Annotated in this window: 199 protein-coding genes, 36 tRNA genes and 4 pseudogenes (2 of these 239 cut by a window edge); 115 read left to right on the forward strand and 124 right to left on the reverse strand. The window is 41.5% G+C overall.

The window, feature by feature from the left end:
- The 3 genes and pseudogenes from ACGHEH_RS02900 to speA all read right to left on the reverse strand — a co-directional run.
- On the reverse strand, positions 1–758 hold the 5' end (the start) of the coding sequence (locus tag ACGHEH_RS02900) for a CHASE domain-containing protein (RefSeq protein WP_390441692.1). Its footprint begins 1,975 nt before the window's first position; only the first 758 of its 2,733 coding nucleotides appear in the window; it begins with the start codon at positions 756–758; its stop codon lies beyond the left edge, outside the window.
- 215 nt (positions 759–973) lie between these two features.
- A pseudogene (locus ACGHEH_RS02905) lies at positions 974–1,275 on the reverse strand (arginase family protein).
- Between the two features lie 66 nt (positions 1,276–1,341).
- Positions 1,342–2,400: pseudogene (speA, locus tag ACGHEH_RS02910) on the reverse strand (biosynthetic arginine decarboxylase); the annotation flags it as partial.
- Positions 2,401–2,615: 215 nt separating this feature from the next.
- Between speA and ACGHEH_RS02915 the strand changes: the two are divergent.
- The 3 genes from ACGHEH_RS02915 to ACGHEH_RS02925 all read left to right on the forward strand — a co-directional run bounded on the left by ACGHEH_RS02915 (position 2,616) and on the right by ACGHEH_RS02925 (position 3,751).
- On the forward strand, positions 2,616–3,233 hold the full coding sequence (locus ACGHEH_RS02915) for an RMD1 family protein (RefSeq protein WP_390441694.1): 618 nt from the start codon (positions 2,616–2,618) through the stop codon (positions 3,231–3,233).
- Between the two features lie 8 nt (positions 3,234–3,241).
- Positions 3,242–3,409, forward strand: coding sequence for a hypothetical protein (locus tag ACGHEH_RS02920; protein WP_390441696.1), 168 nt, complete (start codon positions 3,242–3,244; stop codon positions 3,407–3,409).
- 177 nt (positions 3,410–3,586) lie between these two features.
- Positions 3,587–3,751: a hypothetical protein gene (locus tag ACGHEH_RS02925; RefSeq protein WP_390441698.1), complete on the forward strand. Its 165-nt coding sequence runs from the start codon at positions 3,587–3,589 to the stop codon at positions 3,749–3,751.
- A gap of 74 nt (positions 3,752–3,825) precedes the next feature.
- Here ACGHEH_RS02925 and serB read toward each other — a convergent pair whose 3' ends face one another.
- Positions 3,826–4,836 carry a phosphoserine phosphatase SerB gene (gene serB, locus ACGHEH_RS02930; protein ID WP_390441700.1) on the reverse strand — a complete coding sequence of 337 codons (1,011 nt, stop codon included), beginning with the start codon at positions 4,834–4,836 and terminating at the stop codon, positions 3,826–3,828.
- A gap of 74 nt (positions 4,837–4,910) precedes the next feature.
- Here serB and ACGHEH_RS02935 point away from each other — a divergent pair, with 74 nt between their 5' ends.
- A complete protein-coding gene (locus ACGHEH_RS02935) occupies positions 4,911–5,531 on the forward strand; it encodes an AhpA/YtjB family protein (RefSeq protein ID WP_390441702.1) in 621 nt (206 codons plus the stop codon).
- Here the strand turns inward: ACGHEH_RS02935 and ACGHEH_RS02940 are convergent.
- Positions 5,498–6,262, reverse strand: a complete 765-nt coding sequence (locus ACGHEH_RS02940) for a TatD family hydrolase (protein ID WP_390441704.1) — start codon at positions 6,260–6,262, stop codon at positions 5,498–5,500. The genes ACGHEH_RS02935 and ACGHEH_RS02940 overlap by 34 nt on opposite strands.
- Before the next feature lie 98 nt (positions 6,263–6,360).
- Between ACGHEH_RS02940 and ACGHEH_RS02945 the strand changes: the two genes are divergently transcribed.
- On the forward strand, positions 6,361–6,546 hold the full coding sequence (locus tag ACGHEH_RS02945) for a hypothetical protein (protein WP_390441706.1): 186 nt from the start codon (positions 6,361–6,363) through the stop codon (positions 6,544–6,546).
- Positions 6,547–6,614: 68 nt separating this feature from the next.
- Here ACGHEH_RS02945 and pdxH read toward each other — a convergent pair whose 3' ends face one another.
- The 4 genes from pdxH to ACGHEH_RS02965 all read right to left on the reverse strand — a co-directional run bounded on the left by pdxH (position 6,615) and on the right by ACGHEH_RS02965 (position 12,321).
- Positions 6,615–7,256: a pyridoxamine 5'-phosphate oxidase gene (pdxH, locus tag ACGHEH_RS02950; RefSeq protein WP_390441708.1), complete on the reverse strand. Its 642-nt coding sequence runs from the start codon at positions 7,254–7,256 to the stop codon at positions 6,615–6,617.
- Between the two features lie 125 nt (positions 7,257–7,381).
- On the reverse strand, positions 7,382–9,124 hold the full coding sequence (gene argS / locus ACGHEH_RS02955) for an arginine--tRNA ligase (protein WP_390441710.1): 1,743 nt from the start codon (positions 9,122–9,124) through the stop codon (positions 7,382–7,384).
- 69 nt (positions 9,125–9,193) lie between these two features.
- Positions 9,194–10,783, reverse strand: a complete 1,590-nt coding sequence (prfC, locus tag ACGHEH_RS02960) for a peptide chain release factor 3 (protein WP_058030675.1) — start codon at positions 10,781–10,783, stop codon at positions 9,194–9,196.
- A 158-nt stretch (positions 10,784–10,941) separates the two neighbouring features.
- The gene (locus ACGHEH_RS02965; protein WP_390441712.1) at positions 10,942–12,321 is read right to left on the reverse strand and encodes an MATE family efflux transporter; all 1,380 of its coding nucleotides are present in this window, start codon (positions 12,319–12,321) and stop codon (positions 10,942–10,944) included.
- 270 nt (positions 12,322–12,591) lie between these two features.
- On the opposite strand from ACGHEH_RS02965, the gene ACGHEH_RS02970 reads away from it, so the two are divergent.
- Both ACGHEH_RS02970 and ACGHEH_RS02975 read left to right on the forward strand, forming a co-directional pair.
- Positions 12,592–13,278, forward strand: a complete 687-nt coding sequence (locus ACGHEH_RS02970) for a 4'-phosphopantetheinyl transferase (RefSeq protein WP_390441714.1) — start codon at positions 12,592–12,594, stop codon at positions 13,276–13,278.
- A 131-nt stretch (positions 13,279–13,409) separates the two neighbouring features.
- The gene (locus ACGHEH_RS02975; RefSeq protein ID WP_390441716.1) at positions 13,410–16,079 is read left to right on the forward strand and encodes an ATP-binding protein; all 2,670 of its coding nucleotides are present in this window, start codon (positions 13,410–13,412) and stop codon (positions 16,077–16,079) included.
- 14 nt (positions 16,080–16,093) lie between these two features.
- Here ACGHEH_RS02975 and rimI read toward each other — a convergent pair whose 3' ends face one another.
- The 5 genes from rimI to guaB all read right to left on the reverse strand — a co-directional run bounded on the left by rimI (position 16,094) and on the right by guaB (position 20,310).
- Positions 16,094–16,546: a ribosomal protein S18-alanine N-acetyltransferase gene (gene rimI / locus ACGHEH_RS02980; protein ID WP_390441718.1), complete on the reverse strand. Its 453-nt coding sequence runs from the start codon at positions 16,544–16,546 to the stop codon at positions 16,094–16,096.
- Positions 16,536–16,862: a hypothetical protein gene (locus tag ACGHEH_RS02985; RefSeq protein ID WP_349285659.1), complete on the reverse strand. Its 327-nt coding sequence runs from the start codon at positions 16,860–16,862 to the stop codon at positions 16,536–16,538. The genes rimI and ACGHEH_RS02985 overlap by 11 nt, the downstream gene beginning before the upstream one ends.
- Before the next feature lie 65 nt (positions 16,863–16,927).
- Positions 16,928–17,004: transfer RNA gene (locus ACGHEH_RS02990), tRNA-Trp, on the reverse strand.
- Between the two features lie 148 nt (positions 17,005–17,152).
- Complete coding sequence (gene guaA, locus ACGHEH_RS02995) at positions 17,153–18,727, reverse strand: glutamine-hydrolyzing GMP synthase (protein ID WP_390441720.1); 1,575 nt, start codon at positions 18,725–18,727, stop codon at positions 17,153–17,155.
- Between the two features lie 113 nt (positions 18,728–18,840).
- Positions 18,841–20,310: an IMP dehydrogenase gene (gene guaB, locus ACGHEH_RS03000; RefSeq protein ID WP_390441722.1), complete on the reverse strand. Its 1,470-nt coding sequence runs from the start codon at positions 20,308–20,310 to the stop codon at positions 18,841–18,843.
- Positions 20,311–20,442: 132 nt separating this feature from the next.
- Between guaB and xseA the strand changes: the two genes are divergently transcribed.
- Positions 20,443–21,813 carry an exodeoxyribonuclease VII large subunit gene (xseA, locus tag ACGHEH_RS03005; protein WP_390442408.1) on the forward strand — a complete coding sequence of 457 codons (1,371 nt, stop codon included), beginning with the start codon at positions 20,443–20,445 and terminating at the stop codon, positions 21,811–21,813.
- 27 nt (positions 21,814–21,840) lie between these two features.
- Here xseA and cysE read toward each other — a convergent pair whose 3' ends face one another.
- The 5 genes from cysE to ACGHEH_RS03030 form a co-directional block, all read right to left on the reverse strand.
- A complete protein-coding gene (gene cysE / locus ACGHEH_RS03010; protein ID WP_390441724.1) occupies positions 21,841–22,662 on the reverse strand; it encodes a serine O-acetyltransferase in 822 nt (273 codons plus the stop codon).
- A 217-nt stretch (positions 22,663–22,879) separates the two neighbouring features.
- A complete protein-coding gene (locus tag ACGHEH_RS03015; protein ID WP_390441726.1) occupies positions 22,880–24,070 on the reverse strand; it encodes an amino acid aminotransferase in 1,191 nt (396 codons plus the stop codon).
- 120 nt (positions 24,071–24,190) lie between these two features.
- Entirely contained in the window at positions 24,191–24,859 is a 669-nt protein-coding gene (locus tag ACGHEH_RS03020) for a GAF domain-containing protein (RefSeq protein WP_390441728.1), read from the reverse strand.
- A gap of 238 nt (positions 24,860–25,097) precedes the next feature.
- Positions 25,098–26,762 carry a SpoIIE family protein phosphatase gene (locus ACGHEH_RS03025; protein WP_390441730.1) on the reverse strand — a complete coding sequence of 555 codons (1,665 nt, stop codon included), beginning with the start codon at positions 26,760–26,762 and terminating at the stop codon, positions 25,098–25,100.
- A gap of 18 nt (positions 26,763–26,780) precedes the next feature.
- Positions 26,781–27,086 (reverse strand): STAS domain-containing protein, encoded by a 306-nt coding sequence (locus ACGHEH_RS03030; protein ID WP_058030687.1) that lies wholly within the window; start codon positions 27,084–27,086, stop codon positions 26,781–26,783.
- Positions 27,087–27,287: 201 nt separating this feature from the next.
- On the opposite strand from ACGHEH_RS03030, the gene yciH reads away from it, so the two are divergent.
- A complete protein-coding gene (yciH, locus tag ACGHEH_RS03035) occupies positions 27,288–27,617 on the forward strand; it encodes a stress response translation initiation inhibitor YciH (protein WP_138482621.1) in 330 nt (109 codons plus the stop codon).
- Positions 27,618–27,632: 15 nt separating this feature from the next.
- Here yciH and ACGHEH_RS03040 read toward each other — a convergent pair whose 3' ends face one another.
- Positions 27,633–30,593, reverse strand: coding sequence for an EAL domain-containing protein (locus tag ACGHEH_RS03040; protein WP_390441732.1), 2,961 nt, complete (start codon positions 30,591–30,593; stop codon positions 27,633–27,635).
- 346 nt (positions 30,594–30,939) lie between these two features.
- On the opposite strand from ACGHEH_RS03040, the gene ACGHEH_RS03045 reads away from it, so the two are divergent.
- Positions 30,940–32,091: a chorismate mutase gene (locus ACGHEH_RS03045; RefSeq protein WP_390441734.1), complete on the forward strand. Its 1,152-nt coding sequence runs from the start codon at positions 30,940–30,942 to the stop codon at positions 32,089–32,091.
- Between the two features lie 110 nt (positions 32,092–32,201).
- On the opposite strand, the gene tyrA is transcribed toward ACGHEH_RS03045, so the two are convergent.
- From tyrA to ACGHEH_RS03075, 6 genes are all read right to left on the reverse strand, one after another.
- Positions 32,202–33,338, reverse strand: a complete 1,137-nt coding sequence (gene tyrA / locus ACGHEH_RS03050; RefSeq protein WP_390441736.1) for a bifunctional chorismate mutase/prephenate dehydrogenase — start codon at positions 33,336–33,338, stop codon at positions 32,202–32,204.
- Between the two features lie 360 nt (positions 33,339–33,698).
- Complete coding sequence (gene rplS / locus ACGHEH_RS03055; RefSeq protein ID WP_058030692.1) at positions 33,699–34,058, reverse strand: 50S ribosomal protein L19; 360 nt, start codon at positions 34,056–34,058, stop codon at positions 33,699–33,701.
- 33 nt (positions 34,059–34,091) lie between these two features.
- The gene (gene trmD, locus ACGHEH_RS03060; RefSeq protein WP_349285651.1) at positions 34,092–34,859 is read right to left on the reverse strand and encodes a tRNA (guanosine(37)-N1)-methyltransferase TrmD; all 768 of its coding nucleotides are present in this window, start codon (positions 34,857–34,859) and stop codon (positions 34,092–34,094) included.
- Positions 34,860–35,393: a ribosome maturation factor RimM gene (gene rimM / locus ACGHEH_RS03065; protein ID WP_058030694.1), complete on the reverse strand. Its 534-nt coding sequence runs from the start codon at positions 35,391–35,393 to the stop codon at positions 34,860–34,862.
- A 17-nt stretch (positions 35,394–35,410) separates the two neighbouring features.
- Positions 35,411–35,659: a 30S ribosomal protein S16 gene (rpsP, locus tag ACGHEH_RS03070; RefSeq protein WP_130255275.1), complete on the reverse strand. Its 249-nt coding sequence runs from the start codon at positions 35,657–35,659 to the stop codon at positions 35,411–35,413.
- Between the two features lie 232 nt (positions 35,660–35,891).
- Positions 35,892–38,009: a TonB-dependent hemoglobin/transferrin/lactoferrin family receptor gene (locus ACGHEH_RS03075; RefSeq protein WP_390441739.1), complete on the reverse strand. Its 2,118-nt coding sequence runs from the start codon at positions 38,007–38,009 to the stop codon at positions 35,892–35,894.
- A 225-nt stretch (positions 38,010–38,234) separates the two neighbouring features.
- On the opposite strand from ACGHEH_RS03075, the gene ACGHEH_RS03080 reads away from it, so the two are divergent.
- The 4 genes from ACGHEH_RS03080 to ACGHEH_RS03095 are packed head-to-tail and all read left to right on the forward strand — an operon-like array spanning position 38,235 to position 41,619.
- Positions 38,235–39,053 (forward strand): hemin ABC transporter substrate-binding protein, encoded by an 819-nt coding sequence (locus tag ACGHEH_RS03080; RefSeq protein WP_138629882.1) that lies wholly within the window; start codon positions 38,235–38,237, stop codon positions 39,051–39,053.
- A complete protein-coding gene (locus ACGHEH_RS03085) occupies positions 39,050–40,099 on the forward strand; it encodes a FecCD family ABC transporter permease (RefSeq protein WP_390441741.1) in 1,050 nt (349 codons plus the stop codon). The genes ACGHEH_RS03080 and ACGHEH_RS03085 overlap by 4 nt, the downstream gene beginning before the upstream one ends.
- Positions 40,092–40,889 carry a heme ABC transporter ATP-binding protein gene (locus ACGHEH_RS03090; RefSeq protein ID WP_390441743.1) on the forward strand — a complete coding sequence of 266 codons (798 nt, stop codon included), beginning with the start codon at positions 40,092–40,094 and terminating at the stop codon, positions 40,887–40,889. Before ACGHEH_RS03085 ends, ACGHEH_RS03090 begins: the two co-directional genes overlap by 8 nt.
- On the forward strand, positions 40,882–41,619 hold the full coding sequence (locus ACGHEH_RS03095; RefSeq protein WP_390441745.1) for a HugZ family protein: 738 nt from the start codon (positions 40,882–40,884) through the stop codon (positions 41,617–41,619). Before ACGHEH_RS03090 ends, ACGHEH_RS03095 begins: the two co-directional genes overlap by 8 nt.
- 80 nt (positions 41,620–41,699) lie before the next feature.
- Here the strand turns inward: ACGHEH_RS03095 and ffh are convergent, their stop codons facing one another.
- Positions 41,700–43,076: a signal recognition particle protein gene (gene ffh, locus ACGHEH_RS03100; RefSeq protein WP_058030699.1), complete on the reverse strand. Its 1,377-nt coding sequence runs from the start codon at positions 43,074–43,076 to the stop codon at positions 41,700–41,702.
- A gap of 167 nt (positions 43,077–43,243) precedes the next feature.
- On the opposite strand from ffh, the gene ACGHEH_RS03105 reads away from it, so the two are divergent.
- Together ACGHEH_RS03105 and ACGHEH_RS03110 are read left to right on the forward strand one after the other, a co-directional pair.
- Positions 43,244–44,050 carry an inner membrane protein YpjD gene (locus tag ACGHEH_RS03105; RefSeq protein WP_390441747.1) on the forward strand — a complete coding sequence of 269 codons (807 nt, stop codon included), beginning with the start codon at positions 43,244–43,246 and terminating at the stop codon, positions 44,048–44,050.
- Between the two features lie 61 nt (positions 44,051–44,111).
- Positions 44,112–45,389 carry an HlyC/CorC family transporter gene (locus ACGHEH_RS03110; RefSeq protein ID WP_390441749.1) on the forward strand — a complete coding sequence of 426 codons (1,278 nt, stop codon included), beginning with the start codon at positions 44,112–44,114 and terminating at the stop codon, positions 45,387–45,389.
- A gap of 408 nt (positions 45,390–45,797) precedes the next feature.
- Here the strand turns inward: ACGHEH_RS03110 and ACGHEH_RS03115 are convergent, their stop codons facing one another.
- From ACGHEH_RS03115 to ACGHEH_RS03130, 4 genes are all read right to left on the reverse strand, one after another.
- Positions 45,798–46,751 (reverse strand): hypothetical protein, encoded by a 954-nt coding sequence (locus ACGHEH_RS03115; protein WP_390441751.1) that lies wholly within the window; start codon positions 46,749–46,751, stop codon positions 45,798–45,800.
- 374 nt (positions 46,752–47,125) lie between these two features.
- On the reverse strand, positions 47,126–47,743 hold the full coding sequence (locus ACGHEH_RS03120) for a transglycosylase SLT domain-containing protein (protein WP_390441753.1): 618 nt from the start codon (positions 47,741–47,743) through the stop codon (positions 47,126–47,128).
- 115 nt (positions 47,744–47,858) lie between these two features.
- A complete protein-coding gene (gene gshA, locus ACGHEH_RS03125) occupies positions 47,859–49,436 on the reverse strand; it encodes a glutamate--cysteine ligase (RefSeq protein WP_390441755.1) in 1,578 nt (525 codons plus the stop codon).
- A gap of 71 nt (positions 49,437–49,507) precedes the next feature.
- Positions 49,508–50,446, reverse strand: a complete 939-nt coding sequence (locus tag ACGHEH_RS03130) for an NADP-dependent oxidoreductase (RefSeq protein ID WP_390441757.1) — start codon at positions 50,444–50,446, stop codon at positions 49,508–49,510.
- 79 nt (positions 50,447–50,525) lie between these two features.
- Here ACGHEH_RS03130 and ACGHEH_RS03135 point away from each other — a divergent pair.
- Positions 50,526–52,074 (forward strand): annotated as a pseudogene (locus tag ACGHEH_RS03135) (methyl-accepting chemotaxis protein).
- Between the two features lie 139 nt (positions 52,075–52,213).
- On the opposite strand, the gene ACGHEH_RS03140 reads toward ACGHEH_RS03135, so the two are convergent.
- From ACGHEH_RS03140 to pspA, 10 genes are all read right to left on the reverse strand, one after another.
- On the reverse strand, positions 52,214–53,071 hold the full coding sequence (locus tag ACGHEH_RS03140) for a tetratricopeptide repeat protein (protein ID WP_390441759.1): 858 nt from the start codon (positions 53,069–53,071) through the stop codon (positions 52,214–52,216).
- 55 nt (positions 53,072–53,126) lie between these two features.
- Positions 53,127–55,073: a DNA topoisomerase III gene (locus ACGHEH_RS03145; protein ID WP_390441761.1), complete on the reverse strand. Its 1,947-nt coding sequence runs from the start codon at positions 55,071–55,073 to the stop codon at positions 53,127–53,129.
- A gap of 130 nt (positions 55,074–55,203) precedes the next feature.
- On the reverse strand, positions 55,204–55,548 hold the full coding sequence (locus ACGHEH_RS03150; RefSeq protein ID WP_130255287.1) for a 4a-hydroxytetrahydrobiopterin dehydratase: 345 nt from the start codon (positions 55,546–55,548) through the stop codon (positions 55,204–55,206).
- 10 nt (positions 55,549–55,558) lie between these two features.
- Positions 55,559–56,356 carry a phenylalanine 4-monooxygenase gene (phhA, locus tag ACGHEH_RS03155; protein WP_130255288.1) on the reverse strand — a complete coding sequence of 266 codons (798 nt, stop codon included), beginning with the start codon at positions 56,354–56,356 and terminating at the stop codon, positions 55,559–55,561.
- Between the two features lie 220 nt (positions 56,357–56,576).
- Complete coding sequence (gene megL, locus ACGHEH_RS03160) at positions 56,577–57,755, reverse strand: methionine gamma-lyase (protein ID WP_130255289.1); 1,179 nt, start codon at positions 57,753–57,755, stop codon at positions 56,577–56,579.
- A gap of 138 nt (positions 57,756–57,893) precedes the next feature.
- Positions 57,894–58,919, reverse strand: coding sequence for a TIGR01620 family protein (locus ACGHEH_RS03165; RefSeq protein WP_390441764.1), 1,026 nt, complete (start codon positions 58,917–58,919; stop codon positions 57,894–57,896).
- On the reverse strand, positions 58,916–60,319 hold the full coding sequence (locus ACGHEH_RS03170; RefSeq protein WP_390441765.1) for a YcjX family protein: 1,404 nt from the start codon (positions 60,317–60,319) through the stop codon (positions 58,916–58,918). The genes ACGHEH_RS03165 and ACGHEH_RS03170 overlap by 4 nt, the downstream gene beginning before the upstream one ends.
- Positions 60,320–60,497: 178 nt before the next feature.
- The gene (gene pspC, locus ACGHEH_RS03175) at positions 60,498–60,902 is read right to left on the reverse strand and encodes an envelope stress response membrane protein PspC (RefSeq protein ID WP_390441767.1); all 405 of its coding nucleotides are present in this window, start codon (positions 60,900–60,902) and stop codon (positions 60,498–60,500) included.
- Entirely contained in the window at positions 60,899–61,132 is a 234-nt protein-coding gene (gene pspB / locus ACGHEH_RS03180) for an envelope stress response membrane protein PspB (protein ID WP_390441769.1), read from the reverse strand. The genes pspC and pspB overlap by 4 nt, the downstream gene beginning before the upstream one ends.
- A gap of 61 nt (positions 61,133–61,193) precedes the next feature.
- Complete coding sequence (gene pspA, locus ACGHEH_RS03185) at positions 61,194–61,856, reverse strand: phage shock protein PspA (protein WP_349285637.1); 663 nt, start codon at positions 61,854–61,856, stop codon at positions 61,194–61,196.
- 184 nt (positions 61,857–62,040) lie between these two features.
- Here pspA and pspF point away from each other — a divergent pair, with 184 nt between their 5' ends.
- From pspF to ACGHEH_RS03215, 6 genes are read left to right on the forward strand one after another with little or no spacing between them, the layout of a single operon-like run.
- Entirely contained in the window at positions 62,041–63,129 is a 1,089-nt protein-coding gene (gene pspF / locus ACGHEH_RS03190; RefSeq protein ID WP_390441771.1) for a phage shock protein operon transcriptional activator, read from the forward strand.
- A gap of 3 nt (positions 63,130–63,132) precedes the next feature.
- A complete protein-coding gene (locus tag ACGHEH_RS03195; RefSeq protein WP_390441773.1) occupies positions 63,133–64,740 on the forward strand; it encodes an ABC transporter substrate-binding protein in 1,608 nt (535 codons plus the stop codon).
- Complete coding sequence (locus ACGHEH_RS03200) at positions 64,740–65,771, forward strand: ABC transporter permease (RefSeq protein WP_390441775.1); 1,032 nt, start codon at positions 64,740–64,742, stop codon at positions 65,769–65,771. The genes ACGHEH_RS03195 and ACGHEH_RS03200 overlap by 1 nt, the downstream gene beginning before the upstream one ends.
- On the forward strand, positions 65,758–66,651 hold the full coding sequence (locus ACGHEH_RS03205; protein WP_130255298.1) for an ABC transporter permease subunit: 894 nt from the start codon (positions 65,758–65,760) through the stop codon (positions 66,649–66,651). Before ACGHEH_RS03200 ends, ACGHEH_RS03205 begins: the two co-directional genes overlap by 14 nt.
- Entirely contained in the window at positions 66,651–67,658 is a 1,008-nt protein-coding gene (locus tag ACGHEH_RS03210) for an oligopeptide/dipeptide ABC transporter ATP-binding protein (RefSeq protein ID WP_390441777.1), read from the forward strand. The genes ACGHEH_RS03205 and ACGHEH_RS03210 overlap by 1 nt, the downstream gene beginning before the upstream one ends.
- Positions 67,643–68,404, forward strand: a complete 762-nt coding sequence (locus tag ACGHEH_RS03215; RefSeq protein ID WP_390441779.1) for an ATP-binding cassette domain-containing protein — start codon at positions 67,643–67,645, stop codon at positions 68,402–68,404. Before ACGHEH_RS03210 ends, ACGHEH_RS03215 begins: the two co-directional genes overlap by 16 nt.
- 42 nt (positions 68,405–68,446) lie before the next feature.
- On the opposite strand, the gene ACGHEH_RS03220 is transcribed toward ACGHEH_RS03215, so the two are convergent.
- The 12 genes from ACGHEH_RS03220 to ACGHEH_RS03275 all read right to left on the reverse strand — a co-directional run bounded on the left by ACGHEH_RS03220 (position 68,447) and on the right by ACGHEH_RS03275 (position 78,475).
- Positions 68,447–68,995 (reverse strand): YkvA family protein, encoded by a 549-nt coding sequence (locus ACGHEH_RS03220; RefSeq protein WP_349285631.1) that lies wholly within the window; start codon positions 68,993–68,995, stop codon positions 68,447–68,449.
- Positions 68,996–69,165: 170 nt separating this feature from the next.
- Complete coding sequence (gene ppiD / locus ACGHEH_RS03225; RefSeq protein WP_390441781.1) at positions 69,166–71,076, reverse strand: peptidylprolyl isomerase; 1,911 nt, start codon at positions 71,074–71,076, stop codon at positions 69,166–69,168.
- 159 nt (positions 71,077–71,235) lie between these two features.
- Positions 71,236–71,508 (reverse strand): nucleoid-associated protein HU-beta, encoded by a 273-nt coding sequence (gene hupB, locus ACGHEH_RS03230; RefSeq protein WP_010371157.1) that lies wholly within the window; start codon positions 71,506–71,508, stop codon positions 71,236–71,238.
- A 199-nt stretch (positions 71,509–71,707) separates the two neighbouring features.
- Positions 71,708–74,077: an endopeptidase La gene (lon, locus tag ACGHEH_RS03235; protein WP_390441784.1), complete on the reverse strand. Its 2,370-nt coding sequence runs from the start codon at positions 74,075–74,077 to the stop codon at positions 71,708–71,710.
- A gap of 119 nt (positions 74,078–74,196) precedes the next feature.
- On the reverse strand, positions 74,197–75,480 hold the full coding sequence (clpX, locus tag ACGHEH_RS03240; protein WP_349285628.1) for an ATP-dependent protease ATP-binding subunit ClpX: 1,284 nt from the start codon (positions 75,478–75,480) through the stop codon (positions 74,197–74,199).
- A gap of 180 nt (positions 75,481–75,660) precedes the next feature.
- Positions 75,661–76,278, reverse strand: a complete 618-nt coding sequence (clpP, locus tag ACGHEH_RS03245; RefSeq protein WP_058030725.1) for an ATP-dependent Clp endopeptidase proteolytic subunit ClpP — start codon at positions 76,276–76,278, stop codon at positions 75,661–75,663.
- Positions 76,279–76,420: 142 nt separating this feature from the next.
- Positions 76,421–77,725 carry a trigger factor gene (gene tig, locus ACGHEH_RS03250; RefSeq protein WP_390441787.1) on the reverse strand — a complete coding sequence of 435 codons (1,305 nt, stop codon included), beginning with the start codon at positions 77,723–77,725 and terminating at the stop codon, positions 76,421–76,423.
- 255 nt (positions 77,726–77,980) lie between these two features.
- A tRNA-Pro gene (locus ACGHEH_RS03255) sits at positions 77,981–78,057 on the reverse strand.
- A 22-nt stretch (positions 78,058–78,079) separates the two neighbouring features.
- A tRNA-Pro gene (locus ACGHEH_RS03260) sits at positions 78,080–78,156 on the reverse strand.
- Between the two features lie 17 nt (positions 78,157–78,173).
- A tRNA-His gene (locus ACGHEH_RS03265) sits at positions 78,174–78,249 on the reverse strand.
- A gap of 25 nt (positions 78,250–78,274) precedes the next feature.
- Positions 78,275–78,351, reverse strand: a tRNA-Arg gene (locus tag ACGHEH_RS03270).
- Positions 78,352–78,398: 47 nt separating this feature from the next.
- Positions 78,399–78,475, reverse strand: a tRNA-Pro gene (locus ACGHEH_RS03275).
- 351 nt (positions 78,476–78,826) lie between these two features.
- On the opposite strand from ACGHEH_RS03275, the gene folD reads away from it, so the two are divergent.
- Entirely contained in the window at positions 78,827–79,681 is an 855-nt protein-coding gene (folD, locus tag ACGHEH_RS03280; protein ID WP_349285626.1) for a bifunctional methylenetetrahydrofolate dehydrogenase/methenyltetrahydrofolate cyclohydrolase FolD, read from the forward strand.
- 99 nt (positions 79,682–79,780) lie between these two features.
- Here the strand turns inward: folD and aroC are convergent, their stop codons facing one another.
- Positions 79,781–80,884, reverse strand: a complete 1,104-nt coding sequence (gene aroC, locus ACGHEH_RS03285; RefSeq protein ID WP_390441789.1) for a chorismate synthase — start codon at positions 80,882–80,884, stop codon at positions 79,781–79,783.
- 50 nt (positions 80,885–80,934) lie between these two features.
- Complete coding sequence (gene prmB, locus ACGHEH_RS03290) at positions 80,935–81,870, reverse strand: 50S ribosomal protein L3 N(5)-glutamine methyltransferase (RefSeq protein ID WP_390441791.1); 936 nt, start codon at positions 81,868–81,870, stop codon at positions 80,935–80,937.
- Between the two features lie 89 nt (positions 81,871–81,959).
- Between prmB and smrB the strand changes: the two genes are divergently transcribed.
- The 3 genes from smrB (at position 81,960) to ACGHEH_RS03305 (ending at position 83,824) form a co-directional block, all read left to right on the forward strand.
- Positions 81,960–82,514, forward strand: coding sequence for an endonuclease SmrB (gene smrB / locus ACGHEH_RS03295; RefSeq protein ID WP_058030729.1), 555 nt, complete (start codon positions 81,960–81,962; stop codon positions 82,512–82,514).
- 94 nt (positions 82,515–82,608) lie between these two features.
- On the forward strand, positions 82,609–83,409 hold the full coding sequence (locus tag ACGHEH_RS03300; protein ID WP_349285624.1) for a response regulator: 801 nt from the start codon (positions 82,609–82,611) through the stop codon (positions 83,407–83,409).
- A gap of 175 nt (positions 83,410–83,584) precedes the next feature.
- The gene (locus ACGHEH_RS03305; protein WP_390441793.1) at positions 83,585–83,824 is read left to right on the forward strand and encodes a hypothetical protein; all 240 of its coding nucleotides are present in this window, start codon (positions 83,585–83,587) and stop codon (positions 83,822–83,824) included.
- A 212-nt stretch (positions 83,825–84,036) separates the two neighbouring features.
- Here ACGHEH_RS03305 and ACGHEH_RS03310 read toward each other — a convergent pair whose 3' ends face one another.
- Positions 84,037–84,642, reverse strand: a complete 606-nt coding sequence (locus ACGHEH_RS03310) for a peroxiredoxin C (RefSeq protein ID WP_130255311.1) — start codon at positions 84,640–84,642, stop codon at positions 84,037–84,039.
- Positions 84,643–84,879: 237 nt separating this feature from the next.
- Positions 84,880–85,593, reverse strand: coding sequence for a fatty acid metabolism transcriptional regulator FadR (gene fadR, locus ACGHEH_RS03315; protein ID WP_390441794.1), 714 nt, complete (start codon positions 85,591–85,593; stop codon positions 84,880–84,882).
- A gap of 288 nt (positions 85,594–85,881) precedes the next feature.
- On the opposite strand from fadR, the gene dsbB reads away from it, so the two are divergent.
- Both dsbB and ACGHEH_RS03325 read left to right on the forward strand, forming a co-directional pair.
- The gene (dsbB, locus tag ACGHEH_RS03320) at positions 85,882–86,400 is read left to right on the forward strand and encodes a disulfide bond formation protein DsbB (RefSeq protein ID WP_390441796.1); all 519 of its coding nucleotides are present in this window, start codon (positions 85,882–85,884) and stop codon (positions 86,398–86,400) included.
- 7 nt (positions 86,401–86,407) lie between these two features.
- On the forward strand, positions 86,408–86,713 hold the full coding sequence (locus tag ACGHEH_RS03325; RefSeq protein ID WP_390441798.1) for a DUF6170 family protein: 306 nt from the start codon (positions 86,408–86,410) through the stop codon (positions 86,711–86,713).
- 49 nt (positions 86,714–86,762) lie between these two features.
- On the opposite strand, the gene ACGHEH_RS03330 is transcribed toward ACGHEH_RS03325, so the two are convergent.
- The gene (locus tag ACGHEH_RS03330; protein WP_390441800.1) at positions 86,763–87,059 is read right to left on the reverse strand and encodes a ComEA family DNA-binding protein; all 297 of its coding nucleotides are present in this window, start codon (positions 87,057–87,059) and stop codon (positions 86,763–86,765) included.
- Positions 87,060–87,276: 217 nt separating this feature from the next.
- Here ACGHEH_RS03330 and ACGHEH_RS03335 point away from each other — a divergent pair, with 217 nt between their 5' ends.
- Entirely contained in the window at positions 87,277–87,594 is a 318-nt protein-coding gene (locus ACGHEH_RS03335; RefSeq protein WP_138484059.1) for a YebG family protein, read from the forward strand.
- Between the two features lie 89 nt (positions 87,595–87,683).
- Here the strand turns inward: ACGHEH_RS03335 and ACGHEH_RS03340 are convergent, their stop codons facing one another.
- Entirely contained in the window at positions 87,684–90,563 is a 2,880-nt protein-coding gene (locus ACGHEH_RS03340) for a M16 family metallopeptidase (RefSeq protein WP_390441802.1), read from the reverse strand.
- A 419-nt stretch (positions 90,564–90,982) separates the two neighbouring features.
- On the opposite strand from ACGHEH_RS03340, the gene ACGHEH_RS03345 reads away from it, so the two are divergent.
- The 3 genes from ACGHEH_RS03345 (at position 90,983) to ACGHEH_RS03355 (ending at position 94,237) form a co-directional block, all read left to right on the forward strand.
- A complete protein-coding gene (locus ACGHEH_RS03345) occupies positions 90,983–91,939 on the forward strand; it encodes a methylenetetrahydrofolate reductase (protein ID WP_390441804.1) in 957 nt (318 codons plus the stop codon).
- Positions 91,940–92,306: 367 nt separating this feature from the next.
- Positions 92,307–92,621 carry a hypothetical protein gene (locus tag ACGHEH_RS03350; protein ID WP_390441806.1) on the forward strand — a complete coding sequence of 105 codons (315 nt, stop codon included), beginning with the start codon at positions 92,307–92,309 and terminating at the stop codon, positions 92,619–92,621.
- The gene (locus tag ACGHEH_RS03355; protein ID WP_390441807.1) at positions 92,618–94,237 is read left to right on the forward strand and encodes a PepSY-associated TM helix domain-containing protein; all 1,620 of its coding nucleotides are present in this window, start codon (positions 92,618–92,620) and stop codon (positions 94,235–94,237) included. The genes ACGHEH_RS03350 and ACGHEH_RS03355 overlap by 4 nt, the downstream gene beginning before the upstream one ends.
- Positions 94,238–94,589: 352 nt before the next feature.
- Here ACGHEH_RS03355 and ACGHEH_RS03360 read toward each other — a convergent pair whose 3' ends face one another.
- The gene (locus ACGHEH_RS03360; RefSeq protein WP_390441809.1) at positions 94,590–95,429 is read right to left on the reverse strand and encodes an HDOD domain-containing protein; all 840 of its coding nucleotides are present in this window, start codon (positions 95,427–95,429) and stop codon (positions 94,590–94,592) included.
- 559 nt (positions 95,430–95,988) lie between these two features.
- Here ACGHEH_RS03360 and ACGHEH_RS03365 point away from each other — a divergent pair.
- Positions 95,989–98,412 carry a prolyl oligopeptidase family serine peptidase gene (locus ACGHEH_RS03365; RefSeq protein WP_390441811.1) on the forward strand — a complete coding sequence of 808 codons (2,424 nt, stop codon included), beginning with the start codon at positions 95,989–95,991 and terminating at the stop codon, positions 98,410–98,412.
- A 35-nt stretch (positions 98,413–98,447) separates the two neighbouring features.
- Here the strand turns inward: ACGHEH_RS03365 and ACGHEH_RS03370 are convergent, their stop codons facing one another.
- On the reverse strand, positions 98,448–98,873 hold the full coding sequence (locus ACGHEH_RS03370) for a hypothetical protein (protein WP_390441813.1): 426 nt from the start codon (positions 98,871–98,873) through the stop codon (positions 98,448–98,450).
- Between the two features lie 29 nt (positions 98,874–98,902).
- Positions 98,903–99,292: an HIT domain-containing protein gene (locus tag ACGHEH_RS03375; RefSeq protein WP_390441815.1), complete on the reverse strand. Its 390-nt coding sequence runs from the start codon at positions 99,290–99,292 to the stop codon at positions 98,903–98,905.
- Between the two features lie 129 nt (positions 99,293–99,421).
- On the opposite strand from ACGHEH_RS03375, the gene ACGHEH_RS03380 reads away from it, so the two are divergent.
- Positions 99,422–101,623, forward strand: coding sequence for a DPP IV N-terminal domain-containing protein (locus ACGHEH_RS03380; RefSeq protein ID WP_390442411.1), 2,202 nt, complete (start codon positions 99,422–99,424; stop codon positions 101,621–101,623).
- A gap of 23 nt (positions 101,624–101,646) precedes the next feature.
- Here the strand turns inward: ACGHEH_RS03380 and ACGHEH_RS03385 are convergent, their stop codons facing one another.
- Positions 101,647–102,024: a GtrA family protein gene (locus ACGHEH_RS03385; RefSeq protein WP_390441817.1), complete on the reverse strand. Its 378-nt coding sequence runs from the start codon at positions 102,022–102,024 to the stop codon at positions 101,647–101,649.
- 135 nt (positions 102,025–102,159) lie between these two features.
- Between ACGHEH_RS03385 and ACGHEH_RS03390 the strand changes: the two genes are divergently transcribed.
- Genes ACGHEH_RS03390 through ACGHEH_RS03410 form a run of 5 tightly spaced genes read left to right on the forward strand, consistent with a single transcriptional unit; the run spans position 102,160 to position 106,992 of the window.
- Positions 102,160–103,194 (forward strand): glycosyltransferase family 2 protein, encoded by a 1,035-nt coding sequence (locus ACGHEH_RS03390; protein ID WP_390441819.1) that lies wholly within the window; start codon positions 102,160–102,162, stop codon positions 103,192–103,194.
- A complete protein-coding gene (locus ACGHEH_RS03395; protein ID WP_390441821.1) occupies positions 103,184–104,632 on the forward strand; it encodes an ArnT family glycosyltransferase in 1,449 nt (482 codons plus the stop codon). Before ACGHEH_RS03390 ends, ACGHEH_RS03395 begins: the two co-directional genes overlap by 11 nt.
- Complete coding sequence (locus ACGHEH_RS03400) at positions 104,629–105,309, forward strand: response regulator transcription factor (RefSeq protein ID WP_390442414.1); 681 nt, start codon at positions 104,629–104,631, stop codon at positions 105,307–105,309. The genes ACGHEH_RS03395 and ACGHEH_RS03400 overlap by 4 nt, the downstream gene beginning before the upstream one ends.
- Positions 105,296–106,516: a sensor histidine kinase gene (locus tag ACGHEH_RS03405; RefSeq protein WP_390441823.1), complete on the forward strand. Its 1,221-nt coding sequence runs from the start codon at positions 105,296–105,298 to the stop codon at positions 106,514–106,516. Before ACGHEH_RS03400 ends, ACGHEH_RS03405 begins: the two co-directional genes overlap by 14 nt.
- Positions 106,517–106,530: 14 nt before the next feature.
- Positions 106,531–106,992: a HugZ family protein gene (locus ACGHEH_RS03410; protein WP_390441825.1), complete on the forward strand. Its 462-nt coding sequence runs from the start codon at positions 106,531–106,533 to the stop codon at positions 106,990–106,992.
- A gap of 6 nt (positions 106,993–106,998) precedes the next feature.
- Here the strand turns inward: ACGHEH_RS03410 and ACGHEH_RS03415 are convergent, their stop codons facing one another.
- A complete protein-coding gene (locus tag ACGHEH_RS03415) occupies positions 106,999–107,646 on the reverse strand; it encodes a glutathione S-transferase family protein (protein ID WP_390441827.1) in 648 nt (215 codons plus the stop codon).
- Positions 107,647–107,784: 138 nt separating this feature from the next.
- Here ACGHEH_RS03415 and ACGHEH_RS03420 point away from each other — a divergent pair, with 138 nt between their 5' ends.
- Both ACGHEH_RS03420 and ACGHEH_RS03425 read left to right on the forward strand, forming a co-directional pair.
- The gene (locus ACGHEH_RS03420; protein ID WP_390441829.1) at positions 107,785–108,639 is read left to right on the forward strand and encodes a LysR family transcriptional regulator; all 855 of its coding nucleotides are present in this window, start codon (positions 107,785–107,787) and stop codon (positions 108,637–108,639) included.
- Positions 108,640–108,998: 359 nt separating this feature from the next.
- Positions 108,999–109,595 carry a porin family protein gene (locus ACGHEH_RS03425; protein ID WP_390441831.1) on the forward strand — a complete coding sequence of 199 codons (597 nt, stop codon included), beginning with the start codon at positions 108,999–109,001 and terminating at the stop codon, positions 109,593–109,595.
- A gap of 73 nt (positions 109,596–109,668) precedes the next feature.
- Here ACGHEH_RS03425 and ACGHEH_RS03430 read toward each other — a convergent pair whose 3' ends face one another.
- Genes ACGHEH_RS03430 through ACGHEH_RS03440 form a run of 3 tightly spaced genes read right to left on the reverse strand, consistent with a single transcriptional unit; the run spans position 109,669 to position 113,469 of the window.
- Positions 109,669–110,040 (reverse strand): DUF2237 family protein, encoded by a 372-nt coding sequence (locus ACGHEH_RS03430; RefSeq protein WP_390441833.1) that lies wholly within the window; start codon positions 110,038–110,040, stop codon positions 109,669–109,671.
- Between the two features lie 47 nt (positions 110,041–110,087).
- Positions 110,088–112,094, reverse strand: a complete 2,007-nt coding sequence (gene uvrB / locus ACGHEH_RS03435) for an excinuclease ABC subunit UvrB (protein WP_390441835.1) — start codon at positions 112,092–112,094, stop codon at positions 110,088–110,090.
- Positions 112,087–113,469, reverse strand: coding sequence for an MATE family efflux transporter (locus ACGHEH_RS03440; protein WP_390441837.1), 1,383 nt, complete (start codon positions 113,467–113,469; stop codon positions 112,087–112,089). Before ACGHEH_RS03440 ends, uvrB begins: the two co-directional genes overlap by 8 nt.
- Positions 113,470–114,502: 1,033 nt before the next feature.
- On the opposite strand from ACGHEH_RS03440, the gene ACGHEH_RS03445 reads away from it, so the two are divergent.
- The 15 genes and pseudogenes from ACGHEH_RS03445 to ACGHEH_RS03515 form a co-directional block, all read left to right on the forward strand.
- Positions 114,503–114,579, forward strand: a tRNA-Asn gene (locus tag ACGHEH_RS03445).
- Between the two features lie 20 nt (positions 114,580–114,599).
- Positions 114,600–114,676 (forward strand) — tRNA-Asn (locus tag ACGHEH_RS03450).
- A gap of 16 nt (positions 114,677–114,692) precedes the next feature.
- Positions 114,693–114,769, forward strand: a tRNA-Asn gene (locus ACGHEH_RS03455).
- A 23-nt stretch (positions 114,770–114,792) separates the two neighbouring features.
- A tRNA-Asn gene (locus ACGHEH_RS03460) sits at positions 114,793–114,869 on the forward strand.
- A gap of 268 nt (positions 114,870–115,137) precedes the next feature.
- Positions 115,138–117,081 (forward strand): EAL domain-containing protein, encoded by a 1,944-nt coding sequence (locus ACGHEH_RS03465; RefSeq protein WP_390441839.1) that lies wholly within the window; start codon positions 115,138–115,140, stop codon positions 117,079–117,081.
- A gap of 182 nt (positions 117,082–117,263) precedes the next feature.
- Positions 117,264–117,845: an electron transport complex subunit RsxA gene (gene rsxA / locus ACGHEH_RS03470; protein ID WP_390441841.1), complete on the forward strand. Its 582-nt coding sequence runs from the start codon at positions 117,264–117,266 to the stop codon at positions 117,843–117,845.
- Positions 117,846–117,847: 2 nt separating this feature from the next.
- Entirely contained in the window at positions 117,848–118,402 is a 555-nt protein-coding gene (rsxB, locus tag ACGHEH_RS03475; protein ID WP_390441843.1) for an electron transport complex subunit RsxB, read from the forward strand.
- An 8-nt stretch (positions 118,403–118,410) separates the two neighbouring features.
- Positions 118,411–121,164 (forward strand): electron transport complex subunit RsxC, encoded by a 2,754-nt coding sequence (rsxC, locus tag ACGHEH_RS03480; RefSeq protein ID WP_390441845.1) that lies wholly within the window; start codon positions 118,411–118,413, stop codon positions 121,162–121,164.
- Positions 121,161–122,219 carry an electron transport complex subunit RsxD gene (rsxD, locus tag ACGHEH_RS03485; RefSeq protein WP_390441847.1) on the forward strand — a complete coding sequence of 353 codons (1,059 nt, stop codon included), beginning with the start codon at positions 121,161–121,163 and terminating at the stop codon, positions 122,217–122,219. Before rsxC ends, rsxD begins: the two co-directional genes overlap by 4 nt.
- Positions 122,216–122,854 (forward strand): electron transport complex subunit RsxG, encoded by a 639-nt coding sequence (rsxG, locus tag ACGHEH_RS03490; RefSeq protein WP_390441849.1) that lies wholly within the window; start codon positions 122,216–122,218, stop codon positions 122,852–122,854. The genes rsxD and rsxG overlap by 4 nt, the downstream gene beginning before the upstream one ends.
- Positions 122,851–123,549 (forward strand): electron transport complex subunit E, encoded by a 699-nt coding sequence (locus ACGHEH_RS03495; RefSeq protein WP_058030776.1) that lies wholly within the window; start codon positions 122,851–122,853, stop codon positions 123,547–123,549. The genes rsxG and ACGHEH_RS03495 overlap by 4 nt, the downstream gene beginning before the upstream one ends.
- Before the next feature lie 14 nt (positions 123,550–123,563).
- Positions 123,564–124,196 carry an endonuclease III gene (gene nth / locus ACGHEH_RS03500; RefSeq protein ID WP_390441851.1) on the forward strand — a complete coding sequence of 211 codons (633 nt, stop codon included), beginning with the start codon at positions 123,564–123,566 and terminating at the stop codon, positions 124,194–124,196.
- Between the two features lie 345 nt (positions 124,197–124,541).
- Positions 124,542–124,844, forward strand: a complete 303-nt coding sequence (locus tag ACGHEH_RS03505) for a hypothetical protein (protein WP_390441853.1) — start codon at positions 124,542–124,544, stop codon at positions 124,842–124,844.
- A 53-nt stretch (positions 124,845–124,897) separates the two neighbouring features.
- Positions 124,898–128,917, forward strand: a complete 4,020-nt coding sequence (locus ACGHEH_RS03510; RefSeq protein WP_390441855.1) for a hypothetical protein — start codon at positions 124,898–124,900, stop codon at positions 128,915–128,917.
- 283 nt (positions 128,918–129,200) lie between these two features.
- Positions 129,201–129,299, forward strand: a pseudogene (locus ACGHEH_RS03515) (endonuclease III); the annotation flags it as partial.
- A 62-nt stretch (positions 129,300–129,361) separates the two neighbouring features.
- Here ACGHEH_RS03515 and ACGHEH_RS03520 read toward each other — a convergent pair.
- Complete coding sequence (locus tag ACGHEH_RS03520; RefSeq protein WP_390441857.1) at positions 129,362–131,467, reverse strand: winged helix-turn-helix domain-containing protein; 2,106 nt, start codon at positions 131,465–131,467, stop codon at positions 129,362–129,364.
- Positions 131,468–131,676: 209 nt separating this feature from the next.
- Between ACGHEH_RS03520 and ACGHEH_RS03525 the strand changes: the two genes are divergently transcribed.
- Entirely contained in the window at positions 131,677–132,891 is a 1,215-nt protein-coding gene (locus tag ACGHEH_RS03525) for an alpha/beta hydrolase-fold protein (protein ID WP_390441859.1), read from the forward strand.
- Between the two features lie 21 nt (positions 132,892–132,912).
- On the opposite strand, the gene ACGHEH_RS03530 is transcribed toward ACGHEH_RS03525, so the two are convergent.
- Complete coding sequence (locus tag ACGHEH_RS03530) at positions 132,913–134,004, reverse strand: helix-turn-helix domain-containing protein (protein ID WP_390441861.1); 1,092 nt, start codon at positions 134,002–134,004, stop codon at positions 132,913–132,915.
- Between the two features lie 325 nt (positions 134,005–134,329).
- On the opposite strand from ACGHEH_RS03530, the gene ACGHEH_RS03535 reads away from it, so the two are divergent.
- Positions 134,330–134,749, forward strand: a complete 420-nt coding sequence (locus ACGHEH_RS03535) for a DUF6326 family protein (protein WP_390441863.1) — start codon at positions 134,330–134,332, stop codon at positions 134,747–134,749.
- A 12-nt stretch (positions 134,750–134,761) separates the two neighbouring features.
- Positions 134,762–135,499 (forward strand): DUF4386 domain-containing protein, encoded by a 738-nt coding sequence (locus tag ACGHEH_RS03540; protein ID WP_390441865.1) that lies wholly within the window; start codon positions 134,762–134,764, stop codon positions 135,497–135,499.
- A 53-nt stretch (positions 135,500–135,552) separates the two neighbouring features.
- Here the strand turns inward: ACGHEH_RS03540 and ACGHEH_RS03545 are convergent, their stop codons facing one another.
- From ACGHEH_RS03545 to ACGHEH_RS03585, 9 genes are all read right to left on the reverse strand, one after another.
- A complete protein-coding gene (locus tag ACGHEH_RS03545) occupies positions 135,553–137,112 on the reverse strand; it encodes a PAS domain-containing methyl-accepting chemotaxis protein (protein ID WP_390441867.1) in 1,560 nt (519 codons plus the stop codon).
- Between the two features lie 209 nt (positions 137,113–137,321).
- A tRNA-Glu gene (locus tag ACGHEH_RS03550) sits at positions 137,322–137,397 on the reverse strand.
- Between the two features lie 82 nt (positions 137,398–137,479).
- Positions 137,480–137,555 (reverse strand) — tRNA-Glu (locus ACGHEH_RS03555).
- An 86-nt stretch (positions 137,556–137,641) separates the two neighbouring features.
- Positions 137,642–137,717, reverse strand: a tRNA-Glu gene (locus tag ACGHEH_RS03560).
- An 82-nt stretch (positions 137,718–137,799) separates the two neighbouring features.
- Positions 137,800–137,875 (reverse strand) — tRNA-Glu (locus ACGHEH_RS03565).
- 86 nt (positions 137,876–137,961) lie between these two features.
- Positions 137,962–138,037: transfer RNA gene (locus ACGHEH_RS03570), tRNA-Glu, on the reverse strand.
- Positions 138,038–138,122: 85 nt separating this feature from the next.
- Positions 138,123–138,198: transfer RNA gene (locus ACGHEH_RS03575), tRNA-Glu, on the reverse strand.
- Between the two features lie 100 nt (positions 138,199–138,298).
- Positions 138,299–138,374: transfer RNA gene (locus ACGHEH_RS03580), tRNA-Glu, on the reverse strand.
- A gap of 40 nt (positions 138,375–138,414) precedes the next feature.
- Positions 138,415–138,490: transfer RNA gene (locus ACGHEH_RS03585), tRNA-Ala, on the reverse strand.
- 602 nt (positions 138,491–139,092) lie between these two features.
- Between ACGHEH_RS03585 and ACGHEH_RS03590 the strand changes: the two genes are divergently transcribed.
- The 8 genes from ACGHEH_RS03590 to ACGHEH_RS03625 all read left to right on the forward strand — a co-directional run bounded on the left by ACGHEH_RS03590 (position 139,093) and on the right by ACGHEH_RS03625 (position 141,493).
- Positions 139,093–139,168 (forward strand) — tRNA-Val (locus ACGHEH_RS03590).
- A 22-nt stretch (positions 139,169–139,190) separates the two neighbouring features.
- Positions 139,191–139,266: transfer RNA gene (locus ACGHEH_RS03595), tRNA-Val, on the forward strand.
- A gap of 17 nt (positions 139,267–139,283) precedes the next feature.
- A tRNA-Val gene (locus ACGHEH_RS03600) sits at positions 139,284–139,359 on the forward strand.
- 22 nt (positions 139,360–139,381) lie between these two features.
- Positions 139,382–139,457, forward strand: a tRNA-Val gene (locus tag ACGHEH_RS03605).
- Positions 139,458–139,473: 16 nt separating this feature from the next.
- Positions 139,474–139,549, forward strand: a tRNA-Val gene (locus tag ACGHEH_RS03610).
- 29 nt (positions 139,550–139,578) lie between these two features.
- Positions 139,579–139,654 (forward strand) — tRNA-Val (locus ACGHEH_RS03615).
- 20 nt (positions 139,655–139,674) lie between these two features.
- A tRNA-Val gene (locus ACGHEH_RS03620) sits at positions 139,675–139,750 on the forward strand.
- A 111-nt stretch (positions 139,751–139,861) separates the two neighbouring features.
- Positions 139,862–141,493: a response regulator gene (locus ACGHEH_RS03625; RefSeq protein WP_390441869.1), complete on the forward strand. Its 1,632-nt coding sequence runs from the start codon at positions 139,862–139,864 to the stop codon at positions 141,491–141,493.
- A gap of 5 nt (positions 141,494–141,498) precedes the next feature.
- Here the strand turns inward: ACGHEH_RS03625 and msrB are convergent, their stop codons facing one another.
- From msrB to ACGHEH_RS03655, 6 genes are all read right to left on the reverse strand, one after another.
- The gene (gene msrB / locus ACGHEH_RS03630) at positions 141,499–141,939 is read right to left on the reverse strand and encodes a peptide-methionine (R)-S-oxide reductase MsrB (RefSeq protein ID WP_058030784.1); all 441 of its coding nucleotides are present in this window, start codon (positions 141,937–141,939) and stop codon (positions 141,499–141,501) included.
- 3 nt (positions 141,940–141,942) lie between these two features.
- Positions 141,943–142,428: a DUF2919 domain-containing protein gene (locus tag ACGHEH_RS03635; RefSeq protein WP_390441872.1), complete on the reverse strand. Its 486-nt coding sequence runs from the start codon at positions 142,426–142,428 to the stop codon at positions 141,943–141,945.
- An 87-nt stretch (positions 142,429–142,515) separates the two neighbouring features.
- Positions 142,516–144,534, reverse strand: coding sequence for an NAD-dependent DNA ligase LigA (ligA, locus tag ACGHEH_RS03640; protein ID WP_390441874.1), 2,019 nt, complete (start codon positions 144,532–144,534; stop codon positions 142,516–142,518).
- Positions 144,535–144,604: 70 nt separating this feature from the next.
- The gene (gene zipA, locus ACGHEH_RS03645) at positions 144,605–145,291 is read right to left on the reverse strand and encodes a cell division protein ZipA (protein WP_390441875.1); all 687 of its coding nucleotides are present in this window, start codon (positions 145,289–145,291) and stop codon (positions 144,605–144,607) included.
- Positions 145,292–145,308: 17 nt separating this feature from the next.
- Positions 145,309–148,701, reverse strand: coding sequence for a chromosome segregation SMC family protein (locus tag ACGHEH_RS03650; RefSeq protein WP_390441877.1), 3,393 nt, complete (start codon positions 148,699–148,701; stop codon positions 145,309–145,311).
- 204 nt (positions 148,702–148,905) lie between these two features.
- Positions 148,906–149,652 (reverse strand): TrmH family RNA methyltransferase, encoded by a 747-nt coding sequence (locus ACGHEH_RS03655; RefSeq protein ID WP_390441879.1) that lies wholly within the window; start codon positions 149,650–149,652, stop codon positions 148,906–148,908.
- Positions 149,653–149,867: 215 nt separating this feature from the next.
- On the opposite strand from ACGHEH_RS03655, the gene ACGHEH_RS03660 reads away from it, so the two are divergent.
- Together ACGHEH_RS03660 and cysZ are read left to right on the forward strand one after the other, a co-directional pair.
- Positions 149,868–150,164, forward strand: a complete 297-nt coding sequence (locus ACGHEH_RS03660; protein WP_390441881.1) for a hypothetical protein — start codon at positions 149,868–149,870, stop codon at positions 150,162–150,164.
- A 115-nt stretch (positions 150,165–150,279) separates the two neighbouring features.
- A complete protein-coding gene (cysZ, locus tag ACGHEH_RS03665; protein ID WP_390441883.1) occupies positions 150,280–151,011 on the forward strand; it encodes a sulfate transporter CysZ in 732 nt (243 codons plus the stop codon).
- Positions 151,012–151,096: 85 nt separating this feature from the next.
- On the opposite strand, the gene ACGHEH_RS03670 is transcribed toward cysZ, so the two are convergent.
- Positions 151,097–152,419 (reverse strand): hypothetical protein, encoded by a 1,323-nt coding sequence (locus tag ACGHEH_RS03670; RefSeq protein ID WP_390441885.1) that lies wholly within the window; start codon positions 152,417–152,419, stop codon positions 151,097–151,099.
- A gap of 211 nt (positions 152,420–152,630) precedes the next feature.
- Between ACGHEH_RS03670 and ACGHEH_RS03675 the strand changes: the two genes are divergently transcribed.
- A complete protein-coding gene (locus ACGHEH_RS03675; RefSeq protein WP_390441887.1) occupies positions 152,631–154,631 on the forward strand; it encodes a spermidine synthase in 2,001 nt (666 codons plus the stop codon).
- A gap of 11 nt (positions 154,632–154,642) precedes the next feature.
- Positions 154,643–155,368: an NAD-dependent deacetylase gene (locus ACGHEH_RS03680; RefSeq protein WP_390441889.1), complete on the forward strand. Its 726-nt coding sequence runs from the start codon at positions 154,643–154,645 to the stop codon at positions 155,366–155,368.
- Positions 155,369–155,469: 101 nt separating this feature from the next.
- Here ACGHEH_RS03680 and rlmM read toward each other — a convergent pair whose 3' ends face one another.
- The 11 genes from rlmM to hemA all read right to left on the reverse strand — a co-directional run bounded on the left by rlmM (position 155,470) and on the right by hemA (position 165,620).
- Positions 155,470–156,555 carry a 23S rRNA (cytidine(2498)-2'-O)-methyltransferase RlmM gene (gene rlmM / locus ACGHEH_RS03685; RefSeq protein ID WP_390441891.1) on the reverse strand — a complete coding sequence of 362 codons (1,086 nt, stop codon included), beginning with the start codon at positions 156,553–156,555 and terminating at the stop codon, positions 155,470–155,472.
- A gap of 22 nt (positions 156,556–156,577) precedes the next feature.
- The gene (locus tag ACGHEH_RS03690; protein ID WP_390441893.1) at positions 156,578–156,946 is read right to left on the reverse strand and encodes a DUF423 domain-containing protein; all 369 of its coding nucleotides are present in this window, start codon (positions 156,944–156,946) and stop codon (positions 156,578–156,580) included.
- Positions 156,939–157,565 carry an alpha/beta family hydrolase gene (locus tag ACGHEH_RS03695; RefSeq protein WP_390441895.1) on the reverse strand — a complete coding sequence of 209 codons (627 nt, stop codon included), beginning with the start codon at positions 157,563–157,565 and terminating at the stop codon, positions 156,939–156,941. The genes ACGHEH_RS03690 and ACGHEH_RS03695 overlap by 8 nt, the downstream gene beginning before the upstream one ends.
- Positions 157,562–158,458, reverse strand: a complete 897-nt coding sequence (locus tag ACGHEH_RS03700) for a transcriptional regulator GcvA (protein ID WP_138480362.1) — start codon at positions 158,456–158,458, stop codon at positions 157,562–157,564. The genes ACGHEH_RS03695 and ACGHEH_RS03700 overlap by 4 nt, the downstream gene beginning before the upstream one ends.
- Before the next feature lie 51 nt (positions 158,459–158,509).
- A complete protein-coding gene (gene kdsA / locus ACGHEH_RS03705) occupies positions 158,510–159,364 on the reverse strand; it encodes a 3-deoxy-8-phosphooctulonate synthase (protein ID WP_390441897.1) in 855 nt (284 codons plus the stop codon).
- A 119-nt stretch (positions 159,365–159,483) separates the two neighbouring features.
- Positions 159,484–160,284, reverse strand: coding sequence for a tetratricopeptide repeat protein (locus tag ACGHEH_RS03710; RefSeq protein WP_390441899.1), 801 nt, complete (start codon positions 160,282–160,284; stop codon positions 159,484–159,486).
- Between the two features lie 172 nt (positions 160,285–160,456).
- The gene (locus tag ACGHEH_RS03715) at positions 160,457–160,831 is read right to left on the reverse strand and encodes a SirB2 family protein (RefSeq protein ID WP_390441901.1); all 375 of its coding nucleotides are present in this window, start codon (positions 160,829–160,831) and stop codon (positions 160,457–160,459) included.
- Entirely contained in the window at positions 160,832–162,385 is a 1,554-nt protein-coding gene (locus tag ACGHEH_RS03720; protein WP_390441903.1) for a DUF3369 domain-containing protein, read from the reverse strand.
- 31 nt (positions 162,386–162,416) lie between these two features.
- A complete protein-coding gene (gene prmC / locus ACGHEH_RS03725) occupies positions 162,417–163,268 on the reverse strand; it encodes a peptide chain release factor N(5)-glutamine methyltransferase (protein ID WP_390441905.1) in 852 nt (283 codons plus the stop codon).
- Positions 163,269–163,270: 2 nt separating this feature from the next.
- Positions 163,271–164,356, reverse strand: coding sequence for a peptide chain release factor 1 (prfA, locus tag ACGHEH_RS03730; protein WP_390441907.1), 1,086 nt, complete (start codon positions 164,354–164,356; stop codon positions 163,271–163,273).
- A 4-nt stretch (positions 164,357–164,360) separates the two neighbouring features.
- Positions 164,361–165,620, reverse strand: coding sequence for a glutamyl-tRNA reductase (hemA, locus tag ACGHEH_RS03735; protein WP_390441909.1), 1,260 nt, complete (start codon positions 165,618–165,620; stop codon positions 164,361–164,363).
- An 85-nt stretch (positions 165,621–165,705) separates the two neighbouring features.
- Between hemA and lolB the strand changes: the two genes are divergently transcribed.
- The 17 genes from lolB (at position 165,706) to ACGHEH_RS03820 (ending at position 172,160) form a co-directional block, all read left to right on the forward strand.
- Positions 165,706–166,299, forward strand: coding sequence for a lipoprotein insertase outer membrane protein LolB (gene lolB / locus ACGHEH_RS03740; protein WP_390441911.1), 594 nt, complete (start codon positions 165,706–165,708; stop codon positions 166,297–166,299).
- Complete coding sequence (gene ispE, locus ACGHEH_RS03745; RefSeq protein ID WP_390441913.1) at positions 166,292–167,140, forward strand: 4-(cytidine 5'-diphospho)-2-C-methyl-D-erythritol kinase; 849 nt, start codon at positions 166,292–166,294, stop codon at positions 167,138–167,140. The genes lolB and ispE overlap by 8 nt, the downstream gene beginning before the upstream one ends.
- 83 nt (positions 167,141–167,223) lie before the next feature.
- Positions 167,224–168,171 (forward strand): ribose-phosphate pyrophosphokinase, encoded by a 948-nt coding sequence (locus ACGHEH_RS03750; protein WP_058030808.1) that lies wholly within the window; start codon positions 167,224–167,226, stop codon positions 168,169–168,171.
- Between the two features lie 149 nt (positions 168,172–168,320).
- Entirely contained in the window at positions 168,321–168,932 is a 612-nt protein-coding gene (locus ACGHEH_RS03755) for a 50S ribosomal protein L25/general stress protein Ctc (protein WP_390441915.1), read from the forward strand.
- Between the two features lie 19 nt (positions 168,933–168,951).
- Complete coding sequence (gene pth, locus ACGHEH_RS03760) at positions 168,952–169,536, forward strand: aminoacyl-tRNA hydrolase (protein WP_058030810.1); 585 nt, start codon at positions 168,952–168,954, stop codon at positions 169,534–169,536.
- A 43-nt stretch (positions 169,537–169,579) separates the two neighbouring features.
- A complete protein-coding gene (gene ychF / locus ACGHEH_RS03765; RefSeq protein ID WP_390441917.1) occupies positions 169,580–170,671 on the forward strand; it encodes a redox-regulated ATPase YchF in 1,092 nt (363 codons plus the stop codon).
- A 224-nt stretch (positions 170,672–170,895) separates the two neighbouring features.
- A tRNA-Met gene (locus ACGHEH_RS03770) sits at positions 170,896–170,972 on the forward strand.
- A 47-nt stretch (positions 170,973–171,019) separates the two neighbouring features.
- Positions 171,020–171,104, forward strand: a tRNA-Leu gene (locus ACGHEH_RS03775).
- A gap of 39 nt (positions 171,105–171,143) precedes the next feature.
- Positions 171,144–171,218, forward strand: a tRNA-Gln gene (locus tag ACGHEH_RS03780).
- Positions 171,219–171,223: 5 nt separating this feature from the next.
- Positions 171,224–171,308 (forward strand) — tRNA-Leu (locus tag ACGHEH_RS03785).
- A 142-nt stretch (positions 171,309–171,450) separates the two neighbouring features.
- A tRNA-Gln gene (locus tag ACGHEH_RS03790) sits at positions 171,451–171,525 on the forward strand.
- Positions 171,526–171,528: 3 nt separating this feature from the next.
- Positions 171,529–171,605: transfer RNA gene (locus ACGHEH_RS03795), tRNA-Met, on the forward strand.
- Between the two features lie 19 nt (positions 171,606–171,624).
- Positions 171,625–171,709: transfer RNA gene (locus tag ACGHEH_RS03800), tRNA-Leu, on the forward strand.
- 43 nt (positions 171,710–171,752) lie between these two features.
- Positions 171,753–171,827 (forward strand) — tRNA-Gln (locus tag ACGHEH_RS03805).
- Between the two features lie 21 nt (positions 171,828–171,848).
- Positions 171,849–171,933: transfer RNA gene (locus ACGHEH_RS03810), tRNA-Leu, on the forward strand.
- A gap of 46 nt (positions 171,934–171,979) precedes the next feature.
- A tRNA-Gln gene (locus tag ACGHEH_RS03815) sits at positions 171,980–172,054 on the forward strand.
- 21 nt (positions 172,055–172,075) lie between these two features.
- Positions 172,076–172,160: transfer RNA gene (locus ACGHEH_RS03820), tRNA-Leu, on the forward strand.
- A gap of 148 nt (positions 172,161–172,308) precedes the next feature.
- On the opposite strand, the gene ACGHEH_RS03825 is transcribed toward ACGHEH_RS03820, so the two are convergent.
- Entirely contained in the window at positions 172,309–173,472 is a 1,164-nt protein-coding gene (locus ACGHEH_RS03825) for an FAD-dependent oxidoreductase (RefSeq protein ID WP_390441919.1), read from the reverse strand.
- 234 nt (positions 173,473–173,706) lie between these two features.
- Here ACGHEH_RS03825 and miaB point away from each other — a divergent pair, with 234 nt between their 5' ends.
- From miaB to lnt, 5 genes are read left to right on the forward strand one after another with little or no spacing between them, the layout of a single operon-like run.
- Positions 173,707–175,140, forward strand: a complete 1,434-nt coding sequence (miaB, locus tag ACGHEH_RS03830; protein ID WP_138480342.1) for a tRNA (N6-isopentenyl adenosine(37)-C2)-methylthiotransferase MiaB — start codon at positions 173,707–173,709, stop codon at positions 175,138–175,140.
- Between the two features lie 55 nt (positions 175,141–175,195).
- Complete coding sequence (locus ACGHEH_RS03835) at positions 175,196–176,239, forward strand: PhoH family protein (protein WP_390441922.1); 1,044 nt, start codon at positions 175,196–175,198, stop codon at positions 176,237–176,239.
- A gap of 5 nt (positions 176,240–176,244) precedes the next feature.
- Positions 176,245–176,706: an rRNA maturation RNase YbeY gene (gene ybeY, locus ACGHEH_RS03840; protein ID WP_390441924.1), complete on the forward strand. Its 462-nt coding sequence runs from the start codon at positions 176,245–176,247 to the stop codon at positions 176,704–176,706.
- Between the two features lie 43 nt (positions 176,707–176,749).
- A complete protein-coding gene (corC, locus tag ACGHEH_RS03845; protein WP_390441926.1) occupies positions 176,750–177,628 on the forward strand; it encodes a CNNM family magnesium/cobalt transport protein CorC in 879 nt (292 codons plus the stop codon).
- Positions 177,621–179,183 carry an apolipoprotein N-acyltransferase gene (gene lnt / locus ACGHEH_RS03850; protein ID WP_390441928.1) on the forward strand — a complete coding sequence of 521 codons (1,563 nt, stop codon included), beginning with the start codon at positions 177,621–177,623 and terminating at the stop codon, positions 179,181–179,183. The genes corC and lnt overlap by 8 nt, the downstream gene beginning before the upstream one ends.
- Positions 179,184–179,294: 111 nt before the next feature.
- Here lnt and ACGHEH_RS03855 read toward each other — a convergent pair whose 3' ends face one another.
- From ACGHEH_RS03855 to ACGHEH_RS03875, 5 genes are all read right to left on the reverse strand, one after another.
- A complete protein-coding gene (locus ACGHEH_RS03855) occupies positions 179,295–180,476 on the reverse strand; it encodes a heparan-alpha-glucosaminide N-acetyltransferase domain-containing protein (RefSeq protein ID WP_390441930.1) in 1,182 nt (393 codons plus the stop codon).
- Between the two features lie 323 nt (positions 180,477–180,799).
- Entirely contained in the window at positions 180,800–181,105 is a 306-nt protein-coding gene (locus tag ACGHEH_RS03860; RefSeq protein ID WP_390441931.1) for a hypothetical protein, read from the reverse strand.
- 253 nt (positions 181,106–181,358) lie between these two features.
- The gene (locus tag ACGHEH_RS03865) at positions 181,359–181,841 is read right to left on the reverse strand and encodes an FKBP-type peptidyl-prolyl cis-trans isomerase (RefSeq protein WP_390441933.1); all 483 of its coding nucleotides are present in this window, start codon (positions 181,839–181,841) and stop codon (positions 181,359–181,361) included.
- A gap of 5 nt (positions 181,842–181,846) precedes the next feature.
- The gene (locus ACGHEH_RS03870) at positions 181,847–184,258 is read right to left on the reverse strand and encodes a Lon protease family protein (RefSeq protein ID WP_390441935.1); all 2,412 of its coding nucleotides are present in this window, start codon (positions 184,256–184,258) and stop codon (positions 181,847–181,849) included.
- Between the two features lie 38 nt (positions 184,259–184,296).
- Entirely contained in the window at positions 184,297–184,755 is a 459-nt protein-coding gene (locus tag ACGHEH_RS03875; protein WP_390441937.1) for a hypothetical protein, read from the reverse strand.
- 174 nt (positions 184,756–184,929) lie between these two features.
- Between ACGHEH_RS03875 and leuS the strand changes: the two genes are divergently transcribed.
- The 15 genes from leuS (at position 184,930) to ACGHEH_RS03950 (ending at position 199,833) form a co-directional block, all read left to right on the forward strand.
- Positions 184,930–187,518, forward strand: a complete 2,589-nt coding sequence (leuS, locus tag ACGHEH_RS03880; protein WP_390441938.1) for a leucine--tRNA ligase — start codon at positions 184,930–184,932, stop codon at positions 187,516–187,518.
- 1 nt (position 187,519) lies between these two features.
- Positions 187,520–188,014, forward strand: coding sequence for an LPS assembly lipoprotein LptE (lptE, locus tag ACGHEH_RS03885; RefSeq protein ID WP_390442416.1), 495 nt, complete (start codon positions 187,520–187,522; stop codon positions 188,012–188,014).
- Entirely contained in the window at positions 188,014–189,051 is a 1,038-nt protein-coding gene (holA, locus tag ACGHEH_RS03890; protein ID WP_390441940.1) for a DNA polymerase III subunit delta, read from the forward strand. Before lptE ends, holA begins: the two co-directional genes overlap by 1 nt.
- A gap of 5 nt (positions 189,052–189,056) precedes the next feature.
- On the forward strand, positions 189,057–189,686 hold the full coding sequence (gene nadD, locus ACGHEH_RS03895) for a nicotinate-nucleotide adenylyltransferase (RefSeq protein WP_390441942.1): 630 nt from the start codon (positions 189,057–189,059) through the stop codon (positions 189,684–189,686).
- 56 nt (positions 189,687–189,742) lie between these two features.
- A complete protein-coding gene (rsfS, locus tag ACGHEH_RS03900; protein ID WP_058031648.1) occupies positions 189,743–190,060 on the forward strand; it encodes a ribosome silencing factor in 318 nt (105 codons plus the stop codon).
- A gap of 2 nt (positions 190,061–190,062) precedes the next feature.
- The gene (gene rlmH, locus ACGHEH_RS03905; RefSeq protein ID WP_390441945.1) at positions 190,063–190,533 is read left to right on the forward strand and encodes a 23S rRNA (pseudouridine(1915)-N(3))-methyltransferase RlmH; all 471 of its coding nucleotides are present in this window, start codon (positions 190,063–190,065) and stop codon (positions 190,531–190,533) included.
- A gap of 10 nt (positions 190,534–190,543) precedes the next feature.
- The gene (mrdA, locus tag ACGHEH_RS03910; protein WP_390441947.1) at positions 190,544–192,415 is read left to right on the forward strand and encodes a penicillin-binding protein 2; all 1,872 of its coding nucleotides are present in this window, start codon (positions 190,544–190,546) and stop codon (positions 192,413–192,415) included.
- Complete coding sequence (rodA, locus tag ACGHEH_RS03915) at positions 192,415–193,521, forward strand: rod shape-determining protein RodA (protein WP_390441948.1); 1,107 nt, start codon at positions 192,415–192,417, stop codon at positions 193,519–193,521. The genes mrdA and rodA overlap by 1 nt, the downstream gene beginning before the upstream one ends.
- Positions 193,518–194,279 (forward strand): septal ring lytic transglycosylase RlpA family protein, encoded by a 762-nt coding sequence (locus ACGHEH_RS03920; RefSeq protein WP_390441950.1) that lies wholly within the window; start codon positions 193,518–193,520, stop codon positions 194,277–194,279. The genes rodA and ACGHEH_RS03920 overlap by 4 nt, the downstream gene beginning before the upstream one ends.
- A 46-nt stretch (positions 194,280–194,325) precedes the next feature.
- The gene (locus tag ACGHEH_RS03925) at positions 194,326–195,486 is read left to right on the forward strand and encodes a serine hydrolase (RefSeq protein WP_390441952.1); all 1,161 of its coding nucleotides are present in this window, start codon (positions 194,326–194,328) and stop codon (positions 195,484–195,486) included.
- A 134-nt stretch (positions 195,487–195,620) separates the two neighbouring features.
- A complete protein-coding gene (gene ybeD, locus ACGHEH_RS03930) occupies positions 195,621–195,899 on the forward strand; it encodes a DUF493 family protein YbeD (protein ID WP_058030832.1) in 279 nt (92 codons plus the stop codon).
- Between the two features lie 9 nt (positions 195,900–195,908).
- Positions 195,909–196,562 carry a lipoyl(octanoyl) transferase LipB gene (gene lipB, locus ACGHEH_RS03935; protein ID WP_390441954.1) on the forward strand — a complete coding sequence of 218 codons (654 nt, stop codon included), beginning with the start codon at positions 195,909–195,911 and terminating at the stop codon, positions 196,560–196,562.
- Positions 196,559–197,524, forward strand: coding sequence for a lipoyl synthase (lipA, locus tag ACGHEH_RS03940; protein ID WP_058030834.1), 966 nt, complete (start codon positions 196,559–196,561; stop codon positions 197,522–197,524). The genes lipB and lipA overlap by 4 nt, the downstream gene beginning before the upstream one ends.
- 183 nt (positions 197,525–197,707) lie before the next feature.
- Complete coding sequence (locus tag ACGHEH_RS03945) at positions 197,708–198,913, forward strand: aromatic amino acid transport family protein (protein ID WP_390441956.1); 1,206 nt, start codon at positions 197,708–197,710, stop codon at positions 198,911–198,913.
- A gap of 56 nt (positions 198,914–198,969) precedes the next feature.
- Complete coding sequence (locus ACGHEH_RS03950) at positions 198,970–199,833, forward strand: hypothetical protein (RefSeq protein ID WP_390441958.1); 864 nt, start codon at positions 198,970–198,972, stop codon at positions 199,831–199,833.
- 70 nt (positions 199,834–199,903) lie between these two features.
- On the opposite strand, the gene ACGHEH_RS03955 is transcribed toward ACGHEH_RS03950, so the two are convergent.
- From ACGHEH_RS03955 to pomA, 3 genes are all read right to left on the reverse strand, one after another.
- Positions 199,904–200,410: a hypothetical protein gene (locus ACGHEH_RS03955; protein WP_390441960.1), complete on the reverse strand. Its 507-nt coding sequence runs from the start codon at positions 200,408–200,410 to the stop codon at positions 199,904–199,906.
- A gap of 211 nt (positions 200,411–200,621) precedes the next feature.
- Positions 200,622–201,551 carry a flagellar motor protein MotB gene (locus ACGHEH_RS03960; RefSeq protein ID WP_390441962.1) on the reverse strand — a complete coding sequence of 310 codons (930 nt, stop codon included), beginning with the start codon at positions 201,549–201,551 and terminating at the stop codon, positions 200,622–200,624.
- A 1-nt stretch (position 201,552) separates the two neighbouring features.
- Positions 201,553–202,320, reverse strand: coding sequence for a flagellar motor protein PomA (gene pomA / locus ACGHEH_RS03965; RefSeq protein ID WP_349285539.1), 768 nt, complete (start codon positions 202,318–202,320; stop codon positions 201,553–201,555).
- Between the two features lie 326 nt (positions 202,321–202,646).
- Between pomA and ACGHEH_RS03970 the strand changes: the two genes are divergently transcribed.
- The 3 genes from ACGHEH_RS03970 to dxs all read left to right on the forward strand — a co-directional run bounded on the left by ACGHEH_RS03970 (position 202,647) and on the right by dxs (position 205,751).
- Positions 202,647–202,889, forward strand: coding sequence for an exodeoxyribonuclease VII small subunit (locus ACGHEH_RS03970; protein WP_390441965.1), 243 nt, complete (start codon positions 202,647–202,649; stop codon positions 202,887–202,889).
- Positions 202,890–202,898: 9 nt separating this feature from the next.
- Positions 202,899–203,786, forward strand: a complete 888-nt coding sequence (gene ispA / locus ACGHEH_RS03975) for a (2E,6E)-farnesyl diphosphate synthase (RefSeq protein ID WP_390441967.1) — start codon at positions 202,899–202,901, stop codon at positions 203,784–203,786.
- A 105-nt stretch (positions 203,787–203,891) separates the two neighbouring features.
- Positions 203,892–205,751 (forward strand): 1-deoxy-D-xylulose-5-phosphate synthase, encoded by a 1,860-nt coding sequence (gene dxs, locus ACGHEH_RS03980; protein WP_390441969.1) that lies wholly within the window; start codon positions 203,892–203,894, stop codon positions 205,749–205,751.
- An 80-nt stretch (positions 205,752–205,831) separates the two neighbouring features.
- Here dxs and ACGHEH_RS03985 read toward each other — a convergent pair whose 3' ends face one another.
- From ACGHEH_RS03985 to ACGHEH_RS04050, 14 genes are all read right to left on the reverse strand, one after another.
- A complete protein-coding gene (locus ACGHEH_RS03985) occupies positions 205,832–208,924 on the reverse strand; it encodes a diguanylate cyclase domain-containing protein (RefSeq protein WP_390442418.1) in 3,093 nt (1,030 codons plus the stop codon).
- A 24-nt stretch (positions 208,925–208,948) separates the two neighbouring features.
- Positions 208,949–209,434, reverse strand: a complete 486-nt coding sequence (locus ACGHEH_RS03990; protein WP_058030843.1) for a phosphatidylglycerophosphatase A — start codon at positions 209,432–209,434, stop codon at positions 208,949–208,951.
- A gap of 8 nt (positions 209,435–209,442) precedes the next feature.
- Positions 209,443–210,405: a thiamine-phosphate kinase gene (gene thiL / locus ACGHEH_RS03995; RefSeq protein ID WP_390441970.1), complete on the reverse strand. Its 963-nt coding sequence runs from the start codon at positions 210,403–210,405 to the stop codon at positions 209,443–209,445.
- 44 nt (positions 210,406–210,449) lie between these two features.
- Positions 210,450–210,860 carry a transcription antitermination factor NusB gene (gene nusB / locus ACGHEH_RS04000; RefSeq protein WP_058030845.1) on the reverse strand — a complete coding sequence of 137 codons (411 nt, stop codon included), beginning with the start codon at positions 210,858–210,860 and terminating at the stop codon, positions 210,450–210,452.
- Positions 210,861–210,871: 11 nt separating this feature from the next.
- The gene (gene ribE / locus ACGHEH_RS04005) at positions 210,872–211,336 is read right to left on the reverse strand and encodes a 6,7-dimethyl-8-ribityllumazine synthase (protein WP_138480280.1); all 465 of its coding nucleotides are present in this window, start codon (positions 211,334–211,336) and stop codon (positions 210,872–210,874) included.
- Positions 211,337–211,489: 153 nt separating this feature from the next.
- On the reverse strand, positions 211,490–212,602 hold the full coding sequence (gene ribBA / locus ACGHEH_RS04010) for a bifunctional 3,4-dihydroxy-2-butanone-4-phosphate synthase/GTP cyclohydrolase II (protein ID WP_058030847.1): 1,113 nt from the start codon (positions 212,600–212,602) through the stop codon (positions 211,490–211,492).
- A 23-nt stretch (positions 212,603–212,625) separates the two neighbouring features.
- Positions 212,626–213,282: a riboflavin synthase gene (locus ACGHEH_RS04015; RefSeq protein WP_390441973.1), complete on the reverse strand. Its 657-nt coding sequence runs from the start codon at positions 213,280–213,282 to the stop codon at positions 212,626–212,628.
- A 5-nt stretch (positions 213,283–213,287) separates the two neighbouring features.
- Entirely contained in the window at positions 213,288–214,406 is a 1,119-nt protein-coding gene (ribD, locus tag ACGHEH_RS04020; protein WP_390441975.1) for a bifunctional diaminohydroxyphosphoribosylaminopyrimidine deaminase/5-amino-6-(5-phosphoribosylamino)uracil reductase RibD, read from the reverse strand.
- Complete coding sequence (gene nrdR, locus ACGHEH_RS04025) at positions 214,406–214,855, reverse strand: transcriptional regulator NrdR (RefSeq protein ID WP_390441977.1); 450 nt, start codon at positions 214,853–214,855, stop codon at positions 214,406–214,408. The genes ribD and nrdR overlap by 1 nt, the downstream gene beginning before the upstream one ends.
- 83 nt (positions 214,856–214,938) lie before the next feature.
- Positions 214,939–216,195, reverse strand: coding sequence for a serine hydroxymethyltransferase (gene glyA / locus ACGHEH_RS04030; RefSeq protein WP_390441979.1), 1,257 nt, complete (start codon positions 216,193–216,195; stop codon positions 214,939–214,941).
- Positions 216,196–216,448: 253 nt separating this feature from the next.
- The gene (thrC, locus tag ACGHEH_RS04035; RefSeq protein WP_390441981.1) at positions 216,449–217,732 is read right to left on the reverse strand and encodes a threonine synthase; all 1,284 of its coding nucleotides are present in this window, start codon (positions 217,730–217,732) and stop codon (positions 216,449–216,451) included.
- Positions 217,733–217,735: 3 nt separating this feature from the next.
- Positions 217,736–218,674: a homoserine kinase gene (thrB, locus tag ACGHEH_RS04040; RefSeq protein WP_390441983.1), complete on the reverse strand. Its 939-nt coding sequence runs from the start codon at positions 218,672–218,674 to the stop codon at positions 217,736–217,738.
- A 9-nt stretch (positions 218,675–218,683) separates the two neighbouring features.
- On the reverse strand, positions 218,684–221,098 hold the full coding sequence (gene thrA, locus ACGHEH_RS04045; RefSeq protein ID WP_390441985.1) for a bifunctional aspartate kinase/homoserine dehydrogenase I: 2,415 nt from the start codon (positions 221,096–221,098) through the stop codon (positions 218,684–218,686).
- A 310-nt stretch (positions 221,099–221,408) separates the two neighbouring features.
- Positions 221,409–221,774 (reverse strand): response regulator, encoded by a 366-nt coding sequence (locus ACGHEH_RS04050; protein WP_390441987.1) that lies wholly within the window; start codon positions 221,772–221,774, stop codon positions 221,409–221,411.
- A gap of 224 nt (positions 221,775–221,998) precedes the next feature.
- Between ACGHEH_RS04050 and ACGHEH_RS04055 the strand changes: the two genes are divergently transcribed.
- Together ACGHEH_RS04055 and rdgC are read left to right on the forward strand one after the other, a co-directional pair.
- Positions 221,999–223,762 carry a sensor histidine kinase gene (locus ACGHEH_RS04055; RefSeq protein WP_390441988.1) on the forward strand — a complete coding sequence of 588 codons (1,764 nt, stop codon included), beginning with the start codon at positions 221,999–222,001 and terminating at the stop codon, positions 223,760–223,762.
- Positions 223,763–223,876: 114 nt separating this feature from the next.
- Positions 223,877–224,788, forward strand: coding sequence for a recombination-associated protein RdgC (gene rdgC, locus ACGHEH_RS04060; protein ID WP_390441990.1), 912 nt, complete (start codon positions 223,877–223,879; stop codon positions 224,786–224,788).
- Positions 224,789–224,860: 72 nt separating this feature from the next.
- Here rdgC and ACGHEH_RS04065 read toward each other — a convergent pair whose 3' ends face one another.
- On the reverse strand, positions 224,861–226,015 hold the full coding sequence (locus ACGHEH_RS04065) for an iron-containing alcohol dehydrogenase (RefSeq protein WP_390441992.1): 1,155 nt from the start codon (positions 226,013–226,015) through the stop codon (positions 224,861–224,863).
- Positions 226,016–226,181: 166 nt separating this feature from the next.
- On the opposite strand from ACGHEH_RS04065, the gene ACGHEH_RS04070 reads away from it, so the two are divergent.
- A complete protein-coding gene (locus ACGHEH_RS04070) occupies positions 226,182–227,054 on the forward strand; it encodes an AraC family transcriptional regulator N-terminal domain-containing protein (RefSeq protein WP_390441994.1) in 873 nt (290 codons plus the stop codon).
- Here ACGHEH_RS04070 and ACGHEH_RS04075 read toward each other — a convergent pair.
- From ACGHEH_RS04075 to tkt, 4 genes are all read right to left on the reverse strand, one after another.
- Complete coding sequence (locus ACGHEH_RS04075) at positions 227,051–227,500, reverse strand: GNAT family N-acetyltransferase (RefSeq protein ID WP_390441996.1); 450 nt, start codon at positions 227,498–227,500, stop codon at positions 227,051–227,053. The two genes, ACGHEH_RS04070 and ACGHEH_RS04075, sit on opposite strands and share 4 nt — an antisense overlap.
- A gap of 148 nt (positions 227,501–227,648) precedes the next feature.
- The gene (locus tag ACGHEH_RS04080) at positions 227,649–228,143 is read right to left on the reverse strand and encodes a hypothetical protein (protein ID WP_390441998.1); all 495 of its coding nucleotides are present in this window, start codon (positions 228,141–228,143) and stop codon (positions 227,649–227,651) included.
- 9 nt (positions 228,144–228,152) lie between these two features.
- The gene (locus tag ACGHEH_RS04085; protein ID WP_390442000.1) at positions 228,153–229,844 is read right to left on the reverse strand and encodes an LruC domain-containing protein; all 1,692 of its coding nucleotides are present in this window, start codon (positions 229,842–229,844) and stop codon (positions 228,153–228,155) included.
- A 254-nt stretch (positions 229,845–230,098) separates the two neighbouring features.
- Positions 230,099–230,686, reverse strand: partial view of a transketolase gene (gene tkt, locus ACGHEH_RS04090; protein ID WP_390442002.1) — the 3' portion only. 1,407 nt of this gene lie beyond the right edge of the window; the window shows 588 of its 1,995 coding nt (coding positions 1,408–1,995); its start codon lies beyond the right edge, outside the window — the gene reads right to left on this strand; it ends in the stop codon at positions 230,099–230,101.

The raw sequence follows: 230,686 nt of genomic DNA on the forward strand, positions 1-230,686 counted from the left end.
AATTGCGACAGCGCCCCTGATAACTCTCGATAAATTTTATTTTCAATTGTTTGTGACTGTTTCTCAATTTTTTGCTCGAATGCAGTCTTGGTGGAATCAAAGAATAACCAGGTGATTGAGACAACAAACACAAAAAGACAGAGCAATGACCAGATAAGTGTCTTATCACCGCTATGATTTGAAGACGTATGACTAAAAAGCCTGATAAAACCTAAAACAAAGGGTGTTGCCAATAACACACCTAATGCGTCACCCAGCCACCAAAAAACGAAACTAAATAATAGTAAAGTTGGCGCTTGTAGAGGACTAAACAATACAGCAGAGAGTGTACCTATGGTCGCCGAAAGTAAACTGACGCATAAGCCAACAAGCAATACAAACTTTAAGATGCTAAGCTGATGTTTAACTCTAAGTGGATCGCTCCAACGAATTAACAACACACTTCCCAAATATGCCTGTAACGCAGCGCCACACGCAATAATGATATTTTGCGAGATCTGTGCGTTCAGGGTTTCATCTGTGATGTATTCAGGCGTTGCCGCAAAGTTATAGAAAAAAGTACCTATCAACACCACCGGAATAAACTTGTGGCGAAATAGGTAACATCCAGCTAAAGCGATACCAGCTGGCAGCCAAATCGGGATCACTTGCACATAGAAGGCAATTTTAGATAATCCAAAACCAACACAAACAAAAGTGAGTGATAACACAAAAAGTAAGAATGGATTGTGGGTTGCTGCCGATTTTTTTTCACCCATGAAAAATTGCTTCCTACAAATAAGTTCTATACCACCTGAGATTTGCTCAAGAATATAACTACGGTGCACCGCATTCATTTTTTATAAAAGTGTAGGTCTAATTAGCGTCTTAGGCGAGGAATAATAAATAAAGGTATGAAATTAAATTAAATTAAATTGTATCTTTAAAAAAGCCCGATGATTTCGGGCTTCTGTTTTTGCATATATATTAATAATTACAACTTATGTTTGTGCGTCCATAGATGCAATAACTCAAGTGCTATACTTGCCCCTGCTAATGCAGTTACTTCTAAGTTGTCGTAAGCTGGCGCGACTTCAACCACATCCATGCCTACTAGATTAAGACATTATAAGTGGTTAAGCCACCGCATACTTTCGCACCCATAACAGACACAAAAACAGGATCGAGCGCATCAATATCAAAAGTTAAATAGACAGGTAAATCACCCACTGTGTTTGTGATGATTTTAGCAATGGCATCGGCGCTTAACTCGTTCCCTTGCTGACCATAAATCACAGTGAAACCATGATCTGCTTCGCTGTAATTGGTTCATATCCCAACTTGCACTGAGCGATGTTTATCGAGCAAAACTGCATGGTGCGCCGTTAACGCACGGCCCGAATCCGAAATAATCATCAGCATAGGTTGCTCATAATGCTTACACACATCGCCGATTGTGTACACGATGTTATTGGCGTATTCAGCAAGCGAGTAATTCATCGAATTACTTGATTGACTGCGTGTACCGTCATAGTTAATCGCTAAGCCACCACCTACATCCATGCACGTTAAGTTTGCGTCTAAACGACGCAGCTCACAGTAAAAACGTGCCGGTTCACTCACACCTTTACGCACATCACGAATGTTCGCCATTTGTGAACCTAAGTGGAAATGTACGAGCTGTAATGTGCTTTGCATGTCTTTGGCTTTTAACTGCGACAATACGCTCAGCACTTGCGAAGCCGACAAACCAAATTTTGATTTTTCGCCACCACTTGCCTGCCATTTACCCTTACCTTGCGATGCTAAGCGCACACGAATACCTAAGCGAGGTGTTACGCCAAGCTTGTAGGCTTCTTCAAGCACCATCTCTAGCTCAAAACGCTTTTCGAGTACGATATTCACTTTGTGACCTAGCTTTTCACCGATCAAAGAAAGACGAATGTACTCACGGTCTTTGTTACCATTACACACAATCACAGAGCTGACTTTTTGCGCCATCGCTAGCACCGCTAAAAGTTCAGCTTTACTACCTGCTTCTAGACCAAGCTGCTTCTCACTTTGCTCAGCTTGACTAGCTAAAATCTCTTCAACCACTTCGCGTTGTTGGTTTACTTTTATTGGACAAACAAATAGGTACTTTTCTTCATAACCGTAAGAGGCAATGGCACGGTTAAATGCATTACATAAGCTATGCACACGGTGGTGTAATATTTGTGGAAATCTAACCAAAGCTGGTAAAGATAACCCGCGGTGCTGAATTTGCTCGGCAATGTTAGATAAACTCACCGCGTGGTTAGGGTTTGCCGTATCTGGCGACACACTTAACTCACCTTGGTCGTTTATATCAATGTACCCTTGGCTCCAGTGTGGTACGTTGTAACTTGCGCGAACTTGTTCAATCGCTGAGTTGTCTGTCATTTCTACCCTTAAAAAAATCAATATATAGGACTGGCTTAATTGCGCGCATTTAACGGTATGCCCCCTCAAGTCCAACTGTTATTTTTTGTCGTCACGACAATAAAATAAATCACTAAAAACCTAAGTTTCCTATTTCTATTGCATAAGTCTCAGTCTATAAATGCGCGAGAAAATAAGCGCCATTTTGGCCAAGTCTTTGACGATGGAGTCAAGCAATGTCTGAGCAAACTCAGTTAAAAAATCGTTTGGTAATTACCTTACTAGGGCACTGTATTGATAAAGAAAAAGCCCGCATTAAACTAGTCGATCACTATGATGCTAAACAAATAAAAGACGCCTATGGGCTAACACTGTGCAAAAAAAAAGCATGGCTTTTTGATTATGCGGTTTTGGTATGTTGGAACTTTAACCAAGATGAATTAAGTCAACTCATTACACAAATTGAAGACTTAGTGATTGAGCCTGTTCATAGGCCGAGTATTGAACATTACATTTATAAGCAAACCGATACTGACTCTTTCTACATAAAAGATGACTGCCTTTATTTAGACAGTACCGACAGCATGACTAAATTGGCGCTCAACAATGCCTTTGCGCAATCGGCTAAATTAGAGTTTTTTGAAGAGCAAGCACAAACTGTGATCAACGATAACGATTACTTGTCTGAGACTCTAGCTGATACAGGTATTGTGCCACTCAGTCGCAAGCAACTTGCTAAGCTGAGAGGCACATTATTTAAAACCAGCGCAGATATTTATTTGCATTTTAACTTGCTCGATACACCAGAGTTTTTTGGGACAACCCCAACCTTGAAGGGCTTTATCAGCAATTAAGTAAGTACTTGGACTTTTTACTGCGCATTCAAATTTTACAGAAAAAGCTCGATCCCATTCATACGCTTTTGGATATGCTCAGTACTGAACAAAACCACAAACACTCTGCTTTTTTAGAATGGGTGATCATCGTCTTAATTGCCATTGATATTTTGGTCTACTTTTTTGAGCCTTAAGAGTTCACATAACCTAAATATTCAAAGGAGTTAAATAGTGCAGGCATTTCAATAGCACTTAATCGTTTGAACAAACTGTTTTTATAATTTTTTACTCTGAGTAAAAACTTGTTCCTAACTTTTTTACCCCCTAACATGAAAAAGCCTATTTCGGCTTTATTTAGAAGGAAACTGATCATGAAATTGAATAAAAAGAAGTTAAAGAATTTATCGAATGCAAAAACCATTGATAACGTTGCGACTCCTAACATTGCAGGTGGGTTTGGCTTTTCAACGCCACAAGGAATTTGTCCTATGAGTTATTTTCCTACCTGCGAAAACGTAAATGCATGCCAAAGATAACCGCTTCACAGGCACAAAAAAAGGAAGTCGTTGCGACTTCCTTTTTTTCGAACAATTAACCACTGACAAACTGATTACTTTGGTAATGCAATAAAATACAACAACTGCAACAACGAGCCATGGCAAATGGCTGCATCAGCGTTTTCAACCACTTTTGGTTTACCATGAATGGCCACCCCTGTTCCCGCTTCTGCCATCATCACTAAGTCATTGGCACCATCACCAATAGCAATGGTTTGTTGTTTCACTAAACCAAGCTGCGTGCGCGTCTTTGCTAAAATATCAGCCTTTTTCTGAGCATCGACCACACCGCCTAGTACTTTCCCCGTTAAACGCGCCTCTTTTATTTCCAGCTCATTGGCATAAAAAGCATCTAACGACAGTGGTGCTTGCAGTGCTTCTGCAAACCAAGTGAAGCCACCCGATGCGAGTACTAACTGCCAGTTATGGACTTTTAAAGTTTGACATAGCTCTTGAATGCCCTCTATAAGCGGTAGGTTATCTTTTAACTGTTGGATCAAAGACAGTTCAATGCCTTCAAGTTTCGCCACACGCTTATACAAACTTTCGCTAAACCCCAATTGCCCCGCCATTGCCATAGCAGTCACGCTAGCAACCTCGTCATAAACGTCGGCTAGACGTGCTATTTCATCAATACACTCAATTTCTATCGCCGTAGAGTCCATATCCATGATGAGTAAACCTGGCTGGCTCAGACTGGCAGGTTTTGATAAATAGGCACCTTCGAAACCATGCTCAGCGGCAAAACTACGAAGCTGTTTTTTATATGCTTTCGAGTCATCAAACTGTACTTTAACGTCAAATGCTAACGCAGGGGCTAATTGCGCTGCTGGCTGATATAGGCTTACCGCATTGATATTAGTCTCACCAATAAACTCAATGGCATCTTGCAAAAATTGTGTGTCCGCTTGAGCACCAAAAAACACAATAAAATCTTCACCTAATTGCGATGATTCAGAGGCTTGCTCGACTAAGAGATCATTTTCAATCTGATACCATTTTGCTAAGGTGCATAAATCGGTGAGTGGAAGTTGCGGTGTAAGGTTAAAGCGAATACCAGCCATTGTGAGCTCCAAATTTAGTAACAATGCATTTGTAACATCATTCCAAAAGGCTGTCAGCACTCAATATGGATACTATGAAAAATACACAAGCACTTGATTTGATAACGTCTTCGAAAAACCGACGCTTGATCCGTTTAATCATTGCTGCGGCTTGCTTTGTCACACTGACTTGGATTGCCTTTAACACCAGTTTTCGCTCTCACCAACTATTACATAATCAAGCGCATCAAGCAGCCCGAAGTTTGGCACAGCAAACAGCATGGAACGCCAGCTTTGCAATGCAAAGCCAAGCGCTCGATAAGTTAGAAAAACTAACCAAGAATTTGGCCAAAGATCCCTACGTGTTAGGTGCTGCGATTTATGATCATCAAGGGCAACTCTTAACTAAAAGTGAAGGATTTCAAGCCGAGCCCCTCAATCAAGGCATAGCTAAACAATTACCGGGGATCAGCAAATTAAAAGATGCCATCGTGCTACCCATTCTTGATGCGGACGACAGGCCACTTGGCTTTGTAAATATGGTGTATTTAACCCAAGATGCCATGAGTGAAAGCCACCATCACTTTCACGAACTCGGTCGTATGGTGTTGCTGATGTTGATCATTACTTGTGTATTCACTTGGCAATTAGGACGCGCGTTAAAACGTTGGGAAGTAAAGCGTCAAATCTTGAAAAGCGAACAAGACGACGCATAAACTTGCTCAGCAATCTTAGACTCTGACTCGCAGCGAATTGCGACTAGGCAATCAAATACCGCTTTAAGACGTTCTGGTAGGTTTATCTGCCCTTGATAACCCGCAAGCGGCATAGAAGGCGCGTCAGTCTCAAGCACTAAGCTATCGAGTGGCACTTGTGCCAAGGTTTGCTTGGTTTTGTTGGCACGTTCATACGTTATCGTGCCCCCCACGCCAAGTTTAAAACCCTGTTTGATATACGCTTGCGCTTGTTGTAGTGAACCACTAAAAGCATGGATCACCCCACCCCATTTTGGCTGGATTTGCTTAAATGCTTGCATGATCAAGTGATGGCTTTGCCTATGATGCACAATGAGCGGCAGCGACAACTCATTCGCAAGTTGAATGTGCTTTGCAAAAAGCACTTGTTGCTTTTCAATATCTGCAATGCTCGCATCAATACCACACTCACCAATGGCCACCAGCTGCTCTCTATGTTCAATCGCCAAACTTTTCAGCTGTTCAAAATCGCTGTATTGATGCTCAGCCATAAAATACGGATGAAGACCGAAAGCAATATAAACACTAGGGTTGTGCAGTTTAAAACTCAGTAAAGTTTGGCTTTGCTTGAGAGTGATACCAGGTACAACAAAACCATGAATACCAAGCTGATTTGCTCGGTAAACATGGTTTTGAAAGTCGCCTTTAAACTCATTGAAGTCGAGGTGACAGTGGGTGTCTATGAATTTCATTTTTACTCTATCGCAAGTTATATATTGATATGTTTTCAAATTTAAATTAGTTTAATATTTCACCAACACGGGTGAAATATTTGTTTTAAGGATAAAAAATGAAACTTCAACTAAACAAAAAGAAAATTAAAACCCTCTCACTTAATAATAAGCAAATCTCAGAAAATGCAACTCCGCAGGTAGCCGGTGGTAACGGCTGGAGTGTTTATTATACCTGCGACGGTGGTAATTATTGCAATGCTTACTCTGCGGGAAAACCATGTAGATATACAGATGTGTGCTAGCACTTAGCATACTTATAGCTCTCTAATTAGTATCTGAGAGCTATTTCTATAAGTACTTTTGGCTTAGTTTAAGGGTTTAACCGTTCAATAACCCAACTGCCATCGGCTTGCTTCACATACATAAATCTGTCATGCAAGCGGTGCTCGCCACCTTGCCAAAATTCAATTTTAGTTGCCTCTACACAATAGCCGCCCCAAAAGTCTGGCAGTGGAATATCGCCTTTAGCAAACTTTGACTTCATGCTGTTGAAGGTTTGCATTAGCGCCTGGCGAGATGAAACCGGACGAGACTGTTGTGACGCCCAAGCCGCAAGTTGGCTCTCTTTTGGGCGAGATAGGAAATACTTTGCCACAGCGCTAGTAGGCAGTGGTTTTGCCTCACCATACACAATCACTTGACGTTCTATGGCATGCCATGGAAAGTGCAAAGAAATCTTATTATTCGTCTTTAATTCTTGCGACTTGCGTGAGCCCGTATTAGTGAAAAATACGAAGCCATTTTCGTCCAAATGCTTAAGCAACACGATGCGCTGTGAAGGTTGACCGGTCTCATCAACCGTTGCTACAACCATGGCTGTCGGATCATTACTAAACTTGGCTTCAACCGCTTGTTTTAACCAAGCCTCAAATTGCACAATAGGATCATCTGCTAGCATGTCACGCTGCAAACCACCTTGGGTATACTCGCGGCGAATGTCTTCTAATTTCATATTCGTTCCTTACTAGTTAACCTGAGCTTAGGTTAATAACAATCTGCTCTTAATTGGATATAAAAAAGGCCGCAACAACATACTGTTGCGCGACCTATTAAAGTTCATTCAGTTAATGAAACAGATTACATCTGCTCCATCACTTCGATGCCCAGTAGTTTTAGACCGGTACGTAGCGATTTAGCCACTAAGTTACATAGTAGTAAACGGCTTTCACGTACATCTGCTGCCACATCATCTTTTAAGATTGGGCATGCTTCGTAGAATGTCATATATAGGCTCGCAAGCTCATATAAGTAACCACATAATACGTGCGGAGTGGCTTCGCTGATCATCAGGTCGAGTACTTCTTCAAGCTGAAGTAGTTTTAACGCCAATGCTTTTTCTTGCGGCTCAACAATGTTGATGCTGCCAGCAAGATTTGCACTGTCTACACCCGCTTTACGGAAAATGCCACTTACACGCGTGTAGGCATACTGTAAGTAAGGTGCAGTTGCACCTTCAAAGCTCAACATTGTGTCCCAGTTGAAAATATAGTCACTGGTACGGTGTTTAGATAAATCAGCGTATTTAACTGCGCCAATACCCACTTTACGCGCAATTTCACTGCGCTCTTCTTCACTTAATTCAGCTGTACGGTCAGCAATTTTATCAGCTGCGCGGCTTACTGCTTCTTCAAGTAGGTCAGCTAGTTTAACTGTACCACCCGTACGAGTTTTGAATGGTTTACCATCATCACCCATCATAGTACCGAATAGACTTGGCTCGTAGCTGGTTTTGTCTTTTAACAGACCCGCTTTACGTGCTGTGATCTCAACTTGGTTGAAGTGTAAGCCCTGACGTGCATCTACAAAAATTAAGATACGGTCTACGTCTAACTCGTTTGAACGGTAGTCACAGGCAGCAAGGTCAGTCGTTGAATATAAGAAACCGCCACCTGACTTTTGAACGATGAACACTGATGGCTCGCCGTCTTTGTTGGCAAGCTCATCAAGGAATACTACTTGTGCACCTTGATCTTCAACTGCGATGCCTTTTTCTTTCAGCAGCTCAATCACGCCTTGAAGACGGTCGTTATAAGCGCTTTCTGCTTTAATATCGTCACGGCCAAGGGTAACGTTTAATCTTGCATATACTTCTTCAGAGTGTTTCACCGAAGTGTCGATAAACATCTGCCAAAGTTTCTTACAGTGCGCGTCGCCACCTTGTAGTTTAACTACATAGTCACGCGCTTTGTCAGCAAAGCCTTCTTCATCATCGAAACGTTTCTTCGCGTCACGGTAGAAGCTTTCAAGGTCAGCAAGTGCTACTTTTTCAAGATCTACGCCCTGCTCAAGTAAGTCTTCAAGGTGTGCGATAAGCATACCGAACTGTGTACCCCAATCACCCATGTGGTTTTGACGAATAACCGTATCACCACGGAACTCAAGGGCACGTACAACCGCATCACCAATGATGGTAGAACGTAAATGACCTACGTGCATTTCTTTTGCAAGGTTTGGTGAAGAGTAATCAACCACAACTTTATGCGGGTTTGCGTGTTCAGCAACACCAAGTTTTGCATCTTGGTTTGCCGCTTCTAGGCTTGCAGCTAAAAACTCAGGCTTTAGATGAATGTTGATGAAACCTGGGCCTGCAATTTCCGTTTTTGCAGCAAGATCTGCAACGTCTAAATTGTCGATGATCTTTTGTGCAAGTTCACGCGGGTTAGTTTTTAATGCTTTTGCAGCGCCCATTGCACCATTGATTTGGTAATCACCAAATTGCGGACGAGTTGATTGTGTAACCGCTGGGTTTGTGCCTTCAGGAATACCCGCAGCATGCATCGCCGCGTTAGCTTTTTCAATTAATAGAGTTTTGATATTCATTTTTTATCCTGTAACCCTTGCCAGCCTTCAATGCCAGCAAGGTTAAATTCGATTCAATTTGAGCGTTTATTAGTGTTCACGTGTATGGTGGAACTGAACATCAGGATAGCGTTCCATTGATAAGTTTAAGTTTACACGGCTTGGTGCAATGTAAGTTAAGTTATCGCCACCATCAAGGGCTAAGTTTGCTTCACACTTACGTTTAAACTCAGCCATTTTCTTATCGTCGTCGCAGGTTACCCAACGCGCAGTTTGTACCGACACACTCTCGTAGATTGCATCTACGTTATATTCCGCTTTCAAACGGGCAACAACCACATCAAACTGCAGCACACCAACCGCACCTACGATTAGGCTGTTATTTTGTAATGGTCTAAATACCTGTACCGCACCTTCTTCTGAAAGCTGAACTAGGCCTTTTAATAACTGCTTTTGCTTAAGAGGATCTTTCAAGCGAATGCTACGGAATAACTCTGGAGCGAAGTTTGGAATACCACTGAACTTAAGCTTCTCACCTTGAGTAAAAGTATCACCGATTTGGATTGTACCGTGGTTATGCAAACCAATGATGTCACCTGCAAACGCTTCTTGCGCACGTTCACGGTCACCGGCCATGAAAGTAACCGCGTCAGAAATACTGACTTTTTTGCCAATACGTACGTGGTCCATTTTCATACCTTGGGTATATTTACCCGATACAATACGCATGAATGCGATACGGTCACGGTGTTTCGGGTCCATGTTCGCTTGAATTTTAAATACGAAGCCTGAGAACTTTTCTTCTTCTGCTTTGACTTCACGCTCTTCTGTTTGACGTGGCATTGGTGTTGGCGCCCACTCAGTCAAACCGTCAAGCATGTGGTCAACACCGAAGTTACCTAATGCAGTACCAAAGTAAACTGGCGTTAGCTCACCTGATAAAAATAGGTCGTGATCAAATTCGTTTGATGCGCCAATTACTAACTCTAATTCTTCACGAAGCTGTTCTGCTAATTCATCACCGATCTCTGCATCTAAGTCTGGGTTATCTAAGCCCTTAATGATGCGCTTTTCTTGGATGGTATGACCTTGACCGGTTGCGTATAGAATCGTTTCATCACGATGAATGTGATACACACCTTTAAACTCTTTACCACAGCCGATTGGCCAAGTGATCGGCGCGCACATAATGTTAAGTTCAGTTTCAACTTCATCCATCACTTCCATAGGGTCGCGGATGTCACGGTCAAGCTTATTCATGAAAGTCACGATTGGCGTGTCACGTAAGCGTGTAACTTCCATCAGTTTACGTGTACGGTCTTCTACACCTTTTGCTGCATCGATCACCATCAGACATGAGTCAACGGCTGTCAGTGTACGATAAGTATCTTCAGAGAAGTCTTCGTGTCCCGGAGTATCTAGTAGATTCACCAATGCATCGTTATACGGGAATTGCATCACAGAGGTTGTTACCGAGATACCACGCTCTTTTTCCATTTCCATCCAGTCAGACTTAGCGTGCTGATTTGAACCACGGCCTTTTACCGTACCGGCTTTTTGTAAGGCCTTTCCGAATAAAAGTACTTTTTCTGTGATGGTGGTTTTACCCGCATCCGGGTGCGAGATAATCGCGAAAGTCCGTCTTTTCGAGACTTCCTGAGGAATTGAAGCGTTTGACATCGATTAAAATCTTCTCTTAAGTTGAGCACAGCACAAGTAAAATGAAATTACTTGTCCTGCTCAGGCTATGAATATCAGTTAATCGACTATTTTCGCTTATCTTGCCAAGATACTCAATCGTACAGCGGTTTTTATAACAACTTTTTCTTCTCAAACAGTTAAGTTTTTTCTGTTTGCAAATCTAATTGCATCATGTCGTTTTGTTCATCACTTGAACGGCTGTAAAAAACAGTGATCTGATAAAATACAAAACCACCCATAATGAAATGCGATACTGCTAAGCCAATAAACAACCCCATATTGCCCAATAGATTAAGCCCCAACACAGCCGAAATTGGGATAAGCAATAGACGGTGGAAAGCCAAAAACACCATGGCTTGTTTACTCTTGCCCATGGCATTCAAACAAGAGACATACACCATAGACATACCTAAACCGACATAACTAATGGGTAAGAATTGAATGAAGTATTTTAACAAGGTAATTTGCTGACAATCGGGGCAGATCCCAGCAAACAGCTGTGACTGAAATAAATAAAGTAAAGCGGCTATCACACATTGCATAGCAATAATGAGATAAAACGCACTTTTTAAGATACTCACAGCACGTTTTTTATTGTTCGACCAATAATTGACGCCCACTATTGCAGGCAATGAAGCGGTCAGCACCATAGGGATCAATAAAGTCAATGCTTCTATCTTAAAGGTTAAAGCAAATACTGCGATAAAAGCGGTATCAGACTGGCTGGCGATATAAGTTAATAGCGCAAGAGAGCATGCAGGTATTAACTGCTGACAAATAATGAGTATCGTATCTAAATTTCCATTTACTGCTTTGTCCGATGCAAATAAACTCGATTTATGCCTCATAAACACAAGGCTTAAACCTATCGCTGCAAATAAAACATCAACAAAAGCATGCAACTGGGCTAGAGAACTCAGCAAATGAAGCTCGCTTTGCTGAGCTAACACTAACAACCCAATTGACTTACACATCATCCAAAGCAATAAATACAGTGCCGAGTACCAACAATCGTTTAACGCTCTGAGCGCGCTGCTAACTTGCCAAATAATCACTAAAGCAAAGAGTGTGCTGATCCGCACTGTTAAAAACGACATGATCTCTGAAGTAAACTCGACAGACTGCACGTCCGATAAAGTACTCAACCACTCAGCTAAACCGAATAAGGCCAGTATTTCATCTAATGTGAGTAATAAGAAAATAGATACAGCGACACTGGCAAATACACCAAAGCGAATATGAGCAAACAATCCTTTATTTTTCTGCTCAACCAATTGCACCATGGCCATATTCGTTCGAACCGACAAGGCAACAGCAAATGCCATCAAAGTTACAAGCAAAGGCTGAGCATACCCATAGAGTTGTAGAAGTTGCTCATTGGTATTGGCTATCACCGACGATTCGGCTAGATCGTAAGCCAATAGAATACAAATCGCTGGCAATAAAATAGCGGTGGTTTTTCTTAATAGCTGCCAAGGCGATGCACTTAGATAACACAAAGTTTGACTCTGCTGCATAATATCAATCCATTTCGTATGTCTTAAACTAAGACCCTAAACCCAAGTTTTTATTACAAAATAACTTCTCTGGTTTGTAACAAAGTATGTGTTTAGTGACCTAGCCAAAGCATTTCTTACTTTATCTTCATCCTAAAAGCTGGATTAAAATAAAGCAGGTAAACTTTTGTAAAACTTATTATCCGCTTAAATAATCGACCTTTAACCTTCTTAGAAAAACTTGCGATTTTAAAACAAATAACTGACACTCAGCCCCAAAAGGAGTGAGCAATGCAAGTAACCAAATCAACTGTTTTTAAAAATCATCTCACGCTTGAGCTTGTGGTGCTAGAGTTCGATGCTGGGAGCTTTGTGCCTCAAAGTTTTGATTTATTCAAACAGCCACTTCCTGAACGTATAAAAAAAGCAGTTCACAAACGTCAAGCTGAATATTTAGCAGGTCGACTATGTGCAACTCAAGCACTAATAGCACTAAATTTTGAAAACCCAATAGTCCATACCGCAGATGATAGAGTGCCAATTTGGCCGGCAGGTACATTTGGTTCAATTACCCACACCAAAGGCATTGCTGCTGCGATAGCTGGCTTGCAAGATCGCGCCACAGGCGTAGGTATTGATGTCGAAAAATTGATGAAGGATAGTCAAGAGACAAAACTGCAGACGCACATATTAAGAGATGACGAAAGCACGCAATTTCATGAGCTTAGTAAGCAAGTAACACATCCCCTCAGCGTTATTTTTTCAGCCAAAGAAAGTATTTATAAAGCCCTTTACCCTTTTGTGAAAAAATATTTTGGCTTCGATAAAGCAAAATTAATTGCATGTAGCGAAACTATTTTAACTTTTAAAATAATGTATAACTTAAGCAAACAAGTACAAACCGGTTTGGAAGTTAATGTTCACTATCAACTTACAGATGGTCTTGTGTTTACCCAATGTTTATTTGAAACAGAATAACTGATTTATTAAACAAGTATGAACATAGCGCATATGACTTGTTAAAAAAGCCGCATTGTCTTAGGATTAGATACTTGGGCTTTGTTCCATTATGCTAACAAGAAGAACATTTAGGACGTTATTTAAATCGCATGAAAACCAGCAAGTTAAGTATAAAATTATTATGGTACATCACTCCATTAGTGATTTTACCTTTGCTGTTTTTAGGTGGTTTCACCTTAACTAACGTTACGAGCTCAACACAAAAACAAGCAAAATTAACAGTAAGTCGATTTGTTGAACAGCAACATCAGAAAATGTTCAACTATATTGAAATTTATCAGTCAACCACCAAGCTACTCTCAACTTCTCCTGTATTAAGCGATTTTCTAGCAATAGATTTTGAAACACCTTTTGAAAAAACCGCTCGGCTTGGCGCTTTAATGGATGTATTTGCCAGTTACAGTGATGCTTACCCTGACATATTAAGCATTAACCTAGTTTCACCAGAGGGTGAATCAAAAGCTTACTATGCGAATAATTTGAATCAGGCACCACAAAGTTATCCGTTTTTTGAGCAAGTAAAAAGTAGCAGTATGCGGCAGCAGAAATTCATGGTGCCGACTGAAAACAACACCACACATATTTATCTAGTACAGCAAATTTTCAGTGTTGATTACCAGCTCAAAAGACCAAAACAACAAGGTTACATCATAGTTCAAGTTGACCCGTCAGTAATTCACTCAAGTATCTTAGAGTCACCATACAATAATACTTTAAATTTATTGATCACTCAGCAGGGTGAAATCTTATTCAGTTCAGATCCAAATCTGTATGCGCAATCGTTGAACGTCAAAGAAACTCAAAAAATACAAGAAACCGCTGAGCGAAGTACGCTTAAGTCAATCAAATTGTCGAGTGTAGATAACATCGAACGTATGGTTTATGCGGTGCAATTAAGCGGCGGTTATTATTATTTGTCGAGCATTCCAAAAGCGCTGCTGTATCAATCTGGTAAAGCTATTAGTTTGATCACTGCATTAATTGTTATCTTGTCTGTAATAACCCTCCCTATTTTGATTTTTATCGTGGTTAGGAACCTACTTTTAAATCCGATTGAATTACTTGGTGCTGCCAGTCATAAGGTCGGTGATGGTAATTTATCAGTTTCTTTACCTGAACAAAGCAATGATGAAGTTGGGCTTTTATTCAGAGACTTCAACCACATGGTAAAACAGATCAGAGATTCTCAATCTGAACTTAAAACCTACAAATTACACCTAGAAGAAATGGTTGATGTGCGCACCAAAGAGCTAGAAGAAACAAATCAACAACTCGAAGTCGCGATTAAAGAGGCTGAACAGGCCAGTGACTTAAAAAGTCGCTTCTTAGCTAATATGAGCCATGAAATTCGCACGCCGCTTACCGCCATTATGGGCTTTACCGAGCAATTGATTGTTAATCCGCAAGCGACCGCGAATCGAAATCACTTAAGTACTGTATTGCGTAACTCCAAACATTTGTTAGAGCTGATAAATAACATCCTAGATTTATCGAAAATAGAAGCTGAAAAGCTTGATGTAGAGAATCGCCCATTCAAGCTTCAGCCTTTACTTGAAGATGTTGAGTCGATCATCGCGCCACTGGCACAAGAAAAGCAGCTATCTTTTTCTATGGACTACCAATTCCCACTGCCGCGCTCCATTTACAGCGATATTACCCGTTTAAAACAAATCCTCTTAAACATTACCACCAACGCCGTGAAGTTTACCGAGTATGGAGGTATTCGCTTAAGTGTACGATTTATTCATCAAAGTCAAAGTGTTGAGTTTGTTATTGAAGATACCGGTATCGGTATGTCTGATAGTGAAATCAAACGCGTCTTTAAACCCTTTGAGCAGGCTGATAGCACAACCACACGTCGCTTCGGTGGAACCGGTTTAGGTCTTTGTATTTCTAAGAATTTGGCCCAGCTACTCGGTGGTGATGTAGAAGTATTGAGTGAACAGGGTGTAGGCAGTAAGTTTACCATTCGTGTTTTAGCAAACTTTCCGAATGGCGATTACCAACTTATCAATAAATTAGAGGAGTCAGCGCATATCCCTGATGCCTCACAAGAGCTTGCTGCGACTCAGTTTGATGCCAGTATTCTGCTGGCAGAAGACAACCCTGATAACCAAGAATTGATCTGCCTACTGCTTGATGCATGGGGAATCAAGCCGGATATAGCCAATAACGGTGCTGAAGCAGTTGAGAAAGCGCTAGTTAATGATTACCAACTGATTTTGATGGATATGCAAATGCCTGTCATGGGCGGCCTTGAAGCCACTGAAATGCTCAGGCACGCAGCCTACGATGGCCCTATCATCGCTCTCACTGCAAATGTTATGAAGCATGATGTTGAGTCTTACCTTGCTGCTGGCTGTGATGCAACCTTGGCAAAGCCAATCGATAAGAAACAACTTGGCCAAGTACTGCTAGAGCACCTACAGATCCAGGCCGCGAGTCAATCTAAGTGGGATTCCCTCTTAGCCAGTGAAAAGTTTGTACAAATCAACAAAAATTATATGGAAAAGCTGCCTGACTATCTTAAACAAGTGCAAAACTATTATGATAATCAGGAGTGGGAGTCGCTCAGAGCACTTGCTCATAGCTTAAAAGGCAGTGCCGGATGCTTTGGCTTTATGAACATTCACAGCGCTGCTGAAGAGCTTGAAAATAGCTTAATGACCAATCAGCAGGCTCAGTGGCAATATACGCAATTGAATCTCTGTGAAGCCATCAAGTACACCTTGGCACAACAGCAAAAAACTGAGTTTTAAGTGGCGTTATCACTTTAAAAAAAGCTTCTCGCCATTAATACTGCATGCTCTTTACCTTCTTTCGCTGGGTAATAGTTTTTCCGTAAACCCACTTCTGAAAAGTCGAACTTTTGATAAACCGCAATCGCGCTTAAGTTTGATTCTCTTACTTCTAAAAAACAGTTCTCAGCTTGGCGTGTTTGTGCCTGCTCCAGCAAATGAACCATAAGCTGTTTCGCATAACCCTGCCCTTGATATTGAGGGGCAACACAAATATCCATTAGAGTATGATCAGGCCCAACCTGCTCAGCAATATAAAAACCAACCAGTTCATCACTTAATAATAAGCCTGCATTATAGTAACGGCCTCCTAAACAGGATTGCATGGTTTTAGCGCTCCAAGGAAAGCCATGGCATGCCGCTTCGATACCCATAATGGTTTCAAGCGGCATATCATTAAGTAAGCCCGCAACTATTTTACTTGTCATGTAATAACTTCCATAACGCACGTTTGTGCTCAACCGTAAGGTTTACCGAAGGCAGAGTAAGCACGTTGTTCTGTAGCTTGACGCTATTGCCCTTTATTATTTCAGCAAAGCCTGCGGGCTGTAGCAATAGTAAATCAGCATGTAATTGATAAGGTAGAGTTAGTAACTCATATTGCTCAGTTTGCTGCTCAGAAGCCATTAAAGGCACCTCTCTGTGATCAGCCGAAGTCATTTCAGACTCAGATGTCTCTGGAGCAAAATGTGAATTTAGTTTAAGTGGTGTAATACCTAAAACATCAGCATGCAATGCGCGCATAGTTAAATCTTGAAGAACTTTTTTGAGAATATAAAGGTTTGTAGCAGAGAAAGCAAAGTAAGAAGTGGCAGGGGCGGCAGGACTCGAACCCGCAACCATCGGTTTTGGAGACCGCTGTTCTACCAATTGGAACTACGCCCCTGCAATGACGACGCATTATAGAGAGGTTTTTTTAAAGGTAAAGTAAAAATTTCAAAAAAATGTTTAACTGCGGCTTAAATAAACAAAAAGGCGAATATTTTACCTATTCGCCTTTTTAATCATCAAATTAGCAATGAACTACTTGCGCATTATTCCCATTCGATGGTTGCAGGTGGCTTACCAGAAATATCGTAAACCACGCGTGAGATACCATCGATCTCGTTAATGATGCGGTTTGATACCAGACCTAAGAAATCATAAGGTAAGTGTGACCAACGCGCCGTCATAAAGTCGATTGTCTCTACACAACGAAGTGACACAACCCAGTCGTATTTACGAGCATCACCCATTACGCCAACCGATTTAACCGGTAGGAATACCGTGAATGCTTGCGATACTTTGTGGTAGATGTCGGCTTTATGTAGTTCTTCAATGAAGATAGCGTCTGCACGACGAAGTAAATCACAGTATTCTTTCTTAATTTCACCTAGTACACGTACACCTAGACCAGGACCTGGAAATGGATGGCGGTAAAGCATGTCGTAAGGTAAACCTAACTCAAGACCAATCTTACGTACTTCATCTTTAAATAATTCGCGAAGCGGCTCAACTAGACCCATTTCCATATCATCAGGTAGACCACCTACGTTATGGTGAGATTTAATCACATGCGCCTTACCTGTTTTAGAAGCCGCTGACTCGATCACGTCTGGGTAAATTGTACCTTGTGCTAACCATTTCGCATTTTTCAGCTTTTTAGACTCAGCATCGAACACGTCAATGAATGTATGACCGATTGCTTTACGCTTATCTTCTGGATCTGAAAGACCTGCTAGGTCATTTAAGAACTGCTCTTCAGCATCCACTTTGATGATGTTCAGACCGAACTTATCACCAAACATGTCCATTACTTGCTGACCTTCGTTTAAACGAAGTAAACCGTTATCAACGAATACACAGGTTAGCTTCTTACCGATTGCACGGTGGATAAGCATGGCTACTACTGATGAATCAACACCACCAGAAAGACCTAGAATAACCTCGTCATCGCCCACTTTTTCTTTGATACGAGCAACTGCATCCTCAATGATTTGGCTAGGTGTCCATAACTTTTCACAACCACAGATATCAATTACAAAACGCTCTAAAAGACGCTGACCTTGCTGTGTGTGTGTTACTTCTGGGTGGAACTGAACGCCGTAGAAGCGCTTTTCTTCCCAAGACATAGCTGCATGTGGACATGTTTCAGTCTTTGCAGATGTAATGAAAGTTTCAGGGATTTCAATAACTTTGTCGCCGTGGCTCATCCACACGTCTAGGAAGTCCGAACCATTCTCAATGTGATCTTGAATGTCTTCGAATAGTTTACAGTTACCTAGTTTTTCAACACGTGCATAACCGAACTCTTTCTTGTCTGAGCTTTCAACTAGGCCGCCTAACTGCATTGCCATAGTTTGCATACCGTAACATACGCCTAATACTGGCACACCAGCATTAAATACATACTCAGGTGCTCGTGGGCTGTTTTCTTCTGTCGTTGACTCTGGACCACCAGATAAAATAATACCTTGTGGGTTAAATTCACGGATCTGCTCTTCCGTTACGTCCCAAGCCCAAAGCTCACAGTAAACACCGATTTCACGAACACGGCGCGCGATAAGCTGCGTGTACTGAGAACCGAAATCTAAGATCAAAATGCGGGAATCGTGGATGTCTTTGCTCATTGATAATCTCGTTGGTTAGAAAACGATAAGTTTAGTAAAGCACAAAAACGAACTTTACCTAAAATTAAGAAGGGCTAGCCTGAGCTAGCCCAATTTTTAATATGCGTTGCGCATTAACCCATACGGTAGTTAGGCGCTTCTTTGGTGATCTGTACGTCGTGAACGTGTGACTCACCCATACCTGCAGACGTTACTTTAACAAACTGAGGTTTTGTATTTAACTCAGCAATCGTTGCACAGCCAGTTAAGCCCATTGCACTACGGATACCACCCACTTGCTGGTGAATAATCGTTGCGATAGGACCTTTATATGCAACTCGACCTTCGATACCTTCTGGTACCAATTTGTCAGCTTCATTTGATTTTTGGAAGTAACGGTCTGACGAACCTTCTTTTTGGTTCATCGCACCCAAGCTACCCATTCCACGGTAAGACTTGTAGTAACGACCTTGGTAAAGCTCAACTTCACCTGGAGACTCTTCGGTACCAGCAAGCATAGAACCAACCATTACACATGATGCACCAGCCACAAGTGCTTTTACGATATCACCAGAGAAACGGATACCACCATCAGCAATCACAGGGATGTCACGGCCTTTTAAGCCTTCAACAGCATCAGAAATAGCGGTAATTTGCGGTACACCACAACCAGTTACGATACGAGTAGTACAAATTGAACCTGGGCCAATACCAACCTTAACTGCATCAGCACCTGCATCAGCTAACGCAATCGCGCCTTCAGCTGTTGCAACGTTACCGGCAACGATTTGTAAATCTGGGTATGCTTCACGTGTTGCTTTTACACGCTCAATTACACCTTGTGAATGACCGTGTGAAGTATCGATAAGTAGAACGTCAACACCTGCTTCAACAAGGGCTGCGATACGCTCATCAGTACCTGCACCCACGCCAACAGCAGCACCTACACGAAGACGACCTTGCTCGTCTTTACATGCATTTGGCTTTTCTTGTGCTTTTTGATAATCCTTAACTGTGATCATGCCTTTCAATGCAAATGCATCATCAACCACTAGGATTTTTTCAATGCGGTGCTCGTGCATCAGACCTAAGATTTCTTCACGTGCAGCGCCTTCTTTTACCGTTACAAGATCGGCTTTTTTCGTCATTACTGAAGAAACAGGCTTATCTAATTGCGTTTCAAAACGCATATCACGGCTAGTTACGATACCTTCTAGTTGGTTATTCTCACCAACCACAGGAAAACCTGAGAAACCTTTCTCATGTGCAAGCTCCAGCGCACCTTCAATTGTCAGGTCAGCTGTCACAGTGACAGGGAAAGATACGATCCCCGCTTCGTAAGCTTTAACCTTACGAACATTTCTCGCTTGCTCTTCAATGGTCATGTTCTTATGAACAAAACCAATGCCGCCTTCTTGTGCTAGTGCAATAGCAAGACGCGCTTCAGTTACAGTGTCCATTGAAGCAGAAACAAGAGGTAAGTTTAAATCAATACCACGCGTTAAACGCGTTTTTAAATCAGCGGTATGAGGTAATACAGTTGAGTGTGCAGGGATGAGTAGCACATCATCGAAAGTTAGGGCTTCTTTTGCAATTCTTAGCATGTTTGCGGTATCTCTCACGTGGAATTGAGTAATAGGAATTGCGTGCGAATTTTATCAGCGTTGCTGTAGTGAGTAAATCTTTTTTTCAAAAAATATGCTAAAGTTTCGCGGTAATTTTTTCAGAGGCCAATGATGACATTCTCAGTTTCTTCAGCTCCACAACACCAAGTTTATTCAGTTTCAAAGCTAAATAAAGAAATTCGCGGCATTTTAGAACAAGGTTTTGCTTCGTTAAGGCTAACCGGAGAAATTTCTAACTTTGTTGCCCCGGCATCTGGCCACTGGTATTTCTCTTTAAAAGATGACAAAGCGCAAATTAAGGCAGCCATGTGGCGAGGTAATAACCGCTACAGCAAATACAGACCCAATAATGGTGCTCAAGTGGTTGTCACAGCACGCGTCTCAGTGTATGAACCCCGCGGTGAATATCAACTGATTGTTGAGCATATGGAACCTGCAGGTGAAGGCCAACTGAAACAACAATTCGAAGCACTCAAGTTACAACTTGCTGCTGAGGGACTATTTAGCAGTGCACATAAACAACCTCTGCCAACACAAATAAGAAAAGTAGGTGTTGTTACCTCTGCCACTGGCGCGGCAATTAAAGACATTTTGACGGTAATGAAGCGCCGCGCACCACAACTTGAAGTCATTGTATACCCAACCCAAGTTCAAGGCAGCGATGCACACCTGCAAATTGCAGAGAAAATTCGTTTGGCAAATATCCGAAATGAAGTCGACGTGCTGATTGTGGGACGTGGTGGCGGCTCGTTAGAAGACTTATGGTGTTTTAACGAAGAACACTTAGCTCGCGAGATATTTGCCAGTCGTTTACCTATTATCAGTGCAGTGGGTCATGAAATAGATACCACCATTGCAGATTATGTTGCTGATTTAAGAGCCCCTACCCCATCAGCAGCCGCTGAACTAGTCAGCCCAGATCAACATGCGATTAAAAAACACATTATTGAAAAGTACGCACGCTTAAGTCATTTAATGCTGAGTAAAATCAAAGAAGCGAAGCAAACTAACAATGCGCTATTACAGCGACTCAAGCTACAACACCCAAATAGTCAACTACAGCAACAAGCACAGCGTTTAGACGAGCTTTCGATGCGATTGCATCGCGGTGTACATGCTCAGCTCAATCAAAAAAATAACCAACTGAGTTTGCTGCAACAAAGGTTCCAACATCAACACCCTGAACGTCGACTTTCTCAATCAAAAGATACGCTACAGCAGTTAGAGCAAAGATTATTGAATGCACAGAATAAAAACCAGCAGGTGGCACAGCAACAATTAGCCATGCTAGCAGCAAGACTTGAAAGCATCAGCCCATTAGGCGTGTTAGCGAGAGGCTATTCAATTACAAAGAAAGGCGAGCATGTTGTGAAATCGATTGAACAAATAAAAGCGGGAGAAACGCTTGTCACTCAAGTCCATGATGGTGAAATTCACACCACAGTTACCCACACTCTAGAAACAACAAAGGCTGCACAGTAGCAGCCTTTGTCATTGTGTATAAACGCTTTATAGCATCGCGCTAGTATGAGATTCATTCTCCATAGAGATTTCATCTTCTAAGAAGTTTTGGTTCATAGATTCTGCAGGACAAGGGCAATTAGGCTTACCGACCACTTTTGCTGGAATGCCCACGACCGTTGTATGTGGTGCAACCGGGTTTAACACCACTGAACCTGCACCTATGCGTGCGCCTTCTCCAACCTCGATATTACCCAGTACTTTTGCACCTGCCCCAATCAATACACCCGCTCTGATTTTCGGGTGTCGATCGCCTTGTTCATTACCTGTACCACCGAGTGTCACAGATTGTAAAATTGATACATTGTCCTCAATTACAGCTGTTTCGCCAATTACGATACCAGTTGCGTGGTCAAACATAATGCCATGACCGACTTTACAAGCAGGATGGATGTCAACGCCAAAAACTTCAGAGGTACGGCTTTGGATGAAACGTGCGAGCTCTTTGCGGTTCTGACGCCAGAGGCAATGTGCAAGTCTGTGTGCTTGGATTGCATGAAAACCCTTCAAGTTCAAAATAACAGTTAAATAACTATCGGCAGCTGGGTCACGATCTTTAACTGCTTTTATATCATGGGCAACATGGGTCAACATTCTGTCGCAGTCAACGAAGGCTTGGTCAAACAATTCACGAATTGTAAAAGCCGATACCACCGCATCCGCAAGCTTGTTTGCCACAATAAAGCTTAACGCAGAGCCTAAACACTCGTGATTTAACACACTCGAGTAAACATGACTTGCCAAAAGAGGCTCTCTACTTACTAACTCTGTTGCTTCTTGGCGAAGCTGCTGCCAAATTTCATGACGCATAAAAATACCTTACAGACTGACATTGGGCGGATTGTAACGGTTACATAAACCGTACGACCAGAAAATGCTGGGAACATCTTCTACTTACTTATAACAAACTGCACTAAAACAGGCAATTTGCGAAAGGTTTGCATTCACTTCAAGACAAGAGAAAGCACAATCCAGAAACAAAAATGCCACTTATCACTAAGTGGCATTCATTAAGCTTGAAGCTTAATTATTTTAGTACTTCAGCAACTGCTTTTGAGAAGTACTCAATGTTAGCTTGGCTCACGCCTGCAACATTTACACGGCTAGAACCCACAATATAGATTGCGTATTCTTTTTGTAGACGCTCGATTTGCTCTTTATTAATACCTAAGAAAGAGAACATGCCGTTTTGCTTATCAATGAAAGAGAAGTCTTGTGCTACACCTTGAGCAGCTAAGCTATCTTTGATTAATGTACGCAGACCATTGATACGGTTACGCATTTCATCAAGCTCATCATGCCACTCTTGTGTTAGTTCTGTACTACCTAAAATCGTATTTACGATATCTGCACCATGTGCTGGCGGCATTGAGTAAATACTACGAACAACACTTAATAATACCGAGTTAGAAATATCAGCATTTGCACTGTCTTTAGCAATGATTGAACATGCACCGATACGCTCACGGTAAAGGCCAAAATTCTTAGAACATGAAGAACAAATGATCAGCTCATCAACGGCATCTGCTAGTAAACGTAAGCCTTTTGCATCTTCGTCAAGGCTTGCACCAAAACCTTGGTAAGCAATGTCGATTAATGGTGTGAAACCTATTTCTTTTGCAAGTTCAGCAACAATTTTCCACTGCTCTTCGTTTAAGTCCATACCACTTGGGTTGTGACAACAAGCATGTAAAAGAACCACGTCACCTTTAGGTACTTGTTTCAGCGTGTCGATCATTTCATCGAACAACAAGCCTTTATTTTCGTAGTCGTAATACGGGTATTCTTTAACTGTTAGGCCCGCCGCTTCAAATAAGCTGATGTGGTTAGCCCAAGTTGGTGTTGTTACCCATACTGTCGCATCTGTGTTACAACGTTTGATGAATTCAGCAGCAACACGTAGTGCACCTGTACCACCTGGCGCTTGTGCAGTGCGAACACGGTTTGCAAGTAATGTACTGTGCTCACCTAATAGCAGGGTTTCCATTTTCTGACAAAAATCTAAATTACCAGCAAGACCAATGTAAGACTTAGTGGTTTCGTTTTCTAAACGAAAAGCTTCAGCTTTCTTTACAGCTCTTAGTACAGGGGTATTACCTTGCTCATCTTTGTAAACACCAACACCAAGATCGATTTTATTAGGGTTAGTATCTTGTTTGTAAGCAGCCATAAGACCCAAAATTGGATCAGTTGGTAACGGTTTTAATTCTGAGAACATAGGTCATCTCTTAATTTAGTTATTTGTCAGTGTGCCCAGCAAATGCGCAGAGTATTTACAAGGCATAACCAGGGGTTAAAACTGCGTTAATAGTAACATAAAATTTTAAGAACTCGAGTGCTACGAACGCGGTAAATACTGAGGAATTCTAATACAGGCGGCAACTAAAACTGCCAACACCTGTTCATCAAAAATGCCAGTTGAGAACGCCTCGGCATCGATGATACCAGTACAGCCTGAAATGTTATCAAACATAGGTAAACATGCTTCAGATTGTACTTTAGGATCACAGGTATAATACTCACCACCTTGCGCTACGTATTCAGCGACATCATTCACAACTCGCCCTTTAGAAGATAAAGCAACTTGTACGTTATTACTTATCTTTGCAAAATCCTCTGTAAGCGGAAACAAAGGACGGCTTGGCGCGCCATGATAAGCCAGTTTAAGTAACTGCTCTCCTTCAGGGGTTAAGGTATTTGCATAAATACCAAACCAATCCACCTGTGTTTTATCAACAACGAATTGCACAATCGCATTGAGCTTTTCCAATAACACTTTATTTTCTTGGTTATTATTGATGTAACTTTCTAACTCAAAAGGTGCATCTTGTAATTGACCAAATAAACTGCAGCTTCCGCCTTCCCCTAATTCAGGGATCAAATAAGACCAAACCGCATTCGAAGTGCCTTGTTCAGAATTTAGAAATGCATCTAATTCTGCTAGCGCTTGCTCAACAAGTGAAGGCGATGTCGTTACGCCCGAAAGTGAAAGATAAGAAGTAATCATTTTAGCCATCCAAACATCCAGATACCCGAAACTTAACACACAAAATCAGCTTTGCAAAGGTACAAAGCCAATTCATTGAGAACATTAAAGACCAGTGAAAGTTAGAAATAATTCCGGATAAAAATTTTTTAGCAGATAGGTATAGCGCTAGGGCTTATTTGACTTTGAGATATGACTTTTTCGAAGCAAAAGTTTTATACACTTAATTAAGACGTTCAGTCAGCGCCTAAATACTCAATCAAGAAATATAAGGATTGTTATTTAATGAGTATATAAGCTCAACACAATTGCCAGTTTCATTATAAGATACCGAATGGGCTATTTCATTTAGTAAGCCAACCCCTCTACCATGCTCTTGACACAAAGAAGCCGTGCTATCTTCTTTTACATGAAAACCAGTACCAGAGTCTGTAATGGTAAATCTAATGTGTTGATGCTGAGGTTCGTAATTTGCACTTATTTCGATCCGAGCTGCTTGCAACTTTGCCAATGCTTCTTCACGCATTTGATAGAAAATAAAAAATCCATCTTCTTGATTTTTAATTTCTGAATCTAACCCCAATACCCCATGATCTAATGCGTTGTTATAGGCTTCAGAAAGCAGTAGAAAAATATTTGAACGGTGATTATCAACCCCTTCAACCGTACTTAACATGTTTACCAGCTCTAAAATGGGGTCATTTCGTTTCATTTGTTCTGCGTTTAGCACAACGTGAAAGTCAAATGGCAACTGAGAGTAACTCACTTCTGAATTGATAACCAACGGATTCGCAACACAGTTTATAATTGCGATACTCAAGTCATCTTGTTGTTCACTGTGACCAGAAAACTGATGTACTTGAGAAATAATATCTTCGGTGCCGATATTTGTTCTGCTTGCAAGCGTCGCTTTTAAACGCTCTTCACCAAACATTTCACCTTGTTTACTTTCTGTCTCGACAATGCCATCTGTAGCCATAACAAGCCGGTGAGCGTCATTAACCTCAAAATGAACAATATTCCTTTCGAACTCATCAGCTTCTAGAATACCCAATGCCATATGCTGTGACTCAAGGGTTTTAATTACCGCCCCGCTTTTATCTATTAAATAGATATCCGGTATACCACCTAACCAGGCTGAAACACTTCGCCCTGATTCACTTAACTCTATGATCGCTGCAGCACAGAACATATGACCAGGCAATAACTCTGCCAATGCATTATTTAATTCATAAGCGATGTCGCTCACCGCCATGCCTTTTGCCACCATTGCATAGAAAATACGAGAGGCTGGTAACGCCCCAACTGCAGCAGCTAAACCATGACCAGTAAAATCCCCAAGCAGACAATAGAAACCACCGAGCGGACTCTGTGCCATTAAAAACATGTCGCCATTGAACATAGACGCTGGCGATAGATGGAAGTCACAAATGTTTGGAAAGTTTTTCTGCTGCGAAAGCGCATTACTAAAAATGTGCTCCACAATTTCATGCTCACGCTCAGTTTGGTTATAGTGGTATTCGAGCTCTTTCTTCTGCCTATTAGCTTCTTGGCTTAAACGACGTGTTCTTGCATGCGCTTTAATTTTGGCTGAAAGAATGATTTTATCGAAGGGTTTGTGGATAAAATCATCACCACCCACCTCAAGACATTTTTCAAAACTTTGGTGATCTTCAAGCGCAGTAATAAAGATAATCGGTAAGTAAACATCCCCAGCTTGGTGCTTGATAAGAGGTGCCGTTTCAAAACCATCCATTACAGGCATCATGACATCAAGCAAAACGATATCAATAGAGTGCTCGTTCAGCTTTTCAAGCGCTTGCTGCCCATTGTTTGCAAGCTCGACCAGATAATTTTGTTGCTCGAGCATGGTTTTAAGCAAAGTGCAGTTTAAGGGTTGGTCATCAACGACTAAAATACGCAAGGTAGGATCTTATCTAAATCAGTCGATATCAAACTTTTTATCAAAACGCGAGATTTGCAATATTTTCTTTAGCTGAGGACGACAGTTACTAATTGTAATGCTCGACACAGATTCACCCAACGTTTTCTTCATATTTAAAAGCATACCAAGGGCAGAACTATCCATATAATCAGTTTCTCGCAAATCGATAATCACCTTATCCGTTTGCCCATCTACCTCAGCATACGCTTGACGGAAAGACTGAACCAAATTGAAATCAAACTTTCCCTTTATCTGTATCGTCAACGTTTTGCCATCGGCAGAAGCGCTCTTGCTCAAACTCATTATAACCTCCTAATATGGTTCGAATTTGTTATTCATCCGTTGTTCTTAAATATAACTTGTTTAGAAATAATCGCCAAAAAATATCAAACTTATTATCAAAATTTATTTAAATGCATAAAAATCATACCATTATCAAGATGTGTTCAATGCACTCTACGAAACTGCTATTATTCAGGAATGGAAACAAAAGAGCACTGAAAAATGTCTGAAAATAATCTTGTTTATTCAACTGAGTTTGGCCGTATTAAACCTGAGAGCGAAAACAATGAGCCTGAAGTCCGTCTATTTAAAGATGGGGCAGTCCGCATTGAAAGGCAAACCAAAGGCCGTAAAGGGAAAGGCGTCATGCTGGTTGTTGGTATTGATCCGTCTGAGCATGATTTAAAGAAACTCGCCAAAACACTTAAAAGTAAAATGGGTCAAGGCGGTGCAGTAAAAGAAGGCGTCATTGAAATACAAGGAGATGACCGAGACAAGCTTAAACAAATACTAGAAGCGATGAAGTTCAAGGTCAAAATTGCGGGGGGCTAATAACCCCCCCTTTTGTTATTGTACTTTAAAGACTTCAACAGCCTCTTCTGGGATAGGTGGGCTATAGTAGTAACCTTGTACTACATAACAGTTATTATTTGCTAAGAAATCTACTTGCTCTTTCGTTTCAACCCCTTCAGCAACAACCTCAAGATTAAGCTTTTGGGCCATCGCGATAATAGCTGCAGTAATTTCCATATCATTTGGGTCTTCAGGAATATCTTTCACAAATGAGCGATCTACTTTAAGAATATCAACTGGGAAGCGTTTTAAATAACTCAAAGACGAATAACCCGTACCAAAGTCATCAATAGATAAAGAAACCCCTAAGGCCTTAATTTGGTGTAATTGAGAAATTGCTGCTTCTACATCTCCCATAAGCATACTCTCAGTCAGCTCAAGATGAAGTAATTTAGGTGGCATATTTGTACGTGCTAATACATCAGACAACACGCGTTTCATATTACTATCTTTAAACTGTCTCGCAGACAGGTTAATTGACATGTTTCCAACTTTGCCTTGCTGCTGTAACTTCACCGAGAAGCGACATGCGGCCTCGAGTACCCACTCTCCCAGCTTAACAATTAAACCCGTAGCTTCAGCTATTGGAATAAATTTAGTCGGTGGAATAGGCCCTCTTTCAGGGTGCTCCCAACGAATTAACGCTTCATAACCAACCACTTCATTAGTACGGTAATCAACCTGTGGTTGGTAATGCAAAGTGAATTGATTATCACGAATAGCCGAGCGCAGTTCATTTTCTATATACAAGCGCTCGTTTGCTGCTTCATCTAACTCTTGAGAGTAGAAATGGAACGTGTTTCGCCCTTTTGCTTTGGCCTCATACATGGCTAAATCAGCGTGTTTAAGTAATTGCTCTTCTTCTTTACTGTCAAAAGGCGCAAGCGTAATACCAATACTGGCACTCACAATCACTTCATTATTGCCAAGTTTAATTGGCACGTTCAGTGTGCGCTGGATCATCTGAGCAACATCCATCGCATTATCTCGTTTCTCAATGCCACTTAACAGTACGGCAAATTCATCACCACCTAATCGTGCTATCGTATCTTCAGCTCTTAGACGGGTTTTAAGTCGATCGGCTACTTCTACTAGTAAGCGATCGCCAGCGTCATGACCCAACGTATCGTTAATTCGTTTAAATTCATCTAAGTCAAAGTAGAACAGTGCAAATGCGTAATGACCACGTTCAGCTAATGCCATCGACTTTTTCAACTGCATTCTAAAGAAGGTACGGTTGGCAAGGCCTGTTAGCGTATCAAAGTAAGCCAACTCTTCCATCTTGCGCTGGCTCTCTTTAACAAACGAGATATCCTGAGCTGACGCCACATAACTCGAAATATGCCCGCTTTCATCACGAATAGGAGAAATACTTAAGCTCACCCAAATAGGTTCATTTGTCACCCCTTGCAGGATGGTATCACCACGCCAATAATTTCGACTTCGCAAATCAAGGTCTATGTCTTCAATTAGTATCGACATCTCTTTGGAAATAATGCTCAATAAAGGCTGTCGGGCATAATGTGCTTCATTGTAGCCAGTCATTTCTTGCATTTTTGGGTTTACGTATTCGATTTGAAAATGCTCATTGGTTATCACTACCGCAGTACCCGAGAACTCAACTGCTTTAGACAATCTATCTGCCGCTTTTTGCGCTATTTCTTTTTCCGTAATTTTATTGTTTAAACCCGTTACTAAGGTTTTAATTTCTTTGCCCATATCATTGAAAGTGGCATTTAGGAGGCCAATTTCATCATTATTATTAGGCATTGCCGGCATATCCCATTGACCACGACCAAAATCTTTTACTGCACTGACCGTATTATTTATCCGCTGTAGCACCAGTTTATAAAGCACTTGATGCAATAAGAGAGCAACGAACATCGCATATAAAACAAATAAACCAAAGAATTTAACTTTTAGCTCTTCTAATGCAGCAAGCGCTGAATCACGCTTTTTGTAAATGCCAACATACCAACCTAACTCTGTAAGTTGGGTGACATTAATAAGGTGAGTTTCACCTTTTAAGTCAAAAACTGACTGCCTGTCTGGCAGCTTTAGCTTCAATGTATCATCTACAACCTTTGCAAGTGCTGGCGTTAATTCATTGCGACTGATAGCAGAGCCCGTATTAAAGATTTTTTGTAGATTTGGCGCAGCAAGAATATTGCCCTGACCATCAAAAATTAAGTATCCCTGATTCGTAGTTGGCACTGGCAGGTGCTTAAGTAGGTCCACCATACTAATATCTGTCCCTACGAAACCTTGATATTCCTCTTCAAAGTAAAGAGGTACAAGAATACTGATGACCCATTTACTCCATACATCGTCGTAGTGCACTTTTGACCAAACAGCTTCGCGTGTCGGGTTTAGCTCTTGTTTAAGTTGGGCAATGGTTTGACCATCGAACAAGCCTTTTTTAGGGGCTGCGTTCAATAGCGTATTGGGCGGAGATATCCTGACAAACTGATTGTTCGTCACCATGTAAAAGTTAAAAAAGTCTTGTAATAAAGGTGGCGCAATAATATCCCATAGCGCTTCTGAACGAGCAAAAAACTGCTTATGCACTTCATCTAAAGATTCACCTGCAAAATAGGCGGCCGTTAAACCATTCGATGCCGTGCTTCGATAAGCGCCGTCTTTATATTGTATTGGAGATGGTGAATGATTTTGAATGGTCTGATCATCATAAAAAAGATGTTTAGTTACAACAGCACCAGTTTGTTCAGACAGACTCTTTTTTAATTCAAGATAGTTAGAGAATTGATTTATGACTTGGGTACTAAAGCGCTTTAGATCTGCATACTCTTCAAATACAAGCTGCTTTTCTTCTGACTTTAACATGAAAGCAGCAGCAAAAATTCCCGCAACCAAACACACCGCCGAAATTAAAATCGATAGTTTGACGCTTAAAGAATTAAAACCAAACCTTGAAGGGGGTCGACGATTGACCACTGCTAAACCCTTATTAAAATTGTTATTTTTATATCGATATCGTTTCCCCAATATATCAGAATGTTTTCCTTTTCGCCAAGTTAGGGGCCTACAATCTCGCAACAAATGAGAAAAAAATACCGGTAAAGACTAAGGTAGTGCTTGTATGCACTTATCCCCTGTGTTAATAATGTACTCAATCTATTAAGTAATTCTTAATTAAACAATGACAAATTTCATTACTCGCAAAACTTATTTCTTTTTTAGCTTCTTTTTTAGATGAAGAGGCTTACCTGTTTGCGCGTGATTACGAATAGATAAGCCTCCCAACTGGGAGGTTTTTTTTTGCCGCTGGGAATGAGGACCTATGACAGAAAATACTTTAAATGCTTTACGCAAAGATATAAATGAAATCGATTCAGACTTAATGGTGTTACTGGCAAAGCGCCGTCGCATCAGCCATAGCGTTTTGGAATATAAAATTGCGAACAATAAACCTGTTCGCGACGAAGAGCGAGAACAAGCTTTGCTAGAAAAGCTGATTAACTATGGTAAGTCACTCGGTCTTGATGCATTTTATGTAAACAGTGTTTTTCAAACTATTTTGGAAGATTCGGTTTTAAATCAACAGGCATTATTACAAAAGAGCCTAAACCCTGATTCATTGAGTGACACACATCGTGTTGCTTATTTAGGTGGACAAGGCTCTTATAGCCAGCTTGCTTGTCATAAATACTTCAGCCGCCGCCCAGGTAAGTTAGTTGAAATGGGCTGTCAAAGTTTTGAACAAATCACTCAGCATGTTGAAAAAGGTCAAGCAGATTATGGTCTTTTACCAATTGAGAATACCAGCTCAGGCAGTATCAACGAAGTATTCGACTTATTACAACATGCCCAAGTGACCATAGTCGGTGAAGTTACTCACTCTGTTGAACACTGCTTATTAGCAGCGCCAGGCACTGAGTTAAGTGACATTCAAAAAGTATTTGCTCACCCTCAGCCATTTGCACAATGTAGCCGCTTTATTCAAGGGTTAGATAATGTATTGCATGAAACATGTGATTCGACATCAAGTGCCTTAAAGCAAGCATCAGAAACACCAAATGGCGCTGCCATTGGTTCTGCGCAGGCAGGTAAAAATGTCGGCCTTGAAGTCATCAAAGCTGGACTTGCGAATCAAACTGAAAACCACAGCCGTTTTATTGTTGTGGCGCGCAAAGCATTACAAGTGTCAACTCAGATCCCAACTAAAACAAGTCTAATTATGGCAACCAAGCAGCAGGTTGGTTCTTTGGCCGATGCACTAATGGTCTTCAAAGCCCATAACATCAATATGGTGAAGTTAGAATCACGACCTGTGCCTGGCAACCCTTGGGAAGAAGTATTCTATGTTGATTTACTTGCTAATACGGCAGAAAAGCATGTGCAAAACGCCCTAGAAGAGCTTAAAAATCACACTCAATTTGTGCGTATTTTAGGATGCTATCAAAGTGAGTCTATGCAAGCCGTTGAAGTTTAAAACTCTATCTAGATAACTGTAAAATCCAAAAAGGCGCTGAATGAAGCGCCTTTTTAATACCTTCGTTTTATCCTGTTTTTTAATTAATAGAGAGATAGAGAGAAGTAGAATTATAAATCTAACACTTTGGCATCATTCGCTTTATTCAGCAAACCACGACTTTGCTTTAAGAACTGCTCTGCACAGCCCGAAAAATATTGCTTTGCCTCTGAGAACGAATCAATCAATGCCGCTTTGTCACCCGCTTTCAGTTTATCCAATGTCAATTCAAAGGTTTCTTGGTAACTCGCTAATAACCCTTCTACATCATTAAATTGCGCTAACATAATGTCTGAATATAACTCTGGGGACTGAGCAAATAGCCTGCCGACCATCATTAATTCAAGCTGGTATATGGGTGAAGAGCAGCTTCGTAGTTCCTCTAATGTATGACACTGTTTCGCCAAAAATTGGCCATAGACGAACGTGGTTAAGTGACGCATCACCTGAATGATCTGCATGGCTTGGTCATGCTTTTTCGCATCCATTTCGACTAGCTGGCAACCCCATACTTTTAACTGTTCTAGTAGACCAGAACATGCCTCAGACATTCGCCCTTCACAGACCACAACAGTTTGCTTTACCCAATGAGAAATATCAGGGCCAAACATTGGGTGAAGACCAACAACTGGACCTGTATGCCTATCCATAAGCACTTTCAAAGGCGCTTGCTTAACGGAGGTAATATCAACTAAGACACAGTCATCAGGTAAAGCTGGCAATGACGAAACCACTTCTTCTAAGGCGTTAATTGGCACACTCACAAGCACTAATTTAGCGCCAGTTAATATTGTTTCGGCATCGGCTTGTTGTGCTCGGTCCAAAATACGAATCTCATACCCTGAGCGAGTAAGCTGCTTAGCGAATAACTGACCCATCGCCCCTTCACCACCGACAATCACGACAGGAGATAATTCAGGCGCTTTACAGGCTAACTTGCTTTGCTGATTTTCGTATGCTTCACGCATCATGCGCCTAAGCATATCTTCAACTAGATCTGGGTTTACGCTGTGCTCTTCAGCTTGCTGTCTTCTTGCTTCGATCAAAATGCTTTCTCTATCAGGGGCGTGTAAAGGTGCGCCTATCTCTTGTTTGATAGCACCGATTTGAGATGTTAATGCGTTGCGTTTAGCAAGAAGTTGTACGAGCTGACTGTCGCATTCATCAATGCCGGCTCGAAGTTGTGCTAATGTTTGCTCACCCGTCATAACTGTAAACTTTTATAAACACCAGTAAATAAATAATTACAACTAGTCTAACAGGATGGTATGACAGATAAAAGTGAAGGGATGAATTAATTTTATACCAATCCTCTTAATTAAGTGATCTATTTTGAGGCGAGGAAAACTCGTCGATAGCAAGGCGAAAATTTTGCAGTTTAGTTGTTCTAAATAAGAAATTTTTAACGAAGCTAGCGTCAGTTTTAGTCCCTAGAAATGATTGAGTATTATTGAGGCTTGGTATAAGACTATGACATCACAAAGTGCGATATAGTTTTTTTGGGCATATAAACCAAAACAGGCCACTCAAAGAGTGGCCTGTTTTTAAAGCGTAGTAAAACGCGCGTATTAGTTAAGTTTTTCTTTAATACGTGCTGATTTACCTGAACGCTCACGTAGGTAGTAAAGCTTAGCGCGACGAACTGCACCGCGACGCTTAACTGTGATGCTATCTACTAGTGGGCTGTGCGTTTGGAATACACGCTCAACACCTTCACCGCTCGAGATTTTACGAACTGTGAAAGCTGAGTGTAGACCACGGTTACGCTTAGCGATAACAACACCTTCAAAGGCCTGTAGACGCTCTTTGTTACCTTCTTTAACGCGTACCTGTACAACAACTGTATCACCAGCGCCGAACGCAGGTACGTCTTGCTTAAGCTGTTCAGCTTCAAGCTCTTTAATAATATTTTGGTTTACTTTTGCCATTTTATTTCTCACATTCCTAGGTGTAACTGTCTTCTAGCCACAAGCTTGTTCATGTTCTCGCTGAAATTCAGCAAGTAACATGGCTTGCTCCTCAGTCAGAGCTAGGTTACGCAACAAGTCAGGACGTCTAAGCCAAGTTCTGCCTAATGACTGCTTTAGCCGCCATTTGGCTATCTCTTTATGGTTTCCGCTGAGTAATACAGCAGGCACCTGCTTACCATCCAATGTTTCTGGCCGTGTATAATGAGGACAATCTAACAAGCCATCCGAAAAGGAGTCTTGCTCAGCTGATTGGTTGTGACCTAAAACACCTGGCACCAAACGCGCAACTGCGTCGATTAGTGTCATGGCCGGTAGTTCACCACCACTGAGAATAAAATCGCCGATGGACCATTCTTCGTCTACATAAGACTCGATGATCCGCTCATCAATACCTTCATAACGACCCGCAACTAATATCAGTTTTTCTGATGCAGCTAATTCAGCTGCACCTTGCTGATCTAGTTTTCGCCCTTGAGGGGACATATAAATTACTTTAGCGCTTTCTCCTGCTGCCGCTTTGGCATCAAGAATAGCTTGTTTTAATGGGTTAACCATCATCAACATGCCCGGACCGCCACCATAAGGTCTGTCATCTACGGTTCTATGCTTATCAGTTGCATAGTCTCGTGGATTCCAACTGTTAAACTCGATTAAACCGTTTTTAACAGCGCGTCCCGTTACGCCTTGCTGGGTAATCGCATCAAACATTTCGGGAAACAGTGAAATAACACCGACCCATAATGGTTTTTGCTGGCTCATTTAAAAGCCTGGATCCCAGTCTACAGTAATTACTTTTTCTTCATGATTAACACCCTTGATAACTGAATCAGTTAAGAACGGAATTAATCGTTCTGATTGGCCAAACGCATCTTTTTTATTTGCTTTCACAACTAAAACGTCGTTTGAACCAGTCTCCATCAAGTCATCGACTGTGCCTAAGTTATAACCTTTATCAGTTACAACAGACATGCCGATAAGATCTCGCCAATAGAACTCACCTTCAGGGAGTTCAGGAAGCTGCGCTGAATCAACTGAGATTTCCACATTGGTCAAAGCCATTGCTTCGTCTCGGTCGTTTACTTGCGCAAACTTGGCGATAAAGCCCTTGTTGTGGCGACGCCAGTCACTCACTTCAAGAGATTGCCATTTACCTTGTTGCCCTATCAACCATGGGCTGAATTCGAAGATCCCTTGGGGATCATCAGTAAATGAATGCACCTTAAGCCAGCCCTTAATACCATAAGGGGCACCAAGCTTACCTACTACAATAATCGAGGTGTTTTCTTGACTCATGGTTACACTTACGCCTATTAAGCCGCTTTACGAGCGTCTTTAACTAACTTAGCTACGCGATCTGAAAGAGATGCGCCTTGACCTACCCAGTGATCAACACGAGATAAATCTAAACGTAATTTCTCTTCTTGACCCGCAGCGATTGGGTTAAAGAAACCTACTTTCTCGATGAAACGACCGTCACGTGAGAAACGGCTATCCGCAACCACGATTTGATAGAATGGACGCTTTTTAGCGCCGCCACGTTGCAAACGAATAGTTACCATACCGTCCTCAATTAGTTGACTGTTTTCATTAATAAGATTTGCTTCCCAATTTGGGAAGCTGGGGAATTGTACGAGTTTTTTCCAACAATGCAAGTTTGTTTTGGATTTTATTCTCTTAGGCACCTTCCCTGTAATTGCTTGGTAGTTGAAAAGCTTAATAAATTTGTCATACGAACAAAAACGGATGTAAGAACTCACATCCGTTTTTTAAATCTAGTGACGAAGAGTAGCCTTAAAATGTCATTTTTGCATTGAGAGCAAAGTTTCTTCCTGGCTGCGTAAATTGTGTTAAATCAGCGTCTGCAGCTTGACCTGCAACACTTTCATAAGGGGTGTATGCTTTATCAAATAAATTGAATATGCCGGCATTCAACTTCACTCCACCAAAGTCATAATCAGCAAATAAATCAACAGTCCCCCACCCTGATGTTTGAACCATGTCGTTATTTGGTACCTTTGTCATACGCTTGGCAAACTTAAACGCTCCTGTGACTGACCAATCGCCTTGTTCATAGCGGGCTTTCACAAAGCCATTTAGCGGACTAATTGAATTTAAGTACTCATTGGTTTCTTTATCTTTACCATTTATAAAAGTAAGGCCTGTATCAAATGAGACATTATCGTTAACCCACACTGTATAAGTTGTCTCAAGCCCTTTTATTTCGACCTCACTGATATTTTGATACTGGTAATACGTTTTTGGTGGCATGTTTGGAATGGTACTTGGCTCCACACGCACAACTTTATTGCCTATGAAGTCCTCGAATTTTGTATTGAACAAGGTAATAGTAAAACCATGTGACTCAAAATCACCTTTAACGCCAAACTCAACACTGTCACTGGTTTCAGGGTTTAGTTCTGAATTTGGTAAAATCTGGTAAAACGGTTCAACACCATGGCTTTGATATGCAAGGTCATGTGGTGGAATTTTAAAGCCTCGAGCGTATTGTGCAACAAGGTTAAGATTGTCAGAAAAAGAATAAACTAAACCAAGTTTTGGTGATAACGCCGTTTCAGTAATATCAGAAAACTCAGCCCCCTCATACAAGGCATCTTTTTTCGGCGTCATGTCATATCTATCTACACGAATACCAGCATTAAGGTCTAAAGAATCAGGTATAAGCGTTATATTGTCCTGAACAAATATCCCGAGCATACTTGTATCTGCACCAGGAAAGGTTTTCTGCCCTTCTTTATCAAGTAGTTTGTTCCCTTGCGCATCAAGTCGTGTTTTATATCGTGGCCTAGCTGTATCATAACTATCGTAATCGAAACCATAAACGAATTGGTGGTTTAACCCTGCTACTTCTAAGTTTTTATCCAGTACAACTCGAGCTCCCAAAATAGACTGCTCGAATCGATAGTCATTGTAATCAGTGTAAGGACCAGTTCTACTGCGACTACCGTCATTTGCGCGTAGTTGGTCGCTCTTCTGCTCAAAGTTGGTGTAATAGACTTGTGCCTTTAAATTATCGTAAAAAGCAGTCGCACTCGCGCTATCAAATGCTAAAGACACAGATAGGCTTTCATTCTGATCCGTTGTCTCATTAATTGTGGCTGCTATAACTTGCTTTGTTTCTTGGTCAAAAAAGTCAACCGTTGCCAATAAACGCTCTTTGTCTGAAATATCAAATTCTGATTTGATCAATACAGCATTCGAGGTGTAATCAAAGCCTGGCAGATTTTCTTGGTAGTTTTGCGCTTCTCTACCATCTCTTCTCGTTAATTGAATTGATGTCGCATTCATCTCACCTACTTTCTGAGCATACGTAGCTGAAAAACTCTTTTCAGAATTAACGCCATAATAACCCAACCCTAATTGCGCATATGCGGTGTCATTCGCCAAATAATCTGATGGGTCTTTGGTTGAGATAACAACAATACCGCCAAGCGCATCAGAACCATACAAAGAGGACGCGGCACCTTTGGCAACTTCAATTTGTTGAACATTATCGATATCAAAGTATCCACGACCAATAAGTAAGCCAGCTCCACCTATATAAGCATCGTTTACACGACGGCCATCTTTGATATATACCACACGGTTTCCGCCGATACCTCGAATATTGAGCGCTTGAGCTTCACCTGTAGAGCCCGATGTTGTAATCCCTGTTTGATACTTAAATGCGGTATTTAAGTCCACTGCCAACTCACGTTCAATTTCTTGTTCAGTAACGACATTCACTGAGCCCGCAACATCAACCAGTTTTTGCTCAATTCGAGAGCCTGACACAACAATAACTTCACTTTGCTTTTCAAACTGAGCTTCTTCAGCCGCAGTAATAAACGAACATGATGCAGTTAATACAGCTGCAGTAATACTGATCGAAATGGGTGTCTTCTTAAACATTTTTTTACCTCAAACAGGAAGAACGAATCAATTTCGAGAGCACTATAATCACATTTTAAATTAATCACAAATGATAATTGTTTTTATTATTATGTAGATTTTAAGAACTCTGATAGGTATTATCAGTAAACGAGGATGAAATAACGTAGAGGGATTTAGCAATTTGCTCATAGAACCAAAGCTATGACTATGAGTGCTATTAAAATTTATAAACAAGAGAAAACAATGAAACACATTATTTCTATTGGTTTACTGCTTTTAACCATTAGCTTTAATAGCTCAGCACAAAGAATTGTAACTGCAGGTGGCACCATCACAGATATTGTCTATGCACTTGGCGCTGGAGAGAAAGTAGTCGCTGTAGATACATCAAGTACTTGGCCACCTAAAGCAGTTGCTTTACCTAAAGTAGGTTATTATCGAGATCTGGCTGCCGAAGGCGTTTTATCAAAACAACCAACAATTATACTTGCCTTAGAAGGTACAGGTCGCCCCGAAGTACTTACGCAATTAAAGAGTACAGGTGTTGCACTCAAGCTTTATAACAAACCTAAGCATGTAGATGGGCTTTTTCAATTAATCAATCAAGTCGCCACTGATTTAAACCAACAAGAAAGCGCGCAAAAGCTTATCGCACAACTAAAAAAAGCATTGCCAGCCAAAGCCCCCCTTTCTGAATCTAAAGCATTATTTATTCTTTCAGCTGGTGAGCGAGGGTTAATGGTCGCAGGCAAAGAAACGGTGCCTGATTTACTTTTTAGTTATACAGGCGTGCGTAACCTCGCTCAACATAAGGGCTTTAAACCTTTTAACCGCGAATCTTTAGTAGTGAGTAACCCTGATTTCTTGGTGGCACCTAGCCATGTTGTAAATGGCGCTGGCGGCGCTGAAAAGTTTTGCCAACAGGCTGCACTTGCGTTAATTCCAGCTGCAAAAGCATGTCGGCTACTTATTATGGACTCCTTAATGGCACTGGGTATGACAACACGCTTACCAGAAGCTATCGCGACATTAAATGAATTTCACCTTAAAAATGTACTATGACCACTCTTGCGCTTCCTACACTTCACTCTAACCAGCACTTAAAATGGTATTGGCTCAGTGCCATCTCACTCTTTTTCTTGGCTTGGCTTTCATTAAGCACGGGACCAGTGGGTTGGGATTGGAAAATGCCAATTGCATGGTTAATGCCCGATAGTTTTGTAACCGACATCGACACATTGCAACTTAGCGTAGTATCGCAAATTCGCTTACCAAGACTTGTTCTGGCCATTCTGATCGGCTCGGTTTTAGCTTGCAGTGGGGCCGCTACACAAGCCTTATGTAGAAACCCACTCGCAGATCCGAGTTTAATGGGGGTGACTGGCGGTGCGGCTGTCGCAGCGATTGCCGTCATTGCACTCGCGCCAAAAGTAAGCTTCATTAATGAAGCCATGATTGCGCCAGCTGCATTTGTCGGAGCGTTAACGATTACCAGTATTATTTACCGCCTAGCCAACCACCAAGGGCAAGTACAAATAACAACCCTACTACTCGCCGGCGTTGCCATCAATGCGATAGCCATGGCGATAATTGGACTCTTTAGCTTCTTTGCCGATGACAGTGCACTGCGTTTGATGACGTATTGGCAAATGGGTTCTCTGGGTGGTGCGAGCTGGTCAGCCATTACCTATGGTGCACCACTTATAATAGTGAGCACACTCTGTTTACTTATGAAAAAAAGACAAATTAATGCCCTTATGCTGGGCGAACGTGACGCAAGACATTTGGGCGTCAATGTAAAACGTCTGAAAACAGAAGTCGTCTTTTTCGTAGCACTCGGCGTTGGCGGTGCTGTTGCTATGGGTGGCATGATTGGTTTTGTTGGGCTGGTAGTGCCGCATATCGCAAGACTACTAGTTGGTCCAGATCTAAGAAAAATGCTGCCACTGAGTATGCTGCTGGGTTGTTTGTTAATGTTGCTGGCTGATTGGATAGCACGCTTAATTGTTGCCCCGTCTGAATTACCAATAGGCATTGTGACCGCATTATTTGGCGCACCTTTTTTCATCTACCAATTAATTAAACAAAAACGAGGTATGCATGCTTGAATGTCATAACCTTAATATTACACGCGGCAATAAGCATATTATTAAGAACTTGTCGTTTAACGCAAAGCAAGGCGAATTTATTGTATTACTGGGTGAAAATGGCGCCGGAAAATCAACACTATTGAGTGCAATTTGTGATGATTTATCTTTTTCTGGTCAGGTGACTTTATACAATCAGCTGTTATCTGACTTTGACCCAAATACATTGGCAAAACAAAGAGCGATGCTATTGCAAAATAATCGCGTCAATTTTGCGTTTAGTGCAGCCGAGTTGATTGCCATGGGCCGCTACCCGTATCAAGAAAGTACCAAAGAGCAGGCCGACACCGTAATTCAAATCATTGAGATGCTCTCTTTGGCTCATTTAGCAAATAGAGATGTCACTGTGTTATCGGGTGGAGAATTTCAACGAGTGCAATTTGCACGATGCTTGGCGCAACTCAATGCTCATAAAACGGATACCAAAGGCAAACTCATGTTGCTTGACGAACCGACCTCTGCATTAGATTTACACCATCAACATTGTACGTTAGGTAAAGCGAAAGCATTTGCAAAGCAAGGCAATACCGTCATTGCTGTATTGCATGACTTGAACCTCGCGTCATTATATGCGGATAGGGTTTTATTACTGCACGATGGATATATCCATCAAGATGGTAGTCCGCAACATGTCCTTAAAACAGACATACTACAACCTATATATAGAGCTGGCATGCAAATTAACCAGCATCCCAGCTTTTCAATTCCTATGATTTTTTCAGAACCTCTTACAGGAGCCCAAAATGCGTGAACAGGCAGCTTTTGAAGCACGCACTTTAGTCAGACAGTCACATGTTTGTGTGATCTCAACAATTTCAAAAAACCTGCAAGGTTATCCTTTTGGGTCTGTGTCGCCATTTATGACAGACAATCAAGGTCGGCTTATTTTTTATATTGCAGGGATTGCGCAACACTCACGAAACTTGAGTGAAGACAGTAGAATGTGTGCCACTGTATTTGATGCTGCAGAGCAAGGTGATCAGAATGCTCATGCCCGCGTTACAGTGGTTGGTGATGCGGCCCCAGTACCAAAAGAAGAATCTGAATTGCTACTGGCGAGATACGAACGACAATATCCAGAAGCCATATCGTACCGACAAGCCCATGATTTTCAGCTTTGGAGAATGGAAGTAAAGCGTGTTCGCTACATCGGGGGCTTTGGCCACATCTTCTGGATTGAACAAAATGAGTGGCAACTAAAAGCGCCGCAATTTTCGCTTGAAGATGAAGCTCGCATGGTAGAGCACATGAACGAAGATCACCGCGATGCCAATCAACTCATTCTTAAGCTTATTCATAATATTGAAGCCGATGATGTAGTGATGACAACGCTCGTATCGGATGGCTGTTATCTAAGAGCAGATGAGAAAAACTATTTCATTCAATTTGAAACGCCATGTCATGATGGTATGTCAGTGCGTAAAGAGCTAGTGAGATTAACAAAAGCAGCAAGATCGCAAGCAGAGGCTGTAAGCGCTTAGTTAGCGTCCTGTAAGCTTAAAACAAAAAAAGGAAGCGCCTCTCGGTTGCTTCCCTTTGTAATACAATTATAAAGTTTTAATTAAAACTTAGGGCCACCACCCATCATGCCTGGTGGCATCATGTTTTTCATGTTGCGCATCATTTTCATCATGCCGCCTTTGCCCTTCATCTTCTTCATCATCTTTTGCATCTGGGTAAATTGCTTAAGCAGTTTATTGACGTCTTGTACCTGAGTACCAGAACCGGCTGCAATACGCTTTTTACGAGACCCTTTGATTAAGTCAGGACGAGCACGCTCTTTCGGTGTCATTGAGTTGATGATTGCTTCCATTTGATTGAAAGTTTTGTCACCCACCTGATCTTTCACTGCATCTGGTAGGTTAGACATACCAGGTAGCTTATCAAGCATCCCCATCATGCCACCCATGTTTTTCATTTGACGCAGTTGTTCTGCAAAATCTTCTAGCGTGAAGCCGTCACCTTTAAAGACCTTTTCAGCAACTTTTGCTGCTTTGTCTTTATCGACTTTCATTTCAACTTCTTCGATTAATGAAAGTACGTCACCCATGCCTAAAATACGCGAAGCAACACGATCTGGGTGGAAAGGTTCTAGTGCATCAGTGCGCTCACCAACACCGATAAATTTAATAGGCTTACCCGTGATATGACGAATTGATAATGCAGCACCACCACGCGCATCACCATCGGTCTTAGTCAGAATAACACCAGTTAGTGGTAACGCTTCGTCAAACGCTTTTGCAGTATTCGCAGCATCTTGACCCGTCATAGAGTCAACAACGAATAAGGTTTCAACTGGGTTAATTGCTGCATGAAGATCTTTGATCTCGTCCATCATGTCGCTATCTACGTGCAAACGACCTGCAGTATCGACAATTACAACATCAATAAATTTCTTCTTCGCATGGCTTATCGCATTGGTGGCGATATCAACTGGCTTCTGTGAAATATCACTTGGGAAGAATTCAACATCAACTTCGTTAGCAAGCGTTTCAAGCTGTTTAATCGCCGCTGGACGATAAACGTCAGCACTCACCACAAGTACTGATTTCTTTTTACGCTCTTTTAAGAACTTAGACAGTTTACCAACACTGGTGGTTTTACCCGCACCTTGTAAACCCGCCATCATTAATACCGCTGGCGGCTGCGCAGCTAGGTTAAGTTCCTCATTGGCTTCACCCATGGCTTTTTCAAGTTCTTCACGTACTATTTTGATGAAGACTTGACCCGGGCTTAAGCTCTTCGTTACTTCAACACCAACCGCACGTTCCTTTACTTGTTTAACAAACTCACGAACAACCGGTAATGCAACATCAGCCTCAAGCAGTGCCATACGCACTTCACGGAGGGTTTCTTTAATATTGTCTTCGGTAAGTCGGCCGCGGCCACTGATGTTTTTTAACGTTTTACCTAAGCGTTCTTGGAGATTTTCAAACATGTATTAGGTTCCAATAAATCGTAATTGTGCGCATTATACTGATATGCAGGCGAGTAATACAGTATTCAAGTAAAGACAAAGTTTCTTTTTATAACCTCTTTGCAAGAACGGTGGCATAAAATACAATAGCCTTTAACAAGGATACTAACATCTGGACTACATTTAACATGTTGATCATTAGCCTGTCTTTACTTGCCAGCCTTTTATATGTTCTAGCAACAGGGCATGTACTGTCACGCCTATTTCATAAAGAAGGGCCGAGCCAAAAGCTAACGGTTCTACTCAGTACAGGCGCTATATTGGCGCATATGTTAGTGTTAGTAAATTCAGTTTTTACCCATAATGGGCAAGACTTAAGCACTGTTAATGTCGCTATGTTAACTTGCTGGGTAATTGTCGTGAGCGTCACGACTGTTTCATTGAAGTTCCCTGCTACTCTGTTACTCCCTGTAGTTTATGGCTTTGCTGCTATTTTATTAATAGCCAGCTTATTTATCCCCCATCATATTATTATGCAAAGTATTAATGTGGATTTAGGGCTCGTTGTACATATTTCACTGTCACTGCTCGCTTATTGTATTTTAATTATCGCCACACTTTATGCAGTGCAATTCTTCTATATAGATAAACGTCTTAAAGAGAAAGACCTAGCCATTATGAACAGCCACCTACCACCTCTTATGTTGGTTGAAAGACAACTTTACCAACTGCTTACTGTAGGCACAGGTATCTTTACATTGGCACTCATGTCTGGATTTATCTTTCTAGAGGGTATGTTTGCTAAAGAAGTCATCCATAAAACCGTTCTGTCTATTATCGCTTGGTTAGTTTTTGCAATTGTAACGATGGGTCATCATCGCTTTGGTTGGCGTGGAAAGCCTGTGGTTTTTGCTATTATAGGCGCCTCAGGACTGGTGACTTTGGCCTACTTTGGTAGCAGATTCATACAAGAAGTGATTCTAGTAAAGTTTTAACTTGACTCAGTACTTTCAGTAACGCTTAATACCTATTCAATATTAGAAAAGGGATCCTCTTTTGGACGACATATCAACCGGTACGCTCTTTGCGATTTTGGGCTTACTTATTTTGCTTTCAGCTTATTTCTCAAGCTCAGAGACAGGCATGATGTCGATAAACAAATATCGACTAAGACACTTAGAAAAAGAAAATCATAAAGGTGCTAAACGTGTAAGTAGCTTGCTACAACGTCCTGATAGATTAATTGGCCTTATCTTAATAGGTAATAACCTTGTCAACATCGCTGCATCTTCTGTGGCAACCATAATTGGTATTCGTTTATTTGGTGACGTGGTTGGTCTAGCCGTTGCGACATTTGGCCTTACTTTTATTATCCTTATCTTTGCTGAAGTAACACCTAAAACACTTGCAGCACTTCACCCTGAGAAAATCGCTTTCCCAAGCTCTCTGATCTTAAAAGGACTGCTAAAAGTACTATTCCCACTCGTTATTGCAATTAACTGGATCACCAATGGCATTCTTAAGCTGTTTGGTATTTCAAACCAAGACATTGAAGAACATAGCTTAAGTAAAGAAGAGCTAAAAACAGTGGTAAATGAGTCCAGTGCATTACTCCCTAGTAATCACCAAAACATGTTGACGTCTATTCTCGATTTAGATCATGTTACGGTTGAAGATATCATGATCCCACGAAACGAAATTAATGCCATTGACATTAATGACGATTGGAAAGACATCGCCAAACATTTAACCAATGCACAACACACTCGCGTATTACTGTACCGAGACCAGATTGACGATGCAGTCGGCTTTATTCACTCACGTGATGCACTTCGACTGCTAACCAAAGAGCAGTTCGATAAACCGTCCCTTTTACGTGCAGTGCGTGAAATTTACTATATTCCTGAAGGCACCTCATTAAATACTCAGCTTTTAAAATTCCAACAAAGCAAAGAACGTATTGGTTTGGTTGTGGATGAATACGGTGACATTCAAGGCTTAGTCACACTTGAAGACATTCTTGAAGATGTTGTGGGTGATTTCACAACAACACAAACTCGTGCAGCGAGTGAAGAAGTTGACGTACAGTCTGACGGCTCTGTGTTGGTTGATGGCACGGCTAACATTCGTGAAGTTAACAAAGAAATGAACTGGGAATTACCAACAGAAGGCCCTAAAACTTTAAGTGGCTTAATTGTTGAATATTTAGAAGATATTCCGCAAACCTCGTTGGGTATGCGTATCGCAGGATACCCAATAGAGATCATTGAAATAAAAGAAAATATGATAAAGCAGGTTAAGGTGTTTCCTCAAAAAAGAGATACCAGCAAGTAACAACAGCCATAATCGAAAAGCCGAGTTTCTGTAAATTCGGCTTTTACTTTTATTGAATTTGAGTTCAATCCCAAAGAAGGTTTTTTTGTGATACCAGAAAATCTATTTATCTATAAGAATGTACTCTTATCCTGTTAACTTTAGTATTCTCAAACTTGTGTTTACAAGCACAGAGTGAACGTCTCTGAATAGCGCTCTCAACAGTTGCCACCTTAGTCCTGAGCAGTTTATAAGACAGTGATTATTATGTTCATTCTCTAATTTCATCATCATGAAGGCTGTCGATAAACCATCATTAACCATACCGAACGATAAAATGACAGGAATCATTTTATAAATAAATACATAAGCTTATTATCTTCCCCTGTAAAATAAAGCTTGAATTAAAGCGTTTTTTTATTCTATTTTTTATTGTTCATTAGGGTAAAGCGTGCCATTTTTATGAATTTCTGCCAGCCAATCATCAAACATACTATTCGCCTCTATTACCTCTTCCTCTGAGAGTTGAGAGTACTGTCGTTGCTCAAACCAAGCATAACGGTTATACAGTTCATTATTATTTGTGATCTCCATTATTAAACGATCAAGTGTGTACGATTTTACTAAGCTTAAGTTGTTATCGCCAATTTGCTGTGAACGATATAAATCCGATAATTTAATTAACGCCTTTTCACTACCATGCTTTGATGCTTGTTCTAAATAGCTGACTTTTTGTTGATTGAATTTATCTCGTAACTGGATAAATTCATCCCTCGGCAGATCCTCCAACCCCTGTGAATGCATGTAAAACTTAGCGGTTAGACCTGTAAACATTTGTTGTGCAGCGACAGAGCCCTGCTTTGCTGCATCTTCAAGATAAAAGTAAAACTGCCGACGTTGGTCTTGATTAATCGCCTCACAGTAATCGAACTGCGCGAGTGTATTATCAATCGCTTCACTGGCGTCAGAGTAACTTGCCTGAGTTTCTAGCTTCGCTTGCAATGCAAAATCGTCAATCGGTGCAAAAAAACAATACCTTAAATTTTTAGCAAGAATGTATTTTGCATCAATATCACCTTGATCAGCCATATTTTTTAAACGGCTAAAATGCGCTTTTAATTGTCCTGTCTGTTTCCAACGAACAGGTATAACGGTTTCTAACTGACCACTGCTTACATGTAAATCATTTATCGCATGGTTTGAAACATCTTGCTGCGGCAACTTATCAGCTATGATTGACTTAGTGGCCTTAGCGTTGATTGATTCAGGTTCTGAAGTGACTTTCAACGCAGAGCTAGATACTGACGGTTGGATCAAAAGGCGACTGTAGTAACCCACAGTAAGAAATATGAATATTAAAATAAGAGATAACCAAGAGCGCATGATGATCTAAGCCATTTTTGATAACTAGAATGTATTTCTTTCATGTACAGGTACAACCAAACCATACAAACCACTCCTTGAAAAAACCATCATCCGTGAGTTACCGAACACAAAAACCAAACATCTCAGGCATATAGCCCATCTAAAATAGTAAACCAATCGATGATAATGACTGTACTAAAATAACAGTATTGAGCTAATGACTTAGTAGAATTCGAAAATACATAAACAAAAAAAACCCGTTCCGCTTTCAATTCGAGAAAACAATACACAGGCTAATACCCAAACAATACTCGTTACTTATCTTGTAAAAATGGGTCAGCTTTGATTAAAAGTACTTTACTAAAAGTGCTAGTTAACACACTCTAAATTTATCATGAAAACAAACGCTCAAACCAAGACTTATCTAATTCAGCTTCACATCTTTTTAATTGCGCACCATAGCGACCAGCACGATGCTTCACTTTATTTGCTACGGCCATCAACCACTTTTTCTTTCTATAAGTACCACGCTTATACCCACCCCACCCTTCGTGATAATTTAGGTATTGGGCATAGGCATCCCATTTAGAAATACCATTCACTTTATGTGTTTTGTAAACAAACCAAGCCATGAAATCAATGGCATCCTCGAAGTCATCTCTGTCAGCGCCTGAATTACCTGTTTCTCGAATATAATCTTGCCATGTGGGCGTTTTAGCTTGTGAATAACCATATGCAGAGCTTGCTCGGCCAGTTGGAATAAATCCTAAAAAGTATTCCATTGGTGGCGCTGCATCATGTCGAAACGAGCTCTCTTGATACATCATTGCCATGAGAACATGCTTAGGTGAGCCCCATTTATCTTGGGCATCACGCGCATCGTAATACCAATCTTCTTTTTCTTCGAAGATCTTACAAATATTGTCTGGTTGTTTCGGAGGCGCAGTAGCACAACCGCTCAAAACAGCAGCAAAAGATAAGGTGAGAAAACTTTTTTTTATTTTTTTCATTTTTTAGTGAACTTATCTAGATCGCACAAGTCTTAGTTTATGAATGCAGTGGTTTAGCATTGTTTCATCCCTGATTTAATATTTGCGCAGCTAATTAAGCTGCGCTTTTTTTTGCCTAAGCATTGGCAAAATAATCATCTAAAAAGGCCACAAAAGTTAAATTATCCTCAGACACTTTTTGCTGCTGTGCTTCGTGAGAAGCGACTGCATCTGCATCGAGACTGGTGTTTGAGTAGGTTACAAATGTCTGAGACTGATGCGCTAACTTATACTCATTCGCCAACTCGATTGCATAGCTACCGCCATCTTGTTGGTTTTGTTTAAGCTGATATAAGAACTGACCTGATAGTGTCTTATTCGGATCAGAAATGCATTTACGCCATAATTTGATTGCACTCAGGTACACGTTTGAGCCATTTGCTTTGTCCATATACTGAGCCACATGCACTAACTCTGCAAAAATCTCGTCTGCCCATGTTTTCAAAGAAACAGGTGAACCATCACGTTGTAGCTCAAGGTCCGGCTTACGACCGAAGTTCACCACGGCTTGTAAATTAGCTTCAGTTAATCTTTGATCTTCACAGCTTAATGCTGGCGCGTCTTTTAGCAGACAATAAGTTAAAAACACATCCAAGAAGTGAATTTGCTCTAGGCTGATCCCCGTCTGAGAAAAAGGATTAACATCTAAAGCGCGGATCTCGACATATTCAATACCAGCCCTTGCTAAAGCTTGAGTCGGAGTCTCACCGCTCTGTGCATTACGCTTTGGTCTGATAGGCGAGTAAAACTCATTTTCGATTTGCAGAATGTTTTTATTCAACTGCTGCGGCGTTTCAGCTTTATAATCAGCTAAATCACCATACAAATCAGAGTGACAACCAATTGCTTCGCGTAAGCCTGCAATGTATTCATCTAGATTATTATAGGTCACTTTTAAAGACGATTGAGCACTGTTGGTATACCCTAAGTCGCCTAGTCGTAATGCCGTACCGTGCTCTAAGTAAAGCGTGCCTTTACCCAAAGTTTCAAACGGAAGATCACTTTTATTACCCTGCAAGAATGATTTACACAGCGCTGGAGAAGCGCCAAACAAATAGCTGATTAACCAAAGCTCACGCTTAAAGTTTCGAATAAGGCCTAAATATTTCTCAGAAATAAAGGCTTGTTTCTCAGCAGTGCTTTGTTCAATCTTTTGTAGGCTATCCCACAAAGTATCTGGGAATGAAATATTAAAATGAACACCGGCGATAGCCTGCATCATACTGCCATAACGGTTTTTTAGACCTTCGCGATACAGAGTTTTCATTTTACCAATGTTTGATTCGCCAAAATACGCTAGGGCAATATCATCTTGGTTTTCAATGAAGCAAGGCATACTCATAGGCCACAATAGCTCGTCGCCCATTTTACTCAGGGTGTATTTCTGTAAGTCTTGCAGTTGCGCTAGCGTCTCTTTTGGATCTTCACTGACAGGGGTAATGAACTCGAGTAATGATTCTGAAAAGTCAGTGGTGATATGCGAGTTCGTTAACGGATGCCCAGCGTTTTGTGGATGAAGCGTTTTAGCGATAGAGCCATTTGGGTTGATCCTTAATGCTTCTCGCTCAATACCACGCTTGATGCCCTTAATGGCTTGCTGGTGTTCTTCTGCAGAGAGTGCTTCTAAGCGAGTCTTTAATTCTGGTGTATTCAAAAAATTATCCTCAAGCCAATAGGCAATGTTCAATCAATGGGGGCACATCCCCAATACTCAAGCAATATTTATTAACTAAGACTAATAATTATCTTGCCTGCATGCTGCCCCGCTTCCATGTATTCATGCGCTTGCTGGATATCTTGCAATGCAAAAGTCGAATCGACATGGATAAATAAATCGCCACCACGATACGCAGTCATCAATTCATTTAGATCAGCTTTATTCTTTTCTACCACAATACCAGAAACCGTAATGTCACTTTGTTTTGCAGCCGCAACGATCTGCTGGGCACTGATGGTTGGTACAGTCACCACTTCACTTCCTGAGTTTAAATTCGCGACCATTCTCTCACCGATTTCACCACCGACTAAATCGAGTATTTGTGCTTGACGCTTTTGTGAAAAGAATGTCTCATAATCAACAACCTTTACAGCTAACTTTTGTAACAGTTCATGTGAAGGACGATTACTTACTGCAATCACGTCTTTACCCTGTAATTGGGCTAGTTGGATTGCTAAATGACCTACTCCGCCTGTTGGGGCATTTATGTAAAGAGTTGACTGTGAGCTTGAAAACTTTCTCAGGGCCTGTATTGCGGTTAAACCTGCTAAACATAGACCTGCGACTTCTGGTTTTTGTTGCACATCAAATGCAATTAATTCGTCTGCTTCAGCAGTGACATAATCAGCGTAACAGCCGGGCTGTTTGGCAAATCCCACCATGCCTGCGACATATTGCCCCACTTGTAGGTCAGAGACTTGAGCGCCACACTGCTCTACAACACCGTATACGTCATAGCCTAAAGGTAGAAAATCATCAGCTTTTTTTGCTTGAGCAACAAAGCCTAAACCTGCACGCGTTTTCAAATCGATAGCGTTCATTGCATTGCTATGTACTTTAATAAGCACTTGAGTGTCATTTAGCTCAGGTAGAACACATGTTTTTGCCTGAATTTTATCCGCAGCGCCGAACTCATCTACTCCATATTTTATTGCTTGCACAGGCATACTATGTTCCTACTATTACACAAAGCATTATAGCCTTATAATCTAACACAGTTTTATGCTGAACCCTATGGAGAAAATCATGCGTCGTGGCCAGTCAATCATCAATGAAGAAGTAACCTTTGATGACTCGCAACAACTTGTCTCGACTACCGATTGACGCGGTGTCACTACATATGCAAATGTAGCATTTTGTGCCGTTTCCGGTTTTAGTGCCGAAGAGCTTGTAGGGAAAAACCACAACATTGTTCGCCATCCTGATATGCCGAAAGCGGCGTTTAAAGAGCTTTGGGATAAATTTAGAACAAGGTCACTCTTGGCGTGGGGTATTAAAAAACCGCTGTAAAGACGGCCGCTGCTACTGGGTAGATGCATTTGTCACACCTATTTTTGAGCATGGCCAGCTGGTTGGTTATCAATCGGTGAGAGTTAAGCCTTCAGAGCAGCTTAAGAAAAGAGCACAATCTCTTTATGATGCAATAAATCAAGGTAAAAAGGTTTGGCACTGGCGTGAGCAAATTGCGCTGAGGCAAACCCTTTCGACAATCATCGCTTTACTACTGACGCTTGTTTGTTTCGTATTTTCAGGTTGGCAACTCGGTATTGCGTCTATTGTCACCATGCTGGCCATTTTGTTCATTAACTATGATGAACTGCTTGTGGTGCCTGCCAAGCTCAAATTACAGCAACAGCAATTCGATTCGGTCTCTCGCTATGTCTACTGCGAAGCGACGCCCTTTTCTAACGCTGAATTTAATTTGGGTATGCTACAAGCCAAGCTTCGAACTGTTTTAGGCCGTATGCAAGATTCAGCATTTACTTTCAAAAATATCGCAACCGGACTTGATGAAAAGTCTTCTAACACTGAAAAGGGAATTGAAGCGCAAAGTGAGCGCTTACGATCAATGGCTGCAGCAATGTCACAAATGAGCCAAACCATTGGTGAAATTTCAAACAGCATCGCCGATACCGCCAACAAAGTCGATAGTACGCAACACCATTGTTTAGAAATTAAAAATACCATGCTCGAAAACGTTGATATGGTCAGCTCGCTTGCCACGCAAGTAGATGAAGCTGCGCAAACAGCAAATTCCCTGGCTCAGGAAACCGATAAGATTGGCCAAGTCATGACTGAAATCAAAGGTATTGCAGAGCAAACTAACTTATTGGCACTAAATGCAGCGATTGAGGCTGCTCGAGCGGGCGAACATGGCCGAGGGTTTGCAGTGGTTGCCGATGAAGTTCGAGCTCTGTCGTCTCGTACACAAAGTGCCACCAGCCATATTTACGCATCAATCAAAGAAATACAAGATACTTTGTATAAATGGTCAGAAGTGATGCAGAACACCAAAGACAGAGCTTCTAACTGCGCCGATGCAAGCCAAACCAGCCAACAAGCCTTAGAAGTGATTTTTGATCAAATAAGCGAGATTGCCAATGCTGCACAAAGTATTTCAAGGGCTGCAGAAGAACAGCAAATGGTGAGTGTGGAGATTAACGACAATATCACCACAATCACCCATCACGGCAGTGAGAATTTAACCCTGAGTTATAAAGTCGCGGAAGATGCGGCTAAGTTGGTAGAAAGTGCAAACAAAATATCTGGTTTGTTACTGACGTTTAAAGTTTAAAAATTAAGATAAGAAAACGCGATATAAAATCGCTGCAACCGTTATCTCTATTCGGTAGAACCTAGTTTATATCGGGCTCTTAAAACAAAAAATAGCAGCTATATCAGCTGCCATTTTTGTGCTTACAACATACTTACAATTAATATAGTAAGCTGTATAACTTTCTACGATATGCACCTGCCAGCGCATCACCATCTGGTAGACTCGCAATCAAATCTAGGTAATCTTTTTTCGCAGTACCAAAATTTAAGTCTTTTCTTAGCACAGATAATAATAGCTCAAGCGCTTGCTCTTTTTTACCAGCTTCAGCCAGTAGCGTAGCGAGTTGTGCTTTTAAATCTTTGTTTTCAGGGTCCGCATCTAATTGCTTGGTCAGAGCAATGATCTCTGGAGATTCCTGTGCACTTTGTGCCGCATTCAACTTAGCTTGCAGGTTTTGATAATATGGGTCGCGTTCAGATTCGACAACACTATCAAGTAACGCCTGACCATCTTCAAACTTTTGAATTTGAATGCAGATATCAGCCAGTACCAGTTTCACACGGGTATTTTCTGGGTCAATCGCATAGGCTTGCTTGGCATAGTTAAACGCCGCATTTTGATCGTCATTTGCTAGCGCTTGTTTTGCTTGCTCAAGTAATAAAACTTCAGGGCTTGGTAAGTGTTCAGCCAATGCCTCTTTAATTTCAGCATCGCTTTTAGGACCTGGTAATACGCCAACTGGCGCGCCATTTTTTAATAACACTATCGTTGGTAACGCTTGAAGGCCTACTTGCTGTGCTAATTGAGATGCCAACGCTTGTTGTGTATCACAATCTACTGTTGCAATGAGTAAGTGCTCTTTGTAACTTTGTGCTAGCGCAGATAAAATATTCGCTTGTTCAATACACTCAGGCTGCTGCACACTGAAGAACGTCATTAGAACCAGTTTATCGGCACTTTGCTCAGCCAGAACCTGCTGGATATTTTCAGGTGTTAATTGAATTTGGTTGTCCATAATTCACTTCTTAAATCTATGTATTATTCACTATATTGCGACTCTTATCGCTTTTTCAAGCCTTGCTTTTCGCCCGAGGAGATTTAGCACCGCTCTTACCTTTACCCGCACTGCGCTTACCCTTTTTAAAACGCTTAAAACTGGCTTTACCCTTACCTGTTAATCCTTGAAAAGTCGCAGTTTGTGTGTCTTGTAATAAGCGATTTAAATGCACTTCAACTGAGCCCATAAACTGATTATACGATTGAGACTTTTGATAGATCTGCTCAAGAGATTGCTCCCAAACAGCGGTCATATCAGGGCGCCCGACACTTTCTGGCAACGCTTTTATCACGCTTTGCCCAATTTCGGTAGAGTGAATGGCTTTGCCTTTACGTTGTAAATATTGTCTTTTAAAGAGTAGCTCAATGATCCCTGCACGCGTCGCTTCTGTGCCGATGCCATCGGTCTCTTTCAATATTTTTTTAATTTCAGGATCGGTCACATATCGGGCTATTCCCGTCATGGCAGTGAGTAATGTTGCATCGGTGAAGTGCTTTGGCGGCGACGTATGCTTTTCGATAACCTGTACATCAACACACTGCACTTGCTCACCTTTTTTCAGTATTGGCAATTGAGTAAGCTCAGCCCCTCCTTTTTCTTGCTTGTTGAATAAGACTTCCCAACCCTTATCAATCAGACATTTAAATTTAGAGGTAAATAACCCACCTTGAATAAGTGTATGAATCTCTCGCTCTGCGTAGATACTTGGCTCAAAAAATTGTGCCAAGTATTGCCTTGCAATCAAGTAGTAAACGTTTTGCTCATTTTGGTTCAGCGCGCCGCTCGACTTTTTTGAGGTCGGAATAATCGCATGGTGCGCTCCGACTTTGCTATCGTTCCAAGCTGATGATTTTATCTCTAAATTCGCTTTGTCTGTAAAAGCACTTAGTTTATCGCTAATGGCATCAATAGCGCCCACTACTGAGCTGCGCTCTTTGTAATGATCTTTTGGTAAGTAACGGCAATCTGATCTGGGATAAGTGATCAGCTTATGTCTTTCATACAAACTCTGACAGGTATCAAGTACCAACTGGGCGTTCATGCCAAATACTTTTGCTGCTTCTATTTGTAGTGTCGATAAACTATGCGGCAAGGGGCGCGATTTTTTACTTTGGGTGCTTTTATCTTTGCTCACTTCACCCGGTTGGTTTTTAACTCTGCTCGCCACATTTTCGGCTAAGCCTTTGACCAGCACGCGACCTTCTTCATCCATATAAGGCTGACAGGCTTCGCTTGGTTGCCATTTACCTATGTAGCTCGCACCTGCTTGGGTGTTTAACTGCGCTTCGACTTCATAAAACGGCTTTGAAACAAAATTAGCAATTTCCCAATCACGGTATACAACCAAGCCCAATACCGGCGTCTGCACTCGACCAATAGATAACACGCCTTGATAACCCGCTTGCTGCCCTTTGATGGTACTCATGCGTGTCATATTAATACCATAAAGCCAATCGGCACGAGCGCGAGACAGCGCTGAAACCGACAGCGATAAAAAGTCGAGGTTAGGTTTGAGGTTATTGATGGCCTGCTTGACTGCTGAGGGGTTTAAATCGCTTATCAAACAACGAAGAGTTTGCTCTTTTTGCGTTTTAGTGGCACCACAAAAGTTAATCATTTCGTCTATTAAAAGCTGCCCTTCTCTATCTGGATCGCCCGCGTTGACAATGGTTTTAGCCGATTTAATTAACTTTTTAACGGTATTAAATTGCTTTTTGGTTTTACTTTTTGCTACTAGCTGCCATTGCTCAGGTACGATTGGTAAATCGGCAATCGACCATTTTTTAAATTTAGGGTCGTATGCTTCAGGCTCTGCTTGTTCTAATAAATGGCCAATACACCAAGTAACAATATCGCCGTTCGCCGCTTCAATAAAGCCATCGTTATTTTTATGAGGTTTAGGTAACGCATTGGCAATGGCTCTGCCTAATGACGGTTTTTCAGCGATATAGAGTTTCATTGTTAGATTTATATACTGTATAAATTAACAGTTATGATAGAGCAATGACGTGCTAAGTGCCAGAGTTTAAGTTTCAGCCATAAAAAAAGCGCCCATAAAAGGCGCTTTGGTTAAATGATATGTTGAAGTCTTATAGAGCGTTGAAAACGTCGTCTGTTTTCGCTGCACACACAAAATCGTTCTTATGCAGACCTTTGATAGAGTGGCTCCACCAAGTGATTGTCACTTTGCCCCACTCTGTTAGAAGACCTGGGTGGTGACCTTCCTCTTCAGCCATGTCGCCCACTTTGTTAGTGAACTCTAATGCCTGCTTGAAGTTTTTGAACTTGAATACACGCTCAAGTTGCATGATGCCATCACGCACTTCAGGAACCCAATCAGGGATCTGCTTAATTAATACCGCTAACTCTTCATCTGACACTTTAGGCGCATCCGCACGACACGCTTCACATTTTTGTGCACTTAAATCAGACATTACAAAATCCTTAACTTGCTAATTTTTCTTTAGGGGGAAACTTTGGCTCAAATAAGCCTAATTCTTTTGCTTCTTGTACTAACGCCATGATATCCATTTGTGAGATATCAAATAAATCATTAATTGAGTTAATTGTGTAGTACAGAGGCTGCATAATATCAATGCGATATGGCGTACGTAATACGTCTAGCACTTCTAATTTGTTGATTTCTGGCGTGCCTGAGTATACATATTGTGTTTCACCTGGGCTTGAAAGCACACCACCGCCATAAACACGTAAACCGTCTTCGGTTTGCATTAAACCAAACTCAACCGTGAACCAATACAGGCGTGCTAGATATACACGATCTTTTTTCTCAGCGGCATAGCCTAGCTGACCATATTTATGCGTAAACTCTGCAAATGCAGGGTTCGTCAGCATGGCACAGTGACCAAAAATCTCATGGAAAATATCTGGCTCTTGCAGATAATCAAACTCTTCACGAGAGCGAATAAAGGTTGCTACCGGGAACTTTTTGTTCGCCAATAATCTGAAGAATTCATCAAAATCAATCAGTGCAGGTACAGGCTCAACTTGCCAACCTGTTTCACGACCTAATGCTTCGTTTAACTCATGAAGCTGAGGAATACGGTCGTGCGGTAAATTTATTTTCTCAAGGCCTTCCATGTACTCGTTACATGCTTTGCCTTCAATGCACTTTAATTGACGTGCAACCAACTCAGACCATATTTTATTTTCTTCTTCGGTCCAAGCGATGATGCCATTTGCATCAGGTTGCTTTGATACATATTTACTTGCTTTAGCCATAATAACCTTCGCTGTTAGTTCGCTCTTGCCCCAGCTTGAGCGCTTCAACTTGTTGACTTGATACTAGGGAAAAGTAAGCAAAAGATTAATAGATGAGATGTTTCAAGCAATCCTTAAAACTCGATTTTTTGGAGTCATTTGTTTACAACAGTGTAAACAAATCAAAACACAGCTATTTAAAAAGGGACTTAAAAGCCCCTTTAGTAAACTTTAGGTTACGTTAAATTTGCTTAAATGCCAGTTCCAAGTCAGCAATGATGTCGTTAACATCTTCTAAACCAACAGAAATTCGGATCAAACCATCAGAAATGCCTGCAGCTTCTCGCTCTTCTTTGGTATACGGCGAGTGTGTCATCGATGCAGGATGCTGAATGAGTGTTTCTGGATCGCCTAAGCTCACCGCTAACGTACAAAGTTCAGTCGCGTTAATAAAACGCTCACCTTGCTCTAGGGTGCCATCGATCTCAAAGGCAATAACGCCACCAGCCCCTTTCATTTGCTCACCCAAGAATTTATAACCTGGGTGAGAAGGTAAACCAGGATAATACACTTCACTGACTTTAGGGTGTGCATCTAAGAACTCAGCGACTTTTTGTGCACTTTGACAGTGCCTTTCAACACGCACAGCCAGTGTTTTTAAACCACGATTGATCAGCCACGCATCATGTGGACTGATGGTCGCACCAATGTCTTTTAATACCGTAAGCTTTATCAGTTCAATGTGTTCTTGCGAACCACATACTGCACCTGCGACGACATCACCATGGCCATTAAGGTATTTAGTTGCACTGTGGATCACGATATCTATGCCAAAATGTTTTGGCTTTTGCAGTAGCGGTGTCATAAAGGTGTTATCCACCACGCTGATCAAATCATGCTTTTTAGCAAACTGACCCAGCATCGCTAAATCAATCACCGTCATATTTGGGTTGATCGGTGTTTCAGCAAACACCATTTTAGTATTTGGTTTAACAGCTGCATAAAGCTCTGCTTCGTTGGTCATATCTACAAATGACACTTCAATGCCCCACTTAGGCAGCATGTGAGAAAACAGCGCAAAACTACAACCATATAATGCGCTAGATGCAATTAAATGATCGCCTTGCTCTAAAAAGCTCAATACAGAAGCAGATACCGCCCCCATGCCTGTTGCAGTTGCTGCAGCATCTTCCATCTCTTCAAGCTGGGCGAGTTTTTGTTCAAGCTCACGGGTAGTTGGGTTGCCAAGGCGCGTATAAATGTAACCCGCTTCTTCACCTGCAAAGCGCGCCGCACCTTGAGCCGCATCTTTAAATTGAAAGGTAGATGTTTGGTATAGTGGCGCGGTTAACGCGCCATGTGGGTCGTCAAAATGAACTGGGCTATGGATGCAATTAGTGTTGTCGTGATACTTCGTCATTTTATTGCCTATGAATTTATTATTAGTCTGTTGATGAACTAATAAATAATCCAGCAAGTAAAATTCCACAAGCAAGCCAGATGTTAAGACGGCTAGACGAGCAAAACCCTCTAAAAATCGTACAGTTAAGTTGTCAGTTTAATCATTTTTAGACGTTTTGGTACGCTCTAATAAAGCAGATAAAATACCTTGTGCTGATTGCCCTAACAAGGATTGCTTTTGCTCTAACTTAGGTAGCGGTCGACATAACTCCATGGTTTTGTAGCCTAAGCGCGCTGTAAACACGCCTGCACTGAGGCCTTGTGCAGCTCGCGCTGACAACTTACCCAGCAACTCAGCACCCAAGCTGGTCGCCGCTAAGTCAGATACCAATTCGGACGCACCAGCAAACAACATCTGTTTAACCAATTGCTTGTACAACATAATGCGACTGCGATACGCCAGTTTGATACCGTAGTGTTGGCTTATCTTTTCAATCAAGCTAATACCACGCCACAGTACCGAAAGCATATCAAGTAATGCCATCGGACTGAGAGACACCAAAAGCGCTGACGTTTTTGCATGTTGGTTAATGATTGCTTTTGCCTGCTCATCTTTACTGACCAGTAAGGTTGTTTGATATAACTGTAAAACTTCTTTGTCAGTATGGTGCGGTTTTAGGCAGGCTTTAAATTCTTTTACTTCTGCATCGGTATGTTGCTTTAGTAAGGGTTGTATCCAGGTTTCTGCTTCACCAATTTGTGTGCTACTCATTAACCGAAGCGCATCATTTTGGCGCAGGTTTTGCTGTTTTAGCGCTTTTAATGAAACCGCTTCCTTGAATAAGAATTTGCTCAGCACTAATAAAGCAGTCGTCAGCACAAAGCCATAAAGCCCTGCTAGCAATATAGACTCTTGCATTGCCTCAATAATGGTATAACCCGTTTCAACAGCGATTAATAACAATAAGCTAATGACGAAAATGCCTTTGAAATTGAAGCGACTGGTTTTAGGTTTAAATACGGGTTCTAACTCTTGTTCAAACTCACTGCTTTCATCAATAACGTCTAGCTCTTCGACTATTTCAAAGCGCTTGCCTGTTTCTAACTCTTTTTGGGTTTCGCCGACATCACCGACATTAATTCGTCTACCCGGTTTTAATTGAGCTGATTGATTGTCTGTCATTGCAATTTATCTCCAATTAAAAACTGTAGAGCATGATCTAAACGGGTATGAGTTAACTCGCCTTTGGCGCTTGGTAATGGCGCAAATGAAATAAACTCGAAGCCATGAGCTGGCCACTGAATTTGAGTAATAAAGTGGTTTGGCGGTTCTGGCGGCAAATAAGTAAGCCATTCATCTTCATTGAGTGGCTTGCCATAGATGCAGTCTAAGGCTTTGTCGCCTTCTTTTATACGCTTCGCCAAAGTGCTTTGCACTGCTGACATCGCCATTGTTTCAATCTGCACGCCATTAAAACGCATATCATTGGCTTGCTCGCCTACCAAGTCATGCAATAACTGCGCTATGGCCACTTGCTGAGTGCCATTCACATGGTCGCACTTATTGGCAGTAAAAAGCACTTTATCAATTTTTGGTGAGAACAAACGCTTAATTAGATTAGAGCGGCCGTAATTAAAGGATTGCAACACCGCTTGCAGTGTATGTTTTTGCTCAAGCAAAGACTGCGGGCCATCATTTAAAGCACTCATAACATCAACGAGTACCAACTGACGGTCAAATTCACAAAAGTAGTTTTTATAGAAAGGTGTGATAACTTGCTTTTTATACGCCTCAAAGCGGCTGGCTAAATGACTATATTGACTATTTTCGTTGTCGTTACTCTCACGGCACGGAAAGAACAATAAGATGGGGGCGTCTTCTAAATCGCCAGGGATCAATTGTCTGCCTGGTTGCAGATAAGCGAGCTGCGTCTGTGCTTTTAACTGCTTTAACGTTTGAGTATAACAATTAGATAGTTGCTTAAGCACTTGCTCATCAATATTTTCTTTACTATTGAATTGTTCGAGCTCAGTTAGAAATGGCCGCGTATATTCGCTGTACTCTGGCTTTTCAAACAAGCTGAGCATTGATTCACTCCAACTTGCATAATCTTGCTCAAGCATAGGCAAATCAATTAACCACTCTCCCGGATAATCAATCAATTCTAAATAAAGGGTACTTTGCGGTGAGACATGTTGCTTTAAGCCATGCTTGGTTTCGTATCGAATAGCAATCGTTAAGGTATTGATGCGTTTTGTAGATTCAGGCCAGCAGGGCTCAGAATTCAATAAACAATTAATGGCACTAGGGTAATCAAAAGTAGGAATGTCTAACGCGGACTGCGGCACTTGTTTGGCTGCAATCAGGCGATCATCCTTCACGACATCAAAAAAAGGTAAATTCTGTTTGTTGGTTTGTGTGGTTAAATGTTTTACGAGCGCTGTTATAAATGCCGTCTTACCACTACCACTTAAACCGGTAACGGCCAGCTTTACATGCTGATCTAAGCTACGATGGAGGGTCTTTTGGGCTTTTTGTTTGAGTTTATCAAGGTTCGCGTGGCTGAATAAATTCGGACTCATTATAACAGTGTCACTCCCTGTTAGGAAAGCGTGCGGCCTACACTAAAATTTAGCCGCACTCGCTTGAAGATGATGGATATACCAACTTTATTGATTAAATGTCCATTCTAACGAACTAGATAGTTCCTTAACTTTTTATCTGCTGCTATGAGCGAACAAAGCTTCAATGCAATTGGTATTACAGCTTATTGATTTCACGTGACACAGTAAACTCACTTGATGTCACATAAGTTTCCATATTTTGAATACGACCGTCTAAACGGGTTAAGCGATCTTTTAAGTCGAATAACGCCTGACGAGGTGGCTCACCTTTTTGCCATACTTTAAATTTCACTGAAATTGGATCAATCTCATCAAATTTGCCCGTATTTTGAGACATGCTCGGCTCTTTTTTATCGAGAATAAACCAACAGGCTATATACACGACAACGAATAAAGGCCCCCCAGATAACAATACAGCTGTGATAAACAGGATGCGAACCAGCCACAATTCCATGTTGAAGTAATCACTTAAACCTGCACATACGCCTGCTATTTTTCCACGTTTGGGGTCGCGATATAACTCTCTTTTCAATTTATTCATATCTTACGTCTCCACTGTGGTGACTCCTGATCTAACAATGCTTCAAGAGTCTCAACGCGTTCAGCCATTTTTTCAGCTTTATTAGCCAATTCTATCAATTGGCGGTGTTCGTGCTCACTCAGTCCTTGGCTAACTTGTTTCTTACTGCGATAGTGAAGAATCAGCCAAAGTGGGGCAACAATCACCATAAAAATCATAATTGGGGCAACTAGAATCTCTAAATCCATCATCAATACTCCTATAACTCAACCTGTTGTGTCAGTGCCCGCCTTAGCAGGCACTTAGTACCTATTATTCTTTGTTTGCTAGCTTTTTCTTTAAAGCCGCTAGTTCGTCATCAACTTGCTCATTTTTTTGTAAATCAGCAATTTCATCCGATAGTGACTTTTTACCTAAATCATAAGCCTCTACTTGTGATTCTAGTCCATCGATCTTGCTTTCGTAGCGCTCGAAACGATTAAGTGCATCTTCGACTTTTGAGCTGTCTAATGCCTTTTTCACTTCTAAACGAGACTCAGCTGAACGCTGACGCAACACAATGGCTTTTTGTCTCGCTTTAGCATCAGCTAACTTATCTTGAAGTGTTGCAACTTCTTGCTGTAATTTCTCAATATGAGACTCTACATGCTCAAGTTCTTTTTCAACACTTGCTGCCGCATCTGATGATTTTTGTCTTTCAAGTAGTGCTGCACGAGCTAGGTCTTCACGATCTTTAACCAGTGCCAGCTCAGCTTTCTCTTGCCATTGTTGCGCTTCTTGATTCAGTTGCTCAACACGACGTGCTAATTCTTTCTTCTCAGCCAGTGTTTTAGCTGAAGTAGAGCGAACCTCTACTAATGTGTCTTCCATTTCTTGAATGATGAGGCGAACCATTTTTTCTGGATCTTCTGCTTTATCAAGGATGGCATTGATATTTGAATTAACAATGTCTGCAAAACGTGAGAAAATTCCCATAATCTTTACCTCTTCGGTTACTCAATTAATTTAACTGAGTAAGTAGTATCAAATTGCTTGCCAACTTTCACAGCAAATAAAAACAATAAAAATCAGTACCTTATTAAATTTCAAAAACTGCTTTTTTTCAACCTTTTTTTAAAATACACTAATAGTTAGCAAAAATAACTAAGAGTTAGGCAATATGAGTCAGTTTCGCCAACAGGATAATTTACTTGGCCAATCAGACAGCTTTTTAGCTGTGCTAGACAAGGTTTCACAACTTGCTCCACTAGACAAACCCGTATTAATCATCGGTGAACGGGGGACAGGTAAAGAACTTATTGCAGCCCGCCTTCATTATCTATCTGAACGTTGGGATCAGAACTACGTTAAGTTAAACTGTGCGGCCCTTAATGAGAATTTACTTGAAAGTGAATTATTTGGTCATGAAAGCGGTGCCTTTACTGGCGCAAGTAAACGCCATGAAGGCCGATTCGAACGTGCAAATAGCGGGACATTATTTTTGGATGAGCTAGCAAACACCTCTGCCATGGTACAAGAAAAGCTTCTGCGTGTTATTGAATATGGTGAGTTTGAACGTGTCGGTGGTAAAAGTACTGTAAAAGTAGATACACGATTAGTGTGTGCAACTAATGAAGATTTACCCACTTTAGCTGATAATGGTGAATTTCGTCACGATTTACTCGACCGCCTCGCATTTGATGTCATCACGCTGCCACCTCTTCGTGCAAGAAGGGAGGACATCGTCTTACTGGCTGAGCAATTTGCCATAAACATGGCCCGAGATCTTGATTGGGCACTGTTCAGTGGCTTTACAAAAAAAGCCATGGACAAGCTATTAGATTACGATTGGCCAGGTAATATTCGTGAATTAAAAAATGTGGTTGAAAGAAGCTTATACCGACATGGTAGCGAGCAACTGCCTGTTCATGAAATTATATTCGACCCATTTGAAAGCCCATATCGTCCTGCTCAGCGTATTAAAGCACCTACAAATATTGAACGCGCCCCAGAAGTAATAACCCCAGCAGCGGCTGAAGCCTCAACTGATACAGTTATTGAGCAAACTAAACAAGCTGAGAATAATTTTTCATTCCCATGCGATTTGAAAACTCTATCAAACGACTATGAAATTGAACTACTCAAAAAAGCGTTAGAACATAGTCAATTTAACCAAAAGAAGACTGCACAAATGCTCAGTTTAACGTATCATCAATTGAGAGGTTATCTGAAAAAATACAATCTGTTAGATCAGAAACAAGAGGCTTAAATCGTGCGAATACTGCTGCTGTGCACGCTGTGTACTTTGCTAATGGGCTGCATAGATAAGCCTAATGTGAAGTTAAATGAAAAAAACCAAGGGTTAGTTTATTGTGCTGAAGCCAACCCTATGACATTTAACCCACAAGTCACAACGACCGGGTCAACCATAGATCTCATTGCAAACCAGCTGTATGACCGCTTAATCAGCATTGATCCAGATACTGCAGAATTTAAACCTGAGCTTGCTGAATCTTGGGGGGTGTCAGACGATGGCACAACCATCACCTTTTATTTACGAAAAGGCGTGCAATTTCATCGCACGGATTACTTTACGCCTAGCCGAGAAATGACAGCAGATGACGTAGTGTTTTCTTTTGACCGCTTATTCAATGTGTATAACCCCTATCACTTTGTTGGCGATGCGACTTACCCTTATTTTCAAAGTGTCGGTTTAGATCAGCTGATACAAGAGATTATCAAAGTCGATGATTACACTGTGCAATTTAAACTGTTTAATGCTGAAAGCAGCTTTTTATCAAACTTAGCAACTGACTTTGCCGTGATTACCTCTAGGGAATACGCAGACATTCTTGCGGCCGCTGAAAATAAATCTCAGTTTGATAATAAACCGATAGGCACAGGTCCTTATAAATATAAGCAATACCTTCGAGATAATTTGGTCCGTTACCATAAGAATGAAACCTATTGGAAACACCCAGTTGCTATGTCGCAATTGGTGTTCGATATCACAACCAATAACACCAGCCGCATTGCCAAGATGTTGACGAAAGAATGTGATGTCACCGCGCACCCAAGTGCTTCACAATTGGCGGTGTTAAGCAAACGTCCTGATATAACCGTAGATAAAGCTGAAAACCTAAATATTGGTTACTGGGCATTTAATACCGAAAAAGAGCCTTTTGATAATTCTCTTGTCCGTAAGGCACTCGCCCACTCTGTTGATTTCAATAAAATTCTACAAGCTGTTTTTTATGGCAATGGTCAAATTGCAAAATCTTATTTACCACCGGCTTCTTGGGCGTTTGCTGAACAAAACAATATGCCGACCTATAACCCAACCTTAGCAAGAAAATATCTGGATATGGCTGGCTACGAAGAAGGCTTTGAAATGACAATTTGGGCAATGCCTGTATCGAGAATTTATAATCCCAATGCCCGTAAAATGGCAGAGCTTATTCAGAGCGATTTAAAACAAATTGGCGTGATAGCGAAAATAGTTGAGTACGAGTGGAATACATTTATTGAACGTATTGGTAAACATGAGCATGATAGTGTATTGCTTGGCTGGGTTGCTGATACACCAGATCCCGATAACTTCTTTAGTCCACTATTGAGTTGTACAGCAACTTTCAGTGATAAAAACCCGGCGAATTGGTGCAATCCAGAATTTGACTTACTGCTAACTAAAGCGCTCGACACAACAGATATCGAAGAAAGAAAAGCGTTTTATGCCCAAGCTCAAGCCATGATCATTGACCAGCTCCCGCTTGTGCCAATTGCGCACGGCATGCGCTTTCAAGCATCTAGTAAAGAGGTTGAAGGGATCGACCTGAAACCATTTGGTGGGATCTCTTTAGCTAATGCAAGGAAACAGTAATGCGCGAGTATTTATTCAGACGACTAAGCCTTTTACTGTTCATGCTGCTTACTCTGACTGCATTTACTTTTTCTTTGAACTATTTGTTTCCGGGTGATGTGCTTACAAATCTCAGTGGCCAAGTAAATAATAGTTATGCGCAGTCACAAGCATTGGCCGATAAGTACCAGTTAGAAGAGAACATCATTGTGCAGTATAGTGCGTTTCTTGGCCGTATCGTTGAGGGCGACTGGGGCTACTCTCTATCATCTGGTCAGCCCGTTTTTGAACATATTTTGTTGCTCTTTCCTGCAACGATTGAACTATGTGTTTATGCACTCGTTGTTGCTATTGTGTTCGGTATTCCAGCAGGTGTCATTGCCGCAGTTTTTCACAAACGATGGCCTGATAAAGTCATTAACTCACTCACCTTAATGGGCTTTTCTATTCCCATATTCTGGTTAGCTTTATTGCTTATTATGGTGTTTTGCTTGGGGTTAGGTTTATTCCCCATGTCTGGAAGAATTGGCCTACTTTATGAAATTGAGCCTTATAGCCACTTTATTTTGATCGATATTATCGCGCAGGGCTTTCCATACGGTGGCTTTGCATTCATTGATGCATTAAAGCATTTGGCATTACCAACCATTGTACTCGCTATGTATCCGACAACAGTGTTAATTCGATTTACTCGCGACTCAATGCTCAATGTACTTGAACAAAACTATATTAAAACTGCTCGCGCTAAAGGCTTAAACCGTCGTCAGTTGATTTTGCATCATGCGCTTAGAAATGCACTTTTGCCTGTGATTAAGCAAATCGGTCTACAGTTTAGTACTTTGTTAACACTTGCCATGATCACCGAGGTGATATTCTCTTGGCCAGGTGTTGGCCGCTGGTTGATTGAAAGTATATATCAACGAGATTACCCAGCGATCCAAGGTGGTTTATTAGCTGTGTCTGTGTTTGTTATTTTCGCTAATATGTTTGCTGAATTTAGCCATACCGTGTTAAACCCTATTTCTCGGAATCAAGCGCATGGCAAAATTTAAATTATTTAGTGAAGAGTCAAACCGTTCGCCCCTTTCTCGCTTATGGAAGAAGTTCAAGGCTAACCACCCTGCGCTTGTTGGCTTGTGGATTTTTATTGCACTTACTTTATTAGCGCTGTTCGCGCCACTTATTTCACCTTACAGCATAAATCAGCAACATGCTGATGCACTCTTACTCCCGCCTTCATGGCATGATGCTGGTGATGTAAGGTTTATACTCGGCACCGACGACCTTGGCCGAGATATTCTGTCGAGACTGATGAACGGGGCAACGTTCACCTTTGGTTTATCTATCATTGCAGCTTTAATTACCACCGCTTTAGGTGTCATTATTGGCTCGCTAGCAGGTATGAGTAAAGGTATTCGCTCAAGCTTTTTTAATCATTTACTAGACATCACCTTGTCTATTCCCTCGTTGTTATTAGCTATCATCATCATCGCTATCTTAGGGCCTGGCTTACTCAATACCGTTTGGGCGATTATTTTGGCCTTACTTCCTCAATACGTGCATTCAATCCGAAATTTAGTGGTAGAAGAGCTTAGTAAAGATTACATCAGTGCCTTTCGCTTAGATGGTGCCAGCAAGTGGAAGATACTCGTTCGAGGCGTATTTCCAAATATTTACGAGCATATTGTGGTTATTTTCACTATGGCACTTTCAACGGCTATCTTGGACATTGCAGCACTGGGGTTCCTGAAACTAGGAGCTCAGCCACCGACAACTGAATGGGGTGCTATTTTGGCTGAAAACCTCGGCTTAATCTATTTGGCCCCATGGACTGTTGGTTTGCCTGGTGTGCTGTTATTTATCGCTGTTTTATCGACGAACCTTGTAGGTGATGGTTTGAGACAAGTATTGAAAGATCGTAAGGCTGACTGATGCATTTACTCGACATCAAAAACTTAACCATAGAGCTACCTACCGAAAATGGCGTTATTCGCGCGGTTGATAAAGTGAATTTGAGTCTTAAAGAAGGCGAAGTACATGCACTGGTTGGCGAGTCAGGCTCAGGTAAAAGCTTAATCGCAAAAGCCATTGTTGGCGTTTTAAATAAACGCTGGCGTGTCACAGCCGATAGGATGCATTGGCAAGGGGTCGACTTAATGCGCTTGCCGCCCGAAAAACGTCGAAAACTAGTCAGCCAAGATATTGCGATGATCTATCAAGAGCCGAGTAGAAGCCTTGATCCTACTGCAAAAGTGTTTGAGCAAGTCTCAGAATCAATCCCTGATGAGTCATTAAGTGGTAACTTTTTAGTGCGCAGACAACTAAGAAAAAAACGCGTCAAAGCGCTACTTCATAAAGTGGGGATCAAAGACGATAAGCGTGTTGCTGATAGCTACCCTCATGAGCTTTCAGAAGGGATCTGCCAAAAAGTCATGATAGCTATGGCAATTGCTCGAAACCCAAAGTTGTTAATTGCCGATGAACCGACTACGGCACTTGAAAGCACGACAAGAGCACAGGTTTTTAGACTATTAAAAAGCCTCAATCAGCTCAAAAATATGTCTGTATTGATGATTTCTCATGAACTCGAAGAAATCACCTCTTGGTCACACGCTATGCATGTATTGTACTGTGGTCAGATGGTAGAGGCAGGGCCCACAGAGAAAGTGTTTAATGCCCCGCTGCACCCATACACACAAGCCTTAGTAAAAAGTTTGCCAGATTACGCACAAGGTCTTGCCCATAAAGAGAGTTTTTATGCACTTAAAGGCACTATTCCACCATTACAGCACTTACCTATAGGCTGCCGCTTAGGGCCAAGGTGTCCACAAGCTCAAAAGCAGTGTGTGGTTACTCCTAAGCAAAAAAAATCTCATGGTCATACTTTTGCTTGCCACTTCCCTTTGTTAAAGGAAGATAAGAAATGCAACCCATCTTAAAAGTTCAGTCTCTGCACAAAACCTATCGCGTTAGAGTCGGTTTATTAAAAAGAAAAAATGTACCGGTATTGACCGATATATCTTTTTGCTTAGGCAAAGGTGAAACCATCGCCGTTATAGGTGAAACTGGCGCAGGTAAAAGCACTTTGGCAAAACTATTAGCCGGTGCAGAGCAAGCCGAAACAGGGCAAATTTTGCTAGATGGAACAACCATAGAAGACGATGGTGTTAGGCAAGATCATTGTCGTCATATTCGTATGATTTTCCAAGATCCTACTCGCTCTCTCAACCCAGGTCTTACAATAGGTGAAATACTCGATGACTGCTTAAGTTACAACACAGAATTAACTCACAAACAACGAGATAAAAAAATCGCCAATGTTTTAATTCGAGTTGGTTTGCTTGAAGAACACTACCACTACTATCCGCATATGTTTAGTGGGGGGCAATTGCAGCGTGTTGCGCTCGCTAGAGCACTTATTTTAGATCCTAAGGTTTTGGTACTCGATGAAGCCTTATCGTCGCTTGATCCATCTGTTAGGGCACAAACAGTCAATCTCTTGTTAGCATTACAGAAAGAAACTGGCTTGAGCTATGTTTTGATCACACATCATTTAAGCTTAGTCAAACACATGAGTGATAGCTTGTTGGTACTTAACAAAGGCAAGGTGGTTGAATACGGAAAAACCGCTCAAGTATTTGCTCAACCCAAATCTAAGGTAATGAAAAGGCTGCTTAACGTGTAAGCAGCCTTTTCAAAATTTATATCTGTTATTAAATAAGCAGAATTACATAATACGAGAAAATAGGCGAGATTTACGGCCTTGACGTTGTCGGCGCATGTTAGAACGGATCTGAGCACGCGTGCCTGCTAACCAGCTTTCACGGTCAACTTTTGCGTCTTCACCTCGGCGAGACTCCTCAGTGGCTCTGAAACTACAGAATTCTGAGTAAGCTTTAAGATCTAAAGACATATCTTGTAAAACAAGTTCAATCATAATCGCATCGTCGATATAACCAAGGCCAGGAATATGATCAGGTACTACGTCTTCAGGCTCGCTGAAGTATGCTAACGAAGCAATAATTTCTTTTCTTTCTTCTTCTGGGATCTGCCACTCTGTATCTTGAACTGCATCAATTAACGTCGCCAAAGACGCCATTCTTGTGCGAACAAATTCTGGCAGTTCACTCTTTTCCATCTCATCAACTAGTTGTTGCGCTTTGGTTAAGATTTCACTTTCTGAGTAGTGTGAAGTTTTACTGATAACTTTGTCCATCATGCTCTTAAAATGCGCTAAATCTGCGTCTGATAGTTCAAAGTTGATTTCGATTGCCATGTTCCCAGCTCCCTGAGTTTTTATTGTTTGTAGATATTACTCTAACCATAGAGCAATGGTGATTTATGTCAATAATAGAGCGTACAAAAACCCAGCAAACTTGCTATTGTTTTGTAAATTAAAATAAAAAAAGCGCCATCAAGGCGCTTTTATGTTCATAAGATATTTACTTAATTTTCTTCAGTAACTTGAACTGCTGGACGAACTACCTCAGCCTTTGATTCAAGAGCAGAAACAAACGCTAAGTAGTTTTTATTTATCGCCGACATGGTAATGCCCTGCTTTTGCTGCGCATCTAGTTCAGCCGTAATTTCAGGGGTTGTTACAGAGTTCAATTGAACAAGTGCTACATCACCGTTATTTAACGTGACTAAACTCTCAATTTTGCCGCCTTCTGAAGGGTGAGGTAAAGCAAATACCTCTTTCACAATCGCAGGCGCAACAGAATAAGATTGACGTTGCAGAGCTGCCTCAGTGCTAACCTCAGTCGCTTCAGCTGACGCAATCTCTTGTAGCGCTTTACCTGCTTTAAACTCAGTAAATAAGTTTTCTGAATATTCAGCAAGTAACGATGAGGCTTTTTCGTTTGTTAAAGTCGATACTATTTGCTCTTTAACTGCTTCAAGCGGCTTAGTTGCAGCAGCAACGTGCTCTGTTACACGAACAACAACAAAATGCTCAGGTGCCACTTCTAACACTTCAGAGTTCACTTTGTCTTCAAGTAACTCTGGTGTAAAGATAGTCGTTGAAACAGCTGGTGAATTTAAAGGTGCAGGTAACATCATACGACTAACTAGTTCAGTTGTTTTCAACTCAACACCTGCAGCAAGTGATGCATCTTCTAAGGTATCAGCAACTTCGAACGCAAGCTCAGCTACTTCAGTTTGCTTTTGATAGAACACATCTAGCTTCGCATTCTTTTCAAGTTCAGCTCTAAGTTCAGCGGCAACTTCTTCAAATGGCTTCTCAACTTGCGCTTGTAAATCTGTCAATTTAATAATGTGATAACCAAACTCAGTTGCAACAACGTCAGTAAAGTCACCGATATTTGCCAGTGCAAATGCTGCATCTTCAAACGCAGGTTCCATCACATCACGTTCAATCCAATCAAGGTCACCGCCAAGTTCAGCACTGACGATGTCATCAGATTTTTCTTCAGCTAAGGTCGCAAAGTCTGCGCCCGCTTTTAATTCAGCTAAGATAGCGTTAGCTTTTTCTTCTGCTGCAGCATCATCTTCGCTGTTATCGATAAGAATGTGCGCAACACGACGCTTCTCTTCTTCTAAATACTGTGACTTACTTTCTTCATAGTAAGCGCGTACATCTTCATCAGTCACTGGCGTATCTAAAGTAATATCATCAGCTTTTAATTCTAGATACTGAACAGCAACTTGCTCTGGCGCCATAAATTGTTGCTGATTCAGCTGATAATAATCATTCACTTCTTCATCAGATACCGACACTTGAGACTTCATTTTCTCTTTTGTCAGAACCACATAATCGATGTTTCGTGTTTGTTGTTGCAGTGCTGCTGTTTGCTGTAATTCGCTTGGCAACACAAAATCAGAACCAGCAACAGCAGAAACCAGTTGTGTACGTGTCATTTCTTCACGTAGAAACTCTCTGAATGTGTCTGGTTGGAAGTTCATCTGACGGATCGCACGTAGGTAAGCGTCATTGCTAAACTGACCTGCGACTTGGAAATAAGGCATCTCAACAATCGCCTGCTTCACTTGCTCGTCACTAACTCGAAGACCTAACTGAAGCGCAAGTTGGTTTTGTAATTCTTGTTGTACCAAACGGTCAATCACGCCATTGCGGATCTGTGCCATGTAGTTTGGGTCAGCTGCGATTTGCGCAAAGTATTCACCAAACTGTTGTTCAAGACGTGCACGCTCATTTTCAAAAGCACGTGAGAACTCAGTTTGACTAATTTGAACTCCATTAACTTCTGCGACAGGTTGCTCTGTGGTTTGACCTAGGTAACCACCTATCCCTGCTAACGCAAAAGACAGGATAACTAAGCCAAGGATAATTTTGGCTGCAAGGCCCTGTGAGCCTTCTCTGATCTTTTCTAGCATTGTTGTTTCTCTTATCTAAGCCAAAGCACGCACGCGCTTTGATTTTTAGCTATTGTAAAAAAAGCGTATCTTAACAGATACGCTTTTTTACTTGAAGCTACACGAGACTGACTTAGCGTTATAAACGTGAATCAGTGTAAAGCCTCGTCACTAATTTAATTAGTTTACTGCGTCTTTCAGTGCTTTACCCGCTTTGAAAGAAGGAATGTTCGCAGCTGCGATTTGGATAGTTTCACCAGTCTGTGGGTTGCGGCCTGAACGTGCAGCACGCTCACGTACAGAAAAAGTACCGAAACCAACTAATGCTACAGAATCGCCATCTTTTAACGCACCAGTAACTGACTCGATGAATGAATCTAGCGCACGACCTGCCGCTGCTTTAGAGATGTCAGCATCAGCTGCGATTTGATCGATTAATTGAGATTTATTCACAATATCATCCTCTTACATTGTTATTATCAAAAGCGAGAGCGTTTTTTGATAACTACCACTTTTTGTTATTACTACTAGAAAGTGAACTACTTTCTAATTCTTAAAATCTTTGTAAGCCTAAGCCAGATAAGGCCTAGGCTTGAATCAGAGCTTAACTTATCACACCAATGTGATTTGAAAAGCCCTTTACAGCACTTTTTTAGCTATTTTCGACTTTTTTCTGAGTTTCAACAGAAAATGACTCGATTGGTTCAGCTAAAGCCAGTGATAACACCTCGTCAATCCAAGAAACTGGGTGAATTTCTAGGCCTTCAAGTACATTCTGAGGAATCTCTTTCAAGTCTCTTTCATTCACTTTTGGAATAACAACGGTTTTAATACCGCCACGATGCGCTGCCAGTAGCTTTTCTTTTAAACCACCGATAGGCAGTACTTCACCACGTAAAGTAATCTCACCAGTCATAGCTACATCAGAACGTACAGGATTGCCCGTTAAACTTGAAACTAAAGCAGTCACCATCGCAATACCAGCACTTGGACCATCTTTTGGCGTCGCGCCTTCTGGAACGTGTACGTGAATATCACGCTTTTCATAGAAGTCTTCATTAATACGAAGTTTATCAGTGCGACTACGTACAACCGTCATAGCTGCCTGAATCGACTCCTGCATGACATCACCCAAAGAGCCTGTAAATGACAACTTACCTTTACCTGGCATTGACGCACATTCGATAGTCAGTAGATCACCACCGACTTCTGTCCATGCCAAGCCAGTAACTTGACCTATTCTGTCGCCGTCTTCTGCTTTACCAAAGTCGTGACGGTGTACACCTAAGTATGACTCTAAGTTGTCACCATTGATAACTATTTGCTTATTATCTTTATTAAGTAAGATGTCTTTAACCGCTTTACGGCAAAGCTTTGAGATTTCACGCTCTAGGCTACGAACACCCGCTTCACGCGTGTAGTAGCGAATAATGCCAATGATAGCACTATCTTCAATATCAACCTCACCAGCTTTCAAACCATTACGCTTGATCTGCTTTGGAATTAGGTGCTGCTTAGAAATATTCAGCTTTTCATCTTCGGTATAACCAGATAGACGGATCACTTCCATACGATCAAGTAAAGGACCAGGAATATTGAAGCTGTTAGACGTCGCAACGAACATTACATCTGATAAGTCGTAATCAACTTCTAAGTAGTGATCGGCAAAGGTGCTATTTTGCTCTGGATCTAATACTTCTAATAATGCAGAAGCTGGGTCACCACGCATGTCCGATGACATCTTATCGATTTCATCAAGCAAGAATAATGGGTTCTTCACCCCTACTTTACTCATACTTTGAATGAGTTTGCCTGGCATTGAACCGATGTAAGTTCTACGGTGACCGCGGATTTCAGCTTCATCACGAACGCCACCCAGTGCCATACGCACATACTTACGACCTGTTGAACGTGCGATTGATTGACCTAAACTGGTTTTACCAACGCCTGGAGGACCCACTAAACACAGGATTGGGCCTTTTAGTTTGTTGGTACGCTGTTGAACTGCTAGGTATTCAATAATGCGTTCTTTTACTTTCTCTAGGCCGTAGTGATCAGCATTTAAGATTTTTTCAGCGCCAGCTAAATCTTTTTTCACCTTAGAACGTTTCTTCCAAGGTACATTGATCATGGTATCAATGTACGAACGCACGACTGTAGCTTCTGCAGACATTGGCGACATCATTTTTAACTTGTTCAGTTCAGCTGTGGCTTTTTCTTCAGCCTCCTTTGGCATTTGCGCTTCGCTGATGCGCTTTTTCAACGCTTCAAATTCGTCAGGTACATCATCCAGCTCACCTAACTCTTTTTGAATCGCTTTCATTTGTTCGTTCAGATAGTACTCACGCTGAGATTTTTCCATCTGCTTTTTAACGCGAGAGCGGATTTTTTTCTCTACTTGTAGTAGGTCAATTTCACCTTCCATAAGCGCCATTAAGTACTCTAAACGCTCTGTTACGCTTTCAAGCTCTAAAACTTTCTGCTTTTCTGGTACCTTGATAGGCATATGTGCAGCCATAGTATCGGCTAGTCGTGCTGCTTCATCGATGCCAGACACAGAGGATAAAACTTCTGGTGGGATCTTCTTATTAAGCTTTACATAGCCTTCAAATTGGCTAATTGCACTACGCACGAAAATATCTTGTTCTTGCTCATCAATATCTTGTGAAGCAACAAACTGTGCAGTCGCAGAAAAGTATTCGTCAGTTTCGATAAATGATTCAATACGCGCTCTTTGAGTACCTTCTACTAGCACCTTAACTGTGCCATCAGGTAATTTTAATAACTGTAATACAGTCGCGATTGTACCTGTTGTATAAATTTCATCTGTTGAAGGATCATCAACCGCAGCATCCATCTGCGCGGCTAGAAAAATTTGCTTGTCTTTTTCCATCGCCGCTTCAAGACATCTGATCGATTTCTCACGACCAACAAATAGCGGGATCACCATATGCGGATACACAACAACGTCGCGTAGGGCCAACACAGGAATTTCGACTCGATCAGTTCTCTCAAGTGTCATTATTTTCTCTTCGCATTTTGGTTATTCGTTAATAATGGCAATATGGGGATTAAACCCATAAAGTTCAACCGATTGATAAAAAAAGGAGCCATTGGCTCCTTTTTTATACCGAATCTTAATTATTCTGAAACAGCTTTGTCTTGGTTGCCGTTTTCATAAAGAAGAATTGGATCTGATTCACCTTTAATCACAGTCTCATCAATAACGACTTTACTGACATCTTCTATTGAAGGTAAATCATACATGGTATCTAGCAATACACCTTCAACGATAGAACGAAGACCACGGGCCCCCGTTTTACGTTCCATCGCTTTGTGTGCAATCGCTTTAAGGGCGTCTTCTCTAAACTCTAATTCAACACCCTCCATTTTGAAAAGTGCACCAAATTGTTTAGTCAGCGCGTTTTTAGGCTCACTTAAAATTTGAATAAGAGCTGCTTCATCAAGCTCTGTCAGCGTCGCTACAACTGGAAGACGACCGATAAATTCAGGGATTAAACCGTACTTCACTAAATCTTCAGGCTCAACATCTTTAAATGTTTCACTTAAAGAACGCTCTGAATCTGACGCTTTAACGTCTGCACCAAAACCAATACCTGTGTTTTTATGACTGCGCTGTTCAATGACTTTATCAAGCCCAGCAAATGCACCACCACAGATGAACAAGATTTTAGAAGTGTCTACCTGCAAGAACTCTTGTTGAGGGTGCTTACGGCCGCCTTGTGGTGGCACTGACGCAACGGTACCTTCAATCAGCTTAAGTAAAGCTTGCTGAACGCCTTCACCTGATACATCACGCGTAATTGATGGGTTGTCTGACTTACGAGAAATTTTGTCAATTTCGTCAATATAAACAATACCACGCTGTGCTTTTTCTACATCGTAATCACATTTCTGTAGCAGCTTTTGAATGATGTTTTCAACGTCTTCACCAACATAACCCGCTTCAGTTAATGTTGTTGCATCAGCCATAGTAAATGGTACATCAAGTAATCTCGCCAGCGTTTCTGCTAGTAGCGTTTTACCACTACCCGTTGGACCGATAAGTAGAATGTTACTCTTACCTAGTTCAACTTCAGACTTTACAGATTGATTCTTTAAACGCTTGTAATGGTTATATACAGCAACGGCTAAAACTTTCTTAGCGTGCTCTTGACCAATAACATAGTCGTCTAAGTGATTACGGATCTCTTTAGGAACAGGTAGTTTATCACCAGAATCATGCTTTGGTGCAATATCTTTGATTTCTTCCCTAATAATGTCGTTGCACAGATCGACGCATTCGTCACAAATATAAACAGAAGGTCCAGCAATCAGCTTTCTCACTTCATGTTGGCTTTTGCCACAAAATGAGCAATATAAAAGCTTTGTATTTTTGTCGCCGTCTGTTGGTGTATCTGACATTCAGCTACCTCATCGTTTTGCGTTATCTGCTCTAGATAACAATAATCATGTTGTTAACTATATCAAAGAATCTAAAAATTAGCATAGTTAACATAGGGCAAATTAACTTTGCCCTGATTTATACCAATAATCTTAAATAAATGATCAATTTTGAGAAATATTGATGATTGGTACTATAACTTATTTTAAATCTCTGCGAGTGTGAACTGCATCGATTAAACCATACTCTAATGCCTGCTCTGCAGTCATAAAGTTATCACGGTCTGTGTCGTGTGCTACTTTTTCGTATTCTTGACCTGTGTGATCAGCCATTAAACGATTTAGTTTTTCTTTGATAGATAAAATCTCTTTTGCATGAATTTCAAAATCAGACGCCTGACCTTGGAAGCCACCTAATGGTTGGTGGATCATCACGCGAGAGTTCGGTAAGCAGTAACGTTTACCTTTTGCACCACCTGACAATAAGAATGCGCCCATGCTCGCTGCTTGGCCAACACATACCGTACTTACATCAGGTTTGATGAAGTTCATAGTGTCATAAATTGACATACCCGCCGTTACCGAACCGCCAGGCGAGTTGATGTATAAATAAATATCTTTATCAGGACTTTCAGATTCTAAGAATAATAGTTGCGCCACAATAAGGTTTGCCATGTGGTCTTCAACTTGTCCAGTTAAGAAAATAATACGTTCTTTTAAAAGACGTGAATAAATGTCAAAAGAGCGTTCACCTTTAGCTGTTTGCTCAACAACCATAGGGACTAATGCATTAAGTGGATCAAACATACCATCATTCATTGTTATTCATTCCTTAGGAGCCGCCAAAATCTGGCGCTGCGTTTTGCGGATATTTTACCTACAGAAAGTAAAATGGCTCGGATCCTCAAAAAGAGTATCACGAGCCATTAAATCGTTAGCAAAGCTTTAAGTCAATGACTTATTAAGCACCTTGCTGTGGATTCATGATGTCGTCGAATGCTTTTTCAACGTCAGTCACTGCAGCTTTTGCAAGAATAGCTTCAACAGCTTGTTCTTCCATAGCTACGTTACGCATTTGCTGCATCATTTGATCGTTTGATTTGTAGTATGCAACTACTTCACTTGGATCTTCATAAGCAGATGCAACTGATGCAATTAGCTCTTCAACTTTAGCGTCATCAACTTTGATGTCGTTTGACTTAATCACTTCACCAAGAAGTAGACCAGTCTTAACGCGAGTTACTGCTTGCTCGTGGAAAAGCTCAGCTGGTAGCTCAGGCATGCTTTGTGCGTTGCCGCCAAAACGTTGTGCCGCTTGTTGACGAAGCGCATCGATTTCTTGGTCGATAAGTGACTTAGGCACTTCAACTTCGTTAGTCTCTAAAAGACCTTTGATAGCTTGGTCTTTTACGTTCGCTTTAACTGCTTGAGTTAGCTCACGAGACATGTTCTTTTTAACTTCTTCTTTAAGTGCGTCAACGCCACCTTCAGCAACACCAAACTTAGTTGCGAATTCGTCGTTTAGCTCAGGAAGTTCTTGAACTTCTACTTTCTTCACAGTGATAGTGAATTGAGCTGGCTTACCTTTTAGGTTTTCAGCGTGGTATTCTTCAGGGAAAGTCACATCAGCAACAACTTCTTCGCCTGCTTTTTTACCAACAATACCGTCTTCGAAACCTGGGATCATGCGACCTTGACCTAGCTCTAGAGGGAAGTCTTCAGCTTTACCGCCTTCGAACTCTTCACCGTCAACAGTACCTAGGAAATCAACAGTTACACGATCGTTTTCGCCAGCAGCTGCATCGCTTTCGGTCCAAGTAGCGTGTTGCTTACGAAGTGTTTCTAGCATGTTAGCTAGGTCTTCGTCAGTTACATCAACAACTGGCTTTTCAACAGCGATTTTCTCAAGGTCTTTTAATTCAACTTCTGGGTAAACTTCAAAAGTTGCTTCGAATACTAGCTCTTTGCCTTCCTCTAAAGACTTAGGTGCGAACGCAGGTGCGCCAGCTGGGTTTAGCTTTTCAGAAACAATTGCTTCGATGTAGTTGCGTTGCATGATATCGCCAGCAACTTCTTGACGTACAGCTGCACCGTAACGCTTAGCGATTACTTTTACTGGTACCTTACCTGGACGGAAACCATCGATACGCTGAGTTCTAGACAGTTGTTGTAAGCGTTTTTTAACTTCAGTCTCAACGTTCTCTGCAGGAACGGTGATAGTCAGACGGCGCTCAAGGCCTTGAGTCGTCTCAACAGAAACTTGCATGATTTACCTCAATCTTCATTTTTGGCGCCAATGCGCCTTCCTTAGAAACAAGTTGCACTAATTAGCTTAGTTAAAAACGCAATACGTGTATTTAACCCTATTAGACAATCTTGTTGCCTGCCCTACTGGGCACTATGTTAAACAATAGACGCGGCATTATAACCGATTCATTGCTGTAGTCGAGCTATGAAGGTAAATAAATAGTGAATAACAGACTGACTGATTAAAAGATGACTAAAAAGAGAGAGTATAAGATGGTCGGCGATGCAGGATTTGAACCTGCGACCCCTTGGACCCAAACCAAGTGCGCTACCAAACTGCGCTAATCGCCGACAATATATATTTTTTGAGAAGTGGTCGGCGATGCAGGATTTGAACCTGCGACCCCTTGGACCCAAACCAAGTGCGCTACCAAACTGCGCTAATCGCCGACGAAAGAGTATGTAGATGGGGCGACTGATGGGGCTCGAACCCACGACAACCGGAATCACAATCCAGGGCTCTACCAACTGAGCTACAGCCGCCACTACATAGGGACTAAAATAAGAATGGCGCACCCTGAAGGATTCGAACCTTCGACCGACGCCTTAGAAGGGCGTTGCTCTATCCAGCTGAGCTAAGGGCGCAAACTCGAAGTAAACATCAAAAATGCTACTTTTTCTTATTTTTAAAGTGGTCGGCGATGCAGGATTTGAACCTGCGACCCCTTGGACCCAAACCAAGTGCGCTACCAAACTGCGCTAATCGCCGATACTTTTTTGTTATCTCCGAGAGTCCTCGTTGACAACGGGGTGCATAATAGTGATTTGACCGATTGAGGTCAAACATTTTTTTTAGAAAATATTCCAACTGCCTATTTTTACTTCAAAATGATGAATAAATAGCAAGAAATGATGAAAAACAAACAGTTTTCAGTAATTTTTACTTTGTGTATAAAACTATATATTACTATAAAGATGATTCTTACCTTGGCGAATTAAGGCATTTCTGAGAAAATACGTATTTAGAGTTACAATCAATTGATTGTAACTAGATACAAAGTAACCCCATAAATACACTTTGTATGATTCGTTCAAGTTTATAACCCCAATAAGGTCAATCATGACGGCAAACATAATTGATGGAAAGGCGATCGCCAAACAAGTTCGTACTAATGTTGCACAGCGCGTTGCTGAGCGAATAGAACAAGGTTTAAGAGCGCCTGGTCTTGCAGTAGTTTTAGTAGGCCAAGATCCCGCTAGCCAAGTTTACGTAGGTTCAAAACGTAAAGCCTGTGAAGAAGTGGGTTTTGTCTCAAAATCTTACGATTTACCAGGCGACACCACAGAAACAGAGCTACTTGAATTAGTAGACACGCTAAATAATGATCCAGAAGTAGACGGCATTCTGGTGCAATTACCTCTGCCAGAAGGATTAGACGCAGAAAAAGTACTTGAACGTATTACACCGCATAAAGACGTAGATGGCTTCCACCCTTACAACGTCGGTCGCCTAGCGCAACGTATGCCGGCACTTCGCCCATGTACACCAAAAGGCATTATCACTTTACTTGATTCAACAGGCGTAAGATATAAAGGTATGCATGCAGTTGTAGTGGGCGCTTCAAATATCGTTGGCCGTCCAATGTCACTAGAACTATTACTTGCTGGTTGTACAACGACGGTCTGCCACAAATTCACGCAAGATCTAGAAGCACATGTTCGTCGCGCAGACTTACTTGTTGTCGCAGTCGGTAAGCCTGAATTTATTCCAGGTGACTGGGTTAAAGAAGGTGCTATCGTGATCGATGTAGGTATTAACCGTTTAGAGTCAGGCAAACTAGTCGGTGATGTGCAGTACGGCATCGCAGAAGAAAAGGCGAGCTTTATTACCCCAGTTCCAGGTGGTGTTGGCCCTATGACTGTCGCAAGCTTAATCGAAAATACGCTTGAAGCCTGCGAAAAATACAACAGCTAAAAACTGTTATACCAATCCTCTTGATTAATTAAGCTATATTGAGGATTGGTATTAATAAAAAACGCCACTCTTCAGTGGCGTTTTTTGTTTTTGTAACTCTTAAACAGGTTTCTGAGCTGAAATTGGTCCGTGCTCAAGATTGACATGCGGGTTTTGACCTCGCTGTCTTAATAGATGATCCATTAAAGTAATGGCTAACATGGCTTCTGCAATTGGAATCGCACGAATGCCAACACACGGGTCGTGACGACCTTTAGTGATCATCTCTACTGACTCATTTTGCGTATTAATGCTTTGGCCTGGAATAGTAATACTTGAGGTAGGCTTTAATGCAATCGATGCGACAATATCTTGTCCTGTAGAAATACCGGCTAATACGCCTCCTGCGTGATTGCTGGTAAAACCTTCTGGTGTTAACTCATCACGATGCTCAGAGCCCTTCTGCTCTATCACATCAAAACCATCGCCAATCTCTACGCCTTTAACCGCATTAATACTCATTAATGAATGGGCTATTTCAGCATCGAGTCGGTCGAATACAGGCTCGCCTAACCCAACAGGCACATTTTTCGCGACTACTGTCACTTTCGCACCAATAGAGTCGCCCTGCTTTTTCAAATCGCGCATGTATTCATCTAACGACTCTAATTTTGTGTCATCTGGAAAAAAGAATGGGTTTGTTTCTACCACTGACCAGTCGAACTTTTCAGCTTTGATAGGACCCAGTTGTGACAAGCAAGCATTGATCTCAATATCATGAAATTGCTTTAGGTACTTTTTAGCAATAGCACCTGCTGCAACACGGATTGCAGTTTCACGCGCAGAAGAGCGACCGCCACCACGATAATCACGGTGACCGTATTTGTGCCAATATGTGTAGTCACCATGACCAGGACGAAACACTTCAGCAATTTTGCTGTAATCTTTCGAACGTTGATCGGTATTTTCAATTAACAGACCAATGCTCGTTCCTGTCGTTTTACCTTCAAACACGCCCGATAAAATTTTAATTTCATCGCCTTCACGTCTTTGCGTGGTATAACGACTTTGACCTGGTTTACGACGATCTAGGTCAAACTGCATATCCGCTTCTGTTAATTCTAGTCCTGCGGGCACGCCATCAACAACGCCCCCCAATGCGACCCCGTGGCTCTCACCAAAGGTACTGACCTTAAAAAGTTGGCCAATGCTATTACCTGCCATTATTTACCCTCATTCCAAATGACATTTAAGAAACTGATTAACAATTATATTTAATCAGCAAAATACTCGACGAGTTGTTGTTTTGAGATCATAAACACGCCTAATCCACCATGTTCAAACTCTAACCATGTAAATGGCGCGTTTGGATATAGTGCATCCATATGTACCATAGAGTTACCTACTTCAACAAATAACAAACCGTTATCAGTTAGATGTTCCGCCGCTTCTTGCAAGATAACACGAGTCACATCTAAGCCATCTTCACCAGATGCTAAACCAAGCTCAGGTTCATGGTGAAACTCTTCTGGTAAATCAGACATATCTTCAGCATCAACATACGGAGGGTTTGCAACAATTAGGTCATACTTTTGACCCGGTACACCACTGAATACATCAGATTGAATCGCAAACACCTGCTCTTGCATCATATGCTCAGTAATATTGATATCTGCCACTTCTAGAGCATCAAAAGAAATATCAACGGCATCTACTTGCGCATGTTCAAACGCTTTTGCCAATGCAATCGCAATACATGCAGAACCAGTACACATATCGAGAATACGCGTTACTTTTGTAGGCTCTGTGACCCAAGGTGCAAATTGCTTTTTGATCATTTCAGCAAATGGCGAACGTGGAACAAGCACTCGTTCATCCACATAAAAAGGCAAACCGCCAAACCAAGCCTGATTAGTCAGATATGGTACCGGCGTTCTGTCATTTACACGCGCTAAGATATAGCCCATCAAATGCTTTTTTTCGCTACTGGTTAAACGCGCATTTAATAGCTCTTTTGGCGTGTCTAGTGGCAAGTTTAAAACAGGTAAAACAAGGCTGACAGCTTCATCCCAGGCATTATCGGTACCATGACCATAAAACAGCCCATTATTCACAAACTGCGTCGTTGTCCAACGTAACCAGTCTTGAATCGTGAATAGTTCAGAACACGCTTCTTGCGCCAACTCATCTGTAATTTGTAACTCTGTCATACGGTACTCAATAATTTGACAATAATTCTGCTGCCATTGTAGCCGTTTTTCAGCTAGGTTTTTATGCTTTTTTTATTTAGAATGCGCCAATGAACAAAGATAAATCACACATAAGCATGCAAGACGACGACATCGACCTATTTCGTCAGTCAATTTCTGGTGCCACAAAGATAAAACAAGATACCGTGCAATTTAAACGTGATAACACCCCGTTTAAAGGCAAAATTGTTGCTGAACAAACTAAACAGCACAAAGCGGAGTTTTATTTTTCTGACGAATATATCCCAGATATCGACACCCATGGCACAGTAAACTATGTGCGTGAAGGTGCTGATAAATTCTTAGCTAAACAATTACGACGTGGCGATATTGCGCCTGAGTTAATTTTAGATTTGCACGGCTTAAGTAAAGACAGCGCAAAAGAAGAGTTGGCTGCTTTGATCCATGCCTGTAAAAAACAACACCATTATTGTGCTTGTGTTGTACATGGTATTGGTGAACATATCCTCAGACATAAAGTGCCACAGTATTTGGTTCAGCACCCAGATATTTTAGCAATGCATCAAGCTCCTCTTGAGTATGGTGGTAAAGGCGCAGTGTTGATTTTAATTGATATTCCCGAATCTGATATTTACAGACGCTAATTTGCCCTTTAAAAAGTCATTTCAAACTAGCTAATAGGATGTTAATTGGTTACATTAACGTCCTTATTTTGGTTAATTGAAAGTAGTACTAATCATGAATGAGCTTCTCAGTGCAGATCTTGCTATCCTGCTTGTTGAGCCCTCAGCAACACAAAGAAAAATTATTGCAAAAGAGCTTGAATCTGAAGGCGTAACGAACATCGACTTTGCAGATACCGTAGACTCTGCAAAAAGCTTTCTAGAAAAACATAGGCCTGACCTAGTTATCTCTAGCCTACATTTGAGTGATGGCAGTGCCCTCGATGTTCAACAGTATATTGCTGAAATCCAACCCGAACAGCCGATCCCTTTTATGTTGGTTTCAAGTGAAACACGCAAAGCCCAGCTTGAAGCATTTAAGCAATCTGGTGTAGTAGCGATCTTGCCTAAACCTTTTACTAAGGTGCACCTTGGTCGTGCACTCAATGCAACCTTAGACTTACTTTCTCCGCAAGAGCTAGAGCTTGAACTATACGATGTGCAAGATTTGCGTATTCTTATTGTTGATGACTCTCGGCTGGCGAGAAATCATATTCGTCGTGTGCTAACTAATTTGGGTGCAAGCCGTTTTACTGAAGCTGAAGATGGTGAACAAGCGATAAACTTCTTAAACGAACAGATGTTTGACCTCATTGTCACTGACTTTAATATGCCAAATGTAAATGGCCAAGAGTTAGCTGAACATATTCGTAACTCAGGTGAGCACTCTCATATTCCTATCTTAATGGTGACATCTGAAGCCAATGACACTCACCTTGCTAACGTTGCACAGTCTGGTGTTAACGCATTATGCGACAAACCTTTTGAACCTGAAGTGGTTAAGCAGTTACTGCACTCAATTTTAGAGCAAGATTAACTAAAACTTAGTTTTTTTTACCACTTTATGTTGGTGAAAATAATCAAACATTATTTTCACCAACCTTCCACCAAAATATAAAGCAAATAAAAACAACAACTTAAAATATTTTTATCTATTGGCACAACCTTTGTAATAGTTATTGCGACTAACTAATCATACAAAGGAGAACGTCATGAACTCACTAGTTAAAGCAACATTAATCAGCACGGTATTATTAACAGCTTCTTCAGTACAAGCTAATGAAAACCCGATTACAGCTGAAATTAGCAATCTGATCTCAAATGCGATTAGCGCAAGTATCAAAGAAGTTAAGAAAAATACACTTGAGACAGCATCTAAAGTATTGAAGTCTGAATCTGATAAGCATGCTAAGAAAGCAGTTAAAAACGACAAGGAAGAAAACAATGGCTAATGAATTAACGCTAGTGAGTCTTTTGGCAACCCCAGTTATCAGCCTGTTTGCCGTTTATTTAAGTGTTGAACTATTCAAACGCGTTGGCCAGTTAAATTTATGGGGGTAAGTATATGACTTGCACAATTTACTCCCAAAGAACATCATTTCACTATTTTTCGCAGGCACAAAAAAGCCCGCAATCGCGGGCTTTTAAAAACTAAAGGGCTAAATTATAGCTCGCCTTCGTTCTCAGCTAGGAACTTAGCAACACCTTCTGGGCTTGCGTCCATACCTGATTTACCTTCAGTCCAACCTGCAGGACATACTTCACCGTGCTCTTCGTGGAACGCTAGTGCGTCAACCATGCGAAGCATTTCGTCGATGTTACGACCTAGAGGAAGATCGTTAACTACTTGGTGACGTACGTTACCTTCAGCGTCGATTAGGAATGAACCACGGAAAGCAACACCAGCTTCTGGGTGCTCAACGTCGTATGCTTGACAGATTTCGTGCTTAACGTCAGCAACTAAGTCGTATTTAACTGGACCAATACCACCTTCGTTTACTGGTGTGTTACGCCATGCGTTGTGTGAGAATTGAGAATCGATTGAAACACCGATCACTTCAACACCACGCTTTTGGAACTCATCGTAACGCTTGTCGAAAGCAATTAGCTCTGAAGGACAAACGAAAGTGAAGTCTAGTGGGTAAAAGAATACAACCGCTTTTTTACCTTTAATACGCTCGTGAAGGTTGTAACCATCAACGATCTCACCGTTACCTAATACTGCTGCTGCTGTAAAGTCAGGTGCCTTGCGGCCTACTAATACACCCATGGTTTTCTCCAATTAGTTAGGGTTATATCCAATGCAAAATGACAATATCAATTTGCTTTGACACTTATTATTGAGGCTAGTTAGAAAAAAACAACCCCAATTAAAAATTTTCACAAGTTTATGGGGACACTGAAAAAATTGAAAATCAAATAAACCGATGGCACCCATCTGTTTTTTTGATTGAACAAAAGGCGCGCATAAAAAAAGCCCCTGCGGGCTTTTTTTTATCAATAGAGTTTAGTCCATGATATCTGACGGCATATCACCACGGATCTGCTGCCAAATCTCACCACTTTGATGACCGTATTTTCTTAATAAAGAAATTGAACCGTCGAAGTCGCCTTTTTCAGCCAGCGCTGTAAGATCTAAATAAAATTGTTTGGCCAGTGCGCGAGTACGTGGATCTGAGAAATAGTGACCACCAATCTTAGAGTAAAGGCCTTTAAAACCATTAAGCACCAAAACATAAATTCGGTTGTTACCTGCTAACGCTAGCTGATGGTGAACTTGATAGTCGAAATCTGCAAATGCCTGAGCGTTATCTTCTAAGTCTTTACTCTTTTCAAGCGTTTCAATTACAGCCTGTGGATTTACTTTAATTGCCGCACGCGTATAAATTGCGCTGATGTTGGTACGTGCAGACAAAAGCTGATCAGTCAGCTCTGGCATTTTATCTTCATCAAGACGCGCAAGTGTCTCAAGAATATTTAAACCTGATGTTTCCCAGAAGTTATTTACGCGGGTCGGTTTACCATGTTGGATCGTCAACCATCCATCACGCGCTAAGCGCTGTAAAACTTCACGTAACGTTGTGCGAGTTACGCCAATCAGCTCAGAGAGTTCTCTTTCAGCTGGTAAAATTGAACCTGGTGGAAATTCACCATTCCAAATTGATTCAACAATATATTCCTCAGCAAATCCCGCTGGGCTTTTAGCTTTAAAAATTCTCATCTAACACCGCTTTTATCTTGGCAACTGCAATTTAATCCACTGATTGTACCAGATGCTTTACAACTAACAAGTAAAGAAATCGCCCTGTTTTGCAATTCATTTTTTGTTCTATGGGTTAAGTAAAATTAACAAATACCGTTAATTCTTGCAGCTTGTAACCTCTGTCAGCATAATACCCTCAACATAATTCAGTTTCGCAGCATTTAGGTTCACTTAACCTAAAAAGTTGAACCTATTTGAAATGCAAGTTATCTGACAGCTAACTTAATATAACAATAAGAGAATCTTATGAACTGGTTGAACACCCTTCCTACTTCCAGAAAAGCGTGGGGCCTGTTGGCACTGACAGCATTTTTACTTGAAGTCACGGCTTTATATTTTCAATACGCAATGGACTTAGAGCCTTGTATCATGTGTATTTATCAAAGAACAGCTATGTTAGGTGTGTTTGCAGCAGGTCTTATTGGTTTTATTTCCCCAAGTAACGGGATTTTCCGTGGTATTGGCGCTGCAACATGGGGCGTAAGTAGTATTTGGGGTTATATGTTGGCAAAAGAGCATTTAAATATGCAAACCACCACTGATCCATTTGCGTTCACTTGCGATATTGTTCCTAACTTCCCCGAGTTCATGCCATTACATGAGTGGATCCCGGCATTTTTTGCAGCAACCGGTGATTGTGGCAGCATAGACTGGCAGTTTGTTAGTCTAAGCATGCCTGGTTGGATGGAAGTGATTTTCGCATTATATGCGATCAGTTTCTTAGTTGTTTTACCTTTTATTCTTTGGTCTTTAGTAAAAAAGTAAACTTATAATGCATTTTAATCTTCGCAATATTGAGCAGTTAAAGCCTTACAAGCTTCGTGATAAACAACAAATCATCGCCATTGCTTTGAGTCACTTAGAAGCGCCTGAAAAAGTGTTATTAGGCTGCTGTAAGCTCGCCATTTTGATGCCATTTTTTATCTCTTTGGCTTATTTTGAAGGCTGGTATTTACTACCACCTTTGTTGTTGGCTGGTATCTTATACCCTCTTCTCACTACGCCGCTGGAAATTGCATTTACCAAAAGCAAACTGAGCGATGCCATTGCTGAGTTTGAAAGGCAAAACCAAAACTAGAAAAGGGCAATTTTGCCCTTTTCTAGTTTTTCATCTGAGCATTTAAAGCTTAAAACTTTACCTTCCCTTCTAACTTAGCGACGATGCTTTTACCAACCCCTTTAACAGCCATTAAGGAGTTAAGGTCGTCAAAAGGTCCATTTTGCTCCCGGAAACTAACAATGGCCCTCGCCTTGCCTTTTCCGATCCCTGGCAATTTTACAAGCTCTTCGAGAGAAGCTTCATTAATATTAATTGTCTGATAAATTTCAGATTGAATTTCTGGTGACGCTTGTTGCTGTGCAGATTCTGCTAATACAGTTGGTGCAACAAACAAACTAGTGGCTAAAAGTAATGCTTTGATCATATTTCCCTCCTGGAAAATCCTTGAAATTTAATAAATGACGGGTAGAACTCCTTACCCAAATTACTCATACGAGCAATATTAAATAAAGATGACAATGACATGAAAGTCAAACTTAATACCTATCCACATAACTAAAGTATTAATATTGACCTAATAGCTTGCAAAATAGGCCTTAAAAGATTACTGTATAAAAAAACAGTGCAATTGGGAGTGTATCATGGCTGTTGTTGTTAAGTATGTGGTAGAAAGAAATGGAGTCGAGCGCATGACCTTTACCAGCAAAAAAGAGGCTGATGCTTACGACAAAATGCTTGATGTTGCTGAGTCTTTAGAAGAGATGCTAGGTAAAGTAGATGTGCCGCTGAGTGAGCAACAAGTTGAGTCATTGGCATTAGAAATGGCGAAGCAAAAAGATGACTTTATTAATGTACTTAAAGGTTCAAAACCAAGTACACCTGCAAAAAAGTCAAAGAAAGATGCTGATGTGAATGATAGCGATGCTGATGAGAATGTTACACCTATCAAACAAGCCTAACAGTACTTATTAAGATAATTAAAAAGCCGCTCAATGAGCGGCTTTTTTGTCGCTGTCACAATATAAGTTGCGACAGAGAAAGTATTTAATTACTCAAATACTTTCTCTACATCCAACACTTCAATGTTTTTCGCAGGAATGTTCAGCTTATAGCTTTCAATTTGCTTATCTTCATAGATAAGTGCTTCAGGCTTATCTGAGTTATATTTCAGTGGTGAAACAGTTTCTTTTGCAAGACGATTTTGCATGTCTTTGCCGTCACCTGTGATGAACACATAATGCACATCATCAGTTTGCAGGTTTTCACGAATAACGCGGTTCACATCTTCCACTGTCAGTGAAGCAAGTTGTTTACGAACGTACTCAACAAAGCTTTCTGTGTTGTAGAATTCGCTATCAAGTGCATAACCTAGCTGACGATCTTGGCTTGCCACCAGCTGAGGCACAAAGTTGCTCAAGAAGTTACGTGTTGCATTAAAGTCCGCTTCAGTCATGCCATCTTTAATTAGCTTGTCTAATTCAAACAAAGCAACGCGCGTTGCGAAATGCGCATCATTGTTTGAACGAAGTGGACGTAACCACACTTGGAAGATTTGCTCTGAACGACCTAGGTTCGCATCTGGCTTAGTTTGGAACATACCACGCGGGAAGTACTCAATATACGCATAGTCACCATAGTTCATACCACGTACCTGACGAATGCGTTGATATAAGAAGCTGTTTGAGCTTCTGTGCTCACCAAAGTAAGAGCGAACTAGCCAAAGTGCAGTCCAATCTTTGGAGCTACGGATTGTGTCGATTGGGAAACCAAATGATACTGCTGTAGATTTCGCATTTTTCTCAACAATCGTCGCATGACGGCCCGCTAGTTTAGGCGCATCAGGAATGCTTAAACGCGCTTCATCACCTTTTGGTAGGCTAGCTAAATCATTCAGCATCTGTGTTTTCACGTCATTGTCTAAATCACCCGTAATACCCACGTTTAACTTAGCTTGGGTGAATTGTGATGCATAGAATGCTTTCACGTCATCTAGGGTTAACGCTTCAAGGTCTGACAAATCACCTAAGTTATAACTTTCATAAGGGTGACCTTCGTATAGCTTATGATAAAGCACTTCTTTACCCAGCTCTTCGTCATTTGAAGATTTCAAGCCCGCTTTAATGCCATCAATTAGCTCTTTCTTAAGACGTTTAAAGTCATCTTCTCTAAAACCTGGGTTTAACAATTGCTCACTAACAAGTGCATACCACTGCTCAGCGTTATCTTTGTGTACGCGGCCACGTAAAGAAATCATTTCTTTATCTAACTGATAGCCAAAGCTACCTGCAATTGGATAAAGTGCTTTCTGAATTTCTTTGTAGCTCTTAGTTTGTGAGCCACCACGTGCGATCATAGCTGCTGTTAATGCCGCTACACCCTTTTTGCCTGCCGGATCAGCTGCTGCACCAGTGTAAAATAATAAGTTCACATCAACCAATGGTGAACTATTGGTTTTATCTAGTACCTTGAAGTGACGTTCAACAGGCTGGCTCGCTTGTTTAGCAAGCGCTGATACAGACACTTCTTTATCGAAACCAGAAACAGTCTCAAGTGCAGACATGGTCACGGTCGTACGACCATTATCGACGAAGTATTTGTTTGCAATGTCACGAATGTCTTCAGCTGTAATGGCATCTGCAGACGCATATAACTGGTTGATCACTTCTGGGTCACGCTCAAAATGCATATAGCTTGCAAGCGTTGACGCAATGGCTTGTGATGAATCTAAGCCATTGATGAAGCTGTATTTAAGGTTTGACTTCAATGCTGCTAACTTATCTGCATCCACCAGCTCAGTGCGTGCTTTAGCATATGTTTTTGCAATTGCATCACGTACTGCGGCTAAATCTTCTTCTTTTTCAACTTTAACAAAGACATGTAATAAACCTGGGTCTTTTGTCTCTGCATTATAAGTAAACATTTGGCTAGCAAGCTGTTTGTCTACTACGAGCTCTTGATATAACTCTGAATTCGAAGAGAAATAAAGCTGTGAGATCAGATCAAGTGCTGCGCGATCTTTTTTAGTCGGCTGCCAAGCCGTGCCTTTGTATGATACCAGTAACCAGTGACCCGGCATGCCTTCGAACTGTTCATGCACATATTTAGGCGCTTGTTGTTTTGGCTCTACCGGAATATCCGCTTGGTAGTCACCTTTTTTCCAATTGCCCCAGTGCTTCTTAACCATATTCATGGTCTCTTGCGGGTCAACATCGCCCACAATCACTAGTGAAACATACTCTGGCTTGTAAAAGCGTTCAAAGAACGTCTGGCCATACGCCATTTGATCAGGCATTGCTTCAATATCTTCGAAGAAGCCCATTGTGGTGTGCTTATAAGTGTGCTTTTCAAATGCTTCTTTACGCACAGCCGCAAGTAACTTACGGATAGGGCTGGCATTATTTTTTAAATACTCGCCTTTAACCGTCAGTGCTTCAGTACGAAACTGCTCTTCTGAGTACTTTAGGTTTTGGAAAATGTCCGCTTTGATTTCAAGTACTTTGTCTAAATGTTCTTTAGAGAAATTTAAGTGGTAGTTTGTGTAATCGTTTGTCGTGTAAGCGCGGTTGTCTACCCCTGAGTTTTTCAGAATATCTGCATACACATCTTGTGGGAATTTTTCAGAGCCTTTAAACATCATGTGTTCAAAGAAGTGAGCAAAACCGGTTTTGCCTGCTTCGATTTCATTTCTAGATCCTACAGATACCGGAATTTGTAGCGATACAACATCAGGATAATCCGTTTTAACGACCATCACACGCAGACCATTTTCTAGTTCTTCTAACACATAGTCTTGTGCAAATACTTTGTTCTCTACAGACGCTGATGCAACAGTGGCATTCGCTGTATTGCTTGTCTGTGAATTGTTACTCATACAACCTGACAGCGCTAAAGTCACTGCAAGGCTAGTTGCCAAAAGTTTAAATTTCATGTGATTTCCAAATTCAGTTTTTATTTTGTCATACCATTCCTCTAAATTGAGCAATCTATTTTGAGGTAAGGAAAACTTGTCGATAACTAGGCGGAAATTTTGCTATTTAGTTGTTCTAAATGAGAAATTCCCAACGAAGTTAGCGTCAGTTTTAGTCTCTCAGAATGATTGAGTATTATTGAGGATTGGTATCACATATGACACAGCTTCAATTATGCAATAAATTGCTGTGACTCGCTCATTTCAAAGCAAAATTTATGTAAAAAAATATATCTGAGCTACTGAATTATCTCTTGCGCCTCAAAAACAACATGAGAGAAATTCATAGTGTTTGAATAAGTTTCATGAATAAAATCTATCTAGACGTCTAAATGGCTGCTATATTTACCTCATCAGCACAACCAATGGGAATGAGGACCATGGCTTTATCATTACAAGAGAAAATTTTGGACCCTAATCAAGGCGTATATTTAATTGGTACTACTCCGCCAAAGATGGGGACTGATGAAGCACAAGTCAAAACCATTGCACAAAAGCTACTTGGCCGTTTACATGAAATTGAATATGACGGTGTCGTTATTTACGACATTCAAGATGAAAGTAGCCGCACTCAAGTTCCGCGCCCTTTTCCGTTTAAACACACTGTAGATCCATGTGAATACAGCCAACTCGTTAAAGAACTTTCACAACTTGATGTCATCACCTATAAAAGTGTGGCACAACGTGAGGCGAGCGAATTTAATCAGTGGCTTAACAATACTAAAACTAAGCATGGCTTAAACAATCTTGTATTAGTAGGTAGTCCATCTTCAAATGGCGAAGTTAAACTTAGCCTGCCTAAAGCATACGAAACAATTGCAGAGCACCAAGATGACTTTTTCTTAGGTGGTGTGACGATTGCTGAACGCCATGCGAATAAGCGAAACGAACACGAGCGTTTGTTAGAAAAAACAGCACAAGGGTGTGAGTTCTTTATCTCTCAAGCAGTTTACAATGCACAGGCGACGATTGACTTAATCACCAGCTATGCTCGTAGTTGTCGCCAACAAGGGCTTGAGCCTAAACGTATTATTCTTACCTTTACCCCATGTGGCGGTGAGAAGACATTGCAGTTTATGGAATGGCTGGGTATTTCAGTGCCAGAAGCAACGAAATGGCGCATGCTTGACTCACAAAACCCATTAAGCGAGTCAATCCGCATCTGTCGTGAAAATTTAGACCTGATCATTCAAAGCTGTGCACATCTAAATGTACCGCTTGGTTTGAATATTGAAAGCTTAACTAATCGTAAAGAAGAAATTGATGCATCGATTAATTTATATCGTTTATTAAAAGCAACGATGGAACTTAATCTTGCAGAAAAACAAATAGCCTAATTAGACTAAATAACAACCAAATAACATCAATTCTCAGTCGCATTATCATTGATAGTGCGACTTGTCTGTGTATAATCTGTCCCTCTTTTAACAATCAAGTTTACATGGAGTGAGTAGTGCTATTCGTTTTTTTAACGTTTATAGCCGCTGGAGTATCTTTCATCTATGCGTCTAATCGACACCAATTGGCTTTAAACACCCCCATATCTCAAAAATTTAAACAGCTCGGCTATTTACTGTTAATTTCCTCAGCCGTTATCAGCCCATTTATTTTCAATGGTGCAGCAAGCGTTTTTATTTGGCTCATGCTAATTATGCTTGTGCTGATCATCATCCCCATCTCTAGTTTTTTGATTAGGAGCATTCTATGAGCCAGGCACATCAAAAAATTCAACCTCAATGGTGGGGCAAAACAGCGGTAGGTGTTTTTCTTGGATTAGCGTTGAGTTATGGCATTGTGGCGTTAATTGTATGGTTTGGGCCTGACAGTATTAACACTAACCTAAGCGACCAACGCCTACTCTGGAAAACCCAATTTAATATGTGGATTGTTACCCCAATCTGGATGTTGATTGTCAGCTTTATTTATATGTTCAAAACAACTAGGCAAGCATTTATATACTTGTTGTCAGCAAACTTAATCATCTACACGATATTTTTTGGCTTAAGGAGCATGCTATGAAAATAAGGGCCGACATTGTTCGAACATACCAAACACTTCACACGTGGACGGGGATCACAACCGGACTGTTATTATTTATAGGCTTCTTTGCGGGTGCATTAGTGATGTTCACTGACACCATAGATCAATGGAGCACACCTCCTAGTAAGCAGTTTTCTCAAGTGAGAGATGGGCAACATCAAGTACTGTTAAACCATGTACTTGCGAACGAAGAAAAAGCCATTAATGCCGTTACCCTTCACTATTCTGACAATCACTCTCCCATCACTTGGTATGAAGAAGGAAATGGCCGAGGTGTGAATGTAAATGAACAAGTTTGGCATGCTGGCTTCAATGAGCATGGAGAGATAAATAAAGAGCTAAGTCAAGTCAATCACCTGTCGGGTTTACTTGATTACTTACATCAAACGGGCGGTATTTTTGGCGAAATAGGTCACCACTTATTTGGTGGTTATATTCTTGGCATAGCCTCATTTTTGTATTTTATTGCTTTGATCTCAGGATTAATCTTTTTGTTACCTACTTTGGTAAAAAGCTTCTTTGCACTGAGAAAAGACAAGTCGGCTAGCCGGTTTTGGCTCGATAGTCATAATTTAATAGGCGTGAGCAGCTTACCTTTTCATATCGTTATTGCTTTTACCGTGTTCGTCTTTGCATTCCATGACTTTTTGTATGGCGGGCTATTTGGTGTATATGGAGATAAAAAGCTATTTCCAGAGCCGCAAAAGTCAGAGTATCAATACAATGTTAAAGAACTTCCAAGCCTAGATGACATCAAGACCAAGATACAAGCTTATGCCCCCGGCTATCAAATAGAGCGCATTGCATTATCTCGTTTAAATACCACTAGCCCTAGCGCTTCAGTGAATATCACTCATCCAAGAGAAATGATGCGTGGTCCAACGACTGATTTCATTTTTATGCACCCTTATACACTCGAAATCAATGCCAGTAGTATAAAAGGTGGCGATCAAGGTATTTGGGTAAGTATTGTCTCTTCCTTGTTTGCTCTGCATTTTGGAAGTTATGGCGGCACACTTGGCCAATGGGCTTATTTTGTCATGGGCTTACTCGGCGCACTGTTGTTTTATACTGGAAATCTACTGTGGATTGAAAAACGCAGAAAACAAAAACAAGCGACGCAATCTAAATCAAGTCTAGTTCTGGCTAAACTAACGGTCGGTATAGCACTCGGTTGTATTTGCGCTATCTCACTGGCATTTGCTGCCACAAAATGGCTAAGCTTGACGTCATTAAATGTGAATATTGCTTATCTGTGGCTGTACTACCTGACTTTCTTTGTCATTGTCATAGCCGCTTTTATCAAGGGTCCTTCTGTTATTGCCATTTATACACTTAAAGCCAGCGCAATATTGTGTCTAATTGTGCCACTTAACTCTTTGATAGCGCTTTTACTACCTAACCTTGGGCTTTGGCATGCGGATAGTTTTGCTGAAATCATGCTAGAAGTGATGACCCTTCCATTTGCTTGGTTCTTTTATGCATGCGCAATTAAAGTTGCCAAAAGAGCATACAAGGGTGAGAAAAATAGTGTTTGGTATGTATCAGAGAAAGCAGTAGACACAACGAACGAAGAATTAGTCATTCATAGCTAAAAGCTAAGCGTTTAATCATCGTCAGAAAAACAAAAAAGCCATTCAAAATTTAATGGCTTTTTTATTTAGGGCGTGTTTATCTTTGAGGTATGAATTTTGTTCAAATCAAAGGCTTTCAATACGTGAAATGAGTTACGAAGCATAATGGGTTATGTGAGTGGCGAATGACAAAGTAGTGGAAGCCTTTGGTTGAACTCTTCGAGCAGCGCGAGTTGAACATTTATTCAGCGTTATCGGCTAACTTACATAGAGTAACTATGCTACGCAGCCTCTGCGGGGCAGCCCCTGCCTGGCCTAAATATCCAACTCACAGCTGCAAAAACACACAGCAAAGGTCAACACGCCCTAGTTTTTAGGCAAACATACTCTTCACATCTTCAAGTGTTGATAGGTATTCATCACTGGTGAACATTTCTAAAGAGCGAATAACACTTTTATCTTCGTACATTTTTAAAGACGCAGCCTTGTCTGACACCTGCAAGATACCTTCAGCAATAGCGCCGACACGAATAAAATCTACATAACAGACATGCTCAGGCTTATAATTCGGGTTAGACCAGCTTTCAGCGACTTCAACAAACTCATCGGTGAAACCCCATTCACGCATAATGGCACCACCAATCTTACCTGCAAGCTTTTGAATAGCGTGTGCTAAGAAGCTTGGGTTTGCAAATACTTCAGGATGGCGTTCTGCTTCGGTTAATATGGGTAAAACACCAATATTGAAAACAAGGGACGCAAGCGTAATAGTATCTTTGTTCAGTGACGTGTGTTTGTTAACACGAAGGTAAAAGTCCATACAGGTAATGGCTTGGCAGGCTACCTTTAATGTTTTCTGCCATGCTTTGTCCATGTAGGTTTTAATTAACTTGTTATTAGAAACAAACAACTGCTCCATCGCCATAGCGGTTGCTATATTTTTGATTTGTCTAAGACCAATTCGTGTCACAGCCTGATTTAATGTATTTACTTTTACAGAGCGCCCCATAAACGCACTGTTTGCCACCTTTATCATACGTGCCGCGAGCGCAGGATCTTGCGAAATCACATCGGCCATTTGCATCAGGTTTACTTCTGGGTCATCCGCAGCTTGTCTCACTTTCACGGCTATTTCAGGTAAGGTTGGTAACACTAAAGTGTCGTTGTTAATCCTATCTATTAAGATAGTCAATAATGCATTTTCTGTAGACATAAGCTAGAGTCCCTCGAGTAACGTGTGATACGCGCAAACGCATTGTCTTTTTATACCCTTATTATTTACTTAGCTAGGTATAAGGTTACAAATCTATATCAATAAATTGTTATGCTTTAAGGAAAATATAGTCACATAAAGGAATCTTTAGCAACTTTTATCTCTCAACAACAAAAAATTTCACACATCAAGAAATAGAGCATAATCATGAAACTAGACCAAGTCTTTACAGTAACGCTATATGACTGACATTCAGAGCTTCTATTTTAGAAACCTGACCTCTTACACTAATTGAAGACTCAGTGAAGTAATCCTCCATTTGTAGCTTACACCCAAACCGTGCCCATAAAACCCAAACACTAAAATAAAGTTAGCCTATCCATTTATGTGGGATTAATGGTCATGTATATATCCACAAAAAGCAAAGTCTTATATTTTCCCGTAGGACACAGCTTTCCAACCCGGTGTTTTAATTAACAATTCGTTACATTCAAACGACCAGAAATTGTTTATTTGTGATAACGTATCAAACTCAAAGAATATTAATGGAGTTAAGACTTTGCGCCCTAAAATGTTACTACTTAGTGCTGCACTGATGATGGCATCCTCTGCCAGTATTGCTGCCAATAACGATGCATTGGTTTATCAAGAACCTTCACAAGAAATAAAAGAGCTCGTTGATGTAAAACTGGCCCCGTATACTTTAATCGATGATAAGCGCGAAAATATGCTGCTCATTTATCGTGATAGCTATAAATCAATTGCCGACTTATCAATTAAAGAGATGCGTTTAGCTGGCTTACGTATTAACCCTGTCACTAACATTGGTAGTCGTGTTACTTATTTCAATGAAGTAAAAATCCAGCCTGTCGGTAAAAATAACATTAAGACTGTGAGTGGCCTGCCTAAGAATCCACGTTTAACTAATTTCAGTTGGTCACCTAACCAGAAATATATGGCGATGACACATACCACTGAAACAGGCGTTGAACTGTGGGTTGTAGACATTAAAAAAGCCAAAGCACGCCGTTTAACCGACGCAACGTTAAACGCAAATATGGGTAACCCAATCGATTGGCTTCAGGATAGCTCAGGTTTCATCGTAAAAATGTTGCCAGAGAATCGTAAGCCGCTCATCAATACTGAGCAAGCAGTACCTGTTGGACCAACCATCAGTGTCAGCGATGGTAAAAAAGCCCAAAACCGTACATATCAAGACTTGCTTAAAAACAAAAATGATGAATTTAACTTTGAACAACTTGCGAGTTCATCATTAAAAAAAGTGACACTGAGAGGAAAAGTCACAGATTGGGCTGAGCCTGGCATGTATGGCAGTATTACTTTCTCGCCAGACGGTAATTATGTCTTAGTTGCTGAATACGACAAACCTTTCTCATATTTAGTGCCTTATCGTCGTTTTCCAATGACCTCTACCGTCTATACTAAACGTGGTAAAATAGTCACTGATATCGAAAAAGTACCACTTATCGAAGACCTACCTAAAGGCTTTATGGCAACACGCGAAGGTAAGAGAAGTATTCAATGGCGTGATGATAAACCTGCTACCTTAACCTTTGTTGAGGCACTAGATGGTGGTGACCCTGCACAAGAGGCTGCTTTCCGTGATAAGGTAAGTCAGTTGCCAGCACCATTCGATGGAAAACCAAGTCTATTAGTCAAAACACAAAATCGCTATGCGGATATTATTTGGGGTGATGACAATAACGCCATTGCCGTCGACTACTGGTGGAATACTCGAAATACCAAAGAGTATTTATTTAATCCTTCTGATGCATCTCAAAAGCCAATCACAATTGTAGATCGTAACTATCAAGACAGATATAGCGACCCTGGTAATATTGTTACTAAGCGAAACCAGTATGGCCGAAGTGTAATGGATATTGATAATGGCCAAGTTTATTTATTAGGTGATGGTTTTAGTAAAGATGGCCAATTCCCATTCTTAGATAAATTCGACCTAAAGTCGCAAAAATCTGAGCGCCTATATCGCTCTGAGTATACTGACAGAATCGAAGATTTACGTGACTTTGATGTAGATACAAAACAACTACTTGTGCGTATCGAATCAAGTAGCGATTACCCTAACTATTACTTTAGAAAGATGGGTCAAAATAAGCTGCAACAACTCACTGACTTTGAAAACCCGTTCAAAAGCATTCAAGACGTACAAAAAGAAGTTATAACCTACAAGCGTGATGACGGCCTTGACCTAACTGGTACGCTTTATCTGCCAACTGATTATCAAGAAGGTAAGAAGTACCCAATGATCTTGTGGGCTTATCCCAGAGAGTACAAAGATAAGAGTAGCGCAGGCCAAAACACCCAAAACTCGAATGAGTTCACTTATCCGTTCTGGGGCTCGCCTATTTACTGGGTTAAAAAGGGCTATGTGGTGCTAGATGATGCTGCTTTCCCAATCGTAGGTGAAGGTGATGAAGAGCCAAACGATACTTTTAGAACTCAACTCGTTGCGAATGCCAAAGCTGCGATTGACGCGGTTGACAAACGAGGCCTCATTGACCGAAATCGAGTTGCAGTTGGTGGTCACAGCTATGGTGCTTTCATGGTAGCAAATTTATTGTCGCACTCAGACTTATTTGCAGCAGGTATTGCACGAAGCGGTGCTTATAACAGAACTCTTACGCCTTTCGGTTTCCAATCTGAAGAGCGTAGTTATTGGGAAGCACCAGAGGTGTATTACACTATGTCGCCATTTATGCATGCTGATAAAATGAAAACACCGCTACTCATTGTTCATGGTGATTCAGACAACAACAGTGGCACCTACCCCATGCAAAGTGAGCGTTATTTCAACGCACTTAAAGGCTTAGGTGCAACAGCTCGTCTAGTCATGCTGCCAAAAGAGTCACATGGTTATCGCGCGAAAGAAAGCATAATGCACCTGTTATGGGAGCAAGACCAATGGCTAGAGAAGTATGTTAAAAACAAACCAGCCAAATAACCTGAGCAAAGGTTAAAAACAAACTCAAAAAAGCCTCACAACCGTGAGGCTTTTTTATAATGCTTATTCTTGAAACGTTTGTTAGCAAGATCGTTTCCTTGACCTGCTTTATCTGCGGTCGCCAAGCTATCAAAGTCTGTGACATCTACATCTTTTCGGTACTCTCTAAAAAAATTGATTATCTTTTCAGGAAAGAGAAAATAACCACGATAACGACACTTTTTTTCTATTACGATAACAAAAGTGCGGATTGACACGTACGCCGCCCAGACCAATATTGGCGTAAAGAAAATCGGCAAGAGTTTAATTAGCCAAATTGACAAGCCTAAGCAGACTAAGCACTTCGCTTTTATTTTCCACAAACCAGAGAAACCATAAAACTCAAAATAGTCGAGTCGATTTAAATACCATTTTCCGATTTTAGTGCCGGTTTCATTTTGATACTTATATTCACGACTCATAGTTTTACTTCCTATAGTTTTATTAGAAGTTAGAACACCTTCTTCAGTTCAGCAATTTGCTCGTCGGTATAAGGCTTAGCTGGGTGGAGCCCCCAAACAGGTTTTGGCCAAGCAACATCCTTGGTAAAGCGAGCGATATGATGAACATGTAGCTGAGGGACCATATTACCTAGCGCTGCAACATTGAGCTTATCTGGGCTAAATACCGCTTGTAATGTGCGGCTTAGCTGTGCCGATTCTTGCCAAAACTGAGCTTGTAGTGCTTCATCTAAATCAATGATTTCACGACAATCTTCAACACGTGGTACTAGAATAAACCAAGGGTACTGACTATCGTTCATCAAGAGTACTTTGCACAGTGACCAATCAGCCAGTTCAATGCAATCTCGTTGTAATTCAGGCGCTAATTCAAATGCCATAATAAAAATCCTCTTTCAATTATGTTGTTCACTTTATCCTAATACATTGCCATTGCCCATGCTTGCCGTTACCATCGCTCTACTTTTAATAACTAACAAGGTGATTTTGTGCGCATTACATTCAAATCAATGGCGCTAAGCTTACCGTTAATGGCCGCTGCAACTACAGCCGTTGCTCAACCATTAACCCTAGAGCGTATTTTTGATGATCCAGGTTTGGCTGGTAAAGCCCCTGTGCAACTTAAGTTCTCTCCTGACGGCAGTCGTGTTACTTACCTACAAGGTAAAGTGGATGACTACAACCGTTATGATTTATGGGAATACAACTTAAAAGACAACACAAATCGCCTATTAGTTGACTCTCAAGCACTTTTCTCTGGTCCTGAAACTTTATCTGACGAAGAAAAAGCCCGTCGTGAACGCCAGCGTATTTTTGGTCGTGGTATTTTAGAATACAAATGGTCAGCAGATGGTAAAGCGTTGCTTTTCCCACTTAATGGCGACTTGTACTACTACCAAATTGCATCGGGCAAAAGCCGAAAGCTAACAAACACTGAAGCTTTTGAGACCGATGCGCGTTTCTCACCAAAAGGTAACTTTGTTTCCTTCATTCGTGAGCAAAACCTATATGCCTTAGAATTGAGTTCAGGTAAAGAAATTCAATTAAGCAAAGACGGTGGCGGCACCATTAAAAATGGTATGGCTGAGTTCGTAGCGCAAGAAGAAATGAGCCGTATGACGGGTTACTGGTGGTCAGGTGATGAGAGCAAAATTGCTTTCACCCGTATCGACGAAAGCCCAGTACAAGAAGCCATTCGTAACGAGATTTACGCTGATGAAGTAAAGCTATTCAACCAACGTTACCCGTTCACGGGCACACCAAACGTAGAAATTGAACTGGGTGTGGTAAAGCTAAACGATCAAAAAGTGGATTGGATTGACCTTGGCGAAGACAAAGATATTTATATTGCCCGCGCTAAGTGGTTAAAAGACAATAAAACACTCTCTTACCAATGGCAGAATCGCTCTCAGCAAAAACTTGAATTACGTTTTTACGACAGCAAACGTAAAACACAAAAAGTGGCACTGACTGAAACCAGCGATACGTGGATTAACTTGCACTTTGACCTGCGCTTCCTAAAAGACAAAAAGCATTTTGTTTGGGCCTCAGAGCGTGATGGCTTTAAGCACCTTTACTTATACCGCACAGATGGCACACTTATTCGCCAAATCACAAAAGGTGATTGGATTGTTGAAAGCATTAAGGCAATCGATGAGAAAAAAGGCATAGTTTACTTCTCTGGTCGTAAAGATACACCGTTAGAAAGCCACCTTTACAGCGTACCGCTATTCAAAAAAGGGCATATCACGCGCATCACTCAACCTGGTAGCTTCCACCGTGTAGTTGTCGCAAAAGATGCTAAAACATTTATCGATAAGAGCTCGTCTGTAAACAAGCCAAGTTCGGTTGCTTTACGTAAAGTAAACGGTGATTTCATCACTTGGTTAGAAGAAAACAAACTAGATGACAAGCACCCACTGACTCCTTACCTAAGCAACTTAGTTGAGCCAGAGTACGGCACACTAAAAGCAGAAGACGGTCAGCTAATGCACTACCGTATCTTCAAACCTGCGAACATGGAAAAAGGTAAAAAGCACCCTGTTATGGTTAACGTTTACGGTGGTCCACACGCACAACGTGTAACTAATAGCTGGCGTAGCAAAAACTTATATTTCCAATACATGGCGCAACAAGGTTATGTGATCTTCCAATTAGATAACCGTGGTTCTTACAATCGTGGTAAAAAGTTTGAAGATCCTATCTACAAGTACTTAGGTGAAGTTGAAGTACAAGATCAGATCCGCGGCGTTGAGTTCTTACGCACGCTAGATTATGTTGACGCAAACCGCATTGGTATCTATGGTCATAGTTACGGTGGTTACATGGCGCTTATGACCATGTTCAAAGCTGGCGACTACTTCCAAGCGGGTGTTTCTGGTGCACCAGTAACTGATTGGGCACTGTATGACACACACTACACTGAGCGTTATTTAGGTCACCCTGCGACAAATGCAAAAGGCTACGAAATGAGTGCAGTATTCCCGTATGCTGATGGCTTAAAAGGTCCACTGATGATCTATCACGGTATGGCCGATGACAATGTATTATTTACACACGCAACTAAGCTATTTAAGCAACTGCAAGACGATGCTAAGCCATTTGAGATGATGACTTACCCAGGCTCGAAGCACAGCTTACGTGGTAAAAAAGTACAAACACACTTACATCAGACGATCACTAACTTCTTTAATCGTCACTTCAACATGTAAAAGTAGTGCTAAGCCGTGACCTTTCAGGTTGCGGCTTTTTCAGAAAATACCCAAAACTTACTAAAAGTATAATTCCCAAGCATAGCTATTGCCGTGCCCACCAAAAAAGCCAAAAAGAGTGGTGCAATCAAGCTCAAATAATAAAACACACTGATATTGATCATGCCAAAAAAATGACTCACCGATAGATGCCGAATAAATTGTTTAAACCAATCTGAATCATAAGCTGCAAAAGTAAAAAAACGATTACCAAAACAAGTTATTATTGTAGCGCACCAAAAAGCACTTACCCGTGCAAGCAAACCCTCTATATTCATAAAAACAAGAAAATAAAAAATCAAGAGATCGGTGACAAAACCGAGGACCCCCACTATGGCAAACTTAATAAACTGCTGACCCAAACATTTATCTCCAAAATGACAAACACCGTTAAAAACTACAAAAAGGCTGGTCTAAAAAATGTCTAAAACTGAGCGACATTTTTTCGACATTCTCCTGTTTAAACTGAGCGTATTGAACAACTCGGAGTAGTCAAAATGACACCACTTTCATTGGTTAAGCTGAGCCCTTCTAGTGATACACAATCTCAAAAAGCAGGGTCGCCAAAAAAGCCTGTTATCAGCCTCATTGTGCCTGTATTTAACGAGCAAGAGGTGCTCAGGGCATTTCACCATAGAGTATGCTCGGTGAGCGCGAGTATTAAACAATGTCGTTTTGAGCTTGTGTATATCGATGACGGCAGTCATGACGACTCTTGGCAAATTCTACAAAGCCTAACTCATCAATTCTGTGATGTTCGCTGCTTACAACTGAGCCGCAACTTTGGCAAAGAAGCTGCCGTTACGGCAGGCCTTGAACATGCAACAGGTGATGCCGTGGTGTTACTTGATGCAGATTTACAAGACCCGCCTGAATTGCTCCCTGAAATGATACAAGCTTGGCAACACGGTGCTGACGTGGTCAATATGAAACGCGCCAGTCGTCAAGGCGAGTCTTGGTTCAAAATAGCCAGTGCGCATGCTTATTACCGCCTTCTAAACTGGGTATCAGATAGCCCAGTTGCTGAGGATGTTGGAGACTTCAGGTTATTATCTCGCAATGTCGTTGAGGCAATTAAACAACTCCCAGAGCGAAATCGCTATATGAAAGGTTTAATGAGCTGGCCCGGCTTTAAACAAATAACCTTAGAATTTGAACGCCCCGAACGCGCAGCTGGTACCACCAAGTGGAACTACTTTCAACTTATCAAGCTTGCTCTGTCAGGGATCACCTCGTTTAGTGTCAAACCGCTGCGCTTTGCAACTTGGATGGGGGCGTTAGTGTCTTTATATGCCTTCATTTTTGCCGCTTGGGTGGTGATAAAAACGCTGGTATTCGGCGAAGTCGTACAAGGTTACCCGAGTATGATGCTCACTATGCTCGCCTTGGGCGGAGTGCAATTACTGGCGATTGGCATTCTAGGAGAATATATTGCAAGACTGTTTACCGAAGCAAAACAGCGACCTATTTATTTAGTCATGACAGAGCACTATAAACCTTGTCACACTGCGGAGCAGCGCCATGAGGTTTAGTAATTGCTTGTTGGTCATTACTGCCCTACTACTATTAATCAGATTATTAACATTAGGCATGTATCCGCTGTACGATACCACAGAGGCAAGATATGCAGAGATAGCCAGATTAATGGTGCAAAGCCAAGATTGGATCACTCCTTGGTTTGATATCAATGTGCCGTTTTGGGGCAAGCCACCTGCCCATACTTGGATCACAGCTCTCAGCTTTGAGATATTTAGTATCAATGAATGGAGCGCGCGCTTTGCACATTGGTTAATGGGCTCGGCAACAGTTGTATTACTTTTCGCATTTACCAAACGTATTCTAGGTCAGACTCTTGCCATATATAGCAGTTTTATTTTGGTAACGTGTCTGGGCTTTTTTGTCGCCACCAGCATGGTGATGACCGATCCGGCACTCCTTTTTGCAAGTACTTTAGCCATGACCAGCTTTTGGCTCTGCTATACAGAAAAAAGCCGCCTAGCAGGCCTTGTTTTCTTCTTCGCATGTGGACTAGGTATGCTTATCAAAGGTCCTGTTGCCGTTGTTATCATAGGGATTGCTCTTGTCGTTTGGGCTATTTGGCAAAACCAGCTACTCAATGCCATCAAATCGCTACCTTGGGTGTTAGGGCTCACCGTCTTTATCGTAACTTTTGCGCCATGGTATCTACTTGCTGAGCAAAAGACGCCGGGCTTTATAAATTACTTCATTATTGGCGAGCATATTCAACGCTTTTTAGAACCAGGTTGGCAAGGTGACTTATATGGCAGTGCTCATCTAGAAACGAAAGGCACTATCTGGCTATTCTGGCTAGGTGTGGCATGCCCTTGGTCGTTTATTTTAATCTTCAAATTACTCACCGAACCGAAACAACTAAAAGCTTTATGCAAAATAGAGCTGAATCGCTACCTGATTGCTTGGGCCATTGCACCAATGCTGTTGTTTACACTGGCGAGTAATATTTTATCTGCCTACGTGCTTCCAGGCTTACCTGCATTTGCACTATTGATGGCCATCGTGTTTTCACATGAAAAACAGCTAGCTGTTTCAAATATACCCGTATTACAAGCAACGGCTGATAAGCAGTTTTTGACTATAGGTCTAGTGTGTTTAGCACTATATAGTTTAATGATAACCGCCGTCATTAAAGGCTGGCACAGTAAGTACTCTGAAATCGAACTACTCGAAGTGATTGCGAAGCCTTGCCCTTCGGTGCCTGTTTTTTATATAGAAAAACGACCATTTTCAGCACGCTTCTACAGTTGTGGCAAAGCACAATTAATTGAGCAAATTGCTGAACTATCAGACATACTTAATACTCAGAAACAAAGCTATTTGGTGCTGACAAATACACAAAAAAAGATACTCACTTTACCCAGCACGCATACCTGCTTAACCATTAACACGAGTCACAAAGGGGTTCTACTGACGTGCACACAGAAAAGTCGCTGAGCATTTTATTGGTCGAAGATTCTCAGCAAGTCGCTGAGACCATCTTCGACTACTTTGAAGAAGAACAGTACGAATTAGACTATGCAGCCAATGGCATTATGGGGCTGCAATTGGCCTGCGCTAATCGCTATGACTGTATTATTTTAGACATCATGCTGCCTGGTCTCGACGGCATCGAAATTTGTAAACGCTTACGCGCACAAGGAAACAATACCCCAATCATCATGCTTACAGCCCGAGATACCCAACAAGACATGCTAAGTGGCTTAAATTGCGGTGCAGATGACTACATCATTAAGCCTTTTGACCTTATGCTCTTAGAAGCGAGGATCAAAGCGGTTATCAGACGCACCCAAGGCGTTGGTTTTAAAACACAATTAAATGTGGGTTCATTAATGATTGATTTAAATACTCGAACAGTCAGTCGAGCCGGTCAGTCAATCAAGCTCAATCCCAGTGGCTATAAAATTTTACTGACACTAGCAAAACAAAGCCCAAACCCAGTTATTCGAGAGACCATTGAGCAGGCACTTTGGCCCGATGATGTACCGGACCAAGATCTATTACGCCGACATATTTACCAATTGCGTAAAGCACTCGATAAACCATTCGAGCAAGACATGCTAATAACCGTACCTAAGTTTGGCTATAAGTTGATCACAGATGAAAACGCTTAAACAACAGCTTTTTAGAGCAACATGGCTCGGCGCAATTATGCTTATCTCAATTTATACATTGGTATTGAGCTCTGCCATTATGTATACCGAGAATCGCAGTAGCGAGCAGAGACTCAGTATTATTGCTCCCCATCATTTTAAACAGTTTGCAACGACCGAAACATCTGAGATAGAGATAAACCCACTCCTAACACTCTACAAAGATTACTCATCTTTACCCCAAAAGATACAAGCCGCTATCTCAGAGGGTTGGACGGGTGTACAAACTTTCCAGTTTGATGATGACAGTGAATTTAGTGTATATGCAGCCGCTTTTGATGATCAGACACACACCTATTATGCCGTTGAGGATGTGAACCCAATTGAGTGGAGTGATGCTGATTTATTAAAAGTTGAGGTTATTTTTGCCGGTGCTGGTGGTTTACTTTTTTTACTAGCAACTTATCTGATCCGTGTTCAAGCGGGCCGTTTAGCAAAACCGCTTCAGGATTTAGTGCATCATATCAGCGATAAAAACAAAGATGATTTAGATACAGACATTGTCAATGAGAAAAGTTGTGCGGAGATCTATCACATCGAAACGGCGGTGAACCATTATCGCCAACGGATGAAACAAATGCTCCACAGAGAGCAAACCTTTACTCGCTATGTCAGCCATGAATTGCGAACACCTATGATGGCCATTAAGGGGAATGTGTCTGTGTTACAAAAGCGACAAGGCGACAATAAACAATTGAAAGGCATCAATAATGCCTTAGATAACGTGAATGAATTAATTCACACCTTTTTGTGTTTGGCCAGAGAATCAGAGCTAGCGCCTACTCCAATTACACTCGATAATAGGTGGGTTGAAATGCTCATTGCCCCCCTACAAAATAAATGCCAGGCGAATCAAGTCACTTTACATTGGCAATTACAAGAACCTTTTGACATAAACTGTGAAGCAATCCTGTTGCAGACGCTTGTATATAATCTATTAGACAATGCCATAAACTGTACCTTTGATGGCGAAGTTGATTTATTCGTCAGTCAATCAGGTGTCGTCGTGATAGATTCAGGTATAGGACTTGATGAAAAGCCCAGAGGTTATGAAGGGTTTGGTGTAGGTTTACAAATCGTTGAAGATATTTGTGCAAAATACCATTGGCAATTCTCATTACAAAGTAACCCTGAACAAGGTTGTCGAGCCGAAGTAACATTTGTATAAACAAGGAGAGCGCTATGCGCGAACAAGCCCTGATAGAAGCCAAGCAGCTACTCGCCAACGCTAAGATTGCGATGCTCTCTACTCATTCAAATACTTTGCCAGGCTTCCCGTTTGGTTCAACAGTACAGTTTTTTGCTAATACCAAGGGACAAGTCTATCTATTCATTAGTGATATAGCTCAGCACGCTAAAAACTTGTCTCATGACAACAAATTATCTCTAACGGTATTTGAGCAACAAGACTGTAATGACCCACAAATGTCGCGCTTAACCCTCGTCGCTGAGGCTACTAAACTTGCTAGAGATGATAGTGAGAATTTAATCAGCCAATTTGTTGAACACTTCCCAAGTAGCGAGCAATATAAAGATCTAACCGACTTTCATATTTGGGAATTGAATATGGTAAGAGCCCGCTTTATCGCAGGCTTTGGCAAAATATTTTGGTTAGAACAAGATGAATGGGCGTATGGAGAATGATGAGCGTTAGGTAATATCTTCTCCAGCTTCATCCATTTCCACCCATTCAGTTTCTTCAAGGGCTGCTTTGATCCACTTTTGTAAAGCAGGACACTCAAGCACTCGCTGCATATAGGCGGTTGCCAACTCATTAAGCTCAATACCATAAGTCTTAAAACGTAGTACCACTGGCGCATACATAGCATCCACGATAGACCAATCACCAAATAACCAGCCCCGATGTTGCTCATATTGCTCCGTGAATATTTGCTCAATACGTTGAATGTCACGCTTTGCTTGTTCACTTAAGACAAGTTTACGCTTAGCACGAATATTCATCGGCATTTCATTACGTAAAGCGTTAAACCCTGCATGCATCTCAGAGGCAAGCGCTCTTGCTTTTGCCCTTTGACTGATTTCACTCGGCCAACCTTTCCCTGATAAATAAGTTTCACTTATATACTCACAAATTGCGAGAGACTCCCACACAAGGCTATCACCATCTACCAAGCACGGAACTTTCGCAGTTGGCGTAATATTTTTAAGCGAGCAAAAAAATTCAGGCGTTTCTAAATTGAGCTTAGTTTCTTCAAAATTAATACCCGACTTTTCTAGCATTAGCCAGGCTCTTAATGACCAAGTCGAATAATTTTTATTAGCGATATATAGCTGCATAAATGATTTCCTTGTTAACTGCTGTATCGTGGTTTAACGTCAATGAAAATAACCTGGGCTCAGGTTAAGTAATTTTATAAACCTTGACTAACTGATTATTCTTATACAACCTATAAGAAAATCGAATAGGTACTCACAATGGATATTGACGCGCTGCGCAGCTTTTTAGCTTTTATAGAAACAGGTAGTTTTACTCGCGCTGCAAAACAGGTGCATCGCACCCAAGCTGCAGTGAGTATGCAGATGAAGAAGCTGGAAGACGATGTCGGTAAATGCCTATTTGAAAAACAAGGTCGATTATTAACCCTAAACCAAGATGGTCGACAGTTTAGTCACTATGCTAAGCAGCTATTGCAGCTCCATGATGAAACTTTGCAGACGATGCGCCATAGCGCGAGCAATACGCTGCTCAGACTGGGTTGCCCAGATGATTATGCCGACAACCTTTTACCAGTGCTGATCCAGCACCTACATGCGCAATTCAATAATCTAGACTTAAGAGTCACGTGTTTACCAAGTTTTAAAATCAAACAATTGCTGGATGCGGGCGATTTAGATCTTGGGCTTATTACCCGCTCCCCCGACTCCGAAGAAGGTCAGCTCATATACCAAGACAAAGGGGTGTGGGTGTATAACCCAGAGCACAGCGCTCACCTTAAATCACCTTTGCCTATTGCTGTATTTCAACCTGATTGTCGTTTTCACCAAGGCGCCATCGAGGGGCTTATGAAAGCAAAAACTCCCTTTCAAGTCGTCGCGAGTTGTAGCAGCCTTGCTGCTTTATTGGGTTTGGTAAAGCAAGGTATCGCCATAGGTGCAATCGCAAATATATCTACCGCAGACTATAGCGTGTTAAGTAACGCTGAGTTGCCCACTTTACCCGGTGCTAATATCGCTTTGATCCGCAGTCAAAGTCTGCGTAACCCTATTTCCCAAGACATTTATGAGCAACTCAGTCAGACTATGAGAACGTTTGCAATAAACTCGCTATAAATATAAGCATATGATACCAACCCTCAATAATACTCAATCATTTTGAGGGATTAAAACTGACTCTAATTTCGTTGAAATTTACTTATTTACGACTGCATGGATGCAGAAGATAGAGCAATACAGGAGCAATTGCCGAGCACAACTAAATAGCAAAATTTCCGCCTCGTTATCGACTAGTTTTTCTTGCATCAAAATAGACCGCTTAATTAAAAGTATTGGTATGAAATATCTACACATCAGCTTTGACACTTTTTCACATTCTCATACATTCCGTCTACAACCGCTGACATTCCTCCAACAGACTCTAACAAGCTTGAGCTCTACTATGAGCACATCAAAACCAAACAGGAATGTTCATCATGAAAACTCGCGCACTATTATTAATGGCTTTACTATCATCAACGGCTCTAATGGGCCAAGCTCAAGCTTCTGAAGAAAAACACAAAGTTGGTATTCAACTTTCTGGTGGTGGTGCAGAATACAAAGGCTCAAGTAAAGACGGTGACGGTGTTGGTCAAGCGTATCTTTACTATAACTACCAGTTTTCACCAATGTTGGCTTTAGAAGTCGGTTTAAATGGCGGCAGTGAAGCTGATGACTGGGAATGTACTGAAGAGAACGATAATAAATTCACCTGTAAAAATAACGATAAGCCGCTGTTTAATTTAGATGCAAATAAATTAGAGTACAGTAACTTAGTGTTTGCAGGTAAAGGTGAATACTACCTAACAAAAAACAATAGCCTTTATGCTAAGTTAGGTGCGAACTTTTACGATTACGACATTAAACAAAATAGCAAAGTACTAAATTCTGATGATGGTGTAGGCTTGTTTGCTGAGCTAGGTTGGGAGTATGACTTTAATAATGGCATCGGCATTAATGCATCTTACCAGTACATGGATATGGGTGACCTAGATACATTTACACTGGGTGTAGGTTTAAGCTACCGTTTTTAATTCAGCTCAACACCGAAAGTAAAAACAAAAAAGGTTAACGCAAGTGTTAACCTTTTTAAGATAAATGGATTTATTAATCCAAGCTATGTGCTTTTAGGACATCAAGCGGTATGTAGTCCAGAACTTTCTCATGAGTTGCATGAAGCTTTACCGGTGGCGCAACGCCTGCTTCATAAGCTTCTTTCCAGCGTAATGCGCATAAACACCAGCCATCACCAGGTTTTAACCCTGGAAAACCATATTCAGGTATCGGCGTACTTAGGTCGTTGCCTCTTAAGCGTGTAAACGTTAAAAACGCTTCTGTTACAACTGCACACACAACATGAGTACCGATATCAAGGTGATTTGTGTTGCAGAACCCGTCCCTCATATACCCGGTTAATGGATCACTACAACACAGCTGCAACTCACTGCCCAATACATTCTGAGCTTTCTTCTCAGTCATGACCTTTCACTCTTTTAAATATTTGAGAGTGTTAAAACGAAGAATTACTAAGCATCGATCAATTGCTGCTGTAATTGATGGATTTCATCACGTAACTTGGCCGCTTTTTCAAACTCTAGCTCTCTAGCATGATGCATCATTTGTGTTTCAAGTGCGCTGATCTGCTCTGCAATTTGCTTCGGATCTAGATAACCCGCTTTAGGCTCAGCGACTTTTGCTGACACAGGTGAACTTGATGACTCATCGACGCTTTCACCGACATCCATCACATCCGTGATTTTCTTATTCAATGCCGTTGGCACTATGCCGTGTTTTTCATTATAAGCTTCTTGTATTGAGCGACGACGTTCGGTTTCTTCAATGGCTTTTTTCATCGACTTGGTGATCACATCACCATATAAAATTGCTTTACCATTTAAGTGACGTGCCGCTCGACCAATTGTCTGTATTAATGAGCGCGCAGAGCGTAAGAAGCCTTCTTTGTCTGCATCGAGTATTGCGACAAGAGACACTTCTGGCATATCCAGACCTTCTCTGAGTAAGTTAATACCTACTAGCACATCAAATACGCCTTTACGTAAATCGCGGATAATCTCCATACGCTCAACGGTATCAATATCCGAGTGTAAATAACGCACCTTCACATCATGGTCATTAAGATAATCTGTTAAGTCTTCAGCCATACGCTTGGTTAAAGTGGTCACCAAGACACGCTCTTTCTTCTCAACACGTTTATAAATCTCAGAGAGTAAGTCGTCCACTTGTGAGCCAACTGGGCGTACTTCTAATTTAGGATCAAGTAAGCCCGTCGGGCGAATAACCTGCTCAGCCACGTCGCCATTTGATTTCTCTAATTCGTAATCGCCGGGTGTCGCTGACACATAAATAGTCTGCGGTGAAATCGCTTCAAACTCATCGAATTTTAGCGGTCGGTTGTCCATAGCCGATGGCAAACGGAACCCGTATTCAACTAAGTTTTCTTTGCGGCTTCTATCCCCTTTATACATGGCGCCCACTTGAGAGACGGTCACATGAGATTCATCGATGATCATTAGCGCATCATCAGGCAAATAATCGAGTAACGTTGGAGGCGGCTCGCCAGGCGCACGGCCAGAAAGATAGCGGCTATAGTTTTCGATGCCCGAGCAATAACCCAGCTCGGTCATCATTTCAATATCGTATTGCGTACGTTGAGCAACACGTTGCTCCTCAACTAAGCGATTGTCATCGAGCAGACACTTTCTTCTGTCTCTTAGTTCATCTTTTATTTTTTCAATGGCATCTAAGATTTTCTCACGAGGAGTAACATAGTGGGTTTTTGGATAGATGGTTGCACGAACAATATGTTTTTCAATAGCACCCGTAAGCGGATCAAATAAGCTCAAACGCTCGATTTCGTCATCGAACATTTCAACTCGCACACCAATATCGTCAGATTCTGCAGGGAAGATATCGATCACCTCACCTCTTACACGATAAGTACCCCGACTAAAATCAATGTCGTTACGAGTATATTGCAGCTCAGCTAGCTTTCGTAGGATGTCGCGTTGGTCAACTGTATCACCGACTTTCAGCAGTAACATCATCTGCATATAAGAATCAGGATCACCCAAACCATAAATCGCCGACACAGACGCAACAATAATGGTGTCTCGTCTTTCTAATAACGCTTTGGTTGCCGATAAACGCATTTGCTCAATGTGTTCATTTATCGACGCATCTTTTTCTATAAAGGTATCACTTGCCACCACATAAGCTTCAGGCTGATAGTAGTCATAATATGAGACAAAGTACTCGACTGCATTTTCAGGAAAGAACTCTTTCATCTCTCCATATAGCTGTGCCGCCAAAGTTTTATTGTGAGCGAGTATAATTGTCGGGCGGTTCAGGTTGCTGATTATATTCGCCATGGTAAAGGTTTTACCCGTACCCGTTGCGCCCAGTAAAGTTTGGTGTGCAAGGCCCGCGTCTAAACCATCGCATAATTGCGCGATGGCCGTTGGCTGGTCACCATTTGGTGAAAACTCGGAGTGAAGTTTAAATACATCAGTCATGTTTTAATTCCTGCTCAGGCACAGATTGCATGCGGTTTAAACTCGCGCAGAACCAATTGTAGGCGACAATGGCTGTGACCAAATTACCGATTGCAGCACCAATAAATAACCCTTTCAGACCTGCTAAATGCGATCCTAAATAAGCGAATGGTACGAAAAACACAAACAATCTGATCACGCTCAGTAACAAGGCATTCATTGGTTTGTGAAGCGCATTAAATGAAGAATTACTTAAGATGATCACTCCTTGCAAACCGTAGCTCAATGGCATGATATAAATAAACAGCTCAATGATGCCTTGAACTTCTTTTTCAGCACCAAAGGTTTGACTAATTAAGCCTGAGCATAGGAGTAATACAATATAAATAGCAAACTGCCAAACCATTACGAACTTTAATGTAGTTTTATAGGCTTCTGTCACACGCTGATAATTCTGCGCCCCATAATTTTGACTGACAAAAGGCGGTAATGTCATCGACAATGCAAGTACCACTAAACTCGCGATAGATTCAATGCGGCTACCTACCCCAAAAGCTGCAACCGCTTCAGGCCCATAAGTTGCGACAATCGCTGTCATAACAGCCATGGCGATAGGTGTCAGCATATTCGCGCCTGCAGCAGGAAAACCGATTTTTAAGATTTTCTTCACAGCCTGCATAACGCCCTGCTCTCCAGGGCTTACACTGAGCAGGCGCTTTTTCACTGCAAGTAAATAAAAGATAATACCTACCGCCACAGACCAAGCAATGACACTGGCAATCGCGGCACCTTGAACACCTAGTTCAGGGAAAGGACCAATGCCAAAAATAAGAAGAGGGTCGAGGATCGCATTTATCAAACCCGCAGCACCCATAATAATACTTGGCGTTTTAGTATCACCACTGGCACGTAGTACTGAATTACCAATCATAGGTGTGATTAAGAATACGCTACCCAAGAACCAAATAGACATATAGTCGTATATATGTGGCATTACTTCAGCGTGAGCACCAAGTAGTTTAAAAATCGGCTCTATCATTAAAAAGCCAAATAAAGACAACAAGAACACCATCACTGCTGATAATAAAAGTGCAATGGTGGCATCAAACTTTGCCTCTTCAACTTTATTAGCCCCCAGCGCTTTGGCAATTACCGCTGACGTACCTATACCTAAACCTATTGCAAGGCTTATTACTGTAAAAGTAACAGGGAAAGTAAAACTGACAGCCGCAAGCTCTTCAGTCCCTAACATACTGATAAAGAAAGTATCGACTAAATTGAACATCATTAGCGTGATCATGCCAAATATCATGGGAATGGTCATACGTTTGAGTGTGGACGGGATGCCCCCTTCAAGGATGTCGTTAGAGACCTGAGACTGCTGCGCTGATGCCATATTAAATAGAAACCTTAAGATAAGCCCGACCAGTGGATTGAGCATTCTAGATCATCATGAAAACTAAACCCAGAGGATCGTGATCATTTATCAACAATAAATATTAATTCAACTCTGAGATCTTCGCTTTTGAATCATTTAGACCAAGCTATGCACCAAAAAGGCACAAAAACACCTTCCATAAGCACTTACTAACCTGTCGCTATAGTCGCCACTGAGATTTTTTTGCACAAGTATGACGCTTATTTGACTATAAAAAATACGGGAATGAGCAAAATCCACCCAAACCAGAACAAAAAACAACAACCCCTTGTTTTTATTGAATTAAAAAAAATTAGTAAAAAGTATTGCAAAGCTCTCAAAGCCCGACATATATGGCTTTGCAATACTTTTTAAAGATTAATAAACAATGTTATCCACAGATTCTGTGGGTAAGTGTCATAAAGCTAATAAAATAAAGACTTATAGCACGATCAAAAGATCAGAAATACATCAATGGAAAAGGATCTTTGTTTCCTTTATGTGACAGTAAAAGATCTTTAGTCACTGATGTTGATAACTTTAAAGTTATCAACAGGCGAATTAGCTATCTAAATATATTCATTTAGCTTTTATAACCCCTTATTTTAAAAGGCCAAATAAAGGCTATTCATAAATTCTATTCGGCCGAACAACTTTAAATGTCTATTTTCTGCACAAAACTAAAAAATGTAACAAACAATATACTTTGCATTTTTGCGATCTAGATCTACTAGACCAGGAAAATGTAAGATCAAGTTAAAAAATTAAATTTTAGCCCCTTAAGACTAAATCTCACTTTAGTTGTTCAAAAAAGGTATTTTTGTTCATTTTAACTACAACATTAAAAGAGCATTCCAGATTTTTCTTTATTTCAATAGTCGAACTTCTACTAAAAAATCGACAAATCGGATATAAAACCAGCGGATAAGCGGATTTTTTAAATTTCTGTCATTTTATTTGTTGACACCTTGGCAAGGGGTCATTAATATTTCGCCCCGTTGAGAGACACGCTTCCCCCTTAGCTCAGTTGGTTAGAGCGACGGACTGTTAATCCGCAGGTCCCCCGTTCGAGTCGGGGAGGGGGAGCCAAGTTTCTTGATAATAACGATTCCCCCTTAGCTCAGTTGGTTAGAGCGACGGACTGTTAATCCGCAGGTCCCCCGTTCGAGTCGGGGAGGGGGAGCCAATCGTTATAGTGTAATTCCCCCTTAGCTCAGTTGGTTAGAGCGACGGACTGTTAATCCGCAGGTCCCCCGTTCGAGTCGGGGAGGGGGAGCCAACACTACCACCCTTTTACATTGTTCCCCCTTAGCTCAGTTGGTTAGAGCGACGGACTGTTAATCCGCAGGTCCCCCGTTCGAGTCGGGGAGGGGGAGCCAATATTCAGATTCTCATAGACTTTTCTTTAACATTGCACTACCCTACTACAGTTAATTTTTTCCTTTAAAATCGCTGACTCAGCTTAATTAAATAATTAAAATTTTTGCTTTTTTTGCGATAATTGTTCCTCAATTTTTAAACTTAGTTGACGATAAAGAAACGTATTATCTTGGCTATAAGTATGCGCTCAAAAATTTAGGCTAGCTTAATTGCAACTAGATTATTTGAAGTTTGGAATAAAACTAAAAAGAACAGAAAGACACAATAATGGCAGGCTTTAAAAAACTTATATTTGTGCAGTTGATCTCTTGGCTTCTGTTTTCACTTGTTGGTGTATTCTTCTTTGCGACCAGCTTTGATTCAGCAGTGTCAAAAGCACAGCAAAGTGCACAAGTAATGGTGACTCAGTATATAAAAGAAAAAACCATGGCAGAGGTCACCCCTCAGCACATTCGTCAAGCACTGGCTAATGGTAATGTGTTTTCAACCTTCATTGTTAGAGACTTTAGTGGTGACACAGTTTTAAACGTTAATACCCACAGCCCATTGCCTTTTATAGCTGAAATTATCGAATCGAATATTAATGCTATTCGCCCGCAATTTGCTGTGAATGTGACTAAAGACATTAAAATTGAATTCATTATTAACGCACAAAGTCAGGCGCAACTGCTACAGCAAGCTGTCATTATGATGTTTCTTATTACCGCCCTACTCGCATTTATTCCTGTCTTCTATATGAAAGCAATTTATAAACGCTTAAATCGTAATGTCAGTATGACTGTTGCTGATGCGGTAGATATGTACATTACTCAAAACCAAGTGACCGACAGCATAGAAAATGACTTTAACGCAGGTAAGGTGCAAGCACTGGGTGCAGAGCTTGCTCCCTCTTTTAATCGTTTAGCGCATTTCTTAAAGAGTAAACAAGAAGATATTCAGAGTGCCGCACAAAGTATAAAGCAAGAAGCTTATAAAGATGTGGTTACTGGTCTGGGTAACCGTAACATGTTCGTGGAGTATTACGAGCAGCATATTGAATCAAGTAACAAAAAATCATTTGGTACCCTTGCCATGATCCGTTGTAGTGAACTACAAGTGATCAACCAAACTCGTGGTTACCAAAAAGGCGACGAGTATATTAAATCAGTATCAGAGATTATTACCCATGTTTGTGGTACTTACACAGGCGGACAAACCTTCAGGTTAAACAGCTCTGACTTTGCGGTTATCTTGCCAAACATTCCGGCAAAAGAAGCCGAGCACTTTGGTGATACATTACAAGCAAGATTCACGCAGTACCAACAGAATCAAGAGCTCAGCTCAGTGGCTAATACAGGTATTGTTCCATACGAAACTGGCAAACCATTGGGTGAGATATTATCTGTGGTCGATAATGCCATGAGCATGGCCCAGAGCAAGCAAGCGAATGCGTGGCACATTCAGCGTGAATCTGACCTTATTAATAATGTTGGTGCAGGTTTTGGTAACCAAAACTGGCGTAAAGTAATCCATGATGTGATCGAAGCAAAACGCGTCAGCTTAATGATGCAAAACATTATGCCTATAGGTAAAAATGTTAAAGCCTATGCCGAAATTCAAGCGCGCTTTAAAACTGAAGATAACCAAATGCTACCAACGGCGTCTTTCTTGGCGATGGCAGAAAAACTTGAGATGGCCATCGAAATCGATAAATTGATTATAGATACGTCACTTGAGCTCATAAAAACCCGTAACTTCACTGAAAAGTTCTTCGGTATCAATGTCACGGCGTCAAGCGCCCACTCTGATCAATTTGTGATCTGGTTAGAACGTCGTCTATTAAAAGATGCCAATATTGCTTCGAAATTGATTTTTGAAGTGAGCGAGTTTGGTTTACAGCAAAATATTAAAGCCAGTAAACGCTTTATCGATATGGTTCACCGCGTTGGTGCACGTATCACCGTAGAACGTTTTGGTGTTGGTTTAACCTCATTTAAGTTCTTCAGAGATTTAAAACCTGATTTCATCAAGATGGATGCAAGTTATACCCGTGGTCTAGAAGAAGATAAAAACAACCAATACTTCATGCGTCTGATGGTCGACCTTGCTCATCGTATTGGTGTGAGTGTGTTTGCTGAAGGGGTCGAAAACCAAGAAGAAAAGCACGTCGTTGAAACACTCTGCCTCGACGGTGTTCAGGGTTACTACATAGAGAAACCCAAAGAAATATAATAGCAAAAACCAGGCCCTTTCAGGGCCTTTTTTGATTTCGCTGCGTATATCCGTAAATCTTTACAAAAATACCCATTTATCAAAACAATTCTGCCGTTTTTGTTGTGATATTCAGCGCCAAACTTGGTAAAATTAACAATCGCTAGGCACTCAATAAAAAGGCGTCAACGTTAGGGGCTATAATGACTGAATATATTCTGTTGCTGATCGGCACAGTATTAGTAAACAATTTCGTGTTAGTACAATTCTTAGGCTTATGCCCTTTCATGGGCGTATCAGGCAAGTTAGACACTGCCGTTGGTATGTCAATGGCCACCACTTTTGTACTCACGCTAGCCTCAGTAACGAGTTACCTTGTTAACGAGTATATATTGCAACCTCTCGAATTAGAGTTCTTACGCACCATGAGCTTCATACTCGTTATTGCTGTGGTGGTGCAATTTACCGAAATGGTGGTGAAGAAAACCAGCCCTACCCTATACCGTTTACTGGGTATTTTCTTACCGCTTATCACAACTAACTGTGCGGTATTAGGTGTTGCCCTGCTTAACATTAAAAATGAGCATACCTTTGTGAGCTCAGCCGTATTTGGTTTTGGTGCTGCAGTTGGTTTTTCTATGGTGCTGGTCTTATTTGCCGCACTGCGTGAACGCCTTGCAGTTGCAGATGTACCAACGCCGTTCAAAGGTGCCTCAATTGCCATGATCACCGCCGGCTTAATGTCTCTTGCCTTTATGGGCTTTTCTGGATTAGTGAAGTTTTAACCATGACCTTGTTTTATGCACTCATTGCGCTAGGTTCACTGGCGCTGATTTTTGGCCTTATACTCGGTTACGCCGCAGTAAAATATCGTGTTGAAAGCAGCCCTGTTGTCGACCAAGTCGATGCCATTTTACCGCAAACACAATGTGGCCAATGTGGTTACCCGGGTTGTCGCCCTTACGCCGAAGCCATTGCTAATGGCGACGAAATTAATAAATGCCCACCGGGTGGTGATGCCACCATTAAAAAATTAGCTGATTTGATGGGCGTTGAGCCTAAACCTTTGGCTGGCGGCGAAGAAGCTGAGCCTGTTAAAACTGTGGCATATATTCGTGAAGATGAATGTATCGGCTGTACTAAATGCATTCAAGCTTGTCCGGTTGACGCCATTGTTGGTGCCACAAGACAAATGCATACCGTATTAAAAGATGAATGTACCGGCTGTGATTTATGCGTTGAGCCATGTCCGGTTGATTGTATTGATATGCTCCCTGTTGCTGAAACTAAGCAAACATGGAAATGGCAGTTAAACGCCATTAACGTCACTCAGATTGATTAGAGGTTGCCGTGGAATCGTTATTTGAACAAATAGAACGTGGAACGCTATGGCAATTTCCTGGCGGTATTCACCCACCAGAACAAAAAACATTGTCGAACCAAGCGCCTATTCGCCAGCTTCCCTTACCTGATAAATTGGTTATTCCATTAAAACAGCATATTGGTGCCAACGGTCAACTACTTGTCCATGTGGGCGATCATGTTTTAAAAGGCCAAGCACTGACAAAACCCGCTGGCAATTGGTCTTTACCTATCCATGCCGCTACTTCAGGCACCATCACCGCCATTGAGCATAGACCATCGGCACACCCTTCAGCTTTGCCAGAGCCGAGCATAGTACTTGAGCCTGATGGTAAAGACACTTGGTGTAAGCTTGAAGCACTTGAGCAATACAAAGATATTTCTAAACAGCAATTAGTCGATAAAATCCATGATGCAGGTATTGCCGGTATGGGTGGCGCAGGCTTCCCAACCTACGTGAAAGCCAGCAGCCAAGCAGAGATTGACTTTTTTGTTGTCAATGGCGTTGAATGTGAACCTTATATCACTGCCGATGACATGTTAATGCGTGAACATGCTGAGCAAATCGTGCAGGGCATTGAGATCATGCAGCACTTACTCTCTCCAAAATATGTCTTAGTTGGTATTGAAGACAATAAGCCTGAAGCCATTGCTGCGATGCAGAAAGCATCAGCACATAACGATAAAATCTTAGTTCGCTCAGTGCCAACAAAATACCCTTCTGGCGGTGAAAAACAACTGATCAAAGTACTGACTTCTCGCGAAGTGCCTAGTGCGGGCATTCCTGCAGATATTGGCGTATTAGTGCAAAACGTCGGTACTTTATTTGCGATAAGCGACGCTGTGCTTCATGGCAAACCGCTCATTGAGCGTGTTGTTACTGTAACCGGTAACACCATCAAACAAGCACAAAATGTTTGGGCACTGATGGGCACTGAGATTAAGCACCTACTCGATAGCCAAAAGTTTGAACCAGTTACTGCGCAGCGCGTCATCATGGGTGGGCCAATGATGGGCTTTACCTTACCAACAGTGCGCATTCCTGTGGTCAAAACCACAAACTGTATTTTGGCACCTGACAACCAAGAGCTAGCCGAGCCAAACGATGAAAAAGCTTGTATTCGCTGTAGTGCGTGTGCCGATGCTTGCCCGCAAACTTTGCTACCACAACAATTACAGTGGTTTGCTAAGGGCAAAGAGTATCAAAAGCTTGAAGAATACAACCTGTTTGATTGTATTGAATGTGGTGCGTGTTCGTACGTTTGCCCGAGTGAAATTCCACTGGTGCAATATTACCGCGTTGCCAAAGCTGAGATCCGCGAACAAAAACTAGAACAAATCAAAGCTGAGCGAGCAAAAGAGCGTTTCGAAGCCCGTAAAGAACGTTTAGAGCGAGAACAAGAAGAACGTCAAAACCGTCATAAACGTTCAGCTAGCCGCGCTACTCAATCCACACAAAGTAAAGAAAAAGTGGCTGAAGCACTTGAGCGTGTTAAGAACAAGAAGACACCAGAAAAGTCAGCAGTTGAAGCTGCAATTGCCCGAGCTAAAGCGAAAAAAGCGGCTGATGGTTCACTCGAGCCAGATAATAGTGCTGTTGCATTAGAGCGCGCTAAACGTAAAGAGCAAGCTCGCCAATACAAGGCTGAGAAAGCCACAGATGACAGTGCCGATAAGCCTAAAGATAATAAGGCTGCTGTTGCCGCTGCAATTGCCCGCGCGAAAGCGAAAAAGGCCGCGCAGCAATCTGATACAGATGATGTAAATACAGAAAAACAAGCAACTCAGACGGATGCATCGACCGATCCGCGTAAAGCCGCGGTTGCCGCCGCCATCGCTCGTGCAAAAGCAAAGAAAGCGGCACAAAATGCTGATCAAGATGAAGCGCCAACTGAAACTGAAAGCATAGAAGATCCGCGTAAAGCCGCTGTTGCTGCCGCCATTGCCCGTGCAAAAGCAAAGAAAGCAGCTAAAGAGACTGAGCAAAGCGATAGCTCAGTATCTGATAGCGAGCCGGAAGATCCTCGCAAAGCTGCTGTTGCAGCTGCTATCGCCCGTGCAAAAGCGAAAAAAGCAGCTAAAGAAGCTGAGCAAAGTGATGAAGCTGTAGCTGATAGCGAGCCGGAAGATCCACGCAAAGCTGCGGTTGCAGCCGCCATCGCTAGAGCAAAAGCGAAAAAAGCAGCGAAAGAAGCTGAGCAAAGCGGTGAGACTGTAGCTGATAGCGAACCGGAAGATCCACGTAAAGCCGCGGTTGCCGCCGCCATCGCTAGAGCAAAAGCAAAAAAAGCAGCGAAAGAAGCTGAGCAAAGCGATGAGACTGTAGCTGATAGCGAACCGGAAGATCCACGTAAAGCTGCAGTTGCGGCAGCCATTGCCCGTGCAAAAGCGAAAAAGGCAGCTAAAGAGGCAGAGCTTGCGGCTAGCGAAGACAATGTCGAAGCTGATACTCAAACTGAGCAATCAGAACAAAGCAGCGAGCCAGAAGATCCGCGTAAAGCGGCTGTTGCTGCAGCCATCGCCCGAGCTAAAGCGAAAAAGGCTGCAAAAGAAGCTGAACTAGCAGCTAGCGAAGAAAGTGATGAGACGGATACTCAAACTGAGCAAGCAGAACAAAGTAGCGAGCCAGAAGATCCACGCAAGGCTGCAGTTGCAGCCGCCATCGCCCGAGCAAAAGCAAAGAAAGCAGCTAAAGAAGCACAATTAAAGCAAGAATCAGAAGAAGGAAATGAACCGTCATGAAATTAACCATGGCTTCATCGCCCCACAATCATAGCCATAAAGCACTGAATAAATTAATGATGACAGTGATCGCTGCGTGTGTACCCGGGATCATCGCTCAGTGCTACTTTTTTGGCTCAGCTGTTTTAATTCAAATACTCATCGCACTCATTTCTGTCAGTGCTTTTGAAGCAGCTATCATAAAGATCCGTAATAAAGCCATTTTGCCATCATTAAGTGATGGCTCTGCTTGGCTAACTGGTGTGCTGCTGGCAATCAGTATCCCGCCTCTCGCACCTTGGTGGGTCATCGTCATCGGCTGCCTGTTTGCCATTGTGATCGTGAAACAGCTTTATGGTGGTTTAGGCTTTAATTTATTCAACCCGGCAATGGCAGGTTATGTCTTACTGCTTATTTCATTCCCGGTGCAAATGACTGCTTGGTCGCCAGTGTCTGAACTGTTAGTAACACCAGTGAGTTTTATCGATCAGCTTGCTTTAATTTTCACACAAACCACAACGTCAGGTTTAAGCCTAGAGCAAGTCAGAGCGGGCGTTGATGGTGTCACCATGGCAACACCACTCGATACAGTAAAAACAGCTGTTTCTCAGGGCTATACAGTCACAGAAGCGATGCAAAGTGCTGTGTTCGCCGATTACGCTGGTAAAGGCTGGATGTGGGTTAACCTAGCTTATCTGGCCGGTGGTCTTTTCTTACTTTGGCGCGGCATTATTAACTGGCATATCCCAGTCGCCTTCATTTTTGCATTGGCATTTTGTAGTGCAGTGGGTTATATCATTGCCCCGGGTAGCCACGCTGGTCTTGTTTTCCACCTACTCAGTGGTGCGACTATGTTAGGGGCATTCTTCATTGCCACCGATCCGGTTTCTGCTTGTACCACAGATAGAGGCCGTTTAATTTTTGGTGCAGCCATTGGCGTACTGGTTTATATCATCCGTACTTACGGCGGCTATCCAGATGCTGTAGCCTTCTCTGTGTTGCTCATGAATATGGCAGTACCATTGATTGATCACTACAGTCGCCCGCGCACATTTGGTCATGGAGGTGCACAATGATAGCCAAGTCTATGTATAAAAATGGCGCCATATTGTGTGCTTTTGCATTGGCAACCACAGGCAGTGTAGCTGTGGTTCAGAGCCTGACTGAAACACGGATCGCAGAGCAAGAAAAAGCACAACTGATGTCTTTACTGTCTCAAGTTATTCCAAGTGAGCGTTACGATAACCAACTCTATCTTGACTGCGTAGAAAGTGACGCGCCAGAGCTCGGCCCAGCTGGGCCTCATATTATTTATCGTGCAAGATTAAACGGTGAACCCGCGGCTTTACTTGTTCGTCACATCACTCCAAAAGGGTATAGCGGTAATATCGATATCTTAACTGCAGTTACAAAACGTGGCGAAATCACAGGTGTACGTGTCACCCGTCATGAAGAAACACCCGGCCTTGGTGATAAGGTGGAGCTTTCAAGATCTGATTGGATCACCACATTTAATGGCATGCAAGTCTATAGTGCAAATGATAGCCGTTTCGCAGTTAAAAAAGATGGTGGCGAGTTTGACCAATTTACTGGCGCGACCATCACACCTAGAGCAGTGACTGGCTCAGTGGCAGAAGCCGCTTGGTACGCAACAACACACTTTGATACTTTATTTGCCAAAGACAACCTGTGCGCAGGAGAAACACAATGAGCGAATATAAAACCCTCATAAAAGATGGCATGTGGGCCAACAACCCAGCCATTGTTCAACTACTTGGTTTATGCCCACTGCTTGCTGTAACCAGCACCATTACCAATGCTATGGGCTTAGGGATTGCAACCCTACTAGTATTAGTTGGCTCAAATGTCACTGTGTCATTGGTGCGTAATTTTGTACCAAAAGACATTCGTATTCCTGTGTTTGTCATGATCATTGCCGCGTTTGTAACCATCGTACAGCTATTGATGAATGCTTATACCTTCGGTTTATATCAAGCGCTGGGGATCTTCATTCCATTAATCGTAACCAACTGCGCCATTATTGGTCGTGCCGAAGCCTACGCTTCTAAAAATACCCCGCTATTATCTGCATTCGATGGCATCATGATGGGCCTAGGTTTTATGGTGGTGCTGGTACTATTAGGCGCAATGCGCGAGTTAATTGGCCAAGGTACCTTGTTTGATGGTGCAAACTTACTATTAGGCGATTGGGCGACGGTTCTGCGTATCGAAGTTTTTCAATTTGATAACCAATTCTTAGTGGCTATTTTACCGCCCGGTGCCTTCTTAGGTTTGGGTTTATTAATTGCCGCTAAAAATGTCATTGATGCGCAAATTAAAGCGAAAGCACAGCCTACGCAAGAAGCAGAAAAAGCGCCAAGAGCACGTGTTACTAGCTTAACTTAAACGGGTTACGAACAATGAACAAAACCAAAAGACTCGAGATCTTAACCCGTTTACGTGATGACAATCCAAACCCAGAAACGGAGTTAGATTTCACCACCCCATTTGAGTTGCTTGTTGCCGTCACCTTGTCAGCACAAGCCACCGATGTGAGTGTAAATAAAGCAACAGCAAAACTATTTCCAAAAGCAAACACCCCGCAAGGTATTTTGGATATTGGCTTAGAATCACTTAGAGATCACATTAAAACCATTGGTTTATATAATTCTAAAGCCAATAACGTCTATAAGATGTGTCAGATCCTCATAGATAAACATGGCGGTGAAGTGCCTGAAAGCCGTGAAGCATTAGAAGCCCTACCAGGTGTGGGTCGTAAAACCGCAAACGTGGTTTTAAACTGTGCGTTTGGCTGGCCAACCATTGCTGTCGATACCCATATTTATCGCGTTTCAAATCGCACTAAGTTTGCCATGGGTAAAGACGTGGTTGCCGTTGAAGAAAAACTCGAAAAAGTGGTACCGAAAGAATTTAAAGTCGACGTACACCACTGGCTGATTTTACACGGCCGCTATGTGTGTGTTGCCCGTAAACCGAAATGTGGTTCGTGTATTATTGAAGATTTGTGTGAGTTTAAAGAAAAGACAGAATAGTAAATGGCTGTTATATATGGAATAAAAACTCCAGTTAGATAACTCTTATATCATTTAAATTATTCAATTTTTATAAGGTAGAATTGTAAAAAAAGAAATCTAGATGATTGTCCGATATATTTTTAAAACTTACAGTATCTGTTAATGAATAAAACTTGACTAAAATAGCTTCATACCCTTAGCCCACATAAAAAGAATCAGAATATTATTAGATACTTATATAAAATATACAAAACATAACCAATATTGTTTATTTCAAACAGATTCTGTTATAAATTTCTCGTATGAATAATTTTCCTATAAAGATCATAATCTAAAACATTTTAATTAATAAGGAAATCAAATATGCAGACCTTACCTATTATTGTCAACCAAACTTACGACAGCGACGATTCTCAAACGAAAGGGATATTTACACCTGATTCAGACACTGTGCTCGAAAACGTACCAGTCGATACGCTATCAGACAACTTAAATACAGTTTGCAACGGGGTATGTAAGGCCCTATCCAACTTGTCCAAAGTTGGTGACTTCTCACTTAAAGAAGTTTCCATTCAAGTGGAAGTCTCTGCACAAGGTGGAGTAAATCTAATAGGAAGCGCAAGCGTTGGTGGTAAAGGAGCTATTACTCTCAAGTTTGAAAAGTAATCACTATCATAAACCAAATAGAGCATTGAAAATAACAGGGGTATTAGGTTGTAATGGCAGAGTTTCGTGCATTGTTTGTTGGCATAAAACAATACAAAAATGAAAAAATTACCAACTTTGCAACGGTAATAGATAATGATTTTGCAAACTTATCAGCAAGTTTACAAGGCATAGGCTTTCAGCAACCAGAAATCATTTCAACCGACGATCCCGATTTTGTAACTGGGAATGAATTCAAGTTTGGTGTTAGAGAGTTTTTTCAAAAAACAAAAACACCAGACACGTTAGTTATTTATATTACTGGCCATGGTTTACACGTAGATAATAAAGACTACTTACTTCTATCACGTGCCAAGCCATCAGTACCCGAAGGTTTATTAGACGACTGCCTAGAACTTGATTTTATTGATTATCTACGGAATTCAACCGCTAAAAATGTAATAGTAATGATAGATGCTTGTCGTGAAGCTATCGACTATGGTACCAAGTCAGTAAAGCCCTTTCTTTGGAATAAAGCAAAGGTAGAGAAAGTAGGTCTGCAAAACTACCTTACCCTATACGCCTGTAGCCCAGGTGAGTTGGCAAACTATCAAACTGAAGAGCAAGGTGGCTACAGTTTTTTTACTCGCGCTTTTTGTTCAGCCCTTAATGCCAAAAATTATAAACTAAGAGATATACTCGATCACACTAACTCAGAACTCGATGACATGGTAAAAAGGCTAGGTCGAAGTAGCCAAAGTGTTAACTTTACAACTGATTCGGGCGATACAAGCTTTCTAGATATTGTCATAGGCGATGTAGCAAAATTAGCGAGTCACCAAAATCAATACTCAAGCTGGCAAAAATCAGTAATCAGTAGTGAACTGTGGCAATTTGGTAATATTACCGAAAGTAACGACATTGAAGCATTTAGAACTGCAGTAGATTCGATTGTATCCGCCTGTTGGCAGCAATATCAACAAGCCCAAAGCGTCCTACCTGACAACCCGTGGTTTGATTCGAAATTACCTATCAGAGTATTAAACCGAAACTGTTTATTGCTACAAAGAATTAAAAACGATTTTAAGCCAACACAATCTGAATTATTGATATTACTAGTTGCTCCGTTTGTTAGAGAAGCCTTAATTGCTAAAGAGCTGCAACATTACGCCAGTGTTGATATTAGGCGTTTGCAAGATGAAGGAAAAACCGCTGATGTCTATAGCTCTCGCTTTCAACAGGCACTCAAAGCTAACGAAGCACTGACACGAAAATGCCAAAGCTTGTTAGACAGGGGTCAGGACACCGATTTTTATGCTGTTGTCTATTGGCTAGTATACAAAGCAGTAAAGCGTAACCCTTTATTATGGCAATTAGCAGACGACACCTTGTTGAAACAAGCCTTTGTTGAGCTTGACGACAATATCCCACATATAGCAGAAACATTAACAGCAACACGAGCAATTGAATTTGCCCGGATTATTTTTTCCGATCCTGAACGGATAGAAATGAGTGATCGCGCCCATGCTTTTCAAGATATTGTGCAGTGTGGCGGTGAGCTACCAGAAAAAAGCGTAAAAGAAAAAGCACTTGCTTATCTCGCTCTACTTAGTGGTCGTCTAGCAATCGACAGCAACCAGTTACCTGATTTATTGGTAGATCATATCGGCTTAACCGAAGTACTCACTCCTGTTCAAATAATCAAAGCAACCAACAAGGTTAGCTGGCAAGCGGTTAACCATTCATTAGATTTAAAGTTAAGCTGTGAGCATCAGGCGATTGACATGGCGTTACTTGAGCATATTCAGCAAGCCAATATGGTGTTGGATACCTTGCATAGTAAAACAAAGAACAACTCCCGATTGAATGAAGGTTTAAAAACACTGCCTCCAAGGCTCACTAGCGATGCGCTAACCGCAAAAGTAATTGATAAAGAGCCTGTTTATCAAAAACCGCATATCCATTTTCGTTTAGCTCAACAGCAAGTTCAACAATTACTCATGGGGACTCAACTCTATGGTGATGCCAATTTAGCCATTCGCGAACTATATCAAAATGCACTAGATGCTTGCCGCTATCGACAAGCTCGCTTGCAATATATTAAAGCCACTCATGCCAATAGCGAGTTACTTAACCAGTGGCAACCACAAATCACTTTTACTCAACAAGTAGATGAACAAGGCCGCGCCTATGTAGAATGTGAAGATACAGGTATAGGTATGGGAATGAGGGAGCTTTCTGGTTGTTTTGCTCAAGCTGGACGACGCTTTCACGATACCCCAGAGTTTTTGGAAGAGCAAGCAAGCTGGCGTGAGCATGATATTGAACTTTATCCTAATAGCCAATTTGGCGTTGGGGTATTTAGCTACTTTATGCTAGCCGATGAAATCGAAATCACCACCACCCGAATGGATAAACAAGGCAAACTTAGTCACACCATAGAAGCCAGAGTATCCAGTGCGGGCTCATTATTTAGAGTAGTAGAAAAGCCTCACCAAGGCACAGCGGGCACATGTATAAAGTTAATATTAAAACCTAATATTGCTGAAAAGCTGTCAACGTTCGAAACACTAACAGAACTACTCTGGATAGCTGATTTCCCGACCAAAGTAACAGAAGCTGATAACAGTGAAGGAAATCAAGACAGCGACAAAGTTAATAGAAAGCAAAGCGAAAGAATAAAAGAGTTTAATTGGCAGCCACAGCAATTGTATATTCCATCAAGTGTGGCAGCCAAAGTAGTAAAAACAGCGAATAAAAATTTTTGGTGGTATAAAGCGGTAGACAATGACAGTTATACCTCTCGCTCTGAATACTCACACGATCAAGCAGCAATACTTTGTGATGGACTATTAACAAAAACTCACTCTAATTTTTTCGGCACGCTAATTAACCTAACAGCAAAACATTATCCTAAATTAACTGTTGATAGAAAACGAACTGTAAATGATATTGACTACAGCCATTGGCAACAAGTCGCCATTAAGCAAATTCCCCCATTAATCGACGCTAAGTTTATTGATTATGATTATTTATTCAGAATGAATGGAAGTCGTTACGAAAGGGCATTTAATGTTATTTTCGAATTAACATTAGCTTTATTTGAGGCCAAAATGGTTATACCCATTGCACTCAGAAAAGAAGGCTTTTATCGCGAGGAATTTGACCATATTGTCGATATTAACTTTAGCCACTATGGCCTTTCACAAAATGATTTAGAGTTATTTGAAAATATTACATGCAACGACGAAGAAAATAATAAGTTTAGAGAATCCATTATTAGAGAGCTTGAACACATAGAAGAAAAGCTTAAATATATAGTAGATAGCAAATGTGTAATAAAAGCTAGGCATCACCGTTTCATACAATGGCATGAATTAATTAGCTCAAAGTTAAAACAACCAAACTCAATAACAAAACAATTTCCTGAGGTATATGAATCAATTAGCAAACACTACTTATCAAAAATAACTTGCTTACCTATCTATGAATGGATGGAAGTCATTCCTCGCGGTCAGTTAAGTCTAAAACAACTGTTAGCTATTTCAGAATATAACGGCTTTTCTATTCAGAGAAACGTCTATTTAATTAATAGAGATGCAAAACACTTGTACCAAACACCTAATATTGATTGCGTTGATGATCTATATGGCAATAATTTAACTGTATTGGCACTAGATAACCATGACAAAGTCACCTTAAAAGGGCTAGCATTGGCCGCAGTAGTAAACGAAACTACTATTGCGCAAGTACTTGATCACTGCCAAACACTATTTCAAGCAAAACTGCTGAGTTTCAACCAAGCTATTAAAAACGATATTTTGCATTATCAGTTTGATGAACAAGATGTATATTTGATACGTAAAATATTTAGATTTTATTGGAATAATCTACCACATAGTGTAGAAGCTCTAAACCACTACTTAAGCGCTAAATTAGAATTTCACTACACCAAGCTAGAAGAATACGAGCAATACTATTTAAGTAACACAACAAAGAAAGTAACTGATTTAAAAATCCGTCTACAACGCTTTTTAGATATAGGCCTAACATTAGACTTTGAGTTAGATGAATTAGATAAAAACTTGATTTGAAACATAGGGATGGATTAGACATATTAAAATTTATCAATGAAGGAAGACTGTTCATTTATATCTAATACCTACTGGTGCCTTTAAGCTGGTAGGTTTTCATTCCAAAAAAGTTACCGCCCCAAACCTTAACTGAGTGTTGTTTTAAGTATATAGCTTAACGCCAATTGAACTTAAAGACATTTTTATTCAAGCCATTACAGAGTAAGCACTTAAAGTTAAAATTTAATAGTTGATGAACTTTAAATATTAAAGTGTCATTGATGATTGAACTCATGGAGCATGATTAATTTTGCAAGAGTGTTATGTCTGTGTTGCCCGCAAACCAAAGTGCGGTTCATGTATTATTGAAGATTTGTGTGAGTTTAAAGAGAAGACAGATTAGATGAGTAGAGCCATGGAGTTTGGCTCTACTCAAGAAAGCATTAAAAAAGCGCACATCACTTTTTAATGATAAGTTCTATGTATATCCCCTGAGCGACTTGCCTTATCACTTATCATTACTTTTCCTTGCTTCACATCATAACTTGAAAAGGCATTAACCTTCATTTTTGTTAAGCTTTTCTCAGTATTAATAGACACTTTATGTAAGTATTCACTCTCACCCTCTGCGTTCATATAATAAAGGTGTTGGTTATCTATTTTGGCCCAGTAGAATTCATTAGGTAGAGTCAAAGGGGTCGGCTCAATTTGGTGGTCATCACTAACGGTATTTAACCTCACTTTATACAAGCGGTGACTCCCTTGCTCAATGAGGTAAACTTTTCCTATTTGCGTATTATCAGATAAGCCATAAGCCCACTCCCCTTGCGGTAAAGAGATACGCTCTCCTGCTAGATTGCGAATATGTAGGTTGGGCTTGGCATTTTTAACCGCTGTAATTGCAACCATATTATTTGAAAGCCAATCTACGGCGATCACAGGTACATCACTGGTAAAAATAGCTTTTTCATCTGAAAGAACATCGAGCGGTTGTCGAGACTTCAGCTTATTGAGTGGGAACGCGAAGACATCGTTGTCGATGACGAGTAAGACTTGTTGATCATCGGGTGAAATCGCCATATTACTCAGGGCATAAGATGACGTAAATTGGGTTAATATTTTTGATTGTCCTTGATGACTGTCTGCAAAGTAGATCTGCATTTCACCACTGCGATTTGAAGCAAATAAGTAATCATCACTTTGATGAAACAAGGCTGGGTATGAATCAAACACTGCCGAATTATGCAGCGAACGTGTTGCATCATCTGATAGTAACCTCAAATTATAGTCATCTTGCTCAGTACTAAACAGTAGAGAATGCCCATCGGCTATGCGGATTAATCGCTTAGAAAGTTGCTCTGAAACATTAACCACAACTCGACTGTTGGCACCATCAAAGTCACTTTGCATAATCTTCTGCATAGACGAAGACGAATAATAAAAGATTTGCTCGGAGTCATGTGCCCAAATTGCTTCATAAACAGGCCTATCAAATTGCTTGCCTGCTGTGACTTGGTGATTTATCAAGTTGAATGACAAGAGCTGAGTTTTATGGTCACTCCCTGTGCTCATAACCAATAATTTCTCACCATCTGGTGACACATCTAAGTGGTGATATCCCCACCCTTTTGGTGCTGGTTGATTCAGTAGAACATGTTCGTTTTTATTAAGGTCATAAGCATATATATGGTTAGGCCAGAAGTTTTCAGGCTGAGCAGTATAATAAATGACGTTTTTCTGGGCGTGATAAGCGATGTCTTTGACTCTTTTATCATGGCAGTTAAATAACATCGTTTCATCAGCGACACTAAAACCCTCATCTTGCTGATAATTCAAACGGGCTTTATAAACATCACACCGCCCCTGACCTTTGTCTAAATAAATAAATTCACTCCATGTATCTTGCTCGGTAACAGCAATGATTTCGCTGATAGGATGAAGCAGAGACAGTCGATTTACAGACGCGGTATGTATATTTTTCACCCATAGTTCAACATCATCAGACACATTACGCGTTCTTAAATAAAACAAATAGTTTTGATCTGGGTGCATACGTGGAGAAAATTCTATCCCCTGCTCTCTCGTTAATGCCACTGAATAAGCAAGCTTGTCATTGTCACTTTGCTTAAACACAAGCCAAATAGCAGTAAGTAAAAACAAACCCAGAAAGATAACTAGGAGCTGACGATACAGATTAAAGTTAGCCGCTTCATTATCATGCCTATCATTTACCCTTGATTCTTCACTAACCGGCGAAGGTTTACACTCAGAAATAGTGCAAATAAATCGGTAGCCTCGCTTTGGTACCGTTTGTATATACTTTGGCTGTTTTGGGTCGTCATTGAGGGCTTTGCGCAGATTGCCAACTAACTTATTAATCGCATTATCTGTCACTAAGGTATTAGCCCATACCGTTTCTAGCAGCGTTTGTCTTGAAATTAACTGTTCTGGATGGGTGAGAAAAAACTCTAAAAGCGCAATGAGTTTGGGCTCGATTTCTACTTGCGTGTTTTGTGTTGTGAGCAAACGTTGCTGCTGACTGTCAAAAATAAAATCGCCAAACTTAAGCATAAACAATTGTAATCAATAGATAAAAATTAATATTTCAGCACTTTATCATAGTATCTAACTGATACAAAAAACAAACATCATGCAAAAACTGATTGTCTAGCAACGATTAATCCTCTTTTCATCCCTTTTTTTCCTGCAAATTTCATTACTTTCGTTGATTTTCCTAGCAATTTAAATACAGGTTAATTAGTACAACTAAAGGAATTAAAATGAAGAAGGTTATCGTCTTTATATTTACTATATGTTTTATATTTAATTTAAGTGCTTATGCATCCGAACGGGGCACCACAGTAGAAGATGGGATCTATTCCTCTATTTTATCTGAGCATCGCGGGCTATTAATTCACTTACCCAATGCTTATCACCTCAATAAGTCACAAACTTACCCAGTTTTATATTTGACGGATGGGCTAAGAAACTTTAAACATGCCGCAGGTACTTTAGATCTACTGACTCAGTCTGATCATGCTAAAGAAATGATCATCGTCGCCATTAAAAATACTCACAGAACACGCGATTTCACGCCAACTTACGATGAAAGCTATAACCAGTGGGGTGTATCTGGTGGGGCCGATAACTTCTTGGACTTCATAGAAAAAGAGCTTATTCCTCATATCAATAAACGCTATCGTAGCAATGGCTTTAAGGTGTTATCAGGCCATTCGCTCGGTGGACTGCTATCAATCTATGCATTACAAACCCGACCTCAGTTATTCCAAGCGCATTTTGCTTTTAGCCCGAGCCTATGGTGGCACAAAGGGAAAGTGCTAAAACAAGCTCACACTTTTTATAAACAAAAGAAAAACCTAAATAACTATTTATATTTAAACCTCGCTGATGAGACAGGCCATATGTTGAGCTCTTTTGAGCAATATCGTGAATTACTAGGTAATCAAACACGTCTAGGCTTTGATTATGATTTAGAGTTTATAAAAGATGAGAATCACAGTACATCAGCAATGGTGGGACAAAACAGAGCTTATGTTGAGTTGTTTGAACAATTTAAATGCTCACCGGATTTTGCAGCGCTGGGCTTAACAGGTATTGATGCTTGCTATGCTCAACTCTCTAAGCAGTATGGGGTCAATTTAAAACCTGATTATCTGGCTTACAGATACGCTGCCAAAAAGGCCATTACAGACAAACGCTACGCCGATGCCATCGACATATATACACAACTTATCAGTACTTACCCTACTCGCACTGATGCTTATCTCAGACTCGCCTATTTGTATGAAGGTAAAGGAGACAACACCCTGGCTATAAAGACCCTAGACAAGGCGCTCAAAATAAGCTTGAAAGAAAATGTTGAGAACAACAAGATTAAGACTTTCCGAGCCCATATTATGGCAAAGCTGCCAGAACAAACATGTGAAACAGCAAAAGTGTATGTGGAAAACGGCAAAACAAAATGCGCTTTGTAGATTAGAGGGAGCTTGCTCCCTCTAATTATTTTCTAAGAATGATTTACGATATACCGAGGGGCTTTGGCCAACTATTTTTTTGAAAGCCGTATTAAATGTCGACTTAGAATTAAAGCCGACTTCGAAGGCTATAATTGTGACTTGCTTTGTGGTTTCGATCAGCGCAGTTTTTGCAGCTTCAATCCTGAAACCATTCACAAACTGAAAGAAATTTGTATTTAAGTGCTGCGATAGAGTTTCTGATATATGATTTTCAGACTCGCTTACTTCTTCTGATAAACGTTTTAAAGAAAGTGTCTCATCTAAAAACAGCTGTTCACTTTGCATAGCATGCCTGAGCTTTTGCGCAATGCTTTGCATTTTATCCTCACTCAATAAAGCCGTCCGTGTGCCTTGTGCTCTAGGTACGCCTTTGTCGACATGACTGAGTACTTTTTGGCTTAATGCTTTTTGTATAAACACAGCTAAAGCAATGACCTCTAAAGTAGGCAGCAATCTACCTGTGCCAAACCAACGCCAACCTAAGGCATTAAGGGTAAATTCTATCGCAAACATGCACCATACCGCTCCCCAAATCACCAATATAGGTTTAAACCAATCTACAGAGCGCTGCTCAATATCAGAAAAACGTTCCATAAGCTGCTGGTTATGTGCTCTATGAAGTTGAAACGCCAGTATTAAAAAGTAAGCGGTATAAATGATAAACAGAGTCGTCACGATTGAGCAGGTTAATATTGAAATTCTCCACAACTCAGAATCTCGTGTAGCTGGGTTTGCCAAAGCGAGCTTCTCAGCAGGCGTAATCATGAATAAGAATGGCAGCATAACAATGACTACCAGTACAGGGCCCGATAAAGCCATCAGCCAATACTTTTTATCTATGCTCTTATCAGCAGACATCGTCGCGTGAGCGTAAAAGAACAGCGCTGGGCCCATTAATATTCTAAAGGGAAAATGTAACCCTGCTAATTCAGGGGCGTACACATAAGCACCCGAATAAATAAACAGCCCACCGGCTAAGTGGATAACAAGGAGTAGAAGTAAGCCTTTTAAAAATAAATTCTGCTTTTCTTTGCCACGATTAAACAAATCTAACAGGGCAATAAAAGCCATCCCTATCATGCAAGAGTACAAAACTGTCGGAAATACATTAACCATTCACGTATTCAATAAATTATTAAAATAAGCATTCTAACTATATATCTAACTCGCCCTACAGCACAACACCTACCCATATGATACTATTGCTAATTTTATTTTTTTAACACGCTATTATTATATCTTTTGAGAGTGAAAGTAAGAGGTTATCACGCTGTTTCTCACTCAAAAATAAATACATTAATTTCTATTATTTCGTTCAAATAGGCCCATTAAGACGCACAGCTTTTATTTTTTCGGCAATCTTGTTCGCATACAAAATAACTAATTAGAGCAACCTATGAAAATCTTTGAATGGCATGAAAAAAGACAGCATTTATTATCTTTGTTATGGATATTTATCACCGTCAATTACATTTACTGTGATGTTTTCACTCTACATCTTGCACCCTACTTGGAAGCTTTTTTAGCTGGGCAAGTTGGCAGTACAAGCATAACAGAAGAGTTCTTATTGATATTTGCCTTCATTATGCAAATTCCCATGATCATGATTGTACTATCAAGGGTGCTGGCTTTTCCGCTAAACAAATACGCCAACCTGATTGCCGGAATAATTACAACATCAATACAAGCTTTTACCGTCACCATGGGTGGCAGTCTTCACTACCTATTTTTTAGTTTCTTTGAGATATGCACCGGAATTTTCATTATCTATCTCGCTGCAACTTGGAAGAAAAACGAAACGAGCTTACCTCTTTAAAAGGAACGCACAATGAATACACAACATAAAAATCAGCAATTTTACGCCCGAGTAGCAGGCCTTTCGTACATTGTTTTTACCCTTGTCGGTTTTTTAGATAATTTTATTTTAAGCTCGACGCTCGCCTCTAGTGAACAATTCTTAAGTCATGGCGTGTTTGCCAACGAGCAACATTTTCGCTGGGGTGTACTCGCAGAAATAGTGATGTTTACAGCTGTAACAACCGCATCTATGGGTTTTTACCTTGCTTTAAAACCCATCAATAAGCCACTTATGCAAACTGCGCTTTGTTTTCGGTTAGTTGAAATCATTATAGGTAGTTTTGTCGTCACAGTGAGTATGTCTATGTTGGCTCTGTCTAATAAAACTTATTTGCTGAATGTTTTAGACGCTGAACAAATACGTCATATCATCGTCATTGCTTCAAGCTTTAGACAACCTGCGAGTGAATATAGCTGGATATTTATGGGCGTGGCCGGGATCATGACCTTCTATCTATTTTTTAAAACCAATTACATCCCGAAAGCTTGGTCAGTGTGGGGCATGTTCACTTACACCAGTTTAATCATTTACCCTGTTGCCAAGCTATTGATTGCCGATTTATCAAAAGAAGCCATGTTTGTGATGTTTCCAGGTGCACTATTTGAGTTAGGTGTTGGCTGTTGGCTACTTATAAAAGGGTTAGACTTTTCAGCCTATAAACCTGAGTTACCTGCCAAAAATGAGTCGTCAATTTCTGCTGAGGCATAGATCGAGGAATACGAAGAGAGGCTGATTTAAACTTGCTCAGCCTCCTTATTAAGCTATCGTATAAATTTATTGATAAACTGATCAACCAACGCAGATTGTGCATTGAGTGACTCTTGCGTCTTTGACATGGTTGAGATTGTTCTATCAGAGCTTTGCATAGAGTCATTCGCTAGTTGCGAGATATGTACTGCATTGTTATTTAGCTCATTAGATACACCTGACATTTCTTCAGTTGCCGTAGCTATTTGATAGTTTAAGCCAGAAATATCATTCACGATGGCATTAATACTTTCTAAGCTCGCCTGAGCGCCTTCCGCTTGAGACACACATTCCGTCGATTTATTCACGCCGTTTTGAATAGCCTGCACAGCTTGCTCTGCACGCCCTCTTAAGTTTGCAATAATAGTATCAATTTCTTTGGTAGATTCTTGAGTACGTTGAGCAAGCGCTCTTACTTCATCAGCTACAACTGCAAACCCCCTTCCTTGTTCACCTGCACGTGCCGCTTCAATCGCAGCATTAAGTGCCAACAAATTGGTTTGCTCTGAAATACCTCTGATCACATCCACTACACTACCTATGTTTACAGTTTGCGCATTTAATTCTTCAATATCAGTTTGCGTTTGTGACAACTCTTCGGCCAAAGCATAGTTATTTTGCATATTTTCATTAACCGCTTCGTTGCCTATTTTAACTGATTCTAAAGCAGCTTCAGAGCGCTCTGCAGCATTGTTAGTATTGCTTGCAACTTCTGAGATAGTTGCAGTCATTTCATTTATTGCAGTTGCAAGTGCATCTGTCTGTGCTTGTTGGCTATTTAATAATTCAGCACTGTGATTGCATTCATTCACCGTCTCATCGGCTTGCTCGGTTACCGTTGAACTGGCGTCTTTAACTCGACCTAACACCGCTCTCAGCTCTGATTCTCTTGCAATTAATGCCAGTTCGATTGCAGTAATATCGTTCACTTTACCTAAGTAAATCTTTTGCATTAGCGGATTATCATAAACTTGTTTCGCTTTTTCACTAAGCGCTCTTATTGGTGCGAGTTGCCTATGTGTAAAAGCTAAAATGGCGACTAAAAGTACTGTCTCTAAAATATAGTTCCAAGGCGTAGGTAATGAAGTAAACATCATGGTCAGTATATAAAATGCAACTATGATTGCCATCATTTGGGCGGGTAATGACCAAGATGCTGCTGTGAGTTTTTCTGCAGAACTACCAGAATTAAGCTTTTGATAAATTTTCTCAGCACGATTAACAACAGCTCTATCTGGTTTGGTTCTCACCGATTGATACTCAACGATTTTACCTGAGGTATCTTTTATTGGTGTAACAAAGGCGTTCACCCAGTAGTGATCACCATTTTTACAGCGGTTTTTAACCATTCCCATCCAAGATTGCCCACTACCAATATAATCCCAAAGATTTTTAAAAGCAGCTTTTGGCATGCTCGGGTGGCGAACAATATTATGCGGTTTATTTTCTAGTTCATGCAGCTCAAATCCCGCGACTTCGCAAAATTGCTTATTCGCATATTTAATTTGGCCTTTGGTATTGGTTGTCGATAACAGATTGTAATGATTGGGGTAATCATACTCTCTGTTGGTCACTTGATTTCTTCCTTTAGTCATCGTCGTTCACACTAAGTAAAAAACGTATGATATTTCTTTTTAATACAAAAGGGTGAAAAAACAACGGAGAAAAGTTGTTCTAAATCAAGTTTTGAAATTAACGCAATAAAAAACAAACAGTTCTTTCAAAAATCAAGAATAAAAATAGTGTGATTTATTATGAATAAAATAGGAAGTGGTAGTGAAAGTGGCGTCCCCTAGGGGATTCGAACCCCTGTTACCGCCGTGAAAGGGCGGTGTCCTAGGCCTCTAGACGAAGGGGACGCAGTATCATGTAGATAATGTGTCACTAGGACTGGTTATTTAAACTCTTACCATACGAGCATTCTGAGCACTTTAAGTAAAGTGGCGTCCCCTAGGGGATTCGAACCCCTGTTACCGCCGTGAAAGGGCGGTGTCCTAGGCCTCTAGACGAAGGGGACGCAATATCATGTAGATAATGTGTCACTAGGACTGGTTATTTAGACTCTTACCATACGAGCGTTTATCATGAGCACTTTAAGTAAAGTGGCGTCCCCTAGGGGATTCGAACCCCTGTTACCGCCGTGAAAGGGCGGTGTCCTAGGCCTCTAGACGAAGGGGACGCAGTATCATGTAGATAATGTGTCACTAGGACTGGTTATTTAAACTCTTACCATACGAGCATTCTGAGCACTTTAAGTAAAGTGGCGTCCCCTAGGGGATTCGAACCCCTGTTACCGCCGTGAAAGGGCGGTGTCCTAGGCCTCTAGACGAAGGGGACGCAATATCATGTAGATAATGTGTCACTAGGACTGGTTATTTAGACTCTTACCATACGAGCGTTTATCATGAGCACTTTAAGTAAAGTGGCGTCCCCTAGGGGATTCGAACCCCTGTTACCGCCGTGAAAGGGCGGTGTCCTAGGCCTCTAGACGAAGGGGACGCAGTATCATATAGATAATGTGTCACTAGGACTGGTTATTTTGACTCTTACCATACGAGCGTTTATCTGAGCACTTTTAGTAAAGTGGCGTCCCCTAGGGGATTCGAACCCCTGTTACCGCCGTGAAAGGGCGGTGTCCTAGGCCTCTAGACGAAGGGGACGCAGTATCATATAGATAATGTGTCACTAGGACTGGTTATTTTGACTCTTACCATACGAGTATATTTAACTCCCCTACTCCACTCGAAGAAGTAGCGAAATTGGCGTCCCCTAGGGGATTCGAACCCCTGTTACCGCCGTGAAAGGGCGGTGTCCTAGGCCTCTAGACGAAGGGGACACAAAAACTGTGCTCTCTAGGACAATTGCACTTAGAAGATTGGTGGAGCTATGCGGGATCGAACCGCAGACCTCCTCGCTGCCAGCGAGGCGCTCTCCCAGCTGAGCTATAGCCCCTTACCTTGGGCTTATCTAACCTTTCAGTTAGTCACCTGTATCGCTGAGTGCGGGGCGCATTCTATGCACCCATAAAATTAAAGTCAACATTTTTTCTTTAACTTTTTTCTGTTCGCTTTAAAAAACAGCAAACAGGCGCATATATAACCACAACAAGCGTTTTGAGGCAACTAAACCCTCACTATATCATCACCCTACCCCTCAAATTGTTCTGCTTTACTCCCTACTGCACTTAGATATCAGCTAGCGTTATGAAGTTTGCTAATTTAGCTCTGTATTCCGACCTACAGAAAGAGTATCTATCATTAGTTTTGAGAAAAACTTACAGGCCATAACTTTTTATTTTACCAACTAAAATAGCCCAGATTTAAATTCATAATGTTGGGCACTTTAGTTTTGATTTATTTTTCAATGAGTCAGTTTTCTTAGCTTTTTAAGTTTTTTCAGCGTGAAAGCGCACTTGCTATATAATGAAGAACAATTGTAATTTGATGATAAAACCCGCAGACAGACCAAATTTGTAAATTCAGCTATTGACTCTGTTGCAAGTCTCCCTATAATACCGCTCCACAACGACACGGTAACGTGTTGTTTTTAGATATGGGTCGTTAGCTCAGTTGGGAGAGCATCGCCCTTACAAGGCGAGGGTCACTGGTTCAAGTCCAGTACGACCCACCACATATCTAAATTTATCTATAATGGGTCGTTAGCTCAGTTGGGAGAGCATCGCCCTTACAAGGCGAGGGTCACTGGTTCAAGTCCAGTACGACCCACCATTATAGAGCTGTAATATGGGTCGTTAGCTCAGTTGGGAGAGCATCGCCCTTACAAGGCGAGGGTCACTGGTTCAAGTCCAGTACGACCCACCATATTACACACAATTTTCTAAATGGGTCGTTAGCTCAGTTGGGAGAGCATCGCCCTTACAAGGCGAGGGTCACTGGTTCAAGTCCAGTACGACCCACCATTTAGAAAGACTTTGCGGGTTGTTAGCTCAGTTGGGAGAGCATCGCCCTTACAAGGCGAGGGTCACTGGTTCAAGTCCAGTACAACCCACCACTTTACTGGTTCGCAAAGTTCATTGATATGGGTCGTTAGCTCAGTTGGGAGAGCATCGCCCTTACAAGGCGAGGGTCACTGGTTCAAGTCCAGTACGACCCACCATATCAAGCTTATAATTATGTGGGTCGTTAGCTCAGTTGGGAGAGCATCGCCCTTACAAGGCGAGGGTCACTGGTTCAAGTCCAGTACGACCCACCACATAATCCAATCTTAAATTCTTAATCTTACTCTGTTTTATCTCCAAACTATTTAAAAAAGCACATTAAAGGTCTAGACTGTCATAAGCCCTTATCGTTACTAATTTATTCAATGAGCTTAAACAACTTTAGCAATATCAAACTGTTAATTGTCGAAGAACAGCCGCTCGCTCTGAGCCACCTCAGGCGCTCTTTAGAACAGCTACAGTTTAAGCATATCTATATTGCCGAGCATGCAATTGCAGCAATTGAACTGTGTGCCAGTGAAAAGTTTGATTTAATTATTTGCTCATTCGATTTAACCAAACGACAAAACGGTTATCAGCTCTACGAAGAGTTAAAAAGTAAAAACCTCATCAAAAACACCACCGCTTTTATTTTTGTCTCAGCAGAGACCAGCGGGGAGTTAGTTCATAGCGTACTTGAACTTCAACCAGATGACTTCTTAGTTAAACCATTTTCAATAAAAGAATTAAAAACTCGTCTTACCCGCGTGTTAAAACGCAAATCTGCGCTGAAACAAATTTTTACTTTAATTGATGATGGCAATGATTCAAAAGCAGTTAAATTTATCAACAAAGAACTCGATAATAACGACAACACCTACAGTCCTATTATGCTCAAGCTCAAAGGTGAGGCGTTACTTAGACTAAAGCGTGTTGATGAGGCTAAAACATTCTATAAATCGGCATTGTCTTTACAAAAGTTCGCATGGGCCAAAATAGGCCTAGTAGAAGCTTTAATTGCAAACAAAGAACATGTACTCGCTCAACGTATGCTAAAGACGATGTTAGAACGTTCAGAAACTCGATTGGTTGCGCTCGACTTACTTGGCCGCCTTGAAATGCAATTGAATAAATTTGAAAATGCACAAACGTTTCTTCAGCAAGCATCTAATATGGCACCGCGGAATATCGAGAGACAAAAAAGTTTAGGTCGGGTTGCGTCAATCAATCATGATTATGAATCGAGCTACAACGCGCATAAAGACATTGCTCAGTACGCTAAGCACTCCATTCATGATAGCCCTGAGATCTATTTAAATGCAGCTAGAGCGGGCATCGACTTTGCCTTAGCCACTGATCAAACTGAGCAAATTAATCGCATCACACGACAAACACAAAAATATCTAGGCGATTTAAAAAAACAATTTCCAAATGCCGATAATCAAACTCAATTAGATGTTTTAAACGCACGTATTCACTACTTGAAAGATGAGCACCAAAAAGCGATTCTACTTATTAATCAACTAGAAGATGAACCAACAATACGTTCTATCGATGCTGCACTTGATAAAGCAAAAGCTTGTCATGAACTAGGGATGCAGCATAAGGCTCAAGATTTATTCACACAGATCATACAACACTGTGAGCGTCATAAAGACATTAGTGACCCCACTACCCTGCACTATATTCATCAACAAAAAACAGAGAAGCAAGACATTACCATGGGCCCGAAAGAGCTCAATAACCATGCTGTGACTCAGTTTAACCGCGGTAGAATTGATGTCGCACTTGAAGCATTTACGCAAGCGTTTAGAGTCATGCCCAAAAATGCCAGTATTGCTCTTAATTTGGCGCAGTGTTTATTAGACAAAAACCACCAAAAAGAAAACACCATCAACACCCCATTGCTCAAGAAATGCTTTGCGCTTTTAAACAGTTTGGATTTAGAAACAGATCAGAAAGAGCGCCTAGGTAAGCTGAAAGTCACCTGCGATGAGCTGGGACTTTCGGTTGAGTGATTAGGTTAAGCTTTTGTCATCGATAACGCATTTACACAATAACGCAAACCTGTCGGTGGCGGGCCATCGGGAAATACATGGCCTAGGTGTGCATCACACACATTACAAACAATCTCGACTCGCTGCATACCATGGCTGTTATCACCAATGTAAGCAATCGATTCTAAATAGGCGGGTTTTGTAAATGATGGCCAACCTGTACCACTGTTAAACTTTTCGTCCCCTGAAAACAATAAATTATTGCAACAGGCACAGTGATAGTCTCCGGCTTCAAATACCGTGCAACTGCCACTGCTGAAGGGTCTTTCGGTGCCTTTATTACGGGTAATATAGAAGACTTCAGGGTCTAGCTCTTGTTGCCACTGTTCAGCTGTTTTCTCAACTCGATTTTTCGGCTCTGGATTACCAGCGTTCGCGTACTTTAAAACATCTTGCCAGGTCAGCATAATTTACTCCTTATTATCTTGTTTTTCAGGCTCAGGCCAATCATTAAAAAAGTAGCTTAAATAGCGACTTTTGAGCAAATACAATATTACCCAGAGCAAGAGCACCATTTGCACTGCTAAAAACATCGAAAACTGGTAATACGATTGTGATGCTTGATAGATCAGCCAAGTTAAGTCTAAGCATGCACAAAGTAATAACGGCCAGCGCATGTGCCGCCAAATTTTGGCGAACTTCTGAGAGCTGGTTGGTCGGCGAAGTGAATATATTACAGTCGGCACAATGGCAATGGCCCCAATACCTAACGCCGTAAAGAAGTGGAATTTAGAAACAAAAAATAGCGACATAAAATCGATATCGGGACGTCTTGCCAATGCAGAGAAAGTCCATAAAAAATAGGCACGAAGCAACACCACCAGCGTCAAGTTGAATGCCAAAGGTGTACGATACACGCCATATTTATCCCAATACTCTGGGCCATAATGTTTCATAAATGTCCTACCCTCTATGCGGAGGTACTACTACAAAAACGCGGCCATATTGACCGCGTAGTGTATTTCTATAATTGCTGCTCGGTGTTACTCATGTTCAGCGAACAAAGCGATTAAGGCATCTTCATCGAGTATTTCAATACCTAAATCTTGAGCTTTGGTCAGCTTAGAACCTGCTTTTTCGCCTGCAACAAGGGCATGGGTGTTTTTAGAAACACTGCCAGCCACTTTTGCGCCGAGTGCCTGTAAACGCGCTTTCGCGTCGTTACGATTTAGCTGGCTCAATGTACCGGTTAAAACATACGTTAACCCTGCAAGCGGCTGTGTATCCGCAGACTTCTGTTCTATTTGCGGCCAATTGATACCAATTTCAAGTAACGCGTTCACAACGGTTTGGTTATGCGGCTCGTTAAAGAAGGCATGAATGTGTTTGGCAACCACAACGCCCACATCACTAACCGTTTGTAAGTCATCCGTGCTGGCTGCCATTACCTTTTCTAGCGTTAAATAGTGGTTTGCCAGATTCTGTGCTGTCGCTTCACCCACTTCACGAATACCCAAAGCATATAAGAACTTTGCCAAAGTGGTTTGCTTTGCCGCCTCTAGAGCGTTAACTAGGTTTAACGCCGACTTTGGTCCCATACGCTCTAATGACTCAAAATGACCTTGCTTTAAGGTAAATAAGTCAGCAGGTGTTTCAATCAGCTCTCTATCAACAAGCTGATCAACAATCTTATCGCCTAGACCATCAATATCGAATGCTTTACGTGATGCAAAGTGTTTAATCGCTTGCTTGCGCTGTGCTTGGCACACTAACCCACCGGTACAACGGGCCACAGCTTCGCCTTCAATACGCTCGACATGTGAATCACATACTGGGCATGTTTCAGGGAAGACGATGTCTTTGGCATCATCAGGTCGACGATCTAACACCACTTGCGTTACTTGAGGTATTACGTCGCCTGCACGGCGTATAATGACCGTATCACCGACTTTTACGCCAAGGCGCTCTATTTCATCCCGATTGTGAAGCGTTGCGTTAGACACTGTCACGCCACCAACAAAAACTGGCTCTAAACGTGCTACCGGTGTAATTGCACCAGTACGACCTACTTGGAATTCAACATCAAGTAACTGAGTGATTTCTTCTTGCGCAGGAAACTTAAAGGCAATGGCCCAACGCGGTGCGCGGGCTACAAAGCCAAGCTGTTGTTGGTAATCTTTGCGGTTTACTTTGATCACCACTCCATCGATTTCATAGGCAAGGCTTGCTCGGCGCTCTAGAATATCTTGATAATACGCCATTACTTCTGTGGTGCCTGTCACTAAGCGGGTCTCTGGGCACATTGGAAAGCCCCAGTCTTTGAGCTTACTGAGTTGTTCAAAATGCGCATCAGGCAACTCTACCCCTTCAACAACACCGGTTGAGTAGGCATAAAACATCAATGGGCGTTTAGCGGTAATTTTAGAATCTAGCTGACGTAAACTGCCCGCAGCGGCGTTACGAGGGTTAGCAAAGGTTTTTTCACCTTTGGCAAACGCAGTTTCATTTAATTTTTCGAAACCCGCCGTATCCATAAATACTTCACCGCGCACTTCAAGCTCAGCCGGAATGTCATCACCACGTAAACGCAGCGGCACGTTACGAATGGTTTTAACGTTCTCAGTAATGTTTTCACCAACTTGACCATCACCGCGAGTTGCTGCCTGCACTAACACGCCATCTTTATATAAAATAGATACCGCTAGGCCATCGAGCTTAGGTTCGCAACAAAAATCCAGTGGCTCACTCACTAACAAGCGCTCTTGAATACGACGATTAAATGCAGTGAACTCCGCCTCATCAAAGGCATTATCAAGGGACAACATTGGTACTTTATGGGTCACTTGAGAGAACTTACTCAGCGCTTCCCCACCGACTTTTTGTGATGGAGAATCAGGTGAAAGTAATTCAGGGTTTGCTTGCTCTAGCGCCATTAACTCACGCATTACCCTATCGTATTCTGCGTCTGGCACACTTGGATTATCTAATACGTAATACTGGTAGTTATATTCTTCTAATTGCTGTTTAAATGCATCAATTTGCTTAACAACTGACTCTGACATCTCGACCTCTAAAAACAAAAAGCCACCAAGCGTGAGCTCGGTGGCCTAAAAAATCATAACGCGCTAATCATTAAGCGGCGAATTCGCGAACCTTTTCAACATAGCTGCGAACCGTTTCAACACTTAAAGGCTGACGTTGGTGATCAAGTACTGTGGCACCAAACTCATCAGACAGTTTCTTAGCAGCACTGTGCAGCATATTAAAGGCTGCTAGGCTATCGCCTTCACATGGCAGCGTCATAAATAAACTCACGCCCGCAGTGCTAAACTGCTCCATGTTATCAATATCGAATGTACCCGGATTGAACATGTTCACTAAACGGAACAATACAGGACCATTACCTGAAGGCTCAACATGACGATTAAAGAAACCTTCATCAGAATATTTAAAGCCTAAGCTCAAAACACAAGGTAATAGCTTAGAGCCCGCCATAGAAAGGCCTTCTGGCATTTCAATATGTAAGATAATGAAGTCTTGTGGCTCAGGGGCTGCTGCCGGCGCAGCGTCTTGCTGTTGCTCTTCAACAACAGGCTCTGCAGTAGGCTCTTCATCTACCGCTGAAAAATTCATATCACCCAGTTCAGGCTCATTGTCTGTCGCTGGGGCCGCAGGCTCAACTTTGGGCTGTGGTTTCGGAGTATTATCAGTTTGTTCTGGTGTTTCTTTTTTTCTTACTGACCATAAGCCGTGGATCAATAAACCGCCAATAACTAGCGCACTGATCACGATTAATGCCCATCTTAATTCTTCGGCCATTACTCACCTTTATCTTGCTACGTTTGTGCCATTTGCACTGCTTGTTCTATGTCTACAGCAACCATACGCGAAACACCCGGTTCGGCCATGGTTACCCCCGTCAGTCTACCCGCCATTTCCATGGCGATTTTATTGTGACTAATATATATAAATTGCACCGATTGTGACATTTCTTCGACCAAACGGCAAAAACGCACGACGTTGGCGTCATCAAGCGGTGCATCAACTTCATCCAGCATACAAAATGGCGCTGGATTTAGCCTAAATATTGAAAACACTAATGATAATGCGGTCAGCGCTTTTTCTCCACCACTTAAAAGGTGAATTGTTGAGTTTTTCTTGCCCGGTGGCCTTGCCATAATCGCCACACCGGTTTCTAACAGGTCATCTGAGGTCAACTCAAGATACGCTTGCCCCCCCCCAAACACTTTCGGGAACAAGCCTGCAAAGTCTTTGTTTACTTGATCAAAGGTTTGCTTAAAGCGCTGCTTGGTTTCTCGGTCTATTTTACGAATAGCGCCTTCAAGGGTTTCGAGTGCGGCAGTTAAATCATCAAGCTGCTCGTCTAAATACGTTTTGCGCTCAAGGGCTTGGTCATATTCTTCAATCGCAGCAAGGTTAACTGCACCTAACTCCAGCAACTGTTGTGTAGTGTTTTGTAACTTTGACTGAAAGCTCACCAGCTTAGGATTTTCTGGCAAACTTGCCAAAATATCTTTGAGCGTTTGCTGTAACTCTTCAAGGGGTTCAAGCATCAACTGCGCTTTAATCATTAGCTCTTGCTCTGCTAATTTAAGCTGTTGAAGCTGATTTTGTTTTTTCGTAACGCCCGATTGTGCGTCTTGCAAACTCGCTTGTTTATCTTGCAGTGCTTTTTGGGCTTGTGCTTTTTGCGCTTGGCACTGCTCAAGCTGAACTTCAATTTCTTGATGCTGCTCGACTAAAATCATCAACTGCTCTTCACACTCAAGCAGTGGCAGTTGTTGATCTTCTAATTGCTGCTGTAAGGTTTCAAGTCGCTCTAGGGCGCTATTTAACACGCTCTGACTATGTTGCTGCTTTGTTTGCTCCAGTTGCCACGTATTTTGTACTTTTTGTAACTCAAGCTCTGCCTGATGCAATGCTTGCTGAACCGTTTGCGAGTGACTTGTAGCCTGAATGTATGCCTGTTCTTGTTCATCGGCCTGAGCTTGTAACTCAATTTGTTGCACTTGCAGTAACTCAAGAGCAGCCTCTATGTCAGCAATCTGTTGTTTTTTCTTGGCAATAGGTGCTGATTGCTCAGTTAACTGTGCTTTAAGCGAGTCTTGCTTTTGTTGATATTGTTCGAGGGTTAGCAACCAATTAATGTGCTGCTTCTCTAATAGCTCGGAGTGGGTTTGTGCCTTCGCCATACCCTGTGCGATTTGGTGAATACTGGCACTGTTACTCTCCACGTCTTGTTGCGCTACTTGTAGACGTGTTTGTCGGGCTTCTTTTTGCGCTTTTGTTTGCTCAACGTCTGAAATTAATTTGGGTAATTCAGCATTAAGTTCGTTTAATTGAGTTTGCTGTGTTAATAAGCCCACAGAAGTTTGTTTAGACTTACTAACTCTAAAGTTCTGACCATACAAGTTACCTTCGCCATCAACGGCCATCCACCAGCCTTGCTCAGGGGTAAATCGCTGACCTTGTTTAAGTAATTGGATCTGGTTTAAAAATACCGGGTAAACCTGCCCCTGCAGTAAACTTGCAACTGAGCCCTCGCGAGGCACTTGGGTGTTACCCCAAACACCATGCTCTGTAGTGCTTTCGCTTACAGGTAATAACGTCATGCCAAGCAGTGCACTTTCAACAATCGCTGCATCACTCGTATTAACGGATAAGGTTTGCAGTAACGTCTGCTGTACGTCATCGGTCAGTGAGCTAAGTATATTCTCTAACGCACTGATATTTGCTTTGCAGCTACTGACCTTTTGCGCGCGCTCGCGCTCTTCAAGCTCGGCCTTTGTATAATGAGTCTGTGCATCATCTAAAGCCTCAGCCAGTTGCTTGGCCTGCGATTGAAGGCCAGCCATCTGTTTCGCAAGCTGATTAAACTCTGCTTTTGCTGCATCGAGATCTTTTGTGACTGATTGGCTTTGCTGCAGTTCAATTTGCTTTGCCACTTCAGACATATTCGCCTGCAAGTGAGTCAACGATAACTCTGCTTGCTTAAGGTTTTGCTCTGCTTGTTGCAGAGTTTGGCGCTGCTCAGATATTTCATGCTGACCTGCATTTAACTTCGCTTGTTGTGCTTTATGTGTAGCTTGTGACGATTCAAATGTATTTTGTGCTTTTAATAATGTCTCTTTCGCTTGTTCAAGCCCTTGCTCTGCCACTTGCTGTTGCTCGGTAAACTCAGTTTGCGCATGCTGCAGGGTTTGCAGTGCATCTTGTGCTTCTTTAAATGCTTGCTTTTGTTTATCTATGTCAGCTTGTAGTTGCGTCTTTTGTTGCTGTGCACTGATCTTTTGTTGCTCAAAGCGAATTATCTCGGCATGAATGCGATGCTTTTGTTGTTGTGTGTCTTCTAGTTTATGAGTGTCTTGCTCAAGCTTTGCTTCTAGTGCTGAAAGCACATCTGCATGACCTTGATGGGCGTCACTAAAAAAGCGGATTTGTTTTTCAAGCTCAACGATTTCGGCGGCTTTTTGCTGTTGTTGTGCGTTTAGCTTTTGCCATTTAATAACTGCGACTTGACCTTTGAGCAAACGCTCATCTCGCTTAAGTTCACGATATTGCTTCGCTTGCTCTGCTTGCACCGAGAGTTTATCAAGCTGATTTTTTAGCTCTTGGCGCATGTCTAGCAAGCGCTCTAAGTTATCACGTGTACTTTGAATACGGGTTTGCGTTTCGCGGCGTCGCTCTTTGTATTTTGAAACACCAGCAGCTTCTTCTAAAAACACTCTGAGCTCTTGTGGGCGGCTTTCAATTAAGCGAGAGATCATCCCCTGTTCAATAATCGCATAACTACGCGGCCCAAGGCCTGTGCCTAAGAAAATGTCGGTAATATCGCGTTTACGACATTTGCTGCCATTGAGAAAATACAATGACTGGCCATCTCGGGTTACTAAACGCTTAATCGCGATTTGATTTCGATTAGCGAGACTGCCTTGCAATACACCTGAAGTGTTATCAAAGAAGAGTTCTACGGAAGCTTGAGAGACTGGTTTACGATGTGTTGAGCCGTTAAAAATCACGTCTGTCATAGCATCGCCACGCAGGTTCTTGGCTGAGCTTTCACCCAACACCCAGCGTACCGCATCAATCACATTAGACTTACCACAGCCATTGGGGCCGACCACACAGGTCATCTGATCTGGGAATGGGATCTTGCTGGGCTCAACAAATGATTTAAAGCCTGCAAGCTTAATATGGGTCAGCCGCATGATTTGCTAGGGTTACTTTAGTTAATTGAAAACAATAACAAAATAATCTTCAAAGATTAATACCATTCCTCTTAATTAAGCGATCTATTTTGAGGCAAGGAAAACTTGTCGATAACGAGGCGAAAATTTTGCTATTTAGTTGTTCTAAATGAGAAATTTTCAACGAAGTAAGCGTCAGTTTTAGTCCCTCAAAATAATTGAGCATTATTGAGGGTTGGTATAATCTTGGCGTTTAATGTTATCTAGGATGATACCAGTCGCCATAGCCACATTGAGCGACTCTGCCCCACCAAAAGCGGGAATGGTGATCTTTTGGTTAATGTACGGCGCAACTAGCTCACGTATACCATGAGATTCGCTGCCCATCACCAACACCCCTTTTGTGGCAAACTGCGTTTCATGGACGCTTTGACCACCCAGGTAGGCGCCATAAATATCACCGTCATAGTCCGCTAAAAATGCAGCCAAGTCAGTGCGGAGCACATTCACACGAACAAATGAGCCCATGGTCGCGCTAATCACCTTAGGATTAAAATGGTCAGCACAATCTTGGCTCACCACAATTTGCTTTAGACCATACCAATCAGCCACGCGAATAATGGTGCCTAGGTTTCCTGGGTCTGATACCCCATCTAACGCTAGTACAAGGCCTGATACGTCTATACTGCTTTGCTCTGGCATAGTGACAATGGCAATGGCAGCATTATTACTCACTAAAGTGCTCGCTTTACTTAAACTCTCTTCATCGGCTTCGACAATGTCATCGGCAAGAATCTTATCGTTATGGGCAGCAATAAATGCAGGTGAGGCAAATAACTGTTTTACTGGCACATTGGCAGCAAACAACTCAAGGATATTTTTTTCTCCTTGCACTAAATAGCAATTATGTTGTTTGCGATATTTTTTCTGCGCCAATGCACGCAATAATTTTAGTTGGTTTTTAGAAATCATAGTTACCCCAAAAAAGACTTTGGAGATTATACCTGAGCCAACTAAGAAAGCGATAAGCCTAATTAAACTCAAATTAAGCTAGGCTTTTTTAATTGTATTTATTCATTTTAAAATTGCGCCAACGCAAAATAACCTAGCTTTACTGCGCTTTTATTTGGACAGTTTATCGGCATAAAGTTACACTATCATCGTTTTTATTAACCTACATATCGAACATGACTCCTGAATTTGCGATTATCTCAGTTAACTTTATTGTTTTAGTAATTGCCTATTTTTATGCAAACCCAAAATATGCGGGCAATGACTTTAAGAAGATCTCTCTTCAAGATTTAATTGCATCGGTAATTTCTTTGTTTGTTGTCGGCTCTGTGTACATGGGCTCATCTCAAACTTTCACTTTAGTTTTCACTGAAGTTAACTGGGTATGGTTTACCTTGGTCAGCTTCTCTGTTATCGAACTGCCTTTCTTTTTATGGTACGCGAAACGCTACAACGTTGAATTACCTAAGTAGCCTAACTTTCTGCCTACTTATATAGCTTTGACATAGTTTGTTACCTTATGCTCTAGTCGCTGTCTCTGGAACACTTTATACTAAAAACGTGTCCATAAAATTGTTGAGGCTAGTTGTGCAGTTAGGCAAAGGTATTGAGTATTTCATTGCTGGGTTTTCGTTAATAACCCAAAAAGGATTAAAGCGCTTTGTATTTATTCCATTGTTTATTAACGTTTTGCTATTCGGCGGTTCTTTATTCTTTTTATATGATTGGCTAGTTCAAGGCTTTGAATACATCAACAACTTGCTGCCATCTTGGTTAAGTTGGCTTGAATGGCTGATGTGGCCAATTGCTATCTTGGTGATCTTATTTTCCTACTCCATGGTTTTCACTGTAATAACCAATTTCATTGCCGCACCTTTTAATGGTTTGCTTAGTGAAAAAGTTGAGCTCTATTTAACAGGCCAACCTATCAATGACGATAAGCTGTCAGATACCTTAAAAGACGTACCGCGTATGCTTGGACGAGAGTGGACTAAGCTTTGTTACTATCTTCCTAGGGCAATCGGTTTCTTTATTTTACTTTGGATACTCCCTGTATTCGGGCAAGTCATGTGGGTGCTATTTACCTGTTGGATGTATAACGTACAATACAACGACTACCCGTTTGATAATCACAAAATTCATTTCAAGCAAATGAAAGACGACCTAAAAAGCGAACAGGGGTTATCGTACGGGTTTGGTTTTGCAGTATTCGTACTCACCTCAATTCCTTTCGTAAACTTGATTGTTATGCCTGTTGCGGTATGTGGCGCAACCAAGCTATGGGTTGAAAACTACCGTAAAAACTATCGCGAAGCTTAACTCTTTGTAGTTTAAACTTCGATAAAAAAATGGCGACCTATTGGTCGCCATTTTTAGTGGGAGTCTGTTAAACAATAAGATTTACTTAGTGCTCATGATCATGTTCTTCAGCTTCAAACGCACCTACCCAAGTAAGGCTCGCGATTGGCTTATCAAAGTGCTGAATTTCAGTGCTTGTTTTTGCTTCAGTGTCTACCGCATAAAGGTGCTCACCGTAAGCGACGTAAACAATGTGGTGCGCCATGTTTGCAATGATCTTAGCTGCAGCACCTTCTTCAATTTCTTCTAGCACTTGAATACGCGCTTCATTTTCCCAGTCGTGTTCGCCATGGAAAATATTTAAGTAACCTTGGTCATCTAACACTAATGCATTACCTGTCTTAGCATTTCCTGCGTATGCAAGATACTTTTCAACACCTTCTGGTTGCCATGCAAAAGCTTTGATTTCACCAGTCTCTAAGTTAACTGAGTAAGGACCTACGCGAGATAAACCAATAACGGTGTGATTTTCAGGGTGACCAATAAATTTACCTATACGAACACCTTCTGGAAAACCTTCTGGATAAGCAATGTGCTTTGAAGTAAATACTTCTGATTCTTCTTCAATCGCAACGATGCCATCAGTACAACCGAAAGCAACAAACTCTTCTGTTTGAACGCTACCATGAAGCCCTGGGCACTTATGTTCAAATTCTTGCTCTTGATGGAAGTGATCATCATGCAGCTCAAATAATGCAATTCGATCTGGTAACGTGCCTTCGGCATCAGCATCACGTAATGTTGAAATTACATATTCACCACGAATTTCACCTGTACCGTGCATGTAAGTATTAAACTCATGCTCGGCATCGGTTTTTGCTTCAGTAATGCCTTCATCTGAAATTAAAGCAAAACCGGCATCTGCTTGAGTGTCTTTATCACCATCGAAGAAAACTAAAGCATGTTCACCACCAGGTACATAGTGAGTAGGCTTTGTTTCTGTTAATTCAAAGCTCACAGCCTGAACATCTTCTTGTTCTAGGTGAAAGTGGTCATCATGGGCTTCTAAGAAAATACCGCCATCAATAAATTCAACATGGTTATGATCACGCTGAATAGCAACCACATAGCGACCTTCTGGGCTCGCATAAAGTGCAGAAATAGGGTTAGTTAAAGTAACTGTTTCTAATAGTTCATTGTTTGTAAGATCATAAACTGATACAGCACTTTCATCAGCAAATGAAACAGCAAGTCGGCCTAGTGGATACTCAATTTCATGGTCATGATCGCTACCTGAGCCTTCACCCGAGCCTTCACCCGAACCCTGATCGACTTGTTCAGTCGGTGTGATTTCTTCAACTTTACTGCTATTACCACAGCCACTTAGTATGGCTAATAAGATTGCACTGCTTAATAATTTTAATTTCATTTAAAAACACCAGAGAGATAATATAACAACACAAATGTTACCTTATATCATATACATATTGAAGTACCTGTTTAAGAAAATGAGATTAAATATCATTTATAAAAGACAATTAACATTGCTCGGGTTATAAGCAGTTAAACTCTATTTGCATCTATGAATACAACACTCTAAAGTGCGCAATAATTAATTTTCCAAAGAGAAAAGGCTCTGCATGCTAGCCACTATAGTGATATTCATAAGTGCTTTCTTGTTATTTCAAGTTCAGCCCTTGTTAGCTAAATCTTTACTGCCCGTGTTTGGTGGTGGCGCACAAGTTTGGACAACCTGCTTACTGTTTTTTCAAACCTTTTTACTCGCTGGCTATTGCTATGCACACCTGCTGGTTAAATTTCTTGATATAAAAAAACAGCAAATTGTGCACTTGAGTCTCTTACTCGTTAGCTTACTCGCTTTACCTTTAGGTCTATCTGATAGTGATATTAAGGAACAAGCTTCTCCAGAGCTCGCATTGCTACTTAAACTTGCACTGAGCGTAGGTCTACCTTATTTTGTGCTTGCTGCAACTTCGCCACTATTACAAAGTTGGCAATCTCAATCGCTCAACAGCAAAGTGTACAAACTCTATAGTTACTCAAACATAGGCTCTTTTTTAGCACTACTCAGTTACCCGTTTGTATTTGAACCTTGGTTAACACTGTCTGCACAATCTTGGGCTTGGAGCCTTGTTTATGGTGTATTTGTCTTATTATTTGCAGGTTTTATTGGCTTAGCACTTAAACAAAACAATTACATTCAGGCGCAAACAAATGAAAGTACTTCGACACTGGATAAGCGTCTGCCTTTATGGTTATTGCTCAGTGCCTGTGGTGTGATCATGTTAACGGCAACCACAAGCGCAATGACACAAAACGTATCGCCTATTCCTTTTTTATGGCTGCTGCCTTTATCGCTCTATTTACTGACGTTTATTTTATGCTTCCACTCGGCAAAGGTTTACCAACGCTGGTTTTGGTTAGCAGTATTCGCATTCAGTAGTTTCATTGGCTTGATGCTGTTCTTTATTGGCAGCCAACTCGATTTACTCAGTCAAATTGTGCTCTATTCAACCGTGTTATTCAGTGCTTGTATGATCTGCCATGGTGAACTTGAGAAGACCAAACCACATCAGTCTAAACTGACGCAGTTTTATTTAATGATGTCTTTAGGCGGCGCTTTAGGCACAGCAGCAATTACTTTCATCGCGCCTGAGATATTTACTTTGTTTTATGAGTACCCTCTGGCTTTAGGCCTTGTATTGGCGCTTTTCATTTATTCTTTAATAAGCACAGAGCAGTTTGCAAAAAGCCGTAATATGGTGCTTGTAGCTAGCGGCGTGCTGGTATTACTTGCTCCGACTTTTATCTGGCTAAACAGTCAATTTACCAACCATGACACATTGAGATTACGTAATTTTTATGGCTTATTGTCGGTCAAAGAAGTTTCTATCAATGGGCAAATGGAGCGTCGCTTAATTGATGGTACCACTTCTCATGGTACTGAGATCATTGAACCCACTTACTTACAAGGCCAGCCACAAAGTTACTACCGCTTTGAAACAGCGGTGGCTCAACTACTCAACAGTCAAGTCAATGGTGCGCAAGTGGGCTTTATCGGCTTAGGTGCCGGTACGCTGGCAGCTTATGGTAAGAGTCGTGATAACTATACGTTTTACGAGCTAAACCCTAATGTTGTGGCAACTGCACAAAGCCACTTTAGCTACTTAAATAAAAGTAAAGCACAGGTTGAATATGTGGTTGGTGATGGTCGTGTACAACTTCAAAAGCAAAAAGAGCAAGGCCAAGTAAACAGATTTGACGCCCTTGTCCTAGATGCGTTCAGTGGCGATGCCATTCCTATGCACTTGTTAACGCTTGAAGCCATGCAACTATATTTATCACAGCTTAAGGAAAATGGTGTTTTAGCAATACATATCTCTAATAGTCATTTAGATCTCACGCCCCTCATGCGCGGCCTTGCTGACGAGCTGAAACTCAAAGTACATTTCTTTGAAACAAAAGCCAAGCAAGCGCATGAGCACAACACACACTGGGTCACTTTAACCTTTGATGAGCAGGCAATTGAAAGCTTTAAGCATCTTCAAAGCCCTTGGCCAAATCAAAAGCCAACATTTATTTGGCGCGATGATTACAGTAACTTAATGTCAGCACTTTAGGAGCAAACCAAATGACGAAGCCTGACAAAACTTTATATATCACAGGCGCAGGCGTCAGTGCTGAAAGTGGCATTCCTACCTTTCGTGGGGAAGATGGCTTTTGGACGATTGGTAGCCGTAACTATACGCCACAGCAAATGGCGACGCGCGATATGTATATGCACAACCCTGGTGAGTTTTTAAAATGGTATTACAACCGTTTTGCCACTTACCGCCACCACGGGCCTAATAAAGTGCATCATTGGCTTGCTGACAAAACCTTGATCACACAAAACATCGATGGCTTAGACGGTAAAGCCGGTAATCCTGATTACATTTCAATTCACGGTCGATTGGATGAAGTCACTTTATTCCATCATCAAGGCGATGATGTTGAACGTATTAGAGCCCCTTGGGATGAGGTGGATGAAACAAACCTCGAAAGTTCGCTGCTTGAATTATTTAAAATAGGTAAAAATGGGCCAATATTAAATGAATCATTAAAGCCATATGTACTGCTATTTGATGAATACTACACTGAGTTATATGAAATCAGCCGAGCGCAACAGCAGATGCTAGACGCTGAGAAAATAGTATTCATGGGGACCTCGTTTAGCGTCAATATCACCAATATGGCCTTAGAGACTGCCCGCCACAACAATATTCAGGTGGAAGTGGTCGATCCGAACCCTACTCATATTTTTCATTCTCAGGTTGAGTACTTTGCTATGACAGCGCAAGATTATATCTCGCGCTAAAATAACCTGACCTCAAATTAAACTATTACATTAAATACAAAAAAAGCCCTGAACTTGAATAAGTCAGGGCTTTATTATTTTTATAGAAACTGCATTAAACGTTAGCTGAACAGTTTTTGAGGGATCTTGTGTATTTGTACTTGTACTGTGATCTCTTCACGGTCATGGTATAAATGTTTAGCTTGCAAAGTATATTCAATCTCGTACTTAGGTAATTCTTCACGAATTAGCTCTAGGCACTGATACACCTCTTCAAAGCGTTTCTTCATGGGTAGCTTTAAGTTAAAGATTAACTCGCTAGCAAAGCCATTTACCATCCAATCTAACATTAGGTTTGTTACTTTCTTTGGCTTTTCTACCATATCACATACTAACCAAGTGTTATTGCGCTTTTCTGGTAAGTACTTAAAACCATCCTCTCTGAAGTGCTTCACCTGACCTGAATCCATTAAATTCTGATTCATCGGCCCGTTATCTATGGCAGCGACAAACATGCCTCGGCGCACAAGTTGGTAGGTCCAACCGCCCGGGCACGCCCCTAAATCAACGGCACGCATACCTGGCTGTACACGTTGTTCCATTTCTTCTGGCGGCACAAAAACGTGAAAGGCTTCGTCTAATTTTAACGTTGAGCGACTCGGCGCATCACTTGGCATACGCAGACGCGGAATACCCATAAAGAAAGGCGAGTTATTGCTCGGGAAAGAGTAACCCACAAATGCCGTATCGTTTGCTAAAAACATCACATGTAATACTGGGCGATTCTTCTTTACCGCACGAGTCAGCTTGTTTTGCTTTTCTAGGCTTTTCGCAAGCGGCGTTGAAAACTTCTTGCAGAATTTTGAAAGCTCTTTGCCCTCATTAGTATCTGGGGTTTCTACACGCAACTCGCCACATAATGGAAAATCAGCCACCACGGCTTTTACTTCGCTGACACGATCTTCTATCGACATCTTGCTGACAAAGACACCTGCAAACCACTGTCTTGCGAATACCAAGCTTTGAAAGTCGATTTTCTTAATGAGCAATTCGGCATCGCTTGCTGCATAGGTTTCAAAACTCACATAACCGGTATTTGGCTTGGCTTTTACATAGCCAGCAATGCCTTGTAAGGCTGCATGATGGTTAATTTCAGCTGCGGCATCACTTTCAAAGCCACTACGACAATAAATCACAACACTCGACATAGGAGTTCTCAAATCTCTTTAATTAAAATTTATGTTTGGCTGCTTTGGCCATTAAAAGCAACCAACCTAAAATAAAGCACACGCCGCCAATTGGCGTAACCGGGCCTAAAAAGCGCCATTCGGTCAGCGCCAGCAAATATAAGCTACCACTGAATAAAATGATGCCAAAGGTAAATAACCAACCTGAAGCATTCAGTTTTAAACCTTGCTTAATCAATATCGCCACTAATATCAGGGCTAAACCATGAAACATTTGGTACTCGGCAGCGGTTTTAAAAATATCGACCGCATACTCAGAGGCATGTTTTTTCAAACCATGAGCGGCAAAAGCGCCTAGCACCACCGATAACATGCAATATGCACTGCCTATCAATAAAAATAGTTTAGTCATTCAGGTGTTGCTCTATAAATTCTGCGGTGGCTTTTGCAGCGTCCAGACGATGTGCTTCTTCACTAAAGCCACTTTTCTTGCGTGGTTTTAGTGAATGATCGCCATCGGCAAAAAATTGAAACGTCGGCGCTTTAGCAAATGACATTTGCGCTAGTTCAGCTTGTGTACCAAAGGTATCTCGCTCACCTTGCAGCACTAAAAACGGGCAAGGAATATCAGCAAAATGCTCCGTTCTCAATTTTTCAGGTTTGCCAGGTGGATGAAACGGATAACCCATAGCAATCAAGCCTTTTACAGGTAAAGTGCGCTCTGTCACTAATAATGAGGCCATTCTACCGCCCATTGATTTGCCACCGATAAATAGAGGTAAATCAGCATTAACTGATGCTAATACTTTGTCGAAATAGGCAAGTAACTTAGGGGCTCTATCCGGTGGGCGACGCTTACCTGTTTGTTTGGCAACTTGCATATATTCAAAATCGAATAAACCAACTTGAATGCCATGTTCAGCGAGCTTATTAGCCATATCTTGCATAAACTCAGAATCACTACCGGCCCCCGCCCCATGGGCAAAAATAAATTGTGCTTTGGAGTTATCAGCTTTAATCCATTGGATCATTCTTGTTCCTCTTGCTCAACCATGCTGAGCATCCACTCTTTAAACGAAACGATTTTACCCAGCTCAGCTTGTGCTTCTCTCACCACTAGATAAAACGCGTTTTTACTTTCTAAACTGTGACTAAATGGAATAACTAAGCGGCCCGCATCTAAATCAGGCTTTGCCAATACACTGTTACCCAGTGCAACGCCTTGGCCGTGGATAGCTGCCTGTAACACCATGGATGAGTGACTAAAGATAGGCCCTTGATTCACCGGAACATCACGTACCCCAGCAGTTTTCATCCACGCTTTCCAAGGTCTGCGAGACGTATCATGCAATAAAGTGTGTTGGCTTAAATCTGACGGCGCATGAAGAGGCTTTGGGCCGGTTAGCAGAAACGGACTACATAAAGGCACCAAATACTCCTTGTGAAGCTGATAGGCCTCTACCCCGTTCCAGTTACCACGGCCATAGTAAATAGCCACGTCTACATCATCAGTTAACGAGTTTTCTTCATCGTCTTGAGCTTTTATTCGCACATCAATTTCAGGATGAAGCTCATGGAACTTACTTAATCGAGGTACCAACCATTGAATAGCAAAGCTTGGTGTTAAACACACCGTCAATGACCCTTTTGCGCCTCGCGCCAACAGCCTATCAGTGGCATCAACGAGCTGATTAAAAATTTCTTTTATGTCTAAGTAATAACCCTGCCCTTCTTCGGTCAGGAGCAAAGAGCGGTTTTTTCTTAAAAAAAGTTTTAACCCTAAATGTTCTTCAAGGGTTTTTATTTGGTGACTGACTGCAGCTTGTGTGACATACAATTCTTCTGCGGCTTTGGTAAAGCTCAAATTGCGTGCCGCAGCTTCAAAAGCTTTTAGGGCGTTTAATGGCGGGAGTCTTCTAGACATAATTCTTTAAACCAAACTAAAGAGCAGCAAATCTGCTGCTCTTTATAATTATTATAAGTCGGCTGCGCTTGTATCTAGTGGTTCGAAGCTTTTCACTAAATCATCCACCGCTTTCATCTGCTTTAAGTAGCCTTCTAACTTAGCCAGTGGTAATGCACAAGGGCCGTCACACTTTGCTTCATTTGGATTTGGGTGTGCTTCAATAAATAAACCAGCTAGACCCAACGCCATACCACTACGCGCAAGTTCAGTTGCCTGAGCACGACGACCATCGGCAGAATCAGAACGACCACCAGGGCGTTGTAACGCGTGTGTCGCATCAAACATTACAGGTGCCATGTGCTTCATGTCATCCATGCCCAGCATATCAACCACTAGGTTGTTGTAACCAAAGCTACTTCCACGCTCACATAAAATGACCTGATCGTTACCCGCATCATTGAGCTTCTTAATGATATGACGCATTTCATGCGGCGCTAAAAATTGTGGTTTTTTCACATTAATCACAGCGCCAGTTTTAGCCATCGCCACAACTAAATCTGTTTGACGTGCTAAAAACGCTGGAAGTTGGATAATATCGGCCACTTCAGCAACTGGAGCTGCTTGAAATGGTTCGTGCACATCAGTGATCACAGGGACATTAAAAGTCTTTTTAATCTCTTCGAAAATTTTCAGGCCTTCTTCCATGCCTGGACCACGGTAAGAATTGATTGAAGAGCGGTTTGCTTTATCAAAAGATGCTTTAAATACGTAAGGAATATTTAGCTTGCTGGTTACTTCAACATAGTGCTCAGCAATTTGCATTGCAAGATCACGCGATTCCAACACATTCATACCACCAAATAATACAAACGGTTTGTCGTTTGCCACTTCAATATCTGCAACTTTTACGATTTGCGTGTTCATAACTTTCCTAATTCTTTTAGTAATAGAAATCTAATAAATGTCTACTCGGGAGTTTGTAAAGCATGCTTTAACGCCACACTAAACTTGGCATAAATATTAAAGCACGCAACTTATTCTTATTAGTGCACTACATGATTGTAGTCTTGCAACTCTTCAATTTGATGCTGAATAATCTCAATCGTTGGATCGTCAGGACACTCATCGACAAAAAACTGTAAGTCAGCTTTAGCTAATTTGGGGCAATTTATCTGATTGAGTAGATACCCTCTATCGCGGCGTTCATACGGGTCGTCACCGAGTAAGTCCATCAACTGTTCAACGCAACTTAAAGCATGACCAAACTTATCTGCGGTGATAAACGCCCATTTCTGCTGAGCGAGATATAGCTTAAATGCTTCATCACCTAATAATAATTCGTAAGGCTCTTCATCTTTACTTTCGTTTTCGGGATTGATATACCAAGTTTGATTGCCGCCGCAAGGCTCTACGATATACCCTTCTTCAGCACTTAAAGCGATATGAACCATAATATCGCCTTGGTAAAATGCCATGTTCACATCAAGCTGAGCACGCTGCAGTAAATGCGTCAAAATCAAAGCAAGAGAAGTGGCGTTGCCAGTGCGCATTTTAAGCACATAATTGACACTATTTAACTTGTACTCAACTTCGCTTTGATTGCTGCCACTGAATAACCAACGAGTATAAAATGCATCTAAAAGCGCATCGATCAACATATGTGTTTCGGTATGTTCGCGACATAATTGATCAACAGCTAATTCAAGTTCTGCAAGCTGGCAGTAACTCTCTTCTAGATTTATTTGCGCATCCCACTGACGCTCAGCGTCGATGCATCTAAATAATGTATGCTGTCGTATGTAGTCTGCACTACTGTCTTGTTCATCGAACCAGATATCAGTCATAAATACCAACTACCTTAACTATTACTCTTACTTATTAATCGGCTAGTCTAACATTTTTTATAGGAATTAATGTAGCGCCTTATAGAAGTAGTTTTAGTTAATTGATTTAGAAAGGGTAATACGGCTTTAAAAATAAGGAGAGGTTGAGTAGGCATTGCCTACTCAAAGAAACTTAAAGTAAAAATGACGCTTTACTACCCGCTAAATAACCAATTAGAAGTAGCAAGATAGTTGCAGCTGTCAGTGCGATAACCTGAGTCTTAAACTGTGTCGATTTAGAAACCACAAAACCTAAACCTATATAAGCAACCACTAAAACAATTTTTTCAGTCAGCCATGGTTGTTGTAATGGATTCATACTCGCAACAACTAACAGCGCGACAGCAGAAACCAATAATAAAGTGTCTATAATGTGACTACCAATAAAAACGAGTTTATTACTGGCGAGTTTCCCCGACATAAAACGAGATACTGTTCTCGTGTAAAATAAAATAATACTCAACAGTGCAAACAGCACATGAGTGTGTTTAATTGCAATATATTCCATTTAATTACCTAAATTATCTGGATACTTCACTAAAATCGCCTCTAAATCGTCGATAATGCTATTAAACACATCCACGAGCTTAGGATCAAAATGCTTACCTTTTTGGCTATTAATCTCGGCCATAACGGGCTCTAATTCCCAGGCAGGCTTGTAGCAACGCTTATGTCGAAGTGCGTCATAGACATCGGCTAGGGCAACAATTCGACCATAAATATGAATACTCTCACCTTGTTTACCGGCTGGATAGCCTGAACCATCCCACTTTTCATGGTGATCTTTAGCTATAACCGCACCAGCATTGACAATTTCACGGCGCGAGTCTTTTAAGATCTCATACCCTTTTTCAGCATGAGTTTGCATCACTTGCCATTCTTGCTCTTCAAGCTTATCTGGCTTATTTAAAATCGCATCTGGAATACCCACCTTGCCAACATCATGGAGTGGTGAGGCCATACGCACTAACTCAGCATCACGTCTTGGTAAACCATACCCTTCAGCGAGCGCATAACAAATATGCGCAACGCGTTTTACATGATTGCCTGTTTCGGTAGAGCGTTGTTCTAACGCTTCACTCAATCTGTAAACTAACTCTTGTTGAGTGTCTTCAACTTCAGCTTGCAGTTGCACATTCTCATATGCTAGTTGCACATTTTGCGAAAAAATTTCAATTAAATGCTTTTGTGTATCCGTCAGAAAATCAGGAATACCAGACACAAATAACATTGAGCTATGATTAAACTCACTGGTGCAGTAAGCGAATAAATAATTGTCTTTATACACTATGCTTTTTTCTTGCAAAGCAGTTGAGCAAGCTTGGAGTTGATCTTGAGTTAGCACTTCGGAAATCGGTTTGCCTTCACAAGATTCAAACTCACCACGGCCTGTGAAAACAACCAGCTGCTCAGCATTATGATTTGAGTCATTACTTGCAACCAAAGACGTCGCGTAAATCGCTTCATCGACAGTGCCCAACAAAGAGGTTAACTGCTGAACCACACCCTTAATAAAATGCTCTAAGGAGTGTGATGAAAAGATGTCTCTTGAAGCGCAAATAATCTTTTCTAAACCTTGACGTGATTGCTCAATGGCTAAAATGTCGCGATAAGAGCGCAGACTCGACATCACAACTGTAAAAAGCTTTTGTGCTGTCAGTTCTGTTTTAGATTTATAGTCGTTAATATCATAGTTAACTATGACTTGTCTTTCCGGCGCTTGCCCCGGTTGACCGGTTCTTAAAATGATACGAATATGATTGTTTTTTGCGATTTCTCGAATGAACTTAGCAACTTGTAACCCCGCATCGTCGGTTTCCATCACAACATCTAATAATACAATGGCTGCATCAGGGTGTGCTTGGATCACCTTACGCGCTTCTTCACCAGAGTACGCACTAATAAACTCTAAACGCTTCTTTTGAAACTCAAAATCACTTAATGCAAGCTTAGTTACCGCATGAACTTCAGGCTCATCATCGACAACAATTACTTTCCAAACGCCATTGCTATCGGGCTCAACAACATCGTTCGGCTCATCTGAAAACAAAAAATCATCCATACGCGGGGTCCTATTAATACACAGGGCGTTATTATCGCTTGCCTTGCCACTGGGCCATGGTTACTCGATCACAGCCTGACATATCTTTTATAGTAAGTATATTGTTATACGCCATTTGTGCAAAAAACTCTTGTAATAACAGTGCTTGTTGATAGCCATGCTCAATCAGCAAATATCCATTCGGTGCCAGATATTGCCGCGCTTGCTCAATGATTAGCTTGATATCAGCCATACCATTCTCTGGTGCCACTAATGCACTTTTTGGTTCAAAACGCACATCGCCTTGGCTTAAATGCTCATCAAGTTCATCAATATACGGCGGATTACTGACAATAAGATCAAATTGTTGATTTGGTACTGCACTAAACCAATCGCTTTGCATAATAGTGACATTATTCAAGGCGAGTTTTTGTTGATTTCGCTTTGCAAGCGAAACAGCTTGCTCAGAATAATCGACCGCAGTGACCTGCCAATTAGGCTGCTCTGATGCCAGCGATAGCGCAATGGCGCCAGTGCCAGTCCCCAAATCAAGCATTTTTGCATTGATAGGCAAATCTAAACTAAGCGCTTTTTCAACTAGGGTCTCGGTATCAGGTCTAGGAATTAACGTCGAGTTATTGACTTCAAGTTCTAAACTCCAAAACTCGCGCACACCAACTAAATGAGCAACAGGATGCCCTGTTTCTCGCTCAGCGATCAGCTTCTCAAATGTAATCAATTGCACATCAGTAAGTTCGGCTTCAGGCCAAGTAAATAAATAGCTTTTGGGTTTATCAAGCACATGAAGCAATAAAACTTCAGCATCTAGTTTAGGTGAATCAGAGGTATTTTGAAGAGTTTGGGTTGCCCAAGCGATTGCTTGGGCGACGGTTAGGCTTGCCACGATTACTCGTCACCCATTGCTGCTAATAAGTCAGCTTGGTGTTCAAGTAATAATGGATCAATCACGGCACCTAGTTCACCAGCAACAATCTCATTCAGACGGTAAAGTGTTAGGTTAATGCGGTGATCGGTAATACGACCTTGCGGGTAGTTGTAAGTACGAATACGCTCTGAACGGTCACCACTACCTACTAGGTTACGACGTTCAGATGCCTCAGCAGCTTGACGTTTCTCATCTTCAGCTTGTTGTAGACGAGCACCTAGTACAGAAAGCGCTTTAGCACGGTTTTTATGCTGAGAACGTTCATCCTGACATTCAACAACCACACCTGTCGGAATGTGCGTGATACGAATTGCAGAATCCGTTTTGTTAACGTGCTGACCACCGGCACCCGATGCACGGAAGGTATCTACCTTTAAATCTGCTGGGTTAATTTGAATAGCTTCGGCTTCAGGAATTTCAGCCATTATTGCAACCGTACATGCCGACGTGTGTACACGGCCTTGAGATTCAGTTTCAGGCACACGTTGAACACGGTGTGCACCTGATTCGAACTTCAATTTACCGTAAACACCTTCACCACTGATGTGCGCGATCACTTCTTTATAACCGCCATGCTCACCTTCGTTGGTGCTAACAACTTCAACTTTCCACTTTTGAGTTTCAGCATAACGGCTGTACATACGGAATAAATCACCAGCAAAAATTGCTGCTTCGTCACCACCTGTACCTGCACGTACTTCAAGATAAACATTGTTGTTATCTTTCGGATCTTTTGGCAGCATCAAAATTTGTAGTTCATCTTCAAGGGCTACAATGGCTGCTTTTGCTTCTTTATATTCTTCTTGCGCCATCTCACGCATATCAGGATCTGAGTCCTTCAGCATTTCTTCAGCTGTCGCCACATCGTCTTGGGCTTGCTGGTAAGAAGCAAACGCTTTAACTACGTCTTCAAGTTCTGAGTATTCTTTTGATAAGGCACGGAAACGATTTTGATCGCCAATAACTTCTGGATCACTTAGCATCGCTTGCACTTCTTCATAGCGCTCGGCTAAGGTCTCTAATTTACGATATACAGACTCTTTCATTAATTTACTTTTCCTGCTCGATTCCTAATGTTTGTTTAAGCACGGCCAATTTATCGATATCACCCTCTTGCGCCGCGGCCTGTATTGCCCGTGTTGGTGCGTGAGTTAAACGATTTGTGAGCTTGTTAGCCAATTCAAGCAACACTTTTTCGGCTGATTTGCCTGATTGTAGCTGATTTACAGCCTTTTCTACTAATTCTGTTTTTACTTCTTGCGCCGAATCTCGATACTGTCGAATAACATCAATCGACCCTTGTGAACGTTGCCACTTGGCAAATTCATGGGTTTTTTGCAGTATGATTTCTTGCGCTTGCTCTGCCGCCTGCTCACGGCTTGCCATGTTTTCGTTGACGATAGCTTGTAAGTCATCAACTGAGTATAGGTAAGCCGCATCTAGCTCGCCTACCTGACTTTCAATATCTCGCGGCACCGCAATATCAACAAACAACATAGGCTTATAACGGCGTTGTTTGAGCGCTTGCTCAACCATACCTTTACCGATGATAGGTAATGTGCTGGCAGTCGAACTGATAACAATATCAGCGTCATACAATTTTTCTGGCAATTGCGCCAATGAAATCACATCGGCTTCAACTTCTTCAGCTAAGTTTTTAGCACGCTCAATCGTTCTATTCGCAACCGTGATGGCTTTTGGGTGCTGTTGATATAAGTGTCTGGCTACCAACTCGATAGTCTCACCTGCACCGATTAGCAACACTTTAGTTTTATCTAGTTGACCATAGATGTGCTTAGCCAAATTAACTGCTGCATAAGCAACAGATACGGCACTGGCACCAATATCAGTTTCAGTTCTTACTTGCTTGGCGACCGAAAAGGTTTTTTGAAATAAACGCTCAAAAGTGGGTAACACGCAGTCGTGCTGCTTTGCGCTGTTGTAAGACTGTTTGATCTGACCAAGGATCTGTGGCTCGCCTAACACTAAAGAATCCAAACCACAGGCTACGCGCATTAAATGATTTATGGCGTCTTGGTTTTGATGAATATAGACATTATCTTCAAGTTGTTCAGTGTCGATACAGTGAAAATCAGCTAACCATTTGAGAAGCGCTTGGGAATTGCTATGCTCAAGGCTACAATACAACTCAGTTCGGTTACAGGTCGAGACAATCACGGTCTCCTTAAACTGCTCAGAGCTCGCCAATTGCGACAATGCGTTTGATAATTGCTCAGGTGAAAACGCCACTTTTTCGCGTAATTCAACTGATGCTGTTTTGTGATTAATACCAAGTGCGATAATGGTCATAGCTACCAATAAATTGCTCGAGCCCTGCTAGAAAGCCGAGAATTTTATCAAACATCCTGCAAATATGGAAAGGAAGGAACAACATTTGAAACAAATTCATTTGATTTTGCTCATGTTTTTTTTATTTATCAGTGGCTGTGCCCAACGAATAACAGAGCAAGATGCGCCACAGACAGATTGGCGGTCGCAATTAGAGGCACAAAAAAACTGGAAAGCCAGTGGTAAAGTCGCCTTTATTGCGCCTGATGATCGGCAATCTGTTAACTTTAATTGGCAGCTGAAAGAAAGTCGCCAACATCTAATTTTATCTAGCTTTATAGGCACACAATTACTCGAGTTAGTCGAGCATGAAAATCACAGTGAAATGGCCTATCAGGATGAGCAATATATTGATCAAAGTAGCAGTGAATTGATTGCCCGCTTGAGTGGCTTTCAATTACCTTTTGAAAAAGCACCACTTTGGTTAACCGGTGCCATCCTTAGTGACAATAATCAATATGATCCACAATCACGCCTTAAGTCTGCAAAGTGGACAGATGAACAAGGTAAAACATGGCTTATAGACTATCAAAGTTATCAAATGGTTGATGGCTTTTGGGTACCAAAACGAATTTCGCTTACCCAAGATAAACTAAGAATAAAAATTCAACTCAATTCATGGCAGTTTAATAATGAATAACTTGACTCTAACAGCACCAGCTAAACTTAATCTGTTTCTACATATCAATAATCAACGGGAAGACGGCTATCATGAATTAGAGAGCTTGTTTACCTTTTTAGATTTTGGTGACGAATTAGAGTTCAACTTAACGAATGACAACCAAATTAGTATTATTGGTGATACCAATAATATCAAAACCGAAGACAACCTAATCTTTAAAGCGGCTCAAGCCTTGTTGCCATTCAAGCAAACAGAACAAGGCGTATCGATTGGCTTAAAAAAATGTTTGCCCATGGGCGGTGGTGTTGGTGGTGGCTCATCCGATGCAGCAACGACTTTATTAGCGCTAAATTCATTGTGGCAATGTCACTTAGACCTAAACACCTTGGCAGAAATAGGCTTAACACTTGGTGCGGATGTACCTGTCTTCATCAATGGTAAAACCGCCATTGCACAAGGCGTTGGTGAAAAACTCAATGCAGTTGAAATTGAACATAAATGGTATTGTGTGGTGTTCCCCAACGTTCATATTAGTACGGCAAAAGTCTTTACTCACCCTGATTTACCAAGAAATACCCCTAAACTAACCAGTCAGTGGTTTATGGAAAATACCAGCAACGATTGTGAAGCTCTGGTTAAAAAGCTCTACCCCGAGGTTGAAAAGACCCTGCAGTGGTTGCTAAAATACGGCCCGTCAAGAATGACTGGGACGGGAGCGTGTTGTTTTGTCGAGCTAGACTCTGAGCAAAGCGCACGGCGTGTACTCTCTGAATTACCCAATGCTTGGCAAGGGTTTATCGCCCCAAGCCATGCTGTATCACTGGCCCATCGCCAGTTAGCGTCATGGCTTAAAGAGTAGAAGTAAAATTGTTTAAGTTAGCCTGTTTTGACAACGTCATTGCATGTTAGTCCAAAAAATTTCAGTGCCTGAGGAACCCTACCGTGCCTGACATGAAGCTCTTCGCTGGTAACGCAACGCCTGAGTTAGCTCAAAAAATTGCGAAACGTTTATTCATCGAGTTAGGTGATGCTGTTGTTGGTCGTTTTAGTGACGGCGAGATCAGTGTTCAAATCAATGAAAACGTACGTGGATCGGATGTTTTCATTATTCAATCAACCTGTGCCCCTACAAACGACAACTTAATGGAACTAATCGTGATGGTTGACGCTTTGCGTCGTGCATCAGCAGGTCGTATCACAGCTGTTATCCCTTACTTCGGTTATGCGCGTCAAGACCGTCGTGTTCGCTCAGCTCGTGTACCAATCACAGCTAAAGTAGTCGCAGACTTCCTTTCAAGCGTTGGTGTTGACCGCGTATTGACTGTAGACCTGCACGCAGAGCAAATTCAAGGTTTCTTCGATGTGCCTGTAGACAATGTGTTTGGTAGCCCTGTACTACTTGACGACATGAAGTCTCGTGAATTTGACGATGTTGTAGTTGTATCTCCAGACATTGGTGGTGTTGTACGTGCTCGTGCAATTGCAAAATTACTAAATGATACTGACCTGGCTATCATCGACAAACGTCGTCCGAAAGCAAACGTATCTCAAGTTATGCACATCATTGGTGATGTAGAAGGCCGTGACTGTATCATCGTTGACGACATGATCGACACAGGTGGTACATTATGTAAAGCAGCAGAAGCACTTAAAGAGCATGGCGCTAAACGCGTATTTGCTTATGCAACGCACCCTGTACTTTCTGGTGCTGCGGCAGAAAACCTTCGCAACTCTGTTATTGATGAAGTTATCGTAACTGACTCAATCACGTTAAGTGATGAGCTTCGTTCAATCGATAAAATTAAAGTATTGACCCTTGCAGATATGCTGGCTGAAACGATTCGCCGCATCAGCAACGAAGAGTCAATCTCGGCAATGTTTACACATTAAACGACGCCCACTTTAACAAAAAGCACCTTCGGGTGCTTTTTTTGTTTAATTTACCATCCAGCGGTGGTATAGTAGCGCGCCTTTTTAAGGTAGAGGATTTGGTCGCGAGTCCTCTAATCATTAATTTAACTTTTATTTTGGAGACATCCATGTCTAACGAATTATACACTTTAGAAGCAGAAGTACGTGAAGTTTTAGGTACTGGTGCGAGCCGCCGCCTACGTCGTGCTGACAAAGTTCCTGCGATCCTTTACGGTGCTGGTAAAGATGCAGTTTCTCTAACGCTTGACCACAACAAAGTAATCAAAGCGCAAGAAGATGAAGGTTTCTACACTCACATCCTTACACTAAACATCGGTGGTGAGTCTGTTGAAGCGATCCTTAAAGACATCCAACGTCACCCGTTCAAGCCTAAAGTAACTCACTTAGACTTCCAACGTGTTGACGCTGCTCACAAGATCCACACTAAGGTTCCTGTACACTTCATCAACGAAGAAGCTGCTGCGAAAGGTGGTAACACTATCGCTCACCACGTAACTGAAATCGAAATCACTTGTTTACCAGCTCAACTTCCTGAGTTCGTAGAAGTAGACGTAGCTGCAATCGAAGTTGGTGCAACTGTACACCTTTCTGACGTAGCTCTACCTGCAGGTGTTGTTTCAGTAGAACTAGCTAAAGGTGCAGACCACGACCAAGCAGTTGTTACTGTAAACGCTCCTAAAGGCGCTGCTTCTGAAGAAGCTGAAGAAGCTGCAGAATAATTTCTAAGGTGTTAGCACCTTGAATACTATTCAAATGCTTGTGGGCCTGGCTAATCCAGGCCCCGAATATGCTCAAACCCGTCATAATGCCGGTGCGTGGTTCATCGAAGAACTGGCAAAACGCTACAATTGCATCCTCAAACCTGATTCAAAACATCACGGCCTCACTGGTAAAGTGATAATTAACAACCAAGAATTCAAACTGCTTATTCCTACAACTTATATGAACTTAAGTGGTAAAGCAGTATCAAGCCTTGCTAATTTTTATAAAATCCCTGCTGAAAATATTTTAGTTGCCCATGACGAAATGGACATGGAACCGGGGATCGCCAAAATTAAAAAAGGCGGTGGTCACGGTGGTCACAATGGCTTGAAAGACATTATTGCTAAAATGGGCAATAACAAAGAATTTATGCGTTTACGTGTTGGTATTGGTCACCCTGGTCACAGAGATAAAGTAACAGGCTGGGTTTTAGGTAAAGCACCTCAAGCCGACCAAGAAAAAATCGATGCTGTGGTTGATGAAGCTGTTCGCTGTATGGAAATTTTAGCAAAAGACGGTGTATTAAAAGCACAAAACAGACTACATTCATTTAAGCCGTAAAATCGCTTACGGCAACAATTTGATTAACTGAAGGTTCAAAATTATGGGTTTTAAATGTGGCATTGTAGGTTTACCTAACGTTGGTAAATCAACCCTATTTAATGCATTAACTAAAGCGGGAATTGAAGCCGCAAACTTTCCGTTTTGTACAATCGAACCAAACACAGGCGTTGTTGCCGTGCCAGATCCGCGTTTAGACCAACTGGCTGAGATTGTTAATCCTCAAAAAACAATCGCAACAACCATGGAGTTCGTTGATATTGCGGGTCTTGTAAAAGGCGCGTCAAAAGGTGAAGGTTTAGGTAACCAATTCCTTGCTAATATTCGTGAAACAGATGCCATCGGCCATGTTGTTCGCTGTTTCGAAGATGAAAACATTGTTCACGTATCTGGCCAAGTAAATCCAGCTGATGATATTGATGTTATCAACACTGAACTTGTTTTAGCAGACATGGAAGCTGCGGATCGCGCTGCTCAACGTAATGCTAAAAAAGCGAAAGGCGGCGATAAAGAAGCAAAATTCCAGAACGAAGTACTAGAAAAAGTGAAAGCCCATTTAGATGAAGGCTTAACATTGCGTTCTTTAGAGCTTACTAAAGAAGAACTAGCAGCTATTAAGCCGCTTAACTTCTTAACAATTAAGCCAACCATGTATATTGCGAACGTTACTGAAGATGGTTTTGAAAATAATCCATTCTTAGAGCAAGTTCGTGAAATTGCTGCAAACGAAGATGCAGTTGTGATCCCTGTGTGTGCTGCAATTGAATCTGAGCTTTCAGAGCTAGAAGAAGAAGATAAGTTAGAGTTTATGGCTGATCTTGGTCTTGAAGAACCAGGCCTTAACCTCGTGATCCGTGGTGGTTACGAGCTACTTAAATTACAAACTTACTTCACTGCTGGTGTAAAAGAAGTACGTGCATGGACTATCCCAGTGGGCGCAACTGCGCCACAAGCTGCAGGTAAGATCCACACAGACTTCGAACGTGGCTTTATTCGTGCGCAAACAATTGGTTTTGATGATTATATCGAATTCAAAGGCGAAAGCGGTGCGAAAGACGCAGGTAAAATGCGCCAAGAAGGTAAAGAATACATTGTTAAAGATGGCGACGTGATGAACTTCCTGTTCAACGTTTAATCGCTTTAACTGAATGTTTTGAAAAGGAGACTTGATGTCTCCTTTTTTGTTTTCTAAAAGCAGCTCACTTTTTATCTTTTTATGGTTCATATTCAGCCATTTCGCGCAATTAATCCGCAAAAGAACTTTAATGACAACTTTTTTGCAAAAAAGGTGTTGACGAGTTTGGAGCATATCAGCATAATACGCCCCGCACCAGAGATGGTGACACACTAAAAAGAGATGGCTATGTAGCTCAGCTGGTTAGAGCACATCACTCATAATGATGGGGTCCCCTGTTCAAATCAGGGCATAGCCACCATGCTTTTTAGAGTTGATTAGCAACTATAAAACTAACTACCTTGTAGTGCGGAAGTGGCGGAATTGGTAGACGCGCTGGATTTAGGTTCCAGTATCTTCGGATGTGAGAGTTCAAGTCTCTCCTTCCGCACCATGTTCTCGATTAGAACTAAAATAATCAACTACCTTTAGTTGGAGTATCGCCAAGCGGTAAGGCAGCGGGTTTTGATCCCGCCATTCCCAGGTTCAAATCCTGGTACTCCAGCCAACATTGCGGAAGTGGCGGAATTGGTAGACGCGCTGGATTTAGGTTCCAGTATCTTCGGATGTGAGAGTTCAAGTCTCTCCTTCCGCACCATGTTCTCGATTAGAACTAAAACAATCAACTACCTTAGTTGGAGTATCGCCAAGCGGTAAGGGCAGAAGAGAGAGGTTTTGATCCCTCACTCATTTATCCCCCAGATTCAAATCCTGGTTCAAAAAAGATTTGAGGTTTTCGTTGGAGTATCGCCAAGCGGTAAGGCAGCGGGTTTTGATCCCGCCATTCCCAGGTTCAAATCCTGGTACTCCAGCCAAATGGCTATGTAGCTCAGCTGGTTAGAGCACATCACTCATAATGATGGGGTCCCCTGTTCAAATCAGGGCATAGCCACCATTTTCTTTAAAGAAAATATGCGGAAGTGGCGGAATTGGTAGACGCGCTGGATTTAGGTTCCAGTATCTTCGGATGTGAGAGTTCAAGTCTCTCCTTCCGCACCATGTTCTTAAAGTTTGAACTAAAAAAGCTTTTACTACCTTTAGTTGGAGTATCGCCAAGCGGTAAGGCAGCGGGTTTTGATCCCGCCATTCCCAGGTTCAAATCCTGGTACTCCAGCCAATCTCTTATGAGAAAAACATTGCGGAAGTGGCGGAATTGGTAGACGCGCTGGATTTAGGTTCCAGTATCTTCGGATGTGAGAGTTCAAGTCTCTCCTTCCGCACCATGTTCTTTTAAGTTTGAACTAAAATAACTTAGCTTATCCTTGATGTTGGAGTATCGCCAAGCGGTAAGGCAGCGGGTTTTGATCCCGCCATTCCCAGGTTCAAATCCTGGTACTCCAGCCAATCTCTTATGAGAAAAACATTGCGGAAGTGGCGGAATTGGTAGACGCGCTGGATTTAGGTTCCAGTATCTTCGGATGTGAGAGTTCAAGTCTCTCCTTCCGCACCATGTTTTCGAAAATTATCTAATCACCCTACCCTATAAACAAATCATATATAATTTCCCAGTCTAAGTTTTATATCATTTTTCTCGCATACTTTTTTACACGCACAAAAAAAGCGAACCTTAGTCCGCTTCAATCAAAGAAATTGACTGATTAAAAATCACCGCCCATCGCATGCTTTAACACTTGCTTCTTCAGGACACCTGCATTGTCAGCCACTTTTAATGCTAAATTGCGAAGATGCTTTAATGGTTTTATGTCATTCGAGAAACCAAAGTAACACGCATCCATCATGCTCATCATTGCCAAATTATCTAAACGACGTTTTTTCTCATATTTGTGCAAAGCTAAAGGGCAACCGAAATCGTCTGTCGATTCTAATGCTTCGGCTAGCGCAGCGACGTCTTTAAAGCCGAGGTTAACTCCCTGTCCTGCCAATGGGTTAATCGTATGGGCTGCATCTCCCACAAGTACAACTCTACCTTGTGAATAAGTATTGGCATGTTGCCTAGCAAGCGGAAACACCGCCTTTTCTTCAACACTAAAGTCGCCAGGCAACGCAAAGAAGTTTGACTGAATTTCAGCTTTTAATTGTTCATTCGATAGTTGTTTCAATCTAGCAAGCTCAGCACTATCGTGATACCAAATTAAATTGGCATACGGTGCTTGCATAGGCAGAAACGCAATTGGGCCCGTCTGTTTAAATTGCTGCCATGTTTTTGTTTGCTGCGGTGCATCAATTTTGATTAGTACACCCATGCAGCTTTGTTGATATTGCCAGCCTGTAACACCTATTCCAACTAAATATCTTACCTGTGAGCGGCCACCGTCAGCGGCAACAAGTAAATCGGCGGTATAACTTTTGTTTTTATAATACAGTGTAACTGTATCATCAGCTTGTTCTATGCTCACTGGTAAACCATCAACTTGCTCAACTTGTATTTGCCATTGCTCAAATTGCGCCCATAAACTGGCTTGCGTTAAGCTGTTTTCGATAAGGTGGCCAAGGTGACTCGTACCAACTTCTTCACTATCAAATAACAAAGAGTTTAGTGCTGACTCATAGGCTTCAAGTTGGGTATAAGGAGCTATTCTATTTTCTCTGAGTAAAGCCATTGCGCCTAACTCATCAAGTAAAGCTTCTGAAAAGCGGTTAATGGCAGAGATTCGAATATCAATTTTTTCACTCGCAAGCACCGCATTAGGGTCTATACACTGTTGCTCTAAAACTGTTACCGACGCGCCCTGTTTTGCTAACTTAATTGCTGTAGCTGCACCGACCATGCCGCCACCGACTATAACCACCTTGTTTTTCATCTATTTTGCCTCTTAAAAACAATGTAGACATTGTACCGCAAGCCACGCTAATTTGTCTGACTGTAATGCGCAAAATACGTTTCAATTTGATCACGCTTTGCAAAGTTAAAAACTATACTTGGCTAGATGTGCTTGGTCATATAAAATACGCGTCCTTTAAGTTGTGCGTATACTTTTTAGGTCTAAGCAAGTGGCCTAAATCAGAGTCCGAATTGAAAACGAGGCAATATTTCAATGAGTAAAAAATTGCATATTAAAACCTGGGGTTGTCAGATGAACGAGTACGACTCGCAGAAGATGGCTGACCTGTTAGATGCAACCAATGGTTATGAAGTAACCGAAGAAGCTGAACAAGCTGATGTTATCTTACTCAACACCTGTTCAATTCGTGAAAAAGCACAAGAAAAAGTGTTCCATCAACTGGGTCGCTGGAAGTTATTAAAAGATGACAACCCAGATCTAGTTATTGGTGTGGGTGGTTGTGTAGCTTCACAAGAAGGCGACACTATTCGTCAACGCGCACCGTTTGTTGATATCGTATTCGGCCCGCAAACATTGCACCGTTTACCTGAGATGATCAAGCAAGTACAAAGCAAGCAAGGTGCAGTTGTTGATATTTCATTCCCTGAAATTGAAAAGTTTGACCGTCTTCCTGAGCCTAAAGCAGAAGGCCCTACGGCATTCGTTTCTATTATGGAAGGTTGTTCTAAATACTGTACTTTCTGTGTTGTACCTTACACGCGTGGTGAAGAAGTAAGTCGTCCGTTAGATGACGTATTACTAGAAGTTGCACAACTTGCTGAGCAAGGTGTACGTGAAGTTAACCTACTTGGCCAAAACGTAAATGCATTTCGCGGTGAAATGCACGATGGTGAAATCTGCTACTTCTCAGATCTACTACGTTACGTTGCTGCTATTGATGGTATTGACCGTATTCGATACACAACGTCTCACCCAGTTGAATTCACGCCTGACATCATTGAAGCTTATGCTGATGTGCCTGAGCTTGTAGATCACTTACACTTACCGGTACAAAGTGGCTCTGACCGAGTTCTAAACCTTATGAAACGTGGCCATACAGCGTTAGAGTACAAGTCAACTATTCGTAAGCTTCGTAAGATCCGTCCTAACCTGTCAATGTCTTCAGACTTCATCATTGGTTTCCCAGGGGAAACGAACGCTGACTTTGAAGCAACAATGAATCTGATCAATGACATTGGTTTTGATATGAGCTTCAGCTTTATCTATTCAGCGCGCCCAGGCACGCCTGCGGCAGATTTACCTGATGATGTTTCTGAACAAGAGAAGAAAGAGCGTCTATACATTCTTCAAAACCGTATCAACCAGATGTCTCAAGACATCAGTCGTAAGATGTTTGATACTGAGCAGCGTATTTTGGTTGAAGGTCCATCGAAGAAAAACCCAATGGAACTGCGCGGTCGTACCGAAAACAACCGTGTTGTGAACTTTGAAGGTCCTCATTCAGTGATCGGTCAGTTCGTTGATGTACGTATTACCGAAGCTTTACCTAACTCTTTACGTGGTGAGCTAATTCGTACAGAATCAGAAATGAATTTAAGGAAAGATGTTGCACCTGCCGATATTTTAAATCGTGCACCGTCGGAACCCGAAGCCGATGAGTTAGGTGTTGCAACCTTTACACCTTAGTTAAATACAGATTGCGCCAGCATTTTTGCTGGCGCGGTTGTTACAGGAAGCAATTTTGAGCAGTCAACTAAAGAATATTGAGTTTTATTTAGAGCCCGCCGACAACGTTCGCCTTTCATCACTTTGCGGCCCTTTTGACGAGAATTTAAAACAAATAGAACGTCGCCTTGGGGTCGAAATCACACACAGAGACAACTGGTTTAAAGTGACTGGACAACCTGTTCAAGCTAAAGCCGCTACCGATATCATAAAAGGTTTATACATTGATACTCAGCCAGTTCGTGGCGAAGTAAATGAAATTGAACCTGATAACGTACACTTAGCGATCACTGAAGCAAATTGTCTAGAGCAAGATGCACCGAGTGTATGGAATGAAGAAATTTATATTAAAACCCGTCGTGGTGTGATTAAGCCTCGCAATCCGAATCAAAGTCAGTATGTAGCTAATATTCTTCGTCATGATATCAGTTTTGGTATTGGTCCTGCTGGTACTGGTAAAACCTACCTTGCAGTTGCCGCTGCTGTAGATGCACTAGAACGTCAAGAAATTCGTCGCATCTTATTAACTCGCCCTGCGGTTGAAGCGGGTGAAAAACTTGGTTTCTTACCTGGCGATTTAACACAAAAAATCGACCCATACCTGCGTCCACTCTATGACGCATTATTTGAAATGCTTGGCTTTGAAAAAGTTGAACGCTTAATTGAAAAAAATGTCATAGAAGTTGCGCCGCTTGCCTATATGCGTGGTCGAACGCTTAATGATGCCTTTATCATTCTGGATGAAAGCCAAAACACAACCACAGAACAAATGAAAATGTTCTTAACGCGTATCGGCTTTAATTCAAAAGCGGTGATCACAGGTGACATTACGCAAGTTGATTTACCTCGTGGTGCGCGCTCTGGTCTTCGTCATGCCATTGAAGTACTGAGTGATGTCGATGAGATTTCATTTAATTTCTTCAAGTCACATGATGTTGTTCGTCACCCTGTTGTGGCACGTATTGTTGAAGCATACGAGAAGAAAGAAGAATCTGAGCGAAAAGAAAAGGCTGAAAAAGAGCGCCTTCGCAAAGAAGCGAAAGCGAACCAAGCTGAGTAACAGACATGAGCGTTGAATTAGATTTACAAATTGCCTGTGAATTTGAAGATTTACCTTCACATGAACAGTTTGAATTATGGGCTGACAAAGCCCTATCTGCGTATCGTGAACATGCAGAGTTAACGATACGTATCGCTGATGAAGCTGAAAGCAAAGAGCTTAATAGCCAGTATCGTGGCAAAGACAAGCCGACTAACGTGCTATCTTTTCCATTTGATGCGCCACCAGGCATCGAACTCCCTCTTGTTGGCGACTTAATTATTTGCCCACAAGTTGTGAAAGCAGAGTCTATAGAGCAAGAAAAAAGCTTTCATGAGCACTTTGCTCATATGACAATTCATGGCTGCTTGCATTTACTTGGATTTGACCATATAAATGAACAAGACGCCATTGAGATGGAAGGCATCGAAAAAACATTATTAGCCGAATTGGGCATAGACGATCCATATCGTGATGATGCTTACTAAGTTCGACTAAAAGAATTTTATTTAATTGGAGATATAAAAAGAAATGAGCGACGATAACTCGCAAAGTAGTCAGGGTTCTGCTGGCAAAAGCTGGCTAGGACGCATTACCCAGATGCTGCAAGGAGAACCCCAAAATAAAGAAGAGCTGGTTGAAGTCATTGCTGATGCGCAAGAGCGTGCACTCATCGACCCTGAGACCAAAGACATGATGGAAGGCGTACTAAGCGTCTCTGAACTTAAAGTTCGCGATATCATGATCCCTCGCTCTCAAATGATTACTTTAGATGTAGATGAGTCTCTAGAGCATCAACTACCAATTATGGTTGAATCATCACACTCTCGCTTTCCAGTGATCTGTGAAGACAAAGACCATGTTGAAGGTATTTTACTGGCTAAAGACTTACTACCGCTGATTTTAGATAAATCTGATGCCCTACCGGCATTAAGAGAATATCTTCGCCCTGCTATTGTGGTACCAGAAAGTAAGCGTGTTGACACCCTGCTAAATGAGTTCCGCCAAAAGCGTTACCATATGGCGATCGTTATAGATGAGTATGGCGGCGTATCAGGTTTGGTAACAATTGAAGACATTTTAGAAACCATCGTTGGTGAAATCGAAGACGAGCATGATGACGATGAAGATCATGACGATATTCGTCAGTTGTCAAAGCATGTCTTTACCGTGCAAGCATTAACACCGCTTGATGAGTTTAATTCGTTTTTCAATACTGATTACGATACACAAGAAGCAGATACCATTGGCGGTATTATTCTACATGCCTTTGGTCACATGCCGAGTCGTGGTGAAACAATCGACATCGAACCGCTACAGTTTAAAGTAACAAACTCTGATAATCGTCGTATTATTCAACTTCAAGTAACAGTACCAAAGACTGAAACTACCGAAGATCACGTTGAGTAAGCTGTTCTCTTTATTATCAAATAAACATGCCTGGCTTGCATTTTTTGCAGGCCTTGCCATGACTTTTAGCTATGCGCCATTTAGCCTATGGCCCATTGCTATTTTTGCACTCGTTACGGCTTGTTATGTAACCGATAAACAGTCTACCCGCAGCGCAGCTAAATATGGTTTTGTTTTTGGTTTTGGCTGGTTTGCACTTGGAATAAGCTGGGTGCATGTCTCTATAGCTCAGTTCGGTGGATTACCTTTACCAGTTTCTATGTTACTGATGGGTTTACTTTGTGCCTATTTAGCAATTTACCCTGCGCTGGCTTTTGCATTTTCAGCACGATTCAGCCAAAACGCGTGGCAAAGGGTCGCATTGTTAATAGTCGGCTTTGCCATTTCAGAGTTTTTACGAGGTAAGCTGTTAACTGGCTTTCCATGGCTCAGTTTTGGTTATGCGTTTACTGATTCACCCCTTAATATCTTTGCGCCTGTAATTGGCGAGTTTGGTTTAACTTTACTGGCAGTATTTCTTGCTAGTAGCATTTATTATAGCATTAAAGTAAAACATGCTTCTTTTTCGCTTTCAGCAATTGCCACTCTGATCTGTTTATATCTTATTAGTAGGTTCACAGTTTCTACTTCACACTCTGATAAACGCATTTCAACTTTGCTTGTACAAGGCAACATTCAGCAAAGTTTACGCTGGGAGCCAGAACAGTTTTGGCCAACCATGTCTAAATACCGAGATATGACCCGGGTTGAGTGGCATGACACAGACCTCGTCGTCTGGCCTGAAGCTGCTATTCCAGAAATAGAAGATTTAGCGGCACCATTCTTAGAAGGGCTAGATAAAGCTGCCGCATTTAACAATACCGCAGTTATCACTGGTATCCCTGATTATCAATTTGATACCAAGGCAGTCTACAACACGCTTATTGTGTTAGGTAAGAAATACTCAGACTCAAGTGATGGTCACTACAATTATTTGCATTCAAACAGATATCAAAAGCATCAGCTTCTTCCTATTGGTGAGTTTGTACCATTTGAAGATATTCTCAGGCCGTTAGCCCCTTTGTTTAACCTCGCTATGTCCTCGTTTTCTCGTGGTGAGCGCGTACAAAACAACCTCATAGCTAATGGCTTACATATTCTGCCGGCTATTTGCTACGAAATCGTATTTAGCGATTTAGTTCGCGACAACTTCACAGAGCAATCTGATATTCTCTTTACAGTCAGTAATGACGCTTGGTTTGGGGATTCTCACGGCCCCCATCAGCATATGCAAATTGCAAGAATGCGTGCCCTAGAACTGCAAAGGCCGCTTGTTCGCGTGACCAATAACGGTATTACGGGCGTCTATGACCCCATCTCTCAAACTGAGCAAACAATACCGCAGTTTGAAGCGACGGTGCTCAAAACTGACTTACAGCTGATTAAAGGGTTGAGCCCTTTTAGTAAATATGGCCATTTGCCTATCTGGATTTTGGTCGGGCTTTTATCTATTTGTATCTTTATACCACGTTTGAAAACAAGCATAGCAAACAAACTTGAAAAAAACTTTTTCTAAAGCACACCATACAATCCCCCCCAAAAAATAGGTCCACCTAATTAAGAGGGTTAGAATCACATAATAAAGGCGGCTATTAAGCCGCCTTTGAGTTAGGGCTTTGCAAGAGCTTTAAAGCTTTAATCTCACACCAAGCTTGTTTAAGCCAGTCACAGCAAACATCATCATCACTGCAAACCCTAGGCTCCATAGAATCCCCATAGCGCCACTACTCATTAACTCAGGTCTTGCAGGAATTGATAGCAACTGTAGCGCTGCAATTAAAATATAGGGCAAGATATAGATTAATAATGGGTTATTTGCCGCTGGTTCAAATACCTTGCACCAACCAGTCTGTGCCTTTAACTCAACGATGTAATAAATAGCTCCAAAGATCAGTGCACAGAAGAAGATACTCATGAATGCCCAACTTGGCGTTGCCCATATCTTTGAAACTGGCCAATGCCAGCAGCTCAACAAGGTAAGTGCACCACTAACAAATACAAAAGCAAAATAGTTGAACCACTTTTTGTCACTTAATTTAGCGTGATAAAAAATTAAGCTCATCACCACACCTGCTAACACTATGGTCGCATGGGTATGGTTTCGGTTATCTTCGACAAGCCGGTCAAGCACACCGTTAATACCGCTTAAGTGTTCTATAACAAAATATAACGCGACAAATGCAAGACTGGCTGCAATTAATTTAATGACATCTTGTTTAGTAAATAAATAAACTGCCACACTAAAAATAAACGCCCAGCCGATTAAGCCTAGGATCCCCCACCACTGAGGTGTCATACCACCGTAAGGGCCTTCATAAATATACGCCAGCACAATAAGGCCAAGTATGCCTAAATATTTACAGCCTTTGACTAATACACTTGAAAGGTGCTTTGGATAGTGACTCCATATGAGTAGTACACTGGCATACATCAACAAAGTCCAAAGCGGCATAGATATCAGCATTTTGCTTTCGTCATAACCATATATAGTGTTTACCATAAACAAGCCGATTACGATTAACCCCAGCGCTCTGAAGGCTGCATCGGTCAATAAACGTTTTGAGCTCGCCCCTTTTGCAGCTTTTGCTTGTGTTGAAAATGGAATAGACATACCCACAATAAATAAGAATGCTGGGAATATTAAATCTACAAAAGTCATGGCGTTCGCATTGGCAGGCATATGCGTCATCCAAGAAGGAATGTTTTTAATTGCGGCAAGTTCGTTTACAAATACCATGGTGAGGATCGTCAAACCTCGGAAAACATCGATAGCCAGAATGCGACGGTTAGGTAAGCTGTGATCGGTCATTTATTTCTCTCTTATCAATAGCCGCTCAAAGCTACCTAAAGCAAAACAAAGCTGCAATTAAACACTACAAATCGCAAATAAAATAAACCGAAAATGATGAATCGTTTGATAAATGAGTTGAAGGCTTTTCAAGTACCTATGGAGAGTAAATGACATACTGACGGAAAACTTAATCAATCAGCTCTTGAGTAGAGCAATAGATGAATAAGGCTCAATAAATAGAGATAAATCTCATTTTATTGTGACGAAAAATGAGATTTACCTTTTAACTCAGTCACTACACAGTACACTGCATGATAGATTTTCATTCAGTTATATTTAAATTAGGATAGAAAAATATAACTGATCATAACGACAACTGAGACCGCCATAAAACGCGTATCAAAATCACGCATTCTTTTGGTTAATAACTGCAAGCGCTTGTCCTGAGCTTTACTTAACTCTCCAAATTTCAAGGACTCTTCAAGGGCAATAACAAACAAGTTATTGACCCCTATTTTCATTTTGTCTTTTGATAATCTGGCCAAGATATCGGGGTAGGTTTCGCCAACATATGCTTTTATTTCATTGACATGCTTAGCTCTGAAATAAACAAAAAGTACCATTAATGTGGTGATAACAAGACCCATATACATATTCTCTCCTTACATTATGTATAAAAAAGGAGGCATAGCCTCCTTCTACGTTTCTAGATTAATAATAGGGCGTGTTAACCTTTGCTGTTTGTTTTTACAGCAGAGAGTTGGGTATTTAGACAAGGCAGGGGCTGCCCCGCAGAGGCTACGTAGCATAGTTATTCTATGTAAGTCAGCCGATAACGCTGAATAAATGTTCAACTCGCGCTGCTCGAAGAGTTCAACCAAAGATAAACACGCCCTCACTTTACGACTCTATTTTTAAAAGCTCAACTTCAAAAATCAACAATGAGCCTGCTGGGATCTTACCGGCTGCACGGTCTCCATAACCTAACTCAGGACTGATATAAAATTTAAACTTACTGCCTTCAGTCATTAGCTGTACACCTTCAGTCCAACCTGGAATTACCTGGTTTAAGCCAAAGCTGATCGGGCTATTTCGCTCTACTGAGCTATCAAATACGGTGCCATCAGCAAGTGTGCCATGGTAATGTACTTTTACTTTACTGGTGGCAGAAGGCTTTGCATCTCCCTCCCCCTGTGTAAGCACTTCGTACTGTAAGCCAGAATCAGTTGTTACCACAGTATCTTTTTTTGCATTTTCTGCCAAAAACTCAGCCGCTTTAATACGATTTTCTCCTGCAGCAGCTTTGTTCTTTTGCGACGCACGAGAAAATAGTGCCACCAAAATCACGATGACAATCACTAAAATTACATTGGTTGTAGACACGCTACTTACTCCTTATCTTGTTCTGTTTCTTCTTTTTCATTATCGCCACTGACCACATCAGCAATTTGCTGTAATCGAGCCAGTGTTAGCGCATTAATAGAGCCCTCAGGGTATTCCCCGTCGACTAGCTTTCCAGCGTCATGATTCATCAATAAGCTCAATGCTTCATCCACGTTTGAAACTGCATAAATATGGAAACGGCCACGCTCTACTTCTTGTAACACTTCGTCATCTAAAACTAAGTTAACGCGGTTAGACTGAGGAATAATCACGCCTTGCTGACCAGTTAACCCACGCATTTTACAAAGCTTAAAGAAGCCTTCTATTTTTTCGTTTACGCCACCAATCGCCTGCACTTCACCATGCTGGTTAATTGAGCCTGTCAACGCTAACGACTGGTTAATGGGTAATTGAGTGATAGCTGAGATTAAGCCGCATAATTCAGCAAGCGAGGCACTATCGCCGTCGATATAGCCATAACTTTGTTCAATCGCAATATTGGCACTGAGTGTTAAGCTAAAGTTTTGTGCATACTTGTTACCTAAATAACCCGTTAATAACATCACGCCTTTAGAATGAATTGACTTACCTAAATCTGCTTCACGCTCGACGTCAATGACGCCATCTGAACCTGCATATACCGTAGCAGTAATGCGCGCTGGTGTACCAAATGCCGTATCACCAATATGTAATACCGTCAGACCATTGATTTTAGCAATCGCTTCACCGTCAGTTTCGATCAATGTGTGGCCTTCTTTAATATCACTCAGCATATTTTCACTAAGTTGACCGGTGCGATACTGCTTACCCGCAATGGCTTCATCGATGTGCTCTGCGGTAACCTCAGTCACATTGTCTTGTTTTGCATAAAAGCTTGCTTCTGCAACTAACTCGAGCACATCTGCAAATCGTGCTGACAGCTTGGTATGGTGCTCTGCTTGGCGATAGCTAAACTTGAGCAAACGCGCAAGACCACACGCTGAAATACCACAGTTTAAAGTTTTATCGCAGTATTCAAGCACTTTAGTAATGAACTGATATTGAAGTTTATCACTGCTTGGCAGGTAGTAATCAAAATCAGCCAATACTCTAAATAACTCAGCAAATTCTTCGTCGTAATCACTGATGGCGTAATATAAATCACGTGAGCCCAACAAGATGATCTTCACATCAAGTGGAATTAACTGAGGGCGAAGCGTGAAACTGCTACCTACTGAGCTATCTTGATACGGCAAATCATTCTTTATTTGGTGAGTTTTAAGTGATAGTTTTAGGCCATCCCACACTTGCGAGTTAGCCAAGACTTTATCGGCATCCATGATCAGATAACCACCATTGGCCTTATGTAACGCACCCGGTTGGATTGAGCGATAACTGGTGATTAAGTTGCCTTGTGAAGTAGCGTATTCAACCTTTCCAAAAATATTGCCAAAAGTTGGGTTTGGCTCGTACACCACAGGTGCAGCCTCTCCATCTTTATATTCAACCAGAATATTAGGCGCAAAGAAGTCATTCAGCATGCCGCGGTGATCAAACTCTTCTTTATTTTCCTCGCTGCCGCTGTCATCAAGCCACTCTAGCACCGCATCGACAATCTCGGTTCTTACATCTTTTAAATAACGAATGACACCAATGTGGCTGGCATACTTGAGCTCTAGCTTCTTCAGTAAAGGCTTAGTGGCAGTTTCAACCGTTTGCTTCTTTAAGTTTCTCAGTTTTTCAGACGACTCACGTTTCCAACGCGGTAGCTCAATTAATGCTTCTATAAGGTCATCTTCTAACTTATCTATGGCATCAAAAAAGTGTTCTTGCACTTTCTCATCGAGTGCAGCAAATTCTGCATCATCTAATTGTTTACCATCGATCACAGGCGCAAAGGCCACCTGATTACTTTCTTCTATTAAAGCCACACTTTTTTTGGCGGCAAGTTCTGCCACTGCGGTAATGGCAGCGTCATATTTGTTATCGAATTCTTTATCGATGGACTTCTTTTTGCGTTGATAACCCGGGTTATCGAATGCTGCAGGAAAAGTATCAGCGACTTCATCTAAAAACTCATCCATGTCATCAGCAAGCTCTTTGCTTTGACCTGGCTGCATAAATAGCGCGATAGGTTTACGGTGATCGTCGTAGTTATTGACGTACAACCACTCATTTGGCGTTGGCTTGGTTTTACTGTGTGCTTCTAACTTGTCTTTTACCATGGTAAAACGGCCTAATGCCGCTTCGCCCATTACAAAAGTGTTATAACCAGGTAAGTCCATACCTAGTGAGAAATCTAAAGCACTTTGGGCGCGTTGCTGACCAATAAATGTCAACGCTTCAGGATAAGGGTTGCGCATGCATGACTCAACATGCGCAAGAGAAATAGTTGGCGCTAAGGCCTCAATAGGTAAAGGTGCTATCTTATTTGTCATTCCTAACTTCTTTTTATTATCTAACCCAATTGGCTAGACTATGGAGACAATGCTTTTCGGCTGAACTCTTGATGCTCACATTGACTACATGCTTTAATTTCAGAGGCATAAAGTACATCTGTAGTATGGTGACAATTTTTACATACTAATTGCCCCATGGCTATCCATTCGCCCGCTTTGTAAACCCCATCATGCTCAAAATCTTTTAATAAAGCCTGCCATTCTAGCTGTGTGCGGTCTTCAAGCTGTGCCAACTCAAATAGCACACCCGCCTTTAATTCTTGCCAAGCAATATCATCAGTGTCTTTATAGTCATCTTCTAAATGTTTTAAATCTCGCTTGAGATAGTGGCTGTAGCTTTTTACCTTCTCTTCGCCGAGCTCTTTTAGCTTACCTTGGCTTTCAATAAATTTATTAATTAAGTCTTCAAGCTCATGCTCTTTTATATCTTTCAGCCAATGCGCAAAATCATCTAACCACTTTTTATACTCCGCCATGGCAGACTCCATTTTTCAGTAAACTTTCTATAACTATAGTCTAGTGGTAAAAAAGTGATATTTTGCTGCCTTGTAAGCACCACAAAATGCACCTCTATGGCTGTGATTCGCTCAGTTTTTGGGGTATGCTATCGAACAATTTTTTATTAATTTGCAAGAAGTCTGGAAACATAGATGCAAGAGCAATATAACCCGCAAGACATTGAGTCAAAAGTCCAACAGTATTGGGAAGAAAACAAGACGTTTAAAGTCGTAGAAGACGAGAGCAAAGAGAAGTATTACTGTCTCTCTATGTTCCCTTACCCAAGTGGTCGACTGCATATGGGTCACGTGCGTAACTACACCATTGGTGATGTGGTATCTCGTTTCCAGCGCTTACAAGGCAAAAACGTTATGCAACCTATGGGTTGGGATGCGTTTGGTCTACCAGCAGAAAACGCGGCTATCAAAAACAACACAGCGCCAGCTAAGTGGACATACGAAAACATTGATTACATGCGCGGTCAGCTAAAACAGCTTGGTTTTGGTTATGACTGGGATCGTGAAATTGCAACATGTCACCCAGAATATTACAAATGGGAACAGTGGTTCTTCACTAAGCTTTACGAGAAAGGCTTAGTTTACAAGAAAATGTCTACCGTAAACTGGGATCCAGTTGACCAAACAGTACTGGCTAATGAGCAGGTGATTGACGGTCGCGGTTGGCGTTCTGGCGCGCTTGTAGAGCAAAAAGAAATTCCTCAGTGGTTCATCAAGATTACTGATTACGCTCAAGAGCTACTAGATGATTTAGACAAGCTTGAGCACTGGCCTGAGCAAGTGAAAACCATGCAGCGTAACTGGATTGGTCGCTCTGAAGGTTTAGAGATTGACTTCAAACGTGCTGATAATGGTGAAACTTTCACCGTTTACACTACTCGCCCTGACACTTTCATGGGTGTGACTTACGTTGGTGTTGCTGCTGGTCACCCGATTGCGTTAGAAGCTGCTAAGAATAACCCTGAAGTTGCTGCATTTGTTGAAGAATGTAAGAACACCAAAGTTGCTGAAGCTGATATGGCAACGATGGAGAAAAAAGGCATCGACACAGGCTTTAAAGCAATCCATCCATTAACTGGTAAAGAAGTACCTGTATGGGCTGCAAACTTTGTACTAATGGACTATGGTTCAGGTGCGGTAATGGCAGTACCTGGTCATGACCAACGTGACTACGAGTTTGCGACAGCTTACGGTCTTGAGATCAAACAAGTTATTGCGCCTGCTGAAGGTTCTGAGCTTGTAGCTGACCTTTCAAAAGAAGCATTTACTGAAAAAGGCACGCTGATTAATTCTGGTGAATTTGACGGTCTTGAGTTTAAAGCTGCATTTAACGCCATTGCTGACAAACTAGAAGGTATTGGCGCAGGTAAGCGTAAAGTTAACTTCCGTCTACGTGACTGGGGTGTTAGCCGTCAGCGTTACTGGGGCTCACCAATCCCAATGCTAAATAAAGAAGATGGTTCTGAGCTTGCTGCGACTGAAGATATGCTACCGGTTCGTTTACCTGAAGACGTGGTAATGAACGGTGTAACTTCGCCAATTAAAGCAGATCCTGAGTGGGCAAAAACCACAGTGAACGGTGAACCTGCATTCCATGAAACAGATACGTTCGATACTTTCATGGAATCTTCTTGGTACTACGCGCGTTACTGTAGTCCACGTTATGACGAAGGTATGTTAGAGCCAGGTGCAGCGAATTACTGGCTACCAGTAAACCAATATATTGGTGGTATCGAGCACGCGATCCTTCACCTACTTTACTCACGTTTCTTCCACAAACTATTACGTGACTGTGGTTTAGTAAACTCAGATGAGCCGTTCGAGCGTCTACTATGTCAAGGCATGGTATTAGCTGAAACTTATTTCCGTAAAGACGAAAAAGGCGGTGATGTTTGGATTTCACCAACTGACGTTGAAACAGAAACTGACGATAAAGGCCGTATCACTAAAGCGTGGCACAAAGACGATGGTCAACCTGTAGAATCTGCTGGTATGTCTAAAATGTCTAAGTCAAAGAACAATGGTATTGATCCACAAACTGTTATCAAGCAGTACGGTGCAGATACAGTTCGTTTATTCATGATGTTCACAGCGCCACCAGAGCAAACTCTAGAATGGTCTGACTCGGGTGTTGAAGGTTCACTTCGTTTCCTTAAACGTGTTTGGAAATACGCAGTAGACGTTAATGCAGCAGGTACAGCTGAACTTGATGTAAATGCGCTAAACAGCAACCAGAAAGTGCTACGTCGTGAAATCCACAAAACCATTGCAAAAGTAACAGATGATGTTGAGCGTCGCCAAACTTTCAATACTGCGATTGCTGCTATCATGGAGCTATCGAACAAGCTTGCAAAAGCACCGCTTAAAGATGCACAAGATATTGCATTAGCAAACGAAGCACTTAATGCCATCGTGATTATGCTTGCACCGATTGCCCCGCATATGTGTCATCAGTTGTGGCAAGACTTAGGTCACGAAGGTGACGTGTTAGATGCAACATGGCCTGTGGTTGACCAAGTTGCGCTTGTTGAAGACGAAAAACTTATCGTGGTACAAGTGAATGGTAAACTGCGAGCTAAGCTAACGGTTGCTGCCGACTCAACGAAAGAACAAGTTGAAGCGCTGGCATTTGCTGAAGAGAATGTATCTAAATTCATCGAAGGCAAAGAAATCCGTAAAGTGATTTACGTACCAGGTAAACTACTTAATGTGGTTGCAAACTAAGATGCGTTTATCGCGTTCAATTAAGCATGGGCTAGCATTTTTGCTAGCCTGTGTTTTGTTATCTGGTTGTGGCTTTCATTTAAAGCAAGCCTCATATTTACCAAAAGAATTACAAACACTTCATCTGTCGGGTGATGATAGCAAGTCTGAACTGTTTTCATTACTTCGCAAAGATCTCATCACATCTCAAGTCACCATTAGTGACAACAGAAGCAAACAAGTACCTGAGCTTCATCTGTATCGAGACTCTCTAACACGCCAAACGTTAAGCTTGTTTAGAAATGGTCAGGTTGCGCAATACGAACTGGCTTATTCTGTTTCATATAGAGTGACACGTCCAGGTCTTGAGCCTGTAGATAAAGAGTTTGAGATTTACCGCAATTATCAAGATGACCCTGACAACGCACTCGCTAAAGCCAAAGAGCTTGATATTATTCTTAACGAGCTGCGCAAACAGGCAAGTAAACGTATTGTTCGAGAGCTGTCACAACTCTAATGCGCTGTTACGCTAACCAACTTCCAGATATTTTACGAAAAGGCCTTGCTCCATTCTATTTGGTTTTAGGTGAAGAACCTTTTCAAGAAGCACAATGTGTGCAGCAAATAAAACAGGCAGCAAAACAACAAGGCTTCGACGAAGTCATTAAATTTAGTTTGTTGCAAGGCTTTGATTGGCAAGAATTACTTGCTCAATACAATAGTATGTCGCTATTTAGCGCACGCACACTCATTGAATTTGACTTAAACCAGCAAAAACCCGGTACAGCCGGGAGCGATGCGTTTAAGCAACTAACTGCTCAACCGAACCCTGATGTCGTGTTAATTGTGAAAGGTCAAAAAGCCAGCCAAGAGATCCAACGCGGAGCTTGGTTTAAAGGCTTGGAAAAGCAAGGCGTATATGTGCCTTGTTATGAATTGACTGGTCAACACTTGCAGCGCTGGCTTGATTCGCAAGCCAAGCAGTTAAAAGTCGCTCTAACACAAGATGCTAAAAAGCAACTTTTGCTGGCCACAGAAGGCAACTTACTCGCAACACATCAAGAGCTAGAAAAACTGGCGTTGCTTTACCCTTCGCAAACCGTCAATGATGAGCAAATCTTAGCGGGTCTGCTTAATCAAAGTAAATTTGATATTTTTGACCTGACTAATGCAACGCTTGCCGGTCAGGCAAAAAAAATCACCAAAGTGATGGTTAAATTAGCTGAAGATAACACGGAGCCGAATACGCTGGTTTGGGCGCTGAATAAGCAGCAGCAAACCTTAGTATCAATTAAGCAAGGCTTACAGCAAGGTAAAAATATTACTGCGCTCTATAAACAGCATAATATTTGGAAAAACCAGCAGCCTTTAACTCAACAAGCACTTGATAGATTGCCTCTGCATCAGCTCGAGCAAATAGGTCTGTTGTTGGCACAGATAGACAGTGGCTATAAACGCGGAGAACTCACTGCGCCTTATCAAGCCTTACTGCATTGTGCACTGAGTTTTTGCTATCACATCCCAATTGGTCTGCCCATCAACCACACTGATTAAACAATATGATTGCACTTTTTGGTGGTACTTTTGATCCCGTCCATTTAGGACATTTAAACATGGCCGAGCAATGCGTTGCTGAGCTAGGGTTGCCTGAATTACGATTCTTACCCTGCGCCATACCTGTGCACAAAGCACAGCCTAAGATCACTGACACACACCGTCTCAACATGCTCAGGTTAGCAACTCAAAGTAAGAGAGCATTCACTATTGATAAAAGAGAGCTTGAGCGACAAGGGCCCTCCTATTCATTGTTAACGCTACAGGAATACCGAGACGAGCAGCCTAATACACCCATCATTTTTTTGATGGGTATGGATTCCTTCAATAGTTTAACGTCTTGGTATGAATGGCAAGCCATTACACAGCTTTGCCACATCGTGGTTTATCAGCGCCCAGGCGAAATTTATGCACCAAACCCAGCGCTTGCTGACTATGTGAAACAAGCTAAAGTTGAGACAAATGAGCTGTTACTCACGAAAAAAGCAGGTCATTGTCATTTTTTAACCGGTCCTAGTTTTGATGCCGCATCGAGCGATATTAGAAAACTAATAAATAATCAAAAACCTATGGAACAATTTCTCGCGTCTTCGGTCATAGATTACATTCGTACTCATCAGCTCTATGCTGAATAAACCAATGTGCTGTGCTACTATACGCGCCTTATTTTTTGAGCATAGAGATACAAGATTTGAATTCTGAACAATTATTAGACTTTGCATTAGACAAAGTTGACGACATGAAAGCCCGTGACATTGTTAAGTTAGATGTAAAAGAAGTGAGCTCTGTAACGGATTATTTGGTCATTTGCTCAGGTAACTCAAAACGTCACGTACAGTCTATTGCTGAACACGTTGCTAAAGAAACGCGTCATGCTGGTGAAGACCTATTAGGCATTGAAGGACAAGATGTGGGTGAGTGGGTACTGGTTGATTTAGGCGATGTGGTTGTTCACGTTATGCAAGATCAAACACGTGACTTATATGACTTAGAGAAACTCTGGGGCTAATTTTGAAAATTCAATTGGTTGCTGTCGGCACAAAAATGCCTGCTTGGGTTGAGACAGGCTTTAAAGAGTATCAGCGTCGTTTTCCAAAAGATATGGCGTTAGAACTTGTTGAGATCCCAGCTGGAAAGCGTGGTAAGAATGCCGATATCAAGCGTATTTTACAGTTGGAAGGTGAAAAAACCTTGGCCGCTATTCCAAAAGGCAACCGAATTGTGACACTAGAAGTAACAGGTAAGCCTTGGGATACCCACCAGTTGGCAAATCATATGCAAAAGTGGCAACTTGATGGTCGAGATGTCAGCCTATTAATTGGTGGCCCTGAAGGACTTGCGCCTGAGTGTATTGCCGCTTCTGAGCAAAAGTGGTCGATATCGGCATTGACGTTACCGCACCCACTTGTGCGCATTATTGTCGCTGAAAGCTTGTATCGCGGGTGGAGTTTAAATAACAACCATCCATACCACAGAGAATAATACAACTCAGATGATAAACAAAAGACCAACAATTCGTGACCATTCAGCTGAAGCAAATTTGTTTGCTCGTCGCGCATTTGTTGGTTTTGTGTTTGTTACTCTCCTTATAGGCTTGCTACTCAGTAACGCCTATAAGCTTCAAGTCACAGAGCATGACACCCATAAAACACGCTCTAATGATAATCGTATTAAAGTAATCCCCGTCGCACCAAACCGAGGCTTAATCTACGACCGAAATGGGGTGTTATTGGCAGAGAACCGCCCTGTTTATAATTTAGAAGTGATCCCTGAGCAAGTTAATGATATCGCTAAGCAACTTGCTGAAGTCGGCGCTTTATTAAATATTTCTGTAGAAGACCAAGAAAGCTTTTTAAAGAATATTCGCCGTAAGCAGCGCTTTAAAAGCCGTGTTATTAAAGCGCGTTTAAATGAGCAAGAAGTTGCCTTATTTTCAGTGAATCAACATAAATTTCCAGGCTTTAATATTGAAGCTCGCCTTGCCAGATATTACCCCTACGGTGAGACACTCACCCATGCACTTGGTTATGTTGCCAAATTAAATAAAAAAGAGCTCACGGCTTTAGAGCTCGCAGGTGAAGCCAAAAATTATCGTGCAACCCATGACATTGGTAAGCTTGGCATAGAAAAATTCTACGAAAAAGAACTGCACGGCATCGTTGGTTCACAACGTGTTGAAGTGAATAACCGAGGCAGAGTGCTCCGTACTTTAAGCGTCGATGCGCCCACACCAGGGCAAGATTTAGTTCTTACGTTAGATATAGGCTTACAGCAAGTGGCGAAAAAAGCCCTTGAAGGTATGCGTGGCGCGATCGTTGTTATGGATCCTAAAGACGGCGGTATTCTAGCACTGTATTCAAACCCCAGTTACGACCCAAACCTATTTGTTCACGGGATAAGTGGTAAAGACTATCGCGCCTTGTTAAACCCAGATAGGCCTTTAATTAACAGAACAACTCAAGGCCGCTATGCGCCAGCCTCGACGGTCAAACCACATTTAGCTATTCTTGGCTTGGAAGAAGGCATTATCACTGAGCAAACTCGCATGTGGGACCCAGGCTTTTTTCAAATTCCGAATGTTGAACATAAGTGGCGAGACTGGCAGCGTTGGGGCCATGGCTGGGTTGATGTATACAAAGCAATAGAAGAGTCATGTGATACTTTTTATTACGATATTGCCTATAAATCTGGTATCACAAAGATCAGTAATTTCATGAATAAGTTTGGCTTTGGTGATTTATCTGGTATTGATATTCATGAAGAAACAACAGCTATTCTGCCAACCGTAGCTTGGAAAAAAGAACGTTTTAAAGAAAACTGGTGGCCAGGCGATACCATCTCAGTCGGGATTGGACAAGGTTATTGGACTGCGACGCCAATGCAAATAGCCAACGCTGTAACCATCATGGTTAACAAAGGCGAACATTACCAACCGCACCTGGTACAAGTAAAAAAACAGTTTGATGAAATCACGCCTATGTACACCGAAGAGCGCCCGCCCATTGTGCTCAAAAATCATGACCATTGGCGCGTCGCCCTTGAAGCCATGCATAACACTGTAACTAAGGTCTCCGGTACTGCACATAAAGCATTTAAAGGGGCGGATTATGACCCTGCAGGTAAGACTGGTACTGCGCAAATTGTCAGTATCGCGCAAGGTGAAAAGTATGATGCAGAAAAGTTAGACGAGCGTCATCGAGACAATGCGATTTACACAGGCTTTGCCCCCTACAATGACCCCCGTGTTGTTGTGACTGTGGTAGTGGAGAACCAAGGTGGCGGTAGTAAAATCGCAGCCCCTATTGCACGTCAATTGATGGATTACTACTTTACTGCAAACCCACTTAAGCAAGGAGCTAATTAATGGTGCTCGGTCATAAACGTACTCTATGGCAAAAAATACATTTAGATGTGCCTTTGCTATTAGCACTTGTTTGTATGATGTTTGGCAGCTTGGCAATTGTGTATAGTGCAAGCGGTCAAAACATGGATATGATGTTAAGACACGGTGTGCGCATGGGCGGCGCGGTCATCGCATTATTGGTATTTGCTCAAATTCCTCCTATCACTCTAAAACGCTTAGTGATCCCACTTTATTTAGTAGGTTTGGCTATGCTGGTTGCGGTGTTTTTCTTTGGTATTACTATCAATGGTGCAAAACGCTGGTTAAACCTTGGCGTGACTAACTTTCAACCGTCAGAAGTCATGAAACTCGCTGTGCCTATGATGGTTGCTTGGTATATCTCTCAGCACCGCATGCCCCCAAAGTTTATTAATTTATTTATCGGCTTCATATTATTGTGTGTGCCAACCTTTTTAATTAAAGAACAACCGGATTTAGGCACCTCACTGCTCATTGCCAGTTCTGGTATTTTCGTCTTATTCCTAGCTGGATTAAGCTGGCGTCTCATCGGTGGGGCGCTGTTATTAATGTTCCCCGCTGTATTCGCTTTTTGGCATTATGGTATGCGCGCTTACCAAAAACAGCGCGTTATGACACTACTTGATCCAGAAAGTGACCCTCTTGGCGCTGGCTACCACATTATTCAATCAAAAATCGCCATAGGTTCAGGCGGTGTCGAAGGCAAAGGTTGGCTGCATGGCACACAATCACAATTAGAGTTTTTACCTGAGCGACACACAGATTTTATCTTCTCGGTATTGAGCGAAGAATTTGGTTTAATGGGCGTGGTGTTATTACTCAGCGTCTATTTATTTATCATAGGTCGAGGCTTATTAATTGCAGTTCGCGCTCAAGATGCCTTTAGTAAACTATTAGCTGGCGCTTTAACACTGACTTTCTTTGTATATGTATTTGTGAATATTGGCATGGTATCTGGCCTATTGCCGGTTGTAGGTGTCCCCCTTCCACTTATTAGCTATGGGGGTACATCCATGGTTACACTGATGGCAGGGTTCGGTATCATTATGTCAATTGCGACAGACAAGAGGATGTTACTTAAATCATGACTAAGTTGTATAAGGCTTATTTACTAGCCCTTGTTGTCATTATTGTGAGCGGATGTAGCTCTCGCTATCACACACGCCAAGATACTGCGCCTATGCGCATTCCTACAGAGTATGAAATGCGTGATGCGAAAGTAAAAGCTGAGCCAAAGAGTGTCACCGCCGGACGCCCTTATGTGGTGCTCGGTAAGCAATATCACCCTATGTCAGATGAAAAAGGTTATAAAGCGCAAGGCACCGCTTCATGGTATGGGCAAAAGTTCCACGGTTACTACACCTCTAACGGTGAGATCTTTAACATGTATGACATGACTGCAGCCCACAAAACTCTGCCACTTCCGAGTTTTGTTAAAGTAACTAATTTAGAAAATGGTAAATCGGCCATTGTCAGAGTCAATGATCGTGGACCATTCCACGATCATAGGATTATAGACTTATCTTATGCCGCGGCCTATAAACTCGGCTACCATAACCAAGGTACAGCAAATGTTCAGATTGAAGCGATTACACTCGATCGCATTGCGCCAAGATTAACCTATATTCAAGTCGCTGCGAGTAGTAACAAAACCAATATTGAGCACTTGGCAAATAAACTCGCAGGTCAATTTGCAATTGATACCAACATTGCAGAAGAAGACGGTTTACATAAACTGCGCTTAGGCCCGCTAGAAGATGATACCCATGCTCAATCCCTGCTAGAAAATTTACAAGCAGGTGAATTTCGCCAGGCTTTCTTGCTTTACAGTGAACAACGACTTTAGAATAGAAAAAGCTGACTAATTTTAATTTTATCGATAAAAGAACATAATGACTTTACTAAAAACCAAACTACTTACCAAAATTTGCGGGCTGGTATGCTCAGCAACCATTTTTTCAGCTTCCGCACAGATCTTGCCTTCTGCACCTCAGATCAATGCAAAAGGTTATTTCTTGGTGGATTACACAACTGGCAAAGTCATTGCGGAAGGTGAAGCAGATACTAAGCTGGCACCGGCTAGCCTAACCAAAATGATGACCAGTTACGTGATTGGTGTCGAAATTGAAGCTGGTAATATCTCACCAACTGATATGGTTACCATCAGTGAAAAAGCATGGGCGAAGAATTTCCCTGGTTCATCGGTCATGTTCATTGAAGTTGGTAAGCAAGTCAGTGTCGACGATCTTAACCACGGTATTATCATTCAATCAGGCAATGATGCTTGTGTGGCAATGGCTGAACATATTGCTGGCAGTGAAAGTGCATTTGCTGATCTGATGAACGCACACGCTGAAAAGCTAGGCATGGCTAACACGCATTTTATTAACAGTCATGGCCTTGATACAGACGAACATTACACAACACCTCGTGATATGGCGACGCTAGGTGCCGCGCTTATTCGTGACGTACCTGAAGAGTATGCACTTTACAAAGAAAAGTCTTTTACCTTCAATGGTATCAAGCAATACAACCGTAACTCACTGCTATGGGATGCAAGCCTTGACGTTGATGGCATTAAAACCGGTCACACATCAGAGGCTGGCTACAGCCTAGTGACATCAGCAACTAAAGACGATATGCGCTTAATTGCAGTTGTGATGGGTACAGACAGTGAGCGTGCTCGTAAAGTCGAAAGCAAAAAACTACTTAACTATGGCTTCCGTTTCTTCGAAACAATCACACCATATAAAGCGGGTGATAGCTTTGCAGATCAGCGTATTTGGATGGGTAATAAAGAGACGGTTTCTTTAGGTATTCTAGAAGACACGCCCATTACTATCCCTCGTGGTCAACGCAAAAATTTAAAAGCGAACTTTGAGTTAGATAAAACTTTAGAAGCGCCATTAGCCAAAGGAACTAAAGTAGGTACACTATTCCTTGAGCTCGATGGCGAAGAAATCTCTCAATATCCATTAGTTACGCTCGAAGAGATTGAAGAAGGTAGCTTCTTTAGCAAGATCTATGACTATTTACGTTTACAGATCATGTAATAATTGATTTATTAGTCATCAACGCCTCCTGAGTGAGGCGTTTTTTTTTGCTGCAAAAATGATAGAATGCCCGCCATTATTGAGCGTGTGTGAAATTAAAAACACTACACACCATTTGCGATGAGGACACCTTCATGGTTCAACCAGTTAAAAATACTAAGTTTGACGAATACTTAGAGTTCCCTTGCCCATTCACGTTTAAAATTATGGGCCTAGCAAATGTCAATCTGACTGATCAGATCCTTGCAAAGTTGCAAACAATTGCACCTGGTGACTATGCGCCTAAAGTAAAACCGAGTAGTAAAGGCACTTACGAGTCGGTGACACTGGTCGCGACCGTCACTTCAAAAGAGCATATTGAGCAAATCTATACAGAAATTGGCAATATCGAAGACGTACGTTACGTACTGTAAAGGCTAACCATGACTCAAAGTACCGTGATAGTTCGCCAGTTAGGCTTACAAAGTTACCAGCCTATTTGGCAAAAAATGCAAGACTTCACTGATACCCGAGACGATAACAGTCCCGATGAGATCTGGTTTGTTGAACATGAGCCTGTCTTTACTCAGGGGCAAGCAGGTAAAGCAGAGCATGTTTTAGCACCCGGCGACATTCCTGTTATTCAAGTTGACCGCGGTGGTCAAGTGACTTATCACGGTCCTGGTCAGCAAATGATGTATGTACTGTTTAATCTCCGTCGTCTTAAAATCGGCGTGAGAGAGCTAGTAACTTGGCTAGAAGAGTGCATTGTCGATATGCTAAAAGAATACGACATTAATGCTTACGCCAAACCAGATGCACCGGGTGTCTACGTTGACGACAGTAAAATTGCATCTTTAGGCTTGCGCGTTCGTCGCGGCTGTTCATTTCATGGCCTAGCATTGAATGTCAACATGGATATGAGCCCGTTTATGCGCATAAATCCATGTGGTTATGCGGGTATGAACATGGTGCAAACAAGTGAATTAAATGGCCCGTCGCAACTTGATGAAGTTGCGCAAGGCCTTGTTAAACATATGCTCAAACGCCTTAACGCTGAGCATGTTGAACACAAAGAAGGGTTCGAGAACGAATGAGTAAACCAGTAAAAATGGAGCCAGGGGTAAAGCTTCGCGATGCTGAGAAAATGGCATTGATCCCAGTAAAGGTAATGCCAACTGAGCGCGATGAAATGCTGAGAAAACCTGAATGGCTTAAAATCCGTTTACCGAAATCAAGTGAGCGTATTGAGGGCATCAAGCAAGCAATGCGAAACCACGGGTTACACTCAGTATGTGAAGAGGCATCATGCCCTAACCTATCTGAGTGCTTTAACCATGGCACAGCGACATTCATGATTTTAGGTGCTATTTGTACTCGTCGTTGCCCTTTCTGTGATGTAGCACACGGTCGCCCGTTAAAGCCAGATGCACAAGAGCCTGAAAAACTCGCTCTAACTATCAAAGACATGAAGCTTAAGTATGTGGTTATCACGTCAGTAGACCGTGATGACTTACGTGATGGTGGTGCACAACATTTTGCTGACTGTATTAAAGCTATTCGTAAGCACAATCCTGAGATCACCATTGAAATATTAGTACCTGATTTCCGTGGTCGCATGGAAAAAGCATTAGAGATCTTAACTGAAACGCCACCTGACGTATTCAACCACAATTTAGAGACTGCACCTCGCCTGTATAAGCTGGCTCGCCCTGGTGCAGATTATAAGTGGTCTTTAGAACTACTTCGCCGTTTCAAAGAAGCACATCCGAATGTTAAAACTAAATCAGGTTTAATGGTGGGTTTAGGCGAAGAAATGTCTGAAATCGAAGAGGTATTACGTGACCTTCGTGAGCATAATGTTGACATGCTAACTGTAGGTCAATATTTACAACCTTCAAAACACCACTTGCCGGTTAAACGCTATGTGCCGCCAGCAGAGTTTGATGCATTAAAAGATTACGCTGACGAAATTGGCTTCACACACGCAGCGTGTGGCCCGTTTGTTCGCTCTAGTTATCATGCTGACCAACAAGCTGCAGGTAAAGAAGTGAAGTAATCACCACTTTTCAAAAAAACGCGATGCAGTGTCATCGCGTTTTTTTATGCCTAAATCTCAATACTGTGCAACAGAATGTAAAACATATATTACAAACACGTATCTTGATTTATAACAAAGTAGTTTCAATTTTTTGCTCTGCGTTATATCTTGCCTGCTCTCTCACACTTAAAGGGGCATAATGTGATAAAGAATAAAACCCTCGGCAGTATGCTAATTGTCGCAGGCACAACCATAGGCGCGGGCATGTTAGCACTGCCTATCGCTTCTGCAGGTATTGGCTTTAGTGCATCTTTAATCCTGATTTTATTAACATGGCTATTAATGACCTATACCGCGTTATTAATGCTAGAGCTTCATCAATTCGCCAGCTCCGATGCCACACTTAATACTCTAGCCAAGACACTACTGGGCAAACGTGGTCAGTATATCGCTAATTTTGCAATGGTCTTTTTGTTTTACGCGTTATGTGCAGCATATATCGCAGGTGGAGGCGCACAGTTACAGTCAAAAATAAATGCAGCGCTTGATGTCGATGTGGCCCCGCAAATTGGCTCTATTCTCGTGGCTGTACTAGTCGCAGCCATTGTCACCATGGGTACCTCAACGGTTGATAAACTAAACCGTGTTTTATTTGCCATTAAAGTAATCGTGCTGGGCAGTCTATTTTTCGTTCTTACTCCTTATGTACAAGGTCAGCACTTGCTCGAAATGCCGCTAGAGCAAGGGCTACTTATTTCAGCCATACCTGTGATTTTCACTTCATTTGGTTTTCATGGTTCAATTCCATCAATTGTAAAATACGTCGGTGTTGATATTCGTTCACTCAGAAATGTTATGATTTTCGGTGCCTCCGTGCCTTTAATTATTTATGTCTTCTGGCAATTGATCAGCCAAGGTATGATGAGCCAATCACAACTTTTACAATCTGAAGGCCTGCAAGGCTTCATTGGCAGCGTCTCTAGCTTAGTGAACAGCTCACGAGTCAGTACGTCGATCACGATTTTTGCAGATTTAGCATTGGCAACTTCTTTCCTTGGCGTAAGCCTTGGATTATTTGACTTCTTTGCTGATGCATTCAAGCAAGGTAATAACAAAAGCGCTCGATTGAAGACGGCATTAATTACCTTTGTGCCTCCGCTTGGTTTCGCTTTATTCTATCCACAAGGGTTTATTACCGCATTAGGGTATGCGGCAATTGCACTGGTTGTTTTAGCGATTTTTCTACCTGTTGCGATGGTTTGGGTACAAAGAGCACAACAAACTAATGAACAAGGCTATCAGGTAAAAGGCGGTCGATTTGGATTAAGCCTTGCAGCTTGTTGTGGGGTTGTCATAATAGCTGCACAAGGCTTGCAAATGTTTGGCGTTATTCCTGCGCTAGGTTAACGGTAAAAAGTTTGGGTTATCGTGCAAGCCTGATAACCCAAATTCAAGGAAGTCTTATGAAATATCCCCTAATCTTGCTTTCCTGCTCTTTTTTAACTGCTTGCGGTGGCGGGGGCAGCGAACCACTATCAAAAGATAATACAGCGCCTACCGTCAATGAGAGCACGCAATGTGGCAGTAATTTCTCAGCGCAAAGGCATTTCAATAAGCAAGAAACAAACATTGCTTATTGGCAAATAGAGGGGGATACGCTCCAAACTAAACCACAAGTAACTTACTTTACAAACCGCTCAAGTAGCCTAGCAGAAACATCATACAAAGGCTCTGAACCACTGTGTGAGCAAGTAGCGAATATTTTTGGTGCAGACGTTACAGATACATGGCAAGGCGCTGAGAATAATACAATCAAAGCTGGTCAACAATTCAAATATATACCAGAACTTAGCGTCTCATTTGCACTGCCTGAAGTGAACTCTTTAAATGATTGGCGCGCTAAAGGCAGTCCCAACTCAATGTCCACAAACCTATTGCAAAGTACTCTGACCGTCTGGTACCAAAATTCAGATGAGCAGAGGTTTTTAAAAGGCAACTTATCAAATAATCAAAGAGTCGTGCCATTAGCATGCAACGATACTGATTTTACTATTTTACTTTCTTTAATTGAGGTTGATGAACAGTTAAGCAGCAGTTTAAACCCTGCCTATTGCGAAGAGATACGCAGTAATAACATTACAAAAACAATGTGTTTAAGTGCCAACTTGCCTCAAGAAAGGTTAATTCTAAACTGTGAGTTTGCTATGACAGATATTGTTATTCCAAACGCCCAAGGAAATAAAACATTTGTTAAGTTAGCAGCTCAAACCTCTACAGGTTCAGATACCGGGATTAATGTTGCAATCACTGATGTTGATATAAATTAAGCTAAATTAGGGATAGTAATTATCTTAACCTATTCGGGGAGCTAAAAAGGCGCTTAAAATTTGTTAGATACTAGCCCTTCACTTGAATTTGGTTTACTCGATTTTTTAATAGATACATCACGGGCAGAAAGCACAGGATGACGGTGAGAATATTCACTAAAGGTAAAATACTTTTATAAAGATAGGTCGAGTAACTTAAATCGAGATAGTGCCTATCTACCAATCTAAATAACTGCATAATAGGCGCAGGAAGTACAATGAGTTGTGCCAATACGCTTTGCCATAAATACACTTTGTCTTTCAATGCCCAGACAGCCAATATAGCCATAAAAACGATGTCACTCAATGCCCAATAGACGTAACGGATGACATATAAATCAGCATCAACTTGCTTGATCAAAGAGAAAGAGAAATAGCCAATCACATAAAATGCGGCACACAGTGCCGCATATCTAAGGGCTTTGTCATCTCTTAATAATGCAAACAGAGCAACCGAAATAAACGTCAGTAACGTCGCGTGGTCTCTTACTAATAACAAAAATTGATTAAAGTAAGTACTGTTTAAATCTAATGACATACTAGGAAGTTAATCTTGAGATGATTAATCTAACTACTTTTCTTCAGACTTTGGTGGCTCATCATTATCATCAGCACCATCGCCATTATTACCTGGCATGTAAGCGTATTTACTTAGAATAGGCATCGTATTTCTCCTTGATAAATGATTCATACTCAAATTAGCTGAATTCCAACCATCTATCAAGAAATACATACTAAAGAATGAAAAATTAATTACCACGCAGTTCGATAGGATCAGATTCTTTCGCTTTACCTTGTAAAATAGAGATTTCAACACGGCGATTACGGCGTCTATCTGTGTCATTCTCATTCGGCACTAGCGGGCGCGTATCAGCATGACCAACAACAACCATTCTATTTTTGTCAAAATCTGGAGCTTTTACCATTTCACTTGCCACAGCTACTGCACGGGTTGCAGATAAATCCCAATTATTAGAATAAAGCTCATTGGTCACCTGAAAGTCATCAGTATGACCTGACACAGTAATTTCTCCTGGTACATCTTTTAACAGCTCAGCAATCTCACGAATTATCGGCTTAAATTTCGGCTGTAAAAAAGCACTACCAGAAGGGAAAGCCCCATTTTCTTGAATACGAATAATGATCTGTTGTCCTAGAGACTCAAGCTCTATTGCGCCATCCATGATTTGCTTTTCCATTTGCTGGGCTATTTTCTTAACCAATTCGTTCACTTGCTCTTGATCGGCTGCTGAAATAGCCTGCTCCATAGATTGCTCTTGTGAAGTACTTTGCGATTCACCACCACGCTTATTACCGCGTTGCTCTTGACGGCCACCTGCTGAAGCCTCATCACCTGCCTGGAACTCCAACATTTGCTGCGTCATCTCTACCGTCTGCTGTTGAATAGTTTCGATGGGAGTTGGCTCTGGTTTACCTGGTGTGAACTCCATAGCTATCACACTGGTACCCTTGGGAATGTCTTTTACTTCGATTTTATTTTGCACACCAAAAGCAAACTTCATCGAACCTGCAATTTGTTTGAATTTCAACACGTCCATTTCAGAGAAAGCCAACAGCAGAACGAAGAAACACATCAAGAGTGACATTAGGTCAGCAAATGTTCCCATCCAAGCGGGTAGCCCGGGGGGGGGACATTTGCATTCTTGTTCGTCTGACATACTACTCCTCCTTGTCGCTACCGCGTTTCGACTCAGGTAGGTAGTTCTTCAGAATACCTTCGATTACTTTCGGGTTTTGACCATCTTGAATACCCAAAATTGCATCCAAGATTAAGCGTTGATTTTGTTCTTCTTCATCTTTACGCAATTCAAGTTTCGCCTGAATAGGAATAGCAACTACGTTTGCAAGAAACGCACCATATAACGTTGTAAGTAGTGCTACCGCCATTGCTGGACCAATCGCTTTTGGGTCATCCATGTTTGATAACATGGCTACTAGACCAATTAGCGTCCCGATCATCCCCATCGCAGGTGCAATATCTGCCAAAGATTTAAATAAGTTAGCGCCTAGTTCGTGTCGAGAGGTAGTAAGTGAAATGTCTTTTAATAAAGTGGCGCGTACAACATCAGCATCATGACCATCTACTAACATATCAACGCCCTTACGCATGAAAGCATTGGGTATCTCTGCTTCTTCCAAAGCCAAAAAGCCACCTTTACGAGCCGAGTCAGCCAATTCAACTGCTTTCTCAATTAGCTCTTCTGGAGATTCAATCTTGAACATAAAGGCTTTGCCAACAACTTTACCAATGCCTAAGAATTGGCCCATGGTGAAGTTCGAAAGTACGATGAAAATAGAGCCACCGAATACAATGACGGTAGATGGGCCATCACCAAACATGGCCAAGTCACCATTACTACTCATGAACATCGCCATGATGACCAAACCTATTGCACCTACTATTCCGATAACGGTTGCTAAATCCACTATCCCCTCCAGAGAATACTTATCATTACTTTTTTATTATGACACTCTAAGTCAATTTTTTGAGTGGCAACTACAAATATCATGCTTAATTAGAATATTTGCAAACCTTATGCCTATGTTACAGTGAAAAGCCTAGCTTTCAGTAAGACTTTTATCGGCAACATCTTGAATATCTTAACTCAATTACGTTGTTAAAATTCGATTAACGCCCACATAAGGCAAAAAATAAACTGATCCGCCACGATTGCCAGTAACAAGCTTTGACCTGAGTCGCTAATCCCCCTAAAATTGCTACCTTTAAAATAAATTGCTGAGCAAGATGTACTATGGCTGCAAAAAAACCTGAAAATCTAAGTTTTGAAGAAGCAATGGCCGAACTAGAAGGCATTGTAAAGGCTATGGAACAAGGTAGCCTAACTTTAGAGCAATCTTTAAAGCAATTTGAACGTGGTGTTCAATTAGCCAATGCTTCTAATGAAAAGTTAAGCAGCGCTGAGCAAAAAGTCTCAATCCTGATGGGCAACGACCCTGAGACACCAGTAACACCAATGCCAAATCAATTAGATTAAGACCCCGCAGTGAATTTATTCGAGCATATAAATACGGCACAAAACCGTTTAGACAGTTACATCTGTAACTACTTCTCTTTGGCGTTAGACACCGATGAAACCGTAAAGTCAGCAACTTTTTACAGCATCAATAATGGCGGTAAAAGATTAAGACCCTTTTTGGTTTACACTGTAGGCAAACTGTTAGGTGCTAAAGAAGCTGACCTTGATGTCGCCGCAGCTGCGATTGAATGTATTCATAGCTACTCATTGGTCCATGATGACTTACCAGCTATGGACGACGATGACTTGCGTCGAGGTAAACCGACTTGTCATATTGCTTATGATGAAGCACAGGCCATTTTAGCAGGCGATGCGCTACAAACCTTAGCGTTTGAATTTTTAAGTGAACATGAATTTTCAGTACCAGCAAAGCAACAAATCAAGATGATTAATACCCTTGCCGTTGCATCTGGTTTGCAGGGCATGGTGGGTGGACAAGCTCTTGATATTTCAGCAACAGAAAAGTCAATTACCCTTGCAGAGCTTGAACGTATTCATCGACTTAAAACCGGCGCATTGTTAAATTGTGCCATTCAATTAGGGGCGTTATGTGCGCCAAATGTAGAACAAGAAATAGTTACTGCACTCGATATATACGGTAGAAAGCTTGGGCTCGCTTTTCAGGTACAAGATGATATTTTAGATATCGAAGGTGATACCGCCGTATTAGGAAAGCCACAAGGCTCAGACTTAGATAATCACAAGTCAACTTATCCGGCTTTGCTAGGACTAGATGGTGCAAAACAAAAAGCACACCTATTGGTCGAAGATGCCCTGTCTGCACTTGATACAATACCTCATAATACCGATGTATTGGCAGAGCTTGCGAAATATATAATTGAGCGTGATCACTAATACTCAATCATGACGTATTGACGACGAATAGAATAAAATTTATAAAAATTAAGTAAACCTTTGTATATAATCGGACAAGGTTTGCGTAGGACACATGTTGAAAGAATGAAACTGGACAGTAGCAAGTACCCATTACTCGCCTTGGTTGATGAACCGGCGCAATTACGTCAATTACCACAGCCCCAACTGGGTAAGTTGAGCGACGAATTAAGAGATTACTTACTTAATTCGGTTTCTCAGAGCAGTGGTCACTTGGCTTCAGGTTTAGGCACCGTCGAATTGACTGTTGCTTTACATTACGTGTATGACACACCTGAAGATAGATTAATCTGGGATGTGGGTCATCAAGCTTACCCGCACAAAATCTTAACTGGCCGTCGTGATGCTATGCATACGATCCGTCAAAAAGATGGGTTGCATCCTTTCCCTTATCGTGAGGAGAGTGAATACGACACCTTCAGCGTAGGCCATTCAAGTACCTCGATTTCAGCGGCATTAGGTATGTCTATTGCCGCGCAAAAAGAGGGGAAAGGTCGTAAAACCGTTGCAGTGATAGGTGATGGTGCGATCACTGCAGGTATGGCGTTCGAAGCCATGAACCATGCCGGAGATATTAAATCCGACATGCTGATAATCTTAAATGATAATGAGATGTCTATCTCTGAAAACGTAGGCGCACTTAACAACCACTTTGCACGCATTCTTTCTGGTAGCTTTTATACTAATATTCGCGAAGGCAGTAAGAAAATTCTTTCTGGTGTGCCGACAGTGAAAGAACTAGCTAGCCGTATGGAAGAGCATCTAAAGGGTATGGTTATACCTGGCACTTTCTTCGAGGAGCTTGGTTTAAATTATATTGGTCCAATTGATGGTCACGACGTTAATATGCTGGTTGATACGCTAAGAAATATGCGCAACCTGAAAGGCCCTCAAATCTTGCACATCAAAACGCAAAAAGGCAAAGGCTATAAGCCAGCTGAAGCCGATCCCATTGGTTATCACGGTGTGCCAAAATTCGACCCGAGCGTGCATAGTTTGCCAAAATCTAAACCTAGCGCCCCTACTTTTTCTAAGGTATTTGGTGATTGGTTATGCGATATGGCAGCACAAGACCCTAAGCTTATGGCGATTACGCCAGCCATGCGAGAAGGCTCAGGTATGGTACGCTTCTCGAAGGAGTTTACTGAGCAGTACTTTGATGTTGCTATTGCTGAGCAACACGCTGTTACCCTTGGTGCAGGTTTCGCATGTGAGGGTCTCAAGCCTGTTGTTGCTATATACTCAAGCTTTTTGCAGCGTGCTTATGATCAACTTATTCATGATGTTGCGCTACAAAACTTACCTGTGCTGTTTGCAATTGACCGCGCGGGAATTGTAGGTGCAGATGGTGAAACGCACCAAGGTGCTTATGACTTAAGCTTTATGCGCTGTATTCCAAACATGATTATCATGGCACCAAGTGATACCAATGAATGTCGTCAGATGCTTTACACTGGTTACCAGTGTAACCAACCTGTTGCTGTGCGTTATCCTCGAGGTAGTGCTGGTGATAGAGATGTACAAACGCAGATGCAAGCGTTTGAAGTTGGCAAAGGCAACGTGATCCGTGAAGGTGAGAAAGTGGCTATCTTAAGTTTCGGTACACTTCTTCATAATGCCAAGCAAGCCGCTGAAAACTTAAATGCAACCCTAGTGGATATGCGATTTGTTAAACCGCTTGATAAAACACTGCTCGTTGAGCTGAGCAAAACTCACGATCGATTTGTTTGTCTTGAAGATAACGCCATTGCTGGTGGTGCTGGCAGTGCTGTGATGGAGTTTCTTGGCACACAGGGTATACAAACGCCAGTGTCGTTATTTGGTATCCCTGATGAATTCATCAAGCATGGTACACAAGACGAAATCCATGCAGAAATGGGCTTATGTGCTAATTCAATCGAAGAGAGAATTAAAGCGCTACTTTGATAATCTCCAACGTTAAATAAAAGGAGCCTAAGCTCCTTTTATTTATGCTTTATAATTTTGACAAATAATCCTTATTGCAACTAACGCATCCAAATTTTCACATCTGCGAGCCCATTTGCCTGTAAGGTTTGTAATTGTGATTCAACGTTACTGGTTTGCTCAAACTCAAAGGCATCCAACTGATCATCAAATGTAATGGTTGCTGCGCCATCACCGCCACGTTGCTTTACTTGATGAAGTGCAACATCCGCCAAATTAACAGAGGCTTCCCAACTGATCACTTGCCCACCAAGCAAAGGTAAGGGATAGAATGACCACCCCATAGAAACCGTCATATTAATCGATTTACCGTTCGGTAATTGGAAGTCACACTCAGCTATAGCACGGCAAAGCTCTTTTATATAACTTTCAACTGCGTCACGCTTGAAATCGCGAAGCAACAATAAGAATTCGTCGCCACTCCAACGTGCCACATAATCTGACCCTTGTGTTCTTGTATTCAATAAGGTGGCAAGCTGCTGTAAACAACTATCACCACCAATTGGACCATAGGCATCATTCACTTTACTGAAGTTGTCAACATTAACGCTTAGTAGTACAAGACGCTTATTTTGTTGCTGTAGTGACTTTGAGTTACGCTGATAGTGCTCAACATCTTTAGGGAGTTGATCGAATAAGAAACGACGGCTTTTAAGGCCTGTGAGCTCATCTGTATGGCTAACTAGCTTCATCTGAGTATTGACTTGGTTAAGCTTGTCATTCGCTTGACGCAGTGCCATAGTGCGCTCTGCCACTAAAGATTCAAGCGCTTGCTGCTTACGTCGCTCTTGGGCTCTAAAGATCCAAAAGAATACGTAAAACAGTAGAACAAACCCTAGCGTAATTAACAGTCTAAAGTATACCGTTTCATCAAAGCGTCTAGGGATCTCAATACGCTGTGTAATGCTTCTAGCTTGTTGCCAGCCTTCACCTTTGCGCTTAACTTGTAATTCAAAGTTATATACACCCGGCTCTAAGTTCGTATATATCGCTTCTCGACGATTAAATACTTCTCGCCATTCAGTGTTTTCTTTACCAGTTAAACGATATCTAAACTCGATACTCGCTGGCGCATAAAAGTCTATGGCAGTGTAGTTAATCGTGATATCGCGTTCACTGGTATCAAGTTTAAGCAACTCTGCAAATTTGCTTGAGACTATCGCTCGATCTTGTGTGATCACCTCTTCCAGTTTTGGTGATAAGTCTTTAGAACCAAATAGCTCAACATTCTTGGGAATTTCAACTGCCCCTTGAGAGCTTGGATACCAAATCGCGCCTTGCTTTTCTAATACTGCATCACCACCGAAACCAGAACAGCAACGACCGACTTTGCCATCGAGCTGACGGTCAAATTGGCTAATAACCTGCTCAACTTTTAAATTGTTTATTGGATGCGTAAATTGCGCAGCGGGCAAACGGTACACACCTTTTCGAGTACTGACCCAAATAAGCGCCTGTTGCTGGTCATAATAGAGCGAGGAAATTGACCCATGAGGTAAGCCATTTGAGGCATCAAGCTGATACCAATCGCCCTTTGCTGTTCGATAAAATAACCCATCATTCCAAGAGCCAACTAAAGTAGCCACACCTTGGATGTATAAAATACTGGTAACATAAGCAGATTCTAGAGAAGTTTGACCACCTAGCTTTTCAATGCCTTTTTGATTAAATTGATAAGCTCCTTTATTGGTGCCTATAAACCCGACATTTGGCTGATCATTGATATACGTGACAAACTGACTACCTAAAAATGCATTGTAAGCAAACGGTGTTAAACCCGAGTACTCAAGACGATACATACCACTACCCGTACCTATCCACATTCCGCCACGCTGCGACGGTGTAATGGCTAACACAGGTGTTTGTCGTAACTCTCGAAACGGTAATAACTGTAGCACCCCTTGCTCATAAATCATGGCACCTCGTTCAGTGCCTATGAACAAGCTATTACCACTAAATTCAAGCTCGTATACTGTGCTGTTTTTTAGCTCTTTAGGAGTAATAACTACTTGCAATGATTCATCATTATTCAAGTAACCAACACCACTTCTTGATGCCATCCAAGTTCGACCTTGGTTATCTGTGGTCGTTGCCGTTATACCTTGCTGACTGTTACCATCAATCATGTGTCGCGCAATATTACCTGTGTGCGCAAACCAAAGCCCTTCGTTCAGACTGGCTAACCAAATATTTCCTTCTGAGTCTTTAAACATGTCTGAAAACCAAATCGACTGATCCGCATGAATTGGTTCGACATAACGCCAATCAGAGATCCCCTCTCTGAACATCAAACGAGTTGAAGTAGATGCCCATAACCCTGTATCTGAGTCGTACATAAATTTATATACAGCACCATTACCAAGCTCGGTATAACGTCTCAGCACTTGGTCTATATCTAAGAAGTAAGCACCGAGTTCAGAGGCCAGATACAAGCGCCCTTCAATCCATGCCAAATCATGCACGATTGTTTGTGCTAATTGTTCTGGTAAGGCTAACCTGAAACCAAGCTCAAGACGAAATATGTCTCTGCGATTAGTAGCTGATTTGGTAATTTTTAAAAGATTACGCTCATTTACCAACCATAAACCATCGGTACCTTGGGCGATTTTAGACACACTACCTACAATCTGATTAATGCGGTTAACAGGAAACTTTTTATTGTCTTCTGCTGAATCAAATGCACGTTGTGCTTGTTGGTCATTGCCAATGTAAAATAAGCCATTACCTGCAACCCAGATGTCACCTTGCTTGTCCTCAACAATATCGAGGATAGGTCCTTTGATATTAAATGACTGAACATCAAGCGTATGGGGGTTTAAGCGATGAAGACCCCGCTTGGTGCCTATCCATAACTTACCATGCCTATCTAACAGTAATTTATGAATGGCGTTAGTTTGTAAGAATTGCGTGTTTTGTGTTGTAAAATTTCGAAATTGATAGCCATCAAACCGACTGAGGCCAAATTGAGTGCCAAGCCATACATAACCCTGCTGGTCTTGCACCAAACTTTTAATTGATTGTGAGGGTAAGCCATTTTGTACATTCCATTGCTTCACAATATAGTCATTGATGGCAGCAGATACTGAAAAACTCATCAGTATAAACAGCCAAGACACTAGCAAGGTTTTTTTGATCATACACTCACAATCTTTTATTGATTAAGCTACTAAGAAACCAGTTTTAAACAAAGCTTGTACACAAATCAACGAAAAAATACCCGCTAAAATGTCATCAGCCATGATCCCAAAGCCACCATGCAGCTTTTTGTCTAACATTCTGATAGGACCTGGTTTGGCAATATCGAAAAATCGGAATAATAAAAAGCCAACTAGGAGCGCCTTCCAAGATAACGCTGCGCCTATCATGGTAATGTAAAAGCCAGCAACTTCATCCCAGACAATTGCAGGATGATCATGAACTTGGACGTCTTTTGCCGTTTGTCCACACACCCAAATACCAAATACACTGATCACAACTGCAAAAACACACTGCAACCATAATGGATAACTTGCTGTAATGAAAATAAGAGGTAGCGCACCTAAAGTGCCAAATGTACCTGGGGCAAATGGGGCTAGCCCTAAACCAAAACCCAAACCAAAGAATTGGTGAGGTTTACGAATATCAAATTTGTACTGCTTAGCCAAACTGACTCCTAACTAAAATGTTCAAAGCCAGTTGCGGGAAATGGCCAAGGTTTATCTTTATAAAGTAGCGACACATCGCCAGCATTTGCGTTAATTTGCCCGATACAGGTAGGTGTCACCCCATATTCTGCCAAGCGCTTTTCTACTGCTACTCTATTACTATCAGGCACGGTAAACAACAACTGATAATCATCGCCATAGGCCATTGCCAGCATTAAACGTACTTCTTCATCAGGCAAATTTTTCAGCGCATGTGAAAGCGGCACTTTATCAGCATGGATAGTTGCTCCAACACCTGAGTGGGTCAGAATATGATTTAAATCGGCCAGTAAGCCGTCAGAAATATCAATGGCTGAATTCGCCAAACCACGTAAAACCTGACCTGCTGCAACTTGGGGTGCGGGGTAATCAAACTTTTTCTGAGTATAACTGCGGTCTTCATCACTGAGTTCCCAGCCTTGTTTACGTGCTTCGATTGCCAAAGCTGCATCTCCAAGGTCGCCAGTCACATATAACCAATCCCCTACTTTAGCGCCACTTCGGGTCAATGCTTTGCCTTTTGGTACGATACCTTTAGCGCATACAGTAATCGTTAATGGACCTTGCGTGGTGTCACCACCGATCAGCTGTACATTATAGTATTCGGCAATATCGTGCATACCTTCTGTGAACTGTTCCAGCCAAGTTTCGTCAACGTTAGGTAACGTCAAGCCAATAGAGATCCAAGCAGGCTCTGCCCCCATTGCAGCCAAATCACTTAAGTTTACCGCTAAAATTCGGTGTCCTAAGGCTTTAGGGGAAATATCAGAAAAAAAATGAACGCCTTCAACCAGCGTATCTGTGGTGACCGCTAATTGGCAGCCTTCAGGGATAGTAACTAGGGCGCAATCATCACCTATGCCTAAGTCTACATCACGTCGAGTAATGCCACGGCCGGTGAAAAATCGATTGATTAACTCAAATTCCTTCATACATAAAAAAGCCGGCCTAAGCCGGCTCTCCAAATTGTTTGCCTTTATTTGCGAACTGCTTTTACGGCTTTGTCTAAAACACCGTTCACAAACTTATGGCTGTCCTCTGCACCAAAGATTTTCGCAAGCTCAATGCCTTCATTGATTGCTACTTTGTAAGGTACATCTTCACGGAACTTAAGTTCGTATGCACTTAAACGTAATACTGCACGCTCAACTTCATCTAAGTCTTCAAACGGGCGAGAAAGATGCGGCTTAACAAGTTCATCTAATTGCTTTACATTTACTGCAACACCGCGAGCAAGATCTTTAAAGTATTCTACGTCTACTTTAGATACATCATTCTCGATCAACATTTGTTGCTCAATATCGGCAATCGGGTTGCCACTTAATTGCCAAGAGTATACGGCTTGAAGCGCTAATATACGTGCTTTACGTCTTGCTGCTGGTTTCACTGAGGATCCTCTTAAATTTGCTCTAGCACGTTCACCATTTCTAGTGCACCAAGGGCTGCTTCGCCGCCTTTGTTGCCCATTTTAGTGCCCGCACGTTCAATGGCTTGCTCAATGCTTTCCGTGGTTAATACACCAAATGCTACCGGAATATCATAGTCTAATGAAACGCTTGCAAGTCCTTTGTTTGACTCGTTAGCAACTAGGTCGAAATGTGGTGTACCACCACGGATGATAACGCCTAATGCAATGATTGCATCGTGCTCTTTTTTCATCGCTAAACGCTTAGCTGCTAATGGTAACTCAACCGCACCTGGTACATATACCACAGTGATGTCTTCTTCTTTAACACCACCAACACGCTTTAGCTCGTCAACAGCACCTTCAAGTAAGCTGCTACCGATAAAATCATTAAAACGTGAAATAACAATAGCAAATTTTTTGCCAGGAGCGTATTTGTTACCTTCAATAATCTTCATTAGATGGTCCTAATCTTCTTAATGTTTCGTACTTTGCAATCAAAGTGCGCCGAGTACGCAATAAGCAATTGCCAAATTGGCGCGCATAATAGCACAGTTTTGGTTAACCCCAAATAACAAAACCCGCTGTCATCAACGGGCTTTTTCATTCAATTATTTAGGCTCTACGTATTCAACGACTTCTAGGTGGAAACCTGAAAGTGCATGATATTTTTTCGGCATACTCATTAGGCGCATTTTTTGAATGCCTAAATCAGCTAAGATCTGCGAGCCAACACCAACAGTACGAGATGTACCTTGGAACTTGCGCTGATTCACAGTTTCGCCCGCATCTTGCGCAGCAAATGCTTTTACCATGTGCTCGATGTCTTCAGTTTGTTCCTGTTTACCTAAAATAACTAGCACACCGTTATTTTCGCTGATGTGCTTCATCGCACCATGTAAGCTCCAGCTTCGATCAGCGCCTCTGTCAGATAGTAAGACATCATTAAAGGTGCTTTGTAAGTGAACACGCACTAGCGTTGCATCACTTTCTGAAACTTCACCTTTGAGTAAAGCATAATGAAGCTGGTTATCAATGGTGTCTTTGTAAGTAACTAGATCGAATTCACCATACTCAGTTGGCAATTTACACTGCGCAACTTTTTCTATGGTCGTTTCGTTTAAGTTACGGTATTCAATTAAGTCGGCGATAGTACCAATTTTTAAACCATGCTCTTTAGCAAACACTTCTAACTGAGGGCGGCGAGCCATAGTACCGTCTGGGTTTAAGATTTCAACAATGACTGAAGCGGGTTCTAAACCTGCTAAACGTGCTAAATCACAGCCTGCTTCTGTATGACCAGCACGAGTTAATACCCCACCAGGTTGTGCCATAATTGGGAAAATATGACCTGGCTGCACGATGTCTGTTGGCACTGCACCTTTAGCCACTGCTGCCTGTACTGTACGAGCACGATCAGCGGCAGAAATACCAGTAGTGACGCCTTTTGCCGCCTCGATAGACATTGTGAAGTTAGTTGAGAATTGCGCGCCGTTATTTCTCACCATTAACGGTAAATCAATTTGCTGACAACGTTCTTGAGTCATAGTTAAACAAATTAAACCACGGCCGTGGGTTGCCATGAAGTTTATGGCGTCCGCTGAAATATGCTCGGCTGCGATGATTAAGTCACCTTCATTTTCTCGGTCTTCATCATCCATCAAGATAACCATTTTACCGGCTTTAATGTCTTCGATGATCTCTTGTGCGCTGTTCAAGTTCATAATTTACCTGTTTAATTAATTCGCTACTTAATAAAGCCTGCGTTTGCCAATAAGTTCATTGTGAGAGTAGAGCTTTGTGCAGGCTCTTGAGCTCCAAGTACTAAGCGTTCCAAATAACGTGCAATTTGATCCACTTCTAAGTTAATTTTACTGCCCACTTTAAATTCAGCAATGGTTGTCTCTTGTGCTGTATGCGGCACAATTGTCAGCTTAAACTGACAATCTTTAATTTCATTTACAGTTAAGCTGATACCATCAATGGCTACTGAGCCTTTGTATGGGATATATTTCATCAGCTCACTGGGCGCTTCTAACCAATATTCTGTTGCGCGGGCATTAGGTGTAATCGCCACAACTGTCGCAATGCCATCAATGTGACCTGAGACTAAATGACCACCTAAACGCGAAATAGGTTGTAATGCTTTTTCTAAATTAACTGTTTGCCCTAGCTTATATTGAGCAAATTGCGTCAATTTCAAGGTCTCATTTGAAACATCGGCACGAAAACCATCAGAAAATTTTTCAACAACCGTTAAACACACGCCATTTGTAGCAATGCTATCGCCTAACTGTACATCGCCCATATCTAAATTTGGGCTACTTACACGAACCGTTAGGTCGCCTTGATTTTGTGTCAACTCAGTCAACTTACCGGTTGCTTCAATGATGCCTGTAAACATAAAACTTAACCTTTTTGCGCTACTTTGCGTGCTGTCAAACGAATATCATCGCCAACTTGCTTAATATCGTGCCATTGTAGGCTCTGTACATCTGACATCTTCTTCAACTCTGGCACGTTAAATAAACCTCGCGCGTCTTGACCCATGATTTTAGGTGCTAAATAAAGAATATAATTATCGATAAGATTTAATTCGTGAAACTTACCCGCAAGCGTCGCACCAGCTTCAACGAATACACTGTTGATACCATGCGCAGTTAATTGCTTTAACGCTTTTTTGATATCAACCTTACCATTTATGGAACCAACCACCAGCTCTGTGACATGTTCTGGCCACCGGTGTGCTGTATCTGCTTTTGTTCTTAAAATTATAATAGGACTATTGATTGAAAATAATGCTAAGTCTGGAGACAAACGGTTTTGGGAATCGATAATGACTCGAGTAGGTTGGCGAACTGACAACCCTTCAGCAAGCTCAAGCTGCTCTGCTGAAAGTCGTACATTCAATTTAGCATCATCAAACAGTACAGTATTAGCACCCGATAACACAGCGCAGTGCTCAGCACGTAAAAACTGCACATCTTGACGGGCTGCACTTGAGGTGATCCACTTACTTTCACCATTTTTTAATGCTGTTTTGCCATCTAGGCTCGCAGCCAATTTACAACTTATATAGGGTAAACTCGTTTCCATTCGAGTTAGAAAACCAGGATTTAAATCTCTTGCAGCCTGTTCGTACAAACCAGAAGCGGTTTCAATGCCTGCCTCTTCTAACATGCGCAGGCCGCGACCTGCGACTTCTGGGTTAGGGTCAACCATGGCAGCAACAACGCGGCTGACGCCAGCGTCGATTAGACCTTTTGCGCAAGGCGGTGTTCTACCATAATGGCTACATGGCTCCAAGGTAACATAAGCGGTAGCGCCTTTAGCCTTGCATCCAGCCATCTTTAATGCGTGTACTTCAGCATGACCTTGACCCGCTTTTTGGTGGTAACCCTGACCAACTATATCGCCGTCTTTTACTATCACACAACCTACATTAGGGTTAGGTGAGGTAGTAAAACGGCCTTTAGCAGCAAGTGCGATGGCCTGCTGCATAAATTCTTTATCTTGCTCGCTAAACATCAATCTCCAAGCCTCGCAATTTCCTCGCCAAACTCTCTGATATCTTCAAATGAGCGGTATACGGAGGCAAAGCGGACATAGGCCACTTTATCGAGCTTTTTCAACGCTTCCATAATGCATTCACCTATCATATGGCTTGACACTTCACGTTCACCCGTAGCGCGAATTTGTGATTTAATCTGATGCACAACTTCTTCAATTTGCTCAGTGCTCACTGGGCGTTTCTCTAACGCGCGGTGCAGACCATTTAGTAATTTGTCTTCATTAAATGGCTCTCGAGAACCATCTTGTTTAATTACCCGCGGCATGACTAATTCAGCACCTTCAAACGTCGTAAAGCGCTCATGACATAACACACATTCTCTGCGGCGACGGACTTGATGGCCTGAGCCGACTAAACGGGAATCAATGACTTTTGTTTCTTTAGCGGTGCAAAATGGACAATGCATAGATAATCACTTGTGAAAAAATATAAAAAAGGCCGCAAATGCGGCCTTTATCATAACAAAATTCTTTGATTTTGTGAGCGAAATTACGCGTAAACTGGTAATTTAGCGCAGATAGCTTTTACTTTCTCTTTCACTTCTGCTTGTACTGACTCATCGTTGATGTTGTCTAGTACGTCACAGATCCAACCTGCAAGCTCTGCTGATTCAGCTTCTTTAAAACCACGACGCGTGATAGCTGGAGAACCAATACGAAGACCAGACGTTACAAACGGTGAACGTGGGTCGTTTGGTACTGAGTTCTTGTTCACAGTGATGTTTGCACGACCAAGTGCCGCATCAGCATCTTTACCTGTGATGTCTTTGTCGATTAGGTCTAATAAGAATAAGTGGTTGTCTGTTTTACCAGAAACAACTTTATAGCCACGCTCTTGAAGAACAGCAACCATTGCCTGTGCATTCTTAACAACTTGTTCTTGGTAAGTTTTGAACTCTGGCTGTAATGCTTCTTTGAAAGCAACCGCTTTACCAGCGATAACGTGACATAGAGGACCACCTTGACCGCCAGGGAAAACTGCGCTGTTTAGTTTCTTGTAGATTTCTTCGTCATCACAAGCTGAGATGATAAGACCACCGCGAGGACCCGCTAGCGTTTTGTGCGTCGTAGTCGTTACAACGTGTGCGTGAGGTACTGGGCTTGGGTAAACTCCAGCAGCAACAAGACCTGCAACATGTGCCATATCAACTAATAGGTAAGCACCTACTTTGTCAGCGATTTCACGGAATTTAGCCCAATCAACGATACCTGAGTATGCTGAGAAACCACCGATGATCATTTTTGGCTTGTGCTCAAGTGCTAATGCTTCAACCTGTGCGTAATCGATCTCACCAGTTTCTTCGTTAAGGCCGTACTGGATAGCGTTATACGTTTTACCAGAGAAGTTTACGTGAGAACCGTGTGTTAAGTGACCACCATGTGCAAGGCTCATACCTAATACAGTGTCGTGTGGCTGAAGAAGCGCTTGGAATACTGCCGCGTTTGCTTGTGAACCCGCGTGTGGTTGTACGTTTGCATAAGTAGAGCCAAAAAGCTCGTTAGCTCGGTCAATAGCCAGTTGCTCAACAACATCAACGTGTTCACAACCACCGTAGTAACGCTTACCTGGGTAACCTTCAGCATATTTGTTAGTTAATTGAGAACCCTGAGCTTCTAAAACACGTGGGCTACAGTAGTTTTCAGAAGCGATAAGCTCGATGTGCTCTTCTTGACGAGTCGTTTCAAGTGCAATCGCATTTGCTAATTCAGGGTCAAAATCTGCAATGTTCATGTTACGTTCTAACATGGGGTCTCCTAGGTACACGTTTAGGGTAGTAAAAGCTGTATTGTACGCAGTTATGCGTCCGATGCCTATAATTTCGGCTTGAGCATATTTAAACAGGGATTGAATTTATTTCACAGTGTTTATGTAATGATATTTTTTTATTTAAACATAAAAAAAACAAATAAATAAGAAGGGAATAAATAAGCGTTATTTATATAGGGTGAGTTTGGTCAACTTTTTAAGTCTACAAAGGCTCACCCTTAGCGATTAATAATTACAGTAATTTAGCAAAAACAGCCGCTTTCAATTGTGTATAATCGGCTTGCATTGGCTCAGCTAAACACTTTTTATCTAAGGCATCTTGTAACACGCTAGGCATTGCAATCTCTTGCTCAAGCACCTCTTCTACTGAAGATTTAAACTTTGCAGGGTGCGCCGTAGCCAAACAGATCCCCACAGCATCCTCCGCTTTATCTAAAGTCAGACCTTCAAGTGCAATGGCGGTATGCGGCTCCATCACGTAACCCGTTGCAGCAATCTCTTTCATTACCACTTGCGTGCGACTTTCTGAGACGCTTCTTGAATAAAACTCATGTTTATCGAAATCACCACGTTCTAGCATTGTTTCAACGCGAGGCCAGTTATTAGGTTTGCTCACATCCATTGCATTTGATAACGACTCTAATGTGGCATTTGGCGACCACTCACCTGATGCCATGTAACGTGGTACAGTGTCATTTTGATTGGTGGTTGCAGACAAGTTTGCAATAGGTAACCCCAGGGCTGCAGCTATCATAGCTGCACACACATTACCAAAATTACCACTTGGTACAGAAACATGCACTTTACCTCTTTGCTCTGCAGGTAATTGCGCAATGGCTTCAAAGTAATAACATACTTGCGCAACTAGACGGCTGATATTGATAGAGTTGGCAGAATTTAAGCCCAGCTTTTCTTTCATTTCATCATCTAAAAACGCCTGCTTAACCAAAGCTTGGCAATCATCGAAGCTGCCTTCAACTGCGTAACAATGAATATTTCCACCTAACGTCGTGAAGAGCTTTTGTTGAGCGAGCGAGATCTTACCTTCTGGATAAAGTATAACTACATCAACATTTGGCTTGTTATAGAAAGCATGTGCTACCGCTGCACCTGTGTCACCACTAGTCGCAGTTAAAATTGTGACACGCTCACCTTGATTAAATAAACCAATACATTCGGCCATAAAACGTCCGCCAAAATCTTTAAATGCCAAGGTTGGGCCATGGAACAATTCTAGACAGTATTGTTTGTCACCAATTTGCTTAAGCGGTGCTGGAAAGTTAAAAGCACGTGCAATCATCTCGGCTAACGTATCTTTTGGTAGCTCATCACCAATTAAGTGGCTCAATACTTCCGCACTTCTTTCTACAAATGGTTTTTCAAGCAGCGCATCGATATTTTCTAATTTACTTAATTGCTCTGGAAAAAATACCCCTTGGTTACGACCAAGACCTGTTTTAACAGCTGTTGTGAAAGACACTTGCTGCGTGGCATCTTTTAAGTTTACAAGTTGCATTGATTATTCTCCTTGTGAAATGGCACGCGTGCCTTGTTGGTCTAGCTTACAAATATGGCTAAAGCCGTGTTCGTCTATATAGTGTTCGTTTAACCAAGCTTGACACTGCTCTGCCGCTTGTTTTGTTTTACAAATCGTAAAGAGTGTGGGACCTGCACCTGAAATACTTACCAGCTCAGCGCCAAGTTCAGGTAGCGCTGTTTTAGCTTGTGCAAACCCAGCGATTAAAGCGTTTCGATACGGCTCTGCCATTTCATCTTTCATCAGAGAGAGCGCTAAATCGAATTGCTCTGTTTGCATAAGAAGGCAAAAGCTCGATAAACGCTGCGCAAATTCAATGGCTTCTGAGCTGTTTCTTTGTTCTGGCAGTACTGCACGTGCTTTTGCTGTATTCAATGCAAAACCTGGGTAAGCTGCGACATAGTACCAATCAGAATCAACAGGCACAGACAAAGCTTTGCTAGGCACAAGATCAGCGGTCAATTGCAAACCACCTAAAAAACAAGGCGTGATGTTGTCATAATGGCGAGCGCCACTGACTTTCGCTTCAAAATCGGCCATTAATTCAATCAGCTCAATTTGACTTAAATTTGTTTGCGCAAACTCATTCAAAGCAGCAAAAGTCGCTACCACAGAGCAAGCACTCGAACCGAGACCTGAACCAATTGGTAAACGCTTTTCAAGCTCGAGATAAACCGACGGCATACTTGGTGCCACATGTTCACGAAAATGGACTAAGCACTGATAGGCCAAGTTTTCATGGGCCTCACCCGGTAATTTATCGGCATAAGGGCCAGAACAAACAAACGAGTCTTGCTCTGCAGCTTTAACATTTACCACATCACCAAGTAATTCACCACTTATTGGCGCAAGTGCAGCGCCTAGTGAATCAAAACCAACACAAAAGTTGCCGATAGACGCTGGTGCATAAAAACTAATCATAACGACTCCTTAACGCGACTGTGTTTTTAAGATATCTGCAAATACACCCGCCGATGTCACTTCCGCACCCGCACCATATCCGCGAATAACAAATGGGCGTGGTTGATAGTACTGGCTCAAAATTGCCAAAGCATTTTCACCATCACGGATATCATAAAGTGCATGCTGTTTATCAACCGCATCTATACCCACTTTGCATTTACCGTTTTCGATGCTGCCGACATAGCGCAACACCTTACCTTCACTTGCGGCACTTTGAATTTTGTCAGCAAATTGCGCATCAAGTTCAGGTAGCTTAGCCATAAACTCATCAACACTTGTACCTGGCGCAAATGACTCAGGAACAACCGCTTCAACTTCAATATCAGACAGCTCTAATTCAAGGCCTGATTCACGAGCGATGATCAAAAGCTTACGCGCAACATCCGTTCCTGATAAATCATCTCGCGGATCGGGTTCTGTAAAACCATTCGCTTTCGCCTTTGCTGTCGCTTCTGACAAACTTAAGCCATCTTCAAGTACACCGAACATGTATGAGAGTGAACCAGAAAGAATACCGTTAAATGACAATAACTCATCTCCGGCACCAAAAAGTAGCTGCAAGTTATCAAGTACAGGCAGACCTGCACCTACGTTTGTTTCATATAAGAATTTGCGCTGACGTTTTTGCGCAGCACTTTTCAAAGACTGGTAGTAGTCAAAACTGCCCGTATTGGCTTTTTTGTTTGCAGCAACCACATGAAAGCCCGCATCTAAAAAGTCATAGTATTGATCTGCTAGTTGTTGTGACGAGCTGCAATCCACCAGCACAGGGTTAATAAGATGATTTTCTCTGACAAACTGCTCTACCTTAGCCAATTCGAAACCTGATGTTTGTTGTTCTAGCTGAGCTTGCCATGCATCAAATGCGATGCCGTTTGCATCCAGTAGAAGCTTGCGTGAATTTGCCACACCATAAAGATTAAGCTTTACATTACGCTTTGCTAGCCAATCTTGTTGTTTTTCAAGCTGCTTAACCAATTCTTGGCCGACTAAGCCACAGCCTAATAAAAACACATCAATTGAAGGTACATGAGTGAAGAAGTTTTCGTGACAGACTTTTACCGCATCATTGCACAGTGCACCATCAACCACAGCTGAGATCGCACTTTCAGTGGAGTCTTGAGCAATGGCAACTATATTAACTTGTGCTTGTGCCAGTGAATCAAAGAACTTAGCAGCAAGTCCTTTATGTGCTTTCATGTTATCACCTACCAAAGTCACGATGGCAAGTTCACGTTGCACTTGTACAGGTTCAATTAATCCAGCTTGCGACTCAAGTTCAAATGCTTGCTCTAGGGCACTTAAAGCTAAATTTAAATCTTCTTCATGCACACAGAAACTAATGCTGAACTCGCACGATGACTGCGTGATCAAAACAATAGAAACATTATCATTGGCAAGCGCACTAAAAACGCGCGCTGCCATACCGACTTTGCCTTTCATGCCGGGGCCAGACACCGTCAACATCGCCAAATTCTCTAATGAAGAAATGGCTTTGACAGTTTCGTCGCTCTGGCATTCATTTGAGATCACAGAACCTGGCACATCAGGATTGTGGGTATTTTTAATTTCACATGGCACACCAACTTTCGCACACGGTAAAATTGTTTTTGGGTGAAGGACTTTTGCACCAAAATATGACAGCTCCATCGCTTCTTTATAAGATAGGCTGTCTACCTTGCTGGCTTTTTTGATAAAGCGTGGATCGGCATTATAAACGCCATCTACGTCTGTCCAAATTTGACAGACTTCGGCTTTTAAACAAGTTGCAGCTACTGCAGCAGAATAATCTGAGCCGTTGCGGCCTAGAGTTGTTAGTTCGCCTTGGTTATTTACCCCAGTAAAACCTGGCATAATATAAAAGTCGGCTGGTTGCGATTTTAAAACTTCAGCAAAACGCTGTTCACTCGCGACTAGGTTGACCTCTGCATCAAGATACCCGCCCTGAGTCTCAATACATTGCGTCGCCTCTAGATAAACAGCTCTTTGACCTAGTAAAGCAACCATAAGTGCAACACTCACTCGCTCTCCAAAACTGATCACGAAGGCATTAACTTGCTCAGGGCAGTGCTTGAGTAATTTAACTCCAGCTAGCTTATCACTTAGCTCAGTAAAGCTTGGCCAATGAGCGAGAACAGAGTCTAACTGCTCGACTTCACGCTTCAAACTGTCTGCGCGATTTAGCAAAGCCTGCCACTGAGCACTGTAATCAGCACCTTGCTCAGCAAGCTTGGCTAACTCAACAAGTTGGTCTGTCATGCCACCAGGGGCTGAAAGAACAATCAAAGCTTGTTCGCCAGCTTGAGACTCGATCAATTGCTTGACCCGCTTGAGACAATCAAAGTCGGCGAGCGAAGAGCCGCCAAATTTTAAAACTCGCATAATTTTTCCTCATTCCAAAAACGAAAAAAGGCCTGTGTTCTTAGTGAACACAGGCCTTTTTCTAATGCACAACGACCTATGCCACTATCCAGTTAGGATGGTGGTTGTAATAATGGTCGTAATTGAATTCATTGTTTTCATAATTATTAGACTGCCCGAAAATCAGACACCATGCAACCGTCTTTTTATGAAATTATTATGCAAAAAACTCAAGTTTGATTTAAAGAAAGGAAAAATTAGACCTTAGTATAACTTTTATAAGTTAAATAGAGAAAACTAGGAAGTAAAAAAGCTAGCCTAAAAGACAGAGCTATCTGAGGCCATATGTATGCAAAACGTCTAATAAAACATCAGACTTAACGGGCTTTTCAATAAACGAAATTGCACCGAGTTGCTCTACTCGCGCTTTCATTTCTGGTTGAATATCAGCAGATATAACCACAACAAAAGTTTCGATAACTTGAGACTTCACAGCTTGTAATACGCCTACACCATCTAATTCTGGCATGGTTAAATCAAGGCAAAGTAAATCAACCTGGTGATTATTTAAAACTTCTAATGCTTCAACGCCATTTTTTGCTTGCAAGATTATTGCATCAAACGCTGATGACAAGCAGCGAACCACTTGTTTTCGGGCAACCACAGAATCATCACAAACCAAAATAGTATAGCTCATATTTTAAACTCATTCACTCGAAATTAACCTAACACTAGCACCCTATTAAAGATGTCTTATAACATATTCATCTTAAAGCACTAAGTAAGTTCGATATAATATCTAACCAAACAATGGCATTGTAAACAATAATGCCAGATAAATATTTATTTTTACGCCTTTATTAGCTAAGTTTAACTACAGACGTATCGCCTTAAACAAAATCAGGGAGCCTAGCTTCATTCATGCTGCAAAAAAGCCTATCAAAAAAGCTACTTACGAATGTGCTATCGGTTTACTTTTTGTTAACTTTCCTTGTCACATGTGGTCAGGTTGTTACTGAGTATATAAATACTAAAAACTATATTCAGAACGAGCTAACCATGTTGCAAAAGACCTTTAGCCGTAGTTTAACGCGTGCTATTTGGGAATTAAACACCAAGCAAACTGTTACCACCGCAGAAGGCCTGTTAGCAATCCCTATGATTGAAGGCATTATAGTTCGTGACGACAGTGGTGAGATTATCTCTCAACTGGGGCGCTCTCTAGATATCCATGAATTATATAGCCAACAACTCGTTCAGGAAGAAGCCATCATTGAAGATACCCCTTCTGGATTGTTTGGTTATACTTTTCCATTAATTTTTGAGTTTTCTGGACGAGCCACACAGGTTGGTGATGTCACACTCTTTTCAAGCCGAGAAGTTGTGCTTAGTCGCATTATGTTATCGATTTACTTCTTGCTTGGTAATGCTGTCGTTAAAACCACTTTCTTAATAATTTTATTCTTAATCGCGTTTAGAAAATTACTGACTGAACCACTCACTGATTTAACCGAACAGATTGAAGCATTTGAATTAAACGATGACCTTGACGGCCAGCGCATTGACATTGGTACAACTGAGCGCAATGAGTTGAAAGTCATGGAAGAAGCATTCAATAAATTAATAGACAAAGTTAGTGACTATCGAAATCAACTCGATGACACGCAAAAAGAACTTTTGATTAGTAATGAAAAGTTAGATCAGCATAATTTACAGCTAGAACAAGAAGTTGCTCGTAAGACATCAAACCTCAGCCAAGCTATGATGGATCTACAGCAGCAAAAGTATGAGTTAGAAAAACAAAAACTTACGCTCACAGAAGAAATCGACCTACGTCGTCAAACTGAGCAAGAGTTGCTGACCAAACAAAAAGAGCTTGAGCGTTACTTAGATGAATTAAACATGGCCCAAGAGCGTCTTGTTGGCTCTGAAAAAATGGCTGCTCTTGGTGGTTTAGTCGCGGGTATAACACACGATATCAACACACCTGTTGGTATCGGTGTTACAGCAACTTCATTTTTGCAAGAGCGATTAGAACAAATTGAAGCCGCTTATAAAGACAAAACGCTTTCTCCAAAAGCACTCGAAGAGTTTATTAACGACGCTAAGCAAAGTACCAGTTTACTGACCACAAACTTAGATAGAGCCTCTGAACTAGTCGCGAGCTTCAAGCAGATTGCAGTAGACCAAGCCAGTGAGGCTGTGCGTAATATCAATTTAAAGCAATATCTTGCTGAGGTTATTCGCTCTTTACATCCCAAATTAAAGAAAACCAAGCATGCTATTAATGTTGAATGTCCTGAAGACCTACAGTTGAATTTACCTGCAGGTGCAATTAGTCAGATTTTCACCAACCTGATTATGAACTCACTCATTCATGGTTTTGAAGGTGTTGATCAGGGCGAGATTAATATTGAAATTAAAAATGATAACGACGATGTGATCATTCATTACAAAGACAATGGCCGAGGTGTCAGTCAAACTCAACTTGAAAAGTTGTTCGACCCTTTCTTTACCACTAAACGTGACCAAGGTGGCAGTGGCTTAGGTACACACATCACCTTAAACTTGGTGAAACAAACCTTAAACGGTGAAATTGAGGTGAGTAGCGAAGAAGCCAAAGGATTGAGCTATATGATCAGATTCCCGAAAACACTGCAGCAGCCGTCCAATATGTTCGATTAGAATACAACTTTTTTAACTGTTTTAAGCCCTGATTATTCGGGGCTTAATTTTATCCCCCAAGCAAAATAAATATTGCTATCATAGCCAACATTAAAATCAGTGGATAATAACAATATGTGGTTCAGCAACCTGATCTGTTACAGATTTAAACAAGACGTTTCATATAATCAAGAAGACTTTGAAAAAGCCTTAGAACAAGACGTATTCCGCCCTTGTGGTAGTCAAGAAATGAATACCTTTGGCTGGACTAAAGCATTTGCTAAACATGGGCAGACTTTATCGCACTTCTCTGAAAAAAGCATTTTAGTATGTGCAAAACGTGAAGAGAAAGTGCTGCCTGCTTCAGTTATCAATGACATGTTAGCTGAAAAAATAGAATTAATTGAGCGTGAAGAAAACCGCCCTGTTAAGAAAAAAGAAAAAGATGAGCTTAAAGAGAACATCTTAAGCACATTGCTTCCTCAAGCGTTTAAAAAATCGAGCCTACAATTTGCTTTTATTGATCAAGTAAATGGCTGGGTTATTGTAAACAGTGCAAGCTTTAATAAAGCCGAAGAGTTACTCGCACTACTTAGAAAGTCATTAGGCACACTGCCTGTAGTACCTGCGTTTGCTAACTATGATTTAGATGTGTTCTTAACTGACTGGTTAACTCACTTTAATGCCCCTGATGGCTTTGCAATTGGCTCAGATGCAGAACTGCAAGAGCCTGACGATAACGGTGCGCAAGTTAAATTAAAGCAGCATGATTTAGCCAGCGACGAGATCAAAACTCACTTAGAAAATGGTAAGCGTGTTACTAAACTTGCACTTGATTGGCGTGAACGTGTGAAGTTTATTTTACAAAATGACGGTACATTAAAACGCTTAAGCTATGCCGATGCACTAAAAGAGCAAAATGCCGATATTCCAAAAGAAGATATGGCCATTAAGTTAGATGCCGATTTCATCTTAATTACAGAAGAAATTAAAGAGCTACTTGAAGAACTCACAGCTGGCTTAGGCGATAAAGAAGATTTAGCTTAACTTTTATTCAAAGTACAGAGTGAATACTTAAACGAGAAAGGAGCCAAACGGCTCCTTTTTTATAAGATAAATTTACTTTGCAGCTAACAGTATCTCTTTAACGATATCTAACGTTAGATCACCGGTTTCGCTTAGTTGTGTTAAGCCCATTTTTTCCATATTAGCTACTACCGTATCAATGCCTTCATCATCGATACCATAGTGAGACAGTGCAGTCACAATTTCTAACGAGTTAAAGAACGCTTCTGTCTTATCTATCGCCAGATTAACTTTCTCGTCTTCAGTGCCGTCGGTGATGTCCCATACACGCTCAGCAAACTGTACTAGCTTGTCATGCTTTTGTACTTTGCGTGCTCTTAATAAGCTAGGAAGAACAATCGCCAGTGTACGACCGTGCGCAATACCGAACATCGCAGTCAGCTCATGACCAATCATGTGAGTTGACCAATCTTGTGGTACACCAACACCGATAATGCCATTCAGAGCAGATGTAGCTGACCACATAAAGTTCTTACGAGCCGCTAAATCATCACTTTGATAAGTAACCGGGCCATCTTCAATTAAGGTTTTTAGAATCCCCTCAGAGAATCTGTCTTGCACTTTTGCACCGACAGGCTGAGTTAGGTATTGCTCAACTACGTGCACAAACGCATCTGCTACGCCATTCGCCACCTGCTCTTTTGGTAAAGAGAAAGTAAAGTCAGGGTCTAACACTGAGAACTGTGGATACACTAGTGGCGACGTAATTGGGTATTTTTGCTCGTTGTATGTCACCACAGAAAACGCATTCATTTCAGAGCCCGTCGCAGGCAGTGTTGCAATACAACCTAGTGGCACCGCTTTTTCAACTGGCACAGGGTTAAAGCCGTGGAACAATAATGTATGATGATCTTTATCAGCACTCGCTGCTAAGGCGATGAATTTTGTACCATCCATCACTGAGCCACCACCAACAGCCAGTAAAAAGTCGATGTCGTTCTCTTTCACCACTTTTACGGCTTTCATTAAAGTCTCAAATTGTGGATTTGGCTCAATACCACCAAACTCTATTACTTCACGATCACCTAAATTGCTAATCACTTTTTCTAGGGTGCCAAAGCGCCTAACGCTACCTCCACCGTATAAAACCAGTACTTTTGCCGATACTGGTATAAGTTTATCTAGTTCACCTAGTCTATCTTGACCAAATACGATTCGAGTCGGATTGTAAAAATCAAAGTTTTGCATAATGTAACCCTATGTGTTTTGTTAAGTACAGAATAGCAACTCACAGCTTTATTAAAATGACTTAAACCATCAATTTCATGCCTAAAACTCTCACTCATAAGAAAATAACTCAAAAACGCTTCTACCCTTGATATACTTACTTCATGACATAATTTGGTGACGAACAATGCAATCACTCATTAAACAACTCGAACTATTAGCGCCCTCTGAAGGCTACAACCAGACATTTATTAACGGCGTTGGTATCTATAAAAGCAGTGAAAGCGCACAAAGAACCCCACTGTGTTACAGCCAAGGCATTATTTTCGTTCTTCAAGGGCAAAAACGGGTCTTTTTCGATGAGCAAATTTATACCTATAACCCAGATAATTATTTGGTACTCACCGTGCCTTTACCTGCAGAGTGTGAAACACAACTTACAAAAAACAATCCTTTATTGTCATTAATCATCGACTTTGACATGTCTGTACTTGGGGAGTTAGTAAGGGTCTTTGATGAACATGGTAAGCTAAATAGCAGCGATAAAATTAGCAATGCAAAGGGCTTATTTGTCAGTGAAAATACAGATGCTTTATCTTGCACGCTCACTCGATTAGTTGACTGTTTAGGCTCAAAGTTACAATCTGACATTATTGGTAAAGGCTTGGTTCGAGAGGTTTTTTATCACGTATTACAAGGCCCACAAGCGTCACCTTTATTTGATTTAGTTTCACATAATACGCATATGTCTAAAATGGAGCGTACGCTTAAACATCTGCATAATCACTATGACGATAAACTGGATGTTGAACAACTCGCGAGTATGGCAAATATGAGCGCCTCATCGTTTCATCGTAACTTTAAACAGATAACCGCATCTTCCCCCATTCAATACGTAAAAAAGCTTCGTTTATCTAAAGCGAAAGACTTACTGCAAGATCAAGGGATCAAAGTAAAGCAAGCCGCCGCGCAAGTAGGTTATGAAAGCGCCACTCAGTTTAGTCGTGAATTTACCCGCTACTTTGGCATCTCACCGAGTGATTATACCAAAGCGAATTAAAAATACTTTTCGAAGAATAGCAACTGATGTTCTTCATGCTGACAGCGTTTAAATTCTTGATAGCCAAATTTACGGTAGATGTGTTGCCCTCGTTCATTGAAGTCAAACACATCTAACCAAATACGCTGACAAGCGAAGTGCTCAAGGCAATATTGCTCCATCGCTTGAATAGCCAACTGCCCTATTCCAGCACCGCGATGACCTATCACTATGCGCCTAAACTCAATAGTGTTATTGGGCTCCAAAGCAAGGATAATAAAACCCACCAAGCGTTCATTTTGAAGAACTGACAGGTATTGAATTGTGGGCTCTTGCATACTAACCAAATGCTGCTCTTTGGAGTTGGCCAAGATAAATTCACCTACACCAGCTTGCTGCTCCCATCCCTCTAAGATGGCTAACTGTTCAGGTACTGTATTAACCAGTTTAATATAATCCTTCTTCATCACTACACCGCTTTCAAAACTTGATTGAAACTTAAGTACTTTTTAATTTAATTAAATGTTTTTATATCTATCACAGAATTCAAAATAAACACAAAAAAGACGACCATTCATTGTCGTCTTTTTTGTTACTACTTATCAGTTAAGTAAACTACTCAAAATTTAGAGAATAACTACTATCACCAGTGAGTTTAATCACTTTGTAGACCTCACTTATTCCAGCATCCATAGGTAACCACTCTACGGTTAAATATTCCCAGTTGCCATCTACCTGTATTGATTGACGAGAGCTATTCAAAGCAAACATTGAAGTTAATCGATTCTCATAGGCAGGATAATAGATGTTAGTCTTTTCATCATGAAACCCTACACCATGATAAAAGACAAGTTTCCCGGTTTCTGATTTCAATCCAGACACAGTTATTTCAACTTTCATATCAGTTCTAAAATCAAAATCTGAGGCAGCAACTAAATCCTGAGTGCTTGGCTCTATATTTTCTTGAACAGGCGTAGAAGTACTTGTGCTTGAACTTACACTTGCTTGTGGTGCTTCTTGAACTTTATCAGCACCTGAGCCGCCTCCACATGCTGTCAAAGTAGTTATCACCATAAAACCTGATAGAGCCGATGTTAATAAACTTTTCATGTTAACCCCCTACTCTTGCTCGTACAGTTTTGTCTTAGTTGCATTTTCAAGCAGATACCAAGATTTCTCTTGCTCGCCTGATGAAGTAACCCAGTCAGCAAATTTGGGATAAGCATTTCGAATATCAACACTCTCTTGCGGATGTCTCCAATCGTTAGTGATATTAAGTGCCCATGGAAAATGATTGGCATTAATAAAGTAGTTAGGCGTTTGACTTGCATCGTCTACCTCACCAAATAATCCGTTATTAAATAGTTCACTACCGGAAAACTGCTTAAGGTGGGCTTCCCAATTACGAGTTCCATAAGGTCCATGGTATTGGCCATCAAGCGCATAAATGTATGGGTCAAATGGCGGAAGGGAGACTGTCGAAGGCATTTGAATAGGATCAAAAGTGAGAACAACTTTGAAGAAATCCATCGCAGGCTCTTTGCAGCTCGGCATAGTTCTATAGAACTGGCAGCTCGTATTCGCCAACTCTCTTGCTACATCATAAGCTTCATCAAATGTATTATTATCATCGAGTAGCTTCATGTTTAACTTATTCGTTGCTTCCAAAAAGTTATTACTAACCTCTTCACCGTTATAAGTCATAACTGATGAGGTTACTGCGCTTGTATCGACGTCTGGTATTTGAATCGCAAACCCATTGTGGTATGACGCACCAGTGGCAACTAATTGATAGTCAATCACAAGCTCTATCATTTTATTTTGATTGTTAAATGTTTGCGACATGCGATATTTAATAACAACATCGTTGAAATCGTAGTCACCCATTTTTGGCCATTTATCCTCAAAAGCTAAGGTTGCATAACCATTTTGACTTGGGTAGTAGCTGGTATTCGTTACAGAGGTGTTTGTCTGTTGCAACAGCTGGTATGTACCTGAATCAACAGAGCCATTTTCATTTACGCCTTTAACTGCGTAGCTTGGAGTTACTTCTACCGAAAATAACAGGTCATTAAAGTCATTATCACCTTGCGAACGATGTTGATCATCGAACCCAATTACAAAAAATTCATTTTGTGCATCATAAAACACCACGTTATGCTCGTTGATTTCATCAGCTTCTGGATTTAAAGTTGGAATACTATAGAAAGGCGTATTCCATGGCCCTAGATTGACTATGTTACCTAGACTGCCTTCCCACCCCCAACCGTTAGGAATAACAAAGAAACCAAGTGCCTGGCCTGGTTGTAAATCTATTCCGAGTTCCATCCTATCGCCTTGCGACATTTCCCCCTCACCCGGCTTTGAGCAATTAGGAAAAATAATCGTATGCTGCGATATATCAGCAATACTCTGGGGCGGATTATCCGCATCGAAGACGAAATAACCTAGTGTGTTTCTATACCCAGCCCCTTCATTCAAAAATGTTACATTGGCGGTAGCTGTTACAAATATCTCATCAAGTTCGCTTTCATCTTTAATTACTATGTTACTAAGCAGATTACTGTCGACAAATGCAGTATTTACATATTGTCCTTCTGGCAGCATAGAGTAGATATTAGTAAGGACATCCGTAGGTAATTGTGATCCAACATTAGTAATATTGGTGAGGGGCTTACCTTTTAAACTGTAGCTGAGTGTGTCTGTGGGCAGAACCCCATTTAAGTAGTTAAAATCAATCCCACCAACCGTAACTGCAAAACTGGGTAGAGAGGCAACACCGATAAGAACACTGAATAATTTTTGTTTCATCTTAAGTTCCCCAAAATAAAAGTATTGGGAAATAAGCTTAAAGTATACCAACAACCTAGCTTAATATTTTCAATAAGTTAGCAATCATCAAGCAAGTTACTTTACCCATTTGCATCGCACTTTGCGAAACAAAAGTTACTATTTTTAAACAACTGTTAAATAAGAAGAGAACTTTGAGAGTTTGTATTAAGCATTTTTCCAATAAAAAACCCGCAACAAGTGCGGGTTTAAAATTACTTAATTTGCTTTATAGATTATGCAAATAAACGATTAGCCTGTGCTACCACATTATCTACAGTGAAGCCGAAGTGCTCAAATAGCTCACCTGCTGGTGCTGACTCACCAAATGTAGACATACCTACAACAGCACCGTTTAGGCCAACATACTTGAACCAGTAGTCAGCAATACCCGCTTCAACGGCAACACGACGTGTTACTGCAGCAGGTAAAACGCTTTCTTTATATTCAGCTGACTGTGCATCAAATACATCAGTAGAAGGCATAGATACAACGCGTACTTTCTTGCCTTGTAAGCGTAACTCTTTCGCTGCATCCACTGCTAACTGAACTTCTGAGCCAGTAGCAATCAAAATAAGCTCAGGGTTACCGTCACAGCTAAGTACATAACCACCTTGTTTGATTGCAGCCACTTTTGCTTCGTCACGTGCTTGTTGCTCTAAGCCTTGGCGAGTAAAGATAAGTGATGTTGGGCCATCTTTACGCTCAATCGCTTGCTGCCAAGCAACGGCCGACTCAACTTGGTCACATGGACGCCAGTTTACTAGGTTTGGTGTTAAACGCATGCTGGCAATTTGCTCAACTGGTTGGTGCGTAGGACCATC

Origin of the sequence: Pseudoalteromonas sp. MTN2-4 (genome assembly GCF_042848605.1) — a bacterium.
Lineage (GTDB): Bacteria > Pseudomonadota > Gammaproteobacteria > Enterobacterales > Alteromonadaceae > Pseudoalteromonas.

Coding starts and splice junctions, on each gene's coding strand:
- rplS (WP_058030692.1), bottom strand. CDS start 34,058: ATGGCAAAAGTAAACCAAAATATTATTAAAGAGCTTGAAGCTGAACAG.
- rpsP (WP_130255275.1), bottom strand. CDS start 35,659: ATGGTAACTATTCGTTTGCAACGTGGCGGCGCTAAAAAGCGTCCATTC.
- ACGHEH_RS03920 (WP_390441950.1), top strand. CDS start 193,518: ATGACTAAGTTGTATAAGGCTTATTTACTAGCCCTTGTTGTCATTATT.
- ACGHEH_RS03505 (WP_390441853.1), top strand. CDS start 124,542: ATGCAGACCTTACCTATTATTGTCAACCAAACTTACGACAGCGACGAT.
- ACGHEH_RS03715 (WP_390441901.1), bottom strand. CDS start 160,831: ATGGAATATATTGCAATTAAACACACTCATGTGCTGTTTGCACTGTTG.
- ribBA (WP_058030847.1), bottom strand. CDS start 212,602: ATGAACTTGAACAGCGCACAAGAGATCATCGAAGACATTAAAGCCGGT.
- ACGHEH_RS03855 (WP_390441930.1), bottom strand. CDS start 180,476: ATGACCGATCACAGCTTACCTAACCGTCGCATTCTGGCTATCGATGTT.
- tig (WP_390441787.1), bottom strand. CDS start 77,725: ATGCAAGTTTCTGTTGAGACGACTCAAGGCCTTGAGCGCCGTCTGACT.
- ACGHEH_RS04055 (WP_390441988.1), top strand. CDS start 221,999: ATGCTGCAAAAAAGCCTATCAAAAAAGCTACTTACGAATGTGCTATCG.
- prfA (WP_390441907.1), bottom strand. CDS start 164,356: ATGAAAGAGTCTGTATATCGTAAATTAGAGACCTTAGCCGAGCGCTAT.
- ACGHEH_RS03625 (WP_390441869.1), top strand. CDS start 139,862: ATGAGCTTAAACAACTTTAGCAATATCAAACTGTTAATTGTCGAAGAA.
- phhA (WP_130255288.1), bottom strand. CDS start 56,356: ATGGCTAAAGCAAGTAAATATGTATCAAAGCAACCTGATGCAAATGGC.
- ACGHEH_RS03635 (WP_390441872.1), bottom strand. CDS start 142,428: ATGAAACATTATGGCCCAGAGTATTGGGATAAATATGGCGTGTATCGT.
- rsxD (WP_390441847.1), top strand. CDS start 121,161: ATGAAATTAACCATGGCTTCATCGCCCCACAATCATAGCCATAAAGCA.
- hemA (WP_390441909.1), bottom strand. CDS start 165,620: ATGACCATTATCGCACTTGGTATTAATCACAAAACAGCATCAGTTGAA.
- ribE (WP_138480280.1), bottom strand. CDS start 211,336: ATGAAGATTATTGAAGGTAACAAATACGCTCCTGGCAAAAAATTTGCT.
- ACGHEH_RS03955 (WP_390441960.1), bottom strand. CDS start 200,410: ATGTCATTAGATTTAAACAGTACTTACTTTAATCAATTTTTGTTATTA.
- ligA (WP_390441874.1), bottom strand. CDS start 144,534: ATGTCAGAGTCAGTTGTTAAGCAAATTGATGCATTTAAACAGCAATTA.
- aroC (WP_390441789.1), bottom strand. CDS start 80,884: ATGGCAGGTAATAGCATTGGCCAACTTTTTAAGGTCAGTACCTTTGGT.
- ACGHEH_RS03090 (WP_390441743.1), top strand. CDS start 40,092: ATGCTTGAATGTCATAACCTTAATATTACACGCGGCAATAAGCATATT.
- ACGHEH_RS03350 (WP_390441806.1), top strand. CDS start 92,307: ATGAGCCAGGCACATCAAAAAATTCAACCTCAATGGTGGGGCAAAACA.
- ACGHEH_RS03215 (WP_390441779.1), top strand. CDS start 67,643: ATGCAACCCATCTTAAAAGTTCAGTCTCTGCACAAAACCTATCGCGTT.
- ACGHEH_RS04070 (WP_390441994.1), top strand. CDS start 226,182: ATGCAATCACTCATTAAACAACTCGAACTATTAGCGCCCTCTGAAGGC.
- kdsA (WP_390441897.1), bottom strand. CDS start 159,364: ATGAACACGCAAATCGTAAAAGTTGCAGATATTGAAGTGGCAAACGAC.
- ffh (WP_058030699.1), bottom strand. CDS start 43,076: ATGTTTGAAAATCTCCAAGAACGCTTAGGTAAAACGTTAAAAAACATC.
- leuS (WP_390441938.1), top strand. CDS start 184,930: ATGCAAGAGCAATATAACCCGCAAGACATTGAGTCAAAAGTCCAACAG.
- ACGHEH_RS03430 (WP_390441833.1), bottom strand. CDS start 110,040: ATGACTGAGAAGAAAGCTCAGAATGTATTGGGCAGTGAGTTGCAGCTG.
- ACGHEH_RS02965 (WP_390441712.1), bottom strand. CDS start 12,321: ATGCAGCAGAGTCAAACTTTGTGTTATCTAAGTGCATCGCCTTGGCAG.
- holA (WP_390441940.1), top strand. CDS start 188,014: ATGCGCTGTTACGCTAACCAACTTCCAGATATTTTACGAAAAGGCCTT.
- rimM (WP_058030694.1), bottom strand. CDS start 35,393: ATGAGTCAAGAAAACACCTCGATTATTGTAGTAGGTAAGCTTGGTGCC.
- ACGHEH_RS03425 (WP_390441831.1), top strand. CDS start 108,999: ATGAAAACTCGCGCACTATTATTAATGGCTTTACTATCATCAACGGCT.
- ACGHEH_RS04085 (WP_390442000.1), bottom strand. CDS start 229,844: ATGAAACAAAAATTATTCAGTGTTCTTATCGGTGTTGCCTCTCTACCC.
- megL (WP_130255289.1), bottom strand. CDS start 57,755: ATGACGAAGTATCACGACAACACTAATTGCATCCATAGCCCAGTTCAT.
- ACGHEH_RS03305 (WP_390441793.1), top strand. CDS start 83,585: ATGAACTCACTAGTTAAAGCAACATTAATCAGCACGGTATTATTAACA.
- ybeD (WP_058030832.1), top strand. CDS start 195,621: ATGGTTCAACCAGTTAAAAATACTAAGTTTGACGAATACTTAGAGTTC.
- ACGHEH_RS03720 (WP_390441903.1), bottom strand. CDS start 162,385: ATGGATGATTTTTTGTTTTCAGATGAGCCGAACGATGTTGTTGAGCCC.
- ACGHEH_RS03140 (WP_390441759.1), bottom strand. CDS start 53,071: ATGGACAACCAAATTCAATTAACACCTGAAAATATCCAGCAGGTTCTG.
- ACGHEH_RS02940 (WP_390441704.1), bottom strand. CDS start 6,262: ATGAAATTCATAGACACCCACTGTCACCTCGACTTCAATGAGTTTAAA.
- ACGHEH_RS03105 (WP_390441747.1), top strand. CDS start 43,244: ATGTTGATCATTAGCCTGTCTTTACTTGCCAGCCTTTTATATGTTCTA.
- argS (WP_390441710.1), bottom strand. CDS start 9,124: ATGAATATCAAAACTCTATTAATTGAAAAAGCTAACGCGGCGATGCAT.
- ACGHEH_RS03075 (WP_390441739.1), bottom strand. CDS start 38,009: ATGTTTAAGAAGACACCCATTTCGATCAGTATTACTGCAGCTGTATTA.
- ACGHEH_RS03960 (WP_390441962.1), bottom strand. CDS start 201,551: ATGTCAGACGAACAAGAATGCAAATGTCCCCCCCCCGGGCTACCCGCT.
- ACGHEH_RS04075 (WP_390441996.1), bottom strand. CDS start 227,500: ATGAAGAAGGATTATATTAAACTGGTTAATACAGTACCTGAACAGTTA.
- ACGHEH_RS04080 (WP_390441998.1), bottom strand. CDS start 228,143: ATGAAAAGTTTATTAACATCGGCTCTATCAGGTTTTATGGTGATAACT.
- ACGHEH_RS03670 (WP_390441885.1), bottom strand. CDS start 152,419: ATGAAATTAAAATTATTAAGCAGTGCAATCTTATTAGCCATACTAAGT.
- rodA (WP_390441948.1), top strand. CDS start 192,415: ATGGTGCTCGGTCATAAACGTACTCTATGGCAAAAAATACATTTAGAT.
- rsxA (WP_390441841.1), top strand. CDS start 117,264: ATGACTGAATATATTCTGTTGCTGATCGGCACAGTATTAGTAAACAAT.
- ACGHEH_RS03085 (WP_390441741.1), top strand. CDS start 39,050: ATGACCACTCTTGCGCTTCCTACACTTCACTCTAACCAGCACTTAAAA.
- ACGHEH_RS03465 (WP_390441839.1), top strand. CDS start 115,138: ATGGCAGGCTTTAAAAAACTTATATTTGTGCAGTTGATCTCTTGGCTT.
- ACGHEH_RS03700 (WP_138480362.1), bottom strand. CDS start 158,458: ATGTCTAGAAGACTCCCGCCATTAAACGCCCTAAAAGCTTTTGAAGCT.
- prmB (WP_390441791.1), bottom strand. CDS start 81,870: ATGACAGAGTTACAAATTACAGATGAGTTGGCGCAAGAAGCGTGTTCT.
- pspF (WP_390441771.1), top strand. CDS start 62,041: ATGAGTCAGTTTCGCCAACAGGATAATTTACTTGGCCAATCAGACAGC.
- rlmM (WP_390441891.1), bottom strand. CDS start 156,555: ATGTCGAGTGTTGTGATTTATTGTCGTAGTGGCTTTGAAAGTGATGCC.
- rsxB (WP_390441843.1), top strand. CDS start 117,848: ATGACCTTGTTTTATGCACTCATTGCGCTAGGTTCACTGGCGCTGATT.
- ACGHEH_RS03130 (WP_390441757.1), bottom strand. CDS start 50,446: ATGCCTGTGCAAGCAATAAAATATGGAGTAGATGAGTTCGGCGCTGCG.
- tyrA (WP_390441736.1), bottom strand. CDS start 33,338: ATGACGGGTGAGCAAACATTAGCACAACTTCGAGCCGGCATTGATGAA.
- ACGHEH_RS03335 (WP_138484059.1), top strand. CDS start 87,277: ATGGCTGTTGTTGTTAAGTATGTGGTAGAAAGAAATGGAGTCGAGCGC.
- nrdR (WP_390441977.1), bottom strand. CDS start 214,855: ATGCATTGTCCATTTTGCACCGCTAAAGAAACAAAAGTCATTGATTCC.
- clpP (WP_058030725.1), bottom strand. CDS start 76,278: ATGAATGATGGTATGTTTGATCCACTTAATGCATTAGTCCCTATGGTT.
- guaB (WP_390441722.1), bottom strand. CDS start 20,310: ATGCTAAGAATTGCAAAAGAAGCCCTAACTTTCGATGATGTGCTACTC.
- guaA (WP_390441720.1), bottom strand. CDS start 18,727: ATGAGCAAAGACATCCACGATTCCCGCATTTTGATCTTAGATTTCGGT.
- ACGHEH_RS03825 (WP_390441919.1), bottom strand. CDS start 173,472: ATGAAAAACAAGGTGGTTATAGTCGGTGGCGGCATGGTCGGTGCAGCT.
- lptE (WP_390442416.1), top strand. CDS start 187,520: ATGCGTTTATCGCGTTCAATTAAGCATGGGCTAGCATTTTTGCTAGCC.
- rimI (WP_390441718.1), bottom strand. CDS start 16,546: ATGACAAGTAAAATAGTTGCGGGCTTACTTAATGATATGCCGCTTGAA.
- ACGHEH_RS03530 (WP_390441861.1), bottom strand. CDS start 134,004: ATGGCTTTTATTGCCCTGTTAGATTTGTTTAATCGTGGCAAAGAAAAG.
- ACGHEH_RS03405 (WP_390441823.1), top strand. CDS start 105,296: ATGAAAACGCTTAAACAACAGCTTTTTAGAGCAACATGGCTCGGCGCA.
- ACGHEH_RS03310 (WP_130255311.1), bottom strand. CDS start 84,642: ATGGGTGTATTAGTAGGCCGCAAGGCACCTGACTTTACAGCAGCAGCA.
- ACGHEH_RS03045 (WP_390441734.1), top strand. CDS start 30,940: ATGACAGAAAATACTTTAAATGCTTTACGCAAAGATATAAATGAAATC.
- ACGHEH_RS03410 (WP_390441825.1), top strand. CDS start 106,531: ATGCGCGAACAAGCCCTGATAGAAGCCAAGCAGCTACTCGCCAACGCT.
- ACGHEH_RS03950 (WP_390441958.1), top strand. CDS start 198,970: ATGAAATATCCCCTAATCTTGCTTTCCTGCTCTTTTTTAACTGCTTGC.
- ACGHEH_RS03860 (WP_390441931.1), bottom strand. CDS start 181,105: ATGGGTCTTGTTATCACCACATTAATGGTACTTTTTGTTTATTTCAGA.
- ACGHEH_RS03020 (WP_390441728.1), bottom strand. CDS start 24,859: ATGATTACTTCTTATCTTTCACTTTCGGGCGTAACGACATCGCCTTCA.
- ACGHEH_RS03210 (WP_390441777.1), top strand. CDS start 66,651: ATGCATTTACTCGACATCAAAAACTTAACCATAGAGCTACCTACCGAA.
- ACGHEH_RS03510 (WP_390441855.1), top strand. CDS start 124,898: ATGGCAGAGTTTCGTGCATTGTTTGTTGGCATAAAACAATACAAAAAT.
- ACGHEH_RS03525 (WP_390441859.1), top strand. CDS start 131,677: ATGAAGAAGGTTATCGTCTTTATATTTACTATATGTTTTATATTTAAT.
- ribD (WP_390441975.1), bottom strand. CDS start 214,406: ATGTTTAGCGAGCAAGATAAAGAATTTATGCAGCAGGCCATCGCACTT.
- smrB (WP_058030729.1), top strand. CDS start 81,960: ATGAACAAAGATAAATCACACATAAGCATGCAAGACGACGACATCGAC.
- ACGHEH_RS03170 (WP_390441765.1), bottom strand. CDS start 60,319: ATGAGTCCGAATTTATTCAGCCACGCGAACCTTGATAAACTCAAACAA.
- ACGHEH_RS03360 (WP_390441809.1), bottom strand. CDS start 95,429: ATGTCTACAGAAAATGCATTATTGACTATCTTAATAGATAGGATTAAC.
- miaB (WP_138480342.1), top strand. CDS start 173,707: ATGAGTAAAAAATTGCATATTAAAACCTGGGGTTGTCAGATGAACGAG.
- ACGHEH_RS03675 (WP_390441887.1), top strand. CDS start 152,631: ATGCTAGCCACTATAGTGATATTCATAAGTGCTTTCTTGTTATTTCAA.
- ACGHEH_RS03205 (WP_130255298.1), top strand. CDS start 65,758: ATGGCAAAATTTAAATTATTTAGTGAAGAGTCAAACCGTTCGCCCCTT.
- folD (WP_349285626.1), top strand. CDS start 78,827: ATGACGGCAAACATAATTGATGGAAAGGCGATCGCCAAACAAGTTCGT.
- prfC (WP_058030675.1), bottom strand. CDS start 10,783: ATGTCAAACGCTTCAATTCCTCAGGAAGTCTCGAAAAGACGGACTTTC.
- ACGHEH_RS02975 (WP_390441716.1), top strand. CDS start 13,410: ATGAAAACCAGCAAGTTAAGTATAAAATTATTATGGTACATCACTCCA.
- ACGHEH_RS03165 (WP_390441764.1), bottom strand. CDS start 58,919: ATGACAGACAATCAATCAGCTCAATTAAAACCGGGTAGACGAATTAAT.
- ACGHEH_RS03095 (WP_390441745.1), top strand. CDS start 40,882: ATGCGTGAACAGGCAGCTTTTGAAGCACGCACTTTAGTCAGACAGTCA.
- ACGHEH_RS03200 (WP_390441775.1), top strand. CDS start 64,740: ATGCGCGAGTATTTATTCAGACGACTAAGCCTTTTACTGTTCATGCTG.
- ACGHEH_RS04050 (WP_390441987.1), bottom strand. CDS start 221,774: ATGAGCTATACTATTTTGGTTTGTGATGATTCTGTGGTTGCCCGAAAA.
- ACGHEH_RS03300 (WP_349285624.1), top strand. CDS start 82,609: ATGAATGAGCTTCTCAGTGCAGATCTTGCTATCCTGCTTGTTGAGCCC.
- ACGHEH_RS03330 (WP_390441800.1), bottom strand. CDS start 87,059: ATGATCAAAGCATTACTTTTAGCCACTAGTTTGTTTGTTGCACCAACT.
- ACGHEH_RS03375 (WP_390441815.1), bottom strand. CDS start 99,292: ATGGCATTTGAATTAGCGCCTGAATTACAACGAGATTGCATTGAACTG.
- xseA (WP_390442408.1), top strand. CDS start 20,443: ATGACATTCTCAGTTTCTTCAGCTCCACAACACCAAGTTTATTCAGTT.
- ACGHEH_RS03120 (WP_390441753.1), bottom strand. CDS start 47,743: ATGAAAAAAATAAAAAAAAGTTTTCTCACCTTATCTTTTGCTGCTGTT.
- ACGHEH_RS03380 (WP_390442411.1), top strand. CDS start 99,422: ATGGCGCTAAGCTTACCGTTAATGGCCGCTGCAACTACAGCCGTTGCT.
- ACGHEH_RS03340 (WP_390441802.1), bottom strand. CDS start 90,563: ATGAAATTTAAACTTTTGGCAACTAGCCTTGCAGTGACTTTAGCGCTG.
- dsbB (WP_390441796.1), top strand. CDS start 85,882: ATGAACTGGTTGAACACCCTTCCTACTTCCAGAAAAGCGTGGGGCCTG.
- ACGHEH_RS04065 (WP_390441992.1), bottom strand. CDS start 226,015: ATGCAAAACTTTGATTTTTACAATCCGACTCGAATCGTATTTGGTCAA.
- uvrB (WP_390441835.1), bottom strand. CDS start 112,094: ATGACTGATGTATTTAAACTTCACTCCGAGTTTTCACCAAATGGTGAC.
- ACGHEH_RS03660 (WP_390441881.1), top strand. CDS start 149,868: ATGACTCCTGAATTTGCGATTATCTCAGTTAACTTTATTGTTTTAGTA.
- ACGHEH_RS03680 (WP_390441889.1), top strand. CDS start 154,643: ATGACGAAGCCTGACAAAACTTTATATATCACAGGCGCAGGCGTCAGT.
- thrA (WP_390441985.1), bottom strand. CDS start 221,098: ATGCGAGTTTTAAAATTTGGCGGCTCTTCGCTCGCCGACTTTGATTGT.
- msrB (WP_058030784.1), bottom strand. CDS start 141,939: ATGCTGACCTGGCAAGATGTTTTAAAGTACGCGAACGCTGGTAATCCA.
- ACGHEH_RS03115 (WP_390441751.1), bottom strand. CDS start 46,751: ATGCGCTCTTGGTTATCTCTTATTTTAATATTCATATTTCTTACTGTG.
- ACGHEH_RS03440 (WP_390441837.1), bottom strand. CDS start 113,469: ATGGCATCAGCGCAGCAGTCTCAGGTCTCTAACGACATCCTTGAAGGG.
- trmD (WP_349285651.1), bottom strand. CDS start 34,859: ATGAGCCAGCAAAAACCATTATGGGTCGGTGTTATTTCACTGTTTCCC.
- ACGHEH_RS03395 (WP_390441821.1), top strand. CDS start 103,184: ATGAGGTTTAGTAATTGCTTGTTGGTCATTACTGCCCTACTACTATTA.
- ACGHEH_RS03030 (WP_058030687.1), bottom strand. CDS start 27,086: ATGAGTTTGAGCAAGAGCGCTTCTGCCGATGGCAAAACGTTGACGATA.
- dxs (WP_390441969.1), top strand. CDS start 203,892: ATGAAACTGGACAGTAGCAAGTACCCATTACTCGCCTTGGTTGATGAA.
- pspC (WP_390441767.1), bottom strand. CDS start 60,902: ATGAATAAATTGAAAAGAGAGTTATATCGCGACCCCAAACGTGGAAAA.
- cysE (WP_390441724.1), bottom strand. CDS start 22,662: ATGCGTCATGAAATTTGGCAGCAGCTTCGCCAAGAAGCAACAGAGTTA.
- lon (WP_390441784.1), bottom strand. CDS start 74,077: ATGACACTTGAGAGAACTGATCGAGTCGAAATTCCTGTGTTGGCCCTA.
- thiL (WP_390441970.1), bottom strand. CDS start 210,405: ATGAAGGAATTTGAGTTAATCAATCGATTTTTCACCGGCCGTGGCATT.
- pspB (WP_390441769.1), bottom strand. CDS start 61,132: ATGATGGATTTAGAGATTCTAGTTGCCCCAATTATGATTTTTATGGTG.
- ACGHEH_RS03755 (WP_390441915.1), top strand. CDS start 168,321: ATGTCTAACGAATTATACACTTTAGAAGCAGAAGTACGTGAAGTTTTA.
- ACGHEH_RS03520 (WP_390441857.1), bottom strand. CDS start 131,467: ATGCTTAAGTTTGGCGATTTTATTTTTGACAGTCAGCAGCAACGTTTG.
- lipB (WP_390441954.1), top strand. CDS start 195,909: ATGACTCAAAGTACCGTGATAGTTCGCCAGTTAGGCTTACAAAGTTAC.
- ychF (WP_390441917.1), top strand. CDS start 169,580: ATGGGTTTTAAATGTGGCATTGTAGGTTTACCTAACGTTGGTAAATCA.
- ACGHEH_RS03690 (WP_390441893.1), bottom strand. CDS start 156,946: ATGACTAAACTATTTTTATTGATAGGCAGTGCATATTGCATGTTATCG.
- rsxG (WP_390441849.1), top strand. CDS start 122,216: ATGATAGCCAAGTCTATGTATAAAAATGGCGCCATATTGTGTGCTTTT.
- ACGHEH_RS03695 (WP_390441895.1), bottom strand. CDS start 157,565: ATGATCCAATGGATTAAAGCTGATAACTCCAAAGCACAATTTATTTTT.
- pdxH (WP_390441708.1), bottom strand. CDS start 7,256: ATGAAATTAGAAGACATTCGCCGCGAGTATACCCAAGGTGGTTTGCAG.
- ACGHEH_RS03925 (WP_390441952.1), top strand. CDS start 194,326: ATGACTTTACTAAAAACCAAACTACTTACCAAAATTTGCGGGCTGGTA.
- nadD (WP_390441942.1), top strand. CDS start 189,057: ATGATTGCACTTTTTGGTGGTACTTTTGATCCCGTCCATTTAGGACAT.
- ACGHEH_RS03345 (WP_390441804.1), top strand. CDS start 90,983: ATGGCTTTATCATTACAAGAGAAAATTTTGGACCCTAATCAAGGCGTA.
- ACGHEH_RS03535 (WP_390441863.1), top strand. CDS start 134,330: ATGAAAATCTTTGAATGGCATGAAAAAAGACAGCATTTATTATCTTTG.
- ACGHEH_RS04015 (WP_390441973.1), bottom strand. CDS start 213,282: ATGTTTACAGGCATCATTGAAGCAACCGGTAAGTTGACTGAGTTGACA.
- ACGHEH_RS03970 (WP_390441965.1), top strand. CDS start 202,647: ATGGCTGCAAAAAAACCTGAAAATCTAAGTTTTGAAGAAGCAATGGCC.
- nth (WP_390441851.1), top strand. CDS start 123,564: ATGAACAAAACCAAAAGACTCGAGATCTTAACCCGTTTACGTGATGAC.
- fadR (WP_390441794.1), bottom strand. CDS start 85,593: ATGAGAATTTTTAAAGCTAAAAGCCCAGCGGGATTTGCTGAGGAATAT.
- ACGHEH_RS03355 (WP_390441807.1), top strand. CDS start 92,618: ATGAAAATAAGGGCCGACATTGTTCGAACATACCAAACACTTCACACG.
- ACGHEH_RS03420 (WP_390441829.1), top strand. CDS start 107,785: ATGGATATTGACGCGCTGCGCAGCTTTTTAGCTTTTATAGAAACAGGT.
- zipA (WP_390441875.1), bottom strand. CDS start 145,291: ATGGCCGAAGAATTAAGATGGGCATTAATCGTGATCAGTGCGCTAGTT.
- glyA (WP_390441979.1), bottom strand. CDS start 216,195: ATGTTAGAACGTAACATGAACATTGCAGATTTTGACCCTGAATTAGCA.
- ACGHEH_RS03870 (WP_390441935.1), bottom strand. CDS start 184,258: ATGACAAATAAGATAGCACCTTTACCTATTGAGGCCTTAGCGCCAACT.
- ACGHEH_RS02925 (WP_390441698.1), top strand. CDS start 3,587: ATGAAATTGAATAAAAAGAAGTTAAAGAATTTATCGAATGCAAAAACC.
- ACGHEH_RS02970 (WP_390441714.1), top strand. CDS start 12,592: ATGCAAGTAACCAAATCAACTGTTTTTAAAAATCATCTCACGCTTGAG.
- ppiD (WP_390441781.1), bottom strand. CDS start 71,076: ATGCTAGAAAAGATCAGAGAAGGCTCACAGGGCCTTGCAGCCAAAATT.
- ACGHEH_RS03015 (WP_390441726.1), bottom strand. CDS start 24,070: ATGTTCTCAGAATTAAAACCGTTACCAACTGATCCAATTTTGGGTCTT.
- clpX (WP_349285628.1), bottom strand. CDS start 75,480: ATGTCAGATACACCAACAGACGGCGACAAAAATACAAAGCTTTTATAT.
- ACGHEH_RS03390 (WP_390441819.1), top strand. CDS start 102,160: ATGACACCACTTTCATTGGTTAAGCTGAGCCCTTCTAGTGATACACAA.
- ACGHEH_RS02945 (WP_390441706.1), top strand. CDS start 6,361: ATGAAACTTCAACTAAACAAAAAGAAAATTAAAACCCTCTCACTTAAT.
- ACGHEH_RS03220 (WP_349285631.1), bottom strand. CDS start 68,995: ATGGCAATCGAAATCAACTTTGAACTATCAGACGCAGATTTAGCGCAT.
- ACGHEH_RS03370 (WP_390441813.1), bottom strand. CDS start 98,873: ATGAGTCGTGAATATAAGTATCAAAATGAAACCGGCACTAAAATCGGA.
- ybeY (WP_390441924.1), top strand. CDS start 176,245: ATGAGCGTTGAATTAGATTTACAAATTGCCTGTGAATTTGAAGATTTA.
- ACGHEH_RS03145 (WP_390441761.1), bottom strand. CDS start 55,073: ATGAAACTCTATATCGCTGAAAAACCGTCATTAGGCAGAGCCATTGCC.
- rdgC (WP_390441990.1), top strand. CDS start 223,877: ATGTGGTTCAGCAACCTGATCTGTTACAGATTTAAACAAGACGTTTCA.
- ACGHEH_RS03650 (WP_390441877.1), bottom strand. CDS start 148,701: ATGCGGCTGACCCATATTAAGCTTGCAGGCTTTAAATCATTTGTTGAG.
- ACGHEH_RS02915 (WP_390441694.1), top strand. CDS start 2,616: ATGTCTGAGCAAACTCAGTTAAAAAATCGTTTGGTAATTACCTTACTA.
- thrC (WP_390441981.1), bottom strand. CDS start 217,732: ATGCAACTTGTAAACTTAAAAGATGCCACGCAGCAAGTGTCTTTCACA.
- ACGHEH_RS03710 (WP_390441899.1), bottom strand. CDS start 160,284: ATGACTGATATCTGGTTCGATGAACAAGACAGTAGTGCAGACTACATA.
- corC (WP_390441926.1), top strand. CDS start 176,750: ATGAGCGACGATAACTCGCAAAGTAGTCAGGGTTCTGCTGGCAAAAGC.
- yciH (WP_138482621.1), top strand. CDS start 27,288: ATGTCTGAAAATAATCTTGTTTATTCAACTGAGTTTGGCCGTATTAAA.
- ACGHEH_RS02985 (WP_349285659.1), bottom strand. CDS start 16,862: ATGCGCGCATTGCATGCTGATGTTTTAGGTATTACACCACTTAAACTA.
- ACGHEH_RS03415 (WP_390441827.1), bottom strand. CDS start 107,646: ATGCAGCTATATATCGCTAATAAAAATTATTCGACTTGGTCATTAAGA.
- serB (WP_390441700.1), bottom strand. CDS start 4,836: ATGGCTGGTATTCGCTTTAACCTTACACCGCAACTTCCACTCACCGAT.
- ACGHEH_RS03495 (WP_058030776.1), top strand. CDS start 122,851: ATGAGCGAATATAAAACCCTCATAAAAGATGGCATGTGGGCCAACAAC.
- ispE (WP_390441913.1), top strand. CDS start 166,292: ATGAATAACTTGACTCTAACAGCACCAGCTAAACTTAATCTGTTTCTA.
- ACGHEH_RS03150 (WP_130255287.1), bottom strand. CDS start 55,548: ATGTCTGATTTAAGTGCACAAAAATGTGAAGCGTGTCGTGCGGATGCG.
- ACGHEH_RS03325 (WP_390441798.1), top strand. CDS start 86,408: ATGCATTTTAATCTTCGCAATATTGAGCAGTTAAAGCCTTACAAGCTT.
- ACGHEH_RS03080 (WP_138629882.1), top strand. CDS start 38,235: ATGAAACACATTATTTCTATTGGTTTACTGCTTTTAACCATTAGCTTT.
- ACGHEH_RS03655 (WP_390441879.1), bottom strand. CDS start 149,652: ATGATTTCTAAAAACCAACTAAAATTATTGCGTGCATTGGCGCAGAAA.
- lipA (WP_058030834.1), top strand. CDS start 196,559: ATGAGTAAACCAGTAAAAATGGAGCCAGGGGTAAAGCTTCGCGATGCT.
- mrdA (WP_390441947.1), top strand. CDS start 190,544: ATGATAAACAAAAGACCAACAATTCGTGACCATTCAGCTGAAGCAAAT.
- ACGHEH_RS03875 (WP_390441937.1), bottom strand. CDS start 184,755: ATGGCGGAGTATAAAAAGTGGTTAGATGATTTTGCGCATTGGCTGAAA.
- ACGHEH_RS02935 (WP_390441702.1), top strand. CDS start 4,911: ATGAAAAATACACAAGCACTTGATTTGATAACGTCTTCGAAAAACCGA.
- thrB (WP_390441983.1), bottom strand. CDS start 218,674: ATGATTAGTTTTTATGCACCAGCGTCTATCGGCAACTTTTGTGTTGGT.
- pspA (WP_349285637.1), bottom strand. CDS start 61,856: ATGGGAATTTTCTCACGTTTTGCAGACATTGTTAATTCAAATATCAAT.
- ACGHEH_RS03540 (WP_390441865.1), top strand. CDS start 134,762: ATGAATACACAACATAAAAATCAGCAATTTTACGCCCGAGTAGCAGGC.